The 207,500-nt window shown below is 50.4% G+C and carries 181 protein-coding genes, 9 tRNA genes, 3 pseudogenes and 2 riboswitches (2 of these 195 running past the window's edge); of the genes and pseudogenes, 155 read left to right on the top strand and 38 right to left on the bottom strand.

The window, feature by feature from the left end:
• The 19 genes and pseudogenes from BJP58_RS16380 to BJP58_RS16290 all read left to right on the top strand — a co-directional run.
• A tRNA-Glu gene (locus BJP58_RS16380) sits at positions 1–40 on the top strand (it extends 35 nt beyond the left edge of the window).
• Positions 41–175: 135 nt separating this feature from the next.
• Positions 176–251: transfer RNA gene (locus BJP58_RS16375), tRNA-Val, on the top strand.
• Positions 252–304: 53 nt separating this feature from the next.
• A tRNA-Gln gene (locus tag BJP58_RS16370) sits at positions 305–379 on the top strand.
• A 6-nt stretch (positions 380–385) separates the two neighbouring features.
• A tRNA-Lys gene (locus BJP58_RS16365) sits at positions 386–461 on the top strand.
• A 14-nt stretch (positions 462–475) separates the two neighbouring features.
• A tRNA-Leu gene (locus tag BJP58_RS16360) sits at positions 476–559 on the top strand.
• Between the two features lie 5 nt (positions 560–564).
• A tRNA-Gly gene (locus tag BJP58_RS16355) sits at positions 565–639 on the top strand.
• Positions 640–642: 3 nt separating this feature from the next.
• Positions 643–719: transfer RNA gene (locus tag BJP58_RS16350), tRNA-Arg, on the top strand.
• A 20-nt stretch (positions 720–739) separates the two neighbouring features.
• Positions 740–813, top strand: a tRNA-Pro gene (locus BJP58_RS16345).
• A 76-nt stretch (positions 814–889) separates the two neighbouring features.
• Positions 890–963, top strand: a tRNA-Gly gene (locus BJP58_RS16340).
• Between the two features lie 273 nt (positions 964–1,236).
• A complete protein-coding gene (gene ppc, locus BJP58_RS16335; RefSeq protein WP_194544691.1) occupies positions 1,237–4,023 on the top strand; it encodes a phosphoenolpyruvate carboxylase in 2,787 nt (928 codons plus the stop codon).
• A gap of 241 nt (positions 4,024–4,264) precedes the next feature.
• Complete coding sequence (gene sigW, locus BJP58_RS16330) at positions 4,265–4,831, top strand: RNA polymerase sigma factor SigW (RefSeq protein ID WP_071221879.1); 567 nt, start codon at positions 4,265–4,267, stop codon at positions 4,829–4,831.
• Positions 4,832–5,052: 221 nt separating this feature from the next.
• Positions 5,053–5,667: a zf-HC2 domain-containing protein gene (locus BJP58_RS16325; RefSeq protein ID WP_194544690.1), complete on the top strand. Its 615-nt coding sequence runs from the start codon at positions 5,053–5,055 to the stop codon at positions 5,665–5,667.
• Between the two features lie 319 nt (positions 5,668–5,986).
• Positions 5,987–6,817 (top strand): diadenylate cyclase CdaA, encoded by an 831-nt coding sequence (gene cdaA, locus BJP58_RS16320; protein WP_071221881.1) that lies wholly within the window; start codon positions 5,987–5,989, stop codon positions 6,815–6,817.
• The gene (locus tag BJP58_RS16315; protein WP_194544689.1) at positions 6,810–8,288 is read left to right on the top strand and encodes a CdaR family protein; all 1,479 of its coding nucleotides are present in this window, start codon (positions 6,810–6,812) and stop codon (positions 8,286–8,288) included. Before cdaA ends, BJP58_RS16315 begins: the two co-directional genes overlap by 8 nt.
• Before the next feature lie 32 nt (positions 8,289–8,320).
• Positions 8,321–9,661: a phosphoglucosamine mutase gene (gene glmM / locus BJP58_RS16310; protein WP_194544688.1), complete on the top strand. Its 1,341-nt coding sequence runs from the start codon at positions 8,321–8,323 to the stop codon at positions 9,659–9,661.
• A 730-nt stretch (positions 9,662–10,391) separates the two neighbouring features.
• Positions 10,392–12,224, top strand: coding sequence for a glutamine--fructose-6-phosphate transaminase (isomerizing) (gene glmS, locus BJP58_RS16305; protein ID WP_194544687.1), 1,833 nt, complete (start codon positions 10,392–10,394; stop codon positions 12,222–12,224).
• 910 nt (positions 12,225–13,134) lie between these two features.
• Positions 13,135–13,871 (top strand): annotated as a pseudogene (locus tag BJP58_RS16300) (response regulator transcription factor).
• Positions 13,871–15,349 (top strand): HAMP domain-containing sensor histidine kinase, encoded by a 1,479-nt coding sequence (locus tag BJP58_RS16295; protein WP_194544686.1) that lies wholly within the window; start codon positions 13,871–13,873, stop codon positions 15,347–15,349. Before BJP58_RS16300 ends, BJP58_RS16295 begins: the two are co-directional and overlap by 1 nt.
• A 3-nt stretch (positions 15,350–15,352) precedes the next feature.
• On the top strand, positions 15,353–16,483 hold the full coding sequence (locus tag BJP58_RS16290) for a LolA family protein (RefSeq protein WP_194544685.1): 1,131 nt from the start codon (positions 15,353–15,355) through the stop codon (positions 16,481–16,483).
• 200 nt (positions 16,484–16,683) lie between these two features.
• Here the strand turns inward: BJP58_RS16290 and BJP58_RS16285 are convergent, their stop codons facing one another.
• From BJP58_RS16285 to BJP58_RS16275, 3 genes are all read right to left on the bottom strand, one after another.
• Positions 16,684–18,606, bottom strand: a complete 1,923-nt coding sequence (locus BJP58_RS16285) for a hypothetical protein (protein WP_194544684.1) — start codon at positions 18,604–18,606, stop codon at positions 16,684–16,686.
• 15 nt (positions 18,607–18,621) lie between these two features.
• Positions 18,622–19,407: a hypothetical protein gene (locus BJP58_RS16280; protein WP_233355096.1), complete on the bottom strand. Its 786-nt coding sequence runs from the start codon at positions 19,405–19,407 to the stop codon at positions 18,622–18,624.
• 142 nt (positions 19,408–19,549) lie between these two features.
• On the bottom strand, positions 19,550–19,702 hold the full coding sequence (locus tag BJP58_RS16275; RefSeq protein WP_164817485.1) for a hypothetical protein: 153 nt from the start codon (positions 19,700–19,702) through the stop codon (positions 19,550–19,552).
• A 314-nt stretch (positions 19,703–20,016) separates the two neighbouring features.
• Here BJP58_RS16275 and BJP58_RS16270 point away from each other — a divergent pair, with 314 nt between their 5' ends.
• From BJP58_RS16270 to BJP58_RS16240, 7 genes and pseudogenes are all read left to right on the top strand, one after another.
• The gene (locus BJP58_RS16270; RefSeq protein WP_194544682.1) at positions 20,017–21,804 is read left to right on the top strand and encodes a vWA domain-containing protein; all 1,788 of its coding nucleotides are present in this window, start codon (positions 20,017–20,019) and stop codon (positions 21,802–21,804) included.
• Between the two features lie 99 nt (positions 21,805–21,903).
• Positions 21,904–25,292: pseudogene (locus tag BJP58_RS16265) on the top strand (tubulin-like doman-containing protein).
• Positions 25,293–25,295: 3 nt separating this feature from the next.
• Positions 25,296–27,680, top strand: a complete 2,385-nt coding sequence (locus BJP58_RS16260) for a transcription initiation factor TFIID (protein WP_194544681.1) — start codon at positions 25,296–25,298, stop codon at positions 27,678–27,680.
• Positions 27,681–27,717: 37 nt separating this feature from the next.
• On the top strand, positions 27,718–28,983 hold the full coding sequence (locus BJP58_RS16255; protein ID WP_194544680.1) for a vWA domain-containing protein: 1,266 nt from the start codon (positions 27,718–27,720) through the stop codon (positions 28,981–28,983).
• Between the two features lie 17 nt (positions 28,984–29,000).
• Positions 29,001–29,642, top strand: coding sequence for a beta-mannanase (locus tag BJP58_RS16250; RefSeq protein ID WP_194544679.1), 642 nt, complete (start codon positions 29,001–29,003; stop codon positions 29,640–29,642).
• Positions 29,643–29,716: 74 nt separating this feature from the next.
• Positions 29,717–30,976: a hypothetical protein gene (locus BJP58_RS16245; protein WP_100541387.1), complete on the top strand. Its 1,260-nt coding sequence runs from the start codon at positions 29,717–29,719 to the stop codon at positions 30,974–30,976.
• Positions 30,976–33,951, top strand: coding sequence for a GAP1-N2 domain-containing protein (locus tag BJP58_RS16240; RefSeq protein WP_194544678.1), 2,976 nt, complete (start codon positions 30,976–30,978; stop codon positions 33,949–33,951). The genes BJP58_RS16245 and BJP58_RS16240 overlap by 1 nt, the downstream gene beginning before the upstream one ends.
• Before the next feature lie 68 nt (positions 33,952–34,019).
• Here the strand turns inward: BJP58_RS16240 and BJP58_RS16235 are convergent, their stop codons facing one another.
• Entirely contained in the window at positions 34,020–34,370 is a 351-nt protein-coding gene (locus tag BJP58_RS16235; protein WP_071220915.1) for a winged helix-turn-helix transcriptional regulator, read from the bottom strand.
• Between the two features lie 146 nt (positions 34,371–34,516).
• On the opposite strand from BJP58_RS16235, the gene BJP58_RS16230 reads away from it, so the two are divergent.
• On the top strand, positions 34,517–35,122 hold the full coding sequence (locus tag BJP58_RS16230; RefSeq protein ID WP_233355095.1) for a nitroreductase family protein: 606 nt from the start codon (positions 34,517–34,519) through the stop codon (positions 35,120–35,122).
• Between the two features lie 102 nt (positions 35,123–35,224).
• Here BJP58_RS16230 and BJP58_RS16225 read toward each other — a convergent pair whose 3' ends face one another.
• On the bottom strand, positions 35,225–35,863 hold the full coding sequence (locus BJP58_RS16225; protein ID WP_194544676.1) for a nitroreductase family protein: 639 nt from the start codon (positions 35,861–35,863) through the stop codon (positions 35,225–35,227).
• A gap of 69 nt (positions 35,864–35,932) precedes the next feature.
• On the opposite strand from BJP58_RS16225, the gene BJP58_RS16220 reads away from it, so the two are divergent.
• Positions 35,933–36,340 (top strand): MerR family transcriptional regulator, encoded by a 408-nt coding sequence (locus BJP58_RS16220; protein ID WP_233355094.1) that lies wholly within the window; start codon positions 35,933–35,935, stop codon positions 36,338–36,340.
• A 177-nt stretch (positions 36,341–36,517) separates the two neighbouring features.
• On the opposite strand, the gene BJP58_RS16215 is transcribed toward BJP58_RS16220, so the two are convergent.
• Both BJP58_RS16215 and BJP58_RS16210 read right to left on the bottom strand, forming a co-directional pair.
• Positions 36,518–37,330 (bottom strand): VOC family protein, encoded by an 813-nt coding sequence (locus BJP58_RS16215; RefSeq protein ID WP_194544675.1) that lies wholly within the window; start codon positions 37,328–37,330, stop codon positions 36,518–36,520.
• 72 nt (positions 37,331–37,402) lie between these two features.
• The gene (locus tag BJP58_RS16210) at positions 37,403–38,179 is read right to left on the bottom strand and encodes a helix-turn-helix domain-containing protein (RefSeq protein WP_194544674.1); all 777 of its coding nucleotides are present in this window, start codon (positions 38,177–38,179) and stop codon (positions 37,403–37,405) included.
• 304 nt (positions 38,180–38,483) lie between these two features.
• Here BJP58_RS16210 and BJP58_RS16205 point away from each other — a divergent pair, with 304 nt between their 5' ends.
• The 6 genes from BJP58_RS16205 to BJP58_RS16185 all read left to right on the top strand — a co-directional run bounded on the left by BJP58_RS16205 (position 38,484) and on the right by BJP58_RS16185 (position 45,062).
• On the top strand, positions 38,484–38,852 hold the full coding sequence (locus tag BJP58_RS16205) for a YybH family protein (RefSeq protein WP_194544673.1): 369 nt from the start codon (positions 38,484–38,486) through the stop codon (positions 38,850–38,852).
• A gap of 507 nt (positions 38,853–39,359) precedes the next feature.
• Positions 39,360–40,097: a fibronectin type III domain-containing protein gene (locus tag BJP58_RS33645; protein ID WP_442953968.1), complete on the top strand. Its 738-nt coding sequence runs from the start codon at positions 39,360–39,362 to the stop codon at positions 40,095–40,097.
• Entirely contained in the window at positions 40,088–43,033 is a 2,946-nt protein-coding gene (locus BJP58_RS16200) for a glycosyl hydrolase family 18 protein (protein WP_233355092.1), read from the top strand. The genes BJP58_RS33645 and BJP58_RS16200 overlap by 10 nt, the downstream gene beginning before the upstream one ends.
• Before the next feature lie 197 nt (positions 43,034–43,230).
• Positions 43,231–43,641, top strand: coding sequence for a VOC family protein (locus BJP58_RS16195; protein ID WP_071220907.1), 411 nt, complete (start codon positions 43,231–43,233; stop codon positions 43,639–43,641).
• A 189-nt stretch (positions 43,642–43,830) separates the two neighbouring features.
• Positions 43,831–44,259: a MarR family winged helix-turn-helix transcriptional regulator gene (locus BJP58_RS16190; RefSeq protein ID WP_194544956.1), complete on the top strand. Its 429-nt coding sequence runs from the start codon at positions 43,831–43,833 to the stop codon at positions 44,257–44,259.
• A 164-nt stretch (positions 44,260–44,423) separates the two neighbouring features.
• A complete protein-coding gene (locus BJP58_RS16185) occupies positions 44,424–45,062 on the top strand; it encodes an FMN-dependent NADH-azoreductase (protein WP_194544672.1) in 639 nt (212 codons plus the stop codon).
• A 48-nt stretch (positions 45,063–45,110) separates the two neighbouring features.
• On the opposite strand, the gene BJP58_RS16180 is transcribed toward BJP58_RS16185, so the two are convergent.
• Both BJP58_RS16180 and cls read right to left on the bottom strand, forming a co-directional pair.
• Positions 45,111–45,515, bottom strand: coding sequence for a VOC family protein (locus BJP58_RS16180; protein WP_194544671.1), 405 nt, complete (start codon positions 45,513–45,515; stop codon positions 45,111–45,113).
• A 123-nt stretch (positions 45,516–45,638) separates the two neighbouring features.
• The gene (cls, locus tag BJP58_RS16175) at positions 45,639–47,087 is read right to left on the bottom strand and encodes a cardiolipin synthase (RefSeq protein WP_194544670.1); all 1,449 of its coding nucleotides are present in this window, start codon (positions 47,085–47,087) and stop codon (positions 45,639–45,641) included.
• A gap of 224 nt (positions 47,088–47,311) precedes the next feature.
• Between cls and BJP58_RS16170 the strand changes: the two genes are divergently transcribed.
• The 4 genes from BJP58_RS16170 (at position 47,312) to BJP58_RS16155 (ending at position 51,117) form a co-directional block, all read left to right on the top strand.
• On the top strand, positions 47,312–48,391 hold the full coding sequence (locus BJP58_RS16170) for an AI-2E family transporter (RefSeq protein WP_194544669.1): 1,080 nt from the start codon (positions 47,312–47,314) through the stop codon (positions 48,389–48,391).
• 231 nt (positions 48,392–48,622) lie between these two features.
• The gene (locus BJP58_RS16165; protein ID WP_194544668.1) at positions 48,623–49,576 is read left to right on the top strand and encodes a ring-cleaving dioxygenase; all 954 of its coding nucleotides are present in this window, start codon (positions 48,623–48,625) and stop codon (positions 49,574–49,576) included.
• Positions 49,573–50,184 carry a flavin reductase family protein gene (locus BJP58_RS16160; protein WP_194544667.1) on the top strand — a complete coding sequence of 204 codons (612 nt, stop codon included), beginning with the start codon at positions 49,573–49,575 and terminating at the stop codon, positions 50,182–50,184. The genes BJP58_RS16165 and BJP58_RS16160 overlap by 4 nt, the downstream gene beginning before the upstream one ends.
• A gap of 189 nt (positions 50,185–50,373) precedes the next feature.
• A complete protein-coding gene (locus tag BJP58_RS16155) occupies positions 50,374–51,117 on the top strand; it encodes an SDR family NAD(P)-dependent oxidoreductase (protein ID WP_127593874.1) in 744 nt (247 codons plus the stop codon).
• Between the two features lie 57 nt (positions 51,118–51,174).
• Here the strand turns inward: BJP58_RS16155 and BJP58_RS33640 are convergent, their stop codons facing one another.
• A complete protein-coding gene (locus tag BJP58_RS33640) occupies positions 51,175–51,837 on the bottom strand; it encodes an exosporium glycoprotein BclB-related protein (RefSeq protein ID WP_269468917.1) in 663 nt (220 codons plus the stop codon).
• Between the two features lie 717 nt (positions 51,838–52,554).
• Positions 52,555–52,700: riboswitch (cyclic di-AMP (ydaO/yuaA leader) on the top strand.
• A 377-nt stretch (positions 52,701–53,077) separates the two neighbouring features.
• Between BJP58_RS33640 and ehuB the strand changes: the two genes are divergently transcribed.
• The 9 genes from ehuB to BJP58_RS16105 are packed head-to-tail and all read left to right on the top strand — an operon-like array spanning position 53,078 to position 59,789.
• On the top strand, positions 53,078–53,911 hold the full coding sequence (ehuB, locus tag BJP58_RS16145; protein WP_194544665.1) for an ectoine/hydroxyectoine ABC transporter substrate-binding protein EhuB: 834 nt from the start codon (positions 53,078–53,080) through the stop codon (positions 53,909–53,911).
• 1 nt (position 53,912) lies between these two features.
• Complete coding sequence (gene ehuC / locus BJP58_RS16140) at positions 53,913–54,566, top strand: ectoine/hydroxyectoine ABC transporter permease subunit EhuC (protein WP_194544664.1); 654 nt, start codon at positions 53,913–53,915, stop codon at positions 54,564–54,566.
• 2 nt (positions 54,567–54,568) lie between these two features.
• Positions 54,569–55,231, top strand: coding sequence for an ectoine/hydroxyectoine ABC transporter permease subunit EhuD (gene ehuD / locus BJP58_RS16135; RefSeq protein WP_194544663.1), 663 nt, complete (start codon positions 54,569–54,571; stop codon positions 55,229–55,231).
• Positions 55,232–55,245: 14 nt separating this feature from the next.
• The gene (gene ehuA, locus BJP58_RS16130) at positions 55,246–56,103 is read left to right on the top strand and encodes an ectoine/hydroxyectoine ABC transporter ATP-binding protein EhuA (protein WP_269468916.1); all 858 of its coding nucleotides are present in this window, start codon (positions 55,246–55,248) and stop codon (positions 56,101–56,103) included.
• A 25-nt stretch (positions 56,104–56,128) separates the two neighbouring features.
• Positions 56,129–56,641, top strand: coding sequence for a diaminobutyrate acetyltransferase (ectA, locus tag BJP58_RS16125; RefSeq protein WP_194544662.1), 513 nt, complete (start codon positions 56,129–56,131; stop codon positions 56,639–56,641).
• 16 nt (positions 56,642–56,657) lie between these two features.
• Positions 56,658–57,950 (top strand): diaminobutyrate--2-oxoglutarate transaminase, encoded by a 1,293-nt coding sequence (ectB, locus tag BJP58_RS16120; protein ID WP_194544661.1) that lies wholly within the window; start codon positions 56,658–56,660, stop codon positions 57,948–57,950.
• Positions 57,947–58,339 carry an ectoine synthase gene (locus BJP58_RS16115; protein ID WP_194544660.1) on the top strand — a complete coding sequence of 131 codons (393 nt, stop codon included), beginning with the start codon at positions 57,947–57,949 and terminating at the stop codon, positions 58,337–58,339. The genes ectB and BJP58_RS16115 overlap by 4 nt, the downstream gene beginning before the upstream one ends.
• Before the next feature lie 14 nt (positions 58,340–58,353).
• On the top strand, positions 58,354–59,262 hold the full coding sequence (gene thpD / locus BJP58_RS16110) for an ectoine hydroxylase (protein ID WP_194544659.1): 909 nt from the start codon (positions 58,354–58,356) through the stop codon (positions 59,260–59,262).
• Positions 59,259–59,789, top strand: coding sequence for a DUF2179 domain-containing protein (locus BJP58_RS16105; RefSeq protein WP_015737571.1), 531 nt, complete (start codon positions 59,259–59,261; stop codon positions 59,787–59,789). The genes thpD and BJP58_RS16105 overlap by 4 nt, the downstream gene beginning before the upstream one ends.
• Positions 59,790–59,919: 130 nt before the next feature.
• On the opposite strand, the gene BJP58_RS16100 is transcribed toward BJP58_RS16105, so the two are convergent.
• Both BJP58_RS16100 and BJP58_RS16095 read right to left on the bottom strand, forming a co-directional pair.
• Positions 59,920–60,441 carry a DinB family protein gene (locus BJP58_RS16100; protein WP_194544658.1) on the bottom strand — a complete coding sequence of 174 codons (522 nt, stop codon included), beginning with the start codon at positions 60,439–60,441 and terminating at the stop codon, positions 59,920–59,922.
• A gap of 76 nt (positions 60,442–60,517) precedes the next feature.
• Positions 60,518–61,477 carry a helix-turn-helix transcriptional regulator gene (locus BJP58_RS16095; RefSeq protein WP_194544657.1) on the bottom strand — a complete coding sequence of 320 codons (960 nt, stop codon included), beginning with the start codon at positions 61,475–61,477 and terminating at the stop codon, positions 60,518–60,520.
• A 167-nt stretch (positions 61,478–61,644) separates the two neighbouring features.
• Between BJP58_RS16095 and BJP58_RS16090 the strand changes: the two genes are divergently transcribed.
• Complete coding sequence (locus tag BJP58_RS16090; protein WP_054404324.1) at positions 61,645–61,869, top strand: hypothetical protein; 225 nt, start codon at positions 61,645–61,647, stop codon at positions 61,867–61,869.
• A 28-nt stretch (positions 61,870–61,897) separates the two neighbouring features.
• A complete protein-coding gene (gene rnhA, locus BJP58_RS16085; RefSeq protein WP_194544656.1) occupies positions 61,898–62,560 on the top strand; it encodes a ribonuclease H in 663 nt (220 codons plus the stop codon).
• A 496-nt stretch (positions 62,561–63,056) separates the two neighbouring features.
• On the opposite strand, the gene BJP58_RS16080 is transcribed toward rnhA, so the two are convergent.
• Positions 63,057–63,935: an AraC family transcriptional regulator gene (locus BJP58_RS16080; RefSeq protein WP_194544655.1), complete on the bottom strand. Its 879-nt coding sequence runs from the start codon at positions 63,933–63,935 to the stop codon at positions 63,057–63,059.
• A gap of 159 nt (positions 63,936–64,094) precedes the next feature.
• Here BJP58_RS16080 and BJP58_RS16075 point away from each other — a divergent pair, with 159 nt between their 5' ends.
• The 9 genes from BJP58_RS16075 (at position 64,095) to BJP58_RS16035 (ending at position 74,464) form a co-directional block, all read left to right on the top strand.
• On the top strand, positions 64,095–64,829 hold the full coding sequence (locus BJP58_RS16075) for a ThuA domain-containing protein (protein WP_071219709.1): 735 nt from the start codon (positions 64,095–64,097) through the stop codon (positions 64,827–64,829).
• A gap of 169 nt (positions 64,830–64,998) precedes the next feature.
• Complete coding sequence (locus tag BJP58_RS16070; RefSeq protein ID WP_113059480.1) at positions 64,999–65,934, top strand: DNA-binding transcriptional repressor DeoR; 936 nt, start codon at positions 64,999–65,001, stop codon at positions 65,932–65,934.
• 390 nt (positions 65,935–66,324) lie between these two features.
• Complete coding sequence (gene deoC, locus BJP58_RS16065; protein ID WP_194544654.1) at positions 66,325–66,990, top strand: deoxyribose-phosphate aldolase; 666 nt, start codon at positions 66,325–66,327, stop codon at positions 66,988–66,990.
• A gap of 79 nt (positions 66,991–67,069) precedes the next feature.
• Complete coding sequence (locus BJP58_RS16060) at positions 67,070–68,248, top strand: NupC/NupG family nucleoside CNT transporter (RefSeq protein ID WP_194544954.1); 1,179 nt, start codon at positions 67,070–67,072, stop codon at positions 68,246–68,248.
• 84 nt (positions 68,249–68,332) lie between these two features.
• The gene (gene deoB / locus BJP58_RS16055; RefSeq protein WP_194544653.1) at positions 68,333–69,511 is read left to right on the top strand and encodes a phosphopentomutase; all 1,179 of its coding nucleotides are present in this window, start codon (positions 68,333–68,335) and stop codon (positions 69,509–69,511) included.
• Positions 69,512–69,534: 23 nt separating this feature from the next.
• Positions 69,535–70,242: a purine-nucleoside phosphorylase gene (deoD, locus tag BJP58_RS16050; protein ID WP_194544652.1), complete on the top strand. Its 708-nt coding sequence runs from the start codon at positions 69,535–69,537 to the stop codon at positions 70,240–70,242.
• Positions 70,243–70,423: 181 nt separating this feature from the next.
• On the top strand, positions 70,424–71,725 hold the full coding sequence (locus BJP58_RS16045; RefSeq protein WP_194544651.1) for a pyrimidine-nucleoside phosphorylase: 1,302 nt from the start codon (positions 70,424–70,426) through the stop codon (positions 71,723–71,725).
• A 455-nt stretch (positions 71,726–72,180) separates the two neighbouring features.
• Positions 72,181–73,143, top strand: a complete 963-nt coding sequence (locus BJP58_RS16040) for an MraY family glycosyltransferase (protein ID WP_071219702.1) — start codon at positions 72,181–72,183, stop codon at positions 73,141–73,143.
• A gap of 454 nt (positions 73,144–73,597) precedes the next feature.
• Positions 73,598–74,464 (top strand): SDR family oxidoreductase, encoded by an 867-nt coding sequence (locus BJP58_RS16035; protein ID WP_194544650.1) that lies wholly within the window; start codon positions 73,598–73,600, stop codon positions 74,462–74,464.
• Between the two features lie 236 nt (positions 74,465–74,700).
• Here BJP58_RS16035 and murQ read toward each other — a convergent pair whose 3' ends face one another.
• Both murQ and BJP58_RS16025 read right to left on the bottom strand, forming a co-directional pair.
• Entirely contained in the window at positions 74,701–75,612 is a 912-nt protein-coding gene (gene murQ, locus BJP58_RS16030) for an N-acetylmuramic acid 6-phosphate etherase (protein ID WP_194544649.1), read from the bottom strand.
• Between the two features lie 51 nt (positions 75,613–75,663).
• On the bottom strand, positions 75,664–76,620 hold the full coding sequence (locus tag BJP58_RS16025; protein ID WP_194544648.1) for a BadF/BadG/BcrA/BcrD ATPase family protein: 957 nt from the start codon (positions 76,618–76,620) through the stop codon (positions 75,664–75,666).
• Between the two features lie 225 nt (positions 76,621–76,845).
• Here BJP58_RS16025 and BJP58_RS16020 point away from each other — a divergent pair, with 225 nt between their 5' ends.
• The 13 genes from BJP58_RS16020 (at position 76,846) to BJP58_RS15960 (ending at position 90,442) form a co-directional block, all read left to right on the top strand.
• Entirely contained in the window at positions 76,846–77,682 is an 837-nt protein-coding gene (locus tag BJP58_RS16020; RefSeq protein ID WP_036643553.1) for a MurR/RpiR family transcriptional regulator, read from the top strand.
• 46 nt (positions 77,683–77,728) lie between these two features.
• Positions 77,729–79,123 carry an ABC transporter substrate-binding protein gene (locus BJP58_RS16015; RefSeq protein WP_100541423.1) on the top strand — a complete coding sequence of 465 codons (1,395 nt, stop codon included), beginning with the start codon at positions 77,729–77,731 and terminating at the stop codon, positions 79,121–79,123.
• Positions 79,124–79,254: 131 nt separating this feature from the next.
• The gene (locus BJP58_RS16010) at positions 79,255–80,172 is read left to right on the top strand and encodes a carbohydrate ABC transporter permease (RefSeq protein ID WP_071219698.1); all 918 of its coding nucleotides are present in this window, start codon (positions 79,255–79,257) and stop codon (positions 80,170–80,172) included.
• 33 nt (positions 80,173–80,205) lie between these two features.
• On the top strand, positions 80,206–81,039 hold the full coding sequence (locus BJP58_RS16005; RefSeq protein ID WP_009590118.1) for a carbohydrate ABC transporter permease: 834 nt from the start codon (positions 80,206–80,208) through the stop codon (positions 81,037–81,039).
• 14 nt (positions 81,040–81,053) lie between these two features.
• A complete protein-coding gene (locus BJP58_RS16000; RefSeq protein ID WP_194544647.1) occupies positions 81,054–82,160 on the top strand; it encodes an ABC transporter ATP-binding protein in 1,107 nt (368 codons plus the stop codon).
• 26 nt (positions 82,161–82,186) lie between these two features.
• Positions 82,187–82,882 carry a YesL family protein gene (locus BJP58_RS15995; RefSeq protein ID WP_194544646.1) on the top strand — a complete coding sequence of 232 codons (696 nt, stop codon included), beginning with the start codon at positions 82,187–82,189 and terminating at the stop codon, positions 82,880–82,882.
• Positions 82,879–84,057 carry an exo-beta-N-acetylmuramidase NamZ family protein gene (locus BJP58_RS15990; protein ID WP_194544645.1) on the top strand — a complete coding sequence of 393 codons (1,179 nt, stop codon included), beginning with the start codon at positions 82,879–82,881 and terminating at the stop codon, positions 84,055–84,057. Before BJP58_RS15995 ends, BJP58_RS15990 begins: the two co-directional genes overlap by 4 nt.
• A 3-nt stretch (positions 84,058–84,060) precedes the next feature.
• The gene (locus BJP58_RS15985; RefSeq protein WP_194544644.1) at positions 84,061–85,251 is read left to right on the top strand and encodes an anhydro-N-acetylmuramic acid kinase; all 1,191 of its coding nucleotides are present in this window, start codon (positions 84,061–84,063) and stop codon (positions 85,249–85,251) included.
• A gap of 302 nt (positions 85,252–85,553) precedes the next feature.
• Complete coding sequence (locus BJP58_RS15980) at positions 85,554–86,120, top strand: class I SAM-dependent methyltransferase (protein WP_194544643.1); 567 nt, start codon at positions 85,554–85,556, stop codon at positions 86,118–86,120.
• 170 nt (positions 86,121–86,290) lie between these two features.
• Positions 86,291–86,920: a hypothetical protein gene (locus tag BJP58_RS15975; protein WP_233355091.1), complete on the top strand. Its 630-nt coding sequence runs from the start codon at positions 86,291–86,293 to the stop codon at positions 86,918–86,920.
• A gap of 845 nt (positions 86,921–87,765) precedes the next feature.
• Positions 87,766–88,512 carry a type I methionyl aminopeptidase gene (gene map / locus BJP58_RS15970; RefSeq protein WP_194544641.1) on the top strand — a complete coding sequence of 249 codons (747 nt, stop codon included), beginning with the start codon at positions 87,766–87,768 and terminating at the stop codon, positions 88,510–88,512.
• 193 nt (positions 88,513–88,705) lie between these two features.
• On the top strand, positions 88,706–89,518 hold the full coding sequence (gene pdxK, locus BJP58_RS15965) for a pyridoxine/pyridoxal/pyridoxamine kinase (RefSeq protein ID WP_076325345.1): 813 nt from the start codon (positions 88,706–88,708) through the stop codon (positions 89,516–89,518).
• 261 nt (positions 89,519–89,779) lie between these two features.
• Complete coding sequence (locus BJP58_RS15960; protein WP_194544640.1) at positions 89,780–90,442, top strand: YqaA family protein; 663 nt, start codon at positions 89,780–89,782, stop codon at positions 90,440–90,442.
• A 128-nt stretch (positions 90,443–90,570) separates the two neighbouring features.
• On the opposite strand, the gene BJP58_RS15955 is transcribed toward BJP58_RS15960, so the two are convergent.
• On the bottom strand, positions 90,571–91,191 hold the full coding sequence (locus BJP58_RS15955) for a hypothetical protein (RefSeq protein WP_071219685.1): 621 nt from the start codon (positions 91,189–91,191) through the stop codon (positions 90,571–90,573).
• Between the two features lie 309 nt (positions 91,192–91,500).
• On the opposite strand from BJP58_RS15955, the gene BJP58_RS15950 reads away from it, so the two are divergent.
• The gene (locus BJP58_RS15950; protein WP_194544639.1) at positions 91,501–92,574 is read left to right on the top strand and encodes an ATP-binding protein; all 1,074 of its coding nucleotides are present in this window, start codon (positions 91,501–91,503) and stop codon (positions 92,572–92,574) included.
• A 61-nt stretch (positions 92,575–92,635) separates the two neighbouring features.
• Positions 92,636–93,859, top strand: coding sequence for an MFS transporter (locus BJP58_RS15945; RefSeq protein ID WP_194544638.1), 1,224 nt, complete (start codon positions 92,636–92,638; stop codon positions 93,857–93,859).
• Positions 93,860–94,028: 169 nt separating this feature from the next.
• On the opposite strand, the pseudogene rnjA reads toward BJP58_RS15945, so the two are convergent.
• A pseudogene (rnjA, locus tag BJP58_RS15940) lies at positions 94,029–95,746 on the bottom strand (ribonuclease J1).
• Between the two features lie 184 nt (positions 95,747–95,930).
• Here rnjA and BJP58_RS15935 point away from each other — a divergent pair.
• Together BJP58_RS15935 and BJP58_RS15930 are read left to right on the top strand one after the other, a co-directional pair.
• Positions 95,931–96,686: a YqcI/YcgG family protein gene (locus BJP58_RS15935; protein WP_194544636.1), complete on the top strand. Its 756-nt coding sequence runs from the start codon at positions 95,931–95,933 to the stop codon at positions 96,684–96,686.
• Between the two features lie 341 nt (positions 96,687–97,027).
• Positions 97,028–98,410: a glycosyl hydrolase family 18 protein gene (locus tag BJP58_RS15930; RefSeq protein ID WP_233355090.1), complete on the top strand. Its 1,383-nt coding sequence runs from the start codon at positions 97,028–97,030 to the stop codon at positions 98,408–98,410.
• Here the strand turns inward: BJP58_RS15930 and BJP58_RS15925 are convergent.
• Positions 98,405–99,283 carry a helix-turn-helix transcriptional regulator gene (locus BJP58_RS15925; protein WP_194544634.1) on the bottom strand — a complete coding sequence of 293 codons (879 nt, stop codon included), beginning with the start codon at positions 99,281–99,283 and terminating at the stop codon, positions 98,405–98,407. The two genes, BJP58_RS15930 and BJP58_RS15925, sit on opposite strands and share 6 nt — an antisense overlap.
• A 171-nt stretch (positions 99,284–99,454) precedes the next feature.
• On the opposite strand from BJP58_RS15925, the gene yicI reads away from it, so the two are divergent.
• The 8 genes from yicI to BJP58_RS15885 all read left to right on the top strand — a co-directional run bounded on the left by yicI (position 99,455) and on the right by BJP58_RS15885 (position 114,028).
• Complete coding sequence (yicI, locus tag BJP58_RS15920; protein ID WP_194544633.1) at positions 99,455–101,782, top strand: alpha-xylosidase; 2,328 nt, start codon at positions 99,455–99,457, stop codon at positions 101,780–101,782.
• A 220-nt stretch (positions 101,783–102,002) separates the two neighbouring features.
• Complete coding sequence (locus BJP58_RS15915) at positions 102,003–103,811, top strand: sensor histidine kinase (protein ID WP_194544632.1); 1,809 nt, start codon at positions 102,003–102,005, stop codon at positions 103,809–103,811.
• Positions 103,786–105,342: a response regulator transcription factor gene (locus BJP58_RS15910; RefSeq protein ID WP_194544631.1), complete on the top strand. Its 1,557-nt coding sequence runs from the start codon at positions 103,786–103,788 to the stop codon at positions 105,340–105,342. Before BJP58_RS15915 ends, BJP58_RS15910 begins: the two co-directional genes overlap by 26 nt.
• Positions 105,343–105,670: 328 nt before the next feature.
• A complete protein-coding gene (locus tag BJP58_RS15905) occupies positions 105,671–106,633 on the top strand; it encodes an ABC transporter permease (protein ID WP_194544630.1) in 963 nt (320 codons plus the stop codon).
• A 14-nt stretch (positions 106,634–106,647) separates the two neighbouring features.
• Positions 106,648–107,556 (top strand): carbohydrate ABC transporter permease, encoded by a 909-nt coding sequence (locus BJP58_RS15900; protein ID WP_194544629.1) that lies wholly within the window; start codon positions 106,648–106,650, stop codon positions 107,554–107,556.
• Between the two features lie 76 nt (positions 107,557–107,632).
• Positions 107,633–109,345, top strand: a complete 1,713-nt coding sequence (locus BJP58_RS15895; RefSeq protein ID WP_194544628.1) for an ABC transporter substrate-binding protein — start codon at positions 107,633–107,635, stop codon at positions 109,343–109,345.
• Positions 109,346–109,545: 200 nt separating this feature from the next.
• A complete protein-coding gene (locus BJP58_RS15890) occupies positions 109,546–111,921 on the top strand; it encodes a glycoside hydrolase family 95 protein (RefSeq protein WP_233355089.1) in 2,376 nt (791 codons plus the stop codon).
• 73 nt (positions 111,922–111,994) lie between these two features.
• Positions 111,995–114,028, top strand: a complete 2,034-nt coding sequence (locus tag BJP58_RS15885; protein WP_194544627.1) for a beta-galactosidase — start codon at positions 111,995–111,997, stop codon at positions 114,026–114,028.
• A gap of 146 nt (positions 114,029–114,174) precedes the next feature.
• On the opposite strand, the gene BJP58_RS15880 is transcribed toward BJP58_RS15885, so the two are convergent.
• Both BJP58_RS15880 and BJP58_RS15875 read right to left on the bottom strand, forming a co-directional pair.
• A complete protein-coding gene (locus BJP58_RS15880) occupies positions 114,175–115,812 on the bottom strand; it encodes a response regulator transcription factor (RefSeq protein WP_194544626.1) in 1,638 nt (545 codons plus the stop codon).
• Positions 115,790–117,634, bottom strand: a complete 1,845-nt coding sequence (locus tag BJP58_RS15875; protein ID WP_233355088.1) for a cache domain-containing sensor histidine kinase — start codon at positions 117,632–117,634, stop codon at positions 115,790–115,792. Before BJP58_RS15875 ends, BJP58_RS15880 begins: the two co-directional genes overlap by 23 nt.
• Positions 117,635–117,758: 124 nt before the next feature.
• Here BJP58_RS15875 and BJP58_RS15870 point away from each other — a divergent pair, with 124 nt between their 5' ends.
• The 5 genes from BJP58_RS15870 to BJP58_RS15850 all read left to right on the top strand — a co-directional run bounded on the left by BJP58_RS15870 (position 117,759) and on the right by BJP58_RS15850 (position 125,269).
• Positions 117,759–118,640 (top strand): carbohydrate ABC transporter permease, encoded by an 882-nt coding sequence (locus BJP58_RS15870; RefSeq protein WP_071219666.1) that lies wholly within the window; start codon positions 117,759–117,761, stop codon positions 118,638–118,640.
• Positions 118,641–119,480, top strand: a complete 840-nt coding sequence (locus tag BJP58_RS15865) for a carbohydrate ABC transporter permease (protein ID WP_071219665.1) — start codon at positions 118,641–118,643, stop codon at positions 119,478–119,480.
• A gap of 69 nt (positions 119,481–119,549) precedes the next feature.
• Entirely contained in the window at positions 119,550–120,836 is a 1,287-nt protein-coding gene (locus BJP58_RS15860) for an ABC transporter substrate-binding protein (RefSeq protein WP_194544625.1), read from the top strand.
• A gap of 152 nt (positions 120,837–120,988) precedes the next feature.
• The gene (locus BJP58_RS15855; RefSeq protein WP_194544624.1) at positions 120,989–123,031 is read left to right on the top strand and encodes a beta-galactosidase; all 2,043 of its coding nucleotides are present in this window, start codon (positions 120,989–120,991) and stop codon (positions 123,029–123,031) included.
• Positions 123,032–123,079: 48 nt separating this feature from the next.
• Complete coding sequence (locus BJP58_RS15850) at positions 123,080–125,269, top strand: alpha-galactosidase (RefSeq protein ID WP_194544623.1); 2,190 nt, start codon at positions 123,080–123,082, stop codon at positions 125,267–125,269.
• Positions 125,270–125,415: 146 nt separating this feature from the next.
• Here BJP58_RS15850 and BJP58_RS15845 read toward each other — a convergent pair whose 3' ends face one another.
• On the bottom strand, positions 125,416–125,802 hold the full coding sequence (locus BJP58_RS15845) for a protein YmzB (protein ID WP_233355087.1): 387 nt from the start codon (positions 125,800–125,802) through the stop codon (positions 125,416–125,418).
• A gap of 143 nt (positions 125,803–125,945) precedes the next feature.
• Between BJP58_RS15845 and BJP58_RS15840 the strand changes: the two genes are divergently transcribed.
• Entirely contained in the window at positions 125,946–126,857 is a 912-nt protein-coding gene (locus BJP58_RS15840; RefSeq protein ID WP_194544622.1) for a hypothetical protein, read from the top strand.
• Positions 126,854–127,414 carry a hypothetical protein gene (locus BJP58_RS15835; RefSeq protein WP_194544621.1) on the top strand — a complete coding sequence of 187 codons (561 nt, stop codon included), beginning with the start codon at positions 126,854–126,856 and terminating at the stop codon, positions 127,412–127,414. The genes BJP58_RS15840 and BJP58_RS15835 overlap by 4 nt, the downstream gene beginning before the upstream one ends.
• A 48-nt stretch (positions 127,415–127,462) precedes the next feature.
• Here the strand turns inward: BJP58_RS15835 and BJP58_RS15830 are convergent, their stop codons facing one another.
• Complete coding sequence (locus BJP58_RS15830; protein ID WP_071219655.1) at positions 127,463–127,642, bottom strand: hypothetical protein; 180 nt, start codon at positions 127,640–127,642, stop codon at positions 127,463–127,465.
• A 123-nt stretch (positions 127,643–127,765) separates the two neighbouring features.
• On the opposite strand from BJP58_RS15830, the gene BJP58_RS15825 reads away from it, so the two are divergent.
• From BJP58_RS15825 to BJP58_RS15795, 7 genes are all read left to right on the top strand, one after another.
• The gene (locus tag BJP58_RS15825; protein WP_194544620.1) at positions 127,766–128,560 is read left to right on the top strand and encodes a sulfite exporter TauE/SafE family protein; all 795 of its coding nucleotides are present in this window, start codon (positions 127,766–127,768) and stop codon (positions 128,558–128,560) included.
• Positions 128,561–128,609: 49 nt separating this feature from the next.
• Positions 128,610–129,515, top strand: a complete 906-nt coding sequence (locus tag BJP58_RS15820; RefSeq protein ID WP_194544619.1) for an aldo/keto reductase — start codon at positions 128,610–128,612, stop codon at positions 129,513–129,515.
• Between the two features lie 307 nt (positions 129,516–129,822).
• Positions 129,823–130,692: an ABC transporter ATP-binding protein gene (locus BJP58_RS15815; protein WP_194544618.1), complete on the top strand. Its 870-nt coding sequence runs from the start codon at positions 129,823–129,825 to the stop codon at positions 130,690–130,692.
• A complete protein-coding gene (locus BJP58_RS15810; protein ID WP_194544617.1) occupies positions 130,685–132,886 on the top strand; it encodes an ABC transporter permease in 2,202 nt (733 codons plus the stop codon). The genes BJP58_RS15815 and BJP58_RS15810 overlap by 8 nt, the downstream gene beginning before the upstream one ends.
• Positions 132,887–132,974: 88 nt before the next feature.
• Positions 132,975–133,664, top strand: coding sequence for an RNA polymerase sigma factor (locus BJP58_RS15805; protein ID WP_194544616.1), 690 nt, complete (start codon positions 132,975–132,977; stop codon positions 133,662–133,664).
• Positions 133,645–134,487 (top strand): hypothetical protein, encoded by an 843-nt coding sequence (locus BJP58_RS15800; protein WP_071219647.1) that lies wholly within the window; start codon positions 133,645–133,647, stop codon positions 134,485–134,487. The genes BJP58_RS15805 and BJP58_RS15800 overlap by 20 nt, the downstream gene beginning before the upstream one ends.
• Positions 134,480–135,337 (top strand): ATP-binding cassette domain-containing protein, encoded by an 858-nt coding sequence (locus BJP58_RS15795; RefSeq protein ID WP_071219646.1) that lies wholly within the window; start codon positions 134,480–134,482, stop codon positions 135,335–135,337. The genes BJP58_RS15800 and BJP58_RS15795 overlap by 8 nt, the downstream gene beginning before the upstream one ends.
• Positions 135,338–135,412: 75 nt before the next feature.
• Here the strand turns inward: BJP58_RS15795 and BJP58_RS15790 are convergent, their stop codons facing one another.
• Positions 135,413–135,670, bottom strand: a complete 258-nt coding sequence (locus BJP58_RS15790; RefSeq protein ID WP_127593924.1) for a DUF3949 domain-containing protein — start codon at positions 135,668–135,670, stop codon at positions 135,413–135,415.
• A gap of 236 nt (positions 135,671–135,906) precedes the next feature.
• On the opposite strand from BJP58_RS15790, the gene BJP58_RS15785 reads away from it, so the two are divergent.
• Positions 135,907–136,734: an SDR family NAD(P)-dependent oxidoreductase gene (locus BJP58_RS15785; protein ID WP_194544615.1), complete on the top strand. Its 828-nt coding sequence runs from the start codon at positions 135,907–135,909 to the stop codon at positions 136,732–136,734.
• A 150-nt stretch (positions 136,735–136,884) separates the two neighbouring features.
• A complete protein-coding gene (locus tag BJP58_RS15780) occupies positions 136,885–138,177 on the top strand; it encodes a homocysteine synthase (RefSeq protein WP_194544614.1) in 1,293 nt (430 codons plus the stop codon).
• Between the two features lie 84 nt (positions 138,178–138,261).
• Here BJP58_RS15780 and BJP58_RS15775 read toward each other — a convergent pair whose 3' ends face one another.
• Positions 138,262–138,876 (bottom strand): nucleotidyltransferase domain-containing protein, encoded by a 615-nt coding sequence (locus tag BJP58_RS15775; protein WP_194544613.1) that lies wholly within the window; start codon positions 138,874–138,876, stop codon positions 138,262–138,264.
• A 266-nt stretch (positions 138,877–139,142) separates the two neighbouring features.
• Between BJP58_RS15775 and BJP58_RS15770 the strand changes: the two genes are divergently transcribed.
• The 4 genes from BJP58_RS15770 to BJP58_RS15755 all read left to right on the top strand — a co-directional run bounded on the left by BJP58_RS15770 (position 139,143) and on the right by BJP58_RS15755 (position 144,340).
• Positions 139,143–140,252: a PEP-utilizing enzyme, TIM barrel domain protein gene (locus BJP58_RS15770; protein ID WP_194544612.1), complete on the top strand. Its 1,110-nt coding sequence runs from the start codon at positions 139,143–139,145 to the stop codon at positions 140,250–140,252.
• Positions 140,253–140,586: 334 nt separating this feature from the next.
• Entirely contained in the window at positions 140,587–142,614 is a 2,028-nt protein-coding gene (locus BJP58_RS15765; RefSeq protein ID WP_194544611.1) for a heavy metal translocating P-type ATPase, read from the top strand.
• Between the two features lie 480 nt (positions 142,615–143,094).
• Positions 143,095–144,036: a thioredoxin-disulfide reductase gene (gene trxB / locus BJP58_RS15760; RefSeq protein WP_071219637.1), complete on the top strand. Its 942-nt coding sequence runs from the start codon at positions 143,095–143,097 to the stop codon at positions 144,034–144,036.
• 67 nt (positions 144,037–144,103) lie between these two features.
• Positions 144,104–144,340, top strand: a complete 237-nt coding sequence (locus tag BJP58_RS15755) for a glutaredoxin family protein (RefSeq protein WP_006212730.1) — start codon at positions 144,104–144,106, stop codon at positions 144,338–144,340.
• A gap of 120 nt (positions 144,341–144,460) precedes the next feature.
• Here the strand turns inward: BJP58_RS15755 and BJP58_RS15750 are convergent, their stop codons facing one another.
• Entirely contained in the window at positions 144,461–144,664 is a 204-nt protein-coding gene (locus BJP58_RS15750; RefSeq protein ID WP_194544610.1) for a hypothetical protein, read from the bottom strand.
• A 152-nt stretch (positions 144,665–144,816) separates the two neighbouring features.
• Entirely contained in the window at positions 144,817–145,989 is a 1,173-nt protein-coding gene (locus BJP58_RS15745) for an ROK family protein (protein ID WP_194544609.1), read from the bottom strand.
• 367 nt (positions 145,990–146,356) lie between these two features.
• On the opposite strand from BJP58_RS15745, the gene xylA reads away from it, so the two are divergent.
• The 5 genes from xylA to BJP58_RS15720 all read left to right on the top strand — a co-directional run bounded on the left by xylA (position 146,357) and on the right by BJP58_RS15720 (position 154,003).
• A complete protein-coding gene (xylA, locus tag BJP58_RS15740; RefSeq protein WP_071219634.1) occupies positions 146,357–147,673 on the top strand; it encodes a xylose isomerase in 1,317 nt (438 codons plus the stop codon).
• Between the two features lie 207 nt (positions 147,674–147,880).
• On the top strand, positions 147,881–149,377 hold the full coding sequence (gene xylB, locus BJP58_RS15735; RefSeq protein ID WP_194544608.1) for a xylulokinase: 1,497 nt from the start codon (positions 147,881–147,883) through the stop codon (positions 149,375–149,377).
• A gap of 151 nt (positions 149,378–149,528) precedes the next feature.
• Positions 149,529–150,158 carry a bifunctional 4-hydroxy-2-oxoglutarate aldolase/2-dehydro-3-deoxy-phosphogluconate aldolase gene (locus BJP58_RS15730; protein ID WP_071219632.1) on the top strand — a complete coding sequence of 210 codons (630 nt, stop codon included), beginning with the start codon at positions 149,529–149,531 and terminating at the stop codon, positions 150,156–150,158.
• A 243-nt stretch (positions 150,159–150,401) separates the two neighbouring features.
• Positions 150,402–152,753 carry a YcdB/YcdC domain-containing protein gene (locus BJP58_RS15725; RefSeq protein WP_194544607.1) on the top strand — a complete coding sequence of 784 codons (2,352 nt, stop codon included), beginning with the start codon at positions 150,402–150,404 and terminating at the stop codon, positions 152,751–152,753.
• A 107-nt stretch (positions 152,754–152,860) separates the two neighbouring features.
• A complete protein-coding gene (locus tag BJP58_RS15720) occupies positions 152,861–154,003 on the top strand; it encodes a transglutaminase domain-containing protein (protein WP_194544606.1) in 1,143 nt (380 codons plus the stop codon).
• Positions 154,004–154,079: 76 nt separating this feature from the next.
• On the opposite strand, the gene BJP58_RS15715 is transcribed toward BJP58_RS15720, so the two are convergent.
• Entirely contained in the window at positions 154,080–155,471 is a 1,392-nt protein-coding gene (locus BJP58_RS15715; protein WP_233355141.1) for an amino acid permease, read from the bottom strand.
• A 170-nt stretch (positions 155,472–155,641) separates the two neighbouring features.
• Positions 155,642–155,821: riboswitch (Lysine riboswitch) on the bottom strand.
• Between the two features lie 118 nt (positions 155,822–155,939).
• Positions 155,940–157,070 (bottom strand): virulence factor, encoded by a 1,131-nt coding sequence (locus BJP58_RS15710; protein WP_194544604.1) that lies wholly within the window; start codon positions 157,068–157,070, stop codon positions 155,940–155,942.
• A gap of 359 nt (positions 157,071–157,429) precedes the next feature.
• On the opposite strand from BJP58_RS15710, the gene BJP58_RS15705 reads away from it, so the two are divergent.
• From BJP58_RS15705 to BJP58_RS15695, 4 genes are all read left to right on the top strand, one after another.
• Entirely contained in the window at positions 157,430–158,782 is a 1,353-nt protein-coding gene (locus BJP58_RS15705) for a cytochrome ubiquinol oxidase subunit I (protein ID WP_194544603.1), read from the top strand.
• Entirely contained in the window at positions 158,779–159,810 is a 1,032-nt protein-coding gene (locus BJP58_RS15700; RefSeq protein WP_194544602.1) for a cytochrome d ubiquinol oxidase subunit II, read from the top strand. The genes BJP58_RS15705 and BJP58_RS15700 overlap by 4 nt, the downstream gene beginning before the upstream one ends.
• A 5-nt stretch (positions 159,811–159,815) precedes the next feature.
• Complete coding sequence (gene cydS / locus BJP58_RS34265) at positions 159,816–159,917, top strand: cytochrome bd oxidase small subunit CydS family protein (protein ID WP_422759654.1); 102 nt, start codon at positions 159,816–159,818, stop codon at positions 159,915–159,917.
• Between the two features lie 127 nt (positions 159,918–160,044).
• Entirely contained in the window at positions 160,045–161,076 is a 1,032-nt protein-coding gene (locus BJP58_RS15695; protein WP_194544601.1) for an MBL fold metallo-hydrolase, read from the top strand.
• Positions 161,077–161,188: 112 nt separating this feature from the next.
• On the opposite strand, the gene BJP58_RS15690 is transcribed toward BJP58_RS15695, so the two are convergent.
• Positions 161,189–161,593 carry a DUF1259 domain-containing protein gene (locus tag BJP58_RS15690; RefSeq protein WP_233355086.1) on the bottom strand — a complete coding sequence of 135 codons (405 nt, stop codon included), beginning with the start codon at positions 161,591–161,593 and terminating at the stop codon, positions 161,189–161,191.
• A 267-nt stretch (positions 161,594–161,860) separates the two neighbouring features.
• Between BJP58_RS15690 and BJP58_RS15685 the strand changes: the two genes are divergently transcribed.
• Complete coding sequence (locus BJP58_RS15685) at positions 161,861–163,486, top strand: ABC-F family ATP-binding cassette domain-containing protein (RefSeq protein WP_194544600.1); 1,626 nt, start codon at positions 161,861–161,863, stop codon at positions 163,484–163,486.
• Between the two features lie 125 nt (positions 163,487–163,611).
• Here the strand turns inward: BJP58_RS15685 and BJP58_RS15680 are convergent, their stop codons facing one another.
• Positions 163,612–163,800 (bottom strand): hypothetical protein, encoded by a 189-nt coding sequence (locus BJP58_RS15680; protein WP_071219622.1) that lies wholly within the window; start codon positions 163,798–163,800, stop codon positions 163,612–163,614.
• Positions 163,801–164,025: 225 nt separating this feature from the next.
• On the opposite strand from BJP58_RS15680, the gene BJP58_RS15675 reads away from it, so the two are divergent.
• Entirely contained in the window at positions 164,026–164,898 is an 873-nt protein-coding gene (locus tag BJP58_RS15675) for a cation diffusion facilitator family transporter (RefSeq protein WP_194544599.1), read from the top strand.
• A gap of 106 nt (positions 164,899–165,004) precedes the next feature.
• On the opposite strand, the gene BJP58_RS15670 is transcribed toward BJP58_RS15675, so the two are convergent.
• Positions 165,005–165,370 carry a hypothetical protein gene (locus BJP58_RS15670; RefSeq protein WP_194544598.1) on the bottom strand — a complete coding sequence of 122 codons (366 nt, stop codon included), beginning with the start codon at positions 165,368–165,370 and terminating at the stop codon, positions 165,005–165,007.
• 203 nt (positions 165,371–165,573) lie between these two features.
• On the opposite strand from BJP58_RS15670, the gene BJP58_RS15665 reads away from it, so the two are divergent.
• The 3 genes from BJP58_RS15665 (at position 165,574) to BJP58_RS15655 (ending at position 168,415) form a co-directional block, all read left to right on the top strand.
• Positions 165,574–166,152, top strand: coding sequence for a hypothetical protein (locus BJP58_RS15665; RefSeq protein ID WP_194544597.1), 579 nt, complete (start codon positions 165,574–165,576; stop codon positions 166,150–166,152).
• Between the two features lie 255 nt (positions 166,153–166,407).
• A complete protein-coding gene (locus tag BJP58_RS15660; protein WP_194544596.1) occupies positions 166,408–166,857 on the top strand; it encodes a MarR family transcriptional regulator in 450 nt (149 codons plus the stop codon).
• A gap of 52 nt (positions 166,858–166,909) precedes the next feature.
• Complete coding sequence (locus tag BJP58_RS15655) at positions 166,910–168,415, top strand: DHA2 family efflux MFS transporter permease subunit (protein WP_194544595.1); 1,506 nt, start codon at positions 166,910–166,912, stop codon at positions 168,413–168,415.
• 119 nt (positions 168,416–168,534) lie between these two features.
• Here BJP58_RS15655 and BJP58_RS15650 read toward each other — a convergent pair whose 3' ends face one another.
• Positions 168,535–168,699: a DUF1328 domain-containing protein gene (locus tag BJP58_RS15650; RefSeq protein WP_006212708.1), complete on the bottom strand. Its 165-nt coding sequence runs from the start codon at positions 168,697–168,699 to the stop codon at positions 168,535–168,537.
• A 278-nt stretch (positions 168,700–168,977) separates the two neighbouring features.
• On the opposite strand from BJP58_RS15650, the gene BJP58_RS15645 reads away from it, so the two are divergent.
• The 11 genes from BJP58_RS15645 (at position 168,978) to BJP58_RS15595 (ending at position 181,027) form a co-directional block, all read left to right on the top strand.
• Entirely contained in the window at positions 168,978–169,499 is a 522-nt protein-coding gene (locus BJP58_RS15645; protein ID WP_194544594.1) for a DUF948 domain-containing protein, read from the top strand.
• Between the two features lie 57 nt (positions 169,500–169,556).
• Positions 169,557–170,090 (top strand): hypothetical protein, encoded by a 534-nt coding sequence (locus BJP58_RS15640; protein ID WP_194544593.1) that lies wholly within the window; start codon positions 169,557–169,559, stop codon positions 170,088–170,090.
• 87 nt (positions 170,091–170,177) lie between these two features.
• The gene (locus BJP58_RS15635; protein ID WP_194544592.1) at positions 170,178–170,519 is read left to right on the top strand and encodes a YflT domain-containing protein; all 342 of its coding nucleotides are present in this window, start codon (positions 170,178–170,180) and stop codon (positions 170,517–170,519) included.
• A gap of 255 nt (positions 170,520–170,774) precedes the next feature.
• Complete coding sequence (locus tag BJP58_RS15630) at positions 170,775–171,950, top strand: PP2C family protein-serine/threonine phosphatase (RefSeq protein ID WP_194544591.1); 1,176 nt, start codon at positions 170,775–170,777, stop codon at positions 171,948–171,950.
• A complete protein-coding gene (locus tag BJP58_RS15625; RefSeq protein WP_194544590.1) occupies positions 171,947–175,606 on the top strand; it encodes a response regulator in 3,660 nt (1,219 codons plus the stop codon). The genes BJP58_RS15630 and BJP58_RS15625 overlap by 4 nt, the downstream gene beginning before the upstream one ends.
• Before the next feature lie 78 nt (positions 175,607–175,684).
• Entirely contained in the window at positions 175,685–176,539 is an 855-nt protein-coding gene (locus tag BJP58_RS15620) for a CheR family methyltransferase (protein ID WP_371860449.1), read from the top strand.
• Positions 176,540–176,558: 19 nt separating this feature from the next.
• Positions 176,559–178,238 (top strand): response regulator, encoded by a 1,680-nt coding sequence (locus tag BJP58_RS15615; protein ID WP_194544589.1) that lies wholly within the window; start codon positions 176,559–176,561, stop codon positions 178,236–178,238.
• Positions 178,239–178,350: 112 nt separating this feature from the next.
• On the top strand, positions 178,351–178,674 hold the full coding sequence (locus tag BJP58_RS15610) for an STAS domain-containing protein (RefSeq protein WP_009594079.1): 324 nt from the start codon (positions 178,351–178,353) through the stop codon (positions 178,672–178,674).
• A 32-nt stretch (positions 178,675–178,706) separates the two neighbouring features.
• Positions 178,707–179,156 carry an anti-sigma B factor RsbW gene (rsbW, locus tag BJP58_RS15605; RefSeq protein ID WP_071219608.1) on the top strand — a complete coding sequence of 150 codons (450 nt, stop codon included), beginning with the start codon at positions 178,707–178,709 and terminating at the stop codon, positions 179,154–179,156.
• Positions 179,153–179,923 (top strand): sigma-70 family RNA polymerase sigma factor, encoded by a 771-nt coding sequence (locus BJP58_RS15600; protein ID WP_009594120.1) that lies wholly within the window; start codon positions 179,153–179,155, stop codon positions 179,921–179,923. The genes rsbW and BJP58_RS15600 overlap by 4 nt, the downstream gene beginning before the upstream one ends.
• A 126-nt stretch (positions 179,924–180,049) precedes the next feature.
• On the top strand, positions 180,050–181,027 hold the full coding sequence (locus BJP58_RS15595; protein ID WP_194544588.1) for a magnesium transporter CorA family protein: 978 nt from the start codon (positions 180,050–180,052) through the stop codon (positions 181,025–181,027).
• A 92-nt stretch (positions 181,028–181,119) separates the two neighbouring features.
• On the opposite strand, the gene BJP58_RS15590 is transcribed toward BJP58_RS15595, so the two are convergent.
• From BJP58_RS15590 to BJP58_RS15580, 3 genes are all read right to left on the bottom strand, one after another.
• On the bottom strand, positions 181,120–181,551 hold the full coding sequence (locus BJP58_RS15590) for a DUF5665 domain-containing protein (RefSeq protein ID WP_194544587.1): 432 nt from the start codon (positions 181,549–181,551) through the stop codon (positions 181,120–181,122).
• Between the two features lie 135 nt (positions 181,552–181,686).
• On the bottom strand, positions 181,687–182,097 hold the full coding sequence (locus BJP58_RS15585; RefSeq protein WP_194544586.1) for a YtxH domain-containing protein: 411 nt from the start codon (positions 182,095–182,097) through the stop codon (positions 181,687–181,689).
• Positions 182,098–182,144: 47 nt separating this feature from the next.
• Positions 182,145–182,402 carry a GlsB/YeaQ/YmgE family stress response membrane protein gene (locus BJP58_RS15580; RefSeq protein ID WP_194544585.1) on the bottom strand — a complete coding sequence of 86 codons (258 nt, stop codon included), beginning with the start codon at positions 182,400–182,402 and terminating at the stop codon, positions 182,145–182,147.
• A 283-nt stretch (positions 182,403–182,685) separates the two neighbouring features.
• Here BJP58_RS15580 and BJP58_RS15575 point away from each other — a divergent pair, with 283 nt between their 5' ends.
• Positions 182,686–183,690, top strand: a complete 1,005-nt coding sequence (locus BJP58_RS15575; protein WP_194544584.1) for an asparaginase — start codon at positions 182,686–182,688, stop codon at positions 183,688–183,690.
• Positions 183,691–183,755: 65 nt separating this feature from the next.
• A complete protein-coding gene (locus BJP58_RS15570; protein ID WP_194544583.1) occupies positions 183,756–184,472 on the top strand; it encodes a pirin family protein in 717 nt (238 codons plus the stop codon).
• Between the two features lie 80 nt (positions 184,473–184,552).
• Here BJP58_RS15570 and BJP58_RS15565 read toward each other — a convergent pair whose 3' ends face one another.
• Positions 184,553–184,780, bottom strand: coding sequence for a DUF1128 domain-containing protein (locus BJP58_RS15565; RefSeq protein WP_015737472.1), 228 nt, complete (start codon positions 184,778–184,780; stop codon positions 184,553–184,555).
• Between the two features lie 184 nt (positions 184,781–184,964).
• Between BJP58_RS15565 and yyaC the strand changes: the two genes are divergently transcribed.
• From yyaC to BJP58_RS15540, 5 genes are all read left to right on the top strand, one after another.
• Positions 184,965–185,504, top strand: a complete 540-nt coding sequence (gene yyaC / locus BJP58_RS15560; RefSeq protein WP_194544582.1) for a spore protease YyaC — start codon at positions 184,965–184,967, stop codon at positions 185,502–185,504.
• 108 nt (positions 185,505–185,612) lie between these two features.
• Positions 185,613–186,404 carry an alpha/beta fold hydrolase gene (locus BJP58_RS15555; protein ID WP_194544581.1) on the top strand — a complete coding sequence of 264 codons (792 nt, stop codon included), beginning with the start codon at positions 185,613–185,615 and terminating at the stop codon, positions 186,402–186,404.
• A 292-nt stretch (positions 186,405–186,696) separates the two neighbouring features.
• Positions 186,697–187,410: a DUF6483 family protein gene (locus BJP58_RS15550; RefSeq protein WP_233355085.1), complete on the top strand. Its 714-nt coding sequence runs from the start codon at positions 186,697–186,699 to the stop codon at positions 187,408–187,410.
• Positions 187,411–187,469: 59 nt separating this feature from the next.
• The gene (locus BJP58_RS15545) at positions 187,470–188,645 is read left to right on the top strand and encodes a class I SAM-dependent methyltransferase (RefSeq protein WP_194544580.1); all 1,176 of its coding nucleotides are present in this window, start codon (positions 187,470–187,472) and stop codon (positions 188,643–188,645) included.
• Positions 188,646–188,898: 253 nt separating this feature from the next.
• Positions 188,899–191,100, top strand: a complete 2,202-nt coding sequence (locus BJP58_RS15540) for an O-antigen ligase family protein (RefSeq protein WP_233355084.1) — start codon at positions 188,899–188,901, stop codon at positions 191,098–191,100.
• An 82-nt stretch (positions 191,101–191,182) separates the two neighbouring features.
• Here BJP58_RS15540 and BJP58_RS15535 read toward each other — a convergent pair whose 3' ends face one another.
• A complete protein-coding gene (locus tag BJP58_RS15535) occupies positions 191,183–191,497 on the bottom strand; it encodes a hypothetical protein (protein ID WP_071219599.1) in 315 nt (104 codons plus the stop codon).
• Positions 191,498–191,648: 151 nt separating this feature from the next.
• Between BJP58_RS15535 and BJP58_RS15530 the strand changes: the two genes are divergently transcribed.
• The 20 genes from BJP58_RS15530 to BJP58_RS15435 all read left to right on the top strand — a co-directional run bounded on the left by BJP58_RS15530 (position 191,649) and on the right by BJP58_RS15435 (position 207,037).
• A complete protein-coding gene (locus BJP58_RS15530; protein ID WP_194544579.1) occupies positions 191,649–192,260 on the top strand; it encodes an undecaprenyl phosphate transporter UptA in 612 nt (203 codons plus the stop codon).
• A 3-nt stretch (positions 192,261–192,263) separates the two neighbouring features.
• Positions 192,264–192,830, top strand: a complete 567-nt coding sequence (locus tag BJP58_RS15525; RefSeq protein WP_194544578.1) for a thioredoxin family protein — start codon at positions 192,264–192,266, stop codon at positions 192,828–192,830.
• Positions 192,831–192,832: 2 nt separating this feature from the next.
• Complete coding sequence (locus BJP58_RS15520) at positions 192,833–193,471, top strand: MBL fold metallo-hydrolase (RefSeq protein ID WP_194544577.1); 639 nt, start codon at positions 192,833–192,835, stop codon at positions 193,469–193,471.
• A gap of 178 nt (positions 193,472–193,649) precedes the next feature.
• A complete protein-coding gene (locus BJP58_RS15515) occupies positions 193,650–193,841 on the top strand; it encodes a hypothetical protein (RefSeq protein WP_071219595.1) in 192 nt (63 codons plus the stop codon).
• Between the two features lie 245 nt (positions 193,842–194,086).
• Positions 194,087–194,632 (top strand): RNA polymerase sigma factor SigY, encoded by a 546-nt coding sequence (gene sigY, locus BJP58_RS15510; protein ID WP_194544576.1) that lies wholly within the window; start codon positions 194,087–194,089, stop codon positions 194,630–194,632.
• Entirely contained in the window at positions 194,616–194,951 is a 336-nt protein-coding gene (locus BJP58_RS15505; protein ID WP_071219593.1) for a YxlC family protein, read from the top strand. Before sigY ends, BJP58_RS15505 begins: the two co-directional genes overlap by 17 nt.
• A complete protein-coding gene (locus BJP58_RS15500; RefSeq protein WP_071219592.1) occupies positions 194,951–195,160 on the top strand; it encodes a hypothetical protein in 210 nt (69 codons plus the stop codon). The genes BJP58_RS15505 and BJP58_RS15500 overlap by 1 nt, the downstream gene beginning before the upstream one ends.
• Positions 195,161–195,195: 35 nt before the next feature.
• The gene (locus BJP58_RS15495; protein WP_071219591.1) at positions 195,196–195,390 is read left to right on the top strand and encodes a PLDc N-terminal domain-containing protein; all 195 of its coding nucleotides are present in this window, start codon (positions 195,196–195,198) and stop codon (positions 195,388–195,390) included.
• A complete protein-coding gene (locus tag BJP58_RS15490; RefSeq protein ID WP_194544575.1) occupies positions 195,387–196,310 on the top strand; it encodes an ABC transporter ATP-binding protein in 924 nt (307 codons plus the stop codon). Before BJP58_RS15495 ends, BJP58_RS15490 begins: the two co-directional genes overlap by 4 nt.
• A complete protein-coding gene (locus BJP58_RS15485; protein WP_194544574.1) occupies positions 196,307–197,083 on the top strand; it encodes an ABC transporter permease in 777 nt (258 codons plus the stop codon). Before BJP58_RS15490 ends, BJP58_RS15485 begins: the two co-directional genes overlap by 4 nt.
• A 212-nt stretch (positions 197,084–197,295) precedes the next feature.
• Entirely contained in the window at positions 197,296–197,676 is a 381-nt protein-coding gene (locus tag BJP58_RS15480; protein ID WP_071219588.1) for an ATPase, read from the top strand.
• A gap of 174 nt (positions 197,677–197,850) precedes the next feature.
• The gene (gene gatC, locus BJP58_RS15475; protein WP_071219587.1) at positions 197,851–198,138 is read left to right on the top strand and encodes an Asp-tRNA(Asn)/Glu-tRNA(Gln) amidotransferase subunit GatC; all 288 of its coding nucleotides are present in this window, start codon (positions 197,851–197,853) and stop codon (positions 198,136–198,138) included.
• A gap of 20 nt (positions 198,139–198,158) precedes the next feature.
• Positions 198,159–199,616, top strand: a complete 1,458-nt coding sequence (gene gatA / locus BJP58_RS15470; protein ID WP_194544573.1) for an Asp-tRNA(Asn)/Glu-tRNA(Gln) amidotransferase subunit GatA — start codon at positions 198,159–198,161, stop codon at positions 199,614–199,616.
• 30 nt (positions 199,617–199,646) lie between these two features.
• Positions 199,647–201,086 carry an Asp-tRNA(Asn)/Glu-tRNA(Gln) amidotransferase subunit GatB gene (gene gatB, locus BJP58_RS15465; RefSeq protein ID WP_071219585.1) on the top strand — a complete coding sequence of 480 codons (1,440 nt, stop codon included), beginning with the start codon at positions 199,647–199,649 and terminating at the stop codon, positions 201,084–201,086.
• A 220-nt stretch (positions 201,087–201,306) separates the two neighbouring features.
• Positions 201,307–201,765, top strand: a complete 459-nt coding sequence (locus BJP58_RS15460) for a GNAT family N-acetyltransferase (protein ID WP_071219584.1) — start codon at positions 201,307–201,309, stop codon at positions 201,763–201,765.
• Positions 201,766–201,814: 49 nt separating this feature from the next.
• Complete coding sequence (locus tag BJP58_RS15455; RefSeq protein ID WP_071219583.1) at positions 201,815–202,528, top strand: MgtC/SapB family protein; 714 nt, start codon at positions 201,815–201,817, stop codon at positions 202,526–202,528.
• 194 nt (positions 202,529–202,722) lie between these two features.
• On the top strand, positions 202,723–203,334 hold the full coding sequence (locus BJP58_RS15450) for a hypothetical protein (protein WP_194544572.1): 612 nt from the start codon (positions 202,723–202,725) through the stop codon (positions 203,332–203,334).
• Between the two features lie 43 nt (positions 203,335–203,377).
• Complete coding sequence (locus BJP58_RS15445) at positions 203,378–204,697, top strand: DUF4097 family beta strand repeat-containing protein (protein ID WP_194544571.1); 1,320 nt, start codon at positions 203,378–203,380, stop codon at positions 204,695–204,697.
• An 88-nt stretch (positions 204,698–204,785) separates the two neighbouring features.
• Positions 204,786–205,205 (top strand): peroxide-responsive transcriptional repressor PerR, encoded by a 420-nt coding sequence (gene perR, locus BJP58_RS15440; protein WP_071219580.1) that lies wholly within the window; start codon positions 204,786–204,788, stop codon positions 205,203–205,205.
• Positions 205,206–205,321: 116 nt separating this feature from the next.
• Positions 205,322–207,037: a glycosyl hydrolase family 18 protein gene (locus tag BJP58_RS15435; protein ID WP_194544570.1), complete on the top strand. Its 1,716-nt coding sequence runs from the start codon at positions 205,322–205,324 to the stop codon at positions 207,035–207,037.
• Positions 207,038–207,165: 128 nt separating this feature from the next.
• Here the strand turns inward: BJP58_RS15435 and BJP58_RS15430 are convergent, their stop codons facing one another.
• Positions 207,166–207,500 carry the 3' portion of a YgzB family protein gene (locus BJP58_RS15430; RefSeq protein WP_071219578.1) on the bottom strand. 31 nt of this gene lie beyond the right edge of the window, so 335 of the gene's 366 nt are visible here — the last part of the coding sequence; its start codon lies off the right edge, out of view — the gene reads right to left on this strand; the stop codon is at positions 207,166–207,168.

The following is a 207,500-nucleotide window of genomic DNA, read 5'->3' as shown; positions in this document are numbered from 1 at the left end:
CACGGAGGTAACAGGGGTTCGAATCCCCTACGGGTCACCATTATTCTTAATTGCAACAGGGGATGAGAATCCCGTCGGTTCGTCGGAGGATAACTTCGTAAGCAGAGGCTTCGCAGTCTCGAACGAAGTGAGAGTATCCCCTACGGGTCACCACTATATTTAATCCATATTGTATGGAGGCTTAGCTCAGCTGGGAGAGCATCTGCCTTACAAGCAGAGGGTCGGGGGTTCGATCCCCTCAGCCTCCACCATTTCATGCATGATTCTAACGAGAATCAGCACAATAGAAGTATCTCATCGATTTTGGGGATTAGCCAAGCGGTAAGGCAACGGACTTTGACTCCGTCATGCATAGGTTCGAATCCTATATCCCCAGCCATTGTATGAGCCATTAGCTCAGTTGGTAGAGCACCTGACTTTTAATCAGGGTGTCGAAGGTTCGAGTCCTTCATGGCTCACCATTGTTTCATCTTGTGCGCGTGTGGCGGAATTGGCAGACGCACTAGACTTAGGATCTAGCGTCTTTGACGTGGGGGTTCAAGTCCCTCCACGCGCACCATTTATGCGGACGTGGCTCAGCGGTAGAGCATCGCCTTGCCAAGGCGAGGGTCGCGGGTTCGATTCCCGTCGTCCGCTCCATTTGCGCCCTTAGCTCAGCTGGATAGAGCGTTTGACTACGAATCAAAAGGTCGGGAGTTCGAATCTCTCAGGGCGTGCCATTTTTCAAAAAAATTAATATCGGGATGTAGCTCAGCTTGGTAGAGCACCTGGTTTGGGACCAGGGGGTCGCATGTTCAAATCGTGTCATCCCGATTTGTTTAAGATTTATGCCCCGCAAAAGTAATCGGATTATACTCCGATGTGTAGCATCTCTTTTGTGGGTTGATATGCGGGTGTAGTTCAATGGTAGAACTCCAGCCTTCCAAGCTGGTAGCGTGGGTTCGATTCCCATCACCCGCTCCATACATAAGCAGGACATCACCGTGTGTGATGTTTTTTTACATATTCACACGACTATCCTGCGAAGTGTTAATGTGCTAAAGAATATAGGCAGGTCAAGGTTTATAGGACTAATGTCCATGGTATATGGGTATATCAATATCATGAGTTTTGTCGATTTGGCTAATTTTTTCGCCTGGAAAATGCAGATTTTCATGCGCTTTTATTGTATGATGTTAGGAAGGCGTTACGTCCTATAGACAAACTGCTGAAACGGGTTGAGATGGGAGGAGTAGCATGACTGAACTTACAGTAACCGCAAAGAGCAATTCCAACAATCTGCTGCGGCGAGATGTACGGTTCCTTGGCAATATTCTTGGAGAAGTTCTTGTCCACCAAGGTGGCAATGAGCTTTTAGATATAGTTGAGAAAATTCGTGAAACGAGTAAATCGTTGCGATCCGTATTCCTGCCAGAATTGTTTGCAGATTTCAAAAGGATCATCAGCACCTTGGAGCCCGACATTCGCCATCAGGTGATTCGCGCGTTTGCCATTTATTTTCAATTGGTTAATATCGCAGAGCAGAATCATCGCATTCGCCGCAAACGCGATTACGAGCGTTCCGCCGGGGAGAGTGTTCAACCAGGTTCCATTGAAAGTGCGGTCCAGGATTTGAAAGAGCGCAATATTACGTTTGAAGAAGTTCAAGAAATTCTCGAAAGTCTATCCCTTGAGCTGGTAATGACAGCTCATCCAACAGAAGCGATGCGTCGGGCTATTCTGGATATTCATAAACGGATAGCGGACGATGTTATGCAACTCGACAACCCGACACTGACATTCCGCGAACGAGAGCAGCTTCGGGAGAAACTACTGAATGAAGTGATTACGCTATGGCAAACCGACGAGCTTCGTGACCGTAAGCCGACGGTTCTTGATGAGGTCAGAAACGGTATGTATTATTTTCACGAGACTCTGTTTCACATTCTGCCAGAGGTTTATCAAGAACTGGAGCGCTGCCTAAGTAAATATTATCCGGGTCACCATTGGCACGTTCCAACCTATTTGCGTTTCGGTTCGTGGATCGGTGGCGATCGGGACGGAAATCCTTCAGTGACGGCGGACGTAACATGGAAAACGCTTGAAATGCAGCGGAAGCTAGCAATTCGTGAATACCAACGGATTTTGCGTGAATTCATGAAATACCTCAGCTTCAGCTCATCCATCGTGAGCGTTTCGGATGAATTGCTTCAATCCATTGAAAAAGACCGCGAGCATGTAACACTGAAGAAGATGGAAATTTGGCACAATGAGAAAGAGCCTTATCGTGTAAAACTGGTATATATGCTGGCTAAAATGAGTCATATTCTTGATGAGAACATGACGGGCAGCGAGCGTTATCAGTCCCCTGAGGAATTTATCGAGGACTTGAATATCATTGATCGAAGCTTGCGTTTCCATTTTGCTGACTATGTTGCAGACACGTATATTCAAAAACTGATTCGTCAGGCGGAGTTGTTTGGTTTCCATACAGCAACGTTGGACATCAGACAGCATAGCCAAGAGCATGAAAATGCCATGGCCGAGATTCTTCGTAAAATGAATGTGACTCAGGATTATGCCCAGTTAAGTGAAGATGAGAAGATCGAGCTGCTTAATAACCTGCTTAATGATCCTCGTCCATTGACGACGCCTTATCAAGAGTACAGCGACAGTACCGAAGAATGCCTTGAAGTATACCGTACCGTATTCCGTGCGCAGCAGGAGTTCGGCGTCAAATGTATTTCAAGTTATTTGATCAGTATGTCCGAGGGTGCAAGCGACATTCTGGAAGTGATGGTATTTGCCAAAGAAGTCGGACTTTTCCGTAAGGACAATGACGGTTCTGTAATAGCTACTTTGCAGGCTGCACCATTGTTTGAGACGATTGAAGACCTTCATGCCGCACCTGATATTATGCGTAAGCTCTTCAACCTGCCGATCTATCGGGAAGCGGTTAGCGCGATGAATGAGCTTCAGGAAATCATGCTGGGTTACTCCGACAGCAACAAGGACGGCGGAGCCATTACCGCGAACTGGGAGCTCCAGGTAGCACTTAAAGAGATTACGGCTGCTGCCAATGAGTATGGCATCAAGGTAAAATACTTCCATGGACGCGGCGGATCGCTTGGGCGCGGTGGTATGCCTCTGAATCGCAGCATTTTGGCTCAACCGGCATCAACGATTGCGGGTGGCATCAAAATCACGGAGCAAGGCGAGGTTATTTCTTCACGTTATTCCTTGAAGGGAATTGCCTACCGCAGTTTGGACCAGGCGACTTCAGCACTTATTACGGCTTCTCTTAATGCCCGTTACCCTGAAAAAGAATCGACCGAAAAAGAGTGGGAAGAGATTTCCTCTAGCATATCGGCCGCTTCACAGAAGAAATATCAGGATCTGATCTTCCGTGATCCGGATTTCCTGAGCTTCTTCAAGGAATCCACGCCGCTTCCTGAAGTGGGAGAGCTGAATATCGGTTCCCGACCATCCAAGCGTAAGAACAGTGACCGTTTTGAGGACCTCAGAGCCATCCCTTGGGTGTTTGCGTGGACCCAGAGTCGTTACCTGCTTCCTGCATGGTACGCGGCTGGTACGGGCTTACAGAGCTTCTACCAGGGCAAGGAAGAGAATATGAAGGTGCTTCAGAAGATGTACAAGAGCTATCCGTTCTTTACGTCACTGATCGATACCCTTCAGATGGCTCTTGCCAAGGCTGATCTGATCATCGCCAAGGAGTATTCTTTGATGACGAAAGATGATCAAGTCCGCGAGCGTATCTTCGGTCTGATTCAGGATGAGTTCAACTTGACGAAAGAGCTTGTTCTTAAGATTACGGGACAACAGGATATTCTGGATAACCAGCCGGTCTTGCAGGAATCGATTCGACTCCGTAACCCTTACGTGGATCCGCTTAGCTATTTGCAGGTTCAATTGCTTAACGAGCTGCGCGAGCTGAGAGAGCAGGAGCAGGATGATCCGGATCTGCTTCGGGAAGTACTGCTGACCATCAACGGCATTGCGGCGGGGCTTCGTAATACAGGTTGATCCGTACAGGATGCCAACGCTGTTTGAAAGGGATAGTTTAAGGCGAGGTTCCCTAAAGGAACCTCGTTTTTTCATCTATAGCAGTCTACTCTGATGAATAAAGTATCGGCTGCAGCATGGCTGTCATTGATAGAGAATAGGGATTCTTTTTGAATTATTGTTGATTTTTAGAAACAGTTGAATTACGATTTGAATGATGCTTTTTAGACGTTACCCATCAGACCATTCTGGGGGAATTGTGGTGGACAATTTGGATGTAAGACTGGCGAAGCTGGCCCGAAAAGGGGACCAGAGAGCTTTTGCCGAAATCGTAGAGCTTTATAAAGACAAGATTTTTCATTTGGCTTACCGGATGCTGAGTAACCGCCATGAGGCTGAGGATGTCGTACAAGAGACTTTTTTGCGTGTATATAAAAACCTTGATCGATACGACGAGAATCAGAAGTTCTCAACTTGGATATACCGAATCGGTACAAATCTTAGCATTGATCGGCTGCGCAAGCGCAAGCCGTCTTTCTCGCTGGACGCCGAACTGAATGAAAGCGAAGGTATGGACGGCTACTCCTTGATCCCGAGCGATAATCGTACACCGGAGAGTGAAATGCTGCTATCCGAGACACAGCGTATTATTCATACGGCGATTGACGGACTTCCTGCCAAGTATAAGACAATCATGATTCTAAGGTACATTCAGGATTTATCTCTGCAGGAGATCAGCGAGATTTTGGACTTGCCTGTAACAACGATCAAAACGCGTGTACATCGTGGACGCGAATTTTTACGCAAAAAATTAGAGTACAAATTGTGAGGGGAAAACGCCTATCGCCGTTCTTTGTGGAAGAGAGATCGCGTTTAAGGGCGCTTTTTTCTTGCGGAGCCAGAAAGTTAGTCCCTGCAAATTTTTTTCTGACTTTCTTTTAAAAAAATTGAAACATCCCTGATTCCGGCACGTATGAACAATAAGCAAGTCTTATGCCCCTATGGGGAAGGGACCCAGCAAAGAGATTGAATGAAAGGATTGGCTCACAAATGGATTGCAAATTAGCCGTCTCTTTGATGCATGATTATCTGGATAATGACTTGTCCGACCCACAGCAGCTGGAATTGCAGAAGCATTTGCGGGATTGTGCTGACTGTCGGAATTACTTCGAGAAGCTGGAGCATACCGATATGCTTCTTTATTCCTTAACTCATCATGCGACCAAGCCATCCGATGATTTAACGGAACGTATAATGGGCATGCTGCCGCAGCCCAAGAGACAAAAAGCTTGGGTCAAATGGGTTAGGAATCATCCTGCGCTCACGGCTGCAGCTTTGTTTTTGGTTGTCATGCTCTTCAGCACAATCAGTTTTTGGAGTCAGGATACCCAGCTGGTTGTAAAGAGTGACGAATTCGAAAAGCTGGTGATTGAAGGAGATACCGTCATTATTCCTCCGGATCAAATCATCACGGGAGATATTACAGTCGAGAATGGAAAGACGAAGGTCTACGGTCAAGTGAATGGCAACGTGACCGTCATTGACGGAGAATTATTTCAGGCTTCCACCTCACATATAGCAGGTCAAGTGAAGGACATAGATCGGGCGATGGACTGGATCTGGTACAAGATCTCCACTCTGTTTACAGATGCCGCTTACCGCTAGGTGAAACCTGATGCCTACTGAATAAAAGCGCCTCTTTTCTGTGAAAAGACGGCGCTTCTTTTGTTGACTTTATGATCTTTTTCATGGAAAGCAGTGGGCGTCCGCTTGCATCGGAAAGATTAACGTTATAACCTAGAGAGTGTAGAGTACATACTACATATATAAGTCTCATGCGTTATTAAAAAGGAAGTTCAAAAAGTCCCCGTGTGATCCGAAGGAAAATGGAGAGCTGGTTCGGTGAAATCGAATCTTTCGCGTTCATTTTCGAGGAACCGGATTTTTTGGGCCCGCACTTAAAGGAAATGACGGGGGTTGCTGTATGGAGTATTTCACAGATATGACCTGGGGTGAAACCATTAAAGATATCATCGATATCCTTATCGTTACTTATATAATATACCAGATGATACTGCTCGTCCGCGGCACGCGGGCGGTCCAGCTGCTCAAAGGGATTTTGGTGCTGGTGGTCATCTGGGCTCTCAGCACCTGGTTTGATCTGTATACGCTGAAGTGGCTGATGAATCAGATCTTTACATTTGGGGTGTTGGCGATCTTTATTATCTTCCAACCGGAGCTCAGACGTGGTCTGGAGCAGCTCGGACGAGGCAAGCTGTTTGGGCGGACGGCGGATATTGACGAGGAAACCAATAAGTTAATCAGCGAAACCATTAAGGCGGTTAATTATTTGTCTCGGCGCAAAATAGGGGCTTTGATCGTCTTTGAGCGGACGACGGGCCTGAATGAATATGTAGAATCAGGAATTCCGATGAGATCGGTGATCAGCTCGGAATTGTTTATTAACATTTTTATACCGAACACGCCGCTCCATGACGGAGCTGTCATTATTCAGAACGGTCAAATTGCGGCGGCTGGCTGCTATTTACCGCTATCAGAGAATCCTTTTATCAGTAAGGAACTGGGAACAAGACACCGTGCCGCTATCGGAATCAGCGAGGTGGGGGATGCGATTTCGGTTGTCGTATCCGAGGAGACTGGGCAAGTATCGCTGGCCTTGAATGGACAGGTGGTTCGAGATATTAAGGAAGAGTCCCTCATCTCCAAATTGTATGAGGAGCTCAGGCCTGCCGCGTCCATTAAGGAGAAACGCACGTTCTTCTGGAAACGGAAGGGGGACGGCAGCAATGGATAAATGGATCAAGAACAACACGGCAAGCAAGCTCATTGCACTCGCTGTCAGTATTTTATTGTGGGCGATGGTTCATATGGACAGCGGAACGCCTGCACCGCCAACGACTTTTTATGATACCAAAGTCATTGAAGGCGTTGAGATACAGACTTATGGATTTGATGACAGCGAATATGCGTTAACAGGGATTGATAAAGACCGTGTAAATCTCGAAGTTCGGGGAAAGAAATCCAATATTTCGCTTTTGACCGACGATTATAAGGTGAAGCTTGATTTGAGCAACGTCAAAGAACCGGGTACGCACACACTTCCGCTAACGCCCTCCATCCCGAGTGGCGTGGAGATGGTATCGATGGAGCCTTCGGTTGTTACGGTGACGGTAGAGGCGAGAGTGTCGAAATCCGTGACGGTAAGTATTGGAACCAAAGGCGAGCCTGCTAAAGATTATCGGGCCGGAACACCCGTGCTGATTGACCCAAGGCAAGTTACGGTTACCCTGCCTGAATCGTCAATGGCGAATCTGGGGCAGGTCAAAGGTAATGTGGAGCTTGATGGTGCCAAAGAGAAGATTACGGAGAAACGAGTCAAGCTTACAGCATATGATAAAGAAGGCAACGCAATGGAAGATGCGGTCATTGAGCCTGCTACAGTAGCAGCTGAAGTGCCGATTGAGCCTGCTTTTGTCACCCTGCCGCTGGAGCTTCAATATACCGGACGGCTGCCGGAAGGGTTTGTCCTATCCAAGGTGGAACAGAAGGTAAAAGAAGTGAAGCTGTTTGGCAGTAAAGAGGCGCTGGCAGGAGCTGAGACCTATATCGAAGCTACGATCAATCTGGGAGAAGTTAGAAATTCGGGAACAACAGTGCTTACGGCCGACTTGACGCCGCCTGAAGGTTTTGAGAAAATCGAGCCGAGCTCTGTAACGGTGGATGTTACGGCGGTATCGCATGGTGAACGGGTGATTACGGGGATTCCGATAACGTTAAAAGGGGTTGCCTCCGGCTTGGATGCTGTCATTACGGATCCAAAGACGAAGACCATATCTTTAACGCTCACCGGAGCGCCGGACTTGCTCAATAGCCTGGAGCCGACGGATATCGGGGCTGAAGCGAATGCAACCGGTTTGAAAGCCGGCGTTCACGAAATTCCGCTGCAGATCACGCTTCCTAACTTTATTAACCGTACGGATTCGGAACGTCCTGTTGTTAAGGTAGAACTCAAGGATAACTCCAAGCCCGTGACAACGGAGCCGGACACCTCGAAGAATGAGGGAACGGAAGACAAGCCGCCTGTTCCACCAGGAACGGGATCAGGAGCGGGAACAGGAACAGGCAATGATCAGGAGGAGGATCCGGAGACGCCTCCTACTCATGAAGACACGGATAACTCCGGATCAGGAGAAACCCCATCACATCCGCCGGGAGACGGATCGAATGATGGGACAACGGGATCAGAAACGTCCAATGATGGATAATAACGAAGAGTAGATAAAGGAGTATATAAAACATGGGGAAATATTTTGGTACAGATGGAGTAAGAGGAGTTGCCAATCAAGAGCTGACAGCGGAAATGGCTTACAGCATCGGTCGCTGCGGCGGCTATGTGCTCACTGGCGATAAAGAGAAGCCAACCGTCATCATCGGCATGGATACTCGCGTATCGGGGGCTATGCTGGAGTCGGCTTTGGTTGCAGGCCTGCTGTCAATCGGTGCACATGTCATTCGTCTGGGTGTCGTAAGTACACCAGCGGTGGCGTATATCACAAGACTTTTGAAGGCTGATGCGGGTGTTATGATCTCGGCTTCACATAACCCGGTACAAGATAACGGCATCAAGTTCTTCGGTGGAGACGGCTTCAAGCTGTCGGATGAGACAGAGCTTAAGATTGAAGAGCTGATGGATGCGGAAACGGATAATCTGCCGCGGCCAATCGGGGCTGATTTAGGTGAATTGCTGGTTGATAACGAATCGAAATATAAATACCTGGAATATTTGAAAACGACGGTCAATAACCGGTTTGACGGTCTGAAAATCGTACTGGACTGTGCTAATGGCGCAGCTTATGAGCTGGCTCCAAAGCTTTTCCGTGAATTGGGCGCGGATGTGATCACCATCGGTGCTGAGCCGAATGGCTTGAATATCAACGATCACTGCGGATCGACTCACCCGGAGAAACTCGTCGAGGCTGTGCTCCAGCATGGCGCTGACCTCGGTCTGGCTTTTGACGGAGATGCGGATCGCTTGATTGCCATTGACGCAAAAGGCGAGGAAGTAGACGGCGATTTCATTCTGTGCATTTGCGGTGATGCCATGAACCGTGCCGGCAAGCTGAAGGCAGGCACCATCGTTTCGACCGTTATGAGTAACATCGGTTTCTATAAGGCATGTGACAGCTTGAAGCTGAAAACTGCTAAAACGGCAGTCGGTGACCGCTACGTGATGGAAGAAATGCGCCGTGGCGGATATAACCTGGGTGGAGAGCAGTCAGGACACGTGATTTTCCTGGATCACAATACTACAGGGGATGGCATTCTGACGGGAATTCAATTGGTGGATACGTTGGTAGCCTCCGGCAAGCCTCTGCATGAGCTGAAGAGCAGCATGCGCAAGTACCCGCAAGTGCTGGTTAATGTTCGTGTTGGCGATAAGAGCAAGTACCAAGGCAATACCGTTATTGAGTCTGCGATTGCTGAAGTCGAAGGCATTCTGGGGGATAATGGACGTGTCCTGGTTCGCCCATCGGGAACGGAATCCCTCATTCGCGTCATGGCCGAAGGCCCGGACAAAGAAGAGCTCGACCGTTATGTAACGCAGATTGCAGACGTGGTGAAGCGGGAATTGGCGTAAGACTAAGGGTGTATTTTTCAAGGAAAGCAGACTAATTTTTGTCAGGGCCAGTGAACTATGCGGATCCGGTTCACTGGCCTGCTGCTTTTCAATGAAGCCAGTCAATGAAAGCGCAACACCTCCTGTCCTGTCAGCAAAGAGTGTGAATTACGGCATCGCTTGAGAGGGTAGGCCATTCGATGTCATTCATGGGGTTAATTATACGCAGGGCTTGGAGCACCTAGGAAACAGCCGAGTTGCCAAAGTGATATAGCATGAATATAATAAAGGATGTCATTCAAGAATAGAAAGCGAGGATTGTGAGGTTACTTCAAGCTTCATAAGCGCCAGAGCTTGTACCTGCGCGGGGATTGGTTATTGCTACGATAGGGATAACCAAACGGCAGAACGCAAGTTGACGAGGTAGAGGTGTTCGGATTATTCGGCGGGGACCTCTCGGTTATGCACCAACCGTAAGCGAATCACGGAAAAGGAATGGGCGACCGTTCTTACAACGGATCCGCAGGTGCTTCTTCTTAACTAATACAAAACATGAATGTGCGATTTAGAACAGGGCAGCGCGGTGGAAGAAGAGTGCATTCATGTCTGTTCAGCTTAGCAGCCTATATCATGCTGGATTTTTGAACGTTGATAATTGAATAAATCATTCTTCTTTCCTGATACCGCACAGATGCTGCCGTGTTCTATTTCCGCCTACTATTATAGGGAAATCGAACGGAGGAATCATACTATGTGTGGTATTGTCGGATATATTGGAAATCAGAAAACGCAAGCGGTGTTGATCGAGGGATTGAGAAAGCTGGAGTATCGCGGATACGATTCAGCAGGGATTGCCGTGTTTACGAATGAAGGTCTGCGTGTGGCCAAGGCACAAGGGCGTCTTGCCAATTTGGAGGAGAGACTCGAATCTGCTCCACTCGTGGGAACCGCAGGTATCGGTCACACTCGTTGGGCAACACATGGCCGGCCATCGGACGTGAATTCGCATCCGCATACAGACGAAAGCCAGAAGTTCTCTGTGGTTCATAACGGGATCGTTGAGAACTATCTGGAGCTGAAGGAAGGGCTGATCAGCCAAGGACACCACTTTGTTTCGGAGACCGATACCGAAGTTATCTCCCATCTCATTGCCCGTGAATATGACGGGGATATCGTAAAGGCCGTGCAGAAGGCGATCTCTTACATGAGAGGCGCATTTGCCCTTGGCGTTTTGACCGAGTATGAGCCGGATCGATTAGTGGCTGTGCGTCAAGCAAGCCCGCTTATTATTGGTCTTGGAGAAGGGGAGAACTTCATCGGTTCTGATATTCCGGCTATTTTGAAATATACGCGGAACGTATATATTCTCAACGATGGAGAGATGGCTCTGCTGACCGCAGATGCTGTCGAATTAATGACCATTGAGGGGAACTTTATTTCTCGGGAAATGATTCGTGTCGATTGGGATGCCGTTACAGCGGAAAAAGGCGGATTCGATCACTTCATGCTGAAGGAGATCCACGAGCAGCCAAAAGCATACCGGGATACCATGCTGGGCCGTGTAGATGAGAGCGGACGTAAAGTCGTTCTGCCTGAGCTGAAGCTGACACAGGAACAGATTAAGAACATTCGCAATGTTCAGATCGTCGCCTGTGGTACGGCTTACCATGCAGGACTTGTGGGACGCAGCGTGATTGAAGAGATGGTACGCATTCCGGTTGAGAATGACGTGGCGTCCGAGTATCGTTACCGTTCGCCAATCGTTACGCCAGAGACCCTTGTTATCGTTGTAAGCCAATCCGGTGAAACGGCAGATACCTTGGCTGCGCTTCGTGAAGCGCAGAGCCATGGCGCTCATGTCCTGGCCATCACGAACGTAGTAGGCAGTTCGATTGCCCGTGAAGCCAACGATGTGCTCGGCACCCTGGCTGGACCGGAGATCGCCGTAGCTTCCACGAAAGCCTATACTTCTCAGTTAATTGCGTTCTATCTGTTGGGTCTGTACCTGGCTCAAGTACGCGGTACGATGACCGAAGACGCTGTGGCTGAAGTCATTGCAGCGATGGAAGCACTGCCTGAACAGGTAGAGTCCATGCTGACCAACGCAGAATCAATCAAGGGATATGCCGAGCAAATTGCGGAGCATGAGAACCTGTTCTTCATCGGTCGTGGTCAAGACTACGCCGTAGCACAAGAAGGGTCCCTGAAGCTGAAGGAGATCTCTTACATTCATTCCGAGGCTTATGCTGCCGGCGAACTGAAGCATGGTACGCTGGCCTTGATTGAAGAGGGCATTCCGGTTATTGCCTTGGCAACCCAGGAAGCGGTTATGGAGAAAACGGTGAGTAATATCAAAGAAGTGAAGGCCCGCGGTGCAGAAGTGATGGCGATTACGCATGAAGAGCATGTGGCCGGCCTGCTGAAATCCGTGGATCAAGCCTTCGCCATTCCGAAGACCTTGCCGATCTTGACGGCTGCCTTGTCTGTCGTACCGTTGCAGCTGCTTGCCTACTACGCATCGCTTGCCCGTGGCAACGACGTGGATAAGCCGCGGAACCTGGCGAAGAGCGTGACGGTGGAGTAAGGTATGAGCGGACGACACACGACGACCCTTGTAGAATGCAAATAAAGTTATAGCAAATTAAAGTTGTATTGAGCAATGGAAAGTCATATCAGAGTCGAGCAGATGCAGGTTATTTCCTGACATTTGCTCGGCTTTTCTTATAGAGGGGAGTGTACAGAATCCCTAAGTTTGATACCGCCCCGGCATTGTTATTGTCTATCGAGATAAGATATTTGAGGACACTAGTTCCGCTATATTTCCTTGTTCTTAGCATTTCGCAGCAACATGCGGACAAGAGATCCGCTATTACGAGTTATTTGGTGGATTAACCCGTGATTATGGTCCAATAGCAGATCCTGTGTCCGCGTGAACTCCATAATGGGCCGATTCCATCTAAATTACGGATCCTCTGTCCTGGTATCAGAAGATATAAATGTCAAACGGCTACTTTGTTTTAAAATGAAATTAGGATCACCTAGAATTACATCAAAACATTAATAACTAATGGCTTCGCCCTTTATTTTAGAGAGCGAAGCCATTAGTCGTTTTTAGGGATTTAGCGGACGGCTCGCTATAGGCGTCTTATGGAAACCAAAATGGAGAAGGGAAGATACCGGAAAAACATTGCCTTGTAAATCTATGTATTCGTTGAAATTCCTACAAAATGGGCCATCCGATACGAATATAGTGATATCAAGGATGTATAGTAGATTTTGTTCCTTTCTAACTCCAACCTGCAGCTTCGCTGGCGAAACTGCAGGTTGGCCCAGTATACTTAAATAACAATACTGTCTTCCAAAGCCGCGAAAAAGCGGTTTTTTGATTTGATCAAGTTATTTATAAATCAATTGTTCGATTTATAAAGAATTTATTAACTTTTCAAACCCATCAGTAAATCGAACTAGAATGGATAGCAAGGGGAGGATAAAGCATGGAGCAGAAGAACAGCCATGAATATCAAGAACATAAGGGCAATCTGTTAATCGTTGAGGATGATTCCGGAATTGGTAGGGTCGTGAGAGATCATTTGCGCCGTGAGAATTATGCGGTAACGTGGGCAACAACAGGGCTGGAATGCTGGGGGATTTCTGCAATGGAGAATATGATCTCGTCTTGGTAGATCTGATGCTGCCGGAAATGGACGGCTTTACACTGAGCAAAAACATTCGGTTGAAAAGCGAAGTTCCCTTGCTGATCATGAGTGCGAGGAGTGAAGACGAGAGCAAAATCCAAGCATTTGGACTCGGAGCGGATGATTATATCACCAAGCCCTTTAGCCTGACTGAGCTTACTTTAAGGGTGGAGGCCCACCTGAAGAAATTCCGGAAATACCAAGGGAGCGAGGAAGGGAAATCTCTCCTGTTATGCTATCGGGGTGGACTTACCGTTGATCCGGTTTTGAAACAGGCTATGTATGGAAATGAATTGCTGGCACTTACAAGTAAGGAGTGGTCACTGCTGCTGTTGCTTTCCACCCATCCAGGGCGTCATTTTAGTAAAAGCGAGCTATATGAACATGTTTGGCAGCAAAAAGTAGTGGACGGCGGGAATACGGTCACTGTGCATATTAAGAGCCTGCGGGCGAAGCTTAAAGAAAATATTCGAACACCCCGATATATTCAAACGGTGTGGGGCAGCGGTTATCGTTTTATCGGTGAGTTCTTATAATGAAGCTTAGGACATGGTTGCTTATTGCTTTTCTAGTGCTCATGCTGCTCCCTCTCGCAGCCGGAATCATGCTGTACCAGCTTATTGGGAAACTGGATGAGCAACGCTCGTTCGCCGATTATATGTCAGCCTCGAAGGAGATATCTGCAGCAGAGACATATTTGCAAAAACCTGAACTCTATCATTTCAATTCTACCCGGGACGAGCGCGAATTGAACGCATTGACGAGTGATGCTTTAAAGATTGAATTATTTAGCCCAAACGGCGTGCTTATTTACTCATCGATGATTGACAGTCAGTATACGGAATTTGTTCAAACCACTGAGAGTCTGTACGCAAAATTGTACCAGACGCAAATCAATCCGCGAAGTTATGTGATGAAAAAACCCGTGTTCGTAGATGGTGAAATCGCAGGAATATACCGGATCACGCTGGCCAGGAATGAGTGGAAAGAAGGAGTAAGACATCGGAGTCTATGGGTAGCTGGTTTACTGTGCCTGTTTATAACGGCTTTGTTTATCATCGTTCTGTTGCTCACCCGGCGTAAGTTGATCTTACCGATGCGTATGCTGACAAAACAAATGGGAGCTTTTGCCTTAGGGGAACCGGTGCCTGAGTCTGTATACCGAGGCGGTGGTGAGATGGAAGAGCTTATGAATCACTTTGTGGAAATGAGAAAGACAATCGAAGCTTCGCGTGAAAAGCTATCAAAGCAGCAGGAAGAGAAAGCTTTCATGACAGCTGCTCTGTCCCATGATTTAAAAACACCGCTCACTTCCATTCGGGCCTATGCTGAAGAGCTCGGTAATTTAAAGTTAACAAGAGAGGAAAGTCAGGAATACCTTGCACTCATGATCGGACAGGCCGACAGGATGAGGCATATGCTGGATGATTTGAATTTATATGCTTCCTTGGAATCCAAAATAACAAAGGAAATGCACGTTAAGGTGGACAGTGCGGAATTCATGGAAATGCTGCTGGAGGGGTATGAACCTCTCGCATCGGTTAAAAACATACATTTGGAATCAACTCTTACAGTTAGCGGCGAATTGGAATTAAATCCTCAACTGATGATGCGGATGATGGATAACCTGATCTCCAATGCTATCCGGTATACGCCAGAGGGAGGAAAGCTTTACCTTGGCGCAGTATCCACTTGTTTTGAGATTCCGGAGTGGGTATTCCCACCTTTTAAATCTGTTGTGCATCAGCACTTCAATCAAGAAAAAGCGAAAATTCTGTTGTTGATTCAGAACGATGGAGAGCACATCCCCATGGAAATTCAGGCGATGCTGTACGAACCTTTCTATCAAGGGGAAACTTCTAGAAATCAAGCGGGTTCAGGCAGCTTCGGGCTTGGTTTAACCATTGCTAAAATGGCGATTGAACAACACCAAGGAACGATTATGCTTTTATCAGAGGCGCCGTACGGAACGCTCGTCATATGCGGATTGCCTATTTCAGATAAGGAGAGTTGAGATATGATACAGACAAAGAAAAGGGTTAGAAACATATTAAAAAGAAAACAATTGATTTTCCTTCTAGGGACATCTCTACTGTCAGGTGCACTGATGACAGGCTGTCAGACAGGAGAAGCATTGGCTTATACGGGTGAAGAAATGGTGGAAAAAGCCATTGAAGAGAATAACAAGCCCTTCTCTTACTATGCCGAAGCTGAGATGAACCTTATCGAAGGAGATAAGAGAACGGAATCTATGTCGATTAAAGAATGGTATAACGCAGAGAACGGCAATATGCGTAACGAGATCGCTACACAGGGAAACGATCAAAGCGTGTCCGTGAATGATGGTAAACAGATCATTGTCTATGAGAAAGCCAGAAATACAGCTTATATTATGGATGCCGAGGTGGTTGGACCCCTTAAAAGCTCTCCAAAAGAGAAAATGCTGAGCCAGCTTGAGCGCATGCGGAGTACCCATTCCATTGAAACAGTGGCGAAAGAGAAATGGCTTGGGAATGACGTATATCATATCAAGGCGACTCCGCTTGAAGAGGGTAAAAGCACGTTGATTGGTTCTCAGGAGTACTGGGTCAATGCCAAAAACTGGATGGTTGTTAAATCCAAAGTCACAACAGGAGATATCACATCTGAGTTCGCATATAAGCTGTTGGATGAATCTCCGGAATTTACTACTGATACATTTAAACTGGAGCTCCCGGAGAATGTTGAAATGATCTCAATGGAGGACTTCGGTCCGAAATCCGTGACGCTTGAAGAGGCAGAGGCAGCTCTAGGCCACTCGTTCTTGCAGTTCCCTGCCGAAAGTTTCAATCAAATATCTGTGGAAATGTTTGAAGGTAGCGGAGAGTTGGATCGAACCGAAGTGATGATAAATTACCTGGAGGAAGGGAAGACGGCTTTAAGTCTGTCCGTGTTCAAATCTCCCGAGAACGAGGATCAGGAAGAAGAGTTTGGAGAACCGGTGATGGTCAGAGGTCACAAGGGGGACTATTTAAAAGAAATCGAAGTCATCAGCTGGGATGAGGAAGGTCTGAGATACACCCTGATGGCTGCGCAACAGGGTACCCAAAATAAGCTGGATCAACTTCTTGAATGGGCAGAACTACTGACAGACACGAGACCTGAGTAACATGTATGTAATTAACATTGAACTATAGAGTTACGCCGTCCGATAATCAGAAACCCTGTACTTGTTCAAAGGCACAGGGTTTCTCTCATTTGGATTCATTCAAAATTTAAGGAAGGATTATCCTATAACGATTGATATCTATAAGTATAGCAAAGAGGCTGCGCCCCTGAAGATTAAGGGACACAGCCTCTTTGCTATACTTACTCAATCGATTCTACCTGAATGACAGGTACCTGCGTGATCTGACCGGATACGGTGCTGTCACTACTTCCGTTATGTTCTTGTTGAACATCATCTGGATTGATATCCTCTGTAGTGACGGCGTCGCTTGGATTCTCGGTTTCATCTATAACGTCTCCATTGTGTCCATCAACCTGCTCGGTCTCCTGATCAGCAGGGTCCGGAATAATGGAACTCTGGCTTCCCGGGATCTCCAGCTGCTGATACTCGCCATTGAACGTACCGATTAGCGTCGCGCTTCCCGCAGGGAAATCCAGGTCTCCTCTTAAAATGACATGGTATCCATCGCGTTCTGCAACGACTTCGCCATAGCCACCCTCCAGGATATGGACAGAGAAGCGAACCTTCTCATTCGGATACTTCTCGATATTAGCGATATCGATGTCGGTATAATGAACCTGATATCCTGTGAATCCGTATTGGTCTCCCTGACGCTCGAAGATGGCGATCTCGTCGGGGCTTGCTCCTTCCAGATTGGTGACCAGCAAAGACTTATCCGGCTGGGCATGGTAGCCTTCGGCCGTGAACTGGAACAGCAGCGTCAGATTGGCATCTCTGGCTTCATACCCTGAATACAATACCAGTCCGGTCCCTGCGTCGCCCTCCACAAGGATGACCGGATTCTTAGCGGTGCTAAGCGATTCCTCAACTGAAACCTGTTGGATGGCGATGTCGGACGGGTAATCATGGTTTTGGAATAATTGCACCGTTTCATCGGCTTTCAAGACCGCTAAATAGATGATATTTCCCTCATCGACTCCAATGGCATAGGCCAATCCTCCAAAGAGATTCCCGCCTCCGCTTACGTAGCTGAAGCTGCCTTTGAGACCCGCCGCTTGAAACAAACGAATCGGATCGTGGATCGTCCAGGCCAATTCGGCAGCTTGTTGTTTACCGCTCATATCCTGGTATCCCGACAACGCATCATAAAGAGCTATCGCTTCCTCGTAGTTCTGATCTTGCACCATTCCATCAGCAGCTGCAATCCACCGATTGATCTGATTCTGAATATAGTCCATGATTTCCGCGTTCTTCCGCTCGTTTCGTTCCAGGTACTCACTGTACCCCATGGCGTGCGAAGCAAAATCGGAGGGCCGCTCTCGCTGGACATCCCTTTGCAGCATGGTATACACAAGTTCATCGGTCTTGCCGTTCAACCAGGCAGCCGGCAGTGATCGGCTGGCATATTCGGAGCTCATAGACTGCGACCAATTCAACATGTCGGTATACTGTCCGGCTCCTGCCAGACGGGTTAGAATCATTTCGTCATAACGCTGGAACAGACGGAGCAGCTTGTCATTCTTCTGCTTCTCCCCGCCGTAGAATGAATCGGGAATACGGAGCAAATTCCATTTGAAGCTGTTGTCGTCATACTTTTGCTCTTCAACCAGTTCATCGGCCTGACGGTTAAACAAACCAATGAACTGCAGGAATATCCGTTTCACATCGTCGGGGATTCCGTAGAACGCAGCAATTTCATCGTAGTAGGAAGCATAAGCCCCTTGTTGCCCGGCAAGTTTCAGCTCCGCGTCAAGCAATTCGGCATACACGTTCATAAAGCCGGAAAAATCGCCTGCTTCCCCGACCCGGCTCAATCGATGATCAAGCGAGGAAAGGCTCTGCTTCATGGAAGTAACGGGTTCAAGCTCTTGCAGTCTTGAGGCAAGCAGCTCTTCTTTATATAGAAGGGAGCGATTATTTCGCGCTTTTTGATACCATTCTTCTGCCTGAACGAGCTTCTTCTGAGCATACAATAGCTCTGCTTGCGCCATCGATTCGATTTTCTGATAGATATGAATTCCCTTATATCCGATCAGCAGCAGAAGGACTATACATAAAAAAAGATACAAATTACGCAGGGTTAGCGTGTTTTTCATCGTCATAACGGTATAGCCCCTCTAATCCCATTTTTGAAAATCAGGGTCCGAGCGGTAGTGTTCATTATAAATGGCCGACACCCGGTCCCGCAGGCCGTTCCACGACAAGCCGGGATTGCGGCGTACGATCTGATACAAGCGGAGGAAGCGATATCTCGGCAATCCATCCGCATAGCGGCTAATGAAATCAGGGAAGGTATCGATGTATTTTTTCTTCCGTACCGCTGCCCCGGCGGCGTCGATCATAATCTGCCTGCCTTGCTCCATCCGCAAAATGTTGGATTCATGGTCGAGCAGGTATTGGATGGCTTTGCTGTTAATCAACTCGCGTTTAATTTTGGCGATTTCACCGATATAGGCGGCTAAGTCCGGATCAAACTCATCCAGCAGCAGCGGCTCAAGCTCAAGCTCCATATCCTTGCGCAGGCTGAAGCTTTGAAGGAGAACGATCTGCTGCAGACGGATGCGGTCATTTCGGACCAAAAAGGCAATTTCCCTGACGATTTCATACCCTAGCTGGGCATCTTCCTTGATGGCGGCAGAAGCCGTCGCTTTGTTCAGGTCAAGGCCTTCAAGAATCTGTTTTCGCTGACTTCTTATAAGCTTGTCCAGAGCGTGCAGGGTCTCGGAATGCAGCACTCGCCGCTGGATCAGCCATAACCATACAAGCAGGACCACCATACAAGCAAAGGAGATCGCGATCTGCAAGAAGGTCTGACTAAGAAGCACGGCAGAGAGCCCTATTATATAGAAGAGAAGTCGGTCACTCTGCATGGAACGCTTGGCCATTTTCTCTGCAAGTTCCATAACGGGAACAAGGGCGTTGCGTTTACAGTGAGCGCAGCTGTCTTCCCAAAGAATCGTGAAATGGTGGCAATGTTTGCAAACCCTTAACTTTTGGTAGACATATCTCGTTTTACTATAGGGGCGAAGTTGTACGGGTTTTTTCTTATCCATGCTGTTCCCTCTGTGAGTTGGCAACTTCAAGCAGAGTCTGATGCAGCTGCTCCGGTGTCGGGGCGTTCTTCTTACGCTTGAAGTAGGCCGTGATCTTGATGATGACAAAAAGAAACAAAATCCCGAGACATCCGTATGTAATCATATATCTATTCCTTTCGGCATCGTATTTGTTCGAAAATGGCGGGTGAGGCTTGTGTCCTAAGTTCGGGTGGTACGACTGATTATGTTGAACTTTGGCAGGTATAATTATATCATATGGACATAGTGCTGGTATATTTTAGTGATTAGCATGGTATTTTCTATATAAATACACCAGAGAAATGGATGTTCCCGGTATGTTTTTAAGCTTTCTTTCATGTAATTTTAAGACTTATTGCCTACAGTTAGACTAACGGTCTGACAAACGAACCGAGGCATCCACCTGATGCTAGACTAAATGGATGAAGGAGTAATTCGATGTTACGTAAAAATAAATGGCTTCTCTCTTTGATGGCAGCGGTGCTGCTGACCCTGACCTGGAGCGGAGGAACCATGCCTCAGGCAATGGCTGCCTCGCAAGGCTCCAAGATTGATGCCGTACTGGTGATGGATGCCAGCAACTCCATGAAAAACAGTGATCCGGAGAGGATCAGCAGCGAAGCGATGAAGATGTTTATCGACATGCTGGCCACCACCGGCGACAAGGTCGGCGTCGTATCCTATACTGACCGGATTCAGCGGGAGAAAGCACTGCTTGAAATTCAGTCGGAGGCGGACAAGACCGCGCTGAAGGAGTTTATCGATCAGCTGGATCGCGGTCCGTACACGGATATGTCCGTAGGCCTTGATGAAGCCGTGAAAGTGCTGAAGCAGGGAATGGACCCGGCGCATGCGCCGATGATCGTTGTTTTGGCCGACGGTAACAATGATCTGGATCCAAACACAGGCAAGACGAGCCAAGAAGCGTCAGATCAGTTAGAGCAAGCCGTCAAGGAGGCCAAGGGGAGCGGCATCCCGATTTATACGATCGGGCTGAATGCCGACGGGAAGCTGAATAAAGAAACGTTGGATGAATTGGCAAACCAAACGGGGGGCAAGTCCTTTACTACCAGTTCGGCGGATGACCTTCCGCAAATATTAAGCGAGATTTTTGCCAGCCACCAGCAGCTTAAGATCGTTCCGGTACAATCCATTACCGGCAACGGAAGCTATCAGGAAGTTACGGTTCGTGTGCCGAATGCGAACGTGCTGGAGGCGAACATTTCCATTATGTCCTCAAGCCCGGTCGACGTGAAGCTGGTCGATCCTGCCGGCGCTGAGCAGACTATTCCTTCGGGCAATGTCCTGCGATCTACTTCCAATTCCTACTCGCTGCTCAAGCTGCTGAAGCCGCAGCAAGGCGATTGGAAGCTGCAGGTGAAAGGCGTATCGAAAGACAAAATCGACATTAACCTCGTATTCAACTACGACCTGGAGCTGACCATGGATCCTCCGCCACCTTCAAAGGTAAAGGCAGGAGATACGATCGATATTAAGGCATATCTCGTCAGCAATGGACAGAAGCTGCAGGACCAGGAGCAGTATGGCAATATGACGGCCAAGCTGTTGGTTAAGGATCTGGACACCGGGGACGAGTCAGAGGTCGAGCTTGAGAATAAAGGCGGCAGCTTTGAAGGGAGTTACAAGATTCCGCAAAAGCACGACTACGAGCTGAAGGTACGGGCGGAGGAGCAGAGCTTCTACCGCGAAAGTGCGCCGGTGAAGATAAGCGCAAAGGCAGCAGCCACGGGCTCCGGAAGCGACGGGAAGGAGATGACTGCGGGCGAGGATGCGAAACCTTTTCCATTATGGCCCGTAATCATTGGCATCGCGGCGCTGCTCCTTGTTGGAGCGGCTGCATATTTCATACTCGGCGCGATTAAGAAAGCGAATAAAGGCTTTGTCGGCCAGATCGTGATCGAGATCAGAGACGAGAACACGGGCGAGAAGACGTTTCCGCAATACAAGAAGCTGACTTCGTTCAAAGGGAAGTTCAATCTGCATCAGCTTCTGCAGCTTGCTCCCGAGCTGAAGGAGACCGAGAAGATCTTATTCATGCCGGGCAAGAACGACCGCATTATACTTAAAAACAATTCTTCAGCCGTGGTTGAGAAATCCGGCCGCGCGCTGGATGCATCGAATGGCACGGAGCTTAAGAACGGAGACCGGCTGAGAGTTTCCCTGCAGCAGGCGGACAAAACGATACTATTTGAATATTTGGCTTAAAGCGCGTGTTCAAAAAGGGCTGCTTCCTGACTCACTTCTTATCAAAAGCGGACTTTTTGAACAACCTCTTAAAGCCATGATCTATCAGGAGGGGAAGTTATGAAACCGGTAGTAAGAGAACATATACAACAGCTTGACGTTTCACTTGGAGGCGGGATTGTCAGCGAGAAAATACGGGTCGATACCATCGACAATCCGATCCTTATCATTGGACTTGGAGGGACGGGGATCGATGCGCTGCTGCGCTTGAAATATCAGATTAACCGCCGGTTCAAGCTGCCGGAGGATCCGTTGTCCAAGAAGAGAATGGACAAGCCGGATAATGTGGAGTTTCTGGCTTTTGAGACCAACGAGCAGGATAAGAATAAACGTTATAAAGGCATCGGGCTTGATCCGATCAATGAATTCGTGCTTCTCTCCAATGCCGAGATTGGAGGCCTCCTCCAAAACCGCAGCATCCTGGAGCCGTACATTACAGATTGGCTGTCGCCAGAACTGAGCATTACCGATGGCATGAACGGGGCAGCAGGCGTACGCCAAGCGGGCCGTTTGCTCCTGTTCACGAAGATTACGCAAGTGGTGCAGGCGATCGACAAGAAGATCAAGACGCTGTCGGTCGGCACGAACAAAAAGCTGATGGTTTTCCTGCTGACGGGGCTGTCCGGCGGTACGGGCAGCGGCTGCTTCTTGGACATCGCCTATATCGTCCGCGGCATTATCGAACGCGACCACGGCTCTGCCGGCATTGACCGCGTGAACACCCTTGGCTATCTGTTTACGCCGGATATTAATCTGGCGAACAAAAGCTTGAGCGAGCATACGCGCGAATACATCAAGAAGAACGGTTACGCCGCACTCAAAGAGCTCGATTACTGGATGAACGTGGATGCCAGAGGCGAGCGTTTCAAACAGCAGTACGGCAATATCCTGAACGTGAACTCTCCATTGCCTCCGTTTAATCTGTGCCATCTGATTTCCGCTACGAATACGGAAGGCAAGCTGCTGGAGAACGCCTATGATTATTGCATGAACGTTACCGCTGAGAACATCACAAACTTCATGGCCAGCGAGGAAAAACAGTCCGGCGAAGAGTTTGCGATCCATGACTACATTAGCAACATCCGCACCAATATCGCGCAGATGAACAAGGCGTACCCTGCCAATTACGACTACAACATTATCGGCGCATCTTCAGCTGTTCTACCGATTGAAGAGATGACCACTTATCTCGCGTACCGCGTTTTCGGCAAAATGCAAACCATGTTCGAGAAGGCGCCAAGCCAGGAGGACGTCGAGAAATTCGCAAGCAAGCTGGGCATCGACCTGGACTCGATGACGAAGAACTTCGAGTCCCGCGTGCCGGAGCCGCTCCCCGGGTACCAGAATAGCGAACGGCTCAGCTACGCGAACGTGGTGAAGAACCAGGTCATCAATATGGACACGGAGCTGGAGCAGAATTTCCTGGCAAGAGCCCGCGAGGAGTATATCAAAGCGAAGAAGCAGCTGCCGGGCGAGATCGTGGCTCAGTTCAGCGATCAAATCCGCCGCATGTTCCTGCATCCGCAGCAAGGACCGTTCTATGTGTCCCGGTTGATCTATACGGAGAAGGGCTTCAGCCTGCTGAAGATGCTGCTGTCCTACATCGAGGCGCTGCGCGAGAATCTGACCCGCATTCCCCGTGACATCGAGTCGGCCAGGGAACAGGCCATCGAACGCCTGGGCGATGCGAAGAGCGCTTTTGTCTCCAAGGATAAGAAGAAGAATATCTATATTGAAGCCAAAATCAACGAATATTGGCTGGAAGCCGATGTGGAACGCACCGAGCAGATGATTGAATTCTATGAGGATTTATACGATCTGCTGAATCAGGAGAATAACCGGATTTACAGCGTGTATACGGAAATTCTGAATGCATTGAATTCGATTTTCGCCAAGAACGGCGACATTCTCGTCAACGGGGAAGAGCAGCAGGACCATAAAGGGAATAAAACGTATTACTGGAACCTGGTCAGCGTGCCCGACATTTCCGACGTGATCAACAAAATCATGGATCAGAAGGATGTGGACGATCTCATCCGCGATTTCGCGCAGGAGCTGCTGAGCCATGCCAATCGTTGGACGCGGGAGCAGGAGATCGATATCGTCAGATCCATTTCGGAGTTTCTTACCGATAAATTCGGCGATCTCATCACCCGCTCGATGGAGGATTTCCTCGTCATGAAATTCGGGCAGGAGGATTCCATCGAAAAATTCGTCGAGCGCAACATCGCCAGCAAGCTGGATGACGAAGCCGTGCCGGTCTTCCATCTGAGCAACAGCGCAGGCAATCTGTACTTCCCTTCCTGGGGCTTCGTGTCCGTGCCGGTACAGGCACCAAGCATTCTGAAGGGGATTCGCAATTATCAGAACAATTCGGTCGGGAAGTCTCACTTCACCGTGAAGGAGAGCGAAGTGAAGAACCGGATTTTCTGGTTGAATACGAAGAACGGCGTGCCGCTGTTCGTCTATACGCCGCTAAAGGTTTATGAGGAAAGCTACGAACGCACGATCATGGACAAGGAAGGCGTCGGGCGTCACTTGGTTCAGACGGACCGCAACAATTGGACGTACCTGCCATCACCGATTCCCGAGAAATCCTGGGGGATACCTACGTCAACCCGCGGGTTCAGGATTATAACGCCCGGGTACGCGCTGAATTTAACCAGGCGCTAGAGTTTAAAGTCATCATCCAGAAGGACGTTGACCAGAATACGAGCAGCCGCTATGCGGTCGTGTTTACGAAGCCATTTGATCTGAACGAGCTGCTTCGCGCTTATGATTTGCAGTTGGATAGTCCCAAGCCTAATCTTGGGGAAGTGAAGCGGGCATGGACCGAGCTGAAGCGGCTCTTGAACGAGGGGCTGGAACGGGTTGGCTCTAAGGATATTTTCAACAGCATCAACGAGGATATGGCCAAGGAGAATCTGATCCGTTCGCCGGAAATGATCCGCATCGTGCGGGAAGAGCTGAAGAAATATGCTGCCATCGCGGCCAAAATCACGGAATTCGAGCTCTTGATCAGCGACAATCAGAATGAAGAGAAATGGCTTGATCAATTCATCGAGGCGTTGTACACCGGGACGATCACCAAGAAGGGTGCGCTCTTCGTTTATGATCGCGATCCGGAGGAAGATTCCTGGGAGCCGTTTGCCAACCTGCTGAAAAGCGTGAACGACGTGGAGTATGAAGTTTACAAGCACTTCCGTCAGCTGGATGAGAAAAGCCGAAGCACGCTGCTTCGCAAATCCTCCCGCCGCGATCAGGAGCTGACCGCTTCCGAGGACATTACGCCGCTGCTCACGAAGCTGGAGGAATTGGCCGAGCGGTTCCTGGAAACGCGCGACCGGCTCGAATACGAGAAGGTGGAGCTTGCGGACGGTGAGGAGCGATACCAGTTCTACAGACAGGTATCTTCGAAATTAAACGACATCCGAAGAAGGTTGAAATAGACGATGAGGGAGATTCTTCGCCAGTATGCTGCCGGCTATGCCAAGTCGGAAGAGCAGCTTACCTTGATGGAGGATGATCAGAGCAGCATCCACTACCCGGAGGTATACTTGTTCATTGGCGACAAGACAGCGTCCGCCATCGAACCGATCATGGAAATCCATGACCGCAAATGGGATAACAGCGCAAGCGTCGTTTATTTTCATGTGGGAACGGACCGGAGCGGGAATCGGGAGCCGAAAGGCTCCGAATCCTCCGGTCGCCTTCATCGGTATCATCTGCAATTGCCAGCGTCAGACGGCTCATCCAAGTCCGCACGCAAGGAGCTGTACCAAGACTTCTATCGGGACCCGCATCACCTGGCCGGGTTGAATAAAGCGATTCGGAAGCTGAGCCACCATATTTCAGATTATGGACGCAGCTATTCATCCTTTGACCGGATTCATCTGTCTGTCATTACACGGGTCGATGACCCGTTCAATGTGTTTATACCGGAAATTTCATTACTGGCCGCATCCATCTTCCAGCAGTCATTCAAGTCGGTGCAAATGGATATGTATGCGCTCATTAATGAAAGGGATCAGATTGATTCCTATGGTTATGCGAGCTCTGTGGGCGTTGCCTTCCTGCGGGAGCTGGAGCTGATGCAGAGCCGGGAATACAACTTCTCCGCGCCGCTGCAGGTCACGGAGGATGGGCTGACCATTCCGGTCGTCCACCCGGCCTCGCCGTTGTTTGATCTCGTTTATGTACTATCCGACAAGAATGAACGCGGCATATCGGGTTACGCCGGGATGCAGGATATCTACGATATCATCTGCCATCTGGGTTTGCTTAAGAACCGGAAGCAGAAGGATGAAACCTATGACGGAGTCCGGGGCATATACAACAATACGTCGTTCAAAAGCAATATCATGACCGAATCCGGCCGCCAAGGCTTTGTCTCCGCAGGCTTTGCCCGAGTAAAGAGGCCGAACGAGCCGATTGCGCTAACGGTGCTCTATCATCTATGCCGCGGACTTCTCCTTCGCATGAAGGGCGGGCCCGAACCGGAGGTTCATGAATGCCTGACCTACTTTGGTCTAAATCCGGAGGCCGTATCGGCAAGAGCGGACCGGATGCTGCCAAACCCGGAGCATCTGGACGGGCTAAAGGGTATGATGTCACACCCCGTCAGTTATGCCGGGCTGAAGCGGATGAACATTCGTGAAGCAGAAGAGGCATTGTTCGGGGATGGCTGCCGGCAATTTTTTCACAGCAATTATGAGCTGGAGGTCCAAAAGAGACTTAGAGATATGAGTACTTCTGAGGAGCTTCATCGTGCGCTTCGTCGAACCTTGGCGGATCACCCGCAAATCGGTTGTTATCAAATCGTGAAGTGGACGAGCGACAAGGCGGGAGAGGGGATACTGCTTGAAGCGGTTCGTTCCCGAATCCGGGATCTCGGCAGCCTCCTGAAGAGCGAGCAGGACGGACTCAACCGCTATTATGAGGAAAGCGTGGAAAGTCAGCCATTCAAGAAGCTTCCTTTTCGGGATAAACAGAATGTGCGCCATTTCATTCGATATTTCGTGGGCGAGGTTTATCGACGCAAATATGAGCTTTTGCAGCTGGAAACGGAGCTAGAGCTTTACAGATTGTATGAGACGGAGCTCGAACGGATTTACCGTCAGTACAAGCAGCAGGCGAACATGCTGGACCAGCTCGAAGCGGAATTGCTGGAAGCGGCCAAGTCGAGCATCCGTACCGCAGATGATTATATCGGCCAGAACCTGATGGAGTATTATGGCCTGGTCACGGAAGAGCTGATGCTGGAATTGGAGAGCAAGCGCGGCCAGGGCGTATTCTTCGAGGAACGGTATGTCGGCAATCTCTCCATCGTTACGCATGAAGGGATCGAACCGATCCTGTCGAACATGATCCGGGTCTGTTTGAGGGATCTATTGACGGCAGAGCCGTTCGTGCAGACCTTCGAGGAAGAACTGCTGCGGCGGGCGAACGTAACCATCGACTACAATAACAAGCAGGTGCTTGCCAAGGAAGATCTGTTTAAGGTGCTATACCGGATGCTGGAGGAGAACTCCGTTACGTTGGTCAGACTGCTTGACTATACGCAGGAGCATCGATACGAGGAGAAATATTTCTTCGGCGATGCCGACAGCGAATTCGTCCGTTACGCGATTCACGCCGATGAAGCTTTACGGGTGTACAAGCTTGGCATCGTGCATGAGAAGCGCTCAAGCGGGGTTGAGAAGCTGAACCTGATGGGAGGTTTCCACTTGGAGGATCTGATGTACTACCGGAATGGCAGAACCTACTACGAGACCTATACGGCAAACGGTTATGAATTTCATGGAATGGAACCGGCGCAACTTCCCGAGCTGCGCTAGCGTTCTTAGATTCTGATACAGAGAGTAGGCGTGTATTGTGCAACGAAAAATAAACCCTCTCCTGCTGCTGTTTAGTCTAGTCGGTGGGGGAATCGGATTTGCCATTGGGGAATTTTGGCTTCGCCAGTGGGGGACAGGGCTTCCCGTCATCGTGGTTACAGGGATCTATTTCGGAATTTTGGCCTTGTGCATCGGATTGGCCTGCTTAATCGCAGAACTGATCTCCCCTCGTTTGAATGGGAGCTCATGGAGACAGCGATATACAGGCACATCATGGAAGCTGCTGATTCCATCCACTTTGGTGGCGCTGTTCCTGCTAGGTATGCTGTTTGAGTGGGTGTATCAGTTGAACCCGGGCAGCGCCAAGCCCGTGAAGGACATCGTGCTGATCATTGATAATTCAGGCAGCATGAAAGATACGGACCCGAATCAGGACCGATATACGGCGGCCAAAAATCTGATCAAACGCATGGACGAGGATAACCGTGTATCGGTGATGGTGTTTGATCATGCGACAACGTTACTGCAGCCGTTTACGCGTGTGAAGAACCAAGAAGCCAAGGATGAGATCATCGCGGAAATCGACGGTTTGGCAACGACCGACGGTGGCACGGACATCAGTCTCGCGCTGGAGGATACCATGACGCATATCCAAGAGAGCCATGATGCCGCTCGAAGCGCCATGGTCATTATGCTGTCGGACGGCTTTAGCGAAACGGATCATGCGCGTGTGCTTGCGGACTACAAGCAGCAGCAAATCGCGGTGAATACGATTGGCCTCAGCCTTGTTAACCCGGACGGTGCCCAACTGCTTCAGACGATTGCCGCCGAAACGGGCGGGCAATATTACGACGTGCAGAACGCGGCAGATTTGTCTTTTGTTTTCCAGAAAATCTATGACGATGTCGGGGATCGTTCCCTGTTGACGAAACGTACGGGCGTTATGGAAGATAGCGTTTATTATCAGATTGTAAGAATCGCTGCGATGCTGCTTATTGGCGCTGCCATGGGCCTTGCCCTCGGGATTGTGTTTGATAACCGCCATCTCGCGCTCAGCTTCAGCATCGGCGGAGCGGTATCCGGCGTGCTCGCAGGCGTTGTTCTGGAATATGGCCTATCCGGGGTAGAAGTGGGGGATGCCTCCATTCGTATGCTGGCCTGCTTCATTCTCGCAGGAGTCATCGCCTTGTTTACGTTGGTGATCCCGGTTAAGGAGAACAGCAGGATCATTCGTAATGAGCAGCGGCCGGGCCGAACGGGACGAGGACAACGGCCGAATGATTCAACAAGCCGAGGATTTTAAAGCAGGGGGCGTTCGATATGCGTTTTAAAAATGCGGAGCCCGGAGAATGGGTCATTCAGGGATTAAGCTATCAGTTGGAAGATGGTTTCTGTACGCTCCGCTGGAACTGGCCGCCAGATCTTCAGGCGGTATACATTCACCGCGAGATGGATGATGGATTTGGTCCGACCGCTGGAGCTTTGGAGCCTGGCAGCCTGCGTCTGTATACCCGAGACGAGTACAAGGCGAACAATGGGTATCGGGATCGGGTGGACGGAATTGGTCAGATTATGTACACGGTGTATGCCATGTCTTCCGAAGACGGAGAGATGGCCTTAATCAGGCAGCCGGATGAAGCGAACAGCATTCAGTTCAGCACCGGCAAAGCCATGCTGACATACTCCATCCGCGAAAAGAGCCGCTGGCTGCAACCCTATAAGACGATTGAAATTCAGGTGACGGCGGAAGTGCCGGTACCCAAGGACGTTTTATGTTACGTAAAGAAGCAGGGGGCTTATCCGGTTAACAAGGAAGACGGCATCTTGTACCCTTTCGTTACGGATTTTGCGGCAGGGCGCAATGAATTGCCTGCGATCGAGGTGGGCAAGAACGATTATATTCGCTTGTTTTTTACGGATGGCAAGAAGTATGGACAACGGTATGAGCTCGTTTATAGATAGAGAAATCGAACACACAGCAACCACGTTGAACGCGTCAGTGTGTAATTCATAGGGTTCAGAGGGAGGTACGAAAGATGGGCATTTTTGATATATTCAAGAAAAAACCGGAGCCGGAGCCAAGGCCGCTGTTCTATGACATTGTGTGCCCTTACTGTTTCAGTAAGTTTGCTCCGAAAGAGGTTGTCTTCCGGGCTGCCCACGACCGAGAGGATGACGAGGACTATGCGCTTGGGGAAGATGATGAGCTGAATCGGTACCGTGAACGCTTTGGGCTGGATTCAGTGTATGATATCGAAGCGATTATCCGTCCGAGCGACATACCGGAGGAGCAGCACATTTATTCGGATCACGTACTGGTTGGATTGAATGACCGTTACGGCGTCGTCACGCGCAGACGGTTGTGCCCGAAATGCCACAATGAGCTTCCGGTAACCGCCGGGAAGGTGCCAAGCAACATCATCTCGATCATCGGTGCTTCGCAAGTGGGCAAGTCGGTCTATATGACTTCGCTCATTCATACGCTGCAGCATACGACGGCGGATCATTTCGATGCGGCCTGCATGCCGCTGAATGCCGAGATCAGCCGCAAGTTCCGTACCGGCTATGAGGAGCCGTTGTTTGAGCGGGGAGATTTGCTGGCGTCTACGCAGAAGGAGAAGATGCAGGAGCCTTTCATTTTCCAATTCGTGTTCAAGGACGAGTCCAAGCCGCCGTTAACGCTCGTATTTTTTGACGTGGCGGGCGAGGGCATGGTGGACGAGGATTATTTGGGCCTTCACGGACAGCATATCAAGAATTCCGCGGGTATTCTGTTTATGGTGGATCCGCTCCAAATCCGCTCCATTCGAGAGAAAATCCGTCTGAAATTCGGTGACCAGCCCGGTGAATGGGTATCCCAGTATGATGAGCCGCGTGACGTCGTACTGACGATGTTCGGCGATTTCATCGCTTATGAGGACAAGGGCAAGACGGATATTCCGACAGCGGTTGTCTTGACCAAGAGCGATATGCTTCATGCCCTTAAAGATGAGGATGGCGAATATGTGAAGCTGAACAGCAACATTTTTAACAATGTGGTACACCGCAAGTTTTTGAATTTGACCGAGTTTGAAAATATTGACGGCGAGATCCGCCGTTTTATCGAGAAGGTTGACCGTCCGTTCAAGGGAACGATGGATGTATACTTTTCGAATACTGCATACTTTGCCGTGTCGGCTCTCGGCAGCAACCCTGTCGACCAGAAGCTGCAAAGCGTCGTTAGCCCGATTCGGGTGGATGAACCGTTCATCTGGCTTCTGTACAAGCTGAAGTATATTCAGGGGAGGGAAGACTAGTGCCGGATTTCCCATCCCGAACCATACAGCAGCAAATGTACACGCGGGAGCGGCGGGGCATATTCCGTTCAGCTGAAGGCTTTGATACGGTGGCCCGTTCGTCCGGCTTGGAGGCCTCCTTTATCAAAAAGGTGCTGCATCCCTTTTGCCAATACGAGGCTCCTGCCGAGCTGACGGCACGAAGCGAGAGGGAAGCGGCGGCTTATCCGGCCGCCCTTCATCTGTTCCATACGGAAACCGGAGAAACGGTGCTGGGGCGAAGCGTGTTTCAGCCTGCGGATTTTACGGGACTTCGCAGTGCCTTTTTTACGCATCACTATGTCATTCCCGACGGTTTCCTTGAAGATGAGCATTCGGCTTACCAGTCCTGGCTGCAGGCTTCCTTTGCCGATCACTACGATATTGAAGAAGGCGTTGATCTGCCGCAGCTTCCTGCCATTCCGGTTCAGGCCGATTCTCAAGCCGCCATTTCCTATAAGAGGGCGCCAGCCTTATTGCAGGAGCTTGGGATCGACGAGAAGGTATTCAAGCAGCTGCTCTATGCATGCATATCCGCGGCTGCCGGGAAGAAAAAAGTATATATCGTTCTGGATGTGCCGGTGGAACAGTTGTCCGCGAAGGCGGAGCAGCTGCTCTTTGTGTTGTTTGGCCGATTGCCCTATGCGCTGCGCCAGGTGCTTGGATTCGTAACCTATGCCAAGGAGCCGCAGAGCAAGAAGGGACTTCACCTTATGTTCGTGGAGAAGGGCAGCCTGCGTCTAAGCGACCGCAGCATCGAGAAGGATTATTTGTTTGAGCTCGCTGCCGGCAGGGTTATCAATGCCGATCTGAAATGGTCCGAGCAGCCTTATCTTGATTTTGCATGGGAAACGCTATTGGACCCGGATCGCTCCGAGCGCTTTTTTGCCTTCGCCGAGCAGATGCTTGCCGATATGGAGCCGGGTCTGGGGATCTTGCTGGACAGCTACGATGATTTATGTGTGCTGTTCCAGATTGAAGAAGGCCAAGAGGGCTTGTACCATGAGCATAAACATGCCGTTCTGCGTGCAATGCTGCTTTATTTGAAGCCGGCAGGTGCCCTTGCTTCTAAGGGACGGCTGGATCAGCTGTTCCACACCCTGTTTGCCCAGGAATTCGAACTTGTCAAAGGCGGACATGTTCCGGATGCAGCCATTGCCGGTTTTGTTAGGGATTATCACGGCATCAATCCCCGGCAGCATCATGATCTGATTGTGGAATATTTTATCCGCTCATTAAATAACGCCTTATCGAAGCGGCGTCAGGATGTGACCGAGGCGATTTACGACCTGCTGGAGGGCAGCCCGGCCTTAAGCCGAGCCTTCTACGCCAGGGTGCTGACCAGTCCGGGACTGCCGGCGTTGATGTTTGATCCGTACATGAAAAAACGCATGCAGCAAGCGGCGTCGCCTACAGACTTGGTAGACCTGATCGGCTTGTGGGTTCGGAACCACCCACTCCTGCTGGAACAGGAGAATTACATCAGGTTAGCCGAAGCCCAGCTTGTCGATAAGCTTAAGCAGGATTCGGATCCGGTGAGAGCGGTCAACGCCGTACTGGACCAATTGGATTCGCTGGAGCACCATCCTCAGAAGGGAATCGGTCGTTACCAAGGCGGAACATCATTTGCAGACCGGTTGATATATGCGGCAAACCTTTTTCTCTTGCGTGAGGTGGAGCCCGAGCAATTAAGCCAGAAACAGCTGCTGGATATCGGCTTTCTGCAAATGCCGAAGGAGTTCAAGGGCTGGGTAGAGCGGTTTGATTCCCGGATTCGGTCCAAAGCCGCGGTCATGCTGGCCCTTCACCAATGGTCCAGCCGAGAAGAAGCAAGAGTGGAGGTGCTGGAGGATCTGTCAGCCGAGGAGCGGGAACGAACCCAGCAAATCATGCGGAAATGGCTGCAGAACCATGTGGTGCCATCCCGATTTGATAGCATTACCCTAGCCTTTTGCACGGAGATTCGTTCCAGTGCCGTAGACTATCGGGGCCTGCTTGATTATTTGCACAGATACGGCAACAGTGCAGAAGTGGTATACCAGTATATTATGTGGTCTGCCGAGCAACCTGTATTCGTTAGACCGCGGGGACTTGTTCCGGCTTATGCCACCGCCATCGTCGATTATTTCAAAACCTATGATCGTGAAGCCTTCAAGAATAAGGAATATGCGAAAACGTATTTCAATTCTCCCGCTCCAATCCTTAAACCGGTGTATACGAAGGTTAGGGCTGAATTAGCTTCGCCGTTGGTGCGATGGATTCGACAGCATTCGCGGTTCGTAAAAATCACGTCGTCTTTGCTTGCGGTGATCGTTATTGCTGGCGCTGTCTTCATGATGATTCAAAACGGCAAGGGACCTGCGGATGGCAGTGCCGATCCGAATCCGGTCACTACCCCTCCAGTTACCGCACCTCCGGCTTCTTCCGATACCGTCCCTGAAAAGCCATTACTGACGGCGACGGTAGTGGAGGAAGGCGAGCAGGAGGGCAAGACCGAGCTGAGTTTCCATTTTAAACAGCCGGCAGCTTGCCGGGATTTCAATGTGGACGAGCTACAGATTGTAGGCAAGGATGCAAGCATGTTGTTTGAAGCTGCCAGCCCTGAATTAACGCGGGTATGCGCGGATGAAACTACAGGCGAAGCAAAAGCCGATCCATCAGGAACAGAGATTGAATCAACGGATAATCAAACGGACCCGAATACTGGGATAGCAGAAGGGGAAGACTCGTCTGATCCTGCTGAAGGTGAAGCTGTGGAGTCATCGGAAAGCGTTGGTGACGCTCAGGAAAACCAGACTTACTCAAGTCAGGTTACCGTGAAGCTGGATAAGCCGCTTGACGTGTCCCTAGTCGAAAAGGTTGTTGTGGATGGCGTCTCGTATGAGCTGTCCGACGAAAGCGCGCTTTCGGAAGAGCCCGAGCAGACGCCGGAGAATGAGACGGATGAAGGAGTTTAATATAGAAAACGAGCAGACGATCATTCGTCTGCTCGTTTTTTTCGACGCCTCTTTATATGCACGACCGCCTATTTATGCTGGCAGCAGATTTGTTCTTCTGTTTCGAGGTTTTGTACGGTTGCATAGGTGTTGCCCCATTCACACATTGTATTTAATACGGGCACGAAGGATTGGCCCAGCTCAGTTAAACTGTATTCTACCTTAGGCGGCACTTCTTTAAATACTTCTCTTCGGACAAGCTCATCTCGTTCCAGCTGCTTTAATTGCTCGGTTAAAACTTTCTGCGTTATGGTTGGCATGAGCAGATAGAAATCCTTGGTTCTCCTTGGTTTTTGACTCAGAAAAAAGAGGATTAAACATTTCCACTTTCCTCCTACCGTATTCATAAAAATATTGATTCCCGTATTGAGACCGTTCATGATGGATTCCCCCTAAATAGGCACATAAAGGTGGCTAACCCACTTTATTGTGCGTTATTTTCTGCCACTGTACGGTCCATTATAATCGGAATGTGAAGCAAATAAAACTTTTGGAGTGAGTGAGCACAATGAGTGTGAGAGAGATATTGGAACAAAGACGTTCTGTCAGACATTATGATCCCCATTATACAGTGGAATCGGAAACGTTGGCTGCTTTGATTGAAGGAGCCAGCCAATCGCCCAACGGAAACAATATTCAAGCGACACGGTACCTGGTTATAGACGACCCGAAGTTAAAAAACTTGTTACTTCCCATTGCCTTTCATCAGCAACAGGTAGTAGAAGCATCCGTACTAATCGTTGTACTGGGCGATTATCAAGCATTTGAAAAAGAAAACATTATAGATATCCATGAAGATGGATTCCAAAAGGGTTATTTTGACGCATCATTAAGAGACTATTTAGCCAACGCGGCTATCCAATATTATTTAAATAAATCAAAAGAAGATTTAAAGCTCGAATTAGTAAGAGACGCAAGCCTGGCGTCCATGTCGTTAGTCTTACTGGCGAACGAGGCGGGTCTTCATACGATTACCATGTCCGGGTATGATTCCAAACAATTAAAGTCGGCCTTACAGATTTCTGACAGGTATGAAGATGTGATGCTTATAGCCATTGGGAAAGGAATTAAACAAGGTCATAAAACCGTTAGACACGATGTGGACAAAGTTATTTATACAAATAAAATATAATTCATGGAATGAAATATTAGTTATGTGAAGCCAAAGCAGCCGATCACAATGATCGGCTGCTTTTTTCTTATTGATTGATGGTGAATCGATTACGGATAATGGTTACCTCCAAAATGTAATCTTGTCAGAGCTTAATCGAACGGACTCATGCCCGTTTTCTTTGGCTTTTCCTAAAGAGATGATCATGACTGGAGCATAGCGTTCTTCATCTAAATCGAATGCTTTTGCTAACTGATCAGCTTCAAAGCCTGCCATTGGATTCGTATCATACCCATGTGCACGAGCTACTAACATGAACTGCATGGCAAAGAGGCTGCTATCGACTTTTGCAATTTCAACTTTCATTTCTTTGGATAGAGTCGGAAAGTAGGATAGAATGGTTTCGAGTTGACGATCACGTACTTCAGCTGGCATTTTTCCTTGTTCCACAGCTGTATTGTAAATTTCTTCAGTATATAAATAGCTTTGGGTATCACCAAAAATTAATAACATGGCTGATGAAGTATCATTCTGTAACGTATTGAACCTCACAAGAGGTCGTAGCTTTTCTTTTCCTTCTGGAGTATCGACCACAATTACACGCCAAGGCTGCATATTTGCAGAGGATGGAGCCAAACTGGCTTCCGAAATCATATCGCTTATCTCTTCTTTCGATATTTTAATGCTCTCATCATAATTACGGACAGAACGTCGGCCCATAACGATATTGGCGAAATCGTTGTTTTGAATATGGTTAAACATAGAACCTCTCCTTTTGATAACATAGATTTTTTGACTTTGTAGATGTCATTCGTTATCATATTTCGTATTATGAACTATGAACCTAGGTTCATAGCAAGAAATAAAAGAGGTCCTATTATGAAAATAAACGATGTTTCAAAATTAACGGGTCTGCCCATATCAACATTAAGATTCTATGAACGTAAGAATCTGATTCCGGACAGCTATGTTAAAAGAGATGCAAATAATTACCGTGTTTATTCTGAAGAGATTGTGGAGTTTCTAGATGATGTGAAGGCACTTTTATCCGTAGACTTTTCTATAGAAGAATTAAGTTTGTTGGTAGATCAAGAACTTAACTTATCATACGAGGCTAAGACGGCAATGATTGAACAAAAAATCAAAGAAATTGAAGAGATCCAGAAGCGATTGAAAAAATCGAAGAAGTTCTTGAATGCCGTTTTGGAAGGAAAGGCAAGTTTTCAAACCAAGTGTTAAGGACAATCTAATGATCTATTAATCCCGACTGCAATATAAGGGCTGCGATCAACTGCTGGAATGCTCGCAGCCCTTTCATGAATGGATCCGATTATGAAGATCGGTCAGAACTTGTTGGATCATTCAACTGTCATGGTCATTAATGAGGAATTCCCGTGGATATGTCAAATTTTATGACTAACAGTCCTCGTAACACCAGACATTGATCTGGTTGCCATATGGATCATAGGTATGGAACATGACAAGAAACTTGGGATTTCCGGCAAAATCGGTTACCTTCCATCCTTGTTCCTGCAAACGTTTATGGGTCTCGAAAAAGTCGGCCTTCTTCCGGATTACCCAATAAGGCCTTGCAGCTACAGTGAGCGCGCTCTTCGTTCGGTCCATCCGAACGGTTTCCAGATAGACCGGTGCACCTTCGTTAGTGATGATAACGGTTGCGGAGGTTCCGTCCTCGCTGATCCGTTCGACCCTGCCGCCCAGATTAGTCTCATACCAAGCGATGGCTTCATCCAGTCGGTCTACGCCAAAGCGGGGGATCGCTTGGAAGGGAAAGCGTGCGTCCGGTGCTTTAGCAACCAATGCCTCCGTACCTGGTTCCGGTTCGATTGCCGTTAAGCGGTTGCCTACCGGATCGAAGAAATCGAAGGAACGGTCAAAGGCGCCTTGGGTCACATCGGTTACTTGAATATTCTGTTCGCGAAAATAGGCGTGTGCAGCTTCAAGATTCGTTGTGGTGAAGCAGAAGCGAACATTCCCGTTCTGTCCCCAGTCTACTGCAAAATGCGGGTGATCATGTTCCACCGACTTGATATGTATGCATCCCAGTGCCGGGAAAGTAAGGGTGGCCATTTTTTCGACCGGGTAATCCTCTTCGTATGTCACTTTCAGATCCAAATGTGTGCTATACCAATCGATGAGTTCCTTGAATCGATCCCAGGGGGCCACGATAAAACCTCCATCAAAATCATCCAGCCTTAATCCAACCATTCGTTTGATCCTCCTACAAGAAAGTTTTGGAAACGGAACAATCCTAGTATAAACCTTCAAGTAACTTGAAGGTCAAGTGAAGCGAGTTTGCATTACAGGAATCATGATTTCGAATAGAGGAGAATCGGGAAAATGCCGTTCCAGCCGTTTGCCCGCAGGTTCGAAACCGAACTTCTGGAGAAAGCGGATCGTTCGCATGCAGATGAAGGTATCCTCCCATGAACTATCCACCGATATGAACAAGGTAGGAGGGATGGTCTCCAGATAGGCTTCCGAAGAAGTCGGGAGAGGGGTTGGCTTCCGGGAGGACTCCGTTATGACTTGATATCCGACTTCAATCTGGACCGCGTGCGGGAGGGAATCTATCACCTTGATCAAGCTGGAGCCTTGGGTGCGAATGTTGAGGTCACGGAGTTTGGCAGCCGCTTGTTTCATTTCTCGAGAGTAGGAGCTCACTGGCTTGTCTACCAAAAACGGCTGCCATATCACGGTTAAGGGTTCTTCCCAATTGATGAGATGCAGACTGCCATGATCCGATTCCATTCCATTTAGATATTGACTCGCAATCTGAACCGAAAGTAGACGTGCTTCAGCCTCCCGCCGCCAGCGTTCAAGAAGCTGGAAACGCGTACTTTCCTCGGCCTCCAGGAAACAGTGAATATCCCCTAGACTGATTCCCGATTGACGGAGACTGTTTACCAGTTTGGCGGTCTGAATTTGATGGTATCCATAGAACCGGTAACCGTTATCGTGCCGTTCAGCCGGAACTAGAATGCCTTTGGACTCATAGAAGCGAAGCGCACTGGGAACCATGCCCGTGCGTGCAGCGAATTGCGCGATACTCATCATTGGCGTTCACCTACTATTTTTAAATAAGTTCCAAAAGAGCACTGGCATATTGAATGTACCAGATTCTGCTGCTCCATATAATATCATAAACAAAGGCGAAATCGGTGTTAATGTAATTTTGTAAGGAAGATACAACATGAGAATTGAAATAAAGTGAGAAGTAGAGTCACACCATAGAATGGAGAATTTTTATGGAATGCAGGCTTCACAATAAGGTATTCTGGATGTGAATGAGTGGAATTGTGATAACAATGGAACTGGATTGTTGGGCATGCAATAGTTGAGAGATGGGAGGTGTGGAACAATGTCATATCAAAAGGCACTTGAGGCATACATAGCGGCCACGAATACGCATGATTTTGACAATGTAGCCCGGCTGCTCGACGGAGAAGCGGTCTATTGGTTTTCGGACCGGAGCTGTCATACGTTGGATGAGATTCGGGCCTATTTCGAACATGCTTGGCATGTTATTCAGGATGAGGTGTACCGGGCGGAGGATGTAGAGTGGATCGCGATCGATGCTCATACGGCGGTATGTGTCTATACCTACCACTTCGAGGGTTATCATCAGGGGACATTTACGTCCGGAAGCGGGAGAGCAACGAATGTGTTCGTTCGTAATGCCGATAGTATATGGAAATTAAAGCACGAGCATTTAAGTTCGATTCGATGAATCGGTTGGATATCATTGCATAAATAAAAGAAAAAGAGTCCTTGGAGGGCTCTTTTTCCATTTGTAAAGATTGCAGGCCCTGACAGATCCAATCCAGGTTGAATTTATTAACAGAATATAAAATTAAAAGAATTTATCCCATGGTTATGGAAATGTATCCCTTCTCAATCGATAGTGTAGGTTCCATGATACAAATATATGAATATTTATTGAACTCGAATGAATTCATGAAAGGAGGCTGTAGTAGAGCGCTCGGACCGTGATTCCATTATGAGTAGAAAGGGGGGGACTGAACTCTACATAGTTGAGCTGGAAAAATTAGTAACCGCTTTCAATAGGAGTTTGATTTGAGCGATCTGCGAAATTAGGCAAGTCATCAAAGAACCACCCGATGACACCGAGGGACAGACATCCATCGAAATGCTGTATCATTTGCAATCGAAATTTAATCAACAGAGGTGAAAACGGTTGACGCCATTTATGATAAAAAAACACCCGAAATGGGTGATGTGTTTCTTGGCCCTTATTCTCATGTTTACGCCACTGCTTAATGCGCCTGCATCCTATGCGGCAGAGGTTACTCCTTCCTCAGAGATTCCTACCATTAGCTCCGAAATCGACCCGGCAACGGTAACAAGCTCGACCTATGGAGCTCAAGATCCGCTGGCGCCGCAGAATCTTCGTATTGAAAGTGTCTCTCATAATATGGCGATATTTCAATGGGATTTCAAACCCGTCGAAGGTGAAAACAATATACAGGTGTGGGACGCGGATTCAGGCAATTGGCTGGCATGGGGCAATTATTGGACCCGTGCCGTGACCGGATTGACACCTGAAACGACCTACAGGATCTATATTACTTGGGATGGCGACGTGAAAAAAGAACACAAAAGTAATGTATTGGAATTCACCACGACCAAAGACGAAGCTGAGTATAAAGATGCACCGTTGACCCCTCCAAGCCATCTTATAATTGACGATGTAACGGAAGATACGGTTACGCTGAGTTGGGGTTCGAGTCCCGGAGCCGAAGCTTATGACATTTATATTAATGGAGCATGGAAAGGCGGCACTTGGGAAAACTCCGTTACCACGGCTACTTATGGACCTTTGGAAGCAGGAGAAACTTATACTTTTAAAGTAGGTGCACAGAGAAGCGTAAATGGAGCTTTGGAAGCATCCGCCAATAGTAATGCCGTTACCCTTAAATGGGGGAACTGGCTCAACCTCAAGGTTTGCAAGTAGTCACGGCTACACGATCTACGGTTTCACTGGGCTGGGCACCGGTGCCCGGTGCCACAAGCTATGATATTTATCAGGATGGAGTAATGGTTGGTTCGAGTAGCGGGAGTCGGTATGTAGCTGCTGGACTGGAAGAAGGAAAGACCTATTCGTATAAGGTCGTGGGCCATAACAGCCTATGGACTTCGCCAGAAAGCGAATCCGTTTCGGTAGTGCCTGGCAGCAATTATAACAATATTACGTACTACACTTCTTGGTCAGCTAGTACCGAAGAGCGTAATTTTCATCCTGGTGACGTGGATGTATCACAGATCACCCACATTAACTATGCCTTCGCCGATATATGTTGGAAAAAATACGGGAGCGGGCCGAGAGCCTGCGAAGATCCTAATATTCCTGCACAGGATCGATACGTCCATGACGGAGAAATTGTAATTGGAGATCCGACATTTGATTTTCAGAATTTCGCAGCTTTCGAATCCATCAAGGCATCGAACCCTCATTTGAAACTTATAGTTTCAGTAGGTGGCTGGTCATGGTCTGATAATTTTTCTAACGTAGCCATGACGGAAGAAACACGCCGTACTTTTGCAAATTCTGCTGTGAAGTTCCTACGAGATTATAAGTTTGATGGTCTGGATGTTGACTGGGAATATCCTGTTGAAGGAGGGGAAGAGTCGAACTCCAGGGCACCGGAGGATAGAGAAAATTTCACATTGTTAATGAAAACCGTTCGCGAGGCGTTGGATGCTGCCGGATCAGAGGACGGGAAGTATTATCTCCTGACGATTGCTTCAGGGCAGGGAGACAATTTTACCGTTAACGCAGATTTTGCGAATTCTGTCCAGTATCTGGATTTCATTAATATTATGACTTATGACTACAGTGGTAAAGATGACCCGTTCGGTCATCATAATTCACCATTGTTCTATGATAAAGCTCTTTTGAGGTCCTCCGCTCCAAGAAATCATGTGCTTGGCGGTTTGTTAGGTCATTTGAAGGGCGGGGTGCCGACACATAAGTTGATTGCGGGCGTTCCCTACTACGGTAAGGGCTGGGATGGCTGTGGTCCGCTAGGTCAGTATCAGACTTGCAATAAAGGCGGGACTGATTTGAAATCGTGGGAGCCTGCCATTTTCGACTTCAGCGACCTTGAGAATAACTACATCAATAAGAACGGCTATAAAAGATATTGGAACGAATCCGCCAAGGTACCTTACCTGTACAACGATCAAAATAAAGTGTTCATCACCTACAACGATAAGAACACCATGAAGTACACCGCTTCTATCGTGAAGTCGCTGGATATTGCCGGCGTCATGAGCTGGGATATCAGTGGCGACCGCAATAAGACGCTGACGACTCAACTCATTACCGACTTGCCGATCGACGGCAAAGTCAATGCTTCAGCACTTCCGGCTCCGGCGAATCTCTCAAAGGTAAGTGTCGGCGCAAGCTCCATTCAGGTGAAATGGGATGCTGTGGCAGGTGCAACGGGATACGAAGTATATGTGAATAATGCTTTGTCAGGCTCGGTTACAGAAAATAGTTACACCATGAATGGCCTTAGCTCTCTGACAAACTACAAGATTCATGTGCTTGCGGTAGATCGAACGGGGAATGAGATTAACCGCGTCTCCAGCGCTTCGAATCTGCTTAGCGTAACAACTTCAAGCAGCGGTTCCGGTGGATCTGACGGTTCCGGCGGATCAGGAGGCGCTGGAGGATCTGGTTCACCGACGCCTTCGACGCCACAACCTCCTAAAGCCAAAGATCAGCTAGAGGCAAAAGTCACGCTTCATGGCGATAAGGCTATGGTGACCCTACCTACGGCTGCAGCTGTTAACAGCATTAACCTTTCGGATTCCTCCAACTTCCAGATCCATGCGGGTGCAGGTGCGAAGCAGGCTGAGGTTGAGATTCCGCAAGAAGTCATCGCTGCCGTTGCGAAAAAAGGAGCCAAGGCCAGTCTCTCCATTATCGTGAACGGGACAGAATACCGGATTCCGGCTTCGCTGATTACGGTTCCAGGTCCTGTGAAAGTCTCGATTATTTCTCCTGAGGCTGCCGATGCAACGGGCGTTGAGAAACTGATGAAGGGAAGAGAAGTACTAGCCGACCCGCTGTTGTTCAAGCTTGAGCAAATCAACGCGGATAAGACAACGACCGAACTGAAGCATTTCGGCAAAACCCATGTCAGCCAATTTGTTGCTGTAGATGCGAAAAAGATAAATATAAAACGTGCCGCCGGAGTGGTTTATATACCAGGTACCCATGAGCTTCGATCCGTTCCGACTTTATTTAAAGTTAACGCCGATCGTACGGTAACGGTTGAAATCAAGAAAACCGGCAGCGGTGTTTATGCCCTGCTTCAGCAAGATATCCGGTTTAGTGACGCGATCCCTTCATGGGCACGAGAAGACGTTGCGCAGGCTGCTGCCAAGCTGATCGTATCTGGTGAAAGTAACGGATCTTTTGGCGGTAATCAACCCATTACCCGTGCCGAAATTATATCCATTGTGGTGAAAGCGCTGGGTATTCTGCCTGACGACAGTTACTCCAACTTCAAGGATGTAGATCCGAAATCCGGATATGCCAGAGAGATTGCAGCTGCGAAAGCGGCAGGGTTAGTGAAAGGACGCTCAGGCGATATCTTTGATCCAAACAGCTTGATTACGCGTGAGGAATTGGCCGTTATGCTAAGTAATGTGCTGAATTATGCCGGCAAGAAGAACGAAGCGAACCAAGGATTGTTAAACAAATTTAAAGACCACTCCAAGGTTTCATCCTATGCGAAGTCGTCCGTCGTCTTCGTTGTGGAGCAGAAGATTATGCAAGGCGTATCCGGCTCCAAGCTGGATCCGCAATCCCATGTAACCAGAGCTCAGACGGTGGTAACCGTCATGAGATTGCTGCGGGCAGTGGGTTTATCTAACTAACATGGATTCGTAATACAAATGGGATGTCTCGCAGGCGAGTTTTAACGCTGCCTGGAGGCATCCTTTTTTTCGAAAGGAGTATTAAGCTATAGCCTGGCTGAATCGCTGCTGTGTTTATTGAATATAGCAATTGAAGAGAAATGCCGCTCTGCTGCTCATGCTATGATGAATCTATCAAATCGACGAGGTGATTCGAAATGGCATTGAAAAGCGATAATATTTTTGTAAACCTACCCGTGAAGGACTTGGAGAAAACGAAGGACTTTTTCTCGAAAATCGGTTTTGAATTTAACGCGCAATTTACGGACAAAAACGCGGCTTGCCTGGTCATCGGCGATAACATCTTTGCCATGCTGCTCACCGAGGATTATTTCAAGACGTTCACCAAGAAAGATCTGTCGAATGCCGCGAACACAACGGAAGTAATTCTGGCACTATCCGCCGAAAGCCGGGAGCAGGTGGACGAAATCGTTAATGCCGCACTTTCCGCAGGAGGGTCGCCTTCCAATGATCCGGTGGATCATGGCTTTATGTACGGATGGAGCTTCCAGGATCCGGACGGCCACCTGTGGGAAGTCATGTATATGGATCAGAGCCAGGTCGAATAGAAGCATTGCAGCAAGCAGGTGTATCTTCAACATGAAGCAGCATACATCCCGTAAAATGAAGCGGCAGAGGTCTCCGAGGTTATGGGGGAAATCTGCCTCTTTACTTTTATTTGGAAATCCGTTATATTTGTATGTGCAAACAATAAAAGGTGATTCAACAGGATGAACTCAGCGAAAGAGGTAACCGTTATGCTAAATACGTATATTAAGGAATGCCTTTACTTCACAGCCAATCGTCTTAGCCGGGTCATTACCAAGATGGCCGAAGACGAGTTTGCAGCAAGCGGATTGTCACCCACATATGCTTATTTGCTTATGGCTGTATATGAGAAGGAAGGGATCTCGCAGAAGGAATTAGGCGAAATTCTTCACCTTCAGCCTTCTACCGTAACCCGTCTGGTTGAGAAACTGGCCGTTAAAGGGCTGGTTTATAATCGGGTAGAAGGAAGGATGTCATTGATCTATACAACCGATAAAGGAAAGGCTTTGGAGAAAGTGATTCACGAGTGCTGGATGAATTTGCGCAGTCGTTATGGCGCTATTTTAGGTCATGCCGAAGGTGATGAATTATCATTGCATCTATACGAGGTGAGTGATCAATTGGAGAATAAGGACTGAGGTCTTTATCTTCGCGGAATTATAATTGTATGTACAAACAAATTGATATAGGAAGATCACTTGAGTTGATGCGTGTTAAGCGTTCATTCTAATCGGGAGGTGAGTCAGACTGCAAGCTAGCTGGTGATTTTGGTTGACCACAAAATAAAAGGAGTGTTGCCTATATGGAACGCCTACTCGTAATTAATGCACATCCGAGGGTAAGAAGCGAGAAGTCCTTGAGCTTGCAGGTGCTTGAGTTTTTCGTAAGCAAGTATGCAGCGCAGAATCCGGCCAGCCTTATCGAACAGATCGACCTATATCGGGAATTCATTCCCGCCATTGACACGAATCTGCTGAACGGGTGGGAAAAGCTTGAGAGCGGGGAGCCGTTATCCGAGGATGAAGGGAAAATGATGGGGCGGATGGCTGAGATCCTGCAGCAGTTCAAGGGGGCATCCAAGTATGTAATCGCCATGCCGCTTCACAATTTTAACATCCCTTCCAAGTTGAAAGATTATATGGACAATATCATCATCCCGAAGGAAACGTTCAGATATACGGAAAGCGGGTCCGAAGGACTCCTTACCGACGGAAGAAGCGTTGTGGTCATACAGGGCAGCGACGGCATATATACAGAGAATGATGGGTACCGTGAGATTGAATATTCGCACAAGTATTTGAAATCCATGTTCGAATTCCTCGGTATTACGGATTATGAGATCATTCGTGCACAAGGCCGCGCCACGCTGGATGTTAAAAATATTCTGTACACAAGCCGATTGGCCGCTGCGGAAGTCGTGGATCGTTGGAGTTCCGAATAAATAACGCAAAAAAGGCCCTCCAAGTGAAACTTGAAGGGCCTTCTAACATTAATTGCCTTGGACTTCGGTCGTTACCTGCCACAATACGCCGAACTTGTCTTCCAGCAACCCGAACAGCGCTCCCCAGAATTGAGTCTTCAGCGGATCAAGCACCTTACCACCTTGGGCCAAGCGGTCAAAAGCTTCATGCGCTTCAGCATCGCTCTCAAACGACAGGCTCAGGTGAATCCCGTTCCCGCGCTCCAGGGTTTGGAATATGGAGTCCGACATAAAGATTGGAATGCCTCCGGCTACCAGACTAAGATGCATGACCTTGTCTTTAAGCTCTTCCTTGGTTCCGGGAATCTCACCATGCGTTTGTACGGACAGGATCTCCCCGCCTAGTGCTTGGGTATAAAACTCAGCCTGTGCTTTTGCATCCTCAGAGAAAATATACGGTGTCAGTTTAGCCACGTTCAACATCCTTCCCAGTTTTAAAATGATGGATTTGTTTTCCTTGGCTTTAGTATAAACGGTCCGAGTCTCCCGTATTTCTTCTGGATTGCTAAATGTTGAGGCAGCGCTAAAGGTTTGTTTTTACAGAATAGGGGACAGCAAGCGCGAGATGGATTCCTTGAACTTGATCCACTTTGATCGCTCCAGATACTGCTTCATTGTAAGCTGGCTGGATACCTGCAGATCCTGGTGGAAGATGTGAGTCAACTGTTGTGATAAATGCTCATCGTACAGGAACGCATTCACTTCAAAATTCAGCTTGAAGCTTCGAACATCGATATTCGCCGTGCCGACGGAAGAAATCTTCTCGTCAATGATAATCGTCTTGGCATGAATGAAGCCATTATTGTAGAGATACACGTTAGCCCCGGTTCTCAGCATTTCCCCGATATAGGATAAGGTCGCCCAGTAGACAAAGGGATGATCCGGTTTATCGGGAATCATCAGGTGAACCTTGACGCCGGACAGCGCAGCAATGCGGAGCGCATCCAGAAGGCTGGCATCAGGGATAAAATACGGCGTCTGAATATGAATGGATTTCTTGGCGGACGAAATCATCTTGATATAACCATTCTTGATGTGCTCATACCTGGAATCCGGACCGCTGGTCACAATCTGAATCCCGACATTGCCAGGCGAATCGATCTTGGGGAACAGATTCGATTCATAATAAATATCGTGATGGTGCGAAGCCTGATTCCAATCGAGAATGAAGCGAACCTGCATCGCATAGACCGCTTCACCTTGAATGCGCAGATGGGTGTCCCGCCAATACCCGAACCTGGAGTTGAGACCCAGGTACTCATCCCCTACATTAAAACCGCCGACATACCCGATATCGCCATCAATGATAGCCAGCTTCCGGTGATTCCGGTAATTCAAACGCAAATTAATGAAGCGCAGCTTGGACGGGAAGAAGGCCTCGGCTTCTCCGCCGGCTTCGCGAAATGCTTTGAAGAAGCCCTTGGTTAATTGACGCGAGCCCAGCTCGTCGTACAGAACCCGGACTTTCACGCCTTCTTTTGCTTTTTTGGTCAACAGGGATATCAGCTTCTTGCCCAGCTCGTCGCGACGGATGATGTAGTATTGAATATGTATGTAGACTTTGGCTTCCTCAATATCCTGAAACAACCGTTCAAATTTCTTGCGTCCATCCGTGAAAATTTCAACGTGGTTGTCGTCCGTAAGGATCGCTTGATTCTCGTTGATATGCATATGGATCAAATCGCTGCTATCCGCAGCCGCTTGATTGCTGAACGGGTATTCTCCCTTATTCATTCCTTCCATTTGAGACAGCAATACCTTCTCGATTCCGGTTTTCTGCAGATCATCCCAATGAAAGAGACGGATTCTTCTTAAATTTTGGGCGAACAACAGGTACAGCGCAAAGCCCAGAATCGGGATAAAGGACAGCACCAGCAGCCATGCCCAGGTGGAGCCGGCATCCCGCCGTTCCCTGAACACGACGAACATGGAGAACACGATATTCAGTACGATGATCAGACCAAGAATGATGGATGTAACATGCATGTTTTATAATATCCTCCTACACTATAGCCTTACCCTTGCAATCCTACATATTATACGTGAGGCGTTAGGAGAAGTATATATCTCCAGGATGAAGTGAACGGAATGGTTATAAAAGCGATAGCACCTTAGGATCCGACACTCTGAACAGTGCAGATGGGAGCGATTTGTATATGGATACATGGTCATGATACGATGGTGAAAAAATAGGAGAAGGGGCATGCTTTTTGCTGAAAATGAACAAGTTTTTCAAATTATGTCTTGCCGTGATCCTGGTCCTCATTATTATTTATTTGGGGTCGCTGGTGGATTTTATATTCAGACCGGTACTTTCGTTCTTCTCGATCATCCTTGTGCCGCTGATGCTGTCCGGATTCTTCTATTACCTGCTCAGGCCGCTGGTTGATTATCTCGAAAAGCGCAAGCTAAATCGCTCGCTGGCCATTCTGCTCATATATGTCGTGTTTGCAGGTATCCTTACAGGTTTTATTATTGGAGTATGGCCATCCCTGCGGGATCAGATCGTGGCCCTTGTACAGAATGCCCCCGCTTTGTTTGCAAAGCTTGGCGAGCAGCTGCAGGAATGGGAGAATAACGGCTTCTTCAAGGATATATTCCCGGAGAACTCCAATCCGCTTACACAGCTAACCGATTATTTGAACCAAGGCTTCACGTTCCTCACGAATTATATTATGAACCTGTTTTCGTTTGTTTCGAATTTTGCCATCGTTTTATTTACGTTCCCGATCATGCTGTACTACATGCTGAAGGAAGGCGGGAAGTTCGGGGAGATGATTGTCAGCTTTCTACCTAACCGGTTCAAGGAAGTGGGCGCATCGGTGCTGGATGAAATCAATAACGCGCTCAAAGGGTTTATCGTGGGCCGGGTCCTCATCAATCTGGCGCTGGGCGTCTTGATGTATATCGGGTTCCTGATTATTGGTTTGCCTTATGCGCTGCTGCTGACGGTTGTCGCTGTCATTGCGAATTTCATACCGTTTATTGGAGCTATTCTTTCCTCGATCCCGATTGTGATCATCGGGTTCATCCAATCCCCGGGGACGGCGATCTGGTCGCTTGTTGTCATTCTGGCAGCCCAGCAGATTCAGGATAACCTGATTGGTCCGTATATCTTCGGCAAACAACTGGCAATTCACCCCATTACAATCATTATCCTGGTTCTGGTGGGACAGGATCTGGGCGGAATTATAGGGATTCTGCTGGTGGTACCGATTTACATGATCATTAAGATTATCGTAACCAGAGTGTATCAGCTGTTCTTTAAGGAAAAATGGCAAAAAGCATAAACGCGGGATAGACATGTGGCCGAAGCTGCATACTGGAGCCGCCTAAGAGCGTGGAATCGTTCTTGGCGGCTTTTTGTCTGTCCTGGCTGTGAAGGGCCGCTTGACAATGGTATGAAAAAAATATAATCTTTAATTAAAGATATTAAAATTAAAGATTGTGTATATCATACGAACCGAAAATCATGTAGGGAAACCTCGGTATGGACACGAAACGATGAGGAGTTGATGGATATGGCATTACAAACGGCAGGCATTCATCATATTACCGCTTATGCGCAGGATCCGCAGAAAAATGTTGATTTTTATACGGGTGTGCTTGGACTCAGAATGGTCAAGAAGACGGTCAATTTCGATGCGCCTGAGGTTTACCATTTGTATTTCGGGGATGAGGAGGGGCATCCGGGGACCATTATCACCTTCTTTCCGTCTTCTGCTTCACGAAGAGGGATACGTGGAGGAGGGCAGGTTGGGTATACAACATTTGTTGTCCCTGAAGGTGCTCTGCCTTATTGGGAACAGCGGCTGCGGAGCTTTGGCGTTTCTGTCATGAAAGCATTTCGGTTTAACGAGCATTATCTTCAGTTCTCCGATCGCGATGGACTTTCTCTTGAGCTGGTTGAGCGGGAGGAAGGACCGAATAACGGCTGGTCTGTGGACGGTATTACTCCGGATACGGCGATCAAAGGGTTTGGTGGCGCGGTCCTGTTCAGCAGCAAATGGGAGGAAACGAAGAAGGCGCTGGAGCAGGTCATGGGACTGACCTTCATGGGAGTGGACGTTAATTATGCACGGTTTCAGTCAGCCGGGCCCTTCGGCAGCGTGATTGATTTGCCGATGCGGGATATCCCTTTGGGAGCCGGAGGCGCTGGAACGACCCATCATATTGCATGGCGTGCTCAAGATGATGAGGAGCACGGCAATTGGCTTGAATGGGTGAAACAACATGGCTTTTTGCCAACAGAAATTAAGAATCGCAACTATTTCAGATCGTTATATTTCAGGGAACGAGGGGGGATCTTGTTTGAGATCGCAACCGATCCGCCCGGCTTTACGGTGGATGAAGATCTGGACTCGCTGGGGGAGCAATTGAAACTTCCTGCCTTGTTTGAACCGGAGCGATCCCGTATTGAGGAAGGTCTGGAGCCTATAGAAGTCAAAAATACAGGAGAGGGGCAACTCAAGTGATATCCATAGACCCGAATACTCAAAGCGAACGGGACATCTACAAGCTGCTGATCGGGAGCGTTGTTCCGCGGCCGATCGCTTTTGTTACGACATTATCGGAGGAAGGTGTGCTGAATGCCGCGCCGTTCAGTTATTTCTCCATTCTGACGAGCAATCCCCCCATGCTGTCCGTTTCCGTTCAGCGGAAGAACGGCACGGCGAAGGATACAGCGAGAAATGCCATGCAAAGCGGCGAGCTTGTCATCCACATCGTGGACGAAGACAACGTTGAGGCCGTGAATGAAACGGCGGCGAACCTGCCTCCGGACGAGAGTGAGCTTGACCGAACCAAACTAACCCCTGTCGTAAGCGAGGTTGTTAAGGTTCCCGGCGTTCTGGAATCCAAGATTCGCATGGAATGCGTGCTGGAGCAGGTGGTCACGTTGAATGGCGCGGATCAGCTGCCTGCTGCTGATCTGCTGATTGCCCGCGTAGTCCGCTTTCATGTTTCGGAGGAGCTATACGAGCAAGGCCGGATTGACGCTGCCAAGTTGAAGCCTGTCAGCCGTATGGCGGGAAACATCTATTCTGCACTGGGAGAGATGTTTACGATCGAGCGGCCGGTATAACAACGGACGGGCGGATAAAAAGGTTAGGACGCAGCGAATATCAAGTCGTGAACGTTCATAAGCCGTTATTCGATACTACGTAGGTCTATGAAAGAAACGGGGCTTGTGGAATATCCTGCCTGAAGTATGCAAATTCTACATGAATGTGGGGCTGATATGATGAATTCACAAAATAGGAGTGGTCGACAAATGAAGTTTGAATCCAAGGTTGTCATTGTAACGGGAGGCGCCAGCGGGATCGGCGAAGCAGCGGTAAGGCTTTTTGTGGAAGAGGGAGCCAAGGTTGTTATCGCGGATTATTCGGACCGGGGACAAGCAGTTTCCGATGAATTAAGAGGGGCAGGCTTTGAAACGCTGTTCGTTAAAACGGATGTAACCCAAGAACAGGAAGTTGCAAATATGGTGAAGCAGACGGTTGAGCATTTTGGCCGTGTCGATGTATTGTTCGCCAATGCAGGCATTGCTCATGATGCTCCTGCCGATCAGTTGTCGATGGACAACTGGCAAAGAACGATTGATATTAATCTGACAGGAGTGTTCCTGTGCGATAAATATGTAATCCAGCAAATGTTATCCCAAGGAACCGGAGGGGCGATCGTAAACTGCGGCTCAATCCATAGCCATGTCGGAAAAGCGGGCGTTACCGCCTATGCTTCCGCTAAGGGAGGCGTTAAGCTGTTAACCCAGTCGATGAGCGCAGATTATGCTCCTAAAGGGATCCGGGTCAATGCCGTATGTCCGGGATATATCGATACTCCTCTTATTCAGGGAAGAACGGAAGCGATCACCCAGCACCTGGTCGGCCTTCATCCGATGGGCCGCTTGGGACAGCCGGAAGAAGTAGCCAAAGCCGTGTTGTTCCTCGCCAGTGAAGATGCGTCCTTCATTACAGGCACGAGCTTGCTGGTGGATGGCGGATATACAGCCGTGTAAATAAAGCAAAGCCCCGATATAAAATCGGGGCTTTTTTTTGCAGGTGGAAAACGAAACTTATATAATGCTGACACCAGCGCTGCCGTAACCTGCCACTGCAGTGACAAGTGTTGCGCCAGCTGCGGTTGCCGAGAATACCATTAACAGGCGTGTATTGGCCGGCACCGGAATAGCCAGGCCTTCTACGAAGCCGTTGCTTACCGTACCGAGAGCGAGAACGCCCGTAAGAGGCGGAGCCAGCGTAACAAGAGCGCCTGGTACCGGTGCGAAAATGTTGCTTGTAGCCGGCGCACTGTACAGTTGTGCTGTAATTGTAACCGTAGTTCCCAGCAGGGAAAGCGCCACAGTAGTGCTAAAGGTAGCGGAGATGCCAGTGATGGTACCGGCTCGTGGCGTGTTAAACGCCATGTTAAGCAGAGTTCCAGCGGCTCCAGTGAGGTCAATCGTACCGCCAGCCAGCGTAAACGTATTGGCCGAGTTACCAAATCCTACGAGACCAACGGATCCGACTAATCCGCCTAAAACGGTGGTCAGAGCAAGCGGTATGCCGGATGCGAATGGGATGATGGCTCCTCCGGCGGCTGCTCCTGTAGCCCCTGTTGCCCCAGTAGCTCCAGTAGGTCCCGCAGGTCCGACAGGTCCGACAGGCCCGACAGGTCCAGCAGGTCCGGCAGGTCCAGCAGGTCCTGCAATACCAGTTGTCGGTCCGGCAGGTCCCACAGGCCCGATAGGTCCGACCGGTCCAACCGGTCCGATAGGACCCTGAGGACCTACAGGTCCACGGATAGCTCTTGGGCATCGACGCTTTTTAATGCCACCGCCGTGGCCTTTATGATCACCATGACCATGAGACGGGCAATGCTTTTTCTTCGCATGAATGACTTTTTTCTCTATTTTTTTAAGAGCACACAATTTTCTCTTTCTAGAAGAACGTTCCAAATGAAGCACCTCCTTTAGATTTGTTCTATACTACGCAAATACTCTCGGTACGGCATGGGTTAATAGCGCATAAATGATAGATAAACACCTATAATTTCCAGAATGTACGCTAGCCCCGGAGGCATTCATCTATTGACGAATAGCAAAACTATAGGATGAATTTCGGATTTCCCTACGATATTCATAGGCTCGGTACGCAGCGGTTCAAAAAAAAATTTGCGCCGTATTTACGCCGTAAATGTGTGGGGAAAGCTTTCACAATCCGAATGTAATTCATGGCATAAACGATCCACCACATGAATGAGTAAGGGAGGCATGGCAAATGCCTGCTATATAGCGAAAAATGAGACTGGAATAAAATTACTGCATCGTTGGGGGAGAGGCTTGAATGAGGCATTTTTCATGCTTGTCATAGGCCCTGGAAGAGCGGAACTTCCGCCTCTGAATTTCCAGAAAAAGCGGTTAAAGGGGTTTGACTTTTCCTGAAGTTCCCTTTATCATGGACACACGCTTAGTTTCCGGCATACATTTTCCGGAAAGCGGGGGAACCAGTTTCATCAGGGGCGAGTCACTTGGAATCACGAGTGTAGGGTACCATCTTACCCGAGTCCGTCAGCTAACCTCGTCAGCAGTGGATGGGTCTTGCATACATAATGGATGTTCATAACAAAGGCCCTTAATTCTCTTTAGGGGCCTTTTCTCTATTTTTTGACCCCCTGCTGGCGGAGCTATGTCTAGATCCCCTGTTTGGTGGTCTTTTTGTATTCTGCTAAAGAGGAGGGGCAAGGCCTGCAAATGTTTAACCAAAACCAATTAAATCGGTCAGATGGCATTGGGTTTAAGCGTGGAAGGAGATGGATGAATCATCTTCCCTGAAGGTCCGACCCATGCAAGGTATCTGAATACGCTTAAATCCCAGTTAACATATGGGTTAACATGGATAATTTCAACATGCCATTTTTAAGAATACCAAAGTCATAATGAAAGGTTGTGGGAAGTTTTGAAGAGAGTGGTTGTACTGATGTTGTCATTGATTATGGGGGTGTCGCTTGCGGCTTGCGGCGACAAAGGGAGTACATTGGAGCAAGCCATTGAGCAGGGGTATATCACCGTGGGATTTGCGAATGAGAAGCCTTATGCCTATAAAGAGGCCAACGGGGAGCTGACAGGAGAAGCGGTTGAGATTGCGAGGGTTATTTTGGAGCGGCTTGGCATCAAGGAAATGAGGGGAGAGCTTACGGAATTCGGATCGCTGGTTGCCGGACTGCAGGCCGAGCGGTTTGATCTAATTACCGCAGGCATGTTCATTAATCCGGATCGCTGCTCTGCCGTATTGTTTGCTAATCCGGAGTACAGCATCGGGGAAGCCATTGCGGTGAAGCAAGGGAATCCGCTGGGACTCGGAAGTTATGAGGATATTGCCAATCATGACCAAGCTAAGGTCGCCGTTATGACCGGTGCGGTCGAAATCGGCTATATGGAAAAGTCCGGCATTCCTACGGACCGGATTGTGCAGGTCCCCGATCAAGCCTCGGCCATTAGCGCCCTTCAGGCAGACCGGGTGCATGCAATTACCATGACGGGGCCGTCCCTGCAGGCGATGCTGGATTCGGCCAGCGACGACAGCATCGAACGCGTGGCTGATTTCGAGCAGCCGGTCATCGACGGCGAAAGCGTTCGCGGTTATGGAGCTACGGCTTTCCGCCAAGCGGATACCGAGTTCCAGGAGGCTTATAATGCGGAGCTTCAAAAAATGAAGGAGTCGGGCGAGCTGCTGGAAATTTTGCAGAAGTTCGGGTTCACAGAAGAAGAGCTCCCGGGCGAGATGACGGCCGCTGCCCTTTGCGGGGAATAGCATGCCGAATTCGTGGATTGATTTTCTCCCTACGCTGTTGAAAGGGGCGGAGATCACGATTGTAGTTGCTTTCTTTTCAGCCATTCTTGCGGTCGTGATGTCCTTTGCAGCCGGGTTATGCCGACTGTCGAAGCTGTGGATCATTCGCACGTTGACAGCCGTGTACGTGGAAGTCTTTCGGGGGACCTCCTTGCTGGTGCAGCTGTTCTGGTTGTATTTCGCCCTTCCGTTCATCGGCGTCGAGCTTCCGAAAATGCTGGCTGCGATCCTCGCGATCGGGTTGAACTTCGGCGCATACGGCTCGGAAATCGTTCGCAGCGCCGTGTTGGCCGTTCCGAAAGGACAATGGGAAGCCGCTGTAGCGCTTAATCTGAGGCCTTGGCAAAGACTGTGGAATGTCATATTGCCTCAAGCGTCCCTGCGAATGCTTCCCCCTTTCGGGAATCAGCTTGTGGAGCTCATCAAATCCACCTCACTGGTTTATTTCATCACGATGGCGGATTTAACGTATCAGGCGATGGTGCTCCGCAATAATTACATCTCCTGGACGACCGAGATTCTGGTGCTGCTGCTCCTCATGTATTTTGTCATTGCTACGCTCGTTTCGCTGGCAGTTCGACTGCTGGAGCGTAAATGGACAGCGGGGAGGTTATAGTCATGTGGGATTGGAACTATGTATGGGATATCCTGCCCCAGCTCTTGAGTGCATTAAAAATGACGGTATGGGTGACGATCTGCGCTTTCGCGGTGGCATTGATCATCGGATTGCTGCTTGCTTTTGCAGCGCGGAGTCGGTTTAAGGTGCTGTCACTAATAACCAAAGGAATGATCGAATTCATTCGCAATACACCGCTGCTGGTGCAGGTCTTCTTCCTGTATTACAGCCTGCCGCTTCTTACCGGAATCTCCATTCCGGCCTTCTATGCCGGGGTGATCGGTCTCGGGCTGCATTACAGCACATATCTGTCCGAGGTGTACCGATCCGGAATCGAGGGAGTGCCGAAGGGACAATGGGAGGCTGCCACAGCACTGAATTACACGAAAGCCCAAACCTGGCGAAGTATTATCCTGCCGCAAGCGGTGCCGCCGATCATTCCGGTACTCGGTAATTATTTGATTGTTATGTTTAAAGAGACGCCGATTCTATGCGCCATAACGCTTGTGGAGATGATGCTGACGGCCAAAAATATCGTGTCGCAGTCGTTCCGTGCATTTGAACCGTATACGATGGTCGGGATTCTGTTCCTGATCATCAGTTATATCGCCTCATTGCTTGTGCAAAGGCTGGAAAAACGCATGAATCTACAGCGTGGAAAATAAAAGGAGGGAATCAATTGAATGCCGTTGTGATCGATGAGCAGGCGGAAGCGTCGAAGGTGCCGCAGCAGGAGGGAAATCCCGTTACCGCTACGGGTACAAAGCCGATTGTGAAATATACCGGCGTGACCAAGTCGTTTGGTGATCTACAGGTGCTTAAAGGCATCGATCTGGAGATGCAACCTGGAGAAAAGGTGGCTGTGATCGGTCCGAGCGGATCAGGCAAAACAACGATGGGCCGGATGCTGATGACGCTGGAAGAACCCACCGAGGGAACCATCGAGGTTGATGGTGAGCTGCTCTGGCATATGGAAGAGAAGGGCAAGCTGGTTCGGGCCAATGAAAAGCATTTGCACCGGATGCGCTGCAATGTCGGCATGGTCTTTCAGCATTTCAATCTGTTCCCGCACATGAACGTGCTTCGGAATGTGACGGAGGCCCCGCGCAAAGTGCTGGGTTTATCCAAGGAGGAGGCGGAGGAGCGGGCCGTCTCCATGCTCAGTAAGGTCGGTTTGGCCGACAAATTGAAGATGTACCCGTCCAATCTGTCCGGGGGCCAGAAGCAGCGGGTTGCCATCGCCAGAGCGCTGGTCATGCGGCCAAAGGTTATGGTGTTTGACGAGGTGACCTCGGCGCTTGATCCCGAGCTGGTCGGCGAAGTGCTGGAGGTCATCCGGGAAATCGCGGAGGAAGGCGAAATGGCCATGATGCTGATTACGCATGAGATGGATTTTGCGAAGGAAATCGCGGACCGCGTCATCTTCGGAGCCGAGGGAAGGATCGTTGAGCAGGGCACGCCGGAGGAGATATTCGATAATCCCCAGAGCGAGCGGCTGCAGAGCTTCCTGCAGCGATTCCGTTCAAACGGAAATTAGTTCTGGAAAGAGGTGATTGTATAGAATGGCTGTGGATACCGATATCGAAATTGTTTACCGAAGACCGAAAGCCCGGGATGGTACCCGGGTGTGGGAGCTTATACGCGACACCGGATCGCTTGATCTGAACTCTCCCTATTGCTACATGCTGCTTGGAGATTACTTCCATGATACCTGCATGATTGCCGAGCATGAAGGAGATATCATCGGTTTTATTTCCGCCTTCCGTTCTCCTCGCAATCCGGAGACGCTGTTCGTATGGCAAGTGGCCGTTGCTAATTCGCATCGGAGGCAAGGCGTTGCAAAGGCAATGCTGACAAATCTGATGAATCAGAAGGCATGCCATGGCGTCCGTTACATTGAAGCTACGGTATCGCCGAGTAACATGGCGTCCCGTCGTTTGTTTCTCGGTTATGCCGAGGAGAAATCCATTCCCAGCACCGTAACCGTAGGTTATGGAGCAGAGATGTTCCCCGATGGAACATCCCATGAAGATGAGCCGTTATTCGTGATTGGCCCCTTTTTCAATGACATTTAAACAAATGGAGGGAACTATGGACAACCAAGTCATGGAGAAACCGAAGCTTACTGTGTTTAACAAGCTGGAATCGGAAGTAAGAAGTTATTGCCGGAGCTTTCAGACGGTTTTTGACAAGGCCCGAAATGCGAAGCTGTGGGATACGCAGGGGAATGAATACATTGATTTTTTTGCGGGAGCCGGGGCTTTGAATTACGGACATAACAATGAGAAGATTCGCGAGAAGGTAGTCGACTACATCCTGAAGGATGGCGTCACGCATAGCCTGGATATGGCTACGGGTGCGAAGGAAACGTTTCTGACCCGATTTCAGGAGATCATCCTGAAGCCGCGCGGGTGGGATCACAAAGTGATGTTTCCCGGTCCGACCGGAACGAATGCCGTAGAGGCCGCGCTCAAAATCGCCCGTAAAGTGACAGGGCGCAGCACCGTTCTGTGCTTCACGAATGCCTTTCATGGCATGTCGCTCGGATCGCTGGCGGTAACCGGCAACTCCTTCAAGCGCCAGGGTGCCGGCGTGGATCTAAGTCACTCCGTGTTTATGCCGTATGACGGTTACTTTGGTGACGACGTGGATACGATGGCATATATGGAGAAACTTCTGGATGATCCGGGAAGCGGAATTCCGCTGCCGGCCGCAGTGATCGTCGAGGCGGTGCAGGGGGAAGGCGGATTGAACGCCGCCAGCCGGGAATGGCTGCAGAAGCTTGCGCGCATCTGCAAGGATAAGGGAATGCTGCTGATTTTGGATGATATCCAGATGGGCTGCGGCCGAACCGGTCCGTTCTTTAGTTTTGATGATGCCGGTATTGAACCGGATATCATATGCCTCTCGAAATCGATTGGCGGCTTTGGCTTGCCGATGGCGATTACGCTGATCAAACCGGAGATTGATATTTGGGAGCCGGGGGAGCATAACGGTACCTTCCGGGGCAATAATCTCGGATTCGTTGCCGCAGCCGAAGCGCTGAATTATTGGAAAACGAAAGATTTTCAGCTTGATATCGGCATCAGGGAAAATCGGATTCGCCAATCATTGGAAGGCGTTGTGAAGGATTATCCTCAGCTCGGCGGCGAAATCCGCGGCAGAGGCATGATTCAGGGGGTTGCTTTCGATAAGCCGGAGCTCGCAGGCAGGCTGTCCGAGATGGCCTTCGAGCATGGACTGATTATGGAAACGTCCGGTCCGTATAGCGAAGTGGCAAAGCTAATGCCGCCGCTTACGATTGAAATGAACACATTGGCAGAGGGATTGGGGATATTTGAGAACAGTATGAAACAATTAGCAGCAGAGGAGAGGTTGTCATGATTGTTAAATATTTGGAAGAGATCGTGGATACCAAAGACGATATCGATACCCAGACATGGAACTCGAGAAGGCTTCTGCTTACAAAAGACGGCATGGGCTTCTCGCTCAATGATACCCTCATCAAGGCGGGAACGGAGACGCTGATCTGGTACAAAAACCACGTCGAAGCCGTGTACTGCATCGAAGGCGAGGGGGAAATCGAGATTGTCGGGGGTGAAACGCACCCTATTTCCCCAGGCATGATGTATGCGCTGGACGGTCACGAGAAGCATTATTTGAGAGCTCGTTCGCAGATGCGGATGGTTTGCGTATTCAATCCGCCGCTTACCGGCGCGGAAGTTCATGACGAGGAAGGAACCTACCCGCTGCTTGCCCCAAATTTGGACTAAGGAGATGATATGCGATGAGTAATAATCATGTGTCGGCCCTTCAGGAAAAAGAACTGGACGTTTATCCTTCAAGAGTGCATTCGGAACCCCGGATCCTAAAGAGACAGGATCCTGTCGTTCATTCGGAATGGACACCGGATGCTGCGTTAACGCAGGAGCAATCCGACTTCTATGAGCGCAACGGATATTTATTCCTGGAAGACTTCTTTGGTCGAGAGGAGCTGTCGGTATATCAGGCGGAAGCCCGCAGTTTGCAGGTATCGGCAAGAGAGCTGGATAAGGATGAAGTGATCCGGGAGCCGGGTGGGAACGAAGTTCGATCGGTCTTTGCGGTGCACGAGAGCCATGAAGTGTTCAAGAAGCTGTCCCGGCATCCGAGACTCTTGGCGATCATGGAGTATCTCTTGGGAAGCGAGACGTATATCCATCAATCGCGGATTAATTACAAGCCGGGCTTCACGGGCAAAGAGTTCTATTGGCACTCTGATTTCGAAACATGGCATGTTGAGGATGGCATGCCTCGTATGAGAGCTTTGAGCTGCTCCATTGCTCTGGAGGATAACTACTCTTATAACGGACCGCTTATGGTTGTGCCTGGATCGCATAAGGAATTCGTGGCCTGCATCGGCCAAACGCCGGAGAATCACTTCAAGGATTCCCTGCGCAAACAGGAATACGGCGTTCCGGATCATGACAGCCTGACACGCATGGTGCAGAAAAGCGGTATCGACACACCTGTCGGTAAAGCCGGTTCAATCGTGATTTTTGACTGCAATATTATGCATGGTTCGAACAGCAATATTACGCCGATGCCGCGCAGCAATATCTTTATGGTTTACAACAGCGTGGAGAATAAGGTCAAGCAGCCGTATTCGGGCCAGAAGCCAAGACCAGAGTACATCGCCACCCGCGATTCTTTATGATCTCGCTGTCACTTATCGGCTCCATCATCGGCATCAACGTGGTTTATGTCTCGATCTTTTCGCTGCGTCTGATTCTGATGATCAAAGGCAGGAGAGGGATCGCCTCTCTCCTGGCCATGCTGGAGGTATTCGTTTACTTGCTCGGCCTTAATCTCGTCCTGCAAAATCTGGACAATCCCTTTAATATGGCGGCCTATTGCCTGGGCTTCGGCCTTGGCGTATATGCCGGCAGTCGGATCGAAGAGTATCTGGCACTCGGGTACATCGTGGTACAGGTTATCGTGAATTCCGTTGAGACGAACCTGGCGATGAACCTGCGGGAGAAGGGGTATGGCGTGACTGCCTGGGAAGCGGACGGTAAGGATGGCAAACGGCTCGTGCTTCAAGTTCTCGTGAAACGGAAGAATGAGCGGCGGTTGATGGAGTCACTATCCAAAATGTCGCCGCAGGCGTTCATTATCTCTCATGAACCGAAGAGCTTTAAAGGCGGCTTCTGGGTACGATTGACGGAGGGACGCAAATTGTAGCACGCTTTTAACTAGAAACAGGAAAGCCTGCTTCGGACCCGTTCGGAGCAGGCTTTTTGGCTGCGGCTTTTGCCGGCCTGAACCGGTATGGAATTCGGATCAGGGGATTGCCGATATTGCTGCGAGTTATTTAGGCAAGCACCAACTCCGGTTCACTCTGGTACCAAAAAAAAGCGTAGTCGGTCATCGCGGAGGAGCTTCCGAGCTGGCGCATCATGGCAGCAATATTTCCACGATGGTAGGTGCCGTGGTTCACGACATGAAGCATGATCTCGGAGAGGCGGGTGTCCCGGATCCCGGCATAAGGATTATCCAATCGGATCATCCGTTCCAGGTCAGGATTTTGGCCCAGAAAGGCCGTGAATCGTTCGGATAGTTCGATAAACCGGAGGTTTAGGTCCTCCAGTGAAATGGACTCAAGCTCTTCCCGAAGCTGGAAGGCCTCTGTTAAAGCCTGCTGCATATCCATCCCGGACAAAATGTTGATCCATCCAAGATCCGCCGTGTAAATGTGAATCAACGCCTCGGATACGGTTGGGAAAATGCTCGTTATTTTCTGATTGTGCAATTCCCCCGGCAGCTCCAGCAGACGGTTGAATATCGCTTGGTTGGCCCATACATGGTACTCATACATTTTTACAGGATAATTCATCGTGATCGTCCCCTTTGGCTTCTTCGTTTTTGCTTTCTTGGGAACATTGTAAATAAAAAAGTATGACAGCGGACTGTCATACTTTTGTGTATACCTGCAGCATTTTTTCTAATTTGGATTGCATGAGCGTCCTTAAGCCAGCCGGCTCAATGATCTCGATATCCTCACCAAAGCTTAGCAGGGTCGACCAGAACCACCAGGAATCCGGATCTTGGACCTTGAACGTGAGACGGAGCGAGCCGTCTTCAAAAAATTCCCGCTGTACATCATAGAATTGATCCATCGCTCTGGCCAAGGCCCGGGGGGATACGTGAAGGATGACTTCCATCGCATCGGATGAAGGCTCCCAGGGATGCTGCTCCCCTCGGTCGTGCGGATTTTGCTCTTGAAGATGAGGACCGTGCGTGTGCTCCTCCGAATGCTGGTGCAAAAAGGGCTCGGCGGAGGGAGACAGCTCTGATATTCTCGAAATTCGAAATTCGCGGTAATCGGCCCTTGTTCTGCAGAAACCGTACAAATACCAGGAGCCGAATTTATACATGAGTCGCAGGGGCTCGACTTTACGGTGAATGCGTTCATTCTTGGCGCTTATGTATTGAAAGGAGATCACATGCTTGTCGGTAATGGCGCGGCGAAGAAGTCGGAGGCTTTCGTTGTAAGAGCGCCAGCTCCCGATATCCATGGACAATCCCTGCGATGCCGAATTGGCGGAACGATCAATGGTCTGCAAACGCTGAATGGTATCCATGGCCCGTTCATCCTCAAACACCGTGGACATGCTGTGCAGGATGGTGATCAAGGCGCTGACATCGTAGGAGCCAAGCAAGCTTTTGTCCATCTTGTATTGCTCCATAATGCCATAACCGCCGTTCACTCCCTGATACGATACAACGGGAATGCCGGCTGCGCAGATTGCATCAATGTCGCGGTATATGGTTCGCTGGGACACGTTATATTTCTCTGCCAGGGCAGACGCGGACAGGATCTCGTTGTTCAGCAGCATGTAAATCATGGATATGAGCCGCTCTAGTTTCATATCGCTTCAACCCCTCTTATCTTAATTGGCCTAATCTCCAATGATTCCGTATTATATCATAGGTTTTCTGAAGAAGGAGAGGAAATCCCAGACTGCCTTTTGTTCCATTCCCATCCATTTTGCCGTACAATATAAGGGAATTCTATAATACAAGGAGTGTGAGCCTTATGGCCCGTACCAAAACGCAAAAAGCGCTCCGCAAAGCGGAACGTGCCGGAACATGGTCAGCCGTCTCAATGAGAAAGACCAACGAAGATTACAGTGCGCTGTCACAGCATGTGAGAGTAAAGCCGACGAAACAGGAACAATTGAATAAGATCAAACACAGAAAGCGGATCGGAGACGATGGCGCTTTTTTTGTTGGTTTCGGAGGATGTGATATAGTACGCTAGAGAGGTTAGTTCAGGATGGAGGTTTAGGATGGCGAAGCAAAAATATTATGTAGTCTGGGTAGGTAAAGTGCCCGGAATTTATACAAGCTGGGGCGACTGCCAGCAGCAGGTCAATCAGTTTACAGGTGCGAAGTTCAAGGCGTTTGAATCCCGGAGCGAAGCGGAACAGGCCTATGCGGCCGGTTATAAAAATTACTGGGGGCAGCAGTCCGGAGGTAAATCGGGCAGCTCAGGCTCCAAAAACTACAAGCGAAACAGCGCAACTGCTGCCGAAGAACCGGGTGAGATCGATTATGACAGCATTTCCGTAGATGTGGGGACGCGAGGAAACCCGGGACCCGTCGAGTACAAAGGCGTGGATACGCAGACGGGAGATATTCTGTTCTCGTGCGGACCGATTTCGAAGGGAACGAACAATCTCGGCGAGTTTCTGGCCATCGTCCACGCACTGGCTTATTTGAAGAAAATCGGCAGCACCAAGACGGTGTACAGCGATTCCATGAATGCGCTCAAATGGCTGAAGCAGAAGAAGGTGGTCTCCACGCTTCCGCGCGATGAGTCAACCCAAGAGATCTGGGATCTGGTGGACCGGGCCGAGCACTGGCTTCGAACCAATACATATGAGAACAAGGTGCTGAAATGGCAAACGAAGAGCTGGGGAGAGATTAAGGCCGATTACGGGCGCAAGTAACGAGGGAGAGCAGAAGGGAGCCGTTCGAAGCTATATAAAGGGTGGTTTTAGATATCGACGTCTTTATGAGCGGACGGGCACCTTACTATTAAAAAGCGAAGACAGGGAGGAGGCTTCCCTGTTCTCGCTTTTTTTTATATGCCATGATTCCGGGTTCATGCGGAAAAATCCAAATCAACGCATGTGGATAATTAACACAAAAGACTTACCTCACATCGGAAGAACTGTGCATAACATCTTGAATAAGTTCGTTATACACAGAGTTATGAACATTATCCCCGTTCGTTCCACACAAACTGAACTTCCGATTTTTTATTTCAAGGAAGTTATCCAGCGTTTGTGAACAAATGTGGAGAAGTGCAAGGATAACTCCCTATTAACTTGGAGGGGTGGCGGGTTATCCCCAACGCCGAAGGTCAACCGTTAAACGCTTCCTTGTTCTATCCACGACGATACGACGACCATAACGCAGGGAGCAGCAACGGGTAAGCCAAGCTTATTCCTTCTCGCGGACCTGCTTATAGTATTGATTCGGGGACATGCCGACGTATTTTTTGAAGATCTTGCTGAAATAGAATGGATCCTCCAGGCCGGTCAGATACCCGATCTCACCGAAGCTAAGGTGCGTGGCCTCGATTAATTCCTTTGCATGATTGATTCGTACCTGATTCACATATCGCATGATCGTATGACCGGTAAGCTTGGCGAATACCCGATTGATGTAATCATAATTGCATTCGAAGCGCTGTTCGATATCCGAGCTGATGATTTTCTCGGCGTAATGTTCATGAATGTAGTCGAGCAGTGCATGCACCTTCATATAGGACTTGGTATGCGGGCTGTTCTTCTCCAGCTCATCGAACAGGCTCTCCCGGGACAGCTCGATCAGCATTTCCATGAATTTGAGCGCGGTCAAACTGCGGTTAAAGTGCTTCCGCCTATATAGCTGCAGCATTTCGCCGAGGGCATGGTACATATGATGAAGGCTTTTTTTCTGGATTAGCGTGCAGGTCTTGGGGAAATATAGCTGCCTGCTGTCGTTCTTGCCTGCCGTCTCGTTCTCGCCCATGATCCACTGCTTGGCCAGCAAGGGTAAGGGACGCTCGGGCGCTTGACGAATATCGGGGTGTTCAAAATGAATATAGTAGTAGTCGCAGGAATGCTTCTGGGTTCCCTCGTGGTCCAAATGCGGTTCAAGGACCAGTAAGTCGCCTTTTTTGAGCACATGGGAAACGCCGTTCTCCCGCATATGAAGCTCGCCGCTCTTCACGAAATACAGAATATACTCGTGTGTGTTCCGCTTAAAATGAATCCAGGGGTTCTTGTAGGAGACAAATCCCATCAGTTTGATTCTCGGCACATAGTCAGCGTTCATCGATAGCACGCATTCCACCCTCTCTCCCAAAAAAACGCGAAGTCGTTTTTGTACAAAAAGAGTAACTTTCACACATTCCCGTTCATTGTAACACAGCCTATACTTAGGATGAATGTATAAGAGGTCGCTGGATTTCAATATTAAAGGAGGCCACTACCCTTGGCTAATATCAATGTAACGGTATGGAATGAATACCGGCACGAGAGACATAATGAACAGATCGCTAAGATTTACCCTGAAGGCATCCACCGTACGATTGCCGATTTTCTGGGAAAGGATGCACAGTTCGTCGTACGCACCGCCGTATTGGATGATCCGGAACACGGCTTGACGGATGAGGTGCTCGCTTCAACGGATGTTCTGATCTGGTGGGGGCATGTGGCTCACGGTGAAGTACGGGATGATATCGTGGAAAAAGTGCGTCAGCGCGTATTGGACGGCATGGGAATCATCGTCCTGCATTCCGGTCACGGCTCGAAGATTTTTCAGCGCCTCCTCGGCACGAACACAGGCGCCCTGAAATGGCGCGATGACGGCGAGAAGGAACGGTTGTGGGTCATCGATCCCAGCCATCCGATCGTAAGCGGACTTGGAGAATATATCGAGGTTCCGCAGGAGGAAATGTACGGTGAGCGCTTTGAAATCCCGGCACCGGATGAACTGGTGTTTGTCTCCTGGTTCGAAGGCGGCGAGGTGTTCCGCAGCGGCTGCTGCTACAAGCGCGGACGCGGCAAGCTGTTCTATTTCAGACCGGGTCATGAAGCATTCCCTACTTACCATCAACCTGAAATTCAACAGGTAATTGCCAACGCCGTGGCCTGGGCGGCGCCGATCCAAGGCGCGAAGACCTCCTATGGCCGGGTATCTCCACTCGAATACGTTCAGCCGGTATAGGCTGATCCTTTGCAAGCGTCCATATCAATGGTGTATCCCTGAAACGTCAGGAATACAATCGTTGATCGGGCGCTTGTTTGTTCATAACGACGTCCGCTATCGAAATCATCAGCATAACGATGTATAATGAACCCAATTCGATTACGACATAATAAAAGTGGGTTGGATCATGGATCAGGATAAACAGCGCCTTAGCATTGAGGCGGCAAGATTGTATTATATGTCGGATTACAGCCAGCAGGATATCGCGACAAGGCTCGGTGTTTCACGTCCTACGGTCTCCAGGCTTCTTCAGCACGCCAAGGAGCAGGGCTACGTGCAGATCAGCATCGTGGACCCTCTCGAGGACCTGGACGCTTTGGGCGAAGGAGTGAAGAAGAAGTACGGCCTGGAACAGGTGCTGGTGAGTTATTCTCCCATTAATGAATACCGTGAAATCCAGAAGCATATCAGCAAAAGGGCAGCCGATTACCTGCATGAAACGGTCCAGGATGCCGACATCATCGGCGTGACCTGGGGAACGACCATGCATGCCGTTGCGCTTCAGCTGCAGCAGAAGCCCGTTCGGGGCGTCGAGGTCGTGCAGTTGAAGGGCGGCGTCAGTCATTCGCATGTGAACACGTATGCCGCAGAGATCGTCAATCTGTTTGCCGAGGCGTACCACACGATGGCGAGATATTTGCCGCTGCCCGTCATCTTTGACACCACCGAGCTGAAAGAGATGGTGGAGAGGGACCGGCATATCCAGCGGATTATCCAATTAGGCAAACAAGCGAACATCGCCATGTTCACGGTGGGTACCGTTCATGAGGATGCGCTCCTGTTCAGACTTGGCTATCTTAGCAAGGAGGAACAGAAGCTGCTGCAGCGGATCGGCGCGGGCGATATTTGCTCCCGGTTTTTTGATGCGGAGGGCACGGTGTGCAGCGAGGATATTAACAACCGTACAGTGGGCATCGATTTGGAAGATTTGCGCCACAAGGAGCAATCCATTCTCGTGGCAGGCGGGCAGCGTAAGGTAGATGCCATTCGAGCCGCGCTAATCGGCAAATATGCAAACATCCTGGTGACGGACCAGTTTACGGCGCAAGCTTTGTTATCATAAAAAGTTTGACATATTGTCAAAATTTACAGCACCTCGTTCAGGGAGATTCGAACCGGTTACGGCTTCAAACTTACCTGGACGGGGTGTTTTTTGTGCGCAGATAATTGATGACCCTTGCTTAATAGGAGGCCGATTCTTTGTTTCTGTTTACCCTGATCGGGTATAGAGCATAGTAAACGGAGGGAATTGTTAGATTATTCCTGAATGAGGGCTTGTCGTTTTAGTTAACAATGATAAATATCATTGCCATAAATCGGAATGAACATATTTTCAATATGTGTTTTACATATGTTCAAGGCTGTGATATGATGGTCCCGTCTAAAGGATTAAGCGTTATGATAGCGCTTTTACAAATTACTAAAAAAACAGATTAAGGAGTGTTTTAACCAGATGAATATAGCAGGAATGATCGACCACACGCTCTTGAAGGCGGATGCAACCCAAGCCGAGATTGCGAAAATTACGGAAGAGGCCAAAAAGTACGGATTTGCTTCGGTTTGCGTGAACCCGACTTGGGTATCCTACTGTGCTGAGCAGCTGGCGGACACCAACGTCAAAGTATGCACGGTCATCGGTTTTCCTCTGGGAGCTACGACATCCGCAGTAAAAGCTTTTGAAGTGAAGGATGCTATCGCGAACGGGGCTACGGAGGTTGATATGGTCATCAACATCGGTGCGCTCAAAGATCGTAACGATGAGCTTGTGTTGAACGATATTCAGGCTGTAGTGGATGCAGCAAAGGGCAAAGCCCTGGTCAAGGTTATTATTGAGACAAGCCTTCTGACAGAAGAAGAGAAGGTACGTGCGTGCCAGCTGTCCGTGAAAGCGGGAGCCGATTTTGTGAAGACGTCAACAGGGTTCTCCACGGGCGGAGCCACACCGGAAGACGTAGCCTTGATGCGCAAAACCGTTGGCGAGAACACCGGCGTGAAGGCTTCCGGCGGCGTGCGCAGCAAGGAAGATATGGACCGCATGATCGAAGCAGGCGCAACGCGTATCGGAGCAAGCTCCGGTGTGAAAATTATGGAGGGCGGTCAATCCAGCTCTTCCTACTAAATGAAGTTGCAAATATCCGGTTTTCGATGATTCGGTAGACGTGTCATATCAAAAAAACACCTATGGGGGAACAACGACGATGAAATATATAATCGCCATACTAGGTTTGCTGGTCGTATTCGGTCTTGCGTTCCTTATCAGCAATGATAAGCGCCACATCCGTTACCGTCCGCTGGCTGTCATGATTGTGCTGCAGCTGATCCTTGGATTTTTTCTGCTGAACACGAATTTCGGCGAGTATCTTGTTAAAGGGATAGCGAATACGTTTGAAGCGCTGCTGAGCTATGCCGGAGCCGGGATCGAGTTTGTGTTTGGCGGCATTGCCAATGAAGGTGCGGGTCCGTTCTTCCTGAACGTTTTGCTGCCGATCGTGTTTATTTCCGCATTGATTGGTATACTTCAATATATTAAGGTACTGCCGTTTATCGTAAGATATATCGGTCTCGTCTTGAGTAAAGTCAACGGCATGGGCAAGCTGGAGTCTTACAATGCGGTAGCTTCCGCGATTCTGGGGCAATCCGAGGTGTTTATTTCGGTAAAAAAACAGATTGCCCTCATTCCGAAGCATCGGATGTATACATTGTGTGCTTCCGCCATGTCCACCGTATCGATGTCGATCGTCGGGGCATACATGACCATGATCGAGCCGCGGTATGTGGTGACCGCGCTTGTGCTTAACCTGTTTGGCGGATTTATCATCGCTTCCATCGTCAACCCTTACAAGGTAGAGAAGGAAGAGGATATCCTGGAGGTGCAGGAGGAAGAGAAGCAATCCTTCTTCGAGATGCTGGGTGAATACATCATGGACGGCTTCAAGGTAGCGATTACCGTTGCTGCGATGCTCCTCGGTTTCGTTGCGTTGATTGCGATGATCAACGGCATCTTTGATATGATTTTCGGGATTACCTTCCAAGAGCTGTTGGGATTCATTTTTGCCCCATTTGCTTTTGTCATGGGCGTACCTTGGAAAGAGGCAGTGGATGCAGGCAGCATCATGGCTACGAAGCTGGTATCGAACGAGTTCGTAGCGATGCTAGACCTGGCCAACTTCACGGATATGTCCGAACGCACTGTGGGAATCGTATCGGTATTCCTGGTGTCCTTTGCCAACTTCTCCTCAATCGGCATCATTGCCGGCGCGGTCAAAGGCCTGAACGAGAAGCAGGGGAACGTGGTTGCCCGTTTCGGCCTCAAGCTGCTGTACGGCGCAACGCTGGTGAGCGTGCTGTCGGCAACGATTGCGGGACTGTTCCTGTAAGCAAGGCATGGAAGGATAACAACAAGCGAGCCTTATGGATAGTTTTGATGTAAAAACTCATTATATGAGGGGGATCACTTGGATATGGAACGTTTTGATCGAATTCATTTAATTGTATTGGACTCTGTAGGTATCGGCGAAGCACCGGATGCGGCTGATTTTGACGATATCGGATCCGACACGCTGGGTCATATTGCCCGCGAATGCGGCGGGCTCAACATGCCGAATATGGCTGCGCTCGGTCTGTCCAACATTCGGGAAATCGAGGGAATCCCTGCTGCGGATCAACCTCGGGCTTACTATACGAAGATGCAGGAAGCTTCGAATGGCAAAGACACCATGACAGGCCACTGGGAGATCATGGGCTTGTATATTGATACGCCATTCCGCGTATTCCCGGACGGGTTTCCGGACGAGCTGATCCAGCGCATTGAAGAGAAGACCGGACGCAAGGTCATCGGCAACAAGCCGGCCAGCGGAACGGAGATTATCGAAGAGCTTGGCGAAGAGCATGTAAAAACGGGAGCGCTGATCATTTATACCTCTGCGGATTCCGTGCTTCAAATCGCTGCGCATGAGGATATCGTTCCACTGAAAGAGCTGTACGAAATCTGCGAGTTCTGCCGCGAAATCACGCTGGAGGATCCTTATATGCTTGGCCGGATCATCGCCCGTCCTTTCAGAGGCGAGGTGGGGAGCTTCAAGCGTACGGCGAATCGGCATGACTATGCCTTGAAGCCTTTCGGACGTACCACGATGAACGAGATGAAGGATGCTGGTCTTGACGTCATCGCCCTCGGAAAAATCTCCGACATTTATGATGGCGAAGGCATTACGAAGGCGGTCAGAACCGTATCGAATATGGACGGCATGGATAAAATGGTGCAAACCCTAGGTGAACCGTTCAAGGGTCTGAGCTTCCTGAACCTCGTGGATTTCGATGCCGTGTACGGACATCGGCGCGATCCGCAAGGATATGGCCAAGCGTTGGAGGATTACGATCATCGCCTCCCCGAGGTATTTGAGAAAATGACGGAGAATGATCTTCTGATCATCACGGCCGACCACGGGAATGATCCTACCTACAAGGGCACGGACCATACGCGTGAATACGTGCCGCTGCTCGTATATTCTCCTCGCTTTACGGAAGGCAAGGAGCTGCCGCTTCGCAAAACCTTTGCCGACATTGGCGCCACGGTTGCCGACAACTTCGGCGTGAAGCTGCCGGAGCACGGAACCAGCTTTTTGAATGATTTGAAATAATCGAATAAGTGGAGGAATGGGACATGAGTACACATATTGGAGCGAAACCGGGAGATATCGCCGAGTCGATTCTGCTGCCAGGCGACCCGCTGCGGGCTAAATTTATTGCCGAGACGTATTTGGAGGATGTGACCTGCTACAACGAAGTGCGGGGCATGCTCGGATTTACGGGAACCTACAAAGGAAAACGCATCTCCGTGCAAGGTTCGGGCATGGGCGTGCCTTCCATCGGGATTTATGTCAATGAACTCATTCGGGATTATGGCGTGAAAAACTTGTTCCGTGTCGGAACCTGCGGCGCGATGCAGGAGCATGTTCATGTACGCGACGTCATTCTGGCCCAGGCGGCGTGCTCGGATTCCGGCATGAACCGTCACCACTTTAACGGTTATGATTTCTCCCCGATCGCCAGCTTCCCGCTGCTGCTGGGCGCGTATGAGCGCGGCAAGGAGAAAGGCCTGAAGATGCATGTCGGCAACGTGTTCACGTCCGATGTGTTCTACCGCGAGGACAAATCCGTGGTGGAGAAGCTGATGCAGCATGGCGTGCTCGGCGTGGAAATGGAGACAACGGCGCTCTACACGATTGCCGCACGTTTCGGCGTAAACGCCCTGACGATCCTGACCGTAAGCGATCATTTGCTCACAGGGGAAGAGACTTCTTCCGAGGAGCGGCAAACGACGTTTAACGAGATGATGGAAGTGGCTCTTGATACGGCGATTTCGCTGTAAGGAAACTGCCCCGACGAAGAAAGCGGGTTTGTTTTGGAGAAGCGAAGCGGTCGCCTTTGCCCCACGGATTCCAACAATATTAACAATATAAGGAATCTGAGGGCAACAGCGATCGGATCCGCATTTGTAGTGATGCCCGTGGAAGGAATACAATCATCGCAAACAGTGAGGAGAATGTACGATGAGAATGGTTGATTTAATTGCGAAGAAACGCGACGGCAAGGAACTGACAACAGAAGAGATCAATTTCTTTATCGACGGATATACCAAGGGAGACATTCCCGACTATCAGGTGAGCGCCATGAACATGGCGATATATTTCCAGGACATGTCCGACCGGGAGCGGGCGGACTTGACGATGGCGATGGTAAACTCCGGCGAAACGATTGATCTGTCCGCAATTGAGGGGATCAAGGTCGATAAGCATTCCACCGGGGGCGTAGGCGACACGACGACGCTTCTACTGGCTCCGCTCGTAGCGGCTCTGGATATTCCGGTAGCGAAGATGTCCGGACGCGGCCTCGGTCATACCGGAGGAACGATCGACAAGCTGGAGTCCATCGAAGGATTCCATGTGGAGATCAGCAAAGACGAATTTGTGAACCTTGTGAATCAACATAAAATCGCCGTCATCGGCCAAACCGGAAACCTCACGCCGGCGGATAAAAAACTGTACGCACTCCGGGATGTGACGGCTACCGTCAACTCCATTCCGCTGATTGCCAGCTCCATCATGAGCAAGAAGATCGCCGCTGGCTCGGATGCGATTGTGTTGGACGTTAAAACCGGCGCAGGCGCGTTCATGAAAACGGTGGAGGATGCCAAGGAATTGGCACACGCCATGGTCAGCATCGGCAACAACGTAGGCCGCAAAACGATGGCAGTCATCTCCGATATGAGCCAGCCGCTTGGCGCCGCGATTGGCAACTCGCTGGAGGTGCAGGAAGCGATTGATGCACTTCGCGGCGAGGGACCGAAGGATCTGGAGGAGCTGTGCCTGGCTCTGGGCCGGCAGATGGTTTACCTTGCGCAGAAGGCAGATTCGCTTGAAGATGCCGAAGAGAAGCTCAGAGAGGTTATCCGGAACGGCAAGGCACTGGAGAAGTTCAAGGAATTCATTCAGAACCAAGGCGGAGACCCGTCCGTGGTGGATCATCCGGACCGTTTGCCGAAGGCGCAATATCTGATTGAGCTTCCTGCACGGCAGGACGGCGTTGTCGCCGAGCTGGTAGCGGATGAGATCGGTACCGCAGCGATGCTGCTTGGAGCCGGCCGCGCGACGAAGGAATCCGAGATTGATCTGGCTGTAGGCCTGATGCTGAACAAGAAGGTCGGCGATGCCGTGAAGAAGGGTGATTCCCTTGTAACCATTCATGCTAACCGCGAGAACGTGGATGACGTGAAGCAGAAGCTGTATGAAAGCATTCGGATTGCAGATCATGCGGATGCGCCTGTATTGATTTATGACATCGTGACGGAGTAAGGGAAGCCTAATCCGTAGCGAGTCATATTCGGAACAGCTCATTTTCCAAGCTATGCCGATACAACCTGCCCTCCCGTGTTTTATGAACGGGAGCAGGTTTTTTTGGCGGTCCCGTCATAAAACGGGTAGGGGCCCTCATAAGATGGTAGTGGGGAAAACGTAAGGCATTTAACGGGAGAGGGAGATGTGTAGCCCGGGCAAGAGCCATCCTGCTTGAAGGAGGCTTTTGGCCATGACCATCGATCAGTTGATTGCTTTGCTGGCACTTATCGTTATGATCATTGGACTTGCGGTGAAGAAGGAGTCTTAACCCGTGAGTCCGGGAGGGCTGCTGCTAAGTAGAAATTCTACTGATGCAGCAGTCTTTTTCTTTTGATAGGTTGATAGAGTTCGATATAAGTCATATACTTAGAATGCAATGTTCTCCATTATTCATCATTTATTGGGAGGAAACCATGCTCTATTTTGCAGCGTTTGTCATATCCATGGTGCTGGTATTGGTACTGATTCCGCCATTTCGTAAACTTGCGATCAAGCTTGATTTTGTGGACAAGCCAAGACCGGACAGCGAGCGGAAAATACACCGCGAGCCGATACCGCTGACAGCGGGGGTCGCCATATTTATCGGATTTTTCATCACTTATTTTGCGCTTACCGGCGCCATTTCAAGGGAAGCGGTAGGCATCTTTATCGGTAGTGCTCTTATTCTTGGCATCGGACTTGTGGATGATTGGTATAAGTCCCAAGGCAAGGAGCTGGCTTCGCTGCCGAAGCTCATTGTACAGGTCAGCGCAGCCGTTGTTGTATACAGCTATGGCATCGCGTTTGAAGGATTCAACAATCCGTTTACGGGTCAGTATATTAACCTGCCGGAATGGCTGCAGCTCATCTTAACGATTTTGTGGATTTTTGGTGTAACGACAGTTATTAATTTCTCGGATGGCATCGACGGCCTTGCTGGAGGGCTCTCCGCCATATCCGGAGGCACGCTGTTTGTTGTGGCGATTACGCTGGGCAGAGGCGAATCCGCGCTGCTGGCCGTCATTCTCGTAGGTGCTGCGCTGGGATATTTACGATATAATAAGCCGCCGGCTCGAGTGTTTATGGGGGATGCCGGTGCAACCTTCCTCGGGTTCATACTCGGGATCATTGCCCTGGATGGTGCGTTTAAAGGTGCAACTCTGGCGTCCTTATTCGTTCCGATCTTCGCACTGGGCGTACCGATCTTCGATAATATCATTGTGGTCATCCGCAGAATGCTTCAGTCCAAGCCGATCTATCAGGCCGATGCATCGCAGGCGCATTATCGTTTGCTGGCAACGGGGCTCAATCAGAAGCAGACATTGGTATTTCTGTGCTTGCTGAATCTCTGTTTCGGTCTGGCTGCCATCATACTTGCCATGAATGGCGCCGCCTGAGGCGTATAAGCCTGACATAAGCTTTTTCCGGTGCGTTATTGAAGTCTCGTCTCCAAATGGATGTTGGTGGCGGGGCTTTTTTTAGAGATAAGAAAGTATAAACTTCAGAGGCTTACCCTCCTTATCTCGCAAGAAAAACTTCCGCTAAATGTGGTCAGTCTCCTGAGAAAGTACGTCGATATTCGTTTTTCTTTAGATATCAGAAAGTATAAACTTCGAAGCATGGACCTTCCTGATATCGCAAGAAAAACTTCCGCTAAATGCGGTCTGTCTCCTGAGAAAGTACGTCGATATTCGTTTTTCTTTAGATATCAGAAAGTATAAACTTCGAAGCATGGACCTTCCTGATATCGCAAGAAAAACTTCCGCTAAATGCGGTCTGTCTCCTGAGAAAGTACGTCGATATTCGTTTTTCTTATTACAATGGTAGAAGGGTACGAACAGGAGGTTGCGCATGAATGATATAACAGGCAAAATCGTCATGATAACAGGGGCGAACTCCGGCATGGGTTTGGCTGCGACAGTGGAGCTGGCAAAAAGCGGAGCGCATGTGATCATGGCTTGTCGTAGTCAATCGAGGGGCGAAGCGGCTCTTCGGCAAGCGTTGCAGGAGAGCGGCAGCTCGAACATCGAGCTGATGACGCTGGATTTGGGGTCTTTTGATAGCATCAGAGCGTTTGCTTCCGACTTTAAGGCCAAATATGACAGACTCGATGTATTGGTGAACAACGCGGGTGTGGTCACCATCAAGCGGGAATTGACGCAGGACGGATATGAGGCCATGATGGGGGTCAATCATCTGGGGCATTTTTTGCTGACGAACGAACTGCTGGAGCCTCTTCAGCATGCCCGGCAGGGGAGGATCGTGAACGTATCCTCTGGCGCGCATAAAGTGGGCAGCATCCATTTTGATGACCCTAATCTCGATAAGGGATTTAATGTGGCCAAAGGGTACGCGCAGTCCAAATTGGCGAATATTCTATTCACGAAGGAGCTGGCGCGTCGGCTGCAGCCGACAAGGGTCACGGTCAATACGCTCCATCCTGGCGCCGTCAGCACCAGCATTGGCGTAAACAGGGATACAGGCTTTGGCAATGCGGTTCACAAGATGCTTCGCCCGTTCTTCTTAACGCCCCTTGAAGGAGCTCGGACAACGATATACTTGGCTTCAAGTCCTGAAGTGGAGCATGTGACGGGGGAATACTACGTCAAATGCAAACCGGCCAAAATCACCGAGAAGGCAAGGGATCCGAAGCTGGCCGCTCGTCTGTGGGAGTGGAGTGAACAACAGGTAGGATGGAAGTCGGACCAGGGTCGATGAATTTACGCGTTCCAAAAGGCCCGGCTCCACGAGTGAGGTTATAACTGAAATGATCCGATAAGGGCATGAACGGACAATGAGGAACGACGAGACCAACCGGCCTACAGGATGGTGACGACTACAAGTATAGTGGCGAACGAATAAACGGGATATCTCCAGATCAACATGATCTGAGGATATCCCGTTTCATTTTACGTTAGATGTTCATCATAGGCCGTAGAAGCGCACACGTTATGTTACTTCGTCGTTTTCATATCGATCGCGCTGCGCACAAATCCGCTGGTGCCGTCAAGCAGTTTGGACGCTTCCGAGGCACTGACATTAGCCAGCAGCATCACGATAGCGGTTTTGACGTGGGCGCCGGCTTCATGGTACGCCTTCTCCACAGCATCCTCTGATGCTCCGGTTGCCAGGGTAATGATTCGTTTGGCGCGGTGCACAAGCTTGTTATTGGACGGGTTGAGGTCGACCATCAGGTTTTTGTACACCTTGCCGATTCGAATCATGGCGGTCGTTGTCAGCATGTTCAGAATCAGCTTTTGCGAAGTACCGGCCTTCATGCGCGTGGAGCCCATAATTACTTCGGGTCCGACAACAGCTTCAATTACAAAATCCGCGTACTGATGCATCGGCGATTCGTAGTTATTACAGAGTCCGATGACAACGGCTCCACGCTCTTTGGCGCGTCTCATCGCCCCAAGAACGTAGGGTGTTCGGCCGCTTGCAGCGATGCCGATGACAACATCCTTTTCGTTGATACCGTTTTCATTGATATCCTGTTCACCTAACTCTTCGCTATCCTCGGCACCTTCGATAGCTTCCTTCACGGCTCTGAAACCACCTGCGATCAATCCCTGCACCATGGAAGGGTCTGTTCCGTAGGTAGGCGGACACTCGGAGGCGTCCAGAATCCCGATTCGACCGCTGGTTCCGGCACCTATATAGAACAATCTGCCGCCCTTCTGGAAAGCTTCCACGACGAGATCTGCAGCTCTGGCTATAAGAGGAATAAGCTCGCGGATCGCATCAGTGATCAGGCTATCCTCGCTATTGATGAGGATCATAATTTGTTCTGAGCTCAACTGATCAATGTTCTGCGTATTTTCATGAGGCTGTTCGGTTGTCAATTGACTTAGAATATTCGTCATGAGACAGGTCTCCTTTTTTGCCTTGGAATATGGACGGGCACTGATGTAAAGCTACAGCAAGTCAGAGACGCCGTCTGTAAATAGCTTGCAGGCTAACAGAGCCGCACCATGGGCGGGTGTACGTTCACGATTTCCTTCAGGGAACCGGAGGCGGGGATAACGCGATAGCAGAATGCCGGCGTACGTTTCCCGAAACAATGGCGAATGTTTGAAGATCGAGCCGATCCGTACGAGTTCACTCTCAGCGAATTCAGCTTGCTGCCTGATGAGAGCGCTTGTTGTATCGGCCAGTTCTGCTGCCTGCTGCCGGAGGATACGGTCTGCCGCTTCATCACCGGCTTCGGCTGCTTCTATGCAGCAGCGGGCGAAGGAAGCGATATCCTGTTTCGTTATAGCGGGCTGGTAAATGTAAGATTTGAGATCGGTAATATGCTGGAGAGGATAGGCTGCAACAATCAGGCTGCTCATGATGGTGGGTGGCAAAATGCCCTCATGGCTCTTAATGACGGTTTTCAGAGTTTGAAGTCCGATCTGATAACCGCTGCCTTCGTCTCCAAGAAGATGTCCCCAGCCACCGACGCGGTGAATGTCTCCCGATTTGGTTATAGCGTAGGTATTGGATCCGGTTCCCGAGATCGCAAGGATTCCATACTGTCGTTCCAGTACGGCCATTAATGAAATTTCGGCTTCCGAGCGCATGTAAATATGCATCGAGAGCTGCCGCTGCTGGAGATAGGAATGAAGGAAAGACTGAACTTGGCGTCGTTCATCTGCAGAGCTCACACCTGACATTCCAAGACATATTGATGTGAATAATAATGACTTATCAAAAAGAGGTGCCAGAAGCCCATCCAACACCGTTCGGAGTTCCTCCATCGCTTTATTAAAGGTTACAATATAAGGATTGGTGGAACCTCCGGTATACCGGGACAACACTTCTCCAGCGCTATTGATAACGGTTGCTTCAGTCTTGGTACCGCCACCATCAACACCGATAAAAATTTCCATATTGAACCACTTCGCTTTCTATATCCAGTATAGGAGAAAACCGAAGTGTTGTAAAATAAAATTTTAAATCATTAATTAAGTATTGAAATATAATTTCATACAATTTATAATGAACTCAATCCACTGATGTTGAAAGCGATACCAGTCATGCTTTCATTCAAGATGTGTAAAGTAATATTACATAGTAGTGACCGTCAGAGGATGATTTGTAAAGGGGGGCAAGAAATGAACGGCGGATTGGTTCGATTGCGTGAGGTGTATGATTCATTAAATCCGTCCGAGCGCAAAGTTGCAGCCTTCATTTTGCAGGAACCGGCAGAGATGATACAGATGTCGGTCGCGGATCTTGCAGTCCGAAGCGGTTCCAGTCAGGCTGCCATTGTGCGCCTGTGCAAAACGATGGGTTTCAAGGGCTATCAGGATCTGAAGCTGAAGGTAGCCGGAGACTTGCAGGAGCCATTAGCCACCGGGTATCAGGATATCCGGCCCAATGACAGCATTTCTGCAATTATACAGAACGTCTCGAACAACAACATTCAATCGATTCGGGATACGATGAAGATTATGGAGGAAGGGAAGGTGGAAGAGGCCGTTCTGGCCCTCGATCAGTCGAAGCGCATTTTCATGTTCGGGGTAGGGGCTTCAAATCTGATCGGGATGGATGCCCAACAGAAATTTTTGCGGATTAATAAGGTATGCATATCTTTTCCGGACCCTCATGTTCAACTCACCTCGGCGGTGCTGCTGACTCCAGATGATGCGGCCGTATGCATTTCCTACTCCGGTGAAACGGATGAAGTAATCCGCGCAGCAGCGATTGCGAAGGAGAAGGGATGCAAGACGATTGGCATTACCAAATACGGCGATTCTACCCTGAGCCGATCGGTGGACATTCCCTTGTACACTTCCTCCACGGAGAACGAGATTCGCAGTGGCGCGATGTCCTCTCGTATTACGCAGCTTAATCTTATCGATATTTTATATCTTGGCGTCGCCAGCCGGAATTACGAGAATTCAGTGAAATACCTGGATGAGAGCCGGCAAGCGATCAAGCGGTTGTAGTTCATAGCGAAAACCACAAATATATAAATGATAAGGGGAGTAGTACATGAAGAAAAAAGGTTGGCTTACATTGTTGGCTTCTTTAATGCTCGTGTTTACCGCAGCTTGCGGCGGTTCCGGCGGGGCGAAGACTCCGGAAGGCGGAACAGGAACCACTTCGGAAGGAAATGGTGAAGCCGCACCGAAGCAGGATACGGTTGTCGTCTGGACTTATCCGGTACATGGTAAATACGAAGATGAGTTGAAAGAGCATGTAGCGGATCTGAAAGAAAAATATCCGCATATTACGGTCCAAACCGAAGTGCTCTCCTGGGCTGAAGGTCCGAAGAAGTTCGACGTGGCCCTGAATGCCGGTAACCCGCCTGATCTTTACTTCCACGCGGTGGATGGCGCTTATGTAGATACAGGCCTGGCACTGGAACTGACCCCTTATATTACGGACGAGATCAAAAACGACTACCTGCCGGGAACGCTTGAGCTGGGTCAAATCCAGGGCAAGCAGTATGGGCTTCCGCTGTACCAATCCCTTTGGGCTTGGGGCGGCAACAAGAAGATCCTCGAAGAAGCGGGAATCGACTGGAAGGCCATTCAAGAGAACGGCTGGACCTGGACCGAGTTCAAGGCAGCTGCCGAGAAGTTGACCAAGAAGCTTCCTAATGGCAATACGCAATATGCGCTCGTAACGGACGGCACTTCGCTGGACTTCATGGAAATGCTGACGCGCAGCAACGGCATGCCGGACGTATTGAACGATAAAGGCGAGTTCCAATGGAACGACGAACGGATTCTGGATACGATGACCTTCGTGTCGGATCTGATGAAAGCCGGTCATCTGCCTGCCGAGACTGCCGCGATTACGCCGGCAAAACGGATGGACCTGTTCTACGCCGAGGAAGCCGCGATCGTGTCCAAGGCGATCCCTTACTATGACGTGATGCTGCAGAACCGTGCGAAGGATATCGACAGCGGTACGGTCCAAGGCGCGAAAATCGACTTCGTTCTGCTGCCGGTTCCGCATAATGACGGGGCTGAGCGGAAGACATCCATGTTTGGTGAAGGTTATGTAGCGTTCAAGCAGAAGAAGGATAAAGGCGAAGAGCATGCAAAGAACACATTCCTGATCATGGAAGGATTGAGCGGGGCGAAAGCCGGTAATTCCGCCAACGAATTGGTATTGCCTTTCGTACGTAAATCCCAGGCGGAGTTTTATGAAGGTAAAGGACTCGGTACGGAATCTACAATTAAGGCAGCGGAAATTTTCGCAAACTTCAAGGAAATTCCGGTGACTCTGAACCTTGATGCAGAAGCTTCAGGTAATCAGAAGAAGTTTAAGGAGCAAGTGGTGAAGCCGAATATCCAAGCGCTGTTCTCGGGTGAGAAGACGCCGGAGCAGATCGCACAAGACTTCAAGGACAAAGGCAAACAAATTTTAGGACAGTAATTGAAGTTATAAGGGGGTGTCCCGTTGTCCTTAGCAGGAACGATCGGGGCACTCCCTTTTTAAACCAATCACTAAAGGCTCTATAAGGGCTTCATGAAAATACTTCACCTGTGCGCAAAGGAGGAAATCAAATGCAGACTGCCCCGGCGCAAGCCCGGCCATCACGTCCCCCCATGAAGGGGTACCTACGCGAATATGGATGGGCGTATTTATTCATTCTGGCCCCAGTCTTGTTGTTCTTGATATTTACGCTTTACCCTGTCGCCTCGGCTTTTCTGATGAGCTTCCAGGAATACAGCGTAATGGGCTCCGAATGGATTGGAACGGACAACTACACACGGATGGTACAGGATGAAGTGTTCTGGAAATCCATGAAGAATACAGTCATATTCACGATCGGCACGGTTCCGGTCAACATTGTCATTACGTATGCGTTATCCTTTTTTATTTTTCAGATGAAGAACAAATGGCAAACGTTCTTCAAGGCTACAATGTACCTGCCGGCCGTTGCTTCCGGCGTCACCATTTCGGTCGTGTGGCTTGCGATTTACGACCCGACGCATGCCGGGCTGTTGAATCGTTTTATCGGTTTGTTCGGATTGGACCCGGTCATATGGCTCGGTAAATCGAACACCGCGCTCTTCTCACTCATTTTGATGAACTGGCTCGGTTCGCATGGTGCAGGTATTATTCTCTATCTGGCCGCCATGGGCGGGATTCCCAAATCGCTCTATGAAGCCGCGGACATCGACCATGCCAGCGGCTGGTCCAAATTCTGGCGCATTACGTGGCCGCTGATGAAACCAACCACATTATACCTGCTGGTGACGGGCGTCATAACATCCTTCCAGGTGTTTATCTCGGTGTACCTGATGACCCAGGGCGGACCGAATTTCGCGACGACAACGATCGCCTATCTGATTTACAGCACGGCGTTCAACTTCTACGAGTTTGGACTCGCGGCAGCGCAATCTTTTGTACTCGCTGCATTGATTATTGTCATTTCCATCATTCAGTTCAAATACTTCTCGTCCGACGTGGAGTACTAACGTTTATTTCTGAAGCTAAAAGGGGGTGCACCTATGAAATCAAGATCAAAAGTGATCATGCTGATTGTGGCTTCGGTCATCCTGGTGGTATGGAGCGTTCTGACGATCATTCCGATGTACTGGATGCTGATCGGTTCTGTGCAGGACACCAAGTCAGCGGCATCGTTTATCCCGAAAATGATACCGGAGGTATTCTCCGTAGCCCCGTACGAGCGTTTTTTTGGCAAAACCGACGTCATGAGGTGGCTCTTTAACTCCTTATTGATCTCATCCATCCTGACGGTGACCAATGTATTCCTGGCTTCGCTCGCAGGTTATGCTTTTGCGAAGCTGAAGTTTCCGGGGAACAAAGCGGTATTCTGGATTTTGCTCAGTACGATGATGATCCCGGCGCAGGTGACGCTGATTCCGCTCTATATTTTGATGATTGACGTGTTTGATCTCGGGAATACATATACGGCTATTCTTCTTCCCGGCATTGTAAGCGTGGGCAACATCTTCTTGATGAAGCAGTACATGTCATCACTGCCTACCTCTCTGATTCATGCAGCGCGTATCGACGCTTGCGGCGAATTCGGCATCTTCTGGAAGGTTATTCTTCCGATGGCAAAACCGGGTCTCGCCGTGCTGGCGATTTTCACGTTTGTTGCATCCTGGAATGATTTCTTCTGGCCCTTCCTCGTGACTAACTCGACGGAGATGAGGACGATTCAGGTCGGTCTTGCTTCCTTCGTCTATGCGGACACGACCGATTTCGGCGCACTTATGGCTGGAGCAACCGTCGCGGCACTGCCGATGATGATCCTGTTCTTCTCGCTTCAGCGCTATTTCCTGCAAGGCATCACCATTGGAGCCGTTAAAGGCTAGAAGGAGGCAAAGTTATGGCACGCGTAGAATTCCGTAATATACGAAAAGAATTTGTAGACGACAACAAAGGGACGTTTACCGCTGTAGCGGGGTCGGACTTTGTGATCCATGATAAAGAGTTCGTTGTTTTCGTCGGTCCTTCCGGCTGCGGCAAAACCACTTCCCTGCGCATGATTGCCGGGCTGGAGCGCCAAACGTCCGGGGATATCATCATCGGCGACAGAGTGGTAAACAATCTTCACCCGAAAGATCGTGATATCGCGATGGTGTTTCAGGACTATGCGCTGTATCCCCATATGACCATTCGCGAGAATCTCTCCTTCGGCTTAAAGAACCTGAAGAAGCCCAAGGCTTATATTGAGCAAAAGGTATCGCAGGCAGCCGCCATTCTCGGACTGGAGTCGATGATTGATCGAAAGCCGCGCGAGCTGTCCGGCGGACAGCGTCAGCGCGTTGCGGTAGGGCGGGCCATCGTGCGCGATCCGCAGGTGTTCCTGTTTGACGAGCCGCTGTCGAACCTGGATGCGAAGCTTCGCGTGCAGATGCGGGTGGAGCTGTCCGAGCTGCACAAGCGCCTGGAAGCCACCATTGTATACGTCACGCATGATCAGGTTGAAGCGATGACGCTCGGTGAGCGGATCGTCGTGATGAACAACGGAATTATCCAGCAGATTGCATCTCCTACCGAGCTGTATGCGAATCCGCAAAATATGTTCGTAGCCGGCTTTATTGGCTCCCCGCCGATGAACTTCATCGATGTGCAGAAGGAAGGGAACGTGCTCCGGATGGAAGGCGGCACATTTACCATCCCTGATTCGATGGCGGGTGCGCTGAGCAAATACGATAACGGGCACCTTATCCTGGGGATCCGCCCTGAGCATATTACGGGTGAGGATATGCCGGGCACAACCAATCTGGATTACAAGTACTCCACGAAGGTCCAGGTCGTCGAACATTTGGGTTCGGAGAATCTGGTGTACTTCCGCGTAGGGAACCGGACGGTTACGGCGAAGGTTCACCCGGAAACGACGGGTTATCCGGGCATGGACAAAACCTTCATTTTCAATTTCGATAAAGTGCATTTCTTCGATCCTGAGACGGAGCAGCGTATCGATTGGTAAACAACGACGAAGAGGAGAGGAAAGCTATGCGCAAGCTGAATGATGTGTTGAAGAAGACCGGGGTTGAGATTTACCGTGAGATTACGGCGGTGGCCTTATACAGCATGATTACCTCGCTGGTGCTCGTTACGGTGGTTATGTTCGTTCCGCTATGGACGGCGCTGGTGCTGCTGCCGGTTCTGTACATGCCGTTGTTTTACGGAGTTTGTTATGCGTATCACCGCAGAACGGAACGGGGCAAGTCGAGACTCAAGGATGTGTTTCAAGGTGCGCTTAAGGGATTTGGACCTGCGGTAGTCATGGGTTTCTTCTTCGTGGTGATGGTGCTCATCTTGTGGTCCACCTGGTGGTACTACGGGGGCAAAGAGGGAATCGGCTATCTTGCGATTGGCGTGTTCCAGACCTATTTTGTTATCATGGCGCTCATCTCCCAAATCTACACCTTTCAGCTTGTCATTCAGGAAGGGATGGGCGTCTTCAAGGCCATGGCCCACAGCGTGAAGCTGTTCCTGAAGTTTCCGGCATATACGCTGGGCGCTTGCTTTCAAGCCTTCTGCGTTGCGATTCCTCTGATGGTTACGGTCGTTGGCTTCGGATTTTTGTTTAACGGCATGTGGGCCATATACCAGCATAAGGTTACGTATAATGTACTGAATCCGGAAGAGGCCAAACCGGCGGAGGACGGTGTCGTAGCCTCGAAACCAGGAGGTGTAAGCATATGACAAGAGGTAACGTACGAAGCGGAATTGATGTGCTGCCGGACATCAAGCATGAGAAAATCACGGGTCGTCGCCTTGGCGTCATTACGAATCCGACGGGGCTCACGTCGGATTTTCGTTCATCTATCGAGGTGATTGCAGGTTTGCCCGAATCGGAATTGACGGCTTTATTCGCTTGCGAGCATGGGCTGCGCGGCCAGCTGCAGGCAGGCAAGCACGTCGATGATGAAGAGGACCCGGTATTCGGCGTGCCGGTGTACAGCCTGTATGGCTCACGGCGTAAACCGGACGCCGACATGCTGAAGGACGTGGATACGGTCATCTTCGATATACAAGACCTTGGGGTGCGTTTTTATACGTATATGACAACGCTGCTGTACGTCATGGAGGCCTGCGCCGAGCATGGAAAGAGCCTGCTTGTCCTGGATCGGCCGAATCCGCTGGGCGGCAAGCGAGTTGAAGGAGGTTTCCTTAAGCAGGGATATGAATCCATGGTGGGCGGATGGCAGATTCCGATTAGCACCGGGATGACCATCGGCGAATTCGCGTGCATGGCCAATGACATGCGGGGAACAGGCTGCGATCTGGATGTTATTGGGCTCGAAGGCTGGACGCGCGGTATGGAATATACCGACACGGGCCTGCCGTGGGTACTGCCGTCGCCGAACATCCCCACGATGGATACGGTACGGCTGTACAGCGGGACCTGCTTCTTCGAAGGGACCAATCTTTCGGAAGGCAGGGGGACGACCCGGCCGTTTGAATGGATCGGCGCTCCATGGGTCAATGGCGAAGAGCTGGCGAAGGCGTTCAACGCGTACGGACTGACAGGCGTTCATGCCCATTCCATGTACATGACGCCTACCTTCTCGAAGCATCAGGGCGAAGGCTGCGGCGGGGTGATGCTCTTTGTCACTCAACCGGCAGAAGTGGAGGCTGTGCGCACAGGGCTTGTGCTGCTGCACCTGGTCAGCCGGATGTACCCGGATCAGTTCCAGTGGCTTAGCCCACCGGAAGGACGTAATCGGTACTTTATTGATTTGCTGACGGGCAGCGAGGAAGTTCGACGGCATATCCACGAAGAAGCCGGACTTCAGCGCATGATTACCGAGTGGGGCAAGGATGCGGAGCAGTGGAGAACGATGCGGGCTCCTTATCTGCTGTACGGGGAGGCGTAAAACATGCTGTTCTCGCCATGGAAGGATGGAAGGCCTACCGTTGTGGTCGGCTTGATGTCGGGCACTTCGCTTGACGGCATCGATGCGGCCATCGTCCGCATACACGGCAGCGGTTTCGAAGCATCGGTTGAGCTGCTGCATTACTATAACAAGCCTTACGAACCGGAACTCCGTCAGCGGCTGCGCGATTTGTGCAGTGAGGAGAATTCCAACAGCGCTGCTGTTTGCAGTATGAATGCATACTTGGGGTATCAGTTTGGAGCGACAGTCCTGGAAGCGGTTGCCGATGCCGGCATGCGAATCGATGAGGTGGATTTGGTAAGCTCTCATGGACAGACGATTTGGCATCAGCCCATACCCGAACAAGGGGATCCTTATGCTGTCGCTTCCACTCTGCAGATCGGCGATATTTCCGTTATCGCCAAGCATACCGGCAAACTTACGGCAGGAGACTTCCGGCCGGCGGATATGGCGGTTGGGGGGCAAGGGGCCCCGTTTGCCCCTTACGGAGATTTGATCCTGTTCCGGCACCCGGAGCGGGGAAGACTGCTGCAGAACATCGGCGGGATCGGTAATTGCACGGCGCTGCCCGCAGGGGCGGATCCTTCGGATGTGCTGGCCTTTGATACCGGACCCGGCAATATGATCATGGATGCCGCAGCTCATATGCTGTCCGGAGGGCAGCTTTCGTATGACAACGGAGGACAATGGGCTGCCCGAGGCAACCCGGATCAGGAATTGTTAAGGGAGATGTTGGCGCATCCCTATTTTCATGCAGAACCGCCGAAATCAACGGGCAGGGAACGGTTCGGTCACAACTATGCGGTTTCGTTTCTGGAGCAAGCCGGGCTCAGGAACCTCTCGGAAGAGGATACGATGGCCACGGTCACGGCGTTTACCGCACATTCCATTGCGGATAGCTATGTGAAATACGTGTTTCCACGCCACACAATCGATGAAGTGATCGTAACCGGCGGAGGGGCCCATAACAAGACGCTGCTCTCGATGTTAGGGGAGCTGCTGCCGGAACAGAAGGTCCTGACCTCCAAGGCGCTGGGCTTCGATGACGATGCCAAGGAAGCCGTGATTTTTGCACTGCTGGGCAATGACTTCATGCTCGGTGTTCCTAACAATTTGCCGGCAGCTACCGGAGCGAACAGACCGACCGTTATGGGGAAGCTCGCACTGCCATAGCGGAGGAGGCATAAACATTTGTTCAAACCTGGGCAATCTCATGGTCATGATGATCGTGGGCATTGCCTTTTTTTATTTCGTCGTTCATATCTGAGTGTGTTTATTACGGGTTACGATCATTAATTGTGTATATTGATTCCGAAACCACTTTAAAATTGTATCAATACCGTGTAAGGCGACAAACCGGTTTACATCGTTTCCTATCAACGGTATGGTAGATCGACAGGGGGATTTTTCCCCTCATAGGGTTCATAAACGTACATATGAGCAACATGCAATCATGCGAGGAGGAGAGCGATACCATGAAAGAGAGCTTTGATCCGTCACTCATAGACCGATTGGAAAGTCCGGAAAGGAAGAAGGAGTTACCGGCATCTTCGCTGCTGGAGAAGCTCCAAGTGAGCGGCGAGGTGGATGTCCTTGACATCGGGGCAGGTACCGGTTATTTTTCCATACCGGCAGCCTCGTTAACGACAGGGACGGTTTACGCGCTGGATACCGAGCCAGCCATGCTGGACATGATGCGGGGGCGTGCACTGGAACAGGGACTTACGAATATTAAGGTGATGGAAGGGATGCTGGAAAACCTTCCTTTCGAGCATGAAGCTGTGGATCGAGTCATTGCCTCCCTGATCCTTCATATCACCGATCAGCTGGAGCAATCCATCCGCCAGATGGCAAGGGTGCTGCGGCCAGGAGGACGATGCTTGTGTCTGGAGTGGCAGGAGGACCCAGCCGAGAAGCGGGTTCCCCGTCCGAACCGGGTTGATCCATATGTGATGAAGGCTTTGTTGGAGCAAGCAGGGCTGCATGTGCAAGGCATCGAGTATCCTACGGAGCGTCATTATTTGATCATTGCCAGTAAATAGCCAATGACGATGGAGCCCTTTGCTGGATGCCCTCTCCCCTTTAGATCTTGCCGTCCAGCGCCGCCACTCACCGTGATCTGCGGAGGTAGATCGCAGATTGGGTGTATTTATGGTAGCCAGCTGGAACATTTTGGGGGAGGAGGCCGTCTAAGGGTTGAGGTGATTCATTGATGAGAAAATCCATGGCTATCATACTAAGCTGCTTGTTTCTGCTTATGAGCCTGTACACGGTCAAACCAGCCAACGTATTTGCTTGCTCCTGTGCGGGGCCGCCTACGGTTGTGGAGGGCTTGGAACGGAGTGCAGCGGTATTTGCAGGCAAAGTGACCAAGCTGGTTGGCCCGAAGGCGAAGCTGGTGATGTCATCCGCAGATCCGGTTCATGTTACGTTAGAGGTAACGGAAGTATGGAAGGGCGAATTAGCTGGAATGACGCAGCTTACAACGGCGGTGTCATCAGCCAGCTGCGGTTATGATCAGTTTGCCGTAGGAAGCGAATTCCTGGTGTTCGCGTCTGCCGAATCGGGTCAGCTGAGAACAGGGATGTGCGATGGCACGAAGCTCCTCTCCACCGCAGGCCAAGAGCTAACTGAGCTTGGAGATGGATATCCTCCAGAAGATACATCTGCTCAGAGTGAATCAGGGCCCGATCAACTCGCTGAGGGTGGCCCTCCAGGTGCAGGTCAGGGTGCAGGTCAATCTTCATTCTTACTGAAGCCCGTCTTGTGGATAGCGGCAGCAGTGCTGCTGGCAGCGGGGGGATGGCTCTATTTTTGGAGGAAGAATAAGAGAAATATATAGGGAATGTAAAAATTTCTGCGAGTCTATTGGCGCAGCTAAACAGCTATGCTGGAACTCTTGTAATTCAAGTGAGGGGGAGCAGCAGATGCAGCACAGTCGTCATTTCGTCGCACGAACATGTCTTTCGGCTATTTCTGATAAGATAGAACCTTTATCGCCGATAAACGGGGTAAAGGTTTTTTTTGTTTCCTTCTGCCTTTGGATTCGTATTAAAGGTAGAGCTTGCAATATTACATTTGCAGTTGATGTGGTTTTGGCTGCCGTTGCCCTACGCTGACGCTGCCGGAAACAAGTGGAAAGCTAAAGAAACGGCCCGTTTGATATAATGAACATAGGAAAAAAGAAAGGAATTGTGATATCGCGTGTAAAATTATCGTTTCTGCGCAACCTTACATTATATCTATGATTTGAGGAGAAACGATTGTCATTGGATAAATGAAGTTCGAAGTTAGATAAAATGCTGCGTGCCCTGATTCTGTTCATGGTCATTGAGAGTCATATGACTTTCTGGGTTACAGCCGAGTTGAAGCTGCCTCCGAGGATGCAACAAGCATACGCTTCCATTTCCGTGCCTGCCCGCGTGTAAAACCGAAAGGCAGACATTCCTAATGGAAATGATTGAGGTTCCTTTGGCTTAGGAGTAGAATAAGATGAGGTAGGGCGCTTTTCGCTTTTCTTTTTTTGGATACAGACCAGAAGAAAGCAGATACACCTTGTGATTGTGAATCAGCCTTATTGGCCGGGGAGTGGGGAGAGGCAGATGCCTGTCCTTCAGAATCTTCGGTCAGCTAAGGCTTTTTGATTTGAATAGGAGATAACAGCCATATGAGAAGGAGTGAGCAGGATTGATAATCCTTAAAACACCAGAACAAATCGCCAAGATGAATAGGGCCGGGGACATTCTCGCCGAATGCCACCGGCAGATTGCCAAGATGATTAAACCGGGCGTGACGACATTGGAGATTGATCAATTTGTCGAGCGGTTTCTGGCAGAGCGCGGCGCTACACCGGAGCAGAAGGGGTATCACGGATATCCATATGCCACTTGCGCGTCGGTTAATGATGTGATTTGCCATGGTTTTCCGAGCAAGGAGCCATTGAAGGACGGGGATATCGTTACCATTGATATGGTGGTGAAGTATGATGGCTGGCTCGCTGATTCCGCGTGGTCTTATCCGGTCGGAAACGTGTCCGAGGAAGCGCAGCATTTGCTGGACGTAACGAAGAAATCCCTGTATCTTGGCATTGAGCAAGCGGTGATCGGCAATCGAATCGGAGACATCTCCCATGCGATTCAAACCTATGCGGAATCCCAAAATTTATCGGTCGTCCGCCACTTCGTAGGGCATGCCATCGGCGAAAATATGCATGAGGAGCCCCAAGTGCCGCATTACGGCCCGCCCCACCGCGGGACGCGTCTTAAAGAAGGCATGGTCATCACTATTGAGCCGATGCTGAATCTTGGCACGTATCAATGCAAGATCGATTCGGACGGATGGACCGCAAGAACGGTGGACGGCAAATGGTCCGCGCAGTATGAGCATACGCTTGCCATTACCAAGGATGGCCCGGTGATCTTGACAGAACAATAAGATGCGACATCTACGAATAGACGCCAAACCGAGTTTTTCTTTAGAGATCAGGAAGTAATTGCTCAAGTGCTGTCCCTCCTGATCTCGCAAGAAAAACTTCCGCTAAAGAAGGATTTGACATCTGCGAATAGACGCCAAACCGAGTTTTTCTTATAATAGAGTAATCATTTTACAAGCGAAGGGAACATGGAACATGACGATACGAAAAGCACTAACCGTAGCCGGCTCGGACACGAGCGGGGGCGCTGGCATCCAGGCTGATCTGAAGACGTTTCAGGAATTTGACGTATACGGTATGACCGCACTGACCACGATTGTCTGCATGGAACCAAAGACATGGGATCATCAAGTTTTCCCGGTGGCGCTTGATATTGTAGAAACCCAGTTGAAAACCGTGCTTGAGGGCATTGGCATCGACGCCATGAAGACCGGCATGCTCGGATCCGTAGAGATCATCGAGCTCGTGTCCCAGTATATCGACCGCTATAATTTGGAGCGGATCGTCATCGATCCGGTGATGGTCTGCAAAGGCACGGATGAAGTGCTGCAGCCGGAAAATACGGAAGCGATGCTGGAGTTCCTTCTCCCGCGCGCCGATCTGGTAACGCCAAACCTGTTCGAGGCGTCCCAGCTGGCGAAGTCCGGCCCGATCACAACCCTGGATCAAATGCAGGAGGCGGCGGCCATCATTCACGAGCGCGGCGCGAAGAATGTGCTGATTAAAGACAGAGGCAAGATCCGCGAAGGCAAAGCGATGGACCTGCTCTATGACGGAAACAGCTTTGAATGGTTCGAGGCCGACACCATTGTAACGAAGTACACCCATGGTGCGGGCTGCACGTCATCCGCTTCCATTACAGCTAATCTTGCCAAAGGCTTGACCGTCCGCGAGTCGGTACAGCAAGCGAAGGCATTCATTACCCAAGCCATCTCCAATGGCTTCCCGCTGAATGAATTCGTAGGTCCGACAAGACATTCCGCGCACCGCAGTTTATCTGCAAATTAAACCAAATGCACTTTTTTGCAAGCTTATTCATGCATCGAATTCGGCTTGCAGGGAGTGAACGAAAACCTTTCTTCCAAGAAGAAAGGTTTTTTTGTTGTTAGTTGAACTCGCTGCATATAGTGTATAGGAGCTAAGGCATGCTTCGTTTTACGCGGTTTTTACACAGGGATAGAGCCGCTTAGGTCCTTTCCAGTATAATTATGTGCTATAATTTATAAAGGGTCTGATAGAAGAAGGAAGAAAATGTTTAGGGGTTGAGACATGTTTCAGGACATTTTGGAATTTTTGAAAAATTTTGGTCCATGGGGATTGTTTATTCATTCGTTTGCTGATGCTGTAATTTTTCCGGTTCCCGCTTTTTTTCTGCAGGTTTCGCTTAGCATCATGCATCCGCAGGATGCGCTATGGCTCGCAACGTACGGTTTTATCGGGTGCTTGCTGGGGACGCCGCTGGGTTATTTAATCGGAAAGCTGCTTGGGAAGTCGGTACTATACAAGATCTTGAAAAAAGAGTGGATTGACGCTGCAACGAACATGTTTCAGAAAAACGGCGAGGCCGCGATATTGATTGGTTCCTTCACGCCGGTACCCTTTAAGGTGTTCACGATTCTATCGGGGTGCTTGAACTTCCCGTTGTGGAGACTTCTGGCTTATGCCGCTTTAGGCAGAGCCACCAAGTTTTACGTTGTAGGTACCTTGTTTTACCTGTACGGTAACGCCGCTGAAGGCATGGTTAAGGACGTATCGTTATATATTGCGCTTATTGCCGTTCCGCTTCTGTTGATCGGTGTGTACTTTAACCGCAAACGCAAGCGCAAGAAGATGGAGCAGGAAAAGCTCGCTGAAACTGCTGGTGAACCTAGTTCTGTTGTGGTCGAAAAGACGGTACTGGAGCAAACGTCGGACCAGACTCCATCGGCTTAACGCTGAACATTGACGTGGGGGCTACCCTCCCGCGAGAATCATATAAAAAAGCAGCCGGGTGAGAGCCCGGCTGCTTTTTTCCAAGGTATCAGAGAAACATATTTATATAATAGCTAAATATTTCGGTATTAACCCGTTTTTCCGAATCTGAAGAACTTGCCTCGGCCTTTCGTTGTCACAGGAGTAAACGTCGGTGATGGGGATAGCGGGGATGTCATGTCTTGAGCAAGATACCCGTGGAGAGGTCCACGGTAGACTTCATTCAACTGCGGTGAATGGGAGAAATCCTCCGGCGTTACGAGATGACAAGGCTTGTTTACAGGCCGCAGGCCTGCTTGCTCCAGCACCGTAGCAACAAAGTGGGAGCAGAAGAAAGCATCGTCACGATCAATATGAATCCGAAACAATATACCCAGCAGCCCTAGCAGATTATATTTGTAGCGGTCCTGATCACGCATCATCTCTTTGACAAGGTTGTGCATGCGTTGATAGTCTTCCTTACTAACGCGGAAGTGATAAACCGCGCATTCCGAAGTGTAGAAGAAGGGGTCGCGCAGATTTTCGCGAACTAAACCGCCGTCAAACGGATTGTTCGCCTTCTTTCGCCCAAAGCTGTACACTTCGCGTAATTCGGAATCAAACGCGATGGATGCATGGTTGAGTGGGGCCTTCGTGAAATATTGGATCATTCTGCTGAACCAGGTGCCCGTGCCTGTAAGCACAATCCAAATATCTTGTTCCGTGTACATACTCGCAAACTCCTTTGTTAACGGTCCTAACGACTAGCAATTGTAAATGACTTGCTTTCTTTCACAATAAACGAAAAAGCCATAGCGTTCAAGTCAAAAAAAACCATTTTCTCTCAATTTCACTAGAATAGCGCTGGGATTGCCACCAAAAATTAGAAACCTCATAACAATATATTCGCTTCATGTCCAAATTATCCTTTGGTTTGCTTTATTTATATTTTTCAATAGGCGATAGGAAAGGAGAAGCAATCCGATATCTCGAAATAGGTAAAACGATGGAACAATGAAAGACAGGAGGATCTCCAAACGATGATGAATAGTGAAAGTCTCAGCTATGATTTTATGGTCCAAGCGATTGAAGTAGCGCCGATTGGAACGGTATTCATCGATTCAGAGGGGAGCATTATCAAAATTAATCCCGCTGCCTGCGTCATGCTGGGGTATGAGGCGGAAGAGTGTCTGCATCATCCCTATTACAATTGGATTTATCCGGAGGATGTGAATAAGGACAAAGATAGAATGGAGAAGCTAAAGTCGGGTAAGACCGCTTCTTTGCAATTGGAGAAGAGACTGATACATAAACAAGGCGATATCAGGTGGGTATCTTGTATGCTAAGCACAGCTCGCAGCAGGGAAGGAACTACACTCGGCTATGTGGCGCATTTTACGGATATTACCGACATGAAAAAGGCGGCCCATCAAGAAGAGGAGCGGCTGATCCAGTCCGATAAGCTGTCCATGGCCGGTCAACTTGCGGCAGGGATCGCCCATGAAATTCGTAACCCTATGACTTCCATTAAAGGGTTCGTGCAGCTCATTCGCTCCGGCGCTGGCCGGAAGGATGAATATTTCGATATTATCTCCTCGGAGATCGAACGGATCGAGCTGATCGTCAGTGAGCTTCTGTTTTTGGCGAAACCGCAAAGCGTGAAATTCGAGCGTGCCGATATCCGGCAGCTCCTGGACCAAGTGATTACGCTACTAAATACGCAGGCCATCATACATAACGTCGAGATTATAACGGATTTCGGAGAGCGAGAGGCCAATGTGGAGGGTGATGTGAATCATCTGAAGCAGGTGTTCATCAATTTTATTAAAAACGCCGTGGAATCCATGCCGGGTGGCGGGGAATTGACCATTCGGCTGGAGAGAGGCGATGACCACACCGTGGCCATCTACTTCATGGATAATGGCTGCGGGATTCCGGAAGCGATCCTCTCCCGTCTAGGGGAACCGTTCTTCACGACGAAGGAGAAAGGGAATGGCCTGGGATTCATGATCAGCAAAAAAATGATCGAGGACCACAAGGGGCAGGTTCACGTGTCCAGCAAGCTTCAGGAGGGAACGACCATAAAGGTTATCCTGCCGCTCAGCATAATCTAGCTTGACCAGACGTATGGTTCGCTCTACATTATAGAAAGATATAGGAGAGGGGGCGGCTAATATGGGCAATATGCAATTGTTAAAAGAACCGAAGCGGCGCAAGCTGCTGTTCAGTGCGGGTGCCAGCTGGATGTTCGATGCGATGGATGTCGGCATGATTTCGTTTGTTGTTGCGGCACTGGCAGCAGAATGGTCGTTGAGCTCACAGCAGGTTGGTATTCTGACAAGCACCACATCGATCGGAATGGTATTCGGCGCGGCTATGGCAGGATTCCTGGCCGATAAATATGGACGGAAAAATGTTCTGCTGTGGACGCTGCTCATATTCTCGATTGCGAGTGGTCTATCCGCGCTGGCTACCGGTTTTATCATGCTGTGTCTGATGCGCTTTATTGCCGGCTTCGGACTCGGAGGAGAGCTTCCGGTTGCATCCACGCTGGTATCGGAAAGCATGCCGGTTCATGAACGGGGAAGAGCGGTTGTGCTGCTGGAAAGCTTCTGGGCGGCAGGCTGGATACTATCCGCACTCATTGCTTACTTCGTCATCCCGGATTACGGCTGGCGGACAGCCTTTGTTATTGGAGCTCTGCCTGCTTTTTATGCGCTCTATCTACGGCGTGCCATCGAGGATTCGCCAAGGTATATCGAGCAGAAAGCCAAGGTTACCCGTAAGCTGACCTTCGGGCAGCGAGTGGCTTCGGTCTGGTCGGTGGAACATCGGCGTACGAGCATTATGCTCTGGGTGCTGTGGTTTACGGTCGTATTTTCATATTACGGCATGTTCCTGTGGCTTCCGACCGTCATGGTCGATAAAGGGTTCAGTCTGGTCAGGAGCTTTCAATATGTGCTGATTATGACGCTTGCCCAGTTGCCGGGCTATTTTACAGCCGCGTATTTTATAGAAAAGTTCGGGCGGAAATTCGTGCTCGTTACCTATTTGGTGCTAACGGCCTTTAGCGCAATCTGGTTTGGCTACGCCAACACGGAAGGTTCGCTGCTCGCAGCAGGCATTTCCTTGTCATTCTTCAATCTGGGAGCATGGGGAGGTTTATATGCCTACAGTCCGGAACTCTATCCGACGAAGGTTCGTTCAACGGGGGTAGGGCTTGCCACTTCGTTCGGACGGATCGGCGGCGTTATTGCGCCGCTGCTCGTGGGTGTGCTGAAGCAAAATGGCACCCCTATCGAATTCATTTTCGTGATGTTTTTTGTGACCATCCTGATCGGTGCGCTCGGCGTACTGGTACTTGGCAAGGAAACGAAAGGGCTGGAGCTTGCGGACTAAGGCTAAAGAGCCCCGTTTAGATGGCGTTTTTCTTGCGAATCAAGCAGGACATGCTTCGTAGTGTATGCTTTCTGATATCGGAAGAAAAGGGTGGATCCAAAGGTTCAAATTACCTTGGATCCACCCTTTTTATGTTTGAGATACAGTTAAGGCTCAAAGTCAATGAGACTTATACTTCCATAATGGAAGGCATAATGTACGGGCTCCGGCCCAGTTCTCTTTTAAAATAACGATTGAGTGTGTTATTCGTCATCTGTTCCCAGGCAGCGCGGTTGTATTCACGCTGCTCACCGGCTTTGTTCAGCTGCTTGCGCAGCATCGCTTCAGCCCGGCGCAGAAGAGGCTTGGAGTCCTGCATATACACAAATCCGCGGGTAATCAGCTCAGGCCCGGAGAGCAGCTTGCGGGTCTCGCGATTAATGGTGATAGCGACAATGACAACGCCATCGTGAGCGAGTTGTACTCGTTCCTCGAGCAATTCCTTCTCATGGGTACGCAGCTCACCATTGTTGATATAGACATCTCCGGAGGGGATGTTCCGCCCTTTACGCGCATAGTTGCGGAATAGGGACAGTGTATTCCCGATGTTCATCAAGTAAACGTTGCTGTCGGGAACCCCCACCTGCACGGCGAGGTGACGATGATTAAGCATCATCCGGTATTCCCCATGGATCGGTACAAAATATTTGGGACGCAAGCTGCTGATCATAAGCTTCAAATCTTCGCGGCAGCCGTGACCCGAAGTGTGGATATCGAGAATGGAGCCGTATTTAACCTCCGCTCCTGCCCGCATCAAGAGATCGATGCTGCGGTTGACGTTCTGGGTATTCCCAGGAATCGGTGAAGACGAGAAAATAACGGTGTCCTCCGGATGAATCTGGATCGAACGGTGGGCACCCGAAGCGATGCGTGTCAGCGCCGCATTAGGTTCGCCCTGACTGCCTGTACAAATAATCAGCACCTGGTCGTCGCGATAACGGTTAACGGCTTTTACATCAATCATCATGCCGTCCGGTACGCGAATATAACCAAGCTCCTGACCGATCACAAACACCTTCTCCATGCTGCGGCCGACGATGGCGATTTTGCGGCCTGTCCGGATGGCAGCTTCAACAACCTGCTGCAAACGATGAACGTTCGATGCAAAGGTAGCAAACAGGATCCGTCCGGGACATTCCCGGAACAGACGCAGGATGGAATCGCCGACGGTGCGTTCCGAAGGGGTAAACCCGTCCCGCTCGCTATTGGTGCTGTCAGCCATCAGGGCCAGGACGCCCCGTGCGCCGATATGCAGAATTTTATGCAGATTGGCGGGCTTGTCCTCCGGCGTAAAATCAAATTTAAAGTCTCCGGTATGTACGATCGGCCCGTACGGTGTTTCCACTACGACCCCAAAGGCATCCGGAATGCTGTGGGTGGTTCTGAAGAAATGAACGGAAAGATGACGGAATGCAATTGTTTCGTCTTCATGGAAGATTCGTAGATCACTCTGATCCAGCAGCCGATGCTCTTCCAGCTTCGCACGAACCAGGCCGATGGTCAGGGCCCCGCCATAGATTGGCATCTGGATTTGACGAAGCACATAGGGAATAGCCCCAATATGATCTTCATGACCATGGGTCAGGAACATACCTTTTACTTTATGTTTGTTATCAAGTAAATAACGAATGTCCGGAATAATGTAATCGACGCCGCTCATTTCGGCATCCGGGAATTTCAGGCCGGCATCGATGATAATGATCTCATTTTTGAATTCCACACCGTACATGTTCTTGCCGATCTCGCCAAGCCCCCCAGCGCAAAGATGCGCACAGGTGGAGCGGAAGGCCTCGGTTTTTTGGCAGGCTTGGCAGTTTGAATTTTATCTGTTAGCAGGGGTTTAGACATAATGTGAAAGAATCCTCTCTATGGTAATTAAGGCATAAGCCTGGTCATTTTAATTTCTTCTCTACTTAAGATATCAGAAAGTTCAAGCTTTTGGGAAACGCTTTTCGAAATTCATGTGCTTTTCGCTCGTGACAGTCACCTATTTTTACTCACTCTTATATGCTGTAGTAGAGGAGGACTGGTAATGAGCGGTTTATTGAGGTTGGATCATATGGATGCTGTCCATGGATTGCATGAGGAATGGCAGCGGAAAGCGATAACCAAGCTGACCGAGAAAATGACGGACCGTTACGCCAAATTCCCATGTATTCCGGCTGTGCAAGGACATGCACTGAATCATTTTAGATACGGCTTTATTCATCAGGGTGAATCACAGGCTGCGGCGGAACAGCTGGCTGCTCTGCTGCGCGAGTTCGGGCTCGGCTCCAGGGACTTTGGGCCCTATACTTCACTTGTCGTCATGATTTATACGGAGCATGGCCGCGATAGCCTGGAAGGCGTCCAGTATTATGAGCGCTTGTTCTGGCAGCTTTTAAGCCGAACAACCGAATATGATACGGAACCTTGGCCGGCGGATCTGCCGGAGGAACCGACGAATCATCTATGGGAATTTTGTTTTGCAGGCGAGCCTTATTTTGTTTATTGCGCTACACCGGCACATGAACTTCGCCAGAGCAGATACTTTCCCTACATGATGCTTGCTTTTACGCCTCGTTGGGTTCTGAAGCAGTTCAATGCCCGAACAAGGCAAGCGGAACACACCAAGGGATTGATTCGTCAGCGATTGGCCCAATATGATCCCGTACCACCGCACCCTGACTTAAAGCTCTACGGGGCGGAGGATAACTATGAATGGAAACAATATTTTTTGCGAGATAACACGGAGTCACTATCGAAATGTCCGTTTGCAAGGCGGCACAAAGAGATCAATCAACGATAAGAAATAACACGTTGCTATCATCATACCCTAAATTGGAGTCAGGGTTAACCATGCTTTCTATTTAAGAGCTGCCTCATTCGCGGTAATCCGCAGTGTGACAGCTTTTTTTCGCGTAAAAGTGCTGAGTGGCCATGGTATAGGATTTTGCCCCTGAATAAGTAAATCTTATCCTTGTTGTACAAAAAATGACCAAGTTACACTTAAAGTGCGTCATATCATTTCATCTATATGTGTTAGGAGGTGTGCAAGGTACGAGGCTTTCACCAGCTTTGAAACCGCTTTAATGAACAAAATCCATTGGCGAAGGAGTTGTTTGATGAATGACAAGGTTGTCCAGAACGATGAGAGGATGGATTCTCGGATTCATCGCCGTGCTGGTGCTTGGTATGTTCCCTGTGCACAAGGCTCAAGCCGCTGAGGCCTGTACGGAGCCTGCATGGAGCAGTTCTGCCGTATATGGCGGGGGAAATATCGTATCCTTCAACGGTCATGCCTGGAAAGCGAAATGGTGGACACAGGGCGAGGTGCCTGGAACGACCGGACCATGGGGTGTATGGGAGGACCTTGGAAATTGCACTCCCGGGACACCGCCCGTCGATCCCCCGGTGGATCCGCCAGTAGACCCTCCTGTAGATCCTCCGCTGCCTGGTGACCGTATGTATGTCGCTTATGCGAGTTCTTGGAACACCAGTATTTACGATCTGACGACCGCGAGCATTCCCAATTACATCACCCATCTCAATCTTGCATTCGTAAGGCCGGATACCACGTATATTCAAGGGTCCTACGCGTTTGATCAAGCCGTTGCGGGCTTGGAATTTGTGGAAGGGGCGACCACCCCGAACGGTCAACGTAAATTTACAGCCCAGCAGTCTCAGGATCTGCGTAACCATATCGCATCTCTCAGAGCCCGCGGAACGAAAGCGTTCCTATCGGTAGGAGGCTGGTCATACAGCCAAGGTTCACAGTGGTCCGGATTCAATGCCAAGAACATTGTGGATTTGGCTCTCGATCTTGGCGCTGCCGGAGTCGATATTGACTGGGAATCCAGCGGCAGCAGCTGCAACAAAGGAACAGCCTCCCAGTTCAGCTGCACCAAGGATGGAGAGATCGCGGGTATTATTACGAGTCTCTATAATGAAATCCATGCAAGAAACGCGAATCTGCAGATTTCCATCGCCGGTTGGTCTACGGGCGCTTATTACGTGAAAGGAACGCCGTTTGAGGAAGGCAAGGTTCAATGGGGATCTCCTTTTGGCGGTACCATGTACCGCGTAGTTAAGGATCATGGCGGCAAGATCGACTTCATCAATCTGATGTCCTACGATGGCGGTATTTATTACGATCCGCGTGAAGGTTATGAATCGTATAAGGCAATCTACAATGGACCTATCAACATGGGCATGCAAATTGCGCCGGAGGGATCCGGCGGGGCCGTCCTGCAACTGAATGCCGCACCGGGCACGGTATACGATGCCGACATGATGAACGGTCAGAATAATATCGCAACACCTTATTATAATGTAGAAACAATGGTGAACTATATGAAAAATAAGGGAAGGGCGAATGATGGATTCATGCTGTGGCAGCTCTGGAAACAGCGCGTTCACCAGCCCGCCCCGTCAGGTGCAGCGAATGAGAACAGTGCGGGCCAGTACGTATGCCGAAACCTGCCGCTTCCGGGAGATTGCAATCAGACCATACCGAGCCTGCCGAAATTATAATTTTCTCCGATACTCCGAAGGCGTGCAGTCCATGATCTTACGGAAGACCCGAACAAAATAACTGATATGCCCGAATCCGACATCGAGTGCGATGTCGGATATTTTATTGTCTGGCTGACGAAGGAGTTCAGCAGCCTGGCGAACGCGATAGGAATTCATATAATCCACGGGCGTTTGCCCGGTCATGGATTTGAAGAAACGGCAGAACTGGCCTTCGCTCATCGGGATCAGATCAGCCAGCTCACTCAGCCGGATAGGACGGTGATAATGATTCTGGATGTAGAGAATGACTTTCTTCAATCGTTCCGTTCTCACCATATCTGCTGCTTCGCTCCGGCTCCTGTTGACCAGTCGGCCAGAGGATGCGGCCTGAAACAACATGAGAAACAGATGTCCCTTAATAGCGACCTCATAACCGGCAGGTTTATGCTTCGACAGCCGCGTCATTTCCTTTATATGCTGAAGCAGCTGCTCATCGGTTTCAGATGTCATCCATCTCGGAAAGGTGGCTCTTCGCTCCTGAAAGGGAACAATCATTCCTTCTTGTACAAGATCGTAGCTGCTGCTGGCAAGCATGCCGGGATCGAACACCATGGCACAGAAGCTGCACCCTTGGTCGCCCCGGGCATGACCGGTATGGAGATCTCCTCCATCGATAAATATCGCTTCACCCGCCCGGACAGGGATGTATTCCGAGTCGATCTGAAATAGAACCTCGCCTTCCAGCACGTGGAAAATTTCCGCTTCCTTATGCCAATGGGAGTCTACCACATGGGCCCCGGGGGCAAATTGATACCAGTAGGCACCAAACGGGAAGCGTTCATTCCCGTGAACGGTGCTTTCTTTTAAGGACTGGCGAAAGGATTGATCCATGATGTACCTCCTTGGAATGAATTGCCGTTTGAATGATATCATCTTATATCAAAATTGTGCTATTAAACAATGGAATACTGTTAGATCGGCTTGAAATAGATCAGTATAATGATATTATAACGCTTTCATCTTAAAGTTCAATTTTCATAATATAGAAAGGCGGATTAAAAAATGAAATTTACAGACGGCAACTGGCTTATCCGGGAAGGATATTCCGTTTCGGGAGCGGTTCAGGCTTATGATTTTGCGGTAAAAGGAGATACGTTGACAGCCTATGCCTCCACGGCCCCGATTCCGGGCAGAGGAGCAACGATTAACGCCCAGCTGATCACCGTGCAATTTCATTCTCCGGCACCCGGCGTCATCGGCGTAAAGCTGGTTCACTATGCGGGCGTAAGAGATAGAGGACCTGCATTCGAGTTGTACAAACAGGAAGGTGACCATACGGTCATTGAAGAGAACGATCAGGAAGCGGTTCTTCGCAGCGGCAATTTGAGCGTCGTGATCAAGAAAGGTCCGGAGTGGTCGGTTCACTTCTATAGAGGAGAAGAACGCATAACCGGCAGCAGAACCAAATCCATGGCACATATCGTGGAAGATGGCGGACAGACCTACATGCGCGAAGAGTTGGATCTTGGCGTAGGCGAGTGGGTATACGGACTTGGCGAACGATTCACTTCGTTTGTGAAGAACGGCCAGGTCGTGGATATTTGGAATCAGGATGGCGGAACAAGCTCCGAGCAAGCCTATAAAAATATTCCGTTCTATCTGACGAACAAAGGCTATGGCGTGTTTGTCAACCAACCGGACCTCGTATCCTTTGAAGTGGCTTCGGAGAAAGTGAAGAAGGTGCAGTTCAGCGTGCCAGGCGAGTCACTGGAGTACTTTGTTATTGACGGGCCTGATCCGAAAGGCGTGCTGGACAAATACACGAACCTGACAGGCAAACCGGCACTGCCGCCGGCATGGACCTTCGGATTGTGGCTTTCAACCTCCTTTACAACCCAGTATGATGAAGCGACCGTCAACTCCTTTGTCGACGGTATGCTGGAACGCGATATCCCGCTGGAAGTGTTCCACTTTGACTGCTTCTGGATGAAGGGGCTCAACTGGACGGACTTCCAATGGGATGAAGAGGTGTTCCCGGATCCTGAAGGCATGCTGAAGCGTTTGAAAGAAAAAGGCTTGAAAATCTGCGTGTGGATCAATCCATATATCGCGCAGCGCTCGCGCCTCTTTGAGGAAGGCCGTGAAAAAGGCTACCTGGTGAAGAAAGCGAATGGCGATGTGTGGCAGTGGAATCTGTGGCAGCCGGGTATGGCGCTGGTGGACTTCACGAATCCGGACGCATGCGAATGGTATGCAGGATACCTGCGCGAGCTGGCAGATATGGGCGTTGATAGCTTCAAGACGGATTTCGGCGAGCGCATTCCGACGGACGTTGTGTATTTTGACGGTTCCGATCCTCATAAGATGCATAACTACTACACCCAGCTCTATAACAAAGTGGTCTTTGATGTGCTGGTGGAGAAATTTGGCAAGAATCAGGCGGCGGTATTCGCACGCTCCGCAACCGTAGGCGGACAGCAGTTCCCTGTTCACTGGGGCGGCGATTGCTATGCGGATTATGAATCGATGGCGGAGAGTCTGCGCGGCGGCTTGTCCCTCGGTCTCGGCGGCTTCGGCTTCTGGAGCCATGATATTGGCGGCTTCGAGAATACGGCTCCGGCGCATGTATTCAAACGCTGGCTGGCATTTGGCTTGCTGTCCAGCCACAGCCGTCTGCACGGCAGCAGCTCTTACCGGGTGCCGTGGTCTTACGACGAGGAGGCTGTGGACGTTACGCGCTTCTTCACGAAGCTGAAGAGCCGTCTGATGCCTTATCTGTTCCATACCGCCGTACAGGCATCGGAGCAAGGGGTGCCAAGCATGCGCGCCATGTTCCTGGAATTCCCCGAAGACCCGGCCGTTGAAATGCTGGATCGTCAATACATGCTGGGAGATTCCCTGCTTGTCGCACCGGTGTTCAGCGAGAACGGCGACGTGAAGTACTATCTGCCGAAGGGCCGCTGGACGCATCTGTTAACCGGAGAAACGGTGGATGGCGGAACTTGGCGCAAGGAAACGTACGATTTCCTCGGGCTGCCGTTGTTTGTGCGCGGCAACTCGTTCCTGGCTTTGGGCGCAAACGACACCCGTCCGGAATATGATTATGCCGACGGAGTTGAGCTTGGCTTGTATGCATTGGAGGACGGCAGCGAAGCTTCGGTCACCGTTCGCAACATGAACGGGGAGAGCGAGCTGGTTGTGCGGGCGGTCCGTGCAGGCAGTCGGATCGACTTTACGGTGGAAGGCAGCGGCAAGCCATTCTCCGTGAAGCTGCATGACACCGGGGCCGTTTCATCTGTAGAGGGCTCGGGAGTGAGCCTGCAAGAAGGCAGCATTCAAGTGGAAGCCGGACAACAAGCGGTGAATTTCACAGCAACTCTGGAAGGGTAAGCTCTGGGAACGCCTGCTCGATATAAGGAAAAAAAGCATAGCAAAGATGAGCCCGGACCAGCCTTATGCTGGAGTCGGGCTTCTTCCATATTTTAGCTGGCCCTGGACTAAAGGCAATGCTGATATAATAGGCCTGCGGCAGGTTTATTCACAAATGGTTGTAACCGTTTTCCTTTAAAGGGCTTGCCGAAGATTAAAGGACAGGAGCGAAGACGGTCCGATGTTATCTTATTTCATTCAACTTGTGAATGACATGAAAATCCGCAACAAATTGATATTGTCTTTTGTTGTCGTGGTCTTTGTCCCGGTAGCCATCGTGGGGATATTCCTTACGGGCGAGCTCCGCAAATTTGCTTTCAACAATGCGTTGGAGCAAGCTTACCAGAACGTGGACCGGGTCAAGAAACGGTCAACCGAAGTCATCAACGTGGCAGACGATTTATCCTATCGGCTATCCTACGACGAGCGTCTGAGAAATCTGGCCAACCGACAATATGAAAGCGTATACGATGTGTTCGTAGCATACAGGGAGTATCCCGATTTACAGCAGGCGATTCTGATGTACAAGGAAATTTCAAATATCCGTTTCTACAGCGAGAACCCCACCATGCTGAACAATTGGGAATTCCTTTATCCCGAGGAGGATATCAAGAGAACGGAATGGTATCAGCGAGCCGAGGATGATATCGGCGTCATCTACTGGGACTATATAACAGATGAACGCGATCAGAAAGTGTACCTCAGCTTAATCAAGGGGGTTGATCTTGGAAGCAAGGACAACCGTGGCGTGCTTGTAATCAATGTCAATACGGGCATGCTGAACACGATCCTGAGCCAGGAAACGTTTGACACCATTATTGTGGACAGCAATAACAATATTGTCGCCGCTAACCGTCCGGAGCTGTACGGGAAAACGCTAGCCGAGATTCAAGATACCAGCGGGGTTGTCTACAATGCGAGCGGAAGCTATGAATCCGTCATACATGAGGAAGCCTCCAAGGTGCTGATTGAACCGTTGAATACGGAATCCGGGGTTAACGGTCTGCGCATTATTTCCATATTTTCAATTGATAGCATTGTGGCGGAAGCCAATCGAATCAGCAAGCTGGCGATGACAGTCATCATCATCAGCCTGCTGCTGGCCGTTCTTCTGATCTATAGCTTCTCTTCATTGATCTCTAACCGGCTGCTGCGCCTCAGCAAGCATATTACGAAGGTGGGTACCGGTAACCTCGGCGTTGCCATGGAAATTGACGGTAAGGATGAGATCGGTCAGTTATCCCGCCAATTCAACTCCATGGTGGGTAACATTAACGACCTGATGAACGAAGTGCAGGAGTCCAATGAACAGAAAAGGTTAATGGAGCAGAAGCAGAACGAAATTAAATTCAAAATGATGGCCAGTCAGATCAATCCGCACTTTTTGTTTAATGCCTTAGAGTCTATTCGCATGGAAGCACATCTCAAGGGTGAAGACGAAATCGCCCGGATTGTGCGGCTGCTCGGTAAAATGATGCGAAGCAATCTTGAGATCGGGAGCGGAAAAACAACGATAAAAGACGAGATCGAGATGGTGCAGTGTTATCTGGATATTCAAAAGTTCCGCTATGAGGATCGTCTGAAATATGAACTGCTGGTGGATCCCGAAGCCGATCGGGTAAGAATCCCGCCGCTGATCATACAGCCGCTTGTGGAGAATGCGGTCATACATGGGATGGATCACAAGGAAGAGGGCACTTTCATCAGGGTGAGGGTCACGGCAAGTGAAGGAAAACTGCACGTGATTACCGAGGATAATGGGGCGGGTATAACCCTGGAGAGATTGCAGATGATCTACGGTTATTTGAACGATACCGATGAGAAGGACGGAGGACGGATCGGGCTTCGGAATGTTCATGTCCGCCTGCAGCTTACCTACGGCCCTGATGCAGGTCTGATCATTTACAGCGAACCGGGCATAGGAACACGTATTGAATTCAGTATCCCGACAGGAGGAGAGAGCGATGATGAAAGTGTTAATCGTGGATGACGAACCCAAGCTGCGCGAAGGGCTGAAGAGCATTGTGCCATGGACCGAGCTTGGGTATCAGGTTGTTGGAACCGCAGCGAACGGGAGCGAAGCGCTGGAGAAGCACGGGATGTACGACCTGGATTTGATGTTAATTGATATCCGAATGCCGGGAATGGACGGATTGCAGCTGATCGAAGCCATCCGAAGCCTGGATTCCGAGATCCATCTGCTCATCCTGAGCGGATATGCCGATTTTGATTATGCCAAGCGGGCGATGTCCCACCGCGTGGACGGATACCTTTTGAAGCCGGTGGATGAGGACGAGCTGAGCATGTATTTGCTTCAGATTAAAGAAGCCGTCGAGCAGGAACAGGAGAGGAAGGCACTGAATAGAGCAGCCTCGGATATGAACCGCGAGCAGTTCATTCAGACATGGTTCAGCCCGGAGGGCAATCCCGATCCGTCAGCTTTACGGAATATGGCCGAGCGGTCGGGACTGTTATGGAACCATTACCAAGTGCTGCTTGTTCATCGTAACGGCTACGATGAATCCGTTGAGGGGGTCGACGATCGGTTGAAAAATCAGCTGATTAAAGCTTTTGAAGAGAACGGCCACGGCGCGGTCTTTTCCATGCATGGACAGCTCGGCGTCCTAATGCATACGCCGGTCTTGACGGCAGGTGGGCGTAAAGAATTGCTGCAGTTGGTGGAGGAAGCCGCAAGTCGGGCTGGCACGTCGATAACGGCCTCTTTGGGCCGTCAGGTCCACCGTTTGGAAGATGTGGCGGATTCGTACCGTTGTGCCAAGGAACGGATTCGCGAACGCTTCTTCTATGCTCCCGGCGAGTTGTTATTCCCTGAATCCGAGCGGTTTGCCGGCAGCATAACGGATGAAGAACGGCAGCCCTATGATCCGGAGCGGCTGATGGAACAGCTCTATTACGCCGTGGATGTGGGCAATGTGGAGGTGCAGCGGAAGCTGCTGCATGCTGCAGCGTATGCCATGGTGAATGAAGATTACACGGAGGAAAGGATGAAAAGCGCCTTCGTGGAACTTCTGACCGGGGTGCACAACAAGCTGATGCAGCATCACGCCGAGCTGCAGTCCCGCACGAAGGAATACTCGGATCGGATTGCGGCGATATTCCGCCAGCGCACGGCCTATGATTTGTGCCGCCATTCGTCCCAATTCCTGGAGGAGCTGATCTGGCAGGCGGGCAATGGCGGACGGGATCAGGAGATGAAGCGGATCATGGATCTGATTCAGCGTAATTATAATGAGAATCTTAAACTGGAAACACTAGCCTCCGTATTTAATTACAACAGCGCCTACCTGGGGAAGATGTTCAAAAATACAACCGGAGAATACTTCAATACGTACCTCGATAAGGTCCGGATCGACAAAGCCAAGGATTATTTGAAGCAGGGCATGAAGGTGTATCAGGTTGCGGAGAAGGTCGGGTATACGAATGTCGACTATTTTCATAGCAAGTTTAAAAAATACGTCGGTACCTCTCCATCCAATTTCCGTAAGGAGCTGGACCTGTAATCAGTCGCCACATTCTCACCTACAACCAGACTAAACATAAGTACTTTCATATCGTGCCCTTTAGACGCGACTAAGGTACGCGTCTTTTTGTTTTCCCCCTTTCCTTCCCCAAGGCATTATCGGGGAATTCAAATGCTGCGAAGCATAGAGCGGAGGGGCCGGAATCGTATCGGAGATACGATCCGGACACGGAGCGGCACATAGCTCTTCTGCATTTCTCTCCCCCCGTTAATGTCTAATTTTTATATGATTTTTAAGCCAATCCTTCGGGTACTTCCCTGCCCCAGCTTGGTTTATCATCAGGATATACAAGAGAGGAGGGGTTGGTTTGAAAGCGGTAACAAAGACAGAAGGTAGCATCCAACCTGCCGCAAAGAAAAAGAAAGGCTTTTGGGCCACTTTCAAAGAGCAGAAAGTACTGTACGGAATGTCGCTTCCATTCATCGTCATTGTATTCATTTTCAGCTACTTGCCGGTGTGGGGCTGGTTGATGGCATTCCAGAATTACAAGCCAGGCAAAGGGATATTCGAGCAAAAATGGGTGGGCCTGGACCATTTCGCAGCACTTTTCGCGGACGATAAGTTTTATCTGGTGTTGCGGAATACACTCGCCATGAGTTTCATGGGATTGATCGTTGGGTTCACGATTCCGATCCTATTCGCAGTCTTGTTGAATGAGCTTCGTGGAAGCGTATTCAAGAGGACCGTACAGACGATATCTTATCTGCCTCATTTTGTGTCCTGGGTCGTGGTTGCCGGTATCGTGACCAAAATGCTGTCCACAGATGGAGGCGCTGTCAATCAGCTGCTGATGTGGCTGGGGTTGATTGATCAGCCCATACAGTTCATGGCTCAGGGGAACCTGTTCTGGTACATCGTAACGGGCTCCGATATATGGAAGGAAATGGGCTGGAGCGCGATCATTTATTTGGCAGCGATTTCAGGCATTGATCAGGAGCAATTCGAAGCAGCCAAGGTTGACGGCGCGAGCCGACTTCGCCAAATATGGCATATTACGCTGCCAAGCATCGCCCCTACGATTGCAATTCTAATGATCATGTCCATCGGACATCTGATCAGCATCGGCTTCGAGAAGCAGTTCTTGCTGGGTAACCCGCTGGTGGTGGATTATTCCCAGGTGCTGGATCTGTATGCGCTGAATTATGGCCTTGGGATGGGGCGTTTCTCATTCGGTACGGCCATCGGGATGTTCAACTCCATTGTGAGTATCCTCTTGTTGCTGATCGCTAACGGCGTATTCAAAAAATTCACGAAGCAATCGATTATGTAGGGGAGGGAAGCAGCATGGCACGAACTAAAACAGCATTCAAGCCCACGCTCTCCGACCGCGTGTTTGATATTGTTAACTTTACTTTTATGACACTGGTCATGATCGTTACTCTGTATCCGTTCCTGAATGTTCTTGCGATATCATTGAACGATTCCGTAGATACAGTACGTGGGGGGATCTATCTCTGGCCGCGGGAGTTTACGCTTGAGAATTACGTGCAGATCTTCAAATACGACGGTTTGATTACAGGGGCCAAAATTACGATTCTCCGTACGCTGGCAGGAACATTCTTGGGCTTGTTAAGCGGCACAATGCTGGGCTACGTCCTCAGCAGGGTGGACTTTCAGGGAAGAAAGTTCATGTCGACCTTTCTTGCGCTGACGATGTACTTCTCCGGCGGAATGATTCCAGTGTTCATTCTGATCCGCGACCTGAACATGATGAATTCGTTTCTGGTCTACATCATTCCGGGAATGGTAAGCGCGTTCAACGTATTCGTTATCCGGTCTTTCATCGACAGCCTGCCTTATTCGCTGCAGGAATCGGCTAAGCTTGACGGGGCCAACGATTTCACGATCTATTACAAAATCATTCTTCCGCTCTGTAAGCCCGTACTGGCTACCATCGCCTTGTTCCTGGCCGTCGGGCAGTGGAACTCATGGTTCGATACGTATCTCTATAACGGCAACGCACCCCATCTCACGACGCTTCAATTCGAGCTGATGAAGGTGCTTCAGAGCACGCAGGGACAAACCAGCGGCATGATGTCGGGGCAGAACATGGCCGATATCGTGAAGCAGGTGTCGCCGGAATCGATCAAAATGGCGATCACGATTGTTGTTACGGTTCCCATATTGCTCGTCTATCCGTTCCTGCAGCGGTATTTTGTGAAAGGCATGACGCTTGGAGCCGTAAAAAGCTAAGCGCAAGTATGGTATCAGCAGGCAACATGTCCTGTTATACGATAGATGATCAAAAATCGATTTAGGGGGTATAGCAATGAAACATAAGAAGAGATTGTCGCTGCTGCTCGCGATCATGATGATGGCCACATTCGTTCTGGCGGCATGCGGCAACGGCGACAGCAACAATAGCGCAAACGGCGGCGAAGAAGGAAGCAGCGGCAACGATACGCAGCAGGAAGAGAAGCTCGAGCCGATGACCATGACGTATTACAGCGCGGATTCCAATGCAAACTGGGCCAACATGCAGGACGCGGTCGGCAAGAAGCTGACCGAGAAAACCGGCATTACGATCCAGGCCGAATACGCGGTGGACGGCTCCAATCAGAAGCTCCCGCTGATGGTGGCGAGCGGGGAATATCCGGACTTGGTATTTGCCAAGGGTGACGCCAATTTGTTTGTGGATTCCGGAGCGTTTATTGATCTGACAGATCTGATCGAAGAGCATGCGCCGAATATCAAGAAGGTGTATGGAGAATATATGAGCCGTCTGAAATGGAGCAATGAGGATGAGGCCATCTATGTCCTCCCGACACTTGCAGCGGTGGACCATCAGGCCCTTGATGCTGGCGGCACGTTCCAGATCCAGCATGAAGTGCTGAAAGAACTCGGTTACCCTGAACTGAAAACGGTGAAGGATTATGAGAACGCACTGAAAGAGTATGCCGAGAAACACCCGACCATTGACGGCCAGCCGACGATTCCGCTGACGTTGAATGCGGACGGATGGAGAATCATGATCTCGGTAACAAACCCGGCGTTTATCGCGACAGGCGTATCGGATGACGGCGAGTACTATATCGACCCGGAAACAACCGAGGCGAAGCTTCATTACAAGCGGCCGGAAGAGAAGGAATACTTCCGCTGGCTGAATCATATGAACGCCGAGGGCTTGTTGGATAAAGAAACGTTCGTGCAGAAGACGGACCAATACGAAGCTAAAATCTCCTCTGGCCGTGTTCTTGGCGTCATCGATCAGGAGTGGGGCTTCGGCAATGCAACCAACGCGCTAAGATCTTCCGGTAAGGAAAACCGCACCTATGCGAGATTCCCGATCCAACTGGATGAGTCGACCAAGGATGCAACATTCCAAGACACGGGTTACGTCGCCGGATGGGGCGTAGGCATTACGACATCCGCGAAGGATCCGGTTCGAATCATCAAGTTCCTGGATTATCTGGCTTCCGAAGAAGGGCAAGTTTTGATGAATTGGGGAATCGAAGGCGAGCATTACAACGTGGTGGACGGCAAGCGCGTCATTCCGGAAGATGTCCAAGAGCGCAAAACCTATGACAACGCCAACTTCACCAAGGAAACAGGAATCGGCTTGTACAACGCCATGTTCCCTCGTTACGGCGACGGCGTGAAGGATTCGACGGACAATTATTACACAACGAACTTCCCGGAGACGATCATAGAGAACTATACGCCATCCGCGAAGGAAACGCTGAAAGCGTACGGCGCGGAAATGTGGAAAGACCTGTGGCCGAAACAAGAAGAATTTGAAGTGAAGCCGTGGGGCGTTGCTTACAACATTCCGGTACCGAGCGACTCCAATATCAATATCACGTACAAAAAGGTGGAAGAGATTACCCGGAAGCGGATTCCGGAAGTCATTCTTGCCGATCCTGCGAAATTCGATGCGCTGTATGATCAGTTCATCAAAGAACTGAATGATGCCGGCGCCGAGAAGATGGAGCAGGAATACACCGAATTGGTACGCGAACGCGTGGAACTCTGGAATAATTAAGGTAGAGGCGAATAGAAGGGGCCGGCTGTATGCGGCCCCTTTTACCGCTATTCAAGGCAGTTGCTGCTAGCGGCGGGCCTTAAGTTATTCGAATAAATACAACCTAAGATGAAGGATTTAAGGTGTTTTTCGAGAAGACCTTTATCAAATTGGAATAAGGGGGGATTACACTGAATTCAGTACAGCAGCAGGCCTCAACATTGTGGTATCGGAAGCCCGCGGCCAAGTGGGAAGAAGCGCTTCCGCTTGGAAACGGCCGTCTTGGCGCCATGGTGTTCGGGGGCGTACAGGAAGAACGCATTCAATGGAATGAAGATACACTTTGGTCCGGGTTTCCCCGGGACACGAATAATTATGAGGCTCTCCGGCATTTGGCATCGGCAAGAGAGCTGATTGCGTCCGGAAAGTATACCGAAGCCGAACAGTTGATTGAGGACAAGATGGTCGGCAGAAGCACGGAGTCCTTTTTACCATTAGGAGATTTGGTTATCAGACAGAGCGGTGTTGGGGATGATTGGACGGACTATAGGCGCGAACTGGATTTGGATACAGGAATTGCATCCACTCACTTTCGAGCCGGTGGCTCCGATGGTCGCTTCAGCAGGGAAGTATTCATCAGTGCGCCTGATCAGGTAGCGGTTATTCGTTATACGACCACGAACGCTGGAACCATCCAATTGGAGATCGGGCTTCGTTCACCGCTGCAGCATGGTACCTGCAGCGCAGAAGACGGATCCTTGGTGTTGTACGGACACGCTCCCACCCATATCGCTGAGAATTACAGAGGTGATCACCCCGGGGCGGTGCTCTATGAAGACGGGCTTGGCATACGGTATGAAATGAGGCTGCTGGCCTTAACGGATAGCGGGCAGGTTACGGTGGATGACAGCGGTATACGTATTCACGGCGCAGGCTCGGTCACGCTGCTGATTGCGGCTGCCACGAATTTTGAAGGCTTCGATCGCTCTCCGGGTTCTGGAGGAACCGATCCGTCCGGTATATGCAGGAGAAGGCTTCAGGACGCGATGGGGCGTGGCTTTGAAGAATTGCGCTCACGGCATGTCCAAGACCATCAAGCCTTGTTCAGACGCGTGGACCTTCAGCTTGGCCGTTCAGAGAATGGACGTTCCATAGAAGCTTTAGCCACCGATGAGCGGATGGAAGCGTACCGGGAAGGACGGGAGGATGCAACTCTCGAGGCGCTGATGTTTCAATTCGGAAGGTATTTGCTCATTGCCAGCTCTCGGCCAGGTACACAGCCAGCACATCTGCAGGGCATATGGAATCCGCATGTACAGCCGCCATGGAACAGCGATTATACAACGAATATCAATACGGAGATGAACTACTGGCCCGCAGAGACGACGCATCTGAGCGAGTGTCATGAGCCGCTGATCCAGATGATCCGGGAGCTTAGCGTAAGCGGTGCCCGGACGGCGAAAATTCATTACGGCGCCCGTGGATGGGTTGCCCACCATAACGTGGATCTGTGGCGAATGGCCAGCCCGAGCGATGGCAGGGCCATGTGGGCTTTCTGGCCAATGGGCGGCGCATGGCTGTGCCGGCATCTATGGGAGCATTACCAATTCCAGCCGAATCTTGAATACTTGCGAGAAACGGCTTATCCGCTGATGAGGGATGCGGCATTGTTTTGCCTGGATTGGCTTATTGAAGACGGGAAAGGGCATCTCGTGACCAGCCCGTCGACATCGCCCGAGAATCAGTTCCTTACCGCGGAAGGCCTGCCTTGCAGCGTGTCGGCAGGCTCCACTATGGACATGGCCATCATCCGGGATATATTCCAGAATTGTATTGAAGCATCGCAGCTGCTGGACCAGGATGCCGAGCTGCGGGAGGAGTGGAGGGCAGCGGCAGCGAGGCTGCTGCCTTACGCCATTGATGCCGAGGGCAAACTCATGGAATGGAGCGAGCCTTACCCGGAAGCGGAGCCCGGACATCGGCACGTATCGCATTTGTATGGGCTGTACCCCGGCTCCGACATTACCCTTCAGGATACGCCGCAGCTTGCGGAAGCCGCTTATCGTACGCTGATGTCGCGGATCGACCATGGAGGAGGGCATACGGGGTGGAGCTGTGTATGGCTGATCAACCTGTTTGCCCGGCTACAGCAGCCGGACAAGGCGTATGATTATGTCCGGACGCTGATTTCCCGTTCCATGCATCCTAATCTGCTTGGGGACCATCCTCCCTTCCAGATCGATGCGAATTTTGGAGGTACGGCCGGACTTGTGGAAATGCTGCTCCAGAGCCACTTGGGTGCTATTCAGCTGCTGCCGGCGCTGCCGAAAGCGTGGGCAGCAGGAGCCGCAAGAGGATTAAAGGCTCGCGGCGGGTTTATTGTGGACATGGAATGGAGCGAAGGCATCCTAACGTCTGCGCGCGTAATCTCTACGCATGGCCGAGTCTGTAGAATTAGCTGTTCCGTGCCTCTCGCCGTTAAAAGGGAAGACGGAAGTGCGGTGACGATGGATGAGCAGGGCTCATTTGAAACGGTCAGCGGGGCGATATACCTGATCAAGCCAGCGACTTCCAAAGGCAGCCGCGAACACGATTGATCGTACAACGTAGAACGCTTTGTTGATGGCGAACTGGATTCGGAATTAAGAAGCTAAAGGAGCTGAACCCTAAATGATTAACGAAAAGTTACCCAAAATGTGGTATGGCGGCGATTATAACCCCGAGCAATGGGATGCAGAAGCGTGGAAGGAAGATGACCGCATGTTTAAGCTGGCGGGCATCGATGTGGCCACCATCAATGTATTCTCCTGGGCTTTGAGTCAGCCGAATGAGGATACGTACGATTTTGCCTGGCTGGACGAGACGATCGAACGGCTGTATCGGAACGGGGTATATATCTGTCTGGCAACCAGCACAGGGGCCCATCCGGCTTGGATGGCCCGTAAATACCCGGATGTGCTGCGCGTCGACTACGAGGGACGTAAACGCAAATTCGGAGGTCGCCATAACTCCTGCCCAAACAGCCCCACTTACCGTAAATACGCCAAAATCATGGCCGGCAAGCTGGCGGAACGTTATAAGGATCATCCTGCCGTCCTGATCTGGCACGTATCGAACGAATACGGCGGATACTGTTACTGCGATAATTGCGCCGCGGCATTCCGGACTTGGCTCGAGCAGCGCTACGGCACGCTGGATGCCGTGAACAAGGCATGGAATACCCGCTTCTGGGGACATACCTTCTACGACTGGGAAGACATTGTCGTACCTAACGCATTAAGCGAGGAGTGGTCCGGTAATCGAACCAATTTCCAAGGCATATCCCTGGATTACCGCCGTTTCCAGTCGGACAGCCTGCTGGACTGCTATAAGCTGGAGCGGGATGAATTGAAGCGAATCACACCAGATATTCCGGTGACCACGAATCTGATGGGCTTCTATCCCGAGCTGGATTACTTCAAATGGGCCAAAGAGATGGATGTTGTATCCTGGGACAACTACCCGTCTCTGGATACTCCATATAGCTATACGGCCATGGCGCATGCCTTGATGCGGGGACTTAAGGGAGGACAGCCTTTTATGCTCATGGAGCAGACGCCGAGCGTCCAGAACTGGCAGCCGTACAACTCGGCCAAGCGACCTGGGGTTATGCGGTTGTGGAGCTACCAAGCGGTCGCCCATGGCGCGGATACGGTGATGTTCTTCCAGCTGCGCCGTTCGATCGGAGCCTGCGAGAAATATCACGGAGCGGTCATCGAACATGTAGGACATGAACATACCCGCGTATTCCGCGAGTGCGCGGAGCTGGGCAAGGAGCTGCAGCAGCTGGGGGACCGAATCCTGGATGCCCGTTCCGACGCCAAAGTCGCGATCATCTACGACTGGGAGAATCGATGGGGCATTGACCTGTCGAGCGGTCCGACCGTTGCCCTTAATTACGTGAATGAGGTCCATAAATATTATGATGCTCTGCACCAGCTGCATATTCAGACCGATATGATCAGCGTGGAAGAGGACTTCCGGAAGTATGACGTTGTCATCGCACCTGTGATGTATATGGCAAAGCAGGGATTTGCAGAGCGCGTGGAGGCCTTTGTGTCGCAAGGCGGAACCTTTGTGACGACCTTCTTCAGCGGGATCGTGAACGAGAATGATCTGGTGACGCTGGGCGGTTATCCGGGCGAGCTGCGCAAGGTGATGGGAGTTTGGGCCGAGGAGATTGATGCGCTGCTTCCGGGCCAGCAGAATCAGATGGTGCTGCGAGGCCGGAAGGGACAACTGGAGGGCACCTACGACTGCGGCATTCTATGCGACGTGATCCATGCTGAAGGAGCGGAAGTCGTTGCCGAATACGGCTCCGATTACTATCAGGGGATGCCATCGTTAACCGTGAATTCCTTCGGGCAGGGGAAGGCCTGGTATGTGGCCACAAGTCCGGAGCCTCAATTCCTGAAGGACCTGATGCAAACGATATGCAATGACCATGGCATTGAGCCCGTCCTGAAGGCTCCGGAAGGCGTTGAGGTGACAAAACGCGTGAAGGAGGGCGTGGAGTTCACCTTTGTACTTAATCACATGCCGGAGAGCAAACTCGTGCCATTGGCAGGGGAGACCTACGTTGACCTGCTGACAGGAGAGGAGCATCGAGATTCCTGCGAAGTGCCGGCACGCGGAGTCATGATCTTGGAGAAGCAGCAGGGGTAGAAGGAGTGCATGAAGTTTCTGCGAAGGCATTAATCTAAGGGTTCACATAAAAAAGCAGAGAAAGCGGGGGATTCCCATGCTCTCTCTGCTTTATTTTATATGCCCAACTCAGACTGCTTGCCTTTAGCGGCAAACCGCTGCCCAGTCTACGCTTCCTGCTCATGCAGCTTGCGGAATTCCTTCGGCGAAATGCCCTCTTGCTTCTTAAAGACAAGACTGAAATATTTCTCGTTCTTGAAGCCGATCATTTCGGAAATCGCTGCCATTTTCAAGCTCGGGTTTTGCAGCAGGATTTTGGCCTTGGAGATGCGGATGCGGTTCAGATGTTCCGGGATGTTAATGCCGTGCCTTTGCTTGAATTTGCGGGAAATGTACTCACGGCTTACGTGAAATCGATTTGCAATATCATACAGCGAGACATCGTTCTGATAATTTTGCTCGATAAACGCCGTAATGTCATGGATCAGGTCCTGACCCGTTTGCTTCTGAGACTGGACAGCCGAGGCCAGCAGGCTCATTAATTCAATCCAATACTGCTGCCACTCTGACAGCGAGCACACATACTTGTCCGGGCTTGGCCGCTCGATGGTGGCGCTTTCCTCTTTGTACAATTTCAACAAAGCTTCAGACGACGGGTTAGCCGTTTCATGAATGACGTGATTGGCGAATCTTTCGATATCGCGGTCCCAACGCTCCAGAAGTTCCGGCGTGAGAACGCCGCTTTTCCGAATAGCTGCGATGAATGATTCTACGGCTTCGGTTATGGGAGCGGGCTGGCCGCTAAGTATGGCGAGCTTCCAGGTATCCTCAAATCCGCTGAACTGCAAGCCTCTATGATGGTCAACGCCCGATCGGCGCTGCTCCTCTGTATCATGGATAAAGTGATTAAGCACCGTTAAATCGCGCTGATGCAGGGCGGACGAGCTTCGGGCATACAATTCCGGAATGTCTGCCGGGTATTGACCGTCGGGACTCACGCCAAAATGCATGTGGCGCGACAGGGTGCGGTGCATCCCGTTATTGATCTCTTGTAGCAGCGTGGCAAGTGTGGCAAGCTGATCCCACAGCAAAATAACCAGCTGGTGAGGTGAACCAAAGTGACGGAAAGCGATCCCGATCCGGTCCTTTTGCAGAAATTCATTGCAAATATTGAGCAGGGCAAACATAAGCAAGTCCTGATGATGGCCAAAGCGGCTATAAAGCGCGTGGTCAGACTTGTCCATTTGCATGACGGCCAGACGTATCGTCTGCGCATGCTCCGGTACGATGCCTTCATCCTTGAGGCGATGGACCACCTGGGAATGGGCGCTTTTGTCATCGATAAGGCTGGATAACAGCTTCTCGGAATAGACCGGCCGGTACTCGTTCACCTGAACATGCTGCTGCCGCGCCGCAAGGCGCTCCCGTTCCTCGGCTTTCCAGGCGGCAGTCGCCTTGGCTACCGCTTGGTTGATAACGGTTTCCTCTATGGGCTTCAGGATATAATCCGTGCCGCTGTACCAGATGGTGTTGCGTACGAATTCGAAGTCGTCATGCCCGCTGATAACAATGAATTTAATATCCGGGTAATTTTTATGAATCCATTCCATGAGATCCACGCCGTTTTTGAGCGGCATCAGCATATCCATGAGCACGAGGCTCGGTCGGAACGCCGGAATCAGCTCCATCGCCTCAAGGCCATTGGCGGCTTCCTCAATATCGGTAATCCCGTGCGTCTCCCATTGGACCAGCAGTCGTATGGCTTTACGCACGCGAGACTCGTCATCCACGATCAATGCCTTCATCCGTTTCACCTTCCACATTTATAGTCAGTACAACTCGAAAGCCATGCGGCTTGTTGTTTTCGATGCTGAACTTGGATTTTCCGCGATAATACAGTCTCAGCCTTGTCATGATGTTGATGAGTCCGATCCCGCTGCTGTCTTCCGTTTCCATTTCGGAATGAACCTGAAGCTGTTCCAGATCCATCTCTTCCATCCGAAGCAATTGCTCCTGCAGGGTTTGAAACGGCTCATCCTGCATTCCGTTTCCGTTGTCCTCAACCGTGATCTGCACGATGGAGGCCGACAGGCGCTTACTTTTTAACGCGATGTAATTGTTTTCCGCCAAGGGGTTCATGCCATGCTTGAAAAAGTTCTCGATCAGCGGCTGAACCAGCATTTTCGGGATCAACACCTGCAAAGTCGACTCATCCACATCGTAACGGAAGTCGAACTGATTCTCAAATCGTTCCTTCTGCAGCTCCGCGTAATCCTTGATATGATCGAGCTCCGTGGCCAGCGTGACCGGCTTGTCCGTATTGTACATGCTGTATCTCATCATCCGGGCAAGAGCGGAGATCAGGGAGTAAATCCTCTTCATGCCATGCTCAAGCGCAAGGGTGCCGATGGTTTGCAGCGCATTGTTCATAAAATGCGGGTTCACCTGAGCCTGCAGCGCCCGGAGCTGGTTGGTCCGGTTCGCCAGCTTCAGCTTGTATTCCTGCAAGATGAGGTTGTTGATCGTATCCATCATGCTGCCGAACCTGCGGTGGAGGGTTCCGATTTCGTCTTTGCGGTTAGAGGAGATATCCACGCTCATTCGTCCGCTTTTGACTTGGCTCATAAGGCCCACCAATTCCCGGATCGGCGCCGTAACATAGACCGAAATCCAGATCGTGGCAGCGATGATGAGAATAAGGGATACGCCGATCAGCAAAATATTGACGAAGGCTGCTTTGTCCGCGCTGCTCAGAATATAGGAGGAAGGAATCTCCTTAATCATCGTCCAGTCGCTGATCGACGTCTTGATATTGTTATACAGATAGATTTTGTTGTTATACTCAAAATGGCCTTCCTTCTTGCCGGACTGCTTGATGGTGTCGTACCATTCCGTTTGAATCTGCTGTCCAAGCTTCTCGTCATGGCCGGCATACATGATATAGCCGGCTTCATTCGTAATATACAGCTGCTCATGTTCGGGCTGGAACAGCTGATTGCTGATCCGGCTCAGGAAGTTCATATCCAGATCGATGGCGAGAATGCCTAATCGCTCGGTAGAAGGGACGCGTTCTATGACCCGGTACATCGTGAATACTTGTTTATCGGCCTCGTAGGGATAAGCTAACTGAAAGCCATACGTGTGCAGGGGATGGGGCGGCTGCAAGACCACCGTATCGTTGCTAAGATCGGGAATTTCGGGATAGAGGTTGACGTCACTTGTTTTTCTGGCGATATCCTGGGCGAACAATGTGGCCTCTCTTTTGCCGTCGACATAAAGATAGACCTGTCTGGAGCCGCTGATGGCTTTTTGAATGGACTGCAGCGTGGCGGACTGCCTGCCGCTGGCATTGATGTTCTCATGACTATAATAAAGGCTGCGGAAAAAATCCGGATCCGAATAAACCGTAAGGGAATTACGGTTCATGTCTTCCAAATAGCTCTCCAAATTCAACCGTCCCTGATAGAGGAGGTTCATATTTTCAACAACGGCCCGTTCCTTGAGCGAGTTGGTGGTCATGACATAGCTGATGATCATGGAGATGGTGGTCGGAATGATGGTGGCCATGATCATAAAGGTAATCAATTTTGTGCGAATGCTATTCCAATTCCAGTTCAATAAATTCACCGCCGATCAATTTTCTATACCATTTAGTTCACATCCTGTGGTAGTCCCAGGGTCTTCATCTTAGCATAATTAAATCATAGAGAAATGGATAGAGAAACGATAGGACAAGCGGAGGGGGATTTACATGAACAGCAAGAGAACGGCTGCCTTGACGCAGCAGTTGGTTTATATCGGACCCGCGCTGCTGTTTTTCGGTATTACGATCATTATCCCATTTGTGATGGGGATGTATTACTCGTTTACCAACTGGAATGGTGTCTCGGGGAATGTCGAATGGGTCGGGCTGGACAATTTCAAACAGATTTTCACAAATGACAGCGCATTCGCACAGTCCTTCTGGTTTACCACCAAGTTTACGATCGTTGGCGTGCTTCTAACGAATCTGGTCGGTTTTTTCCTGGCCTACTTCTTAACGAAAAATATTAGGGCGCGCAACTGGCTGCGGACGATCTTCTTCATGCCGAACGTGATCGGCGGATTGCTGCTGGGCTTCATCTGGCAGTTCATCTTCATAAAGGGCTTTGCCACCGTTGGCGAGGCTACGGGGATTCCGTTCTTTAATCTTCCGTGGCTGGGAGACGAAGTGACCGGCTTCTGGGGCATTGTCATGGTCTTTGTATGGCAATCGTCAGGCTATCTGATGGTCATCTACATCGCGTCCATTACGAATGTGTCCAAGGAAGTCATGGAAGCTGCCGAGATTGATGGAGCGAACCGGTTTCAAGTGCTTAAGAGCATCATCGTTCCGCTTATCATGCCGGCGGTCACCGTATGTTTATTCCTGGCGATATCCTGGTCATTCAAAATGTTCGACCTGAACCTGTCCCTCACGAAGGGCGGGCCATACCGCTCCACGGAGTCACTGGCCATGAACGTGTACAATGAGGCATTCCTGAACAACCGGTATGGACTCGGGACGGCCAAGTCCCTGATCTTCTTCCTGGTCGTTGCCGTCATCACGCTCATTCAAGTCCGATTAACGAAGCAGAAGGAGGTTGAAGCTTAAATGAGATCGAAGAAACCTCCTATGTCGGCTTCCACGATCGTATTGCAGATTGTGATGGTCATTATTGCGCTGATCTTCCTGGCGCCCTTTTACTTCCTGCTGGTGAACTCGGTCAAATCGCTGGGCGATATTATGGTCGACGCGGCGAACTGGCCAACCGCCTTTCATTTTGACAACTACAGCAAGGCTTGGGAAATGACCCGCTTCCCGGAAGCATTCGCGAATTCGGTCATCATTACGGTTATCAGTAATCTCATCATTGCCATGCTGAGTGCGATGGCGGCTTACCGAATGGTTCGGTCCAATACGAGATTCAATCAAATCGTGTTCATGCTGTTCGTATCGGCCATGGTCATTCCGTTCCAATCCATTATGATTCCATTGCTGCAGGTCATTAACTTCCTGGGCGTTAACAACAGTATCGTGGGCTTGATTCTCAGTTATCTGGGGCTCGGCATCCCGTTGTCGGTCTTCCTGTTCCACGGATTCGTGAAAGGCATTCCGCTTGAAATCGAAGAAGCCGCCACGGTCGACGGAGCTTCTCCGTTCAGAGTATTTGCCCGGATCGTTTTGCCGATGCTGAAACCTATGATGGTGACGGTCATCATCTTGAACTGTCTGTGGGTCTGGAACGATTACCTGCTGCCGTCCTTGATTCTGCAAAGTCCGGAACTGCGGACGATTCCGCTTGCGACCTTTGCCTTCTTCGGGCAGTATTCGAAGCAATGGGATATGGCGCTGCCGGCGCTCGTGCTGGGCATTACGCCGATCATCATCTTCTTCCTGTCGTTACAGAAGTACATCGTTGAAGGCGTTGCTGCCGGCTCCGTTAAGGGGTAAAGGCAGCCTGGCTTCTCCCAAATCGGTTATTCCATCTTTATATATAAACAATTCTAGGGGGTAGTAAAGATGAACAAAATGAAATTATCACTCGTGATGCTGCTGGCTTTCTCGCTGCTGCTTGCGGCCTGCGGCGGCAAGTCGGAGGAAGGCCAGGGCGGAAGCTCAGATGGAGCTTCCGGCGAAGTGAAGACCGTTAAGATTTTCCAATTCAAAACCGAGATCGTAGACGGCTTGAATGAACTCAAGGTTGAATTCGAGAAGGAGTATCCGAACATCAAGCTGGATATTCAAACCGTGGGCGGCGGTGCCGACTATGGTGCTGCTCTGAAAACGAAGTTTGCATCCAACGATGCGCCTGATATTTTCTCCAATGGCGGCGACGCCGAGATGGAGATGTGGATTGACCGCTTGGAGGATCTGTCCGATCAGCCTTGGGTGAACGATCTGGTGGACATGGCGAAAGAGCCGATGACCAAAGACGGTAAAGTATACGGCATGCCGATGAACCTTGAAGGATGGGGTTACATCTACAATAAAGATTTGTTTGAGCAGGCGGGCATTACCGAGCTTCCTAAAACCTATGCCCAACTGGAAGATGCCGCGAAGAAGCTGGAAGCGGCAGGCATAACCCCTTTTGCTAATGCTTATCAGGAATGGTGGTTGATCGGTAACCAAGGCATTAACCCGGCGTTTGCCCAGCAGGAGGATCCGAATGCCTTTATCCAGGGCTTGAACGACGGAACGCAAAAATTCGCGGGCAATGCGAAGTTCGAAGAGTGGGCCAAGCTGATGCAGCTGACACTGGATCACGGGAACAAAAACCCGCTGACCACCGATTACAATACGGCCATTTCCCTGCTGGCTACCGGCAAAACAGCCATGATGCAGAACGGCAACTGGGCCCAAACCGAGATTGATGCCATCAATCCGGACCTGAATCTTGGCTACCTGCCGATGCCGCTTGGCGACAATGCGGAGCTGAATGACAAGCTGAACGTAGGCGTACCTGCGAACCTGGTCATCAACAAGGATTCCGCGTCGAAGGAAGAAGCGAAGATCTTCCTGAACTGGTTTGTCACATCCGATATCGGTAAAGAGTACATCGTCAAAAAATTCAAATTCATTCCGGCCTTGAAAACCATCGAAGCAACGCCTGAGGATATGGGTGATCTCGGCTCCGCTGTGTGGGAGTATGTGCAGGCTGGAAAAGTACTGCCAAGACAATCCGCGAAGTTCCCTGACGGTGTAGCACAGGAATTCTCCGGTGCGATGCAGGCCTTCTTCGCCGGCAAATCCGATGCGAACAAGATGCTTGAGGATATGCAGACATCCTGGGATAGTCTGAAAAAGTAAGGAGCAGCACTCTAACCCGAGTTAGCGAATCATCATAAGAGGTATGATCCCTGTCCGACAAGACTTGGGATGGTGCCTCTTTTCTTTAAGATTCAAATAACGTCGATCGTTACGATTTTCCTAGCTAGAAGAACGATGAAGGAGGCAATTTGATGATTAATCAACGTTTTCCCAAGATATGGTATGGCGGGGACTATAATCCCGAGCAATGGGATAAGGCAACGATGGAAGAGGACCTGCGCATGTTCGAACTGGCCGGTGTTGACGTGGCGACCCTCAATGTATTCTCCTGGGCTAAAACGCAGCGCGATGAGGACAGCTATGATTTCACGTGGCTTGACGAAATTATGGACCGCTTGGCAGAGGAGCAGGTTCATGTCTGCTTGGCAACAAGCACGGGGGCGCATCCGGCCTGGATGGCCAAGAAATACCCGGACATCCTGCGTGTTGACTACGACGGGCGCAAACGCAAATTCGGCGGTCGCCATAATTCATGTCCGAACAGCCCGACATATCGCAAATATTCGGTGCTGATGGCGCGTAAGCTGGCTGAGCGCTACAAAGATCATCCGGCACTGGTCATCTGGCACGTCTCGAATGAGTACGGCGGGTATTGTTATTGCGACAACTGCGAGTTGCAGTTCCGCGTCTGGCTGAAAGAGCGCTACGGGTCGCTCGACAAGCTGAATGCCGCATGGAACACCGGCTTCTGGGGCCATACCTTTTACGAGTGGGACGAGATTGTGGTACCGAATGCGCTCAGCGAGGAATTCGCCGGAAACCGAACCTTCTTCCAAGGGATATCGCTGGATTACCGCCGTTTCCAGTCCGACAGCCTGCTGCAATGTTACCGACTGGAACGAGATGAGCTGAAGAAAATTACGCCGGATATTCCGGTCACGACTAATCTGATGGGTTTTTATCCTGAGCTGGATTACTTCGAGTGGGCGAAGCACATGGATGTGGTATCCTGGGACAATTATCCCGCGATCGATACGCCGGTAAGCTTTACGGCGATGGCGCATAATCTGATGCGCGGGCTGAAAAGCGGACAGCCGTTCATGCTGATGGAGCAGACTCCGAGCGTTCAGAACTGGTCGCCCTACAATTCCGCTAAGCGTCCCGGCGTAATGAGGCTGTGGAGTTATCAGGCCGTAGCGCATGGCGCGGATACGGTCATGTTCTTCCAGCTCCGCCGTTCCGTCGGGGCGTGCGAGAAATTCCATGGCGCATTGATCGAGCACGTCGGACATGAGCATACCCGGGTCTTCCGGGAATGTGCGGAGCTGGGGCAAGAGCTGCAGCAGCTCGGAGACAAGCTGCTCGACTCCCGTTCGGACGCCAAGGTAGCGATTATGTATGATTGGGAGAATCGTTGGGCGTTGGAGCTGTCAAGCGGACCTTCCAAAGCGCTGAACTACGTGGATGAGGTTCATAAGTATTATGATGCGCTGTACCAGCTGAATATCCAGACGGATATCATCAGCGTTGAGGAGGACCTGAGCAAGTACGATGTGGTCATTGCCCCGGTGATGTATATGGTTAAGCCTGGCGTTGCCCAGCGCGTGGAGCGGTTTGTGTCCAGGGGCGGAACCTTTGTGACGACCTTCTTCAGCGGCATCGTCAATGAGAACGATCTGGTGACCCTGGGAGGTCATCCCGGCGAGCTGCGCAAGGTGACTGGCATCTGGGCCGAGGAGATCGATGCCCTGCTTCCCGGGCAGCAAAATCAGATCAACATGAAGCAGGATTGGGGGTCGCTGCGTGGAAGTTATCCATGTGGAATTTTGTGTGACGTCATCCATGCGGAGACAGCGGAGGTTCTGGCGGAGTACGGATCCGACTTCTATAAAGGCACGCCTGTTCTCACGAAGAATGTCTTTGGCGAAGGTCAGGCCTATTATGTGGCGAGCAGTCCGGATTCGCAGTTCCTGCAGGGATTTCTCGCCAATCTGTGCGAAGAACAGGGCGTGAAGCCGCTGCTGGAAACACCAGCCGGAGTAGAGGTGGTAGAGCGGGTGAAGGATGGGAACTCCTACTTGTTCATCATGAACCACAATGCCGAAGAGATGACGTTTGATGCAGGTTCTGCCAATCAATTCGATCTCCTGGGCAGCCGGCAGATTTCAGGCCATGTCACGATTCCGGGAAGGGACGTCATGATTCTGGAAAGGACGGCCGCCGTAAGGTCTTAAGAAGGACCATGGAGATTTAACTCGGACCTTGTTAGGGGGCAAAAAGCAGTGAGTATACATTTTCATGAAGATCTGGGAGTGTTCCATCTCCAAAGCGATCGGTCAAGTTACGTGATTGAGCTTGTGCGGGGCGTTTATCCGGCGCATGCCTATTGGGGGCGCCGGATTCGCGATAACCGCGTCGGCAATTTGCTGGAACGCCGGGGAAGAGCATCCTTTTCGCCAACGCCGTTTCGCGAGGATGCTTCCTTTTCCCTGGACAGCTTGCCTCAGGAATATCCCGGCTACGGCAGCGGCGATTTCCGGCAGCCTGCATATCAGGTACAGCTGGCTAACGGGACTACGGTCACCGAAGCGGAATATGTCCGTCACCGGATATACAGCGGCAAACCGAAGCTGGAAGGCTTGCCTGCCGTATATACGGAACAGGATGCCGAAGCGGATACGCTGGAGCTGGAACTTTTTGATCGGGCAAGCGGCTTGACGATTTATTTGTCTTATACGGTCATGAATGCGTTCGACGCCATCACGCGTTCCGTGTCCTTCCGTAATGACAGCAAGGAGAACATCACCCTGCTGCGGGCCATGAGCGCCAGCGTGGATATGAATCATAGCCGTTATGATCTTTTGCATCTTCATGGGGCATGGGCGAGAGAGCGCCATGTGCAGCGCAGGAGATTATCTCCCGGCATGCAGGGAATTGAGAGCCGCAGGGGTTCAAGCAGCCATAACCATAATCCGTTCCTTGCGCTGCTGTCCGAAGGCGCCGGCGAAGAGCACGGTGAGGTGTACGGCTTCAGCCTTGTATACAGCGGCAGCTTCTCCGCGCAGGTTGAGGTGGATCAATACGAAACAGCCCGGGTCACGATGGGATTGAATCCATTCGATTTTTGCTGGCTGCTGGAGCCGAGACAATCGTTCCAGACGCCGGAAGCGGTAATGGTCTTCTCGGCGGAGGGCCTCGGCGGCATGTCCAGACGCTATCATAAGATGTACCGTACAAGGCTGAGCCGGGGGCAATTCCGGGATGCCACGCGCCCGGTGCTGGTTAACAACTGGGAAGCGACCTACTTTAACTTTAATGCGGATAAAATCGAGCAGATCGCCAGCGCCGGAAGGGATCTCGGTATCGAGCTGTTCGTGCTGGATGACGGATGGTTCGGCAAGCGAAATGATGATACGACTTCCCTTGGGGATTGGGTCGTTGACAAGAACAAGCTGCCGGAGGGCCTGGAGGATCTCGTGAAGCGGGTCCGCAATCTGGATATGCAGTTCGGCTTGTGGTTTGAGCCGGAGATGATTTCGCCGGATAGCGATCTGTACCGTCAGCATCCGGACTGGTGCCTGCATGTGGAGGGACGCCGGCGAACGGAAGGAAGACAACAGCTGATCCTGGACTTCTCCCGTGAGGAAGTAGGCGATGCGGTGGCCGATATGGTTCGGAGCATCCTGCAAAGTGCGCCGATTACCTATGTGAAGTGGGACATGAACCGGAATATGACGGAAATCGGATCGGCTGCGCTGCCGCCTGAGCGCCAGCGGGAAACGGCCCATCGTTATATGCTGGGGTTGTATCGGGTGATGGAGCAGCTGACGACCGAGTTCCCGCATATTTTGTTTGAGAGCTGCTCCGGCGGCGGCGGACGTTATGATCCGGGGATGCTGTATTACATGCCGCAGACGTGGACAAGCGATAACTCCGATGCCGTCAGCCGATTGAAGATTCAATACGGAACGAGCCTTGTGTATCCTCTAAGCTCCATGGGAGCCCATGTGTCCGCCGTTCCGAATCATCAGGTGTTTCGGAATACTTCGCTGCGTACGAGAGGCCATGCAGCGATGTCGGGCAATTTCGGATATGAGCTTGACCTGACGGCCTTCAGTGAGCAGGAAAAGGAAGAGGTCCGCGAGCAGGTGAAACTGTACAAGGAGATTCGGCATCTGGTGCAGTTCGGGGATTTCTATCGCCTTCGGAATCCGTTCGAAGGGAACGAAGCAGCCTGGACCATCGTCTCCGAGGATCGCTCGGAAGCGGTGCTGTATTACTTCCGCATCTTAAGCGAGGCGAATGAGCCGATTGTGTGGCTGCGCACGGCAGGGCTGGATCCGGAAGGGGATTATCGGTGCGTGGAGGATGGGAACATCTACGGCGGGGACCGACTGATGAACGCCGGATTGGCCATTCCCGCGATGCATGGCGATTTCCAGAGCTTCATGTGGAGATTCGAGCGAGTGTAAGCTTTTGACTCATGCCAAGGGGGGCCAAACGCGCCCCGAGCGCAAGCGTTATGTATAATAAAGCTTCAGCATAAGCGAATAAAGCCAAAAGAACCGTCAGAGCTCAACAACTCTGGCGGTTCTTGCTCTTTCATTCCGGCTGCTCCTTAGGTTGTCGTGATGGAATAGGTACTCCGATCCGTAGTGAGCACCACTTGATGGTCCTGGATGTCCGCAGCCGTTAACCCGTCCAGTCCAATGACGAAGGCATCACTTGGCAGGGGCGCTTCATGGCCGGCCGTGATGACAACGCCGGGGCCGTGCAGCAGGAGCGCATGGCGGTCTCCATAACCGTCGATGGACTGCTCTTGATGCTGCTGGTGTTCAAAACGCTCCAGCTGTATTTTAATCTGATCCTGATCCTTCTCTTCTTGCTTGGATATGTGCAGAGTGTGATTGCTTTTGGATTGAAGCCAATGGGTGACCTCTTCGATCGATGGATTCATCATGAACACCTTCCTTGATTTTAGGGTGGCTTCAACTAGTCTGTCCATGATGGCGTAACCTTATTTCAAATTCATGGGCTTTCTCCGCCAGAAGTATATGAAAATTAACGCTGATCAAACCCTCTTCATCTATTTACGTGTTAATATAGTTAAATAATATGGAACAATCGCATGATACATAGGGAGGGGCCATGAGCAAGAAATGGTATTATGTTCTCGCCATCCTGTTCGTAGCCTGCAGCTGGGTCGGGAATGTCTGGTATTATGAAGCCAACCAACTGGGAAGAACCGTATTCCTTGAGCATCATGTGGAGACGAGGGAAGGGGGAGGCAGCGTATTTGACTTGTATTATGTAGAGGACAAACGATCAGACAAGACGTTAAGCTCCATCCGGATCGAAGGTTATCCCGAACAGATCGTAACGCCATACCCCAAATATGCAGAGTATCAGAGGCAATACTTAGGCAAAATGATGGTGAACTTGAATAAACCCGCTCCTGAGGAAGAAGCCCCAGAAGTAGAGCAGCTTAAGGAACCGGTTCTCGTTCGAGAGATTACCGCCCTATATTCCGATGGAACCTCGGAACAAGTGGATATCGGGGAGATTTACATATGGCCTGGCGTATATGATCAGGAAGAACAACATCCGGTATCGTGGACGTCCGGCGGATCCTCTTCCGATAACTCGGGCTACGAATCTGCCGTCGTGAAGCGGAACCTTCAGTTAACGGCGTTCTCTTCTAAATTGCTGGATATCGCAGAAGAGGGGGATCTTCGAATCCATGCCGACATTTCCGGACTAATACCGGGTACTAGTTACCAGTCGCAGCCTTCGGAAGCGCACATCGAGTTAAGAGGTGAACCTATCGACGAGATTCAGCTTCCACTTAAGATTAATAAAGGGGATTCCATTAGAATCAGCCATCAATTTGATATGCCATCGCTTAAGAAGAGTATGCAGGTATATCAGTTGATATTGAGAAGCACCTTTATAGAGGAACGCGGGCGGAGATGTTATGAAGACACGCTGATTCCTTATCAACCAAGTCCGACGGAACAAGAAATGGCGAAATTTGTCCGGGAAAGCAGGAAGGGGTCATGAGGAGCGCTTGTTATCGCATCGTGTGGGGGCTGCTCTTTGTACTGGTCGACCTTAAGATCGAATTTGTGGATGTATTGCCGGACATGCTGGGATACCTGCTGATGGCTTCGGGATTATGGCGGCTTCAGGCATTAAACGGATATTTTAGGGCAGGTCATCTGTCAGCCTGGCTGCTGCTGATCTGGTCGGTTCTTTCATTATTCTGGTTTCCTGAGGTGGGGACAGGGAGCGTGCCTATGCAATCGGTGAAGGGGCTGCTGATTCAACTGCCTGCCGTCTGCTTGCATATGGTATTGATTTTCGGAATCTGCCGAGGCATCCAAGCCAATTTCACAGACGCCGAATCCGGATTGGATCATAAGGCGCGCTTCCGTGGGTACATGTTTATGGCAGCGCAGCTGCTATGGCTTATCGCTTACCCGTTCATCTTAAATCTGGATTCAGGCGATATGATCCCTGTGATTTTTGTATGCTCGCTCGTTGTGATGATTGCCGAGATCGCGGTTCTGCTTCTCGTCAGGCTGGCCGGACGGGAATGGGCAGAGGGAAAGGAATAAAGCGCAAAGACTTCTGCCCGTAATTGCTAATAAGAGTTTAAACCAAGTTTAACTGTTATCTTTGCTGGGATGATAGACAATCGTAACTCCCAGCTGATTATATATTTCTTCGGTGTAGTGGTGATCCGGGCAATGCTTGATCGTAGCCATGTCTTCCTGCCTGGAAATCAGCTTCTGCTCGCAGTCGGGGCAACGGTCCTGAAAAAGGAATTTCAGCTTATTCAACATGGTCACCATACACCTCCTTTATTTCCGATATAAATACTTGGGTTTATTATAAATCAACAACGGGGCACATTCAATAGCAATGTGTGCCGTCACGATATTAAATTGAATTGGAGATCGATCACCTTGATAGTGCAGCTTGTAGTCATGATCTTTATAGGTATCATCGGTTCTTTTTTCTCAGGACTGCTGGGAATTGGCGGAGCGATCATTAACTTTCCCTTGCTGCTTTACGTTCCTTCCTGGTTTGGACTGGAGGCTTTTACCTCCAAGGAAGTGGCGTCCATCAGCATGCTGCAGGTATTTTTCGCCTCATTGTCAGGCATGATCACCAACCGGATGAGTTCGCGCGGCGGTGAGTCGTACTTTCACAAGCCATTGGTCATTCAGATGGGGATCAGTACCTTGGTTGGCAGTCTGATCGGGAGTCTGTCCTCGATGCTGATGACCAGCGGTACGATTAACGTGATCTACGGTTTTCTGGCGGTTATCGCCGTGTTATTGATGATTGTGCCGACCCGGGCAACCATGGAAAACAGGTCGGTTAGCGAGGTGACTTATCACTCGGGGATTGCAATGGGAGCCGCCTTTATCGTTGGCGGTATTGCGGGGATTGTCGGCGCTGGAGGCGCCTTTATCCTGATCCCCATCATGCTGACGATCCTTAAGATACCGACGCGGATCACCATCGCATCATCACTCGCGATCGTCTTTCTGTCCGCGGTCGGGGGCGTTGTCGGCAAAATCGCCTCTGGCGACATTCCGATCTGGCCGTCCTTGTTCGCGGTTGCCGGAAGCTTGATGGGTGCCCCCTTCGGCGCCATCATCAGTCGCAAGATGAATGTCCGACTGCTGCGATACGCCTTGGCACTTCTCATTGCGGTTACGGCCGTGAAGATCTGGATCGATATTTTAGGGTAAGTAAAGAAGTAGAACCTTATTCATTATAGGGAAGAGGAGGGGATCAAGCATGAGAACCAATCAGCTGGGATCTTCGGAATTGTATGTAAGCGAAATAGGGCTGGGCTGTATGTCACTGGGTACGGATGAGGGACAAGCCGTGAAGCTTATCCATGAAGCGCTGGACCGGGGCGTGAATTTTCTGGACACAGCGGATCTGTACGACGAAGGCCGTAACGAGGAACTGGTAGGCCAAGCGGTTCAAGGCCGGCGCGAGGATGTGATCATCGCTACCAAAGTCGGCAACCGTCGTGTACCGGGACAGGAAGGCTGGGTATGGGATCCTTCCAAGGAATACATCAAATCCGCCGTTAAGGACAGCCTCCGCAGATTGGGTACGGATTATATCGATCTGTATCAGCTTCATGGGGGGACGTTAGATGATCCTATTGACGAGACGATTGAAGCTTTTGAAGAGCTGAAGCGGGAAGGGTGGATTCGATACTATGGCATTTCGTCCATCCGGCCGAACGTCATCCGCGAGTATGTTGCGAAATCCAATATCGTCAGCGTCATGAGCCAGTACAGCATTCTGGACCGGCGACCGGAGGAAGCGGTGCTCGACCTGCTTGCTGAGAACGGAATATCCGTCATTGCACGGGGACCCGTTGCCCGCGGCATCTTAACGGACCGTGGACAAGCCAAAGCCGAGAAGGGCTATCTGGATTACAGCAAAAATGAGCTGCTCGCTGTACTCAAGGAGCTTGAAGAGGTTGGCGGTGACACGGATCTTTCCCATCTGGCTATTCGTTATGCTTTGGCCCATGCCGCAGTTGCCTGCACCATCCCTGGTGCAAGCTCGCTTGAACAGCTGCGGCATAACTTGGCGGCGGGAAAAAGAGAAGAGTTATCGCCGCAGGACATCCAATCGATCCAGGCGATCAGTCGTGCCAACCAATATGAGGCGCATCGGTAACGATCGGTGAAATAAGCCTGTGAATGATCCATCCCGTTAATCTTTTGGGACATGAAATATTTACGGCCTGAAGGTTTACGGATGAACCCCATCTTTGCATGTTATAATAACTGAATAAGAGCCTGACGCTAGGTGAATATAGATCATGCCCGCAATCCGCTTTAAGGATCACGGGCTTTTTTGTACCTTATATATGAATTGGCGTCAAAAGATTGGAAATGCCAAACTTTTTGAGACGATGGTTCGTTCCAAGTAACGTAAACCGCGCGGCTTATGCCATAATCGTTAATGGTGAAAGGATTCTAGAATGATTACCATTGAGCATCTATCAAAAACCTATCGCAAGGGCGCTTGGGCGCTCTTGGATGTTTCTCTACAATTGGATAAAGGTATGACGGGTCTGCTAGGCCCCAACGGCGCCGGCAAAACCACGCTGATGCGCATTCTGGCAACCTTATTGACGCCGACCTCCGGGCAGGTAAGAGTGAACGGGATATCGATTGGACGGCCGGAGGAGATCCGGCAGATGATCGGGTATTTACCCCAGCATTTTCACATTTATCCGCAGCTGACCGGCCGAGATTATCTGGATTATGTGGCCGCTATGAAAGGGATCACGGAACGGAGTGCCAGGCAGAAGGAAATCTCCAGGCTGCTCGAGATGGTGAATCTCCAGGGAAAGGCTGATAAAAAAGTTCGCACTTATTCCGGGGGAATGAAGCAGCGGTTGGGTATTGCCCAAGCATTATTGGGATCGCCTGATATCTTGATCGTTGACGAACCGACATCCGGGCTGGATCCCCAGGAGCGTGTCAGGTTCCGGAATGTGTTAACCCGCTTTAGCATCGACCGGACAGTCCTGTTATCCACCCATATCGTCGCCGATATCGAGAGCAACTGTCGTCGTATCGCAGTCATGAACAAGGGGAGGTTGGCCATGAATGGCAGCCTGACTGAACTGCAGGCTTGCGGGAAGGGACAAGTATGGGAAGCGGTGATGAGTCCGGATGAATTTGCCTTGATTGATCCCATGTCCGTCGTGTCTACCCGAACCGTCCCGGAAGGCGTTCTCTGCCGGTTTATCGGCCAAGCGCCTCCGGTTGCAGGGGCGTTTCCCGCGGATCCGACTCTGGAGGATGGGTATCTGAGCCTGCTGCGGAGGGATCGCCATGCATAAATGGTGGAGGCACAGTCTTCTTGAGCTTCGGCTTTTGTTCGGCAATCCTTTGTTTGCCTCGCTTCCGATCATCTATGCGATTCTGTTCATCATTATGATGCTGCAGGCGGCGAGCGGCAACGGGCCGAACCATAATCTGTACACGGCGGCTTATTCCTTCCACATGCTGGGTCATACGATGACCCTGGGTCCGGCTATGTTAATTGGCATCTTGTCCATTCGCCGGGATGTCCGCCGTCGATCCTTTGAATGGAATCACAGCTTGCCGGTATCTTTCTTTACCTTGTTGTCGTCGAAATATGTGGTCAGCTTGTTGTACTTTTCCCTGTTCACATTGTCGACGTCGGTTATATTCTATATCCTGTCGGTTAGCCAAGGAATCGCCGGTCATATTGCGATGATGCATACCATGCAATTTGCTGTCCAGTATGAGGTTTCCTACATGGTGACACTCGCGCTCGCCATGCTTCTCGGGGCAAGCATTCCGAATCGGATCGTTTATTTGATTGGTTTCTGTGCATGGATGTTCGGAACGTTTTTCATGGAAATTTATATTATCAGCGAATTAAGATGGATGCCGGCCCAAGTGTTTCACCTCAATCAATTCTTCCTTCAATCCAATCGGTTTGAATATGAGAATTGGGGGTACGACCTGTTTGGCGAAGATTTAATGAGTTCCCGGTGGTTCGTGCTTGCCTTCACGTTCCTGCTGCTAACGGTGTGTTTGTTCTTGTTAAACCGCAAACGCCCCACGATGCTGCTGAAAGCGGGATGGCTCGCGGTGCTCGGGGCTGTCGTATTGACGGCAGCTGCAGCGGTACCTTACGGCACGCTATGGGCGGAACGATATGCCCAAATTGATGCGAAGCTTGAAGACCCTACGGTTTCTTATATCGATGATCCTGAAGCTGGATCCTTTTATCATGTTTCTTCTTATGATATCAAACTGAAGCGGCTGCCAAACGATGAACTTCGCGTGATGGCAAAGCTAACGATACCCGCCTCCGAATTATCGGGCATGAGGCAGCTTCCGTTAACCCTGAACCGGATGTTCAAGCTTGAGCGTGTCCAACTTCAAGGTCTTGACGCTCCTTATCGCAGACAGGGAGATCGGCTATCGGTAAGGATGGTCGGCGATGCCAAGGGAGGAGACATTCAAGCCGAGCTGGAATATAGGGGCAAAGTCATGGACTTTATGGCCGGGTACTCCCGTGAGGAATTTTCGGTTTACAGTGTGGGACCCGAAGTTAAACTGGATGGATTTATCGCGTGGTATCCGCTTCCCGGTTATCAGCATGTATATTTAAAGAGTGATAACGAAGACCGTCCTCCGAAATATGTTTATTTGGGCTGGGAATTCGGCCGGATGCGTTATTCTTTCGGTGAGATGAAGCTGGAGGTGGAAGGTTATCCGGTTCCCTTGTATACGGGGATGCAGGAGCTGGAACGGAGGCCCGGCTACCAGCGGTTTGAGGATAGGGGGATCGAGCAGAACATCTCCCTGTACGGAGGTCGTTTCTGGAAGGAAATCCGCCGGAACGATCTCCCGATTACCGTCGTGACAACGCCATATATGGAGAAGGCATCCGTGATGATGCTGCGGGATATGCAAAAAAAATATGACTATTTCTCCAAGTGGGTACCCGCGTTCAACAGCAACGTCGACAAGATCTTATATTTAGGTCAAGGTTTTGATTATCCCCGGGTGGACCATCGTCTGATTTTGTCCTCGAACCAGTACACATATAACTACTCAAACTTGTCGGGCGAATGGATGAACTCGATTCTGTTTGGCAACCAGGATGGGCTTAATTATTATTTTGAACATCCGGAACGAGATGTGCGCGGGAAGATCAGCAGTCTTTTCTGGTATGTGTATTATGTGGAAGAGAAAGGGCTTAGCGATAAACAGCTGAGATCCGCTTACGGAAATCTCCGGTCGGTACAGCAACTGTTATTCAAGAATGGGGACGGCGATGATCCTCAAAACAAAATAGGGATAAGTATGGCTCAGCAAGTCAGAAGGGCGTTGGAAGAAGGCAGAGGGGATCAGGTCAAAGAACTGCTGGTTCATTTTTACCAGCAAGGGCTGATGCTCCCGAGCACCGAACGGAATTCGTACTTAAATCCGGAGAGCCCGATTACGTACAAAGAGTGGCAGCAGAAATGGGATGCCATGTTGAATGTCAAATAATGACGACTATGCACATGCACACGGTCGGTTATAATTGAGAAATAGATATAATGGGAAGATTAGAATGCACATAGAAAGGGGGGAAGGCATGATTTCCGATCAGCAGCTGTCCGAACGCATGGCTGCCGGCGACCAGGAAGCTTTTGAGATGCTGGTGACGAGGTACCATGGTCCGCTGCTCAGTTATACGACCCAGAGGCTGGCCGACAGGCAAAAAGCCCAGGATATCGTTCAGGAAACGTTTATCCGGCTCATTCGGCATCTGAAGCAGCACGGCACGCTGGAACATGTTCGCTCCTGGCTTTATCGCGTCGCTCTGAATATGTGCAAGGATTATTGGAAAAGCGCATCCTACAGGTCTGAAGGTCTGGCGGGTGAGGAGCTGCCGGATGCATACGACCCTGCACCCGGCGCGGAAGAACTCGTGGAAAGGCAGGAAACCTCGCTCGAGATTGCAGCATCGCTGGAGAGCCTGCCCGATATACAACAGGAAGTCATATCTCTTCGATTCTTTCATGATCTGAAGCTGCAGGAAATCGCCGACCTGGTCGACCTCCCCTTAAGTACGGTGAAAACGCATTTATATAACGGCTTGAGAAAGCTGAAGAAAACATTGTCCATGGAGCATTCCGATTTGGTACCCGTTCACCCCTCCCGAAGGACGCGGGAGACGAGTCCCCAGGAACAGGTAAGGAACCGCTCCAAGTCGGAAGAGCCGGATTCGAAGAGCAAAGTAAAAGAAAGTGAGGTGTATCTCCATGGATCATCCATTCGATAATGAATTGAGAAGACTCGAAGACGAGCTTCGCGGCCCGCTTAGACGCGCTGCTCTTCCATCGCCGTCGCCGGATGAGACGGCGCAGCTCATTGCGTCCCTTCAGGGAGAGTTCAATCAGCTCAGGATTGAGCCCGAGTCCCCCAAGCTGGATTTTAATCCGCAGGTCGACCCGCCCTCATTAAAACAGATTCTTCGGAGCCAGATCCGATTGAATCAAAGGTCCATTCTGCTCACAGCAGGCGCGGTATTCTGCATGTTGGTTCTGCTGATCGATCCGGAGTATCCATTGGATCAGTTTGCCGGATTGCCCGGCGGCATTTTTCCATTGATTACCCCGCTGCTGCTGATTGTATCGATGCTGTTCAGCAGCCGAACCTGGGATAAAGGGATGCGGGCCGTGGAGACCCTGACCCCATACCCGCCGGCCCTTGTATTGTATACCCGCCTGCTGCTTGTGACCGGCATCGTCATCGGAATGGCCTTGCTGAGTACCCTCGCGCTCGGGCTGCGATCCATCCAGGCGGAAACCTCCCGCTTTTTATTCGGGCCCTTTATCCTGGAGTGGATGGGGATTCTGCTGGTGACGGGAGGAGCTGCGATGTATATGCTGTTTCGCAAAGGCATGGTCGTCTCACTGATCTCGGCCGTCCTGGTCTACGGCATGTGGATCGTGATTCAAGGACAGATCGTGGATCACGGCGTTTCGATGAGCGGTAAAATGATGACGGACATGGCCCTGCTTGTGATTGGAGTAATTCTGCTCGTCTCTTCCTACGGACGCAGCTTGAAGCTGAACGGAGCCTGGAGAATGGCGAATGATTAGGCTGGAAGGACTGGAACGACAGGCGGGTACGTACCGGCTTGAAATCGACAAAGCGGAGATTCAATCCGGCCTCAACCTCATCGTCGGGGCGAACGGCGCCGGAAAAACCACCTTGATCGAGCTGCTGACCACGCTGCAGGCGCCCGATGCAGGCGAGATCCTGTACAGCGGGCGCAGGGCAGGGGATCATTTGCCGCTAATCCGCAGCCAAATCGGTTATGTCCCGGCGGATATCGAGCTGTATGGAGATATGAAGGTCGGCAAGCTGCTGACCTATATGGCAGAGTTAAAGGGCGTCTATAACCCGGAGGCCATTGACAGGCTGATGGCGGACTTTCGGTTGGAGCCTTTTCGCAAGAGCAAGGTCAAGAATTTGTCGCAAGGGGTGCAGCGGCGCATTGCCGTCGTACAGGCGCTGCTGGCTTCTCCTTCTTTTCTATTCCTCGATGAGCCGTTAAACGGCATGGACGCCGAGGAACGCAAATTCCTTATCACGTACCTGACCAAGTACGCCAGGGGCCGAATGGTGATCGTGGCCGCCCACGAGCTGAACGAATGGGAAGAGGCGGCGGATACCGTGATATGGATACACCGCGGTCGCATCCGGTATATCGGTTCACCGACCCAGTGGAAGCTGAATGTGGCGTCCAGCGTCTGGGAAGGCGAGATCGATCTGGAAGCCTTCGAGCGGATACCGCAGGAGCTGCTGATTCATTTTCAAATGACGGAACATCACATGAGAGTAAGGCTGATGGGGAAAAAGCAGCCGGGTCCCGAATTTGTGGAGAAGGCGCCTACGCTGGAGGATACCTTTTTCCTACATATGAACGCCTTAGCCAGACGCGGCTGAGTATAGCTTGGATCATGAAAAATCATCGCCTTCATTCGGGCGATGATTTTTGCGTTTTCATCCGTTTAAAGCCGACTATTTGGTCGTTTTTCCGCTCTTATGCCTCCAATTATAAATCCACGAAGCAACCATGGTGGAAGGCCAAAACCATCCTTGCGTATTGTAATGGAGTTGTTCTTCTTGAAACGACATGTTGTTGTAATACGTTTCCTGATCGACCCCCTGCCTCCGGGGATCTTTCTTTAACGCTGCAATATACCGGTACTGTACAGGGATCATGATCAGGAATACGGCGACCAGAACGCTCGCAATAATCCACATCGCAGAACTCATACGTACACGCTCCTTTGGTTTATCGTATATGGAAAGCCATATTAATATACACTACGTATAAACCTCGGTATGGATTCAAATATTTACCATATGAACGCCCGTCATGCCGACTTTATCTATCGAAAGCCAATCATCCGTTTCAGAACAGGGTAAGGAAGGGTAGGCACGGTGCGCGTATTCGCTGAACAGCGGCGTCATCGTAGCATGAATGGATGATGGAGAAGGGAGCGAGTTGAATGGGAACCGTAAGTAATCAAGGAATGGAGAAGGTGGCTTTGGTAACGGGTGCTGGCGCCGGAATCGGACGAGGGATTGCCAAGGTTCTGGCTGAAAAAGGATATCGGCTGGCGATGACCTACAATTCGAGTAAAGATGGAATATTGGACATGGCAGAGGATATTCGCCATATCTATGGCAAGACGCCTCTTATTATCCAAAGCGATCTGACCGTTCGCAGTGAAGCGGAGAATACGATACGAAAGACGATAGAGGAGTTTGGCCGGATCGATCTGTTGGTGAACAATGCGGGGATCGGCCTATATGACGAGCTCACGGAGATTGAAGAGGACGCGCTGGACATGACGGTTCATCTCGATTTTCGAGCGCCGATGCTGCTTAGCAAATATGCTGTTCGGGAGATGATCGCCCAGGGAATTCCGGGCAATATCATCTTCATCACGTCTTCGCGGGGGGAGAGAGCCTATCCCAAGGACAGCATTTATGGCGGTATGAAGGCAGCGCTTATACGTGCCGCCCAATCGCTGGCGCTCGAGTGGGCTCCGCATGGCATCCGCGTAAACTGCGTGGCACCGGGAGCAACCGTTCACAAGCCGGACCAATCGGCAGAGGACGAGCCGCTGGGCAGAAAAATCCCGCTGGGAAGGCTCGGCACGCCGTCGGACATCGGGGAAGCGATTGCTTGGCTCTGCTCGGATGCGGCATCCTATATTACCGGCATCAATCTCCGTATAGACGGAGGTTTAATCTTGCCGGGCATGCCGGAGGATACGTCCCCGGAAGCCGGATATGGATGGGGCAGAGTGTATAAGGAGGACAAGGAATAAGGGTGACTTGCGGGTGCATGCAGAAGAATTTATAATATTCCGATAAATTTAGTGGGTTATCTCTCTTTTCAAACGAGAGAAAGTATGAGAGAATGGGAGAAATTATGAAATCATCATACTTTCCATATGAAGAAAAGGGAGGAAACACCCATGTCAGAAGAACGCCAATTTTCCATTGAAACCTTAGCGGTTCATGCCGGTCAGGAGCTTGATCCGACCACATTATCCCGCGCTGTCCCTCTGTATCAGACGACTTCCTACGGGTTCAAAGACAGCGAGCATGCGGCGAATCTGTTTGCGCTTAAAGAATTCGGCAACATTTACACGCGTATCATGAACCCGACCACGGATGTGTTTGAGAAGCGGATTGCAGCGCTCGAAGGCGGTGCCGGTGCACTGGCGACATCTTCCGGGCAGGCAGCCATCACCTTCTCCATTCTGAACATTGCAGGCGCAGGTGATGAAATTGTTTCTTCCTCGAGTTTGTATGGCGGTACTTATAATTTATTTTCCAATACGCTAGCGAAGCTGGGGATCAAGGTGCATTTCGTGGATTCCACGGATCCTGAGAATTTCCGTAAAGCGATCAATGACAAAACGAAGGCCGTGTTTGCCGAAACGATCGGCAATCCGCAGGGGAATGTGCTGGATGTGGAAGCCGTTGCGGCCATCGCGCACGAGAGCGGTATTCCGCTTATCGTCGACAATACGTTCCCTAGCCCGTATCTGCTGCGCCCGATTGAATTTGGAGCGGATATCGTCGTTCATTCCGCGACCAAATTCATCGGCGGCCACGGTACCTCCATCGGCGGGGTCATTGTCGATAGCGGTAAATTCGACTGGACGGCTAATGACAAGTTCCCAGGATTGACGCAGCCGGATCCAAGCTATCATGGCGTTGTATATACAGAGGCAGTAGGCCCGATCGCTTATATCATCAAAGCGCGCGTGCAGCTGCTGCGGGATATCGGCGCATCGCTGTCCCCGTTCAATTCCTGGCTGCTGCTGCAAGGACTGGAAACGCTGCATCTCCGGGTGGAGCGCCATAGCGAGAATGCGCTGAAGGTTGCCCAGTACTTGGAGAGTCATGAGGCGGTGGAATGGGTGAGCTATGCAGGGCTGCCGAGTCACCCTTCGTATGAGTTGGCGAAGAAGTACCTGCCGAAGGGACAAGGCGCTATCCTGACCTTCGGTATCAAAGGCGGGGCAGCGGCAGGTCAGAAGGTGATCGAGAATGTGAAGCTGTTCTCCCACTTGGCCAACGTCGGGGATTCCAAGTCGCTTATCATTCATCCGGCGAGCACGACGCATCAGCAGCTGACGGAAGACGAACAGCTTACGGCGGGCGTAAATCCGGAATTGCTGCGTCTGTCGATCGGGACCGAGTCTATCGATGATATCCTGTATGATCTGGGTCAAGCTATCGCGGCAAGTCAGGAGTAAAGGCTGACTGATGGATTTCAAATAAATCTCAGAGCACTTTCCTGTATATGGAGGAAGGTGCTCTTTTTTGTTGTCGCAAGGCCGCTACGGGGTTGTATCCATGCTGTCGAGCCATGGATGACCCGATGGAAACTGCGTCCGCAGCGCTTGGGCAAGCCACCCTGCAGCCTGTCGATCGAGGAAGGGCAGGACCTTCCTGAAATCCCGTTCGTCTTTTTCACGGATGTTCTTGCTTCCTCCTTTATACAGGAGCTGTATCTCCGGTTTTAGATAAGGAATTCCTTGGTCTGTTATTAAGGATATATCTTGGAGCGGTCTTCGAACGGATGGTTCTCTGCGATAAACCCAGCTGTCCAGTTCGACCTCCACCAGCATGATCTGGAATGAGAAGGGGGCTTCCTCATTCCGACTTACCCATACATCGCCAACCGAGTGCAAATATTCGCCTTCCTCCCAGAGGGATAAGGTTCCTTGATCCGCTTTGTACAGCGTCCATTCTTTGGCTAATGCCGCGTAAATGGCGGCCTGCTCTTCGCGCAGGATCAGGATATCGATATCGCCGTGTTCCCTGGTCTGCTCCCCCAAATATAAATCCAAAGCCCAACCTCCGGCGATATACCAACGAGCAGGGATTTCAGCAAAAATTCCAGCGGCATCCGATACGCTGATTGGTTCCCAATGGTCATAATCGGTTCTCATGTGCTACTCTCCTTTTTCCGGGATGGATTCATTCCTCCATTGTATAGGTTTTATCCAGTCCTTGAAATGAGGATAAACAGATAGAGTCAGGCATCCGCACCCTTGCGCAGTTATCCGGTATAAGGAGAGCAGGGTGCTTGGTTTGTTCCGTCTTGTTATTTTTCAGCCGGTGTTTATTCCGTGGGCTGTATATTTCCAAATGTTTCATAATAATCTGTAAGGAGGCGTTTATCCAATTCAAGGTGAAAGGGAGTAGAAGGATAACCATGACGGAAAGGCAATGGGGAGCACGCAGTGAATTGGGAGAGCGTCGATTTGAAGATCAAGAGTTCATCGGAGTTGAAGAGATTGGGGCAAACGAGATTTCTCCCGAGACGGATCTGCTGAAGCATTTTGCAATGGCAGGAGGAGTCACCCATGAGGAGGTATTGCTGTTATTGGCATCGCCTGACGATATTGAAGAAGCCCTCAGGGTTTCCGGGATTCGGCATAACGGCACGGACAGACCTTCCTTGACCCGACTGCTGGGGTGGAGTGACAGGAACCGAAGACTGAAAGTCATGAGCCGATCCGCAGACCCTGAATCCATTGCACGAGATATCAGTCAAGGTGCTCAGGGAATCGGGCTGATACGCGGGGAGGATGCTGTGCAGCATGGCCTGCTGCAGGAGGTTTACACGGCGTGGTTGAATTCGCGGAGCGCAGAGAAGAGCGTCCTGTTGAGGCGGAGACTTATCATGCTGTGGATGACCTATTGGGTATCGGTGTTTCAGGCGGCGGCTGGAGCTAGGTGTGCGGTCAGCTTGCTGCACGATGCCCGGCTTTCCAACACGATGGAGTTACGTGAAGCGCAGGATGCTCAGCTGGAGTCCTTGTTCCGGGCTATGGAGCAGTGCAGCGAGGAAGGCGTGGATTGCCAATTAGAGCTCCTGGCTGTACGTCCGGCACACGCGGATGACTTTATATCGATTCATAATTTTATCGAAGAAGTGGCAGAGCAAACCCTTATGGATCAAAGACGTTTTGTGCGTATTCGTTATGGGGCGCTTCTCAGAGAAGGGATGAATCCAGCGACGGCAGCGGAAATTGCCCGTTTGGCCGATGTGATTGTATTCGACTCGGAGGGGACGGAGAATTCCGGATCGTCGGATGAGGCAGGGCACAGGGTCACGGCTTTCTCCGAGATGATCCATCGAATTAAGCGAACGAAGCCGCAATTAACGCTCCGGATCAATGGGGTGGCTACCACGGATTTGCGGATGGTTTACCGACAGGGCATACACGAGGTGTGCTGTCAGTCCTCAGAGATTGCAGCCATTCGAATAACCGGTGCGAGGCTGGAGATGCGCCGCAGATGTTCGACGATTGTCGAGTGATGGAATGTGAGCGCTTAACAAACTAGGTGATGGATTAAAGAGAAGTCCTTGTGGAGAGAACGCAAGGGCTTTTTTACGTATAGAGGTTCACTTCAATAACAGGGGACGCCAATAGGTACTCTTCAGTATTTAAAAAATGTGAAAAATATGGTTTACAAATGAGGATGAAGTGAGTATGATACTTATAAAGTTGTACGAAGGAAAATAAATTGTATAAGTTCAAAAATGATTCTCATTCTCATTTAGCATGCTGCTCCGGCGAAGCCGGGGCAGCATGTGTCATTTTAAGGGTAGTAATAATGGATCTCATTCTCAACTAGGAAGGTGATTGGTTATGCAATGGATACAAAGTCAAACGACGACTGGACGCATATCGACAATAGAAAATGGAGCTGATCCTCGTGAGCCGCGGCAGCCTGGGAAATGGGATATACGCAGTCTGCTGAGCAACGCGGAGGTCGTGGCTGCGCTGGGCAGCGGCCTGTTGATGCTGATCGCTTGGCTGACCAGCCAATGGTCTGAGCCGCTCTCCGTTGTGTTGTATGTGATATCCTATGCCGTCGGCGGATGGGTGAAAGCGAAAGAAGGTGTGGAGACCCTTCTGAAGGAGCGCGATCTGGATGTGAATCTGCTGATGATTGCTGCTGCTATGGGAGCTGCAGCGATCGGGTACTGGAATGAAGGCGCGATGCTGATCTTCATCTTTGCACTCAGCGGCGCGCTTGAGAGTTATACCATGGAGAGAAGCCGCAAGGATATCTCGTCCTTGATGGAGCTGCAACCGGAAACGGCCCTTCGCATTGAGAAGGGAGAGATGGTATCGGTATCCATCAACAAGCTGGAGATCGGCGATCTGATTCTGGTAAAGCCGGGCGAGCTTATTCCGGCAGACGGCAAAATTTATCGCGGCAGCTCCTCCGTCAACCAGGCTTCGATTACCGGGGAATCCGTACCGATCGATAAGTCCGTAGGCGATGAAGTGTTCACAGGCACCTTAAACGGGGAAGGCGTATTGTACATTGAGGTTACCCAGTCGGCGGAATCCACGTTGTTTGCCAAGATTATCAAGCTGGTGGAAGAAGCGGAGAACGAAGTACCGGAATCGCAGCGGTTCATCAAGCGGTTCGAATCGATTTATGCCCGTGTCGTTGTTATTGCGACCGTGGCGCTGATTGTTCTGGCTACTCCCGTTCTGGGATGGGATTGGGATACGACCTTCTATAAAGCGATGGTGTTTCTCGTAGTTGCCTCCCCTTGTGCGCTGGTATCCTCCATCATGCCTGCGATGCTGTCGGCGATTTCCAATCGCGCCAGAAAAGGCGTATTGTTCAAGGGCGGCGCCCATATCGAGAATATGGCACGCACGGCGGTTGTCGCTTTTGATAAGACAGGTACCTTGACGCTCGGTACGCCGGTAGTTACGGATTTTATCGCTGGCGAAGGCTGGGAACGGCATGAACTGCTTGGCATCAGTGCTTCTATCGAAAGAATGTCGAAGCATCCTCTGGCCTTGGCGATTGTCCAATCGGCTGAGAAAGAGGGGGCCGCGCTGAAGCAGGTAGAGAACGGACAGTCCATAACTGGATGGGGTATGCAGGCGGAAGTGGGAGGAATCACTTGGAAAATAGGGAAAAGCGATATTTTGGATCATCCGACTATTGATCAGCATTCCGGTGCAGCTTCCGCGCAAAAGGAGTTGAGCGCGCTTGAAGAGAATCGCCAGCACTGGCTGTCCATCCGGAACATGCTGGAATCCGAAGGCAAGACGGTTTCCGTTATTCTGAAGGGAGACCGTATCGCGGGCATGATCGCTCTGCAGGATGCGGTCCGGCCTCAAGCGGCAATGGCCGTTAAGCGGCTGCAGCAGCTGGGCATCAAGGTAGCGATGCTGACGGGGGACCGCAAGGCGACGGCCGACGTGATTGCGAAGCAGAGCGGCGTAGACATGGTGTTCTCCGATTTGCTGCCGGAAGATAAAGTTACACATATTAAGGAGCTTCGGGCCCGTTACGGCCATGTGGTCATGGTTGGGGACGGAGTGAACGACGCACCGGCACTGGCTACTGCGACCGTCGGCATCGGCATGGGCGTTTCGGGAAGCGGAACGGCGCTGGAGGTAGCGGATGCGGTGCTTATGAATGACAATATCGATGAAATTGCCGGCACCGTCAAGGTTGCACGCCGGGTTCAGCGTATCGTGAAGCAAAATATGATCTTTGCCATCACCGTGATTTTGACGCTGATTGCAGCCAATTTCATTCAAGGCGTGGCGCTGCCGCTGCCGCTGGGCGTCATCGGTCACGAAGGAAGCACCATTCTGGTTATACTGAACGGGCTTCGCCTGCTGCGCACTAACCGTTAATCGAATCTGTATCTTGTGTTAAAAGTCCCCTTCTTTTCATTCGTGAGAAGAAGGGGATTCTTGTTTGTTGGCTCTCAATGGCCGTGGACGATCTCGATTTCTCCCAAGCTCTTCGCTGCTAGGCTCGACATGCAAGGACTCGCTGCCAAGGGTTGTCCTTTTTTTCATCAAACATTCATCTTCCTTTCGTTAAAAGAGCGGGGGAGTCTTGTGGTGCCCTTAAATTCATATAACCCTCTCTCCGCGTACGATTGTTTGCGAAGTAAACGCTTCCGGGCCCAAAAGATCGCCGCCTTCTTGGGAGAAAGAAGTTCAGTTCCCCAAAATATTGGATTACATTTCGAATTATGAAGAATGGATTAACAATATTTTCGGAGGGGGTGTGATGTGACATATTGACAGACGGCTCCGATATAACCATAATTAATATTAATTTATAATGATTATAATTAAGCGTTCCATATATAGGAGGGAAACGATATGTACAAATCCGTTATTATAGGCACAGGCCCTGCCGGCCTTACGGCTGCAATCTATCTGGCTCGCGCAAACCTGAGCCCGCTCGTCATTGAAGGTCCGCAACCTGGCGGACAGCTGACCACCACAACCGAAGTTGAGAATTTTCCGGGCTTTCCCGAAGGCATCATGGGTCCTGAGCTGATGGACAATATGCGTCAGCAGGCTGAACGTTTTGGCGCAGAATTTCGTACAGGCTGGGTGAACAGCGTGGAATTCGGAGAGCGTCCGTTCAAGCTGGACGTAGACGGTATGGGTGAGGTAGTTGCCGAAACGTTGATTATCTCTACGGGCGCAACGGCCAAATATCTCGGCATTCCTGGAGAACAGGATAATGTAGGACGCGGTGTAAGTACCTGCGCAACATGCGACGGATTCTTCTTCCGCGGAAAAGAGATCGTTGTTGTCGGCGGCGGCGATTCCGCGCTGGAGGAAGCGAACTTCCTGACCCGCTTTGCATCCAAAGTAACACTGGTACACCGTCGGGAGGAGCTTCGTGCATCGAAAATCATGCAGGACCGCGCCCGCGCTAACGAGAAAATCGAATGGGCCCTGAACCGCACGCCGCAGGAAGTCATCGCGGACGAGACAGGCGTCAAAGGGATCAAAGTACTCAATAATGAAACTGGCGAAGAGGAGACGATTACAGTCAGCGGCGTATTCGTGGCGATCGGTCATCATCCGAACACTGGTTTCCTCGGCGGAAACATTACAACGGATCCGAACGGTTATATCGTAACGACCCCGGGAACATCCGAGACGAATATCCAAGGGGTATTTGCTTGCGGCGACGTGCAGGATACCCGTTACAGACAAGCGATCACCGCGGCAGGAAGCGGCTGTATGGCAGCTATGGATGCGGAGAAATATATCGAGAGCTTGGAACACAACGCTGTTGTGTTGTAAACTGATAGATAGAGATCGAACGGGCTTTAATCAGAGCCTAATCATGAGTAGAGGAGACTGATCAACCATGGAAAATGTGATTGTATATACTTCGAACAACTGCCCGCACTGCAAACAAGTAAAAGGCTTCTTGTCCGATCAAGGCATCGAATTTGAAGAGCGCAACATCGAGCAAAACGACGAATTCGCGCAGCAAGTATGGGATATGGGCGTTCGCGCAGTACCGCTCACGATCATCGGCGAGCACCGCATTCTTGGCATGAATAAGCTCCAGTTCAACAAAGCGTTGAACCCCGAAGCGTAATCTAATCAGCATTCTGGCAAGCCTATTGCTTGCTTATGATAAAAAGCTCCTTCCCCGATTTCCGGGAAGGAGCTTTTTTTTGTTGCCGAGATATGCTGCTGACGTTCGCTCAGATCGTGTTCACTTGTTAAAAAACAGACTCATGATGATCTGGAATACGACGTAAGCTGCTACGCCGGAGCCGAGGAGAATGAAGCCGGCTTTTTTCTTGCCTTGAAAAAAACGCATGATGGCGAGACTGAACAAAGGTGCGATAACTAGGAGACACAGCAATACGGTCACAAACATTTCCGCCGATATTTCCGCAGTGCTTACATAGGTCATTTGAGCGTTTCCTCTCCCTTTAGTATAACGATCACACGGCATCTCCACGAGGAGAAGCGTGATTTAAATTGCAGGACGAGATTAATTATAGCGGAAAATCGCGGGATTTTCCTTAATATGCAGGGTGTTATTACGACAAAATATCGTCAATTTTAATGAATCGGCATGGAGACTCGCACTGGCCCCAGAAACTGCGAGATGGCGGAGTAAGCCGCGCCGATCAGGGTGGAGCGGCTGCCCAGCTCGGCAAACCGAATCTCCATCAGCTCACGGTGGTAAGGAAGCGTGCGCTGGGCAACGACCTGTCGCAGCGTATCCTCAATCCAAGCCCGTGCGTCGGACAGCGGACCGCCGATAATGACCGATTGCGGATTGAATCCGTTGACAAGATTGGTAATGCCGATACCGAGATAACGTCCAAGCTCTTCAAAATGCCGGATAGTCTCCTCATGGCCTCGCTCTGCATGGTGAATCAGCTCGGATGTCCGCCTGGACGGGAGAGCGGCGCCTTTGCTGTCGTAGGATTTCTCCGAGGCATACAGCTCCCAGCAGCCGCGGTTGCCGCAGGTGCATTCCAGTCCATCGGCATCGATGGACATATGGCCGCTCTCGCCAGCGTATCCGCGGGCCCCCTTATAGAGCTCGCCATTGATGATGATGCCGGAGCCGATACCGCTGCCGGCACTGATATAGAGGAGATGGCGGGCGTCCCGGCCAGCTCCGAAGCGCAGCTCGCCCTGGGCACCCGCGTTTGCTTCATTGTCGATGGTTACGGGAAGTCCGAGCTCGTCCTCTAGCTGCTTCTGCAGCGGCACCATGTCCCATCCCAGGTTGGGAGCGAAGAGGACGGTGCCGTCACCGTCCACCATTCCAGGGACGCCTACGCCGATCCCGATGATCCCGTACGGGGAGGGAGGGGTCTGCCGCATCAGGCCATGAATCAGACCAACCATCAGCCGCGTCACCGATTCCACGTCATGCCCTACAAGGGCGGTATCTTCTTCGGCAAGGATCTTGCCTTCCAGATCTGTAAGCACGGCGGTCATTTGCTTGACGCGCAGCTCAACGCCGACGGCATAACCGGCTTGTCCGTTAAACAGCAGCAGCTGCGGCTTCCTGCCGCCGCTGGATTCGCCGGGTCCGATCTCCTGGACCAGGTGGTTGCTGCACAGCTCCTGCACGAGATTGGAGACGGTAGCCTTGTTCAGTCCGGTTAGCTTGGAGACTTTCGCTCGGGAGACAGGGGCGTGCTGACGTATCGTATCGAGGATAATCGAAGTATTTATTTTTTTGACCAGAGCCTGATCACCGGTAATATTCGCCATGTGTATTCATCCTTTTAGTCTTGCTTCCTGATCATGATAAGTTTTGGAGACTTGATATGCTCATAGTCTAGGGGCAAAGTCCGGAAATTGCAACAGCCCGTAACGCTGCCCGGGTGCGCGTTAATCTTTTGTTCGGTGGTTTCCATCGTCATAACATTTAAATATGAAATTGCAGGAATTCTAGGCAGTGAGCTAAACAGAGATGTGTTGATCTTTTGTAGAAATAGCCCTAAAAGCAGGTGTCACCGGATTTGAAAAAGTTGTAAAGCAATAACTTTGTTTAACCAATAGACAAAGTAGAAATCCTGTGTTAGGATAACCTTGTAAGCGTTAACCACACCTTAACAAGGTATAGGAGGATTTATTCATGGCCTATTTTAACAACATTAGCAAAGTCGAGTACGAAGGCAGCCAATCAACCAACCCTTATGCTTTTAAATTTTATAATCCGACAGAAGTAGTAGCCGGCAAAACGATGGAAGAGCATCTCCGTTTCGCCATGGCTTACTGGCATACATTGACTGCAGGCGGTTCGGATCCGTTCGGCGCTGACACTGCGGTTCGCCCTTGGGGCAACTACTCCGGCATGGACCTCGCCAAAGCACGCGTTGAGGCAGGCTTTGAGTTCATGGAGAAAATGAATCTTCCGTATTTCTGCTTCCACGATGTGGACATTGCGCCTGAGGGCAGCAGCCTGCGCGAGTTCTACAGCAACATCGATACGATCGTGGATTCGATTGAAGACCACATGAAATCCACTGGCAAGAAATTGCTCTGGAACACGGCGAACATGTTCACGAACCCACGCTTCATGCATGGTGCGGGCACTACATGCAACGCGGACGTATACGCTCATGCGGCAGCCCAAGTGAAGAAAGGCCTTGAAGTCGGCAAACGCCTCGGCGCCGAGAACTACGTGTTCTGGGGAGGCCGCGAAGGTTATGAGACCCTGCTCAACACGGATATGGGCCTTGAACTGGATAACCTGGCACGCCTGTTCCATATGGCGGTTGATTATGCGAAGGAAATCGGCTTTGACGCCCAATTCCTGATCGAGCCTAAACCGAAGGAGCCAACCAAGCACCAATATGACTTTGATGCGGCTACAACAATTGCATTCCTGCAGAAGTACGGCCTCGACAAGCACTTTAAACTGAATCTCGAAGCCAACCACGCCACGCTCGCCGGTCATACCTTTGAACACGAGCTTCGCGTAGCACGTATCAACGGCATGCTCGGTTCCCTCGATGCGAACCAAGGCGATATGCTCATCGGATGGGATACGGACGAATTCCCGGTTAACATCTACGATGCGACATTGACGCTGTACGAAGTGCTGATGAACGGCGGTCTCGGCCGCGGCGGCGTGAACTTCGATGCGAAGGTTCGCCGCCCGTCCTTCGAGCCGGAAGATTTGTTCCATGCGCACATTGCGGGTATGGACACTTACGCAAAAGGCTTGAAAGTGGCAGCGAAGCTGATCGAAGACCGCGTTTTCGAGGACTTCATCGCGAAACGCTACAGCAGCTTTAACGAAGGCATCGGCGCAGACGTCGTATCCGGCAAGGCTACACTGGCTTCCCTTGCAGAGTACGCCCTGAACAACGAGTCCCCGCGCAAGAACGAATCCGGACGTCAAGAAATGCTGAAAGCGATTCTGAATCAGTACATTCTTGCAAATTAATCGATACTCTCTTTAGCGCTTGTACCATGAAATCCAAACCTTCACCGGCTCCCTCCAGGGAAGCCGGTGTACTTATTTCAATCAGGAAACTATAGCGAGCTATGGTCGACAGCCATCCAAGCATACCTCGGATCACGCATCGTGCGCCGGGGGAAGTGCCAACGATGTTTTCATGTTCGGTTCATGAGGAGACGAAGGAGGATATAGATGAGTTACGTTATCGGAGTTGATTTGGGGACCAGTGCTGTGAAGACCGTGCTGGTGGACCCAAGCGGCAAGGTTGTCGCCGAGCATTCGGAGTCGTATCCGCTGAGCCAGCCGAAGCCGGGTTACAGCGAGCAGCGACCGGAGGATTGGGTCGACAAAACGGTATTGTCGTTACGGGAATTAATGAGCAGAAACAACATTGACCCATCCGAGGTTGAGGGGTTAAGTTTCTCCGGCCAGATGCATGGTCTGGTCTTGGTAGACGGTGAGGGTGCAGTGCTGCGGCCGGCCATCCTATGGAATGACACGCGCACAACGGTGCAATGCCGTCGAATCGAGGAGACTCTGCAGGAGAAGCTGCTAGGGATTGCACGCAATCGCGCGCTGGAAGGGTTCACTCTACCCAAGATTCTATGGGTGCAGGAGTGTGAACCGGAGCTGCTCGAACAGGCTGCCTTGTTCCTGCTGCCTAAGGATTATGTGCGTTTCCGCCTGACCGGGCAATACGCAATGGACTATTCCGATGCAGCCGGAACGCTGCTGCTGGATGTGGCGGGCAAGTCTTGGAGCATCGACATTTTGGATGCCTTCCAGCTGCCGCACACCCTATGCCCGCCGCTGGTCGAATCCTTCGATCAGTGCGGCACCTTGCTCCCTGAGATCGCCGAGCAAGCCGCTCTGCTGCCAAATACGAAGGTATTTGCTGGCGGTGCGGACAACGCCTGCGGCGCCATCGGCGCAGGTATTCTCGAAGAAGGGCAGACGATGTGCAGCATTGGTACATCGGGCGTGGTACTCTCCTATGAGGAGCGTCGCGAGGTGGATTTTGAAGGCAAGGTCCATTTCTTTAATCATGGCGAGAAAGATGCTTACTATATCATGGGCGTGACCCTGGCTGCGGGATACAGCCTGACCTGGTTCAAGGATACCTTTGCGCCGGATGTCTCCTTTGACGCGCTGTTAAGCGATATCGGAAGCATCCCGGTTGGCAGCGGAGGTCTGCTGTTCACGCCGTATATCGTTGGTGAACGCACGCCGCATCCGGATGCTACCATTCGCGGCAGTTTTATCGGAATGGACGCGGGACATAAGCTGCCTCACTTTGCACGTTCGGTACTCGAGGGAATCACGTTCTCTCTCCGTGAATCCATCGATATCCTTCGCTCATCCGGCAAGCGGATCGACCGCGTCATTTCCATCGGGGGCGGCGCCAAGAACGAAACGTGGCTGCAAATGCAGGCGGACGTGTTCAACGCTGAAATCGTGAAGCTGGAAAGTGAACAGGGCCCGGCTATGGGCGCGGCAATGCTCGCAGCCTACGGCTGCGGCTGGTTCCCAAGCCTTCAGGACTGCGCCAAGGCGTTTTTGCGGCAGGCACGCTCGTATTCTCCCAATCCGCAGGCAGTTCAAGCTTATGACCAATTGTTTGGACTCTATCAAAGCGTATATGGAGCAACGCGTGAACTAGGCGCTGAGCTGTCCGAATTCCGGGGATAACCCTATAGAAGAGCAGGTCGGGAATACAGGTTTCCCGGCCTGCTTTTTTTGCGTGAACGCGGTGGACCGCATATACTTGAAGCAGGTTGAAATTTGCAGCCATGCGATTTAGGAACGTGCCGGAAGTGTAAATAGAAATGGGGGGAAGACAATGAAACTGACACCTGAGCTCAAACGCGAGAAAATCGTTGCCATCGTGCGGGGCATTACGAGAGAACAGGCGGACTTCGTAGGAGAAGGGTTGACCCAAGGCGGAATTCGGTTCATGGAAGTGACGATGAATACGAAAGACGCTTTACATATGATCCAGGATTGGCGTACTCGGTATGATGGCGCCGTATATATAGGGGCGGGAACCGTGCTTGATGTGGAGATGGCGAAGGAGGCGGTCTCCGCCGGAGCGCAATTTCTGATCTCGCCGAACACGGATCTTTCCGTTATCGAATATGCTTTGGAGCAAGGAATTGATGTATGGCCTGGGGCGATGACGCCGACGGAGATCGTTGCGGCGTACGCAGCCGGCGCCGAGATCGTGAAGCTGTTTCCCATGGCCAGCCTGGGCTTGTCATTTATCCGGGAGCTTCAGGGCCCGCTGAGTCACATTCCGCTGCTTGCCACGGGCGGCGTTACGCTGGATAATCTTGCGGATTATTTTAATGCAGGTGCAGTTGCGGTAGGTTTAGGCAGCGCGCTGCTCCCGAAGGATGCGCTCGCGTCCGGAAATAAGGAGGAGATCAGGCGTCGTACCGCGGCTTTTGTTGAAGCTGCCCAGCTTGGCTAGCGTGTGTTCAATAGGGTGTTCCCCTTCGTAAGAAGCGGGATCGAAATAGTTACACTTCGTTCATCCTTAATCATGTTGGTTATGTTTTGGAAGCTTGCTACATAAGGAATATATAGACAAGTTATGGTATTATTTAGGTAGCTTGGTTATGTCATTGCTGCCGTGTACAGTCACTTGTTAAGGATATCATCATGTGTAAGTAAGGCATGGTTAGGTTCAAGTAATGGAAGGGAGCGAATCAAGTTGAATCCATCAGGTAAGAAGAAGGTAAGGGTAAAAAAGACCGTGTGTGCGGTTACGGCTACGGCTATGTTATGTTTGGCGCAGCCGGTATGGGGAGACAATTCCGTTCCGGGCAGCGGAGTCGCTGTATCTGATACGGTAACTGCCGTGACTAGCAGCGATAACGCCGGTTCGGAAAGCGTAACGGATAACGAAATACCGAAGGGTGCAAAAATTTCGTCCAAGCAGGCGGAAGACATCATCAAGAAGGCTTTCCCGGAGCTAAAGAACGTGAATGTATCGAATGTGCAGTTCTTGGAGAATGATGGCATGAGATCGAGCGCGCTTGCTTGGGATCTGCAAATGGTGTTGACTAAAGGGAACTCAAGCTCCGGCTTCAATGCCCAGGTCAATGCGGTCACGGGTGAACTTATTAACATTTATATCCCTCGTTCCTTGTTGAACCAAGGTAGCGACAAACCGGTGATAACCCGTGGAGCAGCCAAGGAGAAGGCGCTGAAATGGATCGGCAGCCATGTATCGGATCTGAAGGCCAGCGAGCTTAAGGAGAATGAGGCTTATCTCGGGATGCAGACGGCGCTGTTCAGTCCGCCGCGGTTTGATTTTTATTTCCAGACCTCGGTGAACGGAATTGAATCGGATGTGAACAGCATTTCGATCACGCTGGACGGACAGGGCAATACCATTAACTATTCCCGCAATCAAGTCAATGAAGAGTTTCCATCATCCACACCGAAATTGAATGAGGCCTCCATTCGTAAATTGTTTGAGGATCAGTTCCAGGTCTCCTTGGCTTATGTACCTGATCATTTATATAACAACGCCAAAGGCAATTATTTCTTAGGTTACATACCTAATGATCAATCAGCGAATTCAATGGATGCCAATACAGGCAAGTTCATTAGTTTTACTGGGGAAGAAAGTGAGTTCACCTCGATTGAGAACGGCACGATTCCGGAGTCCAAAGAGATCTTCAAGCCAATCACGGCTCCATTCGCTGGCGGAGAGGCAGCAGCCAGATGGGTGGAATCGCAGATCAAACTCCCGACCGGCTTGAAGACAGAATCCAAGTCGCTGGGTACCAGATGGAACAATAATGAGATCAAGACGTGGAATATAAGATGGGGCGAGAACCATCTTTCCGCCATGGGCGGAGGAGAGATGGTATCCGCAGAGGTGGACGCCAAGACCGGACAAATCTACTCCTACAACCGATATCGTTTTGACCGGACCGGTGCTCCAGAAGTGAAGAGCCCGATTTCGCAGCAGGCTGCGCAGGATCTCGCATTCGAGACGGTAAGCAGGCTGGTGCCGAATGCTGTCGAGGAATGGAAGCTGACATCCGTTGATAAAATGGGCAAAGACACTAAAACCCTTAACTATCAATTTTCATTTCAGCGCTATATCGGTAATATTCGCGTCATGGGCGATTCCCTGAACCTCACGATTGAGGCCGACGGGCAAATCCAGGGCTTTAGTGTGAATTCCGAAGCTGTCCTGTCCAAGCTGCCAACGGATGCAAAGCCGGCCGTCAGTGCGGAGCAGGCAAAAGCTAAGTATCTGGAAGAAATTGAGCTGAAGCTGAAGTACGGTTACTACGGCGGTTACGCAACGAACGGTAGTGAGATTATGAAGCCGTTCATTAAGCTGATTTATTATCCGACACACAAAAAGGCGGCTTATGGCGGCATTGCGGTACCGCTTGATGCCAAGAACGGAGAATGGCGCGATATTACGCCTGAAATGAGCCGCAAGGATATTCCGGCGGTTACCGATGCGGCGGGGCATGATGCGGAAGCGGCTCTCAAGGAGCTGGTGAAATATCGGGTGTTGGTTCCGGACAAGGACGGAAAGGTATACCCGGATCGCCAAATTACCCTTGGCGAATGGTATCAGCTGGTGGCGGCTTCGGTGAGTCCGTCCTACGAGCAGGTGTATGGAAGATCTACCATGGATCCATACGCGGGTTTGCAGCCGGATCATCCGTATTATCAGGCCATTCAGGTGCTGATCGGGCAGAACTGGATTCCTTATGATCCGGACAGCACGCTGCAGCTGGACCGCAAGCTGACAAGGGATGAATTGGCAAGCTCGCTGACCCGTATTCTGAATTACGAGAAGCTGTCCAAAGCCTTTATCCTGCCAACCGATGTGCAGGGAATATCGGATGCCGACGCCATTACTAACAAAGGCGCAGCCCTGATCGCCCTCAAGCTGGGGCTTCTCCCGGCGGTCGATGGCAAGTTCTTGCCGGAGCGTGAGGTGACGCGAGCGGAAGCTGCGGAGGTACTGGTCCGCATGTCGAAGCTGGCGGGACGCAGCGATTCTTTCCTGTCCTCATTTTATTGGTAGCATTTGATATTCGTGCCCGGTCGACAAAACTAGAACCCATAAGCCCTGATGTTATGTGTTACAATAATGGTGCATACGGATGAGGAAGATGAAGGGCGGGTGTACCGATGAAACGAAGCCGAGGAACAATCGTTAAATTACTGTTCATAGGGTCTTTGGCGGTAACCGTTGCAGCAGTACCTGAACCAGCTAATCTCAGTGATGTCTATGCCACCTCCAACAAAGCGGTCGTGAAGTCGGTCGATGGGATTCAACAGAAGCTGCTGACAGCGATGAGCGACAGGCAATCGACGGTGCGTTTTGTTTACCAGGGAGAGACCCAATCGCTGAAATCGCAGCTTAAAGATGCACTTGATCAGGCGATGGCCAGTGATCCTTATATTCACTACACCATCGCTAGCTATAGCTACGACTATCGTGGGACATCCAGTTCCGCCAATGTTACCGTTCGGTTGAGTTACCGCGAGACTGCGGAGCAGACGAACTACGTGAACCAGAATGCCGACAGCATTTTGAAGCGAATCATCAAGCCGGGCATGAATGATCATGAGAAGGTGAAAGCCATCCACGATTGGGTTGTCCGGAACTTGAAGTATGATACCACGCTTACGAAATATACGGCCTATGACGGACTCTACACCGGAAGCACGGTATGCCAGGGTTATTCCCTGTTAACGCATAAACTGCTGAAGGGAGCAGGGATCCAGAACAAAATCGTAGAGGGCACGGCTTATGCCTCCGATAATCCAAAGGGCCAGCTTCATGCTTGGAATCTGGTTCTTCTGGACGGCAAATGGTACCATCTGGACACGACGTGGAACGATCCCGTGCCGGATCGCGACAACGAGGTATCCTATACGTACTATCTCCGGACGGATGAACAGATGGGCCGCGATCATACCTGGGTGAAATCCTATCCGAAGGCGAGCACGCTTTACCGCAACACGCTGGCCGGGCTAGCTGCGAAGGATCGTTCGAGAGCTGAAGTATACGAACAATTGAAGCGGGATTTGGAATATCAGCTCTATGATGCCCGCTCCATCGTCAGCTCCTACACACAGCTCCAACCACTGGTTAATGCTGCTAAGGCTGAAGGCAGCCGGAAGCTGGTGTTCAGGTTTGACGGCAGCGAGCGAGAGCTTGTAAATGTGCTCCAGCAAGTGCAGATGAAGAGCAATCTCGGCTCTATCAAATATTATCATCATGCGTTTGAGAACACAGGTGATCTTAGAGTGCAGATCATTTGGTAATGTGTCCGTATCCCAAAAAAGCAGCTTCCGTTCCCAAGTATGGGAGGGAAGCTGCTTTTGGTATGTCCGGTTTAACTTATTTAACGTTCGTGCTCAAATCGCACTCGTCCAATGGTACGATGCGGCTCTTCTTAATCAAGCGGTAGCCGAACCAGATGGAGAGGAACAACGGAATGCTGACATAAGTGGCAATGATCGTTAACCAATCGATCTCCCCGCTGAAATTGCCTTGACCGATAATGGCAACAAGACAGAGCAGGAAGGCGAAGATGGGACCGAAGGGGAACCAGCGTGCACGGAACGGCAGCTCCTTCAGGTCTTTACCTTGGGCGACATAAGCTTTGCGGAAGCGATAATGACTCACGGCAATGGCCAGCCAGTTAATGAATCCGCACATTCCGGAGGCATTCAGAAGCCACACGTAGACTACACCATCGCCGAAGAAGGAGGCCAGGAAGGCCAGCATGCCTACGGCAGAGGTTACGATTAGAGCCGCAACCGGTACGCCGCGGCTGTTCAGCCGGCTCAGCCATCTCGGAGCCATTCCTTGCTTCGCCATGGCATATAGGACACGGGTTGAGGCATACATCCCCGAGTTTCCTGCCGACAGCACGGAGCTGAGAATGACCGCATTCATTACGGAAGCCGCAAACGCAAGGCCGGCTTTCTCAAACACCAAGGTGAATGGGCTGACACCGATATTGTCGACCCCGGATTGAAGCAAGCTCGGATGGGTGTAAGGGATCAGCATGCCGATGACAAAAATAGCGAAAATATAGAAGATCAGGATGCGCCAGAACACCTGACGGATGGCTTTAGGGACGTGTTTTCTCGGATTTTCGCTCTCGCCGGCCGCGACCCCGATCAGCTCGGTTCCCTGGAAGGAGAAGCCTGCAGCCATAAACACACCGACCAGCGCGAAGAACCCGCCGTGTACCGGCCCGTCGCCGAGACTAAAGTTAGTGAATCCCACGGCTTCACCGCCAAGAATACCGAAGATCATCATGACTCCGATGATGAGGAAGATAATGACGGTTGCCACCTTAATGATAGCAAACCAATATTCCGATTCGCCGTATCCTTTGGCAGATAGAAAGTTTAAGCCGAACATAATCGCCAGGAACAGAAGACTCCACAGAAATGACGGGCTGTCCGGGAACCAGAATTTAATAATAACCGTCGCCGCTGCGAGTTCGGCGGCGATGGTAACGGCCCAGTTGTACCAGAAATTCCAGCCGACGGCAAATCCGAAGGCGGGGCTGACAAACCGGGAGGCGTAGGTGCTGAATGAGCCGGAATCCGGAAGATACGTAGCGAGTTCGCCGAGGCTGGTCATCAGAAAGTAAACCATGAGGCCAACTGCAGCATAGGCGATAAGCGCTCCGCCTGGGCCGGCAGAGGCGATGGCCGTTCCGCTTGCCAGGAAGAGGCCGGTACCGATCGATCCGCCAAGGGCGATCATTGTCATATGACGGGCTTTAAAGCTCTGCTTGAGCGAAGCAGCCGGTGCTTTTTTGCGATTCAAGATCGAACACTCCTTCTATACATTAAGAAATGATATTTAAAATATACCCTGTTAGAACAAAAAGACCGCAGGTCCTATACCTGCGGTCATTATCGTATCCGCATCATACCCTCCATGAAGATAGCACAACACGGGGAAATCCCCGTGACAGTTCCGTCTCTTTCGACAACGGCCCCAGCACAGGATACAAGAGTATACCCTGCACTTCGGCATTCATGCCTTTCACTGTGCTTCACCGGCTTCTCTTCGCCTCGGCACAACTACTGATCATGTCTGCAACCTCTACCTCATCTTGGAATGATGAGGCTATCTGTATATTCAATTCTAACAAGAGAGTCCTAGTATAAATCACATTCCATGTAAGAAGCAATGGTTAAATTTTACGGTTCTAAGGCAGTTCCGAAGATGCAATTACGATTGATTCCGTTTGGCCATTTGTTGCCATACGGTTCCGGCTGCTTCTTCGCCGGATTCGATGCGCTCCAGTGCCATTCGTGCCTGCAGACTAACCTCGAATTCCGGATCATTGGCAGCCTCCTCCAGAGCGGAGCGAGCTTCCTCGGTGCCTACTTCATACAGGAAGCGGGCTGCACGCCAGCGTACGATCTTGCTGCTGTCTTTGAGCGATTCGATCATGACCGGGGTAGCGGCAGCATCGCCGATATCGGACAGTGTATCGCCTGCGGTACGGCGAACGGCCGGTGTTTCGTCGCGCATGGCTTCATACAGGAGTTCCATCGCTTCAGGGGTGCGCAGATCGCCCAAGTACACAACGACGAGCCGGCGGATCTGCATCTTCGGATCCCGAAGGGCTTGGCGGAGAAGCGGAATGTGTTTCTCCGTTGGCTCCAGTGCATCCAGCGCGGCATAACGGACGCGCCAGTCCTCATCCTGCAGCGCGGCTTCGGTTTCCTCGTCTGTCAGCTTCCGGCGCTGCTCGACGAAATCCTCGTCGCTGGCGCCGTGGGCAATCGCTTGGGCAACGACTTTATCGAGGCGCTCCTGCGGGAAGGCAGCTTCAAGCTCCTGCTCTACGTCACGGGCGATGTCTTCCAGCTGGCCGTAGCGCACGCCGTACTCCTTGAGCTTGCGCTCCTTGATGAGCGTTGTGGTTCCGACGGCGGCCACCGCTTGGGCGAAGCGCTCCGACAGACCGATGCGTTCTTCCTGATTCCCGCTTTTGACACGGATTTGCATCGGTATATTCCGAAAATACTGGACGAACACTTGAGCCTCACCAAAAGCAAAATCTTCCGCATTTTCTTGGAGTCCGGCGGCAAGCCCCTCCTGACCGAATATTTCCTGAACGGCGCCCAGAATGGAAGGCCAATCGGCGTTGCCTTTGCGGTCGAGCGCGATGAAATCAAGGGTATGAAAAACGCTCTTTACGCCCGGGATATGGAGCAGCTGCCTGATCCAGGGGGGAGCCGACCGTTCGTTATCCAGTGTATATGTTCTTCGAATCCCGGGCTCCAGCGTTTCGTCAAGTCGAAGCATCATGGAGTTCGGGCTCGGGGTTGGTTCAATAAATGTAATTTTCATGGGTTTATCTCGCCTCCTTATCCTCTTATTGTACCTCTTTTCCATGCCGGAAAAAACATCATGGCAAGGATTCAAACAAAATGACCGGACTTTGGATAAAAAGAGGAAAGGTTTGTAAAACTGATAATGATGGGATTGTAAAGCATTTAGGTTTTCAAAGAATCACATGTTAGATGGCCGCACTCTTGCAGATGGACTGAAATACTTAAAGGAGGCTAGGCTAACGGATGCACAGGAAGCAGGAGCGAAAGCTTGCGATTCTATGCTTTATTGTTGCGGCCATTATGCTATACGGCGCGGTGAAAGGGTATCTGCGTTATATGGAACATTTTGGATAACGAAACCGAGGAGTGAACCTGATGTCTTCACTGGATCCCGTACTGATGAGCCGGATCCTGACCGGCTTGACCCTGTTTGTGCATATTGTTCTGGCAACCATCGGCGTTGGGATTCCGATTATGTTGGCTCTGGCGGAATGGAGGGGGATTCGGACAGGGGACAACCATTATACGCTGCTTGCCCGGCGATGGGCGCGGGGATATGTGATTACGGTGGCCGTCGGCGTCGTGACAGGTACCGCCATCGGCCTGCAGCTCAGCTTGTTATGGCCCACCTTTATGCGCGTCGCTGGTAAAGCCATTGCGCTGCCGCTGTTCATGGAAACCTTTGCTTTTTTTGTGGAGGCGATCTTTTTAGGCATTTATCTTTATACATGGGATCGATTCAAAAATAAATGGACCCATTTGCTGCTGCTTATTCCCGTGGCGATCGGCTCCTCCGCGTCAGCGTTCTTTATCACGAGCATGAATGCGTTTATGAATCAGCCTCAGGGCTTCGAGCTGGTGGATGGGGTATTTACGAATGTGAATCCGTTCGTGGCCATGTTCAATCCGGCGACGCCGACCAAGGTGAGCCATGTACTGGCGTCAGCGTTTACGACCAGTGCCGCTGCGCTTGCCAGCATAGCCGCCTTCAGTATATTGCGGGGAAGCAAGCACATCTACTTTAAGAAAGCGCTGAAGCTCACCGTCGTGTCTACCTTTGTTTTTGCTGTGGCCACCGTGATGATTGGAGATTTCTCCGGCAAATTTCTGGCTAAATACCAGCCCGAGAAGCTGGCGGCGGCCGAGTGGCATTTTGAAACGATGAGGCAAGCCCCGCTCATTTACGGCGGCTTTCTGGATGAGAATAACGAGATTAAGTATGCATTGAAGATTCCGTACGCGCTAAGCATATTGGCGGGAAACAGTCCCAGCACGGAGGTCATTGGACTGAATGAGTTTCCGGAGAATGAGAGGCCGCCGATGTCGGTGCATTATTTTTTCGATCTAAAGGTGACCAGCGGCGCCGTGATCGTACTGATTCCGCTCCTGTATATGTTCCGAAAGAAACTTCCTGGCAAAAGGCCTTATCCAAAATGGCTGCTGCTTAGTATATTGGCTTTGGGGCCTCTATCGATGTCAGCCATATGGCTGGGCTGGTTCCTTGCCGAGATCGGAAGGCAGCCGTGGATTGTGCGGGGATACATGAAGGTATCGGATGCGGCAACCACTTCAACAAGCGTCGGCTGGATGCTGGTGCTGTTTATAATCCTGTATCTGGTGCTATCCGTATCCGCGATTCGCGTGTTAAGCCAATTGTTCCGGAATAAAAGCGCGGAAGAGGAAATCCGGCTGCTGGGACTCGAGATCGAAGGGGGAGACCGCAAATGAGCTATGCAATGGTGGCAATAACCGTGCTGTGGACATTTCTGTTTGGCTATTTGCTGGTGGCCTCGATTGATTTTGGTGCCGGATTTTTCAGCTATTACAGCGTGCTCACCGGACACGAGAACAAGATTCATAACATCATCCAGCGGTATTTATCTCCCGTCTGGGAAGTAACCAACGTATTCCTGATCTTTTTTGTGGTCGGACTTGTCGGATTTTTTCCGGATGCTGCGTATTATTATGGCACCGCCTTGCTTGTGCCGGGCAGCTTGGCCCTTGTGCTGCTGGCGATCCGCGGCGCTTACTACGCCTATCACACGTATGGCAGCCAGACCGGGAACAATATCGTGTATATGGGGCTCTACGGGGCCACGGGACTGCTCATCCCTGCAGCGTTGTCGACGATATTGGCCATCTCGGAAGGCGGCATTATCTATATGGACAACGGGAAGGTAGAGCTTCATTGGTATACGTTCTTCACGAATCCGTACACGTGGTCGGTCATCCTGCTTGCGCTTGTGAGCGTTCTGTACATCTCGGCGATGTTCCTGTCCTATTACGCGCATCGTGCGGGGGATGCGGTAGCGTTTGGCGTGGTCCGGGGTTATGCGCTGGGATGGAGCGCTCCGACGATCCTGACTTCGGTGTTCGCGTTTTTCCAGATTAACCATCAGAATCCGGTGCATTTTGGGCAGATGCTGGATATCGCATGGATGTTTATCGCGTCGTTCATCTGCTTTGTCATTGCGGTTTACCTCGTATGGAAGCGAATCCGGCTCGGCATCGCTTTTATTATGGTCATGCTCCAATTTGCCTTTGCTTGGTACGGGTATGGACGCTCGCATCTGCCGTATATTCTCTATGATTACATCCATATTCATGAGAGCATAACCAACGATACGATGGCGATCGCATTGATTACCGCATTTATCCTGGGTTTCTGCGTATTGCTTCCTTCCCTGATCCTGCTGCTGCGATTGTTTCTGTTCGATGCAAACTACATTCGCGGCAAATCCGCGAAGAAGGGGTGAGGCAAGTGGAGGACTTCGCCATTTTCATAGCACCGCTGCTCACCGTACTGGCTGCTGTAGCCTTTATGGCGATCTACGTCGTCAAGTATAAAGATCCATCGGATTGATTCTGGATAAAGGCAATTCCGGGTTGTTTCGCCACGAAACGTTCGGTGTAAAAAGAACAACAAGCGCAAAGTTGAGCGGAGAGGTCAATACGGGGTAAAATACAGGGTAATGGAAGGAGGAGGCTGCATGCCAAAAATTCGCTATAACAATATCGATAACGTCAGCACGGATAAAACACTTAAACAATTCAAGCAGTGGCGCGACGAACGTCGTCAGAAGAAGAAGGATTATTCTTACTGCATTCCGAACCTGACGCCGGATCTTCAGTATTTGCATAGCAACCGGCACGAAACCTCCGTTACCTGGATCGGGCACGCTACGTTCTTCATCCAATATGAAGGCTTGAACATCGTGACTGATCCCGTATGGGCGCGGAGAATGGGATTTAATAAGCGTCTTGGAGAACCTGGGCTTCCCATTCATGAGATCCCTCCGATCGATGTCATTCTGATCTCGCATTCCCATTATGACCATATGCATGTTGCCTCGATCCGTAAGCTGTACCGTGCGGACACCATGATCATTGTACCCGTTGGTCTGCGTCGCAAAATGATCAACAAAGGCTTTCGTCGCGTGATTGAACTGCAGTGGTGGGAATCCACGACCATCAAGGGCGTGAAATTCTCCTTCGTGCCGACACAGCATTGGACTCGGCGCACGCCGTTTGACACGAATACATCCCATTGGGGAGGGTTCGTGATGGAGCCTGTCCTGCAGGATGCGAAGGTGGATTCGGCTTCTTCCGATGAATCATCATGCAATAACGAACCTGTATCGGAGGATGGCACCCGCCTGCTTCCGCCGAATTTGTATTTTGCCGGAGACAGCGGTTATTTCGAGGGCTTTAAGCTGATCGGAGAACGCTTCAACATTCACCTTGCGCTGATGCCCATCGGGGCATATGAGCCGGAATGGTTCATGACGTCGCAGCACGTCAATCCGGAAGAGGCACTGCAGGCGTTCCAGGATGTGAAAGCCGAGACGATGATTCCGATGCATTACGGCACCTTCAAGCTGGCAGACGATACGGCCAGAGAAGCGCTGGATCGAATGGAAGCGGAACGTGAGCGGCTGGGGATCGCCAAGGAGCGAATTCGCGTATTAAAGTACGGAGAAACCTTTAAGGTTCAGCCTGAACGAAGAAGCGTGACATCATAACCGAAATGTGCAAGCGATTCGGATTACATGCACCATACACCATAGACTGCCAAAAGAGGCCCGAAAGGTTTTTCATAACCTTACGGGCCCATTTTCAGTTGCTTCTAAACGTTTAGCGTTTTGGCAGAATGCCGACCGCTCTTGCGGCAGCAGCGCTTTTCTCAGCGAACTGCACGGGATCGTCAATCGATTCCCAGTGGATATATTTGAATGGATTGCTCTGGAAAAGCCAATGGTTATGAATGGCGGTTACTTTTATGCCGCGCTTCAGCAGTTCCGCCGCAAACGGATTGATTTCTTTTTCCAGGATAACGGTTTCCCCCAGATTCAACGTGCGGCCACGGGAGTCTTTGGATTCAAAGGATAACGCGAAAGGCAGTGTCAAAGGAGAACGGCTGCGGCGTCCCAATATTTTCACGTTTAGCCTCCGCAGCGTGGAGACAACGCACACGCCATTGGTGACGCTTCCTGTGCCCCCAATGATCCGAGCCAGGCGATTGCAAAGCTTGTTGCCCATAATGGCCCCTCCTTTCATATCAGAATAATATAACGTATGAGAGGGGGACCTGATCCGACTGGTTTCTTTCATTAATAGAAAAGCCTCTTTTTCTATTAAACTAGAAAAAGAGGCCTCGATCGTCGGCATTCGTGTACTAGAGAAAAAGGTGCATGCAGGAGGTGATATTTGTTTAAAACCGTTTTATATCATCCAGAAGCTTCGATAACCGTCGTACTTATGCTATAATGTGCTGAAACCAATAGTGATAAAGGATGGTAATGCTTAATGATCAGTACAAGCGGCGTAACGCTCCGCTATGGCAAACGAGCACTATTTGAAGATGTCAATATAAAATTCACCCCGGGCAACTGCTACGGTCTCATCGGCGCCAACGGGGCGGGTAAGTCTACATTTCTGAAAATCCTCTCCGGTGAGATTGAACCGAACCAAGGCGAGGTTCATATGACACCGAATGAGCGGATGGCGGTTCTGAAGCAGAACCACTATGAATACGATCAGTATCCCGTCCTGGAGACGGTTATAATGGGTCATGCCCGGCTGTACAACATCATGAAAGAGAAGGATGCGCTGTATGCGAAATCCGATTTCTCCGAAGAAGACGGCATGCGTGCGGGTGAGCTGGAAGGCGAATTCGCAGAGCTGAACGGATGGGATGCAGAGCCGGATGCGGCAGCGCTCCTGATCGGTCTCGGCATTCCACGTGAGCTGCACGATAAGAAGATGTCTGAGCTGAGCGGTAACGAGAAGGTACGCGTTCTCTTGGCGCAGGCCTTGTTTGGCCGTCCGCATAACCTGCTGCTGGATGAGCCTACCAACCACTTGGACTTGGAATCGATTCAGTGGCTTGAGAACTTCCTTATGGATTATGAAGGCACCGTTATTGTGGTATCCCATGACCGTCACTTCCTGAACAAGGTGTGTACGCATATTGCGGATATCGATTTCGGTAAAATTCAGCTGTATGTCGGCAACTACGACTTCTGGTATGAATCCAGCAAGCTGGCGCTTGAACTTCAGCGGGATGCCAACAAGAAGAAGGAAGAGAAGATCAAGGAATTGCAGGCATTTATTCAGCGCTTCTCGGCGAATGCTTCCAAATCGAAGCAGGCGACTTCCCGTAAGAAACAGCTCGACAAAATTACGTTGGAGGATCTACGTCCTTCGAACCGTAAATATCCGTTTCTTCATTTCAAACCTGAACGCGAGGCGGGCAAGCAGCTGCTTACGATTGATGGCATCACCAAGTCGATGGATGGGGAAAAAGTGCTGGATAATGTCAGCTTTGTTGTAAACAAAGGCGACAAAATCGCATTTGTTGGACCGAACGGGATGCCGAAAACGACGCTGTTCCAGATCATAACCGGTGAAACCGAGGCGGATGCCGGTGAATACAGCTGGGGGGTAACAACAACCCAGGCGTATTTCCCAAAAGACAACTCTGCCTATTTTGACGGTGTTGATATCAACCTCGTGGAATGGCTGCGCCAATATTCCAAGGATCAAGATGAGACATTCTTGCGCGGATTCCTTGGCCGCATGCTGTTCTCGGGCGAGGAAGCGCTGAAGAAAGCAAGCGTACTGTCCGGGGGCGAGAAGGTTCGCTGCATGCTGGCCAAAATGATGCTGAACGGCGCGAACGTGCTGATCTTCGATGAGCCGACGAACCACTTGGATCTCGAATCCATTACGGCACTCAACAATGGTCTGATCGATTTCGACGGAACGATTCTGTTCACCTCGCATGACCATCAGTTCATTCAGACGATTGCCAACCGAATTATCGAGATTACGCCTAATGGCATCATCGACCGCAGTATGAGTTATGACGAGTATCTTGAGAGTGAAGAGATCAAGGGACTTCGGGATAGCATGTACCCGGTTGAAGCTTAAGAAAATAGGATATGGCGAAGGATGAGGGCGTGAGCTTTCACCTCGTCCGATCCATTAAAAAAATGCTGCACCTTCCAAGTATGGGAGGTGCAGCATTTTTTGCGTTAAGCACGATACTGGCTCTTCTACGAACCGCCGGTACGACGACGCTGGTTGTTTGGTTTTTTGTTGTTTTGGCTTTTCATTTTTTGCGCTGAACCGGCTTGGAATTGTCCGGGCTTATTCGCGGACGCATTCTGCTGTTTTTTCTGTTCCAGCTTTTGCCGGATTGCATCGGCTAAATTCACTTTACGTGATTCATTATTCTCGGGCATAGTATCACCCTCCTCTTCGTGTTCGCTTGTCCTCATTTTATTCGTTTTTAAATCGCCCGGCAAGGGTAACAATGATTAATACCATTTTCTACGTCCATGGTTCTTTGACCGAAGCAATTATGTTTCTCTAGACCCACACGAATGACCTTTGCTAGGATTAAATATGGATAATGATGGATATCGCTTGACGGCTGCGAAAGCCAAGCAAAGGAGAGACGTTATAAAGTGAATGCCTATGATAATATCAAACAAGGGGAACGCGGGGCCTGGATCAGCATTGCCGCCTACCTCGTGTTGTCCTCGTTTAAAATATTTTGTGGATACTTATTCGCATCCAGTGCTTTGCTTGCCGACGGTTTTAACAACCTGACGGACATCGTGGCATCGCTCGCCGTATTGATCGGATTGCGAATTTCCCAGAAACCGCCGGATTCCGATCATGCGTACGGACACTTAAGGGCGGAGACGATTGCGGCTTTGGTTGCTTCATTTATCATGGCGGTCGTTGGCATCCAAGTGCTGGTTGAAGCCGTTCGTTCATTTTTTGAAGGTTCCAAGGAAATTCCGAATTTATGGTCAGCCGCCGTAGCCGGCGTCTGTGCCGTTGCGATGCTTGGCGTATACCGGTACAATCGGAATCTCGCACGGCGAATCGATAACCAGGCACTTATGGCCGCAGCCAAGGATAATTTATCGGATGCACTCGTCAGTGTGGGGGCAGCTGTAGGTATTATTGGCGCACAATTCGGACTGCCCTGGCTGGATACCGTAGCGGCGGTAGCGGTCGGTGTCATTATTTGCAAAACGGCTTGGGATATATTCAGGGATTGCACCTATAGTCTGACGGACGGTTTTGATGAGAATCGTTTGTCGGACTTGCGTAGTACGATTGCCCGTACGCCCGGCGTCGAGGGGATTAAGGACATGAAGGCCCGAATTCACGGCAATCATGTGCTGGTGGATGTTGTCATCGAGGTGGACCCGGATATCACTGTTCTGGAGGGGCATCAGATCAGTGACCGTATCGAAGAACAGATGGAGAGGATTCACAATATTATGAGCGTCCATATTCACGTGGAGCCTAAGGAATCGTCCTAGGGAAATCGATCGGTACGAATACAAATGGCAGGCCAAGTTCATCTTGACCTGCCATTTAACCTGCAAGGAGACATGAAGGATCATGAAGTCCGGCAGTCATACCTGATTACTTTACATAAATCCAAGCTTTACCGAGCCATGTATAAACTTCAACCCATTCCCCGCCAAGCACGACACCCGTTCGATTACCGGTTGTGTCGATTTTTTGCGGAGCCAAGGCACCAAGCTTTTCGCCGTTTGGAGCGTTATAGAAGTAAGTTCTTTCCGCAATCTCGATCATAGGTGTAGGCACCAACACGACTTCTTCCGGTTTGATAATAGGGTCTGTCGTCGAGATTGGAGCCGGTCCTGAAGTTTCAGTTACCGTCCCTGAAGTTTCGGATACCGTCCCGTTAATCGGGTCTGCGCTTGCTACGGCGGTCAGAGACAGGGTGAGTGCTAGGGCTGCAGTAATGCTTAGAGTTTTTTTCATGGAATAATTCCTCCTTGGGACCGAAGTATGATTTTATCTCGCTATTTTAACACACTATCGTAATAACCACGATTTGGATGTTTTGAATCAAGAAAATTGGGTACATTTCGCAATTCGTGACAAGTTTTAAGGATTCCTATATACTTTGGAGATGGGAAAAGCCTTGTTGCCGCAGGGATATCCTATGGGAGGAGGGGCTTTGGATGGTACGTCGAAAAAAAAGAGCCGGACGTTTCCTGCTGGGTATATTTGTCCTTCTGCTTGTGATTGTCGGTGCGTTGGTCTGGTTTGTTTATCCTACGCAATCTCTGGATATGCGCTACCGCTCCGTTGATTTCAAGGACAAGTTGATGACCATGGTGTCAAATCGGGATACTCGCATGCTGCTGAGCACGGAAGAAGTCGGGGAACTCAGCAAGAAGAACATGGTAAAATATATGAGCACCCATGACCTGGGCGTCGATATTACAGGTGCCGATTTCGTGATGAATGGCACCACGATGACAGCCCATATGAATGGGCAATGGGGGATTCTTCCCTTTGGTGCAGTGCTGCGTTTTCAGATGTCTGCCGAGGGAAGCTATCTTCACCTGACGCATGAATCAACAACGATCCGGGGAGCCCAGATCCCTTTGAATATGTTCCAGCTGGAGCCGATACAAATTTCGCTCAAGGACTATTTACCGGATCTGGTAACTGTGAAAAATGTGAAGTTTCTGTCCGACGGCTTGGAATTGAACTTTACGATGGATTGGATGTCCATTCCGTCGCTGTTTAAGTAAAGCAAGGGAATCGGCTAAAGACTCAGACAAGGAAACCAAGTCTGGGTCTTTTTTGTGTTTTTCAAGAGAAAAGTCGTTATTTTCAGAAAAAAACTATGAAAAAAATATATATGTAAACATTGACACTATAATTATCCCCCACTATAATCAGTAAATGTTTAGAAATAAATGTTTTAGTACTAAAGTATATAGAGGCGAAGTAGGTTGGTCTCTATTGAAGAAGTGCTGGACCTTTTAAAGGAGTGTAAAAAATACATGTCCATGCGGAATGAAATTCTGGAGTTGGAGATGCTATTTAAGAAGATGGTTCGAACTGTGCACCATGAGTGGCAGAAGGAAGGGTTTCCTAAACTAGGCAGAACGCAGTATACCGCCTTGGAGATGCTTCACGAACAGGGAGCATTGAGATTGTCGGACTTGGCCGATTCCATTCATGTGACATGCGGGGCGGTTACGGGCATATCCGATAAATTGATCGAGGGCGGATTCGCGCGCCGAACAAGGGATACAGCCGACCGAAGGGTCATTCATTTGGAGATTACGCCGCTCGGGAGTAATCTGATCGAGCAGCTGGCCAATAAACGTGCCGAGTTAAGCGATTTGTTATATGGCTTTCTAACGGACGAAGAGGTTAAGCAGTTGAGTGTCCTGTACCGTAAAATTTTGACGAATGTTGAGCACATCCAAGGTCAGATGTCCACATAGAACAAACATGCTAAATGTATGATTTTACTTAGAAAGAGAGTGAAGGCTGCACATGAGTACCCATACCATTGCTCGCCCAGGCGAGCCTGTTAAGAAAGGACCTATCATTGCTGCACTTATGATTGGCGCTTTTGTCGCCATTCTTAACCAGACATTGATGAATGTTGCTCTGCCGAGCATCATGGAGAATTTGAACATTAAACCGACCGTAGCCCAGTGGCTGACCACTGGCTTTATGCTGGTGAACGGGGTCTTAATTCCCGTTACCGCTTATCTGATCGCGCGTTTCTCGACAAGGCAGCTGTTCATTAGTGCGATGACGCTGTTTACGATAGGCACCTTGCTGTGCGCGGTCAGCCCCAACTTCGCGTTACTGCTTACCGGACGCCTCGTTCAGGCTGCCGGTGCAGGTATTTTGATGCCGCTTATGACCGTTGTATTTCTGAACATATTCCCTATTGAGAATCGCGGGAAGGCGATGGGGATGATGGGGATTGCCATGATATTTGCTCCTGCCATCGGACCTACGCTTTCCGGATATATTGTGGAGCACTATGATTGGCGTGTCCTGTTCTACATGATCCTGCCTTTCTCGATCATTGCTACGCTAATCGGGGTATTCTTCCTGAAAAATGTGACCGAGGTCAGCCGGCCGAAGCTGGACATGATCGCCATCATTTTGTCCACCCTGGGCTTTGGCGGTTTGCTGTACGGCTTCAGTGATGCCGGGAATGACGGTTGGTCCAGCACGCCGGTTGTTACGACCCTAGCGGTCGGAGCGATTGCCCTTATCCTGTTTGTATGGCGGGAGATGAAGACCGACAATCCGATGCTGGAATTCCGGATATTCAAATACAATATGTTTACGTTGACCACGCTTATCAATGTCATTGTCACGATGGCGATGTATGCCGGCATGATTCTGCTTCCCATTTATCTGCAGCAGATTCGTGGATTCACGCCGGTGGAATCAGGCCTTCTTATGCTTCCCGGCGCTATTCTGATGGGGATCATGTCACCGATCACGGGGGCGATCTTCGATAAGGTAGGCGCAAGATGGCTGGCTGTTATCGGTCTGGCGATTACGGTCATTACGACGTGGGAGTTCAGTAATTTGACCGAAACCATGTCCTACAGCCACATGATGATCATCTATACGGCCCGGATGTTCGGGATGTCGATGCTCATGATGCCGATCCAAACGGCGGGGCTTAATCAGCTCCCACGGAGCTTGAACGCTCATGGTACGGCCATGTCCAATACACTGCGCATGGTTTCCGGCTCAATCGGAACGGCCATTCTAGTTACCGTCATGTCCACCCAGGCAGAGAGCAAAGGGGAAGCTCTGATGCAATCGGGGCTATTTGATCCGAAGAATCAGGCCGACCTGCTTAAGCTGGGGAATGAAGCAACCATTTATGGCATTAACTATGCCTTTGTTATTGCGACATGGATCAGCGTCGCTTCCTTCATCCTGGCTTTCTTTATCAAGAAGACCAAGCCGGCGGAAGAGCCGAAAACCGCAGGAAATCAGGAGGCTGCAGCAACGAACGTATAATCTGATCCGATTTTGCGCAGCGCAAAAAAGGGTGTCCTAACCGTTGATCAAACGGAGGACACCCTTTTTTTCATTTCCTATGTGTATATTCAATGCATGGGCTTTAGTATGCGACAGCGTCACATACTTCGTCTGCGTCCGGTAAAGAGAGAGATCACAAACAGGACAACGAAGATGAAGAACAGCACCTTCGCAATGCTGGCTGCAGCCTCAACGATGCCGAAGAAGCCAAAGATCCCTGCAATCAGTGCAACAACTAGAAAAATTACGGACCATTTTAACATCCTATTCACCCTGCTTTCTTCATCGATTTTATTGGACATAGGCATGTAGTCTCATGATGCTCCAAGAAGCGGCACATATCCAATTTGAAGCTCGGTAGGGAGCCGCTTAGCCGTTGCCAACAGCGCCCTTCGTAGTGTTCTTTAACCGGGTTGGCAGGGGATGAAACAAGCTGTAGGACAATGGCATTATTGGCAGGGATCTCTTTGTTTCGTGGACTGGGGGATAGGGTAACTATTGCGTATCCGAAACCAACATACTTGAAAGTGAGGGACAACGCATGCTAACCCAAATCAGTGTTGCCATTATTGCCGTAGCATTTGCGGTTCTGGTTTTCTTTTTAATCAAGACATTAAAGGCTGCGACACAATCGCTCGAAAAGGTAACCGAAACCCTTCAGGATGTTCAAAAGACGGTGGACGAATTGACTTATGAAGTGAAGCAGACCATCCGGAATACGAACGATATTACGGTGGACGTTCAGCATAAGATGAGACAGATCGATCCGGTACTGGATACCGTCAAGAATCTGGGAGAAGCTTTAAGCGAGGTCACCTATGCGGTGAAGCAGGTATCCTCCGGCATGGTTAGCCGCTTTAAGCAATCCCGGATGGAGCAGAAGAAAGAGCAGCCTGCCCGTATGGAAGTGCCTTTGACGGCTCAGGATCGTACGTTCCAGTCCTATGATGCGGTATATCAGAACACGGAAGCGCAAGAAAAGTCACGCGGTCGGAACTGGTTAACCTACGTGGATACAGCGGTTGGTCTGTGGAACAGCTTCCGTCGCCAAAAAGCCAGATAAACGTAAGAAAGCTAAACCCGGGTATAGCTCCGACAGCTGAAGAAAGGAGGAGGTCGCATGTGGAATGTCGCACTGTTGATGGTAGGGCTCTTGATTTACTCCGGAGGTGGGGGTGCTGTGGCAGAGCCGCAGCCTTCTGCCGGGATGTCGCCACCGCCTATAATTTATGCCGCTTCGGATGTTGGACAAGCACAAACCAGCGACAACTCTACGGAGAGCTATGGAACTTTAAACGGGATTTCGCTAACGGATAACAAGCACGATGTCATTCGGAAGCTGGGAACGCCGGCTCGAATTGAGTATGAAGAGCTGACCGGAATTACCAAGCTGGATTACAAAGATATGGAGATTGGGGTCCGCAACGGCTACACGGAATATGTTCGTGTGAAGCCCTCTGCCGTATCCTTTCAGGTTGAAGACCAGCGTATTGGTATGACAACCGATCAAATTAGGGCATCACTGGGTAAGCCGTATTTCAAAGCGGAGGACGGGGATGTGTACCTTGAGAACCATCAAGCGCTTAAGGTATTTATTGACCGGGACTCCGGCGAAATTGCAGGGATTGATTTATTTTTCGATTATAGCGACTGAATTTGTTTCAACCTTAAGAAATAAGGTTAATAACAAATGGACTATAACCTAAATCGAGGTTTTACACTATTAGGGGAGGTTTTCACAATGGAATTTACCAATACGAAGTCATATGCCAAAGTCGTTGAGAATGGTACACAAGCGGTTCAGGAGGTGCAGAACCTGCGGCAGTCCGGTTACGATCAGGATCGGATTTATGTATTGGCTCATGATTCGGATAAGACAAGCCGGATCGTGGATGCATCCGATGCGAATAACGTAGGCATCAAGGAAGAAGGCGTGTTTGACGCCTTTGCGAATTTGTTCCGGTCCCGCGGCGATGAGCTCCGCGCCAAAATCGTATCGCTTGGCTTCACGGAGGCCGAGGCTGGATTCTATGAGAAACAGCTGGATCTAGGCAAAGTACTTGTTATCGCTAAAAAAGATTGATGATATAGCAACGAAGTTCAGCTTTATGACAGCATCGATGGTAGGCGTTATAGGACTTAAAACATAGATAAGGAATGAGACCATAGACGTCTCATTCCTTATCTATGTTTTAAAAGAATGTTCCATATACCTAGTAAAAGTGGAAGATTCAAGATTTAGAACCTTTTTCTATGGCAATTGATTAGAGGACTATTATAGTATAATAGTAGGAAAAGGATTTCTATCGTATAATCCGAAACGTTAAGGGAGAGGGCAATGAGAATATTAATCGTAGATGACAATCCGACTAACGTCATTATTATCCGAGAAATCTTAAAGAAGGAAAATTACCAGAACACTCTATCTGCATCTTCAGCCCTGGAAATGCTGGAGCATTTGGGGATCGGCGATCGCAGCCAAGAACTCCATCCCCGGAGATCAGACATCGATCTGATCCTGCTTGATATGATGATGCCCGAGATGGATGGAATAGAAGCATGCCGTATAGTTCAGCAGTACGAGCATTTGAAAGATATACCGATCATTATGGTTACCGCCGTTGGGGATTCCAAGAAGCTGGCCGAAGCGCTGGATGCCGGTGCCGCCGATTACGTAACGAAACCGATCAACAAGGTAGAGCTGATGGCACGCATACGCCTGGCGCTCCGGTTGAAGCATGAGAAAGACTGGCATATTGAGAGAGAACAGCGGGTCCAGGCTGAATTGAAGCTTGCGGCCATGGTACAGAATGCCGTATTGAGCTTACCAATTGAAGATGATCAGCTTGAAATTCATGCGCTGTACCAGCCCTCGGCGGAGCTTGCGGGAGATTTGTACGCATGGTACCCGCTTGGTGATGGTCGTTATGGCGTGATTCTGCTGGATATGATGGGACACGGGATTACTTCGTCCCTATTTTGTATGTTCATCGCTTCGGTTCTGAAGGACACGGTGACGACTTATGTCGAACCGGAGAAGGTGGTTCAGGAATTGAACCGCAGGTTCAATCAGTTAAACCTCGGCGAACAGCTGATACAGTACTATTTTACAGCGATCTATCTTGTTGTGGATACCCGTTTAAAGCGGGTGGACTACGTCAACGCAGGGCATCCGCCGGCTCTCTTCTTTCAGGAGAGCGGGGATGTGATGACCCTGGATCAAGGCTGCTGCCCGGTGGGATTGTTTGACCGGATCGAAGACATGGAGCCAAGAAGCTTTCAATATGAAGGCGAAGGACATTTGGTTATGTATACGGACGGCCTGCTCGAACTGGTGGAGGGCGGTCATGACGAGAAGCTGGATTATCTGAAGGAGCATTTGGGAGGCCCTCATCATTGGAGAGAAGATGAGATGAAGAAGCAATATTTTGTGGATGATCCATCGCAGGAGCGAGAGGACGATAAATGCCTGGTTTGGATATCTCTTAAAAAAGGAGAGGAAACCAATCAATGAAGCTTAGGAGCAAGTTAGTCATTGGTTTTACGACTTTGCTGGCGCTCATGCTGGTTCTGACCTTGATTGGTTATGACCGAATCAGTTATATGAACGACCAATTGAACCAGATCTATCAGGATCGCTACCAAAAGGTACGAAACTCCAGCGCAATGCGCGGAGAAGTCAACGATATGGCACGAGAGCTTACGAACATGATCTTGAGCAATGACCAGTCTACGTTTGCTGTGTCCGAACAGGAACTGGAAACGATGACAGCACGAGCTCAAACGTATTTTCAAGCGATCAAAGAAAGTGCAAATGCTGCGGAAGAGCAGCAATTGTTAGTCCGGATTGAGCGTGCGGTGAATCAATATATCGTTTATCAAAATAAGACACTGGAGCTGCTGGCAAAGAGCAACGCAACGGAAGCTAACCTGCTCCGTAATTCGACCGGACAATCTGTCCAGGAAGAGATGCTGATGAGTTTGAACGAGCTTAGCAGCTACGAGAACCAGAAGATCAATGATGATATAACAGCAGCGACAGCAGCATATGACCGCTCTGTCCAAATGTTTATCTATCTCATGGCTGGCGGTTTGTTATTAGGAATGCTGGTCATTCTATGGATTCTTCCAAGCATTACCCGGGGCATCAACGTAGTCTCCATGATGTTGAAGAGCTTTGGAGAAGGCAGATTGAAGGCGATCCGTCGTATTAAAGTTACGTCCAAGGATGAGTTTGGCGATGTGGCCCGGGTATTTAAAGACCTGTCCGAAGATATTATCGAGAAGCAGCGCATCGAGGAAACCTATCTCCAGGCCCAGCGTGATCAGTCCTGGCTCAACTCGAATATGGCCAGAGTCACGGAGCTTTTGGAGGGGATCAATTCCTTGGAGGAAGTCGGTCAGCGGTTTATCAGCGAATTTACGCCGATTTTGGGTGCTCATTATGGAGCTATCTATATTCGTCAAGAAGACAAACATCCGAATAAGTTGGAGATGAAAGGTTCTTACGCCCATGAAGGCGGCGAAGAGCCGAAGATTTCCTTCATGATCGGGGAAGGGCTTGTAGGTCAAGCTGCGCTCGATAAGAAACCGATCGTACTGAAAAGCGCGCCGGAAGATTTCATGAATGTGGAATCCGCTTGGGGATCATCGAAGCCGGTATCCGTCGTGATCTATCCGATTCTGTTTGAGAATGAAGTGTTGGGTGTTGTTGAGTTGGCAGCCTTTGAAGAAACAACTTCACTGCAGGAGCAGCTTTTATCTCAGCTGAGTCAATCGCTTGGCATCATTCTGAACAATATTACAGGCCGTCTGCGGGTAGAGCAGCTGCTGCGCGAATCGCAGGCCATGACCGAAGAACTTCAGGTTCAATCGGAAGAGCTGCAGACCCAGCAAGAAGAGCTTCGCCGCACCAACGAAAATCTGGAGGAGCAAACCAATGCCCTCAAGCGTTCCGAGGACTTGCTGCAGCGCCAGCAGGAAGAGTTGGAGCATTACAATACCGAGCTTGTTGCCAAGACGCGTGCGCTTGAGGAACAGGTGCAGGAAGTGGAAGAGAAGAACGATGAGATCGAGAAGGCGAGAATGCAGCTTGAGCAGCAAGCGAAGCAGCTTTCCATTACAACGAAGTATAAGTCGGAATTCATGGCTAATATGTCTCACGAGCTGCGGACCCCGCTTAACAGTCTGCTGATTTTATCACAGCTGTTGTCGGAGAATAAGGATGGAAATCTGAGCAATAAACAGATTGAATATGCACAGACCATATACATGTCGGGCTCCGATCTGCTCAAAATGATCGATGAGATTCTAGATCTGTCCAAAGTGGATGCCGGGAAGATGGAGATCCATTATGAGGACGTTCAGCTTCCGGATATTGAAGCCTTCGTGGAGCAGAACTTTGCCGCCGTGGCATCACGCAAGCATATTGACCTGGGTGTGCATATCAGTGAAGATATTCCGCAGAGCATTGTCACGGACAGCCATCGCGTGAAGCAAATTCTTCGCAATCTGTTGTCGAATGCCTTCAAGTTTACCAATAGCGGCTCCGTCGAGCTGCATGTGGAAAAGGCCGACAAGGAGAAGCTTCCGCTTTACCTGAATGCCGAAGCGGATTATGTGGCCTTTGCTGTCAGAGATACCGGAATCGGTATCCCGGCGGATAAAACGGATCTGATCTTTGAAGCCTTCCAGCAGGTAGACGGCACAACCAGTCGTAAATACGGGGGAACCGGGCTTGGTTTATCTATCAGCCGCGAGCTTTCCCGTCTGCTGGGCGGGGGCATTCTGGTTGAATCGGAAGAAGGTAAGGGAAGCTGCTTTACGCTCTTCCTGCCATCCAGCCATCCGGATTTGGTAGAGAGTAATCAGGAAGCAGCTGCAGCAATTGAGGCACCAACGGAGAGTAATCTGATCGTACCGAAAGCGAAGATGATTTCAAAAGAGGTTCAGCCATCCATACAGGTGGATGACGATCGCGATCAGCTCGGACCGACAGATAAAGTCTTGCTTATCATTGAGGATGATGTGAAGTTTGCCAGAATTCTTCTGGATATGGCCAGAGGCCGCGGCTTCAAGGCCTTGGTTGCATTGCAGGGGGATATCGGTCTGGAGATGGCCAAGTCGTACAAACCGGATGCCATTATCCTAGATATCCAGCTTCCGGTTATTGACGGCTGGTCTGTCATGGGCGAACTGAAGAGCTCTGCGGTTACGCGCCACATTCCAGTGCATGTCATTTCCGTCGTGGATGAAGTGAAGCAAGGATTAATGATGGGTGCGATCGCTTACTTGAAGAAGCCGTCATCGAGAGAAGCGCTGGAGGACGCGTTTACGCATATCGAATCCTATGCGGAAAAATCGATGAAACATCTCCTGATTGTTGAGGATGACGACATTCAGCGGAATTCGATCATTGAATTGATTGGTCATGACGATGTATCGATTACGGCGGCATCCACAGGCGCCGAAGCGCTCAGTGAGCTTCGCAAACAGCGCTATGATTGCATGGTGCTTGATCTGATGCTAACGGACATGACAGGCTTTGAGCTGCTGGATCAGATCCGCGATGACGAGAACCTGGTGGATCTGCCGATCATTATTTATACAGGCAAGGATCTTGATTCGAAGGAAGAGATGCAGCTTCGCAAATATGCGGAGTCGATCATCATCAAAGACGTGAAATCGCCAGAGCGGCTTCTGGATGAAACGACGCTGTTCCTCCATCGGGTCGAGGCTGATTTGCCGGAAGATAAACGCAAAATCCTGCAGAAGCTGCACAATAAGGAAGAGCTGTTTGAAGGCAAGAAGATTCTGCTGGTGGACGATGATATCCGCAACGTGTTTGCTCTCTCCAGCGTGCTGGAGGGCTACAATATGGAAGTCACCTTTGCGGAAAACGGCAAGGAAGCCATTGAGCTGCTTCAGGATCATCCGGAATTTGATCTGGTGTTAATGGATATGATGATGCCGGAGATGGACGGATATGAGGCGATGCGACGTTTACGCGAAATGCCGGAATTCGAGAAACTGCCGATTATTGCCCTGACAGCCAAAGCCATGAAAGAGGATCGTGCAAAATGTATTGAAGCGGGAGCTTCCGATTATATGAAGAAACCGATACAAACGGAGCAACTTCTTTCGCTTATGAGGGTTTGGTTGTATTCGTAAGCCGCTTTTGTGGGTAAAGTACAAGTAGCAAATAAACACGGGGAAAGCGGTGCAAGCGTGATGTCATCTAGTGACCATATGGAATCAGAACAACTGTTGTTGACAGAGGAAAGCGAACGTGAGCTGGAACAGATCGAGATTGAGCTTCTTTTGGAAGGTATTCATCGATTCTATGGTTACGATTTTCGCAATTACGCCATTCCCTCATTGAGGCGGAGAATCTGGCATCATGTTCATGCCGAGGGCGTGTCCACCATATCAGCCCTACAGGATAAAGTGCTTCACGACCGTTCTTGTTTTGAGCGGCTTATATATAATCTATCGATTCCGGTTACGGAAATGTTCAGGGATCCGAAGCTATTCCTGACATTCAGGCAGTCTGTAGTTCCATTGCTTCGTACGTATCCTTATATACGGATTTGGCATGCAGGCTGTTCGACCGGAGAAGAAGTGTATTCCATGGCCATTTTGCTTCATGAAGAGGGATTGTATGAGAAGTCCCGGATTTATGCGACGGACATGAATTCGCGTTCGCTCCAGCAGGCCAAGGAAGGCGTATTCGACATCAAACGCATGAAGCAATATACCAAGAATTATATGGAGGCGGGCGGTACCCGCTCGTTCTCCGAATATTATACAGCGAAGTACAACTCGGTTATTTTCCAACCGTTTTTGAAGAAAAACATGATATTTGCCGAGCATAATCTGGCAACAGACCGTTCCTTTAACGAGTTTAATGTGATTTTTTGCCGGAATGTCATGATTTATTTTAATGATCAGCTGAGGGATCACGTACACGGATTATTTCACGAGAGTCTAAGCCATTTTGGTATTCTCGTACTGGGTTCTAAAGAGTCCATACACTTTACGAATTATAGTGAAGCTTATGAGACGCTGGACCGGGTGGAGAAAATATACCGGAAGATTAAATAGAGTTTTGTAGGAGGATCTCATGGGGTTTCACGAACCGATTCATATTCTGTTGGTAGATGACCGCCCTGAAAACTTACTTGCGCTCGAAGCTGTTCTGGACAGCGAACAATACACGCTAATTAAAGCTACTTCGGGGGAAGAGGCTTTAAGATATCTCTTGAAGTATGATTTTGCCGTGATTGTTCTTGATGTACAAATGCCCGGCATGGACGGTATCGAAACAGCAAGGCTGATCAAGGCGAGAGACAAGACGAAGGATATTCCGATTATATTCATTTCCGCGAACAGCAAGGACGCGGAGCATCTTTTTGCAGGATATTCCGCAGGAGCAATCGACTATATGGTTAAACCCTTTATCCCTCAAATCTTGAAATCCAAGATCGAGGGTTTTGTCGATATGTACCGGACCAATAACAGGCTGAAGATTCAGTCCATGCAATTGCATCAGAAGACCCAGGAGCTTGAAAAAATTAATCAAGAGCTTGTGCTGGCCAAGGAAGAAGCGGAGATTGCCGCCAAAGCCAAAACGGAATTTCTGGCGATGATGAGTCATGAGATCCGTACGCCGATGAATGGCGTCATCGGGATGATTGATTTGCTGATGGACAGCGATCTTCAGGATGAGCAGCGGGAATATGCAGCCATTATCCGAAACAGTGCGGATGCCTTGGTTAACATCATTAATGACATTCTGGATTTCTCCAAGATGGAATCAGGCAAAATGGAGCTGGAGGAATATCCGTTTGATCTCAAGTCCTGCGTTCAGGAAGTGTTTGGTTTGTTCTCCGGAGAAGCCTCCAAGAAGAATCTGGAGCTCACGTATTACATTGAGGATCAAATTCCTGCGATCGTATTCGGGGATATGGGACGCCTTCGTCAAGTATTGGTGAATCTGGTATCCAATGCCGTGAAGTTTACCAATGAGGGTGGTGTGTATTTGGTTGTCTCGCTTGCCCAAGCTGAAGAAGACCGATTAACCCTTGAATTCACGGTGAAGGATACGGGAATTGGTATCTCATCCGAAAAAATCGATCGCTTGTTCAAGCCGTTCTCTCAGTTGGATTCCTCAATGACAAGGCGGTACGGTGGAACAGGACTGGGGCTGGCAATCTGTAAATCGCTCGTACAGATGATGGGCGGAGAGATCGCGGTGGAGTCCAAGGAAGGCAAGGGAGCCACTTTCGTATTTACGATCTGCGTTCATACACATGAGGAAGAGCATCAACGACTCCGGGAAGAGGAGCGTTCGGCAAAATATCGTGTGCATGGGGAGAGGCAACCGAACATCCTGATTGTGGACGATCATCCGATTAATCGAAAACTGATGGACAGTATGCTGGAAAAGATGGGGATGAAAGCGGATATGGCGGAGGACGGCAGACAGGCAGTTGAGATGGTTGCAGGTCCTAAAGTCTACGACATGATCTTCATGGATTTGCAGATGCCTGTAATGGATGGTCTTGAGGCGGCGCGACTGATCCGCCAGATGAAGCCGGAAGCTGAGGCTCCCGTTCTGGTTGCGATGACGGCGAATGTGATGGACGGGATTCAGAAGCGCTGCTTTGACGCGGGTATGAATGAATATATCAGCAAGCCGGTAAAAATCAGCTGTGTGAAGCACCTGATATCCCGGTATGTACCGGTAGAACCGGAAGGATGGGATATGCCCGCAAGCCCTGTTCGCATCATCAACGGTTAGTACAGAAACCGATTTCCATATATTAGCGTGCCCATAACCCTCTTTAACCTGTTTCAACAAGCCAGATAACGGGTTATGTAAAGGGAAAACAAATGATTGGGAGAGAGTGTCTATGAATACAAAAACGAATGATAAGTTCAATGCTAAGACCCAGATGAACGAGGGCGTATGCACGGTATTTCTGAGCGGTGAACTTGATCTGTCCGTCGCTCCTGATTTTCGATTAGTGATGGAGCCTCTTGTCGGCAATTCCGAAGTAGACTTGATCGTCAACATGAAGGACATGACATATATTGATAGTACGGGTATTGGTATTCTTCTGTCGATACTGAAAGCCAGACATGGCATGGAAGCACGCTTTGCAGTCGAGGAAGTTCCGCCGCAAATTCAAAAGCTGTTCGATATGACGGGTATTGCGAAGTTCTTTCAGTCGTAAGAAGAATTCCCAATAGGAAAGGATCGAAAAGAATGAATTCAGATGTTCAAAGAGTAACGCTTAATTTGCCTGCCAGTGCTGAATACGTGGATATTGTAAGACTGAATCTGTATGGAATAGCTTCTAAGATGGGCTTTTCCTATGAAGAGATTGAAGATATGAAGGTTGCGGTGTCGGAGGCCTGTAATAACTCGGTCTTGTATGCTTATAGTCAGGAAGGCGGAATGGTAGAGGTTTTATTTCAAGTGACCAGCGATTCGCTATCCATCACGGTCCGAGACGAAGGGGAGAGTTTCGACAGTATGGGAGCGGTTGGCAACCGTACGCTTCATGATAAAGATCTCAGCGAGGTCCAAATCGGAGGACTAGGCTTCTACCTGATGGAGGCGCTTATGGATGAGGTAAGCGTGACAAACCAGGCTGGAAAGGGAACCGAGGTCACGCTGACGAAGCGTCTCGCAAGAAGCGAGGAGCCCGTATGAGTGATAAAGCGACTCCCCAAGAGTCCAGAGATGAAGCAGTTCATTTAATTGAACAATATCAGCAAACGAAAGATAACGATATCGCAACGGTGCTGATTAAGAAATATGAACCGATGGTCAAAATGGCGGCAGGCAAGATTGCCCGGAATCGGCCCGACCTGTACGAGGATTTGTATCAGGTTGGCCAAATGGCATTAATTCGTCTTCTGCAGCAATATGACATCAGCCTGGGGATTCCGTTTGAGCCCTATGCCATGAAAAGCATGATCGGTCATATGAAAAACTTTCTCCGCGATAAATCATGGTACATTCAAGTACCAAGGCGGATCAAGGAAAAGGGTGCCTTGGTTCAGCAGGCGATAGATGAATTAATGGTGAAGCTGGAGAGATCTCCCGATGTGAATGAGATCGCATCCTACTTGGATCTTTCCGTTGAGGAAACGGTCGAAGTGTTGGCCGGACGTGAATGCTATCATTATGTATCATTGGATTCCCCTTTATCCCAGGAAGAAACCGGAGCGACGCTTGGAGAGCTAATCAGTTCGGATGTGAATGATTTTGATTCCGTTGAGAAGCGCATGGATCTTCAGCAGGCGATGAGCCAGTTGAAGGAGCAAGAGCAGAAGGTGCTATTGCTGGCATTTCAGGAGGGACAGTCCCAGAGAGCTATCGCTCAGAGGTTAGGCGTGTCGCAAATGAGTGTCTCACGTATACAGAAGCGTGCAACGGAAAAACTGAAGCAGATCATGTCTAATTCTTCTTACTGATATGGACAAGCCTCGTAGTAACAGTAACAGACGTATAGCAACATAAGGCACGCTTCCTCATTACGGGAAAGCGTGCCTTTTTGAAACCTTGCGATTTGTATTTACAGAAGGGAGTGTCAGTAAAACATGCTGGGGCCGGATAGGATGGAAGGTCAGGATATTTATTCTTTTGCAGGGGGATGGAAGTGGTACGATGTTCGAACGGATAACTGGCAATCCTCCTGGATCGGTGAACTTCGGACACGCTATCCTTATACAGCCGAATGGTTCGATCAGGCGTCGACGTTAAAGGAACGAAACTACTTATCCGTCCGATTCAAGGATGGGGTGGAGCCGGTTATTATGGGAACCATGCTTTATAAGGTTACGGATGATGCCGATCATTACAAGTCGGAACAGTTCTATTTCTATACGGACGACCAAGTGCTGATCACCATCAATTTGGATGACCATACCCGAAGCGTGATGGCTAAGTCCGAAAGAGCTTCCATGCTTCATCAATGCCAAAAGCCCGTCGACGGCATGTTTGTGCTGGCTCGGACCATTTTGCATTATTACCATGCGGGAATGGATCAATTCGAGCATAACCTGCGTCTTGTCGAAAGTGATATGCGTACGCGCAACCGGAAGTCCTTAATGGACAGCATTCTAACGTCCCGGTTTGAGCTGTTGGAGTGGAGCAATTTGTTTATTCCTTTTCAGGAGCTGATCGCTGCAGCAAAAGAAGGGTATCATGGCGAGCTGGATAGCAGTCGCTCGTTTCAACAGCTCCTACATCGAGTGGAAAGAATGGAGAAGCTGATTCATCATTATGAGCGCGAAATCGATACGCTGGTTTCGATAGACGATGCAATCTCCGCGTTCCGCGGCAATGAAATTATGAAGACACTGACGATTTTTACGGTTGTGCTCACACCCGCAACCGTGGTCGGAGCCATCTGGGGGATGAACTTTGAAAATTTGCCCGCCATTAAGACGTTCTGGGGATTTACGGTAATCAGCGGTTTTACCCTACTGTGGACGGGAGGCATGTATCTTTGGATGCGTGCGAAGGGATGGACGGGAGACCTGCTTCAAGTAAAGTCCAGCAATAAAAATCTTTGAGGCATAATGGTGATCCATGAATGGCGGCAACAATGATCACAACGCCCGGTGACCTTTATAGGCACCGGGCGTTTGCATGCGTTAAAGATACACTAGGATCGGGATTGATCAATATATCCTTGCAAATCCGAGATGAAATCCCCGATCATCGGTACGTTGACAAAGAAGCTGAGAATGTAACCCAGAAGACCCAGCACAAGTGCCGTGCCAAGGGTTAAGCCAAGTCCCCTGGATAGTCCGGCTGTGAGGTTGGCAATGATGCGTTTCTTGGGATTCATGTAATTCTCGATCATGTCCTTCATTTCGGATTTCTCCAGTGTGGTGGCAATTTTGTCCAGACGGGTGTTTAGTTTCTTCACTTCGTGACGCAGTTCAAAGGGATGCTCCTGGATATCATCCGCTTCCCGGGAGCGTCTTTCCTTGCTTATTTCGGATTCCTTTCGTGGCTCATCGCGTTGTCTCGAACGATCGCCGCTCCGGGTCGAGAAGCTAGAGCGGCTATGATATGGGTTCGCTTTACTCATAAGATATCCCCGCTTTCCAGGCAGAAACGCCGTTTCATTTCACTTATCAATCCATATGATGCTTTACAAGCTGACTGGCACGATCTGGCACAAAAATAGCCAGCTGTGTCAGCTGGCTATTCGTGACCTCACGAATTAAACATTCGTTGTCGATTTCATTTCACGGCTGACATCGGAAGAGGTGTCCATCGCTTTATCCTTTACGTCTTTGGAAGCATTTGAAACCTCGCTGGACACGTCTGCCGATGCTTCCTTGACGCTGGACATAATGCTTTGGCGGCCTTCATTCACGGTGGCCATCACATCGGAGGCTTTGGTGCCCACGGTTTTTGCAAGCTCAGAAGCTTTATCGCCTACGGTGTAAGCAACTTCCTTCGTTTTATCCGTTACCACGCTCAGTTTCTCGGACAAATCCCCGCGCAGTTCGCGGCCTGGCTTCGGAGCGAACAACAGAGCTGCCGCCGCTCCGACCAGGGCGCCGATGAAAGCACCTTTGAAAAATGTGGAACCGCTTTGTACTGGATGTTCTTGTTCTGTGTGATTCATAACTTTCACTCCTTTTAGTTAATATAAAAAGAATATAGACACGAGAATCAGGCTGTACGTCTAAATAGCTTGGCAGCAAGACCGAGCAAGAATACGAAGATAGCTGTACCGATGATAGCGGGCACAATGGCAAATCCGCCGATGACAGGCCCCCATGCTCCGAAGAGCCATGGTCCGAGCCATGCGCCTACGAAACCAGCGATCATGGACCCGATAATTCCGCCCGGCATTTCATGACCAGCCAGCGCATCCCCGATGATCCCGATGATGATTGCCATTACGATGCTGATGATGATTCCCCACATACGATCGCCTCCTTTTTAAAGAGCAATGTTTTTCGAGTGGGCTTGCTTATCTCGTAATTAAACCTAAGGCCACATCGTGAAACAGGACAACGTTAAACGGGAGATAAAATGAAGTGTCCGTCCCCTACGGAATGATCGCCTGCTGTTATTTGCAGATTTTTGTACTATACTGAATACAGATTTGCAACAATCCCGGAATTATCGAGGATTATAGGTACCAGATATACACAGGTTTTTAAGACAGGAATACGGTCACAGACGGTTATAGAAGGAGTTATTTAACATGGATACTGTATTAGTGAAGGAATATCGGGCGGACATATTGGAGTGCGTCCACAATGGACATATATGTATTGTTAATGAACAAGGAAGCATACAGGCATACGCGGGAGATCCGGAATATGTCGCATTTACGCGTTCTTCGGCCAAGCCGATGCAGGCAATCCCCTCCATCCGTGGCGGGCTTGCTGACCATTATGGGCTGACGGATAAGGAAATCGCGATCATGACGGCTTCGCATCGGGCGGAGCCGGCTCATACCGAAGTATTGGAAGGCTTTGCCCGCAAGGTCAATATTAGTGAAGCTTACATGGTTTGCGCATCGAGCTGGCCGCTGGATGAGAAAAATAAAGAGGCTCTTCTGCGAGACCAGAGAAACAAGAGCAAATGGTTCCATAATTGCTCCGGGAAGCATTATGGCATGTTGGCCTATTGTCAGATGAAAGGGTACCCGCTGCTCGGATACGATCAGCCGGAACATCCACTGCAGCAGGAGATCCTTAAGACGGTCTCCTATTTGTCGGGACTGGCTCCCTCTGATATCCGATTGGGAACGGACGGTTGCGGCCTGCCGGTATTCGCCATGCCGCTTCGCGCTTTGGCTACAGCCTATATGAAGCTTGCATCCCCGGACCTTATCGAGGATGAGCCAACAAAAAGGGCGGTCATCCGAATCACGGAGGCCATGCACGCATCTCCCTATATGGTGGCAGGAAATCAAAAGGTGGACACCCTTCTCTTGGAAGACGATAATATTGTGGCCAAAGGAGGATTTAAAGGCGTGTACTGCTTAGGTCTGAAGAAGGAGCGGCTCGGCATTTCGTTCAAAATTGCAGATGGATCAGAAGAAGAATGGGGCTGGGTAGCGGAGTCCATATTGGAGCAAATCGGGTATAGCAACAAAATAACCATCGACCGCTTGAAATCCGCGTATCCCAAAGATTTATGCAACGATGAGGGCCTGAAAGTAGGCAGGGTGGAAACCGCGTTTATGCTGAACGGTGCTTAAGCATGACTGATTAGACCGGAAACCGCCGGGGTATTGATTAGTAAAAAAGGCGGAGGTGACCGGCCATGATTAAGATCATGACGGCAGCGGAAAGACATACTACCCATAAAGACGGTATTCATAGTGAATTCAGCTTTTCATTCGAGGATTATACGGATCCGCATAACGAGCATTTTGGAAGCTTACTGGCGCATAATGAATATATGCTTAAACCGATGGAGGGTTTTGATCGAAGGTTTCATCATGATTTGATCATTGTCCATTTGGTGCTGGAAGGCTCGTTAACGTATGAAGATGATACAGGGAAAGAAATCGAGCTGACTCCCGGTTCGATTCATGTCGTGAATACAGGCACTGGCGTGTACCATGCAGAGAAAAATGCCTCGTCCGAGGACGTACGCTACCTGGAAATGTGGTTTCTACCTGCGGAGCCGGACCTTGAGACCAGTCACCATCAAAGCGATTTTACACAGGAAGAGCGGTTGAACCAGATGCTTCCGATCATCGGGTCGGGCCATGGTGAATCCAGCTTGCCCCAATCGCTGGATGTTGTGATATACAGTACCATACTGGAGACAGGACAAGAACTGACGTACAGCCTGGCAGGGGATCGGAGAATGCACCTGTACGTCATTAGCGGTCAAGTCGAAATATCGTCGGAAGACGGCAAGTTTGATATTACTGCGGGTGATGCCGCCAGGATACAGCGGCGTCATGAGCTGACATTTCGAGGGAACTCAAGTAAGGGGATCTCGGAAGTGGTGATGATCGATATGCCGTAGAGAAGGACAACAAAGCCCCCGGAACATCGCTTGGATCAGCGAAGTTCCGGGGGCTTTGCTATAAAAGGGCTAATGATGATCTACTGGTTCCCGCGCAGCTGCCCGAGCTCCGATACAACTGCTTCCACTTCCGATATACTCAGGTTTTGCTTATTCATGACCATATCGTACAAATCATAAATATCATCATATTGGTTAACCGAGAAGGCGGAGGCTTGCATGGCAGCACCTGTAGCCATCCGAAGCTTGGTTTTAATCTGTTCAATCATATACTCGACATTAGCTTGTGATTTTTCACTCAAATCCATGGATTAACACCATCCTCTCATAGGCGGATTTACGATTTTCATCCCTGTATTGTACCATGTTACCGTGCGGCTCGACCAATGTTTTTGCCATCGGAGACAGAGATAGGTTAAAATCAGGAAAAAAAGGTTTTTTAGGCTGTAAAAAGCAAGGTTTTAAGCGATGTAATCAAGGAGGAGGTCCGTCATGAGCGAACAAGCCGGCAAGACGCCAGGCGTACAGGCTGTAAAAGCTAAAATGTCGGGGCATGAACTGGCGGATTTTTTTCGGACGATTTCGCAGCGGCATGCGCTGGATAGCATCGTATTTTTATGTATTGGCACTGACCGTTCCACAGGAGATGCACTCGGACCGCTAACAGGAAGCCGGCTCTCGGAATACGGTGTCCCGCATGTGATCGGGACGCTGCCCGAACCGTGTGACGCTTTTAATCTTGAGGCAAGACTTCAAGGCATACCTGAGGATAAGTCGATTATTGCCATTGATGCATGCTTGGGACAATCCTCGTCAGTCGGATATTTCTTTACATGCGAGGGTCCACTGACGCCTGCCCAGTCCGTCGGCGGGAGGCTTCCGGCAGTGGGGGATTATAGCGTGGCAGCGGTTGTGAACGTCCATGGACCGAAGCCGTATTGGACTCTTCAAGTGACGTCCTTATACCAAGTCATGGGGATGGCGGAGCAGATAGCGAAGCAAGCCGCTATTGCCTTTGGCCTTAGGCCGTAAGACATGGCGTTTCAGCCGGGGTTGTTTTTGTTTAATAATAGATCATTCTTTATAAAATAATGGGTGTCTATCACATGGCATCCGCTGAATAGAAAGAAGGGTATCGCTATGGAAAAAGTACAATGCAACGGCAGCACGATTTGTTATGTTGATCAGGGACAAGGTGAGCCGATCATTCTGCTTCACGGTTTCTGTGGAAGCTCCGCCTACTGGGAACAGGTACTGCCATTTCTTCAAGGCTTCAGAGTCATTGTACCGGATCTCCGTGGTCACGGGCGGTCTGATGCACCGATGGGATCGTATACCATTGAACAGATGGCAGACGATGTACTGCTATTGATGGATGAGCTCGACATTCCGAAGGCAGCGTTACTCGGTCATTCCCTTGGAGGATATATCACGCTCTCCTTTGCCCAGCGTTACGCTTCTCGTTTGAACGCCTTTGGCCTGATTCATTCCACAGGCTACCCGGATTCGGACGAAGCGAAGGAGAAGAGGGTGCAGGCGGTCAGCACCATCCAAGGGGAGGGCATTACGGCTTTTGTTGACGGATTGGTGCCCGGCTTATTCGCTCCGGATACGAAGGATAACAAACCGGAATGTATTCAGCGGGCGAAGGAGATAGGCTATCTAACGCCACCTCAGGGAGCAATCGGAGCGGCGCTGGCGATGCGTGAGCGTCCGGACCGACGCGATGTGCTCTCCGCGTCCACGCTGCCTATCCTGCTGGTAGCAGGGGAGAAGGACGGATTGATTCCGGCAGAGCGTACCTTTACGACAGACCATGACAACGTGACTCAATATGTAATCGAGGGCGCAGGACATATGAGTATGATGGAGACGCCGGAGAAGCTCGGCGAGGTCATCACTTCTTTCATGGGACGGCTTACGAATGAATAACGCATGAGAATCTTTCAATAGTTTATAATGAACGGATACCCCCTAGCGGGATATCCGTTCATTTATTTTGTGCCCAGACGCGCCATACCTCGTATGCTTGGCCGGCCGAAGTAGAGCGAGAATGGGAGGGGGAGGTCGGGAACTGGAATTCTGGCCCCGGATAGCCTACAATTTAATCGTGATCCGGCTTGAGTTTGAACCGGCAAATTTCTCTCTTGTAAAGGATGATTCGCTAAAGGCTGCCCCGGCATTCCTTCTTGGTTTCTTGGCAGCTGAACGCAGTATAGTAAAGATGAAGATCAGGAATACGCTGCATCTGACATGGATGCAGGTTGGGGGTGCGCGTATGTTTCGCAGGGATTATCTCGTGCGGCTAATTGAGGATATGACACAGATGATTGCCAAGGTGTTTTCGCTTAAGCAGGAGCGCAAGCACACAGAAGCGCTATGGGAGCTGGATGAGCTCTTCAAACGACAGTTCCGGTTGAATTCAGAGCTGCTTCGCTCATTGTCCGCTGCCGATATTGAGCAGCTATTTCGCAGTCACGGTTATCTGGAAGCGGACAAGCTGCAAAGCGCCGCCAGGCTAATGGAAGAGGAAGCATCCCTGCTGCTTGAGCTGGAGCGTGAAGAAGAAGCCGTTATGCTCTATACCAAGGTCTTTCAGCTATATTTGAAGTCGGCCCTGCAAGGAGCGGATTTGAAGCTGATCGGGTTGACGGAACGGATCGGTATGGTGAGAGAACGTTTAAGGTCGTATGCATGGACAGAAACAGCAATGCGGGATTACTATGCGTATACGGAGCAGCAGGGGATGTACGCAGAAGCGGAGAACACCCTCTACCAACTGCTGGATAATGGCAAGATGGAATATGGCGAAGCTGTGCAGTTCTATCAAAGATTGCAGCTGAAGCTGCCTGAGGATTTGGCGAAGGGGGGCTTCCGCTGGAGGAAGTCCACGAAGGAATGGATGAGCTTAAGCGTCGTTTTCCGCATGAAGCGGTGAAAGGCGACAAGTCGTTGACCTAAGCGGGATTAACCTGTCTATCATATAAAGAAAGCGAGATGTACCTTTTGGATGCATTAAGAAAATTGATTCACAACATCATGGAAGAAGGATCATTGATCACAGCTACGCTAAGCCAGCTCCGCAAGCGGGAAGGCATGACCTACAGCAAAGTAACGGTTAAGCCCGTAGAGCTCAAGAACAAGCTGCACTATCAGTTTGCCTATTATTCCGGAACCAAAGTCACCCATCAGAACGTGCCGGCCGATGAGGCGGAGGCCGTGCTGGTTGACATGTTCGAGAATGTATTCCGGCAAGCGATGATGTATACGCCGGAAGCGGACTATCAGGTTCTGATCTCGAAGAAATACAAGGTTTCGATTCTGACCAAATCCCCCTCCAAGACAAAAACGGATTTGTCCCATAACCGGAAAAAGACATATATCCTTGAAGAGGGAGAGCCTGTTCCGTTTCTGGTGGAACTCGGCATCATGAGTGAAGAGGGCAAAGTATTTGCCCGCCGATACGATAAGTTCAAACAGATCAACCGGTTTTTGGAGATGGTTGAGGATGTGCTTCCCCACCTCCCGGAGGACCGTCCACTGACGATCGTTGATTTTGGCTGCGGCAAATCCTATCTGACCTTCGCTTTATATCACTATTTGGCGGTAACCGCGCGCAGAAAGCTGAATATTGTCGGTTTGGATCTCAAGGCGGATGTCATCGAACACTGCAGTATGCTGGCGAAAAAACTGAATTACACCCAATTGCAGTTTCTTGTCGGGGACATTGCGGAATATGACGAACTGGAGCAGGTGGATATGGTGGTCACGCTGCATGCATGCGATACGGCAACAGACGCTGCGCTGGAAAAAGCGGTTCGTTGGGGCGCTTCAGTCATTCTGTCGGTGCCTTGCTGCCAGCATGAGCTGTTCTCCCAAGTCCAAAGCCCCGTGATGGAGCCGCTGCTGTCCCACGGTATATTGAAGGAACGCTTCTCGGCCCTTGCCACGGACGCCATTCGAGCCAAGCTCCTCGATCTGATGGGTTACAAGACGCAGCTGCTGGAGTTTATTGATATGGAACATACTCCGAAGAATATATTGATCCGGGCGGTTAGCGGTTCTGCGGGAGATCGGGATAAGCTGTGGCAGGAATATACCGCGTTCCGCGATTTTTTAAGCGCCTCTCCATATCTTGAACGGGCGTGCAAGGACTTGCTGCCGGATACGTAAAATACATCATGCCGATTCCGGAAAAAGCGATGAAAGTGCGACTGCATTTTCATCGCTTTTTTAGATAGTCAGAAAGTATAAACTTCGGGGGGCAAGCGGCCTTATAGCGCTGATGAGTTCCCCGACGCTGCTTCAAGAATAACAACGTATGTCCTTGCCCACAATGCTAATAGATGGTTTGGCCACGAAGGACGGATGCCTTGCAAGGAGCAGCCGGGGGAATGGTTATGCATCGGAACGGGGGCGCTGGTTCATGGCATGGAGGACCCTGCATCGTATTTGCGGGATGATGCTGATTGCACTTGTCTTTGTGGCAGGTATCCGGAGCGGAATGTTTTTTGACGGGGATGTCTATGGGGTCGGAGCAGGGTTTGGGATGCTTCTGCTGCTTATGATGGCAGCTAAACGGCATGATGGAATCCAAGGCTGGGGAATTCCTGGCACTGGCATGATATCTTCTGGCTTGGTTAATTTAGATAAAGGGTTGCGAGTGGTATTGGGGTGCATCTGCGGAATGATTCTCATGTATGTGCTTCATGGGATCGGGCGACCGCTCTCACTGGAAGGCACGATGAAGGAGATCATCCTGTGGGGAAGTTATGCCTCTTTTACAGCTGTTGCCTGGCGTATAAGCCGTACAGGTGACGGCTTACGTTTGATGCAAATAGGCTGGCATCTGTTGGGCGCTGTGCTGTGCGGGAGTGCTTTGCTTGCCGTGTATGGGCTTTTGGAGCTGCCGTATGGGATCTATCATACGGCGGATGCGAACATCAGCGCGTCCGGCGCGAGGCTTGGCGGCCTGCTTCAGTACCCGAACACGTTCGGGGCCGTGATGGCCGCCTTCCTGCTGGAGCGGCTGTTCGCGCTGCCGCCCGTCCTGCGGACCCGGACGGGCACGCTCCGCGCAGCGGCTGCCCTGCTGCCGCTGCTGCCCTACACTGCCGCGCTGCTCCTGACGGAGTCGCGCGGCGCCTGGCTCGCGGCCGCACTCGCGTGCGCGGCCGGCTTCGCTAAGGAGCGGCGTGCCTTCGCGCCGCTCCTGGTGGCCGCAGCCGCGCCATTGGCGAGCGCGGCGCTGCTGTACCGCCAGCTGGCTGATGCCAAGCTGGCTCCGGCGGTGCTGCCCGGCCTGCTGTGGCTGGCCGGGCTTTGGGCCGGCGGTGTCCTCGCCGGCCAGCTGCTGTGCCGCTGGCGGCACAGCGGGGGCCCGCGGCGGCGGCATGCCGCGCCAGGGGCCCTGGGCGCTGCGGCGCTGCTGGCTGCCGCAGCCGGAGCGGTGATCCTGCATCAGGTGCAGGATCGGACCCTCGGCGGCGCGGCAACGCTGAGCGCGCGCCGCCTCCTATACAGCGACGCGTGGCAGCTGGCCCGGTCGTCGCTGTGGCTGGGACGTGGTGGGGAGACGTGGCGGCAGTCCTACCTTGCCATGCAGTCCCAGCCCTACGTGGGTGCCGAGGTGCACAGCGGATATATGGATATCCTGCTGAATACGGGAGTGATCGGGCTGCTGCTTGTCCTTGTTTTGGTTAGCTTTATGGTGGCAAGGCTTATTGCTGTGAGCTCTCGGCTCATGCCCGCTGTCCTCGTGCTGATCGTGCACGCGGCTGTGGATTTTGACTGGAGCTTTGGGCTGGTATGGCTGCTGCTGTTGTGGCTTACGGTAATGGGCTTCGCTACGACTCCTTCTGGTCGGGAAGTGCAAAACGGACCTCATACAACTCAAAGACGCAAACGGTTCAAAATAGGGAGGAAGCGGCTAGCTGTTTATAAAACGAAGCGGGAATATCCGCCGTTACAGTCGCTGTCACTGCTCCGGGTTACGGCGATCATTCTGCTCGCGGTCTGGGTTCTTCTCGCTGCTGCGCTGGTCATCAGCGAGGTCAAAGAGCGATGGGCCGCTTCGGAACCGCCCGGAGCGCAAATAGCGCTCCTTCAATCCTCGTTAAAGTGGAACCCCGCCAACACGGAGGCAACATTGAGCCTGGCGGATTGGCTTCCCCCAAGCCAGCGAATCCCGCAGCTGAAGCGAAGTTTGGTGTATGCACCGAATCACCCGGAGCTGAGCTGGAAGCTGGCAGAGGCTTACTCGCTCCGAGGCCAATCGGAAGAGGCGGCAGCTTGGTATCTAGCGGCCATCAATCGGGATCGGTTCAATGATGTCAAACAAACCCGAGCCGTGCTGAAGCTGGCTTCCCTCGCAGATTGGCACCGGACGGCAGGAGAATCCGTCAGCTCGGTTGAAGCGGCCCGGACCGGGTTAAATATCTTGAAGCGCTATCGTTCCCTTGCGGCAAATCTTCGTGAGATGGATTCTCATCGGAATGACCGGGAATTCGATCTGTCTATACTTGCGGTAAGGCAAACCACCCGATTGGAAAAAACGTTGAATGGGGGAGGAGCACGAAAGCATGCGGCAAGGCAGCCTGAACAGGCAGATATCCCCGCCCGCCGCTAACTTGAATCGTGTGTCGCAATCTATAGCGGCTTATCGCGTGCCTGCCCGTTCAGGATAGTTGCTAGTACAAGGAAGGGCAATGTTATCCGCCGAAGGCATCCCGGAAGGCCGAGGCCAACTGACGTTCCGGAACCTCCCATAGCTCGGCCAGTTCGCCGCAGACTTCCTTTTCCCACCAGTCGCACAAAAGCTTCTTATTGCTGTAGTTTTCGTGGATCCAGATCAAATTGCCTATCACCTTCCGGTAATACAATTCTTCGCCTTGCTTCAAGGATTCCGGAGGAAGGTACAGCTTGAGACGTTTGGTCGTGCGGTATAATTCTTTGCTGCAGGCCCGCCGTATACCGCGCGGGGAGGGGGGCTTGCTGCCCGGTTGTTTGGCATGGGGAGAATGCATGCGTAACTCACTCCTTTGCTTCACCATATGTCCCGAAACGGGCGAAAGTCACTGTGCCGCCTATAATTGGGCGCAGTAGAAGGCATGTCCTGAGCTGTGTTAGAATAGGCTAGTATAAGAAATCAACGCAGGAAGAAAGCGGGGGACAAGCGTGGAATTCTTATACGAGGCTGTAGGCCGATTGTTTGAATGGATCCAGCAGCTGGGCTATTTTGGAATCATGATAGGTTTAATGGTGGAGGTCATTCCAAGCGAGATTGTACTTGCCTATGGCGGTTATCTGGTATCCCTAGGTGAAGTTAACTTTATCGGAGCCATGATTTTTGGTACCGTTGGCGGCGTGCTCGCACAGTTGTTTATCTATTGGATCGGCCGTTACGGAGGCAGGCCCTTTTTGGAGAAGTACGGGAAGTACATATTGATTAAGAAGAAGCATATCGATTACGCTGAAGAATGGTTCGGCAAGTATGGTACCGGCGTTATATTTACGGCACGGTTTGTACCGGTGGTACGGCATGCGATTTCCATACCGGCAGGCATATCCAAGATGCCTGTGGGAAGGTTTACGCTGCTGACCACCCTAGCCGTTATTCCATGGACGGCATTATTCTTATACCTCGGATTGCTTCTGGGCGATCAATGGGAGCATATTGACGAGAAGGCAGGTCCGTACGTGCAGGAAATTCTGCTGGGGGCATTGGCCGTCATGATTCTTTATTTTCTGATAAAATGGATAAAATCATCGAAGGCGAGGTCGAAATAACGAATGAGTATGAATATGGCAAATCATTTGGGGACAGGCATATCTCCACAGCAATTTATGGACGGCATGCAGAAGAACCAGGAGACGTTCAAGGCAGGATATGAACAGTTTGTCTGGGAGAATGAAGAGGATAAAGAGTTTTTTGAAAGCCTCAATTTCAGGGATGATCTGCGGGTCCTCATTCTGGCAGCGGATTGGTGCGGCGATGTTGCGCGCAATATCCCTGTCGTATTTCGCGCGATGGAGACCGCGGGAATTGAGACGGAAGTGCTGATTATGGAAGAGAATCTGGACGTCATGGATCAGTTCCTGACCATGGGTGCCCGTTCCATTCCGGTTGTTATTATTTCGGATACCGGGGGACATGTTCTCGGCACGTGGGGACCGCGTCCGGCGCATGTTCAGAAGTTTATGATTGAGTTCAAGCAGAACAATCCGGATCGTGAAGCATCGGACTATCAGGACAACCTTGCGGTCGCGCGGCAAAGCATTATTCAAGCCTACGGGGAAGGGTATGAGTTCCACGCTGCCATCATTAAGGAATTGCGTGAACTGATGTCAGGGTTCTAATCATGACACTTCATATTGAGACCTTTAATTTAGGACCGCTTCAGACGAATGCATATTTACTGACAGGGCCTGTAGAAGGCAAAGCGATCATTATCGATCCTGGCATGAACCCGGGGCCGCTTGTGAAGCGAATAGCCGATTTGGAGATTGAAGCGATCCTGCTGACCCATGCGCATTTCGACCACATGGGGGGCGTTGAGGAGATCCGCAAGCTGAAGGGCTGTCCTGTTTACCTGCACACCCTGGAGAGTGAATGGCTGTCCAATCCGAAGCTTAACGGCTCGATGATGTGGCCGCAGGTAACGGAACCGCTGTCCACCGAGCCGGCTGAGTACGATTTGGCGGATGGACTTGAGCTGCAGCTCATCGGACATACCTTCAGCGTCTTTCATACACCGGGACATTCCCCCGGAAGTGTAAGCTTTAAGTGTGGAAATGATCTGTTTTCCGGCGATGTGCTGTTCCGTCTTGGGGTTGGGCGAACGGACCTTCCTGGAGGCCGTGAACGTGATTTGATTGATTCCATTCAAAATACGCTGTATACCTTCCCGGATGAGGTCGTTGTGTATTCCGGCCATGGTCCTCGAACAACCATCGGTTATGAAAAGCAGCGGAATCCTTACGTTCCTGCCAGACGATAAGATAGCTTCCGACATAAATCGGGAAACTTTGTCTGGACAAACCTGGACATCATTGATACAATACGATTAATTAATTGTTACCCATGCGAAGCACGCAGACTGTGGAATTCATCCCGGTTTGCGTTCTTTTATTTTATGGGGAGTTTTTTGGCATGGACGTGATTAGGGGGAAACGCCAGTGAGGAAAGATCATCTATCGCTGTTGAACGGGAGTGTTACAAGAAGCGAAGCGATTGATCGACAACCGGAGTTCCACCGGCAGATTCAGACGGAAATATCCTCAGTTGTCTGGGACAGGCTGGTGAAGGATGAAGGGATCGCGCAGCAGCCATGGCATCATCGGCTGCAGGTTATACGATTTAATCAATAGATGACATGCGAACATGACACCCTCATCATGAACTGAATGGATTCTTTCTATTGGAGAGGGCAGCCGATTTTTAGTCGGCTGCTTTTTTTTGCGTTTTTTACAGATATCGATGAATTTCTTACCGTCATGATAGGTTTTAATAATTGATATCATTCGGTACAGGATAAATATAAAACTCCATTTGAACGATTGGCTGTTGTTAATCGTATTACGGTTGGAATGCGAAAGAAGGTGATGATTTTTTCATGATCCCTGATGAAGAGGGCTTGATACAACAAGCGCAATTAGGAGATGCAGCGGCTATGGCGCTGCTGTTCAAGCAGCATTATTCCTTTCTTTATAAATATTTGCTAAAAGTGACGATGGACCCGATGGTTGCAGAGGATACTGCACAGGATACCATTGTTCGATGCATGGAGAATATGAACCGTTATAACGGGACTTCGTCCTTCTCCTCCTGGATGATTACCATTGCTACCCGGTTGTTCATAGATAGCACCCGGCGTAAGAAACGGGAGAAGAAATGGCTGGAGCAGGAGGCGGTTCAGTCGGCAAGGCGGATGCGCTGGCAGATGGAGCGGCGGGGAGAAGATTGGACGGATATGTTGAATGGATTATCCCGCTTATCTGAGGATCACCGGATTGCCATCCTGCTGAAGCATTATTACGGCTATAGCTATGATGAAATCGGAACGATGCTCGGTATTCCCGAAGGAACGGTGAAATCACGAACAGCCTACGGTATCAAACAGCTGCGAAAGGAGATGGGTGACGATGGTCAAAGGACCTGAGCATGAGGACGAAATATGGATTGAAGGATTTACCAAAGAAATGGAGCGGGTGGATCAATTGTTTGAGGATGCGCCATCCCCATCCCTGGAAGGATTGCATACGCTGGCCGTTCATACCTTGGAGCGCAAGCGGCGGCGGATGAAATACGAATTGCTGCTCTTTCTTCTGATTTCACTCTTTATCGTTGGTGGCGGATTGATGGCTGCCTTGGCGGCGCCGAAGATCCTACTGTTTATTCACGGGTTCGGCATGGTTGCCGGGATTTCCGTTCTTGTATTTTCCAAGAGTCTGAGATCTGCCGGAAAGAAGGGGATCTGATGAATGAAGTTAACGAGAGCCCGCTGGGAGTGATCATCCTTGCCGTTGTGCTTGTGCTGATTCAAGGGACATGGCTTTTCTTGGATGCGAGGAAGCGGGGGCTTGGCAAGATGGCTTGGTTCTGGGGGATATGGGGGTCTACGACAATGCCGATGCCGCTGCTCTTTTACTGGATATTCGTCATCCACAAAGATGACCGCAAGTCTTAAGTTTCTTCATTATATACGGAACATGGGGGATTATTATGGAAATTAATTGGGGATTGATCTGGCCGATTCTTGCATTGCAAGCCATTCTCGCAGTAACGGGGCTGATATCTTTGTTTCGGGCAGAGCCGGCAAACATACGTGGACCGAGATGGGTATGGGTGTTGATTATACTGCTGGGTAACCTTCTTGGCAGCGTTGCTTATTTTGTTGCGGGGAGGAGAGAAGCTTGACGGAAAAAATTTTAAGCATTCATGAATTGACCAAAAGCATAGGAAGCATCACGCCGGTTAAGGGCATTTCATTTGAATTGCAGCGAGGAAGCTGTACGGCCCTGCTTGGTCCTAATGGTGCCGGCAAAACAACTACACTGCGGATGCTGGCTGGATTAATACCTCCAACCCGGGGTGAGATCCGATATGGTTCAGCCGATACGCAAACGAACGGCTGGCGTCAACGGACCGGTTACTTGCCTCAGTATCCGAAGTTTTACAGCTGGATGTCGGGCATGGAGTACTTGTCTTTCAGCGCCAAGCTGTCGGGAATATCCGGACGAGAGGCTAATAAGAGAAGTCGGGAAGTCATCGAAATGGTTGGCCTGGAGCAGGCAGCCAAACGCCGAATATCCGGTTACTCCGGCGGAATGAAGCAGCGGCTTGGCATTGCTCAAGCGCTGGTGCATAAGCCTGAGCTGATCATGCTGGACGAGCCGGTATCGGCGCTTGATCCGATCGGGCGTCGTGAGGTTATGGACCTGCTGGGCCGCTTGCGCGGGGAAGTCACCGTTCTGTTCTCAACCCATGTGCTTCACGATGCGGAGGAAATCTGCGATGACATGGTACTGATGGTAGACGGGGAAATTGCGGAGAAAGGCGCGCTTAGCGAACTTCGCACGAAATATCGCCAGCCGGTCCTATCGATTGAGGTTGAACCGGGGGAGCGGGAGGTTGCTTGGCTCGACAGTCTTGTGAACCGTCCTTATGTGCATGAGATCGAACTCGGCAAACGCGGCGCCAAGCTGATGGTGACGGATATGGATCTTGCGCGGGCTGCTTTAATCAAGGAGCTTGCCGATGACGAAATCGAACTGCTTCGTTTTGAAGCAGGCACGTCTTCGCTCGAGGATATGTTTATGAAGGTGGTGGGCTCATGAAGTCGTTCTGGATTTATTATCAAAAAGAAATGCTCGAGGCAAGCCGGACCTATAAATGGATTTGGGTACCTGCAGTCTTTCTGCTTCTTGGCATTATGCAGCCGGTTTCCACCTATTATTTGCCGGATATCCTGACCATGGCCGGGGAATTGCCCCCGGAAGCGGCGGCATTATTTACCGTCCCGTCCGCCGAGAATGTCATGGCATCAACCTTGAGCCAATTCAGCACCATCGGCCTGCTGGTGCTTGTGCTGGCGGGAATGAACACGGTAGCAGGGGAGCGAGCCACCGGCACGGCTGAGCTTATTCTCGCCCGCTCGGTATCCACGATCCCCATGATGTCTGCCAAATGGGCCGCCTTGATGACGCTGCTGGTCGTTTCTTTTGCGATTGGACTTGGCGGTGCTGCATATTACACGTATCAGCTCATCGGTCCTTTGGAATGGGGATCGGTTACCAGCGGCGGGGGCTTATATGCTGTATGGCTGGCCTGGATCGTAACGCTTGTGCTGCCCCTCGGTGCCGTCCTTCGCGGGCCGGCTGCGGCCTTCATCAGCTTGGCAGTTGCCGGCGTACTTTCGCTCTTATCCGGTTTGCTGCCCTCCCGCGTTCTATGGAGTCCGGGCCGTTTAAGCAGCATGGCCGCTGAGCGAATTCTTGACGCAGGGAGCAGCGCGTGGTCACCGGTACTCGTTGCCATGCTGATTATGGCGGTGTCGATTATCGTTGCCGCGAGGCTGCTTAGAAGGAGTCCGCTGTCCCCGCAATCCTAGTTTTCATGGGAGATTCAGGTTTTATCTGAATCACATGGACATCTCTATCTTTTTTTAGTAGACTATGAAGACAAGAAAAACGTCATCGACGTACGTTATCGGAAGAGAGACCGTATTTAGCGGAAGTTTTTCTTGCGAGATAAGGATGATAAACCTCTGAAGTTTATATTTTCTTATCTCTTAAAAAAGGATAGACACTCAGGAGGTAGACGATGCTGCGTTTAGGGGAAAAGATTACAATCGTTGCGGACGCCTTTGAGCAGAATCTTCCAATCGGTCAATACGGTTATATCATCGCTTATGACCGAAATCCGGACAATGCGTTCGATTACGTCATTCGGATTCCGAGCCTCAACCGTAATTTTTTTGTTCCGGCAGATGATGTCGAGCTGGAATCAATCGTGTTGAAGCAGGAAGCTGAGCGGGTCGAGCGGGAAGCGCTCATCGATTTCGCCCTGTCGACATATAATGAGAAGCTGTTTCATCAAGTGATGAACGGCGAGTTGGAAAGTGTTGAAGAGGAAGAAGAAACCAAGGAAGCAATATCCCAGGCGGATTTCATCAAACAAGTGAATCTTCGTGCTTGGATTTAGAAGAGTCGGCTGAGGCCGACTCTTTTTTTGATGGAATGGAAAAGTAACTTCGAAGCAGCAAGCTTCAAGCTGTTTGGATTGAATCTTGCATGCTTCTACAATATAATGAGAAAAGTTGTCGTGACAGACTTTACCCCTTTAACTGGATAGGGGCATGAAGGAGGATGCAAAGCCATGAGCATTACCGATAAGGATGTTCAGCATGTAGCGAAGTTGGCCCGTTTGAATTTGACGCCTGAAGAAGAGCAGATGTTTACCGGCCAACTGAATGCGATTTTACAATATGCCGAGAAGTTAAATGAATTGGATACAGAAGGTGTTGAGCCGACTACACACGTGCTTCATCTCAGCAATGTCATGAGAGAAGACGAGGTGCGCGAGAGTTTACCTATTGAGAAGGTGCTGCTTAACGCACCGGATGAAGAAGACGATCAAATTAAAGTACCTGCTGTTTTGGAATAGCCTGAAGGGAGGATACACACTTGAGTCTGTTTGATTACAAGTTAACGGAGATACATAATAAGCTGCAGAATAAGGAGCTTTCCGTAACCGATCTGGTTGACCAAGCTTTTACCCGTATTTCCGAACGTGAGGATCGGGTGAAGGCATTTATTACTTTGGACGAAGAAGGCGCTCGTTCATCCGCCAAGGCTTTGGATGAGAGGCTGGCTTCAGAGGGAACGCGTGGACTGTTGTTCGGGCTTCCTGTCGGAATCAAGGATAATATCGTGACAGAAGGACTTCGCACCACATGCGCTAGTCAGTTTTTGTCCAATTTCACGCCGGTTTATGATGCAACGGTTGTCGGTAAATTGCGTGCAGCGGATACGGTGACAATCGGCAAGCTGAACATGGACGAGTTTGCAATGGGAGGCTCCAATGAGAATTCCAGCTTCTATCCCGTGCGCAACCCATGGGATTTAGAGCGGGTACCCGGCGGGTCAAGCGGCGGCTCGGCTGCGGCCGTAGCTGCAGGTGAAGCCTACTTTGCGTTGGGGTCGGATACAGGCGGCTCCATCAGGCAGCCTGCCTCTTATTGCGGTGTCGTGGGACTGAAGCCAACCTATGGCCTCGTATCCCGTTTCGGCCTTGTTGCCTTTGCATCATCGCTGGATCAGATCGGGCCTTTGACGAAAAATGTGGAAGATTCCGCTTATGTCCTGCAAGCCATTGCCGGTTACGATCCGATGGATTCGACATCTGCCAAAGTGGACGTGCCCGACTATCTGAGCGCATTATCCGGAGACGTTACCGGTCTTCGCATTGCTGTGCCTAAGGAATACCTGGGCGAGGGCGTTGACGCTGAAGTGAAGGAAACTGTCCTGAACGCACTGAAGGTGCTCGAAGCGATGGGCGCTACCTGGGATGAAGTTTCCCTCCCGCATACCGACTATGCGGTAGCAACATATTATTTGCTCGCTTCTTCGGAAGCCTCGTCGAACCTGGCCCGCTTTGACGGCGTGCGCTATGGCGTTCGTTCCGACAATGCAGGCAGCCTGATCGACTTGTATCATGAGTCCCGCAGCCAAGGCTTCGGCGATGAGGTGAAACGCCGCATCATGCTGGGTACCTATGCGCTTAGCTCGGGTTATTACGACGCCTATTATTTGAAGGCACAGAAAGCCCGTACACTTATCAAGCAGGACTTCGATAAAGTATTCGAGCAATATGATGTCATCATCGGACCTACAGCTCCGACTACGGCTTTCAAGCTCGGAGCTCAGGTCGACGATCCGCTGACGATGTATTTGAATGATATCCTGACGATTCCTGTCAGCTTGGCAGGTGTGCCGGCAGTCAGTATTCCTTGCGGATTCGCGGACGGACTGCCTGTAGGTATGCAAATCATCGGCAAAGCCTTTGATGAGTCGACCGTACTGCGCGTCGCGCATGCCTATGAGCAAAATACTGAACACCACAAACGGCGGCCTGAACTGTAAACCGGCGGCAGAGAAGGAGGGAAACAATCGATGTCTACATCAAAATATGAAACGGTTATCGGATTGGAAGTGCACGTAGAGCTGCATACGAATTCCAAAATATTTTGCGGCTGCTCCACTGCGTTTGGAGCCCCGCCGAACACACATACATGTCCCATCTGTCTTGGCCATCCCGGCGTGCTGCCCGTATTAAACCGCCAGGCTGTGGAATATGCCATGAAGGCTGCGATGGCGCTGAACTGCACCATCGGCGATGTCAGCAAATTTGACCGCAAGAATTACTTCTACCCGGATTCCCCGAAAGCATACCAGATTTCCCAGTACGATCAGCCGATCGGTGAGAACGGCTGGATCGATATTGAGGTGGACGGAAAGACGAAGCGAATCGGGATTACCCGGCTTCATCTGGAGGAGGATGCAGGTAAACTCACGCACGTGGATGGCGGTTATGCCTCGCTGGTTGACTTTAACCGCGTAGGAACGCCGCTGGTTGAGATCGTGTCTGAGCCTGAGATCTCAACGCCGGAGGAAGCCAAAGCTTATCTGGAGAAAATGCGTGCGATTATGCAATACTGCGACGTATCGGACGTGAAGATGGAAGAAGGGTCGCTTCGCTGCGACGCTAACATCAGTCTTCGTCCATGGGGACAGAAGGAACTCGGCACGAAGGCCGAGCTGAAGAATATGAACTCCTTCCGCGGCGTACAGCGCGGCTTGGAATATGAGCAGTACCGGCAAACGGAAATTCTCGATGAGGGCGGCGTGATCGTACAGGAAACCCGCCGCTGGGACGAAGCGCAGGCAAAAACCTTCTCCATGCGCGGGAAGGAGCAGGCGCACGACTACCGTTATTTCCCGGACCCGGATCTGGTATCGGTGCATATTAGCGAAGAGTGGAAAGAGGCCGTTCGTGCGACGATTCCGGAGCTTCCGGATGCCCGTAAGGCACGTTATGCATCGGAGTATGGATTGCCGGATTATGATGCCGCGGTCATCACGTCGTCCAAGCTGCTCGCCGACTTCTTCGAGGACAGCTTGAACTATACGAAGGATGCTAAATCCGTATCGAACTGGATCATGGGAGATTTGCTGGGTTATTTGAATTCGAACAATCTGGAGCTGTCTGAAGTGAAGATCACGGGCCAGGGCCTGGGCGAGATGATCGGATTGATCGAGAAGGGAACCATCAGCAGCAAAATCGCCAAAACCGTCTTCAAAGAGATGCTGGAGAGCGGCAAGCTACCTGCGCAAATCGTTGAGGAGAAGGGCCTTGTCCAAATCAGCGATGAAGGTGCGATCAAGAGCATTGTCGAGCAGGTGGTTGCAAACAATCCGCAATCCGTGGAGGACTACAAAGCAGGTAAACAGAAAGCGATCGGCTTCCTGGTGGGTCAAGTGATGAAAGAGAGCAAGGGAAAAGCCAATCCTGCGCTGGCCAACAAACTGCTGGTTGAGGTGCTGAACGGATAATCAACGTGTATCCGTCATGTTCTTCGAATTGTTTTTTAGGTAATGGGAGCTTGCCCCGCATCAGGGGCAAGTTCCTTTTTAAGATATCGGAAAGTATAAACTTTCGGAGGGTCTGCTGCCTGATATCGCAAGAAAAACTACCGCTAAACGCGGTCTTTCTTCTTTTGAGAGCACGTCGATAGACGCTTTTCTTATAATAACTTGGTCAGGGGATGAATATATGATAAGAGCATTATCTTTGGAGGATAGGGATACCGTCCAGCAGATATGGAGTCTGCAGCACATGGCGTACCCTTTGGAAGCTGAATTAATCGGATTCTCGGAAATCCCTCCGCTGCAGGATACCTTCGATACGATCCGTTCGAGCGGGGAAACCTTTTTTGGTTATATTAATGAAGAAGGAGATCTTATCGGAGCAATCGCAGTCGAGCCGGAACAGGAGCAGGTCACCATATCACGAATGATGGTCCATCCGGGTCATTTTCGCAAAGGGATCGCGGGGACATTAATTCGCCACGTGTTGGAATCCTATAAGGAGGCGCCCATGTTCGTGGTCTCAACAGGGACGCGCAATACGCCTGCGGTAACCTTGTATGAGAAATTCGGGTTTGTTAAAAATCACGCTTTTGAGGTTGCTCCGGGTGTGGAATTGACCGAGTTCCATCTTCATATACAATGAATGATAAAGCATAAGCGACTGAAGCAGACGTGAGGGGAGTATCGTTCTTTTGAATAATCCTTGGGTGATAGATAATGTATCCATTTTATTAAGATTGCTGCTGGCTATGCTGCTTGGCGGCTTGATCGGTTTTGAACGGGAACGTTCGAACCATGCTGCAGGACTGCGCACGCATATATTGGTATGTTTGGGTTCTACGCTTATTATGCTGTTATCCATTTACGGTTTCTCCGATTTTGTAGACGAGATTAACGTTCGGATTGATCCAGCGCGCTTGGCAACGGCCGTCATTACAGGGATCGGTTTCTTGGGTGCCGGTACCATTCTGTTTACAGGAAAATCCATTACCGGACTAACCACTGCTGCGTCCATCTGGGTTGTGGGGGCCGTGGGGTTAGCGATTGGGGCCGGTTTTTATTTTGCCTCGATCGTATCGACGGTGCTAATTCTTCTTAATCTGGTTGTCTTCAATAAGCTGGAGCAGCGTTACATCCGCGGCAGCAAACTGCATCTGATTACTGTCCACGCAGCAAATACGCCGAATATTTTGGATGACATATCCGCTGTTCTGGAGGAACAGGAATTCGTGATCAAGAAGCTTATCGTTAACGAACGAAGCGGTGCGGCATACGGGGAGCTGCAGCCTGCGGTATTAGGGCTCGAAATCTCGCTGCAGGTCTTGACCGATCGCAAATTCGAACCGATGGAGATCACCCGGCAGTTGCGGGGAATCGGCCATGTAACGATGGTAACGGCTGAATAGGATAGGAATGAAGCATAACAAACGGCTACTGCTGAGCCACCGGCGGTGCCGTTTTTTTGTAGGTTTGCCAGCTTTCTGCGGACGGTCTATCCAGTTTTTTGCCAGTTACTTCAGCTCCTTGTTGGGGTACTATCAAAGAAAAACATCGTAAAACAGCGCCTGTCCCAGGATGTTTGGAAGGAGGCGAGAAGGTTATGAATTTAACACCCGAACCACAAACCCAAGTCAGCAAGAAGAAACGGCATCAGGTCCAGGTTAAGCGACACCCGGGGCTGCAGCGAAAAAAGCGGAAATTATATGCACTTCTATTAGCCGCTCTCATTCCGGGTCTGGGTCATGTGTACCTCGGTATGTACCGTAAGGGGATAACATTTATAATGTTGCTGCTGCTGGACATATCGGCGCTTTTATATTTTTCTTCCATTGGAATGCAGATCAATGTACCGCTGCTTGTCGTTCTGGGTCTTCTGATACCGGTGGGGTATTTTTATAACGTGTATGACGTGCTGCAGGCAGCGGAATATATTATTTCCCGAAAAAGACGCGGTGAGGCAGCGGCTGCTGCTTCCGAGGACGGATCAGGACGGAATCATCCGTTCCGGGGTGAGCGGGGAATCGCTTTTGGCCTCATGTTGGTTGTTACCGGGACGCTGCTCATTTTGTTTCACCAGAAGCCGCCTTGGCTGCAGGCAGGAATCCGAGATTATGGTGCGGAAGCCTCTGCTATCATGCTGATCGTTATCGGGATATGGGCGGGGATCCGGGAAGCTCTCCGCCACCGAAGAGACAAGGGCAAATCCTTGTAACGCATACAGTGGTACGGTGATAACCGATGAGGGGAGGAGACGGATGAAACATAAAATTAGAGTGGGACGATATACAGCCGCCTTGCTGCTTGTATGCACGGGCATATTATTGCTGTTGGACGAGTGGAGAGGCACGGATTATATATTTATGCTCCAGCGCTGGTGGCCGCTGTTGTTTATCCTGTTCGGCGTTGAATATATAGTCAGGTACACGCTGTCGCGTCTCTTGGGCAGACGCAAAGAATTTCGGTTTCGGCCTGACTTGAGGGGGATTCTGCTGGCAGTGGCTGTTACGGCCTCCGTATTCGTCATTTCCCAGCAGGAGCATTTTCTCCATCTCTGGAATCGGGTGAGCCTGAATTTGACGGCAGCGGGAGTGGATTACAGCGAAGCTGAAGGTAACCGGTTCGAGAAGCCGATATTGGAGATTCCCGTTGAGCTTGAAACCGAGAAAATCATCGTCGATCACTTAAACGGGGACATCTCCATCACAAGGCAGGATGTAGACGATATCAAGGTGGAGACGGAAGTATGGGTCGATCAGGAGCAGCCCGGTTTAGCCGAAGCGATCGCCGAGCAGTCGACGATCGAAGTGGGGGAAGGCAAGACGATTACGATTCGGTCCAAGGGGAAGGCCTATGGAGAATCGGGCAAACGGCAGCCCCGTATGAATGTGAACATCGCGGTTCCGGATGATCGACGATTCAATTTTGAGATACGGACGATGAACGGAGCCATAACCTTAAACCGCGTGGAAGCGATTGAGAATATTTTGCTGGAGAGCGGTAATGGACCGATTACGATGGATCGGATTTATGGAAATGTTACGGGCAAGACCTTAAATGGCGATATTACGGCGCGCGGCGTTACCGGTCATATTAAAATGTCCACTAACCGGGGGAATATGCTGGCTGTCGACATTACGGGCGAAACGGATTTGACCACGCAAGTGGGGAATATGACGGTAAAGCGAACGACCGATCATATCCGGGTTCAGACGAGAAACGGCAACATTCTGATCAGCGGGGTAGAGTCGCAATTAAGCGCTGAATCCCTCAATGGTGGAGTGGCTATACGTTCAACCCGTATTGGTGGCGATTGGAATGTGTATAGTGCGGTTGGAGAGATGAATCTTCACGTTCCGCTCGAGGGTGATTACAAGCTTGAAGGGACGATTAGCTACGGCAGCATTCTGACGACGCTGCCCAATCTTCTGATTGAACAGAAAACCATTTCCGGCGAATCCGGTACAGGCGAACATTCCATTCATATAGAGGGAAACAGCAATCTGAACATTTACCGAAGCTATCCGGAACAGGAGGAAGGCCGGAACAGCGGGGGGTGGACGCCTCTCCCGGATTGACAACAATCCAAGAAACGCCGTACAATGAAGGCTAAGAACGATATAAGTTTTGTAACACCCAGTTAAAACTTGAAGGCGGTGGGCAACCATGGGAACTTCCGTACAGCATGCGCTGGAACAACTGAAAACGACCGGTGTCCGTATCACGCCGCAACGTCATGCAATTTTAACGTATCTGGTGGAATCTATGGGCCATCCGACAGCGGATGATATTTATCGGGCTCTGGAACCTAATTTTCCTAGTATGAGCGTAGCCACAGTATACAACAATCTAAAAATGTTTATTGAAGCCGGCATGGTGCGAGAGTTGACGTACGGGGACAACTCGAGTCGTTTCGACGCTAACGTATCGGACCATCATCATGTCATATGCCAGAGTTGCGGTAAAATTGAAGATTTCAGCTATCCGTCCCTTGAAGATGTTGGAATACAAGCGGAGAAAAGCACCGGGTTTGAAGTAAAGGGACTACGAATGGAGCTGTATGGGCTCTGCAAGTCCTGCCAATAGACGCCGGTTGTTATAAATAAACGTGCGGAATGAACCATTCCACACGTTTTTATTTTTAAGGGCGCTATTTGGCGTTAAGGAGTTAGTAATGAGCGAGAGTGAAATGGGGGAGTAGTTTGGCAAGAAGAAGATATCGGGGAAAGAAGAGGCGCACGAGAGGGGGCTCTTTCTTTCTGGGGTTGTTGTTGGTCGCGGCTGGCGCTTGGTGGGTTGTCACCACATTATTTCCGAACCAGACCTATACCGTGCCGGATTGGCGTGGAATGGACAAGCCGATTTTTGTTCAGGGAGAGCTAAAGGAACAGCCTGCCCGGGGCTCCGGCGAAGAGCTGCTGCTGCCGATAACGGTTATTCAGGAGAGCGTGGATGCCAACATTCGTTATGAGGAAGAAACAGAATCCGTCCTTGTAACGACTTCGGAATCCGTATTCCGCATGAAGATGGAGAGCACGAAGGGCGAGCTGAATGGCAAGGGAGTTACCATTCCCTACGCACCTAAGCTGATTGACGGCATTGCCTATGTTCCGATTAAGCCGCTCAAACAGCATTATGGCGTGAGCGTTCACGAGGACTCGGCGACAGGCGCCATTATTCTGATGCGTGCGGGGGATTCGATTCAGCTTGCCGAAGCAGCACCCGGTAATCCTGAGGAAACCGTGGCTCTACGTGAGAGCGGGGAGAAGAAGTCTCCGATTGTATTGGACATGCCGGCCGGTGAGCGGCTTCGCGTATGGCTTGAAGAAGAGGGGCGGTTATTCGTTCAGGCAGATAACGGGTATACGGGATATGTTCCTAAAGAGCAGGTTAAACTTGGGGACGTAAAGGAAATTCCGATGCTTGCGCAGACTCCTTCGCGGGCAGAGCTGGAATGGAAGAACAAGTCGGTCAATCTGGCATGGGAAGCTGTTTATAACAAAAATCCAAGCACGGATAGCATTGGCGAACTGCCCGGTGTCAATGTGGTCAGCCCGACCTGGTTTAGCATTGTGGATGGTGAAGGCACGGTCAAATCTAAAGCCGTTAAGCAGTATGTAAGCTGGGCCCATAACAGGAACATGGAGGTTTGGGGTCTGATGGACAACAGCTTCGATCCGGATATGACAACCGAGGCGCTGTCTACTTTTGATAGAAGATCGCATATTATCAAGCAGATGCTGGCTTATGCCAAACAATATAAACTCGACGGAATCAATATCGACTTTGAAAATGTTCATACCAAAGATAAGGATAATGTCGTTCAGTTCGTGAGGGAGATGAAGCCGCTGGCCAAAGCCAGAGGGCTTATCGTTTCCATTGATGTTACGCCAAAATCGAACAGCGAGATGTGGTCGCTCTTTCTCGATCGGAAACGACTCGGAGAGACGGTTGATTACATGATGGTGATGGCTTATGACGAGCACTGGGCCGCGAGTCCGAAAGCGGGATCCGTATCCTCGCTGCCATGGGCCGAGCAGTCGGTAAGGCGAATCATGGAAGAGGACGCGGTACCGTCATCCAAGCTGGTGTTGGGCGTACCGCTATATACACGGGTCTGGACGGAAACAAGCGAAGCGGGAGAGACGAAGGTGTCCTCCAAAGCGATTGGCATGGAGAAGCTGCAGGCCTTGCTTAAGGAACAGAAGGTGAAAGGTACGCTTGATGCCGGTACAGGACAGAATTATGTCCAATTCACGGAGGGAGAATCCATCAAGAAAATATGGATGGAGGACGGCACTTCTCTGCAATCCCGAGTGAATATGGCCAAAAAGCTGAAGCTTGGCGGCATTGCTTCGTGGAACCGAAGTTTTGCCATTCCGGAAACCTGGCATGTTCTGAAGACGATACATGAATAAAGATTAGTAGGACTTATTTTCATATCATAATAAAGAACCCGGTTATCACGAGGATAACCGGGTTCTTTATGTTTAATCGTCTTACAGGTTGCAAATCCTATTGAGATAGCAAGTTTCTGCAAATCACTTTAGGATCTGGTCTGCTGGGCTTCAAGCTCTTCTGCTGTGATGTTGGCCTGACTTGGATCCAGTGTCAAAATCGTATGGCAGAACATGCAGCGGTCGGTTTTACCCAACATCTTGGTCAATTTATTGCATTCCGGACACTGAATTTGGACCGCACTCGTGGATAGCATACCCGCCCAAAAGTAAATGCCGAGACTCCCCAGCATCATAATCAGGCCAAACACCAATCCGATTCCGGCAAATATTTTGCCTGCTTGGCCGAAGAATACGATTCCGGCTGTACCAAGCACCATAAGGCCCATACCCAGCATCGTCAGCAGCAATCCCCAAGTGCGGA

Origin of the sequence: Paenibacillus sp. JZ16, assembly GCF_015326965.1 — a bacterium.
In the GTDB taxonomy this organism is placed as follows: Bacteria; Bacillota; Bacilli; order Paenibacillales; family Paenibacillaceae; genus Paenibacillus_AQ.
This window is presented reverse-complemented; position numbering and strand designations above follow the sequence as displayed.

Coding starts and splice junctions, on each gene's coding strand:
- ppc (WP_194544691.1), top strand. CDS start 1,237: ATGACTGAACTTACAGTAACCGCAAAGAGCAATTCCAACAATCTGCTG.
- BJP58_RS16325 (WP_194544690.1), top strand. CDS start 5,053: ATGGATTGCAAATTAGCCGTCTCTTTGATGCATGATTATCTGGATAAT.
- cdaA (WP_071221881.1), top strand. CDS start 5,987: ATGGAGTATTTCACAGATATGACCTGGGGTGAAACCATTAAAGATATC.
- BJP58_RS16315 (WP_194544689.1), top strand. CDS start 6,810: ATGGATAAATGGATCAAGAACAACACGGCAAGCAAGCTCATTGCACTC.
- glmM (WP_194544688.1), top strand. CDS start 8,321: ATGGGGAAATATTTTGGTACAGATGGAGTAAGAGGAGTTGCCAATCAA.
- glmS (WP_194544687.1), top strand. CDS start 10,392: ATGTGTGGTATTGTCGGATATATTGGAAATCAGAAAACGCAAGCGGTG.
- BJP58_RS16295 (WP_194544686.1), top strand. CDS start 13,871: ATGAAGCTTAGGACATGGTTGCTTATTGCTTTTCTAGTGCTCATGCTG.
- BJP58_RS16290 (WP_194544685.1), top strand. CDS start 15,353: ATGATACAGACAAAGAAAAGGGTTAGAAACATATTAAAAAGAAAACAA.
- BJP58_RS16285 (WP_194544684.1), bottom strand. CDS start 18,606: ATGACGATGAAAAACACGCTAACCCTGCGTAATTTGTATCTTTTTTTA.
- BJP58_RS16280 (WP_233355096.1), bottom strand. CDS start 19,407: ATGGAACTTGCAGAGAAAATGGCCAAGCGTTCCATGCAGAGTGACCGA.
- BJP58_RS16275 (WP_164817485.1), bottom strand. CDS start 19,702: ATGATTACATACGGATGTCTCGGGATTTTGTTTCTTTTTGTCATCATC.
- BJP58_RS16270 (WP_194544682.1), top strand. CDS start 20,017: ATGTTACGTAAAAATAAATGGCTTCTCTCTTTGATGGCAGCGGTGCTG.
- BJP58_RS16260 (WP_194544681.1), top strand. CDS start 25,296: ATGAGGGAGATTCTTCGCCAGTATGCTGCCGGCTATGCCAAGTCGGAA.
- BJP58_RS16250 (WP_194544679.1), top strand. CDS start 29,001: ATGCGTTTTAAAAATGCGGAGCCCGGAGAATGGGTCATTCAGGGATTA.
- BJP58_RS16245 (WP_100541387.1), top strand. CDS start 29,717: ATGGGCATTTTTGATATATTCAAGAAAAAACCGGAGCCGGAGCCAAGG.
- BJP58_RS16235 (WP_071220915.1), bottom strand. CDS start 34,370: ATGAACGGTCTCAATACGGGAATCAATATTTTTATGAATACGGTAGGA.
- BJP58_RS16225 (WP_194544676.1), bottom strand. CDS start 35,863: ATGTTTAACCATATTCAAAACAACGATTTCGCCAATATCGTTATGGGC.
- BJP58_RS16220 (WP_233355094.1), top strand. CDS start 35,933: ATGAACTATGAACCTAGGTTCATAGCAAGAAATAAAAGAGGTCCTATT.
- BJP58_RS16215 (WP_194544675.1), bottom strand. CDS start 37,330: ATGGTTGGATTAAGGCTGGATGATTTTGATGGAGGTTTTATCGTGGCC.
- BJP58_RS16210 (WP_194544674.1), bottom strand. CDS start 38,179: ATGATGAGTATCGCGCAATTCGCTGCACGCACGGGCATGGTTCCCAGT.
- BJP58_RS16205 (WP_194544673.1), top strand. CDS start 38,484: ATGTCATATCAAAAGGCACTTGAGGCATACATAGCGGCCACGAATACG.
- BJP58_RS33645 (WP_442953968.1), top strand. CDS start 39,360: ATGTGTTTCTTGGCCCTTATTCTCATGTTTACGCCACTGCTTAATGCG.
- BJP58_RS16195 (WP_071220907.1), top strand. CDS start 43,231: ATGGCATTGAAAAGCGATAATATTTTTGTAAACCTACCCGTGAAGGAC.
- BJP58_RS16190 (WP_194544956.1), top strand. CDS start 43,831: ATGCTAAATACGTATATTAAGGAATGCCTTTACTTCACAGCCAATCGT.
- BJP58_RS16185 (WP_194544672.1), top strand. CDS start 44,424: ATGGAACGCCTACTCGTAATTAATGCACATCCGAGGGTAAGAAGCGAG.
- cls (WP_194544670.1), bottom strand. CDS start 47,087: ATGCATGTTACATCCATCATTCTTGGTCTGATCATCGTACTGAATATC.
- BJP58_RS16165 (WP_194544668.1), top strand. CDS start 48,623: ATGGCATTACAAACGGCAGGCATTCATCATATTACCGCTTATGCGCAG.
- BJP58_RS16155 (WP_127593874.1), top strand. CDS start 50,374: ATGAAGTTTGAATCCAAGGTTGTCATTGTAACGGGAGGCGCCAGCGGG.
- ehuB (WP_194544665.1), top strand. CDS start 53,078: ATGTTGTCATTGATTATGGGGGTGTCGCTTGCGGCTTGCGGCGACAAA.
- ehuC (WP_194544664.1), top strand. CDS start 53,913: ATGCCGAATTCGTGGATTGATTTTCTCCCTACGCTGTTGAAAGGGGCG.
- ehuD (WP_194544663.1), top strand. CDS start 54,569: ATGTGGGATTGGAACTATGTATGGGATATCCTGCCCCAGCTCTTGAGT.
- ectA (WP_194544662.1), top strand. CDS start 56,129: ATGGCTGTGGATACCGATATCGAAATTGTTTACCGAAGACCGAAAGCC.
- ectB (WP_194544661.1), top strand. CDS start 56,658: ATGGACAACCAAGTCATGGAGAAACCGAAGCTTACTGTGTTTAACAAG.
- BJP58_RS16115 (WP_194544660.1), top strand. CDS start 57,947: ATGATTGTTAAATATTTGGAAGAGATCGTGGATACCAAAGACGATATC.
- thpD (WP_194544659.1), top strand. CDS start 58,354: ATGAGTAATAATCATGTGTCGGCCCTTCAGGAAAAAGAACTGGACGTT.
- BJP58_RS16105 (WP_015737571.1), top strand. CDS start 59,259: ATGATCTCGCTGTCACTTATCGGCTCCATCATCGGCATCAACGTGGTT.
- BJP58_RS16100 (WP_194544658.1), bottom strand. CDS start 60,441: ATGAATTATCCTGTAAAAATGTATGAGTACCATGTATGGGCCAACCAA.
- BJP58_RS16095 (WP_194544657.1), bottom strand. CDS start 61,477: ATGAAACTAGAGCGGCTCATATCCATGATTTACATGCTGCTGAACAAC.
- BJP58_RS16090 (WP_054404324.1), top strand. CDS start 61,645: ATGGCCCGTACCAAAACGCAAAAAGCGCTCCGCAAAGCGGAACGTGCC.
- rnhA (WP_194544656.1), top strand. CDS start 61,898: ATGGCGAAGCAAAAATATTATGTAGTCTGGGTAGGTAAAGTGCCCGGA.
- BJP58_RS16080 (WP_194544655.1), bottom strand. CDS start 63,935: ATGAACGCTGACTATGTGCCGAGAATCAAACTGATGGGATTTGTCTCC.
- BJP58_RS16070 (WP_113059480.1), top strand. CDS start 64,999: ATGGATCAGGATAAACAGCGCCTTAGCATTGAGGCGGCAAGATTGTAT.
- deoC (WP_194544654.1), top strand. CDS start 66,325: ATGAATATAGCAGGAATGATCGACCACACGCTCTTGAAGGCGGATGCA.
- BJP58_RS16060 (WP_194544954.1), top strand. CDS start 67,070: ATGAAATATATAATCGCCATACTAGGTTTGCTGGTCGTATTCGGTCTT.
- deoB (WP_194544653.1), top strand. CDS start 68,333: ATGGAACGTTTTGATCGAATTCATTTAATTGTATTGGACTCTGTAGGT.
- deoD (WP_194544652.1), top strand. CDS start 69,535: ATGAGTACACATATTGGAGCGAAACCGGGAGATATCGCCGAGTCGATT.
- BJP58_RS16045 (WP_194544651.1), top strand. CDS start 70,424: ATGAGAATGGTTGATTTAATTGCGAAGAAACGCGACGGCAAGGAACTG.
- BJP58_RS16040 (WP_071219702.1), top strand. CDS start 72,181: ATGCTCTATTTTGCAGCGTTTGTCATATCCATGGTGCTGGTATTGGTA.
- BJP58_RS16035 (WP_194544650.1), top strand. CDS start 73,598: ATGAATGATATAACAGGCAAAATCGTCATGATAACAGGGGCGAACTCC.
- murQ (WP_194544649.1), bottom strand. CDS start 75,612: ATGACGAATATTCTAAGTCAATTGACAACCGAACAGCCTCATGAAAAT.
- BJP58_RS16025 (WP_194544648.1), bottom strand. CDS start 76,620: ATGGAAATTTTTATCGGTGTTGATGGTGGCGGTACCAAGACTGAAGCA.
- BJP58_RS16020 (WP_036643553.1), top strand. CDS start 76,846: ATGAACGGCGGATTGGTTCGATTGCGTGAGGTGTATGATTCATTAAAT.
- BJP58_RS16015 (WP_100541423.1), top strand. CDS start 77,729: ATGAAGAAAAAAGGTTGGCTTACATTGTTGGCTTCTTTAATGCTCGTG.
- BJP58_RS16010 (WP_071219698.1), top strand. CDS start 79,255: ATGCAGACTGCCCCGGCGCAAGCCCGGCCATCACGTCCCCCCATGAAG.
- BJP58_RS16005 (WP_009590118.1), top strand. CDS start 80,206: ATGAAATCAAGATCAAAAGTGATCATGCTGATTGTGGCTTCGGTCATC.
- BJP58_RS16000 (WP_194544647.1), top strand. CDS start 81,054: ATGGCACGCGTAGAATTCCGTAATATACGAAAAGAATTTGTAGACGAC.
- BJP58_RS15995 (WP_194544646.1), top strand. CDS start 82,187: ATGCGCAAGCTGAATGATGTGTTGAAGAAGACCGGGGTTGAGATTTAC.
- BJP58_RS15990 (WP_194544645.1), top strand. CDS start 82,879: ATGACAAGAGGTAACGTACGAAGCGGAATTGATGTGCTGCCGGACATC.
- BJP58_RS15985 (WP_194544644.1), top strand. CDS start 84,061: ATGCTGTTCTCGCCATGGAAGGATGGAAGGCCTACCGTTGTGGTCGGC.
- BJP58_RS15980 (WP_194544643.1), top strand. CDS start 85,554: ATGAAAGAGAGCTTTGATCCGTCACTCATAGACCGATTGGAAAGTCCG.
- BJP58_RS15975 (WP_233355091.1), top strand. CDS start 86,291: ATGAGAAAATCCATGGCTATCATACTAAGCTGCTTGTTTCTGCTTATG.
- pdxK (WP_076325345.1), top strand. CDS start 88,706: ATGACGATACGAAAAGCACTAACCGTAGCCGGCTCGGACACGAGCGGG.
- BJP58_RS15960 (WP_194544640.1), top strand. CDS start 89,780: ATGTTTCAGGACATTTTGGAATTTTTGAAAAATTTTGGTCCATGGGGA.
- BJP58_RS15955 (WP_071219685.1), bottom strand. CDS start 91,191: ATGTACACGGAACAAGATATTTGGATTGTGCTTACAGGCACGGGCACC.
- BJP58_RS15950 (WP_194544639.1), top strand. CDS start 91,501: ATGATGAATAGTGAAAGTCTCAGCTATGATTTTATGGTCCAAGCGATT.
- BJP58_RS15945 (WP_194544638.1), top strand. CDS start 92,636: ATGGGCAATATGCAATTGTTAAAAGAACCGAAGCGGCGCAAGCTGCTG.
- BJP58_RS15935 (WP_194544636.1), top strand. CDS start 95,931: ATGAGCGGTTTATTGAGGTTGGATCATATGGATGCTGTCCATGGATTG.
- BJP58_RS15930 (WP_233355090.1), top strand. CDS start 97,028: ATGAGAGGATGGATTCTCGGATTCATCGCCGTGCTGGTGCTTGGTATG.
- BJP58_RS15925 (WP_194544634.1), bottom strand. CDS start 99,283: ATGGATCAATCCTTTCGCCAGTCCTTAAAAGAAAGCACCGTTCACGGG.
- yicI (WP_194544633.1), top strand. CDS start 99,455: ATGAAATTTACAGACGGCAACTGGCTTATCCGGGAAGGATATTCCGTT.
- BJP58_RS15915 (WP_194544632.1), top strand. CDS start 102,003: ATGTTATCTTATTTCATTCAACTTGTGAATGACATGAAAATCCGCAAC.
- BJP58_RS15910 (WP_194544631.1), top strand. CDS start 103,786: ATGATGAAAGTGTTAATCGTGGATGACGAACCCAAGCTGCGCGAAGGG.
- BJP58_RS15900 (WP_194544629.1), top strand. CDS start 106,648: ATGGCACGAACTAAAACAGCATTCAAGCCCACGCTCTCCGACCGCGTG.
- BJP58_RS15895 (WP_194544628.1), top strand. CDS start 107,633: ATGAAACATAAGAAGAGATTGTCGCTGCTGCTCGCGATCATGATGATG.
- BJP58_RS15885 (WP_194544627.1), top strand. CDS start 111,995: ATGATTAACGAAAAGTTACCCAAAATGTGGTATGGCGGCGATTATAAC.
- BJP58_RS15880 (WP_194544626.1), bottom strand. CDS start 115,812: ATGAAGGCATTGATCGTGGATGACGAGTCTCGCGTGCGTAAAGCCATA.
- BJP58_RS15870 (WP_071219666.1), top strand. CDS start 117,759: ATGAACAGCAAGAGAACGGCTGCCTTGACGCAGCAGTTGGTTTATATC.
- BJP58_RS15865 (WP_071219665.1), top strand. CDS start 118,641: ATGAGATCGAAGAAACCTCCTATGTCGGCTTCCACGATCGTATTGCAG.
- BJP58_RS15860 (WP_194544625.1), top strand. CDS start 119,550: ATGAACAAAATGAAATTATCACTCGTGATGCTGCTGGCTTTCTCGCTG.
- BJP58_RS15855 (WP_194544624.1), top strand. CDS start 120,989: ATGATTAATCAACGTTTTCCCAAGATATGGTATGGCGGGGACTATAAT.
- BJP58_RS15845 (WP_233355087.1), bottom strand. CDS start 125,802: ATGGACAGACTAGTTGAAGCCACCCTAAAATCAAGGAAGGTGTTCATG.
- BJP58_RS15840 (WP_194544622.1), top strand. CDS start 125,946: ATGAGCAAGAAATGGTATTATGTTCTCGCCATCCTGTTCGTAGCCTGC.
- BJP58_RS15835 (WP_194544621.1), top strand. CDS start 126,854: ATGAGGAGCGCTTGTTATCGCATCGTGTGGGGGCTGCTCTTTGTACTG.
- BJP58_RS15830 (WP_071219655.1), bottom strand. CDS start 127,642: ATGTTGAATAAGCTGAAATTCCTTTTTCAGGACCGTTGCCCCGACTGC.
- BJP58_RS15820 (WP_194544619.1), top strand. CDS start 128,610: ATGAGAACCAATCAGCTGGGATCTTCGGAATTGTATGTAAGCGAAATA.
- BJP58_RS15815 (WP_194544618.1), top strand. CDS start 129,823: ATGATTACCATTGAGCATCTATCAAAAACCTATCGCAAGGGCGCTTGG.
- BJP58_RS15810 (WP_194544617.1), top strand. CDS start 130,685: ATGCATAAATGGTGGAGGCACAGTCTTCTTGAGCTTCGGCTTTTGTTC.
- BJP58_RS15805 (WP_194544616.1), top strand. CDS start 132,975: ATGATTTCCGATCAGCAGCTGTCCGAACGCATGGCTGCCGGCGACCAG.
- BJP58_RS15800 (WP_071219647.1), top strand. CDS start 133,645: ATGGATCATCCATTCGATAATGAATTGAGAAGACTCGAAGACGAGCTT.
- BJP58_RS15795 (WP_071219646.1), top strand. CDS start 134,480: ATGATTAGGCTGGAAGGACTGGAACGACAGGCGGGTACGTACCGGCTT.
- BJP58_RS15790 (WP_127593924.1), bottom strand. CDS start 135,670: ATGAGTTCTGCGATGTGGATTATTGCGAGCGTTCTGGTCGCCGTATTC.
- BJP58_RS15785 (WP_194544615.1), top strand. CDS start 135,907: ATGGGAACCGTAAGTAATCAAGGAATGGAGAAGGTGGCTTTGGTAACG.
- BJP58_RS15780 (WP_194544614.1), top strand. CDS start 136,885: ATGTCAGAAGAACGCCAATTTTCCATTGAAACCTTAGCGGTTCATGCC.
- BJP58_RS15775 (WP_194544613.1), bottom strand. CDS start 138,876: ATGAGAACCGATTATGACCATTGGGAACCAATCAGCGTATCGGATGCC.
- BJP58_RS15770 (WP_194544612.1), top strand. CDS start 139,143: ATGACGGAAAGGCAATGGGGAGCACGCAGTGAATTGGGAGAGCGTCGA.
- BJP58_RS15765 (WP_194544611.1), top strand. CDS start 140,587: ATGCAATGGATACAAAGTCAAACGACGACTGGACGCATATCGACAATA.
- trxB (WP_071219637.1), top strand. CDS start 143,095: ATGTACAAATCCGTTATTATAGGCACAGGCCCTGCCGGCCTTACGGCT.
- BJP58_RS15755 (WP_006212730.1), top strand. CDS start 144,104: ATGGAAAATGTGATTGTATATACTTCGAACAACTGCCCGCACTGCAAA.
- BJP58_RS15750 (WP_194544610.1), bottom strand. CDS start 144,664: ATGACCTATGTAAGCACTGCGGAAATATCGGCGGAAATGTTTGTGACC.
- BJP58_RS15745 (WP_194544609.1), bottom strand. CDS start 145,989: ATGGCGAATATTACCGGTGATCAGGCTCTGGTCAAAAAAATAAATACT.
- xylA (WP_071219634.1), top strand. CDS start 146,357: ATGGCCTATTTTAACAACATTAGCAAAGTCGAGTACGAAGGCAGCCAA.
- xylB (WP_194544608.1), top strand. CDS start 147,881: ATGAGTTACGTTATCGGAGTTGATTTGGGGACCAGTGCTGTGAAGACC.
- BJP58_RS15730 (WP_071219632.1), top strand. CDS start 149,529: ATGAAACTGACACCTGAGCTCAAACGCGAGAAAATCGTTGCCATCGTG.
- BJP58_RS15720 (WP_194544606.1), top strand. CDS start 152,861: ATGAAACGAAGCCGAGGAACAATCGTTAAATTACTGTTCATAGGGTCT.
- BJP58_RS15715 (WP_233355141.1), bottom strand. CDS start 155,471: ATGACAATGATCGCCCTTGGCGGATCGATCGGTACCGGCCTCTTCCTG.
- BJP58_RS15710 (WP_194544604.1), bottom strand. CDS start 157,070: ATGAAAATTACATTTATTGAACCAACCCCGAGCCCGAACTCCATGATG.
- BJP58_RS15705 (WP_194544603.1), top strand. CDS start 157,430: ATGTCTTCACTGGATCCCGTACTGATGAGCCGGATCCTGACCGGCTTG.
- BJP58_RS15700 (WP_194544602.1), top strand. CDS start 158,779: ATGAGCTATGCAATGGTGGCAATAACCGTGCTGTGGACATTTCTGTTT.
- BJP58_RS15695 (WP_194544601.1), top strand. CDS start 160,045: ATGCCAAAAATTCGCTATAACAATATCGATAACGTCAGCACGGATAAA.
- BJP58_RS15690 (WP_233355086.1), bottom strand. CDS start 161,593: ATGGGCAACAAGCTTTGCAATCGCCTGGCTCGGATCATTGGGGGCACA.
- BJP58_RS15685 (WP_194544600.1), top strand. CDS start 161,861: ATGATCAGTACAAGCGGCGTAACGCTCCGCTATGGCAAACGAGCACTA.
- BJP58_RS15680 (WP_071219622.1), bottom strand. CDS start 163,800: ATGCCCGAGAATAATGAATCACGTAAAGTGAATTTAGCCGATGCAATC.
- BJP58_RS15670 (WP_194544598.1), bottom strand. CDS start 165,370: ATGAAAAAAACTCTAAGCATTACTGCAGCCCTAGCACTCACCCTGTCT.
- BJP58_RS15665 (WP_194544597.1), top strand. CDS start 165,574: ATGGTACGTCGAAAAAAAAGAGCCGGACGTTTCCTGCTGGGTATATTT.
- BJP58_RS15660 (WP_194544596.1), top strand. CDS start 166,408: ATGTCCATGCGGAATGAAATTCTGGAGTTGGAGATGCTATTTAAGAAG.
- BJP58_RS15655 (WP_194544595.1), top strand. CDS start 166,910: ATGAGTACCCATACCATTGCTCGCCCAGGCGAGCCTGTTAAGAAAGGA.
- BJP58_RS15650 (WP_006212708.1), bottom strand. CDS start 168,699: ATGTTAAAATGGTCCGTAATTTTTCTAGTTGTTGCACTGATTGCAGGG.
- BJP58_RS15645 (WP_194544594.1), top strand. CDS start 168,978: ATGCTAACCCAAATCAGTGTTGCCATTATTGCCGTAGCATTTGCGGTT.
- BJP58_RS15640 (WP_194544593.1), top strand. CDS start 169,557: ATGTGGAATGTCGCACTGTTGATGGTAGGGCTCTTGATTTACTCCGGA.
- BJP58_RS15635 (WP_194544592.1), top strand. CDS start 170,178: ATGGAATTTACCAATACGAAGTCATATGCCAAAGTCGTTGAGAATGGT.
- BJP58_RS15630 (WP_194544591.1), top strand. CDS start 170,775: ATGAGAATATTAATCGTAGATGACAATCCGACTAACGTCATTATTATC.
- BJP58_RS15625 (WP_194544590.1), top strand. CDS start 171,947: ATGAAGCTTAGGAGCAAGTTAGTCATTGGTTTTACGACTTTGCTGGCG.
- BJP58_RS15620 (WP_371860449.1), top strand. CDS start 175,685: ATGGAATCAGAACAACTGTTGTTGACAGAGGAAAGCGAACGTGAGCTG.
- BJP58_RS15615 (WP_194544589.1), top strand. CDS start 176,559: ATGGGGTTTCACGAACCGATTCATATTCTGTTGGTAGATGACCGCCCT.
- BJP58_RS15610 (WP_009594079.1), top strand. CDS start 178,351: ATGAATACAAAAACGAATGATAAGTTCAATGCTAAGACCCAGATGAAC.
- rsbW (WP_071219608.1), top strand. CDS start 178,707: ATGAATTCAGATGTTCAAAGAGTAACGCTTAATTTGCCTGCCAGTGCT.
- BJP58_RS15600 (WP_009594120.1), top strand. CDS start 179,153: ATGAGTGATAAAGCGACTCCCCAAGAGTCCAGAGATGAAGCAGTTCAT.
- BJP58_RS15595 (WP_194544588.1), top strand. CDS start 180,050: ATGCTGGGGCCGGATAGGATGGAAGGTCAGGATATTTATTCTTTTGCA.
- BJP58_RS15590 (WP_194544587.1), bottom strand. CDS start 181,551: ATGAGTAAAGCGAACCCATATCATAGCCGCTCTAGCTTCTCGACCCGG.
- BJP58_RS15585 (WP_194544586.1), bottom strand. CDS start 182,097: ATGAATCACACAGAACAAGAACATCCAGTACAAAGCGGTTCCACATTT.
- BJP58_RS15580 (WP_194544585.1), bottom strand. CDS start 182,402: ATGTGGGGAATCATCATCAGCATCGTAATGGCAATCATCATCGGGATC.
- BJP58_RS15575 (WP_194544584.1), top strand. CDS start 182,686: ATGGATACTGTATTAGTGAAGGAATATCGGGCGGACATATTGGAGTGC.
- BJP58_RS15570 (WP_194544583.1), top strand. CDS start 183,756: ATGATTAAGATCATGACGGCAGCGGAAAGACATACTACCCATAAAGAC.
- BJP58_RS15565 (WP_015737472.1), bottom strand. CDS start 184,780: ATGGATTTGAGTGAAAAATCACAAGCTAATGTCGAGTATATGATTGAA.
- yyaC (WP_194544582.1), top strand. CDS start 184,965: ATGAGCGAACAAGCCGGCAAGACGCCAGGCGTACAGGCTGTAAAAGCT.
- BJP58_RS15555 (WP_194544581.1), top strand. CDS start 185,613: ATGGAAAAAGTACAATGCAACGGCAGCACGATTTGTTATGTTGATCAG.
- BJP58_RS15550 (WP_233355085.1), top strand. CDS start 186,697: ATGAAGATCAGGAATACGCTGCATCTGACATGGATGCAGGTTGGGGGT.
- BJP58_RS15545 (WP_194544580.1), top strand. CDS start 187,470: ATGTACCTTTTGGATGCATTAAGAAAATTGATTCACAACATCATGGAA.
- BJP58_RS15540 (WP_233355084.1), top strand. CDS start 188,899: ATGGCATGGAGGACCCTGCATCGTATTTGCGGGATGATGCTGATTGCA.
- BJP58_RS15535 (WP_071219599.1), bottom strand. CDS start 191,497: ATGCATTCTCCCCATGCCAAACAACCGGGCAGCAAGCCCCCCTCCCCG.
- BJP58_RS15525 (WP_194544578.1), top strand. CDS start 192,264: ATGAGTATGAATATGGCAAATCATTTGGGGACAGGCATATCTCCACAG.
- BJP58_RS15520 (WP_194544577.1), top strand. CDS start 192,833: ATGACACTTCATATTGAGACCTTTAATTTAGGACCGCTTCAGACGAAT.
- sigY (WP_194544576.1), top strand. CDS start 194,087: ATGATCCCTGATGAAGAGGGCTTGATACAACAAGCGCAATTAGGAGAT.
- BJP58_RS15505 (WP_071219593.1), top strand. CDS start 194,616: ATGGTCAAAGGACCTGAGCATGAGGACGAAATATGGATTGAAGGATTT.
- BJP58_RS15500 (WP_071219592.1), top strand. CDS start 194,951: ATGAATGAAGTTAACGAGAGCCCGCTGGGAGTGATCATCCTTGCCGTT.
- BJP58_RS15495 (WP_071219591.1), top strand. CDS start 195,196: ATGGAAATTAATTGGGGATTGATCTGGCCGATTCTTGCATTGCAAGCC.
- BJP58_RS15485 (WP_194544574.1), top strand. CDS start 196,307: ATGAAGTCGTTCTGGATTTATTATCAAAAAGAAATGCTCGAGGCAAGC.
- BJP58_RS15480 (WP_071219588.1), top strand. CDS start 197,296: ATGCTGCGTTTAGGGGAAAAGATTACAATCGTTGCGGACGCCTTTGAG.
- gatC (WP_071219587.1), top strand. CDS start 197,851: ATGAGCATTACCGATAAGGATGTTCAGCATGTAGCGAAGTTGGCCCGT.
- gatB (WP_071219585.1), top strand. CDS start 199,647: ATGTCTACATCAAAATATGAAACGGTTATCGGATTGGAAGTGCACGTA.
- BJP58_RS15460 (WP_071219584.1), top strand. CDS start 201,307: ATGATAAGAGCATTATCTTTGGAGGATAGGGATACCGTCCAGCAGATA.
- BJP58_RS15450 (WP_194544572.1), top strand. CDS start 202,723: ATGAATTTAACACCCGAACCACAAACCCAAGTCAGCAAGAAGAAACGG.
- BJP58_RS15445 (WP_194544571.1), top strand. CDS start 203,378: ATGAAACATAAAATTAGAGTGGGACGATATACAGCCGCCTTGCTGCTT.
- perR (WP_071219580.1), top strand. CDS start 204,786: ATGGGAACTTCCGTACAGCATGCGCTGGAACAACTGAAAACGACCGGT.